This window comes from Pseudomonas sp. LBUM1643, from assembly GCF_059716215.1.
The window spans coordinates 3,270,321-3,501,006 of record NZ_CP166813.1; the positions used below are offsets into that span (position 1 = coordinate 3,270,321).

General features: G+C 57.4%; 200 protein-coding genes and 7 pseudogenes (1 of these 207 running past the window's edge). 124 read left to right on the forward strand and 83 right to left on the reverse strand.

From position 1 onward, the window contains the following. Positions 1-60 precede the first annotated feature (60 nt). Positions 61-333, forward strand: a complete 273-nt coding sequence (locus ACA063_RS14715; protein ID WP_415769132.1) for a DUF1652 domain-containing protein — start codon at positions 61-63, stop codon at positions 331-333. A gap of 73 nt (positions 334-406) precedes the next feature. Here the strand turns inward: ACA063_RS14715 and ACA063_RS14720 are convergent, their stop codons facing one another. Next, on the reverse strand, positions 407-2,866 hold the full coding sequence (locus ACA063_RS14720) for a UvrD-helicase domain-containing protein (RefSeq protein ID WP_497662209.1): 2,460 nt from the start codon (positions 2,864-2,866) through the stop codon (positions 407-409). 238 nt (positions 2,867-3,104) lie between these two features. Here ACA063_RS14720 and ACA063_RS14725 point away from each other — a divergent pair, with 238 nt between their 5' ends. Then, entirely contained in the window at positions 3,105-3,800 is a 696-nt protein-coding gene (locus ACA063_RS14725) for a pirin family protein (protein WP_497662210.1), read from the forward strand. Between the two features lie 90 nt (positions 3,801-3,890). Here the strand turns inward: ACA063_RS14725 and pgm are convergent, their stop codons facing one another. From pgm to ACA063_RS14745, 4 genes are all read right to left on the reverse strand, one after another. Next, positions 3,891-5,537, reverse strand: coding sequence for a phosphoglucomutase (alpha-D-glucose-1,6-bisphosphate-dependent) (gene pgm / locus ACA063_RS14730; RefSeq protein ID WP_497662211.1), 1,647 nt, complete (start codon positions 5,535-5,537; stop codon positions 3,891-3,893). A gap of 112 nt (positions 5,538-5,649) precedes the next feature. After that, a complete protein-coding gene (locus ACA063_RS14735; protein WP_497666531.1) occupies positions 5,650-7,050 on the reverse strand; it encodes an aminotransferase-like domain-containing protein in 1,401 nt (466 codons plus the stop codon). After that, positions 7,047-8,501, reverse strand: a complete 1,455-nt coding sequence (locus ACA063_RS14740; RefSeq protein ID WP_497662212.1) for a hypothetical protein — start codon at positions 8,499-8,501, stop codon at positions 7,047-7,049. Before ACA063_RS14740 ends, ACA063_RS14735 begins: the two co-directional genes overlap by 4 nt. A gap of 565 nt (positions 8,502-9,066) precedes the next feature. Beyond that, positions 9,067-10,089 (reverse strand): zinc-dependent alcohol dehydrogenase family protein, encoded by a 1,023-nt coding sequence (locus ACA063_RS14745; RefSeq protein ID WP_497662213.1) that lies wholly within the window; start codon positions 10,087-10,089, stop codon positions 9,067-9,069. 265 nt (positions 10,090-10,354) lie between these two features. Between ACA063_RS14745 and ACA063_RS14750 the strand changes: the two genes are divergently transcribed. From ACA063_RS14750 to ACA063_RS14780, 7 genes are all read left to right on the forward strand, one after another. Continuing rightward, complete coding sequence (locus ACA063_RS14750; RefSeq protein WP_497662214.1) at positions 10,355-11,284, forward strand: LysR family transcriptional regulator; 930 nt, start codon at positions 10,355-10,357, stop codon at positions 11,282-11,284. A 178-nt stretch (positions 11,285-11,462) separates the two neighbouring features. Further along, positions 11,463-11,630: a YhfG family protein gene (locus tag ACA063_RS14755; protein WP_497662215.1), complete on the forward strand. Its 168-nt coding sequence runs from the start codon at positions 11,463-11,465 to the stop codon at positions 11,628-11,630. Next, positions 11,627-12,241 (forward strand): Fic/DOC family protein, encoded by a 615-nt coding sequence (locus ACA063_RS14760; protein ID WP_497662216.1) that lies wholly within the window; start codon positions 11,627-11,629, stop codon positions 12,239-12,241. The genes ACA063_RS14755 and ACA063_RS14760 overlap by 4 nt, the downstream gene beginning before the upstream one ends. Before the next feature lie 419 nt (positions 12,242-12,660). Beyond that, on the forward strand, positions 12,661-13,914 hold the full coding sequence (mexE, locus tag ACA063_RS14765; RefSeq protein ID WP_497662217.1) for a multidrug efflux RND transporter periplasmic adaptor subunit MexE: 1,254 nt from the start codon (positions 12,661-12,663) through the stop codon (positions 13,912-13,914). 15 nt (positions 13,915-13,929) lie between these two features. Then, complete coding sequence (locus ACA063_RS14770; RefSeq protein WP_497662218.1) at positions 13,930-17,121, forward strand: efflux RND transporter permease subunit; 3,192 nt, start codon at positions 13,930-13,932, stop codon at positions 17,119-17,121. Continuing rightward, positions 17,121-18,542, forward strand: a complete 1,422-nt coding sequence (locus tag ACA063_RS14775) for an efflux transporter outer membrane subunit (RefSeq protein ID WP_497662219.1) — start codon at positions 17,121-17,123, stop codon at positions 18,540-18,542. Before ACA063_RS14770 ends, ACA063_RS14775 begins: the two co-directional genes overlap by 1 nt. 226 nt (positions 18,543-18,768) lie before the next feature. Next, the gene (locus tag ACA063_RS14780; RefSeq protein WP_497662220.1) at positions 18,769-19,851 is read left to right on the forward strand and encodes an RHS repeat-associated core domain-containing protein; all 1,083 of its coding nucleotides are present in this window, start codon (positions 18,769-18,771) and stop codon (positions 19,849-19,851) included. 123 nt (positions 19,852-19,974) lie between these two features. Here the strand turns inward: ACA063_RS14780 and ACA063_RS14785 are convergent. The 4 genes and pseudogenes from ACA063_RS14785 to ACA063_RS14800 all read right to left on the reverse strand — a co-directional run bounded on the left by ACA063_RS14785 (position 19,975) and on the right by ACA063_RS14800 (position 27,572). Further along, positions 19,975-20,924: pseudogene (locus ACA063_RS14785) on the reverse strand (HlyD family secretion protein). 4 nt (positions 20,925-20,928) lie between these two features. Next, positions 20,929-21,129, reverse strand: coding sequence for a DUF1656 domain-containing protein (locus tag ACA063_RS14790; protein ID WP_497662221.1), 201 nt, complete (start codon positions 21,127-21,129; stop codon positions 20,929-20,931). Beyond that, positions 21,119-23,254: an FUSC family protein gene (locus ACA063_RS14795; protein WP_497662222.1), complete on the reverse strand. Its 2,136-nt coding sequence runs from the start codon at positions 23,252-23,254 to the stop codon at positions 21,119-21,121. Before ACA063_RS14795 ends, ACA063_RS14790 begins: the two co-directional genes overlap by 11 nt. Before the next feature lie 73 nt (positions 23,255-23,327). Beyond that, positions 23,328-27,572: a hypothetical protein gene (locus ACA063_RS14800; RefSeq protein WP_497662223.1), complete on the reverse strand. Its 4,245-nt coding sequence runs from the start codon at positions 27,570-27,572 to the stop codon at positions 23,328-23,330. Positions 27,573-27,671: 99 nt separating this feature from the next. Between ACA063_RS14800 and ACA063_RS14805 the strand changes: the two genes are divergently transcribed. From ACA063_RS14805 to ACA063_RS14815, 3 genes are all read left to right on the forward strand, one after another. After that, positions 27,672-28,727: a tetratricopeptide repeat protein gene (locus ACA063_RS14805; RefSeq protein WP_497662224.1), complete on the forward strand. Its 1,056-nt coding sequence runs from the start codon at positions 27,672-27,674 to the stop codon at positions 28,725-28,727. A gap of 251 nt (positions 28,728-28,978) precedes the next feature. Next, a complete protein-coding gene (locus ACA063_RS14810; protein ID WP_497662225.1) occupies positions 28,979-30,481 on the forward strand; it encodes an ATPase domain-containing protein in 1,503 nt (500 codons plus the stop codon). Then, the gene (locus tag ACA063_RS14815; protein ID WP_497662226.1) at positions 30,478-32,148 is read left to right on the forward strand and encodes an ATP-binding protein; all 1,671 of its coding nucleotides are present in this window, start codon (positions 30,478-30,480) and stop codon (positions 32,146-32,148) included. The genes ACA063_RS14810 and ACA063_RS14815 overlap by 4 nt, the downstream gene beginning before the upstream one ends. A gap of 156 nt (positions 32,149-32,304) precedes the next feature. On the opposite strand, the gene ACA063_RS14820 is transcribed toward ACA063_RS14815, so the two are convergent. The 5 genes from ACA063_RS14820 to ACA063_RS14840 form a co-directional block, all read right to left on the reverse strand. Continuing rightward, a complete protein-coding gene (locus tag ACA063_RS14820) occupies positions 32,305-32,682 on the reverse strand; it encodes a response regulator (RefSeq protein WP_162438210.1) in 378 nt (125 codons plus the stop codon). A gap of 78 nt (positions 32,683-32,760) precedes the next feature. Next, on the reverse strand, positions 32,761-33,942 hold the full coding sequence (locus tag ACA063_RS14825) for a hybrid sensor histidine kinase/response regulator (protein ID WP_497662227.1): 1,182 nt from the start codon (positions 33,940-33,942) through the stop codon (positions 32,761-32,763). Then, positions 33,936-34,529, reverse strand: a complete 594-nt coding sequence (locus tag ACA063_RS14830; RefSeq protein ID WP_497662228.1) for a chemotaxis protein CheB — start codon at positions 34,527-34,529, stop codon at positions 33,936-33,938. Before ACA063_RS14830 ends, ACA063_RS14825 begins: the two co-directional genes overlap by 7 nt. Continuing rightward, positions 34,526-35,356, reverse strand: a complete 831-nt coding sequence (locus tag ACA063_RS14835; RefSeq protein ID WP_497662229.1) for a CheR family methyltransferase — start codon at positions 35,354-35,356, stop codon at positions 34,526-34,528. Before ACA063_RS14835 ends, ACA063_RS14830 begins: the two co-directional genes overlap by 4 nt. Further along, positions 35,356-38,847 carry a response regulator gene (locus tag ACA063_RS14840; protein WP_497662230.1) on the reverse strand — a complete coding sequence of 1,164 codons (3,492 nt, stop codon included), beginning with the start codon at positions 38,845-38,847 and terminating at the stop codon, positions 35,356-35,358. Before ACA063_RS14840 ends, ACA063_RS14835 begins: the two co-directional genes overlap by 1 nt. Positions 38,848-39,105: 258 nt before the next feature. Between ACA063_RS14840 and ACA063_RS14845 the strand changes: the two genes are divergently transcribed. The 12 genes from ACA063_RS14845 (at position 39,106) to ACA063_RS14900 (ending at position 58,756) form a co-directional block, all read left to right on the forward strand. Beyond that, entirely contained in the window at positions 39,106-39,465 is a 360-nt protein-coding gene (locus ACA063_RS14845) for a response regulator (RefSeq protein ID WP_497662231.1), read from the forward strand. Positions 39,466-39,668: 203 nt separating this feature from the next. Then, a complete protein-coding gene (locus tag ACA063_RS14850; protein WP_497662232.1) occupies positions 39,669-46,823 on the forward strand; it encodes a hypothetical protein in 7,155 nt (2,384 codons plus the stop codon). Between the two features lie 172 nt (positions 46,824-46,995). Next, positions 46,996-48,315 carry a glycosyltransferase gene (locus ACA063_RS14855; protein WP_497662233.1) on the forward strand — a complete coding sequence of 440 codons (1,320 nt, stop codon included), beginning with the start codon at positions 46,996-46,998 and terminating at the stop codon, positions 48,313-48,315. 42 nt (positions 48,316-48,357) lie between these two features. Beyond that, positions 48,358-49,263: a helix-turn-helix domain-containing protein gene (locus ACA063_RS14860; protein WP_497662234.1), complete on the forward strand. Its 906-nt coding sequence runs from the start codon at positions 48,358-48,360 to the stop codon at positions 49,261-49,263. A gap of 332 nt (positions 49,264-49,595) precedes the next feature. After that, a complete protein-coding gene (locus ACA063_RS14865) occupies positions 49,596-50,906 on the forward strand; it encodes an ABC transporter substrate-binding protein (RefSeq protein WP_497662235.1) in 1,311 nt (436 codons plus the stop codon). A gap of 194 nt (positions 50,907-51,100) precedes the next feature. Beyond that, on the forward strand, positions 51,101-52,027 hold the full coding sequence (locus ACA063_RS14870; protein WP_497662236.1) for a carbohydrate ABC transporter permease: 927 nt from the start codon (positions 51,101-51,103) through the stop codon (positions 52,025-52,027). An 8-nt stretch (positions 52,028-52,035) separates the two neighbouring features. Continuing rightward, a complete protein-coding gene (locus ACA063_RS14875) occupies positions 52,036-52,866 on the forward strand; it encodes a carbohydrate ABC transporter permease (protein ID WP_169369805.1) in 831 nt (276 codons plus the stop codon). 129 nt (positions 52,867-52,995) lie between these two features. Continuing rightward, entirely contained in the window at positions 52,996-54,099 is a 1,104-nt protein-coding gene (locus tag ACA063_RS14880) for an ABC transporter ATP-binding protein (RefSeq protein WP_497662237.1), read from the forward strand. Between the two features lie 16 nt (positions 54,100-54,115). Then, entirely contained in the window at positions 54,116-55,588 is a 1,473-nt protein-coding gene (locus tag ACA063_RS14885) for a mannitol dehydrogenase family protein (RefSeq protein WP_497662238.1), read from the forward strand. Positions 55,589-55,857: 269 nt separating this feature from the next. Continuing rightward, a complete protein-coding gene (gene xylB, locus ACA063_RS14890; RefSeq protein ID WP_497662239.1) occupies positions 55,858-57,354 on the forward strand; it encodes a xylulokinase in 1,497 nt (498 codons plus the stop codon). A gap of 13 nt (positions 57,355-57,367) precedes the next feature. Further along, positions 57,368-58,306, forward strand: a complete 939-nt coding sequence (locus ACA063_RS14895; protein ID WP_497662240.1) for a carbohydrate kinase family protein — start codon at positions 57,368-57,370, stop codon at positions 58,304-58,306. A 183-nt stretch (positions 58,307-58,489) separates the two neighbouring features. Then, entirely contained in the window at positions 58,490-58,756 is a 267-nt protein-coding gene (locus ACA063_RS14900) for a DUF2790 domain-containing protein (RefSeq protein WP_497662241.1), read from the forward strand. Positions 58,757-58,816: 60 nt separating this feature from the next. Here ACA063_RS14900 and ACA063_RS14905 read toward each other — a convergent pair whose 3' ends face one another. Beyond that, the gene (locus ACA063_RS14905; RefSeq protein ID WP_497666532.1) at positions 58,817-59,086 is read right to left on the reverse strand and encodes a DUF1652 domain-containing protein; all 270 of its coding nucleotides are present in this window, start codon (positions 59,084-59,086) and stop codon (positions 58,817-58,819) included. Between the two features lie 305 nt (positions 59,087-59,391). On the opposite strand from ACA063_RS14905, the gene eco reads away from it, so the two are divergent. Then, positions 59,392-59,874: a serine protease inhibitor ecotin gene (eco, locus tag ACA063_RS14910; protein WP_497662242.1), complete on the forward strand. Its 483-nt coding sequence runs from the start codon at positions 59,392-59,394 to the stop codon at positions 59,872-59,874. A 26-nt stretch (positions 59,875-59,900) separates the two neighbouring features. On the opposite strand, the pseudogene ilvA reads toward eco, so the two are convergent. The 3 genes and pseudogenes from ilvA to ACA063_RS14925 all read right to left on the reverse strand — a co-directional run. Then, positions 59,901-60,896: pseudogene (ilvA, locus tag ACA063_RS14915) on the reverse strand (threonine ammonia-lyase, biosynthetic); the annotation flags it as partial. A gap of 373 nt (positions 60,897-61,269) precedes the next feature. Further along, the gene (locus ACA063_RS14920) at positions 61,270-62,421 is read right to left on the reverse strand and encodes a PQQ-dependent sugar dehydrogenase (RefSeq protein WP_497662243.1); all 1,152 of its coding nucleotides are present in this window, start codon (positions 62,419-62,421) and stop codon (positions 61,270-61,272) included. A gap of 50 nt (positions 62,422-62,471) precedes the next feature. Next, positions 62,472-62,825, reverse strand: coding sequence for a hypothetical protein (locus tag ACA063_RS14925; RefSeq protein ID WP_497662244.1), 354 nt, complete (start codon positions 62,823-62,825; stop codon positions 62,472-62,474). 206 nt (positions 62,826-63,031) lie between these two features. On the opposite strand from ACA063_RS14925, the gene ku reads away from it, so the two are divergent. Beyond that, complete coding sequence (gene ku / locus ACA063_RS14930; RefSeq protein WP_497662245.1) at positions 63,032-63,904, forward strand: non-homologous end joining protein Ku; 873 nt, start codon at positions 63,032-63,034, stop codon at positions 63,902-63,904. A gap of 154 nt (positions 63,905-64,058) precedes the next feature. Here the strand turns inward: ku and lpxO are convergent, their stop codons facing one another. Then, positions 64,059-64,958, reverse strand: a complete 900-nt coding sequence (lpxO, locus tag ACA063_RS14935) for a lipid A hydroxylase LpxO (RefSeq protein ID WP_497662246.1) — start codon at positions 64,956-64,958, stop codon at positions 64,059-64,061. A 410-nt stretch (positions 64,959-65,368) separates the two neighbouring features. Here lpxO and ACA063_RS14940 point away from each other — a divergent pair, with 410 nt between their 5' ends. The 3 genes from ACA063_RS14940 to ACA063_RS14950 all read left to right on the forward strand — a co-directional run bounded on the left by ACA063_RS14940 (position 65,369) and on the right by ACA063_RS14950 (position 68,544). Next, the gene (locus tag ACA063_RS14940; protein WP_010460520.1) at positions 65,369-66,958 is read left to right on the forward strand and encodes an ABC-F family ATPase; all 1,590 of its coding nucleotides are present in this window, start codon (positions 65,369-65,371) and stop codon (positions 66,956-66,958) included. Positions 66,959-67,174: 216 nt separating this feature from the next. Then, positions 67,175-68,362, forward strand: a complete 1,188-nt coding sequence (locus ACA063_RS14945) for an MFS transporter (RefSeq protein ID WP_497662247.1) — start codon at positions 67,175-67,177, stop codon at positions 68,360-68,362. Then, entirely contained in the window at positions 68,362-68,544 is a 183-nt protein-coding gene (locus ACA063_RS14950; RefSeq protein WP_497662248.1) for a hypothetical protein, read from the forward strand. Before ACA063_RS14945 ends, ACA063_RS14950 begins: the two co-directional genes overlap by 1 nt. 279 nt (positions 68,545-68,823) lie before the next feature. Here ACA063_RS14950 and ACA063_RS14955 read toward each other — a convergent pair whose 3' ends face one another. Together ACA063_RS14955 and ACA063_RS14960 are read right to left on the reverse strand one after the other, a co-directional pair. Continuing rightward, positions 68,824-69,861, reverse strand: a complete 1,038-nt coding sequence (locus ACA063_RS14955; protein ID WP_497662249.1) for an alpha/beta hydrolase family protein — start codon at positions 69,859-69,861, stop codon at positions 68,824-68,826. 177 nt (positions 69,862-70,038) lie between these two features. Further along, positions 70,039-70,650, reverse strand: coding sequence for an FMN-dependent NADH-azoreductase (locus tag ACA063_RS14960; protein WP_497662250.1), 612 nt, complete (start codon positions 70,648-70,650; stop codon positions 70,039-70,041). Between the two features lie 129 nt (positions 70,651-70,779). Between ACA063_RS14960 and ACA063_RS14965 the strand changes: the two genes are divergently transcribed. Together ACA063_RS14965 and ACA063_RS14970 are read left to right on the forward strand one after the other, a co-directional pair. Further along, entirely contained in the window at positions 70,780-71,688 is a 909-nt protein-coding gene (locus ACA063_RS14965; protein ID WP_497662251.1) for a LysR substrate-binding domain-containing protein, read from the forward strand. Continuing rightward, a complete protein-coding gene (locus ACA063_RS14970) occupies positions 71,685-72,044 on the forward strand; it encodes an MmcQ/YjbR family DNA-binding protein (RefSeq protein ID WP_497662252.1) in 360 nt (119 codons plus the stop codon). The genes ACA063_RS14965 and ACA063_RS14970 overlap by 4 nt, the downstream gene beginning before the upstream one ends. 15 nt (positions 72,045-72,059) lie before the next feature. On the opposite strand, the gene ACA063_RS14975 is transcribed toward ACA063_RS14970, so the two are convergent. Together ACA063_RS14975 and ACA063_RS14980 are read right to left on the reverse strand one after the other, a co-directional pair. Then, positions 72,060-72,488 carry a DUF1294 domain-containing protein gene (locus ACA063_RS14975; RefSeq protein WP_497662253.1) on the reverse strand — a complete coding sequence of 143 codons (429 nt, stop codon included), beginning with the start codon at positions 72,486-72,488 and terminating at the stop codon, positions 72,060-72,062. Beyond that, positions 72,485-73,315 (reverse strand): undecaprenyl-diphosphate phosphatase, encoded by an 831-nt coding sequence (locus ACA063_RS14980; RefSeq protein ID WP_497662254.1) that lies wholly within the window; start codon positions 73,313-73,315, stop codon positions 72,485-72,487. Before ACA063_RS14980 ends, ACA063_RS14975 begins: the two co-directional genes overlap by 4 nt. A gap of 288 nt (positions 73,316-73,603) precedes the next feature. Between ACA063_RS14980 and ACA063_RS14985 the strand changes: the two genes are divergently transcribed. The 9 genes from ACA063_RS14985 (at position 73,604) to fapF (ending at position 82,217) form a co-directional block, all read left to right on the forward strand. After that, positions 73,604-75,238 carry a methyl-accepting chemotaxis protein gene (locus tag ACA063_RS14985; RefSeq protein ID WP_497662255.1) on the forward strand — a complete coding sequence of 545 codons (1,635 nt, stop codon included), beginning with the start codon at positions 73,604-73,606 and terminating at the stop codon, positions 75,236-75,238. A 233-nt stretch (positions 75,239-75,471) separates the two neighbouring features. Then, positions 75,472-76,035: a nicotinamide riboside transporter PnuC gene (pnuC, locus tag ACA063_RS14990; RefSeq protein ID WP_497662256.1), complete on the forward strand. Its 564-nt coding sequence runs from the start codon at positions 75,472-75,474 to the stop codon at positions 76,033-76,035. Next, positions 76,032-76,556, forward strand: coding sequence for an AAA family ATPase (locus ACA063_RS14995; RefSeq protein WP_497662257.1), 525 nt, complete (start codon positions 76,032-76,034; stop codon positions 76,554-76,556). The genes pnuC and ACA063_RS14995 overlap by 4 nt, the downstream gene beginning before the upstream one ends. 330 nt (positions 76,557-76,886) lie before the next feature. Beyond that, positions 76,887-77,324, forward strand: a complete 438-nt coding sequence (gene fapA / locus ACA063_RS15000) for a functional amyloid chaperone FapA (protein WP_497662258.1) — start codon at positions 76,887-76,889, stop codon at positions 77,322-77,324. 1 nt (position 77,325) lies between these two features. Then, on the forward strand, positions 77,326-77,898 hold the full coding sequence (fapB, locus tag ACA063_RS15005; protein WP_497662259.1) for a fibril amyloid subunit FapB: 573 nt from the start codon (positions 77,326-77,328) through the stop codon (positions 77,896-77,898). A 56-nt stretch (positions 77,899-77,954) separates the two neighbouring features. Beyond that, positions 77,955-79,322, forward strand: a complete 1,368-nt coding sequence (gene fapC / locus ACA063_RS15010) for an amyloid-like fimbrin subunit FapC (RefSeq protein WP_497662260.1) — start codon at positions 77,955-77,957, stop codon at positions 79,320-79,322. Positions 79,323-79,384: 62 nt separating this feature from the next. Continuing rightward, positions 79,385-80,065, forward strand: a complete 681-nt coding sequence (gene fapD / locus ACA063_RS15015) for a fibril amyloid maturation endopeptidase FapD (protein ID WP_194692146.1) — start codon at positions 79,385-79,387, stop codon at positions 80,063-80,065. Between the two features lie 33 nt (positions 80,066-80,098). Next, positions 80,099-80,890 carry a fibril amyloid subunit FapE gene (gene fapE / locus ACA063_RS15020; RefSeq protein WP_497662261.1) on the forward strand — a complete coding sequence of 264 codons (792 nt, stop codon included), beginning with the start codon at positions 80,099-80,101 and terminating at the stop codon, positions 80,888-80,890. Positions 80,891-80,936: 46 nt separating this feature from the next. Continuing rightward, entirely contained in the window at positions 80,937-82,217 is a 1,281-nt protein-coding gene (gene fapF, locus ACA063_RS15025) for a fibril amyloid transporter FapF (protein WP_497662262.1), read from the forward strand. A 920-nt stretch (positions 82,218-83,137) separates the two neighbouring features. Here fapF and ACA063_RS15030 read toward each other — a convergent pair. Then, positions 83,138-84,463, reverse strand: coding sequence for a sigma-54 dependent transcriptional regulator (locus tag ACA063_RS15030; RefSeq protein ID WP_497662263.1), 1,326 nt, complete (start codon positions 84,461-84,463; stop codon positions 83,138-83,140). A 342-nt stretch (positions 84,464-84,805) separates the two neighbouring features. Between ACA063_RS15030 and ACA063_RS15035 the strand changes: the two genes are divergently transcribed. The 3 genes from ACA063_RS15035 (at position 84,806) to nhaB (ending at position 88,231) form a co-directional block, all read left to right on the forward strand. After that, the gene (locus ACA063_RS15035; RefSeq protein ID WP_497662264.1) at positions 84,806-85,072 is read left to right on the forward strand and encodes a hypothetical protein; all 267 of its coding nucleotides are present in this window, start codon (positions 84,806-84,808) and stop codon (positions 85,070-85,072) included. Between the two features lie 288 nt (positions 85,073-85,360). Next, a complete protein-coding gene (locus ACA063_RS15040; protein WP_497662265.1) occupies positions 85,361-86,650 on the forward strand; it encodes a hypothetical protein in 1,290 nt (429 codons plus the stop codon). A gap of 78 nt (positions 86,651-86,728) precedes the next feature. Beyond that, on the forward strand, positions 86,729-88,231 hold the full coding sequence (gene nhaB / locus ACA063_RS15045) for a sodium/proton antiporter NhaB (protein ID WP_497662266.1): 1,503 nt from the start codon (positions 86,729-86,731) through the stop codon (positions 88,229-88,231). A 215-nt stretch (positions 88,232-88,446) separates the two neighbouring features. On the opposite strand, the gene ACA063_RS15050 is transcribed toward nhaB, so the two are convergent. Genes ACA063_RS15050 through gnd form a run of 3 tightly spaced genes read right to left on the reverse strand, consistent with a single transcriptional unit; the run spans position 88,447 to position 91,765 of the window. Further along, complete coding sequence (locus ACA063_RS15050; RefSeq protein WP_497662267.1) at positions 88,447-89,268, reverse strand: HAD family hydrolase; 822 nt, start codon at positions 89,266-89,268, stop codon at positions 88,447-88,449. Continuing rightward, positions 89,265-90,788 carry a glucose-6-phosphate dehydrogenase gene (zwf, locus tag ACA063_RS15055; protein ID WP_497662268.1) on the reverse strand — a complete coding sequence of 508 codons (1,524 nt, stop codon included), beginning with the start codon at positions 90,786-90,788 and terminating at the stop codon, positions 89,265-89,267. The genes ACA063_RS15050 and zwf overlap by 4 nt, the downstream gene beginning before the upstream one ends. Then, entirely contained in the window at positions 90,785-91,765 is a 981-nt protein-coding gene (gene gnd, locus ACA063_RS15060) for a phosphogluconate dehydrogenase (NAD(+)-dependent, decarboxylating) (protein WP_497662269.1), read from the reverse strand. Before gnd ends, zwf begins: the two co-directional genes overlap by 4 nt. A 273-nt stretch (positions 91,766-92,038) precedes the next feature. On the opposite strand from gnd, the gene ACA063_RS15065 reads away from it, so the two are divergent. The 4 genes from ACA063_RS15065 (at position 92,039) to ACA063_RS15080 (ending at position 96,869) form a co-directional block, all read left to right on the forward strand. Then, positions 92,039-92,230 carry a DUF6026 family protein gene (locus tag ACA063_RS15065; protein ID WP_497662270.1) on the forward strand — a complete coding sequence of 64 codons (192 nt, stop codon included), beginning with the start codon at positions 92,039-92,041 and terminating at the stop codon, positions 92,228-92,230. A 219-nt stretch (positions 92,231-92,449) separates the two neighbouring features. Continuing rightward, positions 92,450-94,183 (forward strand): phosphoethanolamine transferase CptA, encoded by a 1,734-nt coding sequence (locus ACA063_RS15070; protein WP_497662271.1) that lies wholly within the window; start codon positions 92,450-92,452, stop codon positions 94,181-94,183. 145 nt (positions 94,184-94,328) lie between these two features. Further along, positions 94,329-96,572: a TonB-dependent siderophore receptor gene (locus ACA063_RS15075; protein ID WP_497662272.1), complete on the forward strand. Its 2,244-nt coding sequence runs from the start codon at positions 94,329-94,331 to the stop codon at positions 96,570-96,572. Positions 96,573-96,671: 99 nt separating this feature from the next. Then, on the forward strand, positions 96,672-96,869 hold the full coding sequence (locus tag ACA063_RS15080; protein ID WP_497662273.1) for a hypothetical protein: 198 nt from the start codon (positions 96,672-96,674) through the stop codon (positions 96,867-96,869). A gap of 195 nt (positions 96,870-97,064) precedes the next feature. On the opposite strand, the gene ACA063_RS15085 is transcribed toward ACA063_RS15080, so the two are convergent. The 3 genes from ACA063_RS15085 to zapE all read right to left on the reverse strand — a co-directional run bounded on the left by ACA063_RS15085 (position 97,065) and on the right by zapE (position 99,371). Beyond that, positions 97,065-97,556 carry a GNAT family N-acetyltransferase gene (locus tag ACA063_RS15085; RefSeq protein ID WP_497662274.1) on the reverse strand — a complete coding sequence of 164 codons (492 nt, stop codon included), beginning with the start codon at positions 97,554-97,556 and terminating at the stop codon, positions 97,065-97,067. 97 nt (positions 97,557-97,653) lie between these two features. Beyond that, positions 97,654-98,235 carry a DinB family protein gene (locus ACA063_RS15090; RefSeq protein WP_497662275.1) on the reverse strand — a complete coding sequence of 194 codons (582 nt, stop codon included), beginning with the start codon at positions 98,233-98,235 and terminating at the stop codon, positions 97,654-97,656. A gap of 2 nt (positions 98,236-98,237) precedes the next feature. Further along, positions 98,238-99,371 (reverse strand): cell division protein ZapE, encoded by a 1,134-nt coding sequence (gene zapE / locus ACA063_RS15095; protein ID WP_497662276.1) that lies wholly within the window; start codon positions 99,369-99,371, stop codon positions 98,238-98,240. 143 nt (positions 99,372-99,514) lie between these two features. On the opposite strand from zapE, the gene ACA063_RS15100 reads away from it, so the two are divergent. Then, positions 99,515-100,564 (forward strand): aldo/keto reductase, encoded by a 1,050-nt coding sequence (locus ACA063_RS15100; protein WP_497662277.1) that lies wholly within the window; start codon positions 99,515-99,517, stop codon positions 100,562-100,564. Positions 100,565-100,817: 253 nt separating this feature from the next. On the opposite strand, the gene speB is transcribed toward ACA063_RS15100, so the two are convergent. After that, on the reverse strand, positions 100,818-101,777 hold the full coding sequence (gene speB / locus ACA063_RS15105) for an agmatinase (RefSeq protein WP_497662278.1): 960 nt from the start codon (positions 101,775-101,777) through the stop codon (positions 100,818-100,820). Positions 101,778-101,790: 13 nt separating this feature from the next. Further along, on the reverse strand, positions 101,791-102,882 hold the full coding sequence (locus tag ACA063_RS15110) for a polyamine ABC transporter substrate-binding protein (protein WP_497662279.1): 1,092 nt from the start codon (positions 102,880-102,882) through the stop codon (positions 101,791-101,793). Positions 102,883-102,983: 101 nt separating this feature from the next. On the opposite strand from ACA063_RS15110, the gene ACA063_RS15115 reads away from it, so the two are divergent. The 4 genes from ACA063_RS15115 to ACA063_RS15130 all read left to right on the forward strand — a co-directional run bounded on the left by ACA063_RS15115 (position 102,984) and on the right by ACA063_RS15130 (position 107,029). After that, positions 102,984-103,874 (forward strand): LysR family transcriptional regulator, encoded by an 891-nt coding sequence (locus ACA063_RS15115; RefSeq protein WP_497662280.1) that lies wholly within the window; start codon positions 102,984-102,986, stop codon positions 103,872-103,874. A 556-nt stretch (positions 103,875-104,430) separates the two neighbouring features. Then, positions 104,431-105,903: a nucleobase:cation symporter-2 family protein gene (locus tag ACA063_RS15120; RefSeq protein ID WP_497662281.1), complete on the forward strand. Its 1,473-nt coding sequence runs from the start codon at positions 104,431-104,433 to the stop codon at positions 105,901-105,903. Between the two features lie 57 nt (positions 105,904-105,960). Beyond that, entirely contained in the window at positions 105,961-106,434 is a 474-nt protein-coding gene (locus ACA063_RS15125; RefSeq protein ID WP_497662282.1) for an LEA/WHy family protein, read from the forward strand. A gap of 25 nt (positions 106,435-106,459) precedes the next feature. Then, complete coding sequence (locus ACA063_RS15130) at positions 106,460-107,029, forward strand: GNAT family N-acetyltransferase (RefSeq protein WP_497662283.1); 570 nt, start codon at positions 106,460-106,462, stop codon at positions 107,027-107,029. Positions 107,030-107,048: 19 nt separating this feature from the next. On the opposite strand, the pseudogene ACA063_RS15135 reads toward ACA063_RS15130, so the two are convergent. Both ACA063_RS15135 and ACA063_RS15140 read right to left on the reverse strand, forming a co-directional pair. After that, positions 107,049-107,114 (reverse strand): annotated as a pseudogene (locus ACA063_RS15135) (pentapeptide repeat-containing protein); the annotation flags it as partial. A gap of 172 nt (positions 107,115-107,286) precedes the next feature. Further along, the gene (locus tag ACA063_RS15140) at positions 107,287-108,210 is read right to left on the reverse strand and encodes a carbon-nitrogen hydrolase family protein (protein ID WP_497662284.1); all 924 of its coding nucleotides are present in this window, start codon (positions 108,208-108,210) and stop codon (positions 107,287-107,289) included. Between the two features lie 84 nt (positions 108,211-108,294). On the opposite strand from ACA063_RS15140, the gene ACA063_RS15145 reads away from it, so the two are divergent. Continuing rightward, a complete protein-coding gene (locus ACA063_RS15145; protein ID WP_497662285.1) occupies positions 108,295-109,212 on the forward strand; it encodes a LysR family transcriptional regulator in 918 nt (305 codons plus the stop codon). Positions 109,213-109,354: 142 nt separating this feature from the next. Here the strand turns inward: ACA063_RS15145 and ACA063_RS15150 are convergent, their stop codons facing one another. Continuing rightward, positions 109,355-109,606 (reverse strand): hypothetical protein, encoded by a 252-nt coding sequence (locus ACA063_RS15150; protein WP_162438149.1) that lies wholly within the window; start codon positions 109,604-109,606, stop codon positions 109,355-109,357. A 164-nt stretch (positions 109,607-109,770) separates the two neighbouring features. Here ACA063_RS15150 and ACA063_RS15155 point away from each other — a divergent pair, with 164 nt between their 5' ends. Continuing rightward, complete coding sequence (locus tag ACA063_RS15155; RefSeq protein ID WP_162438148.1) at positions 109,771-110,088, forward strand: ElaB/YgaM/YqjD family protein; 318 nt, start codon at positions 109,771-109,773, stop codon at positions 110,086-110,088. 172 nt (positions 110,089-110,260) lie between these two features. On the opposite strand, the gene ACA063_RS15160 is transcribed toward ACA063_RS15155, so the two are convergent. Beyond that, entirely contained in the window at positions 110,261-111,301 is a 1,041-nt protein-coding gene (locus tag ACA063_RS15160; protein WP_497662286.1) for an Ldh family oxidoreductase, read from the reverse strand. 208 nt (positions 111,302-111,509) lie between these two features. Next, a complete protein-coding gene (locus ACA063_RS15165; RefSeq protein WP_497662287.1) occupies positions 111,510-111,890 on the reverse strand; it encodes a hypothetical protein in 381 nt (126 codons plus the stop codon). A gap of 318 nt (positions 111,891-112,208) precedes the next feature. On the opposite strand from ACA063_RS15165, the gene ACA063_RS15170 reads away from it, so the two are divergent. The 3 genes from ACA063_RS15170 to ACA063_RS15180 all read left to right on the forward strand — a co-directional run bounded on the left by ACA063_RS15170 (position 112,209) and on the right by ACA063_RS15180 (position 117,433). Continuing rightward, entirely contained in the window at positions 112,209-115,586 is a 3,378-nt protein-coding gene (locus ACA063_RS15170) for a dermonecrotic toxin domain-containing protein (RefSeq protein ID WP_497662288.1), read from the forward strand. Then, the gene (locus tag ACA063_RS15175; RefSeq protein WP_497662289.1) at positions 115,468-116,331 is read left to right on the forward strand and encodes a M35 family metalloendopeptidase; all 864 of its coding nucleotides are present in this window, start codon (positions 115,468-115,470) and stop codon (positions 116,329-116,331) included. The genes ACA063_RS15170 and ACA063_RS15175 overlap by 119 nt, the downstream gene beginning before the upstream one ends. Positions 116,332-116,428: 97 nt before the next feature. Next, positions 116,429-117,433 carry a FecR family protein gene (locus ACA063_RS15180; RefSeq protein WP_497662290.1) on the forward strand — a complete coding sequence of 335 codons (1,005 nt, stop codon included), beginning with the start codon at positions 116,429-116,431 and terminating at the stop codon, positions 117,431-117,433. Between the two features lie 107 nt (positions 117,434-117,540). Here ACA063_RS15180 and pvdQ read toward each other — a convergent pair whose 3' ends face one another. Beyond that, positions 117,541-119,883, reverse strand: coding sequence for a bifunctional acylase PvdQ (gene pvdQ / locus ACA063_RS15185; RefSeq protein WP_497662291.1), 2,343 nt, complete (start codon positions 119,881-119,883; stop codon positions 117,541-117,543). 427 nt (positions 119,884-120,310) lie between these two features. On the opposite strand from pvdQ, the gene ACA063_RS15190 reads away from it, so the two are divergent. Further along, on the forward strand, positions 120,311-120,682 hold the full coding sequence (locus ACA063_RS15190; protein WP_497662292.1) for a fe2+ zn2+ uptake regulation protein: 372 nt from the start codon (positions 120,311-120,313) through the stop codon (positions 120,680-120,682). A 21-nt stretch (positions 120,683-120,703) separates the two neighbouring features. Here ACA063_RS15190 and ACA063_RS15195 read toward each other — a convergent pair whose 3' ends face one another. Further along, entirely contained in the window at positions 120,704-120,892 is a 189-nt protein-coding gene (locus tag ACA063_RS15195) for a hypothetical protein (RefSeq protein ID WP_162436446.1), read from the reverse strand. A 502-nt stretch (positions 120,893-121,394) separates the two neighbouring features. Here ACA063_RS15195 and ACA063_RS15200 point away from each other — a divergent pair. The 4 genes from ACA063_RS15200 to ACA063_RS15215 all read left to right on the forward strand — a co-directional run bounded on the left by ACA063_RS15200 (position 121,395) and on the right by ACA063_RS15215 (position 124,353). After that, entirely contained in the window at positions 121,395-121,841 is a 447-nt protein-coding gene (locus ACA063_RS15200; protein WP_497662293.1) for a DUF411 domain-containing protein, read from the forward strand. Then, the gene (locus tag ACA063_RS15205) at positions 121,841-122,275 is read left to right on the forward strand and encodes a YqaA family protein (protein ID WP_497662294.1); all 435 of its coding nucleotides are present in this window, start codon (positions 121,841-121,843) and stop codon (positions 122,273-122,275) included. The genes ACA063_RS15200 and ACA063_RS15205 overlap by 1 nt, the downstream gene beginning before the upstream one ends. An 85-nt stretch (positions 122,276-122,360) precedes the next feature. After that, positions 122,361-123,386, forward strand: coding sequence for an alpha/beta fold hydrolase (locus ACA063_RS15210; RefSeq protein ID WP_497662295.1), 1,026 nt, complete (start codon positions 122,361-122,363; stop codon positions 123,384-123,386). 13 nt (positions 123,387-123,399) lie between these two features. Then, entirely contained in the window at positions 123,400-124,353 is a 954-nt protein-coding gene (locus ACA063_RS15215; protein ID WP_497662296.1) for a D-2-hydroxyacid dehydrogenase family protein, read from the forward strand. Positions 124,354-124,683: 330 nt separating this feature from the next. Here the strand turns inward: ACA063_RS15215 and ACA063_RS15220 are convergent, their stop codons facing one another. Continuing rightward, positions 124,684-125,457: a class I SAM-dependent methyltransferase gene (locus tag ACA063_RS15220; RefSeq protein ID WP_497662297.1), complete on the reverse strand. Its 774-nt coding sequence runs from the start codon at positions 125,455-125,457 to the stop codon at positions 124,684-124,686. 139 nt (positions 125,458-125,596) lie between these two features. Between ACA063_RS15220 and ACA063_RS15225 the strand changes: the two genes are divergently transcribed. Next, positions 125,597-126,124, forward strand: coding sequence for a tetratricopeptide repeat protein (locus ACA063_RS15225; protein ID WP_497662298.1), 528 nt, complete (start codon positions 125,597-125,599; stop codon positions 126,122-126,124). A gap of 216 nt (positions 126,125-126,340) precedes the next feature. Here the strand turns inward: ACA063_RS15225 and ACA063_RS15230 are convergent, their stop codons facing one another. Continuing rightward, positions 126,341-127,642, reverse strand: coding sequence for an ATP-binding protein (locus ACA063_RS15230; protein WP_497662299.1), 1,302 nt, complete (start codon positions 127,640-127,642; stop codon positions 126,341-126,343). A gap of 4 nt (positions 127,643-127,646) precedes the next feature. Continuing rightward, a complete protein-coding gene (locus tag ACA063_RS15235) occupies positions 127,647-128,348 on the reverse strand; it encodes a response regulator (protein WP_162436455.1) in 702 nt (233 codons plus the stop codon). A gap of 292 nt (positions 128,349-128,640) precedes the next feature. Between ACA063_RS15235 and ACA063_RS15240 the strand changes: the two genes are divergently transcribed. The 5 genes and pseudogenes from ACA063_RS15240 (at position 128,641) to ACA063_RS15260 (ending at position 134,781) form a co-directional block, all read left to right on the forward strand. Further along, positions 128,641-129,798 (forward strand): efflux RND transporter periplasmic adaptor subunit, encoded by a 1,158-nt coding sequence (locus tag ACA063_RS15240; protein WP_497662300.1) that lies wholly within the window; start codon positions 128,641-128,643, stop codon positions 129,796-129,798. Between the two features lie 15 nt (positions 129,799-129,813). Next, positions 129,814-132,912, forward strand: a complete 3,099-nt coding sequence (locus tag ACA063_RS15245; protein WP_497662301.1) for a multidrug efflux RND transporter permease subunit — start codon at positions 129,814-129,816, stop codon at positions 132,910-132,912. Between the two features lie 204 nt (positions 132,913-133,116). Then, a complete protein-coding gene (locus tag ACA063_RS15250) occupies positions 133,117-133,758 on the forward strand; it encodes a DUF1345 domain-containing protein (protein WP_497662302.1) in 642 nt (213 codons plus the stop codon). Positions 133,759-133,868: 110 nt separating this feature from the next. Further along, a pseudogene (locus tag ACA063_RS15255) lies at positions 133,869-134,230 on the forward strand (helix-turn-helix domain-containing protein). A gap of 49 nt (positions 134,231-134,279) precedes the next feature. Further along, positions 134,280-134,781 (forward strand): annotated as a pseudogene (locus tag ACA063_RS15260) (LysE family translocator). Between the two features lie 150 nt (positions 134,782-134,931). Here the strand turns inward: ACA063_RS15260 and ACA063_RS15265 are convergent. After that, entirely contained in the window at positions 134,932-136,533 is a 1,602-nt protein-coding gene (locus tag ACA063_RS15265; protein WP_497662303.1) for a fibronectin type III domain-containing protein, read from the reverse strand. A gap of 298 nt (positions 136,534-136,831) precedes the next feature. Here ACA063_RS15265 and ACA063_RS15270 point away from each other — a divergent pair, with 298 nt between their 5' ends. The 5 genes from ACA063_RS15270 (at position 136,832) to ACA063_RS15290 (ending at position 142,231) form a co-directional block, all read left to right on the forward strand. Then, a complete protein-coding gene (locus ACA063_RS15270; protein WP_497662304.1) occupies positions 136,832-137,857 on the forward strand; it encodes a LacI family DNA-binding transcriptional regulator in 1,026 nt (341 codons plus the stop codon). 166 nt (positions 137,858-138,023) lie between these two features. Continuing rightward, complete coding sequence (locus ACA063_RS15275; protein ID WP_497662305.1) at positions 138,024-138,806, forward strand: sugar phosphate isomerase/epimerase family protein; 783 nt, start codon at positions 138,024-138,026, stop codon at positions 138,804-138,806. Further along, positions 138,799-139,803 (forward strand): sugar kinase, encoded by a 1,005-nt coding sequence (locus ACA063_RS15280; protein WP_497662306.1) that lies wholly within the window; start codon positions 138,799-138,801, stop codon positions 139,801-139,803. The genes ACA063_RS15275 and ACA063_RS15280 overlap by 8 nt, the downstream gene beginning before the upstream one ends. A gap of 130 nt (positions 139,804-139,933) precedes the next feature. Beyond that, a complete protein-coding gene (locus ACA063_RS15285; RefSeq protein ID WP_497662307.1) occupies positions 139,934-141,232 on the forward strand; it encodes an MFS transporter in 1,299 nt (432 codons plus the stop codon). A gap of 21 nt (positions 141,233-141,253) precedes the next feature. Next, a complete protein-coding gene (locus ACA063_RS15290; RefSeq protein ID WP_497666533.1) occupies positions 141,254-142,231 on the forward strand; it encodes a 2-hydroxyacid dehydrogenase in 978 nt (325 codons plus the stop codon). A gap of 103 nt (positions 142,232-142,334) precedes the next feature. On the opposite strand, the gene ACA063_RS15295 is transcribed toward ACA063_RS15290, so the two are convergent. Next, entirely contained in the window at positions 142,335-143,522 is a 1,188-nt protein-coding gene (locus ACA063_RS15295) for a pyridoxal phosphate-dependent aminotransferase (protein WP_497662308.1), read from the reverse strand. 348 nt (positions 143,523-143,870) lie between these two features. On the opposite strand from ACA063_RS15295, the gene ACA063_RS15300 reads away from it, so the two are divergent. After that, positions 143,871-144,164 (forward strand): LuxR C-terminal-related transcriptional regulator, encoded by a 294-nt coding sequence (locus tag ACA063_RS15300; RefSeq protein WP_497662309.1) that lies wholly within the window; start codon positions 143,871-143,873, stop codon positions 144,162-144,164. A 54-nt stretch (positions 144,165-144,218) separates the two neighbouring features. Continuing rightward, positions 144,219-144,947: a response regulator gene (locus tag ACA063_RS15305; RefSeq protein ID WP_497662310.1), complete on the forward strand. Its 729-nt coding sequence runs from the start codon at positions 144,219-144,221 to the stop codon at positions 144,945-144,947. A gap of 54 nt (positions 144,948-145,001) precedes the next feature. On the opposite strand, the gene ACA063_RS15310 is transcribed toward ACA063_RS15305, so the two are convergent. Both ACA063_RS15310 and ACA063_RS15315 read right to left on the reverse strand, forming a co-directional pair. Further along, a complete protein-coding gene (locus ACA063_RS15310; RefSeq protein ID WP_497666600.1) occupies positions 145,002-145,235 on the reverse strand; it encodes a hypothetical protein in 234 nt (77 codons plus the stop codon). Positions 145,236-145,508: 273 nt separating this feature from the next. Continuing rightward, positions 145,509-145,694: pseudogene (locus ACA063_RS15315) on the reverse strand (RHS repeat-associated core domain-containing protein); the annotation flags it as partial. Between ACA063_RS15315 and ACA063_RS15320 the strand changes: the two are divergent. Beyond that, positions 145,605-146,393 (forward strand): hypothetical protein, encoded by a 789-nt coding sequence (locus tag ACA063_RS15320; protein ID WP_497666601.1) that lies wholly within the window; start codon positions 145,605-145,607, stop codon positions 146,391-146,393. The pseudogene ACA063_RS15315 and the gene ACA063_RS15320 overlap by 90 nt on opposite strands. A gap of 18 nt (positions 146,394-146,411) precedes the next feature. Here the strand turns inward: ACA063_RS15320 and ACA063_RS15325 are convergent, their stop codons facing one another. Together ACA063_RS15325 and ACA063_RS15330 are read right to left on the reverse strand one after the other, a co-directional pair. Beyond that, positions 146,412-147,443: a hypothetical protein gene (locus tag ACA063_RS15325; RefSeq protein ID WP_497662311.1), complete on the reverse strand. Its 1,032-nt coding sequence runs from the start codon at positions 147,441-147,443 to the stop codon at positions 146,412-146,414. Between the two features lie 203 nt (positions 147,444-147,646). After that, positions 147,647-149,635, reverse strand: coding sequence for a hypothetical protein (locus ACA063_RS15330; RefSeq protein ID WP_497662312.1), 1,989 nt, complete (start codon positions 149,633-149,635; stop codon positions 147,647-147,649). A gap of 335 nt (positions 149,636-149,970) precedes the next feature. Here ACA063_RS15330 and ACA063_RS15335 point away from each other — a divergent pair, with 335 nt between their 5' ends. Together ACA063_RS15335 and rarD are read left to right on the forward strand one after the other, a co-directional pair. Then, the gene (locus ACA063_RS15335) at positions 149,971-150,984 is read left to right on the forward strand and encodes an aldo/keto reductase (protein WP_497662313.1); all 1,014 of its coding nucleotides are present in this window, start codon (positions 149,971-149,973) and stop codon (positions 150,982-150,984) included. 370 nt (positions 150,985-151,354) lie between these two features. Then, on the forward strand, positions 151,355-152,236 hold the full coding sequence (rarD, locus tag ACA063_RS15340) for an EamA family transporter RarD (RefSeq protein ID WP_497662314.1): 882 nt from the start codon (positions 151,355-151,357) through the stop codon (positions 152,234-152,236). A 125-nt stretch (positions 152,237-152,361) separates the two neighbouring features. Here the strand turns inward: rarD and hppD are convergent, their stop codons facing one another. Beyond that, a complete protein-coding gene (gene hppD, locus ACA063_RS15345; protein WP_497662315.1) occupies positions 152,362-153,438 on the reverse strand; it encodes a 4-hydroxyphenylpyruvate dioxygenase in 1,077 nt (358 codons plus the stop codon). A gap of 428 nt (positions 153,439-153,866) precedes the next feature. Between hppD and ACA063_RS15350 the strand changes: the two genes are divergently transcribed. Both ACA063_RS15350 and ACA063_RS15355 read left to right on the forward strand, forming a co-directional pair. After that, positions 153,867-155,402, forward strand: coding sequence for an EAL domain-containing protein (locus ACA063_RS15350; protein ID WP_497662316.1), 1,536 nt, complete (start codon positions 153,867-153,869; stop codon positions 155,400-155,402). A gap of 230 nt (positions 155,403-155,632) precedes the next feature. Then, on the forward strand, positions 155,633-155,998 hold the full coding sequence (locus tag ACA063_RS15355; RefSeq protein WP_497662317.1) for a histone-like nucleoid-structuring protein, MvaT/MvaU family: 366 nt from the start codon (positions 155,633-155,635) through the stop codon (positions 155,996-155,998). Between the two features lie 164 nt (positions 155,999-156,162). On the opposite strand, the gene ACA063_RS15360 is transcribed toward ACA063_RS15355, so the two are convergent. After that, positions 156,163-156,687, reverse strand: a complete 525-nt coding sequence (locus ACA063_RS15360; protein ID WP_497662318.1) for a DUF4946 domain-containing protein — start codon at positions 156,685-156,687, stop codon at positions 156,163-156,165. A gap of 145 nt (positions 156,688-156,832) precedes the next feature. Here ACA063_RS15360 and gloA point away from each other — a divergent pair, with 145 nt between their 5' ends. Further along, positions 156,833-157,354, forward strand: a complete 522-nt coding sequence (gloA, locus tag ACA063_RS15365; RefSeq protein ID WP_497662319.1) for a lactoylglutathione lyase — start codon at positions 156,833-156,835, stop codon at positions 157,352-157,354. Between the two features lie 237 nt (positions 157,355-157,591). On the opposite strand, the gene ahpF is transcribed toward gloA, so the two are convergent. The 3 genes from ahpF to ACA063_RS15380 form a co-directional block, all read right to left on the reverse strand. Then, complete coding sequence (gene ahpF, locus ACA063_RS15370) at positions 157,592-159,154, reverse strand: alkyl hydroperoxide reductase subunit F (protein WP_497662320.1); 1,563 nt, start codon at positions 159,152-159,154, stop codon at positions 157,592-157,594. Positions 159,155-159,279: 125 nt separating this feature from the next. After that, positions 159,280-159,843, reverse strand: a complete 564-nt coding sequence (gene ahpC / locus ACA063_RS15375) for an alkyl hydroperoxide reductase subunit C (RefSeq protein ID WP_497662321.1) — start codon at positions 159,841-159,843, stop codon at positions 159,280-159,282. Positions 159,844-160,173: 330 nt separating this feature from the next. Continuing rightward, complete coding sequence (locus ACA063_RS15380) at positions 160,174-161,112, reverse strand: site-specific integrase (RefSeq protein ID WP_497662322.1); 939 nt, start codon at positions 161,110-161,112, stop codon at positions 160,174-160,176. 184 nt (positions 161,113-161,296) lie between these two features. On the opposite strand from ACA063_RS15380, the gene ACA063_RS15385 reads away from it, so the two are divergent. After that, a complete protein-coding gene (locus ACA063_RS15385; protein ID WP_497662323.1) occupies positions 161,297-162,307 on the forward strand; it encodes a DNA-binding protein in 1,011 nt (336 codons plus the stop codon). Here ACA063_RS15385 and gorA read toward each other — a convergent pair. Next, complete coding sequence (gene gorA / locus ACA063_RS15390) at positions 162,304-163,662, reverse strand: glutathione-disulfide reductase (protein WP_497662324.1); 1,359 nt, start codon at positions 163,660-163,662, stop codon at positions 162,304-162,306. The two genes, ACA063_RS15385 and gorA, sit on opposite strands and share 4 nt — an antisense overlap. Positions 163,663-163,927: 265 nt before the next feature. Then, on the reverse strand, positions 163,928-164,767 hold the full coding sequence (gene galU, locus ACA063_RS15395; RefSeq protein WP_010460715.1) for a UTP--glucose-1-phosphate uridylyltransferase GalU: 840 nt from the start codon (positions 164,765-164,767) through the stop codon (positions 163,928-163,930). A 290-nt stretch (positions 164,768-165,057) separates the two neighbouring features. Between galU and ACA063_RS15400 the strand changes: the two genes are divergently transcribed. After that, entirely contained in the window at positions 165,058-165,243 is a 186-nt protein-coding gene (locus ACA063_RS15400; RefSeq protein WP_497662325.1) for a hypothetical protein, read from the forward strand. Positions 165,244-165,382: 139 nt separating this feature from the next. Further along, on the forward strand, positions 165,383-165,664 hold the full coding sequence (locus ACA063_RS15405) for a hypothetical protein (RefSeq protein ID WP_162436494.1): 282 nt from the start codon (positions 165,383-165,385) through the stop codon (positions 165,662-165,664). 10 nt (positions 165,665-165,674) lie between these two features. On the opposite strand, the gene ACA063_RS15410 is transcribed toward ACA063_RS15405, so the two are convergent. Together ACA063_RS15410 and ACA063_RS15415 are read right to left on the reverse strand one after the other, a co-directional pair. Continuing rightward, a complete protein-coding gene (locus ACA063_RS15410) occupies positions 165,675-165,905 on the reverse strand; it encodes a hypothetical protein (RefSeq protein WP_497662326.1) in 231 nt (76 codons plus the stop codon). Positions 165,906-165,978: 73 nt separating this feature from the next. After that, positions 165,979-166,335 carry a hypothetical protein gene (locus ACA063_RS15415; protein ID WP_497662327.1) on the reverse strand — a complete coding sequence of 119 codons (357 nt, stop codon included), beginning with the start codon at positions 166,333-166,335 and terminating at the stop codon, positions 165,979-165,981. Positions 166,336-166,547: 212 nt separating this feature from the next. On the opposite strand from ACA063_RS15415, the gene ACA063_RS15420 reads away from it, so the two are divergent. The 5 genes from ACA063_RS15420 to ada all read left to right on the forward strand — a co-directional run bounded on the left by ACA063_RS15420 (position 166,548) and on the right by ada (position 169,714). Further along, entirely contained in the window at positions 166,548-166,850 is a 303-nt protein-coding gene (locus tag ACA063_RS15420) for a DUF1883 domain-containing protein (RefSeq protein WP_497662328.1), read from the forward strand. Between the two features lie 28 nt (positions 166,851-166,878). Beyond that, complete coding sequence (locus ACA063_RS15425) at positions 166,879-167,055, forward strand: hypothetical protein (RefSeq protein ID WP_497662329.1); 177 nt, start codon at positions 166,879-166,881, stop codon at positions 167,053-167,055. Between the two features lie 131 nt (positions 167,056-167,186). Next, positions 167,187-167,894, forward strand: coding sequence for a 2OG-Fe(II) oxygenase (locus ACA063_RS15430; RefSeq protein WP_497662330.1), 708 nt, complete (start codon positions 167,187-167,189; stop codon positions 167,892-167,894). A 3-nt stretch (positions 167,895-167,897) separates the two neighbouring features. Continuing rightward, the gene (gene alkB, locus ACA063_RS15435) at positions 167,898-168,563 is read left to right on the forward strand and encodes a DNA oxidative demethylase AlkB (RefSeq protein ID WP_497662331.1); all 666 of its coding nucleotides are present in this window, start codon (positions 167,898-167,900) and stop codon (positions 168,561-168,563) included. Between the two features lie 86 nt (positions 168,564-168,649). Continuing rightward, complete coding sequence (gene ada, locus ACA063_RS15440) at positions 168,650-169,714, forward strand: bifunctional DNA-binding transcriptional regulator/O6-methylguanine-DNA methyltransferase Ada (RefSeq protein ID WP_497666534.1); 1,065 nt, start codon at positions 168,650-168,652, stop codon at positions 169,712-169,714. Positions 169,715-169,837: 123 nt separating this feature from the next. Here ada and acuI read toward each other — a convergent pair whose 3' ends face one another. After that, complete coding sequence (acuI, locus tag ACA063_RS15445) at positions 169,838-170,824, reverse strand: acrylyl-CoA reductase (NADPH) (protein WP_497662332.1); 987 nt, start codon at positions 170,822-170,824, stop codon at positions 169,838-169,840. 193 nt (positions 170,825-171,017) lie between these two features. On the opposite strand from acuI, the gene ACA063_RS15450 reads away from it, so the two are divergent. The 11 genes from ACA063_RS15450 (at position 171,018) to ACA063_RS15500 (ending at position 180,137) form a co-directional block, all read left to right on the forward strand. After that, a complete protein-coding gene (locus ACA063_RS15450; protein WP_497662333.1) occupies positions 171,018-172,079 on the forward strand; it encodes an NAD(P)H-dependent flavin oxidoreductase in 1,062 nt (353 codons plus the stop codon). 322 nt (positions 172,080-172,401) lie between these two features. Next, entirely contained in the window at positions 172,402-173,169 is a 768-nt protein-coding gene (gene modA / locus ACA063_RS15455) for a molybdate ABC transporter substrate-binding protein (protein ID WP_497662334.1), read from the forward strand. Further along, positions 173,170-173,850, forward strand: a complete 681-nt coding sequence (modB, locus tag ACA063_RS15460; protein ID WP_497662335.1) for a molybdate ABC transporter permease subunit — start codon at positions 173,170-173,172, stop codon at positions 173,848-173,850. A 3-nt stretch (positions 173,851-173,853) separates the two neighbouring features. Beyond that, positions 173,854-174,933, forward strand: coding sequence for a molybdenum ABC transporter ATP-binding protein (gene modC / locus ACA063_RS15465; protein WP_497662336.1), 1,080 nt, complete (start codon positions 173,854-173,856; stop codon positions 174,931-174,933). A gap of 75 nt (positions 174,934-175,008) precedes the next feature. Then, positions 175,009-176,055: a DNA topoisomerase IB gene (locus tag ACA063_RS15470; RefSeq protein ID WP_497662337.1), complete on the forward strand. Its 1,047-nt coding sequence runs from the start codon at positions 175,009-175,011 to the stop codon at positions 176,053-176,055. Positions 176,056-176,339: 284 nt separating this feature from the next. Then, a complete protein-coding gene (locus ACA063_RS15475) occupies positions 176,340-177,989 on the forward strand; it encodes an ABC-F family ATP-binding cassette domain-containing protein (RefSeq protein WP_497662338.1) in 1,650 nt (549 codons plus the stop codon). Between the two features lie 71 nt (positions 177,990-178,060). Then, positions 178,061-178,282: a hypothetical protein gene (locus tag ACA063_RS15480; protein ID WP_497666535.1), complete on the forward strand. Its 222-nt coding sequence runs from the start codon at positions 178,061-178,063 to the stop codon at positions 178,280-178,282. A gap of 112 nt (positions 178,283-178,394) precedes the next feature. Then, positions 178,395-178,625, forward strand: a complete 231-nt coding sequence (locus ACA063_RS15485) for a hypothetical protein (RefSeq protein ID WP_140671772.1) — start codon at positions 178,395-178,397, stop codon at positions 178,623-178,625. A gap of 302 nt (positions 178,626-178,927) precedes the next feature. Then, a complete protein-coding gene (locus tag ACA063_RS15490) occupies positions 178,928-179,212 on the forward strand; it encodes a hypothetical protein (RefSeq protein WP_497662339.1) in 285 nt (94 codons plus the stop codon). 65 nt (positions 179,213-179,277) lie between these two features. Further along, on the forward strand, positions 179,278-179,706 hold the full coding sequence (locus ACA063_RS15495) for a hypothetical protein (protein ID WP_497662340.1): 429 nt from the start codon (positions 179,278-179,280) through the stop codon (positions 179,704-179,706). Between the two features lie 242 nt (positions 179,707-179,948). Then, a complete protein-coding gene (locus tag ACA063_RS15500) occupies positions 179,949-180,137 on the forward strand; it encodes a hypothetical protein (protein WP_497662341.1) in 189 nt (62 codons plus the stop codon). Positions 180,138-180,306: 169 nt separating this feature from the next. Here ACA063_RS15500 and ACA063_RS15505 read toward each other — a convergent pair whose 3' ends face one another. From ACA063_RS15505 to ACA063_RS15515, 3 genes are all read right to left on the reverse strand, one after another. Beyond that, positions 180,307-180,615 (reverse strand): hypothetical protein, encoded by a 309-nt coding sequence (locus ACA063_RS15505; RefSeq protein ID WP_497662342.1) that lies wholly within the window; start codon positions 180,613-180,615, stop codon positions 180,307-180,309. A 182-nt stretch (positions 180,616-180,797) separates the two neighbouring features. Next, the gene (locus ACA063_RS15510) at positions 180,798-181,727 is read right to left on the reverse strand and encodes a DUF3829 domain-containing protein (protein WP_497662343.1); all 930 of its coding nucleotides are present in this window, start codon (positions 181,725-181,727) and stop codon (positions 180,798-180,800) included. Between the two features lie 1,100 nt (positions 181,728-182,827). Further along, complete coding sequence (locus tag ACA063_RS15515; protein WP_497662344.1) at positions 182,828-184,219, reverse strand: DHA2 family efflux MFS transporter permease subunit; 1,392 nt, start codon at positions 184,217-184,219, stop codon at positions 182,828-182,830. 308 nt (positions 184,220-184,527) lie between these two features. Here ACA063_RS15515 and ACA063_RS15520 point away from each other — a divergent pair, with 308 nt between their 5' ends. Continuing rightward, on the forward strand, positions 184,528-185,544 hold the full coding sequence (locus ACA063_RS15520; RefSeq protein WP_497662345.1) for a zinc-binding dehydrogenase: 1,017 nt from the start codon (positions 184,528-184,530) through the stop codon (positions 185,542-185,544). A gap of 67 nt (positions 185,545-185,611) precedes the next feature. Here ACA063_RS15520 and ACA063_RS15525 read toward each other — a convergent pair whose 3' ends face one another. The 8 genes from ACA063_RS15525 to ACA063_RS15560 all read right to left on the reverse strand — a co-directional run bounded on the left by ACA063_RS15525 (position 185,612) and on the right by ACA063_RS15560 (position 195,887). After that, positions 185,612-186,292 (reverse strand): GntR family transcriptional regulator, encoded by a 681-nt coding sequence (locus ACA063_RS15525; RefSeq protein ID WP_497662346.1) that lies wholly within the window; start codon positions 186,290-186,292, stop codon positions 185,612-185,614. A gap of 128 nt (positions 186,293-186,420) precedes the next feature. Then, positions 186,421-187,476 carry an ABC transporter permease gene (locus ACA063_RS15530; RefSeq protein WP_497662347.1) on the reverse strand — a complete coding sequence of 352 codons (1,056 nt, stop codon included), beginning with the start codon at positions 187,474-187,476 and terminating at the stop codon, positions 186,421-186,423. Further along, positions 187,469-188,980: a sugar ABC transporter ATP-binding protein gene (locus ACA063_RS15535; RefSeq protein ID WP_497662348.1), complete on the reverse strand. Its 1,512-nt coding sequence runs from the start codon at positions 188,978-188,980 to the stop codon at positions 187,469-187,471. The genes ACA063_RS15530 and ACA063_RS15535 overlap by 8 nt, the downstream gene beginning before the upstream one ends. 85 nt (positions 188,981-189,065) lie before the next feature. Beyond that, a complete protein-coding gene (locus ACA063_RS15540; RefSeq protein ID WP_497662349.1) occupies positions 189,066-190,307 on the reverse strand; it encodes a sugar ABC transporter substrate-binding protein in 1,242 nt (413 codons plus the stop codon). A 119-nt stretch (positions 190,308-190,426) separates the two neighbouring features. Next, positions 190,427-191,926: an aldehyde dehydrogenase gene (locus ACA063_RS15545; RefSeq protein WP_497662350.1), complete on the reverse strand. Its 1,500-nt coding sequence runs from the start codon at positions 191,924-191,926 to the stop codon at positions 190,427-190,429. Between the two features lie 141 nt (positions 191,927-192,067). Next, positions 192,068-193,345: a carbohydrate porin gene (locus ACA063_RS15550; RefSeq protein WP_497662351.1), complete on the reverse strand. Its 1,278-nt coding sequence runs from the start codon at positions 193,343-193,345 to the stop codon at positions 192,068-192,070. A 177-nt stretch (positions 193,346-193,522) separates the two neighbouring features. Beyond that, on the reverse strand, positions 193,523-194,695 hold the full coding sequence (locus ACA063_RS15555) for an iron-containing alcohol dehydrogenase (RefSeq protein WP_497662352.1): 1,173 nt from the start codon (positions 194,693-194,695) through the stop codon (positions 193,523-193,525). 40 nt (positions 194,696-194,735) lie between these two features. Continuing rightward, positions 194,736-195,887, reverse strand: coding sequence for a glycerol dehydrogenase (locus ACA063_RS15560; RefSeq protein WP_497662353.1), 1,152 nt, complete (start codon positions 195,885-195,887; stop codon positions 194,736-194,738). A 223-nt stretch (positions 195,888-196,110) separates the two neighbouring features. Between ACA063_RS15560 and ACA063_RS15565 the strand changes: the two genes are divergently transcribed. From ACA063_RS15565 to ACA063_RS15595, 7 genes are all read left to right on the forward strand, one after another. Beyond that, complete coding sequence (locus tag ACA063_RS15565; protein WP_497662354.1) at positions 196,111-197,715, forward strand: GMC family oxidoreductase; 1,605 nt, start codon at positions 196,111-196,113, stop codon at positions 197,713-197,715. A gap of 15 nt (positions 197,716-197,730) precedes the next feature. Continuing rightward, entirely contained in the window at positions 197,731-198,531 is an 801-nt protein-coding gene (locus tag ACA063_RS15570) for a shikimate dehydrogenase family protein (protein WP_497440885.1), read from the forward strand. Between the two features lie 30 nt (positions 198,532-198,561). Then, positions 198,562-199,254 (forward strand): SDR family NAD(P)-dependent oxidoreductase, encoded by a 693-nt coding sequence (locus ACA063_RS15575; RefSeq protein WP_497662355.1) that lies wholly within the window; start codon positions 198,562-198,564, stop codon positions 199,252-199,254. Positions 199,255-199,383: 129 nt separating this feature from the next. After that, entirely contained in the window at positions 199,384-200,475 is a 1,092-nt protein-coding gene (locus tag ACA063_RS15580; RefSeq protein ID WP_497662356.1) for a glycerol dehydrogenase, read from the forward strand. A gap of 106 nt (positions 200,476-200,581) precedes the next feature. Continuing rightward, a complete protein-coding gene (locus tag ACA063_RS15585; RefSeq protein WP_497662357.1) occupies positions 200,582-201,469 on the forward strand; it encodes a transketolase in 888 nt (295 codons plus the stop codon). Between the two features lie 2 nt (positions 201,470-201,471). Continuing rightward, positions 201,472-202,452: a transketolase family protein gene (locus ACA063_RS15590; RefSeq protein WP_497440882.1), complete on the forward strand. Its 981-nt coding sequence runs from the start codon at positions 201,472-201,474 to the stop codon at positions 202,450-202,452. 150 nt (positions 202,453-202,602) lie between these two features. Beyond that, entirely contained in the window at positions 202,603-203,910 is a 1,308-nt protein-coding gene (locus ACA063_RS15595; RefSeq protein ID WP_497662358.1) for an MFS transporter, read from the forward strand. A gap of 103 nt (positions 203,911-204,013) precedes the next feature. Here the strand turns inward: ACA063_RS15595 and ACA063_RS15600 are convergent, their stop codons facing one another. From ACA063_RS15600 to ACA063_RS15630, 7 genes are all read right to left on the reverse strand, one after another. After that, the gene (locus ACA063_RS15600) at positions 204,014-205,396 is read right to left on the reverse strand and encodes an efflux transporter outer membrane subunit (RefSeq protein ID WP_497662359.1); all 1,383 of its coding nucleotides are present in this window, start codon (positions 205,394-205,396) and stop codon (positions 204,014-204,016) included. After that, positions 205,389-208,571, reverse strand: coding sequence for an efflux RND transporter permease subunit (locus ACA063_RS15605; RefSeq protein ID WP_497662360.1), 3,183 nt, complete (start codon positions 208,569-208,571; stop codon positions 205,389-205,391). The genes ACA063_RS15600 and ACA063_RS15605 overlap by 8 nt, the downstream gene beginning before the upstream one ends. Beyond that, positions 208,568-209,713, reverse strand: a complete 1,146-nt coding sequence (locus tag ACA063_RS15610) for an efflux RND transporter periplasmic adaptor subunit (RefSeq protein ID WP_497662361.1) — start codon at positions 209,711-209,713, stop codon at positions 208,568-208,570. Before ACA063_RS15610 ends, ACA063_RS15605 begins: the two co-directional genes overlap by 4 nt. A gap of 183 nt (positions 209,714-209,896) precedes the next feature. Next, complete coding sequence (locus ACA063_RS15615) at positions 209,897-210,034, reverse strand: hypothetical protein (RefSeq protein WP_497662362.1); 138 nt, start codon at positions 210,032-210,034, stop codon at positions 209,897-209,899. Positions 210,035-210,669: 635 nt separating this feature from the next. Next, positions 210,670-210,978, reverse strand: coding sequence for a hypothetical protein (locus tag ACA063_RS15620; protein ID WP_497662363.1), 309 nt, complete (start codon positions 210,976-210,978; stop codon positions 210,670-210,672). An 86-nt stretch (positions 210,979-211,064) separates the two neighbouring features. Next, entirely contained in the window at positions 211,065-212,543 is a 1,479-nt protein-coding gene (gabD, locus tag ACA063_RS15625; RefSeq protein ID WP_497662364.1) for an NADP-dependent succinate-semialdehyde dehydrogenase, read from the reverse strand. An 11-nt stretch (positions 212,544-212,554) separates the two neighbouring features. Then, complete coding sequence (locus ACA063_RS15630) at positions 212,555-213,679, reverse strand: zinc-dependent alcohol dehydrogenase family protein (protein WP_497662365.1); 1,125 nt, start codon at positions 213,677-213,679, stop codon at positions 212,555-212,557. Between the two features lie 173 nt (positions 213,680-213,852). Here ACA063_RS15630 and ACA063_RS15635 point away from each other — a divergent pair, with 173 nt between their 5' ends. The 6 genes from ACA063_RS15635 (at position 213,853) to ACA063_RS15660 (ending at position 218,178) form a co-directional block, all read left to right on the forward strand. Continuing rightward, the gene (locus ACA063_RS15635; protein WP_497662366.1) at positions 213,853-214,383 is read left to right on the forward strand and encodes an FUSC family protein; all 531 of its coding nucleotides are present in this window, start codon (positions 213,853-213,855) and stop codon (positions 214,381-214,383) included. Between the two features lie 182 nt (positions 214,384-214,565). Continuing rightward, positions 214,566-215,006, forward strand: coding sequence for a cupin domain-containing protein (locus tag ACA063_RS15640; protein WP_497662367.1), 441 nt, complete (start codon positions 214,566-214,568; stop codon positions 215,004-215,006). Next, a complete protein-coding gene (locus ACA063_RS15645) occupies positions 215,003-216,061 on the forward strand; it encodes an L-dopachrome tautomerase-related protein (protein WP_497662368.1) in 1,059 nt (352 codons plus the stop codon). The genes ACA063_RS15640 and ACA063_RS15645 overlap by 4 nt, the downstream gene beginning before the upstream one ends. Then, complete coding sequence (locus tag ACA063_RS15650) at positions 216,058-216,435, forward strand: hypothetical protein (protein WP_497662369.1); 378 nt, start codon at positions 216,058-216,060, stop codon at positions 216,433-216,435. Before ACA063_RS15645 ends, ACA063_RS15650 begins: the two co-directional genes overlap by 4 nt. A gap of 39 nt (positions 216,436-216,474) precedes the next feature. After that, positions 216,475-217,731, forward strand: a complete 1,257-nt coding sequence (locus ACA063_RS15655; protein WP_497662370.1) for an Nramp family divalent metal transporter — start codon at positions 216,475-216,477, stop codon at positions 217,729-217,731. A 27-nt stretch (positions 217,732-217,758) separates the two neighbouring features. After that, complete coding sequence (locus ACA063_RS15660) at positions 217,759-218,178, forward strand: SRPBCC family protein (protein ID WP_497662371.1); 420 nt, start codon at positions 217,759-217,761, stop codon at positions 218,176-218,178. Between the two features lie 14 nt (positions 218,179-218,192). Here ACA063_RS15660 and ACA063_RS15665 read toward each other — a convergent pair whose 3' ends face one another. Continuing rightward, the gene (locus tag ACA063_RS15665; RefSeq protein ID WP_497440861.1) at positions 218,193-219,095 is read right to left on the reverse strand and encodes a LysR family transcriptional regulator; all 903 of its coding nucleotides are present in this window, start codon (positions 219,093-219,095) and stop codon (positions 218,193-218,195) included. A 238-nt stretch (positions 219,096-219,333) separates the two neighbouring features. Between ACA063_RS15665 and ACA063_RS15670 the strand changes: the two genes are divergently transcribed. Further along, positions 219,334-220,434, forward strand: coding sequence for an alkene reductase (locus tag ACA063_RS15670; protein ID WP_497662372.1), 1,101 nt, complete (start codon positions 219,334-219,336; stop codon positions 220,432-220,434). A 23-nt stretch (positions 220,435-220,457) separates the two neighbouring features. Here the strand turns inward: ACA063_RS15670 and ACA063_RS15675 are convergent, their stop codons facing one another. Continuing rightward, positions 220,458-221,363, reverse strand: coding sequence for a LysR family transcriptional regulator (locus tag ACA063_RS15675; RefSeq protein WP_497662373.1), 906 nt, complete (start codon positions 221,361-221,363; stop codon positions 220,458-220,460). A 125-nt stretch (positions 221,364-221,488) separates the two neighbouring features. On the opposite strand from ACA063_RS15675, the gene ACA063_RS15680 reads away from it, so the two are divergent. The 3 genes from ACA063_RS15680 (at position 221,489) to ACA063_RS15690 (ending at position 224,663) form a co-directional block, all read left to right on the forward strand. Beyond that, positions 221,489-222,349, forward strand: a complete 861-nt coding sequence (locus tag ACA063_RS15680; RefSeq protein ID WP_497662374.1) for a type 1 glutamine amidotransferase domain-containing protein — start codon at positions 221,489-221,491, stop codon at positions 222,347-222,349. An 823-nt stretch (positions 222,350-223,172) separates the two neighbouring features. Then, positions 223,173-224,294 (forward strand): alkene reductase, encoded by a 1,122-nt coding sequence (locus ACA063_RS15685; protein WP_497442041.1) that lies wholly within the window; start codon positions 223,173-223,175, stop codon positions 224,292-224,294. Between the two features lie 57 nt (positions 224,295-224,351). Then, a complete protein-coding gene (locus ACA063_RS15690) occupies positions 224,352-224,663 on the forward strand; it encodes an ArsR/SmtB family transcription factor (protein ID WP_497662375.1) in 312 nt (103 codons plus the stop codon). A gap of 111 nt (positions 224,664-224,774) precedes the next feature. Here the strand turns inward: ACA063_RS15690 and ACA063_RS15695 are convergent, their stop codons facing one another. The 3 genes and pseudogenes from ACA063_RS15695 to ACA063_RS15705 all read right to left on the reverse strand — a co-directional run bounded on the left by ACA063_RS15695 (position 224,775) and on the right by ACA063_RS15705 (position 225,439). After that, positions 224,775-224,927 carry an AraC family transcriptional regulator gene (locus tag ACA063_RS15695; RefSeq protein ID WP_497666536.1) on the reverse strand — a complete coding sequence of 51 codons (153 nt, stop codon included), beginning with the start codon at positions 224,925-224,927 and terminating at the stop codon, positions 224,775-224,777. Further along, positions 224,855-225,037 (reverse strand): annotated as a pseudogene (locus ACA063_RS15700) (AraC family transcriptional regulator); the annotation flags it as partial. The gene ACA063_RS15695 and the pseudogene ACA063_RS15700, both read right to left, overlap by 73 nt. 6 nt (positions 225,038-225,043) lie before the next feature. Continuing rightward, positions 225,044-225,439, reverse strand: a complete 396-nt coding sequence (locus ACA063_RS15705; protein ID WP_497662376.1) for an AraC family ligand binding domain-containing protein — start codon at positions 225,437-225,439, stop codon at positions 225,044-225,046. On the opposite strand from ACA063_RS15705, the gene ACA063_RS15710 reads away from it, so the two are divergent. The 6 genes from ACA063_RS15710 (at position 225,429) to ACA063_RS15735 (ending at position 230,058) form a co-directional block, all read left to right on the forward strand. Next, positions 225,429-225,815 carry an MFS transporter gene (locus tag ACA063_RS15710; RefSeq protein ID WP_497662377.1) on the forward strand — a complete coding sequence of 129 codons (387 nt, stop codon included), beginning with the start codon at positions 225,429-225,431 and terminating at the stop codon, positions 225,813-225,815. The two genes, ACA063_RS15705 and ACA063_RS15710, sit on opposite strands and share 11 nt — an antisense overlap. Positions 225,816-225,894: 79 nt before the next feature. Then, positions 225,895-226,614 carry an IclR family transcriptional regulator gene (locus ACA063_RS15715; protein ID WP_497662378.1) on the forward strand — a complete coding sequence of 240 codons (720 nt, stop codon included), beginning with the start codon at positions 225,895-225,897 and terminating at the stop codon, positions 226,612-226,614. An 84-nt stretch (positions 226,615-226,698) separates the two neighbouring features. Next, positions 226,699-227,091 (forward strand): GlcG/HbpS family heme-binding protein, encoded by a 393-nt coding sequence (locus ACA063_RS15720; protein ID WP_497440852.1) that lies wholly within the window; start codon positions 226,699-226,701, stop codon positions 227,089-227,091. Continuing rightward, on the forward strand, positions 227,088-228,299 hold the full coding sequence (locus ACA063_RS15725) for an MFS transporter (RefSeq protein ID WP_497662379.1): 1,212 nt from the start codon (positions 227,088-227,090) through the stop codon (positions 228,297-228,299). The genes ACA063_RS15720 and ACA063_RS15725 overlap by 4 nt, the downstream gene beginning before the upstream one ends. Positions 228,300-228,433: 134 nt before the next feature. Continuing rightward, positions 228,434-228,853, forward strand: coding sequence for an SRPBCC family protein (locus ACA063_RS15730; protein ID WP_497662380.1), 420 nt, complete (start codon positions 228,434-228,436; stop codon positions 228,851-228,853). 272 nt (positions 228,854-229,125) lie between these two features. Continuing rightward, the gene (locus ACA063_RS15735) at positions 229,126-230,058 is read left to right on the forward strand and encodes a TIGR03571 family LLM class oxidoreductase (protein WP_497440849.1); all 933 of its coding nucleotides are present in this window, start codon (positions 229,126-229,128) and stop codon (positions 230,056-230,058) included. Positions 230,059-230,254: 196 nt separating this feature from the next. Here ACA063_RS15735 and ACA063_RS15740 read toward each other — a convergent pair whose 3' ends face one another. Continuing rightward, positions 230,255-230,626 carry an alpha/beta fold hydrolase gene (locus tag ACA063_RS15740; protein ID WP_497662381.1) on the reverse strand — a complete coding sequence of 124 codons (372 nt, stop codon included), beginning with the start codon at positions 230,624-230,626 and terminating at the stop codon, positions 230,255-230,257. After that, positions 230,617-230,686 carry the end of an alpha/beta fold hydrolase gene (locus ACA063_RS15745; protein ID WP_497662382.1) on the reverse strand. Its footprint extends 308 nt past the window's final position, so 70 of the gene's 378 nt are visible here — the last part of the coding sequence; the start codon falls outside the window, past its right edge; the stop codon is at positions 230,617-230,619. The genes ACA063_RS15740 and ACA063_RS15745 overlap by 10 nt, the downstream gene beginning before the upstream one ends.

Here is a 230,686-nt window from a genome sequence, read left to right on the forward strand (position 1 = left end):
AAGGCTCTACCCTCCTAACATGAGCTAACGGAAGCGCTCGATAAAGAAGGCGGGCAACACATGAATAAAGGTTTTAGCAAGGTTACTTTTCCAAACGCCTGCCAGCTGATGCGCTGGCATTTTCATCCTATGGGTTTCGAGGCGAGCATGGATGCGCCGGGCAGTATGATTGCCCGTTTGTTTGATCGGGCGAGTGGCGAGACCATGATCGCCATTGCCGGCATTCCTTGCGCCACGGTGATGAATGCGGCGGATGTGGAGAGAATCATCGAGGCGGTGGAGGATGAGCTTGAGGCTTTTATTCCGCCGGCGGCGTTCAGGAGTTATGCGTGAAGTGTTGAGCGTGTTCAAGAAGCCCACGGTTGTGGGCTTTTTTTTGATTCGATTGCGCAAAAGTCCCGCAGGTTTAGCCCCGGTGGTCGGCAAAGAATGACTTACCCTTGCCGATCCGGTCGGAGGCTTTCGGCATGTTCGCTGCTTGAGTGTCCTGAGTATCGACATACCAGTAGCAATGGCTCACCGCCCGGGTAATGCCGACATAAGCCAGGCGCAGGATCTCGTCCTTTTGGGCGTTGTCATACGCTTCACTGTCGCCAGCCTTGCCCAGGCCCGCCATGCGATAGACCTGATTCTTGTACGGCGAACTGGTCAGGTGCTGACAATCACCCAGCAGGAAGACCGCATCCGCCTGGAGGCCCTTGGCGCTGTGATACGTGAGTTGCTTCAATCGCCGCGACTCATACGGCAAGCTAGAATCCACATTAACTACGGATTGAATATGTTGTTCTATCAATAGCTTATCGCTACTTTTTCGATACAACATCAAGATTGAATCACCCTTTCTGTAATGCTCGATCAGCCGACTGGCCATGCCCTGATCATCCCGATCGAAAACGGCCACCGGCACGAGTTCTTTGGGTTCGCCACTGGCCTTGGCCTTCTTGCCCGCAATCGCGGGCGCGGCACGGACGATGTGTTCAGCGGCATCAATGATGAATTGATGACTGCGGTAGTTGTCGCTCAACATCACTTTCGTCGTACTTGGCGACGGGAACTCTTTGGCGAACTCCATAAAATACGTGGGTGAACTGCCGCGCCATCCATAAATGGACTGCCAGTCATCGCCCACGCAAAGCAACGACGAGCGTTGCGCCCCGCGCCCCACATGCATCGCCGGGCCACGACTGCGGATCTGCGCGAGGCTTGCGCGAATCCAGGAAACGATCTGCGGCGAGACATCCTGAAATTCGTCGATCATCAAGTGGGACATTGGCCGCAGCAGTTCATCGCTCAGTAACTTGAGGTTTTCCGGTGAATGTTCACTGAACAGTGCAAACATCCGGTTATAGGTCATGACCGGTGGTTTCTGGTCCAGCAGATGGTCTTCCAGTGCTCGCCAATACAGGCTCAGCGCCTCGAAGAAAAACCGGTCCGGGTCGTCCTTGGCGAAACTCATCTGGCCCACGGCCGTCGGCACATCCAGCCCCAGGTTTTCGATAAACCCTGCAGCGGCGACAAAACAGTCCAGTAACGGAGCAGAACCCAGCTCACCCTTGACCTTGTAATCGAAGCCCGGTCCGGCGCTTGCGTCTCCAGCAAGGGACGCCAACACGCGCTTGGATGATTCGTAGTTATCCAACCATATTAATGGCTTACGGCAGAAAGCTTGAAACAAGGTGCGCTTGACTGCCCATTCCGCCCGTACGCTCAGCTTGGCGCCAGGACGGCTGACTTGAGGGTTTTCCCTTGGGTCGAACCCCAGCACCACCCACGCATCAAGACTCGGAATGTAGCCGTGGCAATGAAACGTTGATCCATTGATATCGAACGACTGGCGATTGGGCTCGATCCCCTTAATCGGCCAGGCTCCTGCGCGAAACCACAAATCCTCAATCGCGTCGCACAGCTCTTCATCGCGCTTGGCGGCCAATTCGGTCACGGCCATGCGCTTTTGCACGTCCGGGTGATCGCGCTCCAATTCCTTGAGCTGCAGGGCATGACGAGACAGGGGTCTGATCAAGTCGCGAAAGCGTTCATCGCGCGTGTGCAGGCCGTGATAGCACGCATTCAGTTGCTGGCGCTGAGCATCGTTGATGCGCAGATCGAAGGGATTGCTGTCGACATCCTCATCAGCATTTTGCGTGCGATGGCTGAGGTTTTCGAAGGCTTGCAGTCGTTCGAAACCTGGCAGACTGCGCACCATCGGCAGGATTCGCGAGTGGAAAGTGCGAACGAGCTCTCGCGCCTCTTTCACGCTCATTGCCCGGCCCCACAGGGCAAACAGCTCGACCAGCTTATTGATGAAATCCTTGCGCGATTCCCGCGTAAAGGTCACCACAGTCATGGAGCTCAATTCGAAGCCCAGATAGTGCACAAGCAGCACGATTCGCAACACCAGCGTCGTCGACTTGCCAGCGCCCGCGCCGGCGATCACCGACGTTGAGGGCGTCTCGCTGAAGATCATTTTCCACTGCGCAGCACTTGGCTGGGCATGCGCTGGCAGTAAGCGGGCAACATCGGCCTTCATGCGCTTCTTGAGTTCGGCACTCAGAGGCAGGCGCCAGTCGTCGAACAGGTGGTCGTCCACGTTGGGGCCGCGATGCTCGGTGGAGCGCGAGTCGCGGATCAGCAAGACCTGTCGACCCTCCTCCAGACCTTCGAGTTTGCCTTCCTTATAGCCGTAATCCACTCCTGCGCTGTGGCCGCTGCGAAAGCCATCCGCTTGCCCATGCAACCAGGAGGCACGGTGCTGAGCGCGCAAACGCGTCAGGCCATGTCCAAAGAACCGGGCGGCCAGGCGTTTGAGCAGAGGCATCTCTGCCAGGGGACGAAGTTCGGGGGGGAGATCGGGGGTGTGTTGCGGCACGCGGACTGACTCCAGGGTGTGAGGCTGTTGAGCGCTATGGTGTCTTCATTTGCCATTGAGTTCTAGCAAAATGCTTACAGGTCATCGAGTTGTAGAGTGAAGTGAAGGTTGGATGAGGCGTTTTCCAGCTTAAACAACATCGGATAATCCGATTGTAATAAGGCATTTTTTACGCTTTTTATCGATGCTTTGCTCATAGATGATGGTCGCCATCGACAAACCCTTTCCGGAGACGATCATGCTCGAACTCAGACCTTTCAACGCCCTGGGCGGCGCCCATCATGGTTGGCTGGATGCGCATCACCACTTTTCATTCGCCGAATACCTTGACCCCAAGCGCATGAACTGGGGCAACTTGCGGGTCTGGAATGATGACGTGATTGCTTCGGGGACGGGCTTCCCGAAACACCCTCACCGGGACATGGAAATCATTACCTACGTTCGTGAAGGAGCGATTACCCACGAGGATAATCTGGGTAACAAGGGCCGCACCGAGGCCGGTGATGTGCAGGTGATGAGCGCCGGCACCGGGATCACGCACAGCGAGTACAACCTGGAATCGAGCGAGACGCGGATTTTCCAGATCTGGATCATTCCGAATGAAGCCGGTTCGGCACCGTCATGGGGAGCCAAGCCGTTCCCTAAAGGTCAGCGTGAAGGTTTCGTAACCCTGGCCAGTGGTAAGGCTGGCGACGATCAAAGCCTGCGAATCCGTGCGGACGCCCGCTTGGTGGCAGCGAATCTGAAAGCGGGTGAGTCTGCCGAATACCATTTGGACGGAGGGCGGCGGGCTTATCTGGTACCTGCAACCGGCATCATTGAAATCAATGGTTTACGCGCAAAAGCTCGAGACGGTGTGGCAATTGCAGATGAACAGGTGTTGCGTGTGACGGCCATCGAGGACAGTGAAGTGGTCCTCGTGGATCTCGCTTGATCGCCTAGATGCAAAACAAAAAAGGGCGACCGGTTACGGTCGCCCTTTTTTTGTGTCCGGACACTGAGGGAATACCCCTGGTACCCGTGTTTATTTCGTGGATATAGCGCCATCCACCAACGTCTGAGCCTCAGCCACCAATTGCTTGAGGTGGTCATCACTGACAAAGCTCTCGGCGTAGATCTTGTAAATGTCCTCGGTACCCGATGGGCGTGCGGCGAACCAGCCGTTTTCAGTCATGACTTTCAGACCACCGATCGCCTGATCGTTACCCGGTGCGTGACTGAGGATGCTCTGAATGGCTTCGCCCGCCAGCTGGGTCGACGTCACCTGATCGGGTGACAGCTTGCTCAACAAGGCTTTCTGCTCAGGATTGGCCTTGGCGTCGACCCGTACCGAGAACGGCTCACCCAGCTCGTCGGTCAAGGCGCGATACGCCTGGCTCGGATCACGGCCGGTACGCGCCGTCATCTCTGCCGCCAGCAGCGCAGGAATGAGCCCGTCCTTATCGGTGCTCCAGACGCCGCCGTCCTTACGCAGGAACGAAGCGCCGGCGCTTTCTTCCCCACCAAAGCCCAGGGAGCCGTCGAACAAACCATCGGCAAACCATTTGAAGCCGACCGGCACTTCATACAGACGACGACCCAGGCGCTTGGCGACGCGGTCGATCAAGCCACTGCTGACCACGGTTTTGCCCACCGCAGCATCCGCGCGCCATTGCGGGCGGTTCTGGAACAGGTAATCGATCGAGACCGCCAGGTAGCTGTTTGGGGCCAGCAGGCCACCGGAGGGGGTCACGATGCCATGTCGGTCGTGGTCAGGATCGCAGGCGAACGCCACATCAAAGCGCTCCTTGAGACCAATCAGACCTTGCATGGCATGGCTGGACGATGGGTCCATACGAATCTGGCCATCCCAGTCGACGGTCATGAAACGGAATGTCGGATCGACCTGTTGGTTGACCACTTCCAGATCCAGTTTGTAATGCTCGGCAATCGCCGACCAGTAACGCACCCCTGCTCCGCCCAGCGGATCAACGCCCAAATGCAATTTGGCATCGCGAATGGCATCGAAGTCGATCACGTTGATCAGGTCGGCGACATAGGTATTCAGGTAGTCGTGGCGATGGGTCGTGCTGGCTTTCAACGCCTGCTCGTAGCTGATGCGCTTGACGCCAGCCAGCTTGTTGCTCAGCAGTTCGTTGGCCTTGGCTTCGATCCATTTGGTGATGTGGGTATCGGCCGGACCGCCATTGGTGGGGTTGTATTTGTAGCCGCCGCTTTGCGGAGGATTGTGCGACGGCGTGATCACGATGCCGTCTGCCAGCCCCGAGGTGCGGCCGCGGTTGTAGCAGAGGATCGCGTGGGAAATGGCGGGCGTCGGGGTGTACTCGTCACCTTGCGCGATCATCACCGTCACGCCGTTGGCTGCCAGCACTTCAAGGGCGCTGGCCCCTGCAGGCGTGGACAGTGCGTGGGTGTCGATCCCGACGAACAGCGGGCCATCGATGCCCTGCGCTTCGCGGTACAGGCAGATCGCCTGGCTGATGGCCAGGACGTGCCATTCATTGAAACTCAAATCGAACGAGCTGCCCCGATGCCCTGACGTGCCGAAAGCGACGCGCTGGGTGGAAATGCCGGCGTCAGGCTGGCCGGTGTAGTAGGCCGTAACCAGTCGCGGGATGTCGACCAACAGTTCTGCCGGTGCCGGTTTGCCCGCAAAAGGACTGAGTGTCATGCAAAACCTCTGGAATCGATTGGTTCAGGAATTGGATCGCAGTTTACTGGCAGTTTGACCACAACGCGATGGGATCGATCCACGGCCATTCGATGAGGGTTGAGCGCTCTGCTCAGTCGATCGATTCCAAGCGCAGCGCATCGCCCAGAAATCCCAAGGCGGCGGCCAGGTCATGATCGCCACCAAAGGTGTGGCTTAGGCGCAGGTGCTGCCCGTGCAAATCCTGAAGACTGAACAGCTCACCCGGCGCGATGAGCACATGGCGCTGAAGCAAACGCTGAAACACCCGTCTGATGTCGACCTGACGCAACGAGCGCACCCAAAGGGTCGCACCGCCTTGTGGCTCGACAATATGCAAGGCATCACCCAAGCGCTCGCGCAGGAGTTGAGTCATCTGCACGGAACGGTCCTTGAGCAACCGGCGCAGCACCTGCAGGTGCTGATCGATACGTCCGTTGCTGTACAAGCGCGCAATCGCTTTCTGGCGAAACGGTGACAGGCGAAACGAGCGCAACAGGAATTGCCGTTGCAGTTCGACGCGCAAATGCCGGGAAAGCACGTAGCCATAAGGTGCTTCCGGGCCGATCACTTTCTCGAACGTGGAAAACACGATCAATCGGTCCGGGTTCAGCAGATCGCGAAAACGCAGACCATCCGGTTCGAAACCGAGCTCGCCATGACAATCGTTCTCCAGCACCCAGCTGCCATGCTGCTCAAGCAACTGTGCAATGGCTTGGCGGTTGTCGTCGGGCGCCAAACTGCCTCGCGGCATATTCAACTTTGAGGACAACAGCACCAGCTGAACGTTTTTCACTTCAAGGATCTGCTTGAGCGAATCAACATCCAGACTTCCATCGGCCCGCACTAGCAGTTCGATCACCTGTACTTCGGCGGCCTGGAGCAAGCGCAGAATGGTCCAGTCACACGGCGATTCAACTACCACCGTCTTGTGCCGCAGGCCCAGAACCGCGATAAGAATGTCCAGCACACCCCGAAGATCCGCTCCGATATAGACCTCATCTGCGTGCCAGCAACGCTGGGGTGAGGTGGTGTAACGCGCTGCCAGCGCCGCGCGCAGTTCCAGTTCACCGCAAGGTTGCACACATGATTGCGGCTGACGCGGATATTGCCGCAGCAGCTCTCTCTCCAGCAGCAACAGTGGACTGTCCAGGGGCTGCAACAACGTCGGCTCATCCGCACTGAGGACAAGCATTGCAGGACGCCTGGCATTGACGTACACGGTTTCGAGCAAATCGCGCCCGCCCACCAGGGTGTCAATCGAGGACACCGGCAGCGCGTAATAGCCCGATTTGGCAACCGAGTAAACCCGCCCTTCCTTCTCCAGCAGCGAGTAGGCGTACTGAATCGTCGAAATCGACACGCTCAGACGGTCTGCCAATTGACGAAGCGATGGGAGCCGCATGCGCTCATCGTTGGCAGACTCGTTGATCAGATGGGTTAAGTACCGGTACACCGCCTGGTAGGCAAAGCCGGTTTCCCGCCCCCCCATCAACGTCCTGCGGACCATTCACCCGCCAAGGCGATGCTACCGTCACTGGTTGCTGCGTGAGCGTTCGACGCATCGTCAGCCAGGGGCGTCATGCGATAAAGCTTGCCAATCAGGCTGATGGGTAACCCGCTGACGTCGATCATCCATTGCAGAATCTGCTCAGGCACCGGTTCGCCTTGCATAGCCCGGTGCAAGTCCGGCATGGCCACTAACATTCCCGGGTGACACCGACGCAGAAAGTGCTCAAGCCCTTTGCCGTTGTCGACAAAAGGCGCAAAAAGCAGGCACACCAGTTGAGCCTCGCTCAAACCGTGGCTTTTTTGTGCCTCTGCCGCTGCCAACTCACGCTGATCTGGTTGAGTCGCCAACTTGCCGAACAGTTTTTCTGCTTGCTGGCACGCACTGTCCGGAGCCTGCTTGCGACGCATCATCACCAATGCCCGCTGCAAGAGCTCGGTAACGCCTGCGTCATAGCTTCCGCCGTGCATGAAACACGCCTGCAAGCCCCGAAGGTGGGCGGATATGGCGAGGCTGACGTACTCGTTTTCGGCAAATGGTGCCGGCAGCGCGTCCGGTCGATAGCCAAGAAACTCGGTAAGCAGCGGCCAGCGTTCTTCCAGGTCACTGATCAACAGGTCATTGGTGTCAATGAAGGTGGTTCGGCGACAGGATTCAAAACGCTCCGCAGGTCGCCATGGCACCTGATTCAGCTCCGGATAAAACGCGCGGTAGCAGTCACCCCGCAGCTCATCGAGCATTGCAAACAATGCCCCGTAGCCGGATTCGTGGTGGCTGGCCTGTCGGCATGCCGCTTTGGTTGTAGCCCTTTTCAACCCTTCGAGAAATTGCTTCTGCTGACGAGGCGTTTCGCTGCAGATCAATGCATCCACACCACTGTCCCAGCGGGCAATCTGTCCATAGAACTCGCCAGTGGCCAGGTACCCGTTATCCCACAGGTCAAGCGCGCCTTCGCGTGCACGACGATGACCCACCATCAGAAAATTGAGTCGATTGGCCTCAAAACCCGCTTCGGAGATCGGCGTCGGATGACTGAACGGCAGGACTTCGCGATTATCGACCATCAGCACTTCGACGCGAGGGTCGTCGTACAGGAACAAGGCACTGTAGCTGCGGTGGATGTTTTCAAGCGACGTCGCGCTGGTGCCGTTCAGCTGTAACGATGCCACCCTCAATTGAAACGTGGCGGGCGACCGACCGGCAATACTCAGCTGGGCGGCACGCAGCAATGCAAGGGTGTAGCAGCTGTCGCGAGACCCGGACTGGATCGCCAGCACCTTGTACGTGCCAATCCGCTCTGTGCCCCCCGCTGCCACCATCAAGCGCTGGATCAAGAGCTGCAATGCCGTACGTTCGGCGCGAGAGAAGAATCCCATCAACCGTTGCAATATTTGCTGGTAGACATGGTTCATGGCTTGATCATGGATGCTGGTCATATTTATGTACCTGATACTTGTAAGTTCGATATCGCACGCAGCGCGATAACTTTTACGACGTGCCTTGCCGGCCCTGGTTCGAAGGCAGGGCTTTATTACCAAATGCTAGCACTTAAGGTTTGTGGCATTACTTGAAATAAATAAAGCCCGGTCACGCTTTATTTAAACGCGAATCGCTCGCGCACCCCGCAAGGGCGCGGGCTAGAGGAGTCTTAAGATATCCTAGGAAATGTCCGACAGCGTCCCACAGACGAGTAGCACAGGAAATAAGGAAGAAAGTCACCCGTGATTTTTCGGCAACTGGAGAACGACGAACAGAATGCTCGGCATATATCAAAATAACGCGGTTAAAAGTATCGAGTTGACACTCAGTCATGACTCATTCCTTGAGATGAAAGCAATCATTCAATTATCAAGGCTTACAGACTGATTAGAAGATACAGATCAAGAGCAAAAACCAGTTCAGTTACCTGACCAGTAAGCGCAGTACTGAAAGGTTGTTCCGTTTTACGTGCGGCGGACAAAAAAAAGTCCGTGCAAGCACGGACTTTTCATTAGGTTGAATTTACGCGGGCTCAACCTGCAGGGCTACTCGTTCGCGACATGGGCATTCGTCCATGTAACGGTGGGCCTCGACAAACTCCGCAAACGGAAAGACCCGGGTCTTGAGCGGCAGCAGCACACGGTCTGCAGTCAGCTGGTTGATATCACGCAACGCCCGTTGCAGCGCCACCTGATCCTGGACAATCCCCAACTCCGGCTTGCCGGTGAAGTTACCGATGCAGTGCACGAAAAACTGAATGTTCTTCTGGAACGCGGCACACGCCGGGAACGGGGTCTGGTTACCCCCTTGCAGTCCGTACAACACCAGGCTGCCACGGGGGGCAAGCACATCACCCAGCAAAGACATCTGCGGCCCGCCAAGGCCATCGAACACCACATCGACACCGCGGTTATCGGTGATCTTGTTGATCTGCATCAGCAGGTCCTGTTCCTCGGTGACGATGACTTTCTCGGCGCCCAGGGACAGCAGGTTGTCGCGCTCATCTGCACTCTTCGTCGCCGCGATCACCCGGATGCCCAGCGCCTTGCCCAACTGGACAAACGACGGACCGGCGCAGTGACTGGCGTCAGTCACCAGGGCGAACTGCCCGGGCTTGACCCGTGCCAGATCCATGTAGGCGAAATAGGCAATCAACAGTGGCGTGTAATGCACACTGGCTTCAATCGGGCTCAGCACATCCGGGTATCGGGTCAATGCTGTGCGCGGCAGAACAATCTGTTCGCCATAGACCGGGTAATCATTGGGGCTTTCAGCCGGGAAGCTGGCGACCTTGTCACCCACCGCCAGGTCATCCACGCCCTCACCTACTGCGGTGACGACGCCGGACATTTCACTGCCAAGGCCCGAAGGCAGCTTGGCATGGGACGACGCCAGGTTCTGGCGCCACAGAATGTCGTACCAACTGATGCCAATCGCCTCGACGCGCACCTGCACTTCGCCCGGCGCAGGGAGTGCTGCCGCATGCTCTTCGCATTTGAGCACCTCGGCTGGACCAAACTTGTGAAAACGGATCGTGCGTGACATCGCAAACCTCGTCAAAGAAACCTCTAATGCCCTGAACTCTATCTGGGCTTTGTACCCAAGACTATCAGTGGCTATTAATAGTCGACATGCCTGTCATTGATTCCGCAGCATCGACAGGATCAACGGTTGTCGTGAAAGCTGGAGGGCCGTTGCACGTAAACTGAATTATTCGGTGCAGAGTACCAGCCTTTCCCCGTAAGATTCATGCCGGCCATTGTTCTCATATGACCGCTCTCGTCAAGCCTAGACTCTGCCAGGACTCCAGATGAATCGTAATGACCTGCGTCGTGTCGACCTGAACCTGTTGATCGTATTCGAAACACTGATGCATGAACGCAGTGTGACTCGCGCTGCGGAAAAACTGTTCCTCGGCCAGCCGGCGATCAGTGCGGCGCTCTCGCGCCTGCGCGGGCTGTTCGATGACCCGTTGTTCGTACGCACGGGTCGCAGCATGGAGCCGTCCGCACGGGCGGTGGAGATCTTCGCCCTGCTCTCCCCGGCGCTGGATTCGATTTCCACGGCGGTCAGTCGCGCATCCGAGTTCGACCCCGCGACCAGTACGGCGGTGTTCCGTATCGGCCTGTCGGACGACGTGGAATTCGCCCTGCTGCCAATGCTGCTCAAGCGCCTGCGCGCCGAATCCCCCGGCATCGTGCTGGTGGTGCGTCGCGTCAATTACATCCTGATGCCGGGTTTGTTGGCCTCCGGTGAGATCTCCATAGGCGTCAGCTACACCACCGATCTCCCCGCCAATGCCAAGCGCAAGGTACTGCGACGCAGCCAGCCAAAGCTGTTGCGCGCCGATACCGTGCCGGGGCCGTTGAGCCTGGATGATTACTGCGCGCGGCCTCATGCCCTGGTGTCGTTCGCCGGTGACCTGAGCGGCTTTATTGATGAAGAGCTGGAGAAGCTCGGGCGCAAGCGTCATGTGGTGCTCGCGGTGCCGCAGTTCAACGGGTTGAGCACCCTGCTCGCCGGGACCGATATTGTCGCGACCGTGCCGGATTACACGGCTGAAGCGTTGACGGCGGCCGGAGGTGTGCGCGCCGAAGATCCACCGTTGCCGGTGCGCAGCTTTGAACTGCACATGGCCTGGCGCGGGTCGCAGGATAATGATCCGGGCGAGCGCTGGTTAAGGTCGCGGATTCAGATGTTCTTTGGGGATCCGGACAGTCTTGAGCAGCCGGGGCATTAGAGGCCGAAGGCCCGATATAATTGGATCTTAGGCACTCCAGAGACATCCGCTTTTAGCCAGTTAAATCTGTTTTAATTCGGTGCATCTGGGGGCACCAGAAGAACCTCCGACCTTCGGCTATTCAGTGGTACTACCAGATCAGCTACAATAACCACACATGTACAGTGAGGTGCCCAATATGGAAAAGCTGAGCTTACAGGCCAAAAAGGCCCACTTTGCCAAGACACGTAAATCCAACTTCGCGGCCAGCATGCGCCTCGAAGGTTTTGTGCCGTCTCCTGACGGCGAAATCAAGCTGCCCACCCGTGAAGCCGCACTGAAAGCTGTCCGGCACATCAAAGCTTGAGCCGCGACAGGTACGGCACTGGCGACGCCCCGGATTGCTATCCGGGCACAGACGTACTCATAAACTTACTCGATTTGCGCGACGCCGACGACCTCGAAGAAGCCGAACGCTACATTACTGAGGTGGTGTCCGCACGACTTGAGTTCGTGGAGCCTCCCTACAGCCTTGGTACCATGAGGCACATTCACCGTGTTCTCTTTTCTGAAGTGTATGCTTGGGCTGGAGAGATTCGAACTTTGGCGATCAGCAAGAACGACACAAGGTTTTGTAGTCCCGAATTTATTGAAGCGGCAACTGGAAAAGAGTTTTCACAGATCGCCGCTACTGGTTGGTTTGAAGGGTACTCGCGAGAGTCGTTAGTATCAGAAGTGGCCCAGTCTTATGGCACTCTAAACGTTGCACATCCTTTCCGAGAAGGGAACGGACGGACCCAACGCATACTTTTCGAGTGGATTATTGGTAATGCGGGATACTCGGTCGATTGGGGGTTAGTTACTCAAAAGGAGTGGATTAGTGCAAACATCCGCTCCTATCTTGGTGATGACAGCCACCTTGAACACGTTTTCAATCGGTGCATAGGGTTTCCAATTCAGGAAAGCACCGACCTTTGAAATCAAAATAAAGGGCGCTCTCCAAGGGTGCCTTTTTCGTTTGTACTGCACACCAATCATTTGCCTTTGCCATAGATTGCACGTCCGACGAATTAGCGTTTTCGCGTACTACCCTATTCTGATTATCATTTTCCAGTGCTCGTTAGCGGATTCGGTTATGCAAGTAGGCTTTTACCGCTGCAGGAGCAGTGCCTACCCGCGATGCCCTCCCCCCGCTCCAACGCCAAACTCTTACCTCACGCGTAACACTGAATTGTCATCAAACCAATTGATAGCCCCCTAACGAAAGGCGCAGACTAGAGGGCTCGGTTCGGTCTTATATCATTCCGAATGATAGTTACCTTTGCTTCATTCGATTCGTGCGATACAACCCCGCCGAGCATCATCCGTCCATTCTCAATACATTGGCGGATGCATCCATGGAACAGTCACTTAAACATTTGCGCTTCCCGTTGGCCTTGTTGGCCGTACTGGTGATGAGCGCCTGCGGCAAGACTCCGGATACGGCGGCCGCCATGCCTGCTGCCAAGGTCAGCGTGGCCAAGGTGCTCGAACAACCCGTCAACGAATGGGACGAATTCACCGGCCGCCTGGAAGCTCCGGAAACCGTAGAGATACGCCCTCGGGTCTCCGGACAGATCGACGAAGTGGCCTTCACTGAAGGCGCATTGGTCAAGAAAGGCGACCTGCTGTTCCAGATCGATCCGCGTCCATTCCAGGCCGAGGTCCGCCGCCTCGAAGCCCTGGTTGCCCAGTCCCGCGCCAACGCCACCCGCAGCGAAAACGAAGCCCAACGCGGTGAACGCTTGCGTACCAGCAATGCGATTTCCGCCGAGCTGGCTGATTCGCGCACCAGCGCCTCCCAGGAAGCCCGCGCGGCTGTCGGTGCTCTTCAGGCGCAACTGGACCTGGCGAAACTGAACCTGAGCTTCACCCGTGTGACCGCGCCTATCAGCGGCCGCGTCAGCCGTGCGGAAATCACCGCCGGCAACCTGGTCACCGCCGATACCACTGCGCTGACCAGCGTCGTTTCCACTGACAAGGTCTACGCCTACTTCGACGCCGACGAGCGTGTGTTCCTCAAATACACCCAACTGGCTCGCCAGGGTAAACGTGGCGCAACCACCCCGGTTTACCTCGGCCTGTCCAACGAAGACGGCAACCCGCATCAGGGCGTGATGAACTTCGTCGACAACCAGGTCAACCCGAAAACCGGCACCATCCGCGGTCGTGCAGTGTTCGACAACACCGACGGCACCTACACCCCGGGCCTGTACGCACGCTTGAAACTGGTCGGCAGCGGCACCTACTCCGCCGTGCTGATCAACGACGAAGCGGTCGGTACCGATCTGGGTAAAAAGTTCGTGCTGGTGATGGACGCTGACAACAAAAGCGCCTACCGCGCCGTCGAGTTGGGTCCGAAGATCGAAGGTCTGCGCATCGTGCGTAACGGCCTGTCCAAAGATGACACCGTCATCGTCAAAGGCTTGCAACGGGTACGTCCTGGCTCTCCGGTCACCCCTGAAGTGATTCCTATGGCCAGCGAACAAACCCTCGCGGCTCTCGCTCAACAACGACAAGCGCTGGAAGCCAGCAACCTGCCCCAAGTCGCACCTGCCAAGGTCGCGCCGGGTTCGGTTGTGAAAGTGGCTGTCGCGACTCCACGCGGTTAAGGGACGACAACTCCGATGAATTTTTCCCAATTCTTCATTTCCCGGCCGATCTTCGCAGCAGTGCTGTCGCTGCTGATCCTGATCGCCGGTGCCATCTCGCTGTTCCAGTTGCCGATCAGTGAATACCCGGAAGTCGTGCCGCCCACCGTTGTGGTCCGCGCCAACTTCCCGGGGGCCAACCCTAAAGTCATCGGTGAAACCGTGGCCGCTCCCCTGGAGCAAGCCATCACTGGCGTCGAGAACATGCTGTACATGTCCTCGCAGTCTACCGCTGACGGCAAGATCACCCTGACCATCACTTTCGCGCTGGGCACTGACCTGGACAACGCCCAGGTGCAGGTGCAGAACCGCGTGACCCGTACCGAGCCCAAGCTTCCAGAAGAAGTGACGCGCATCGGTATCACCGTGGACAAAGCGTCGCCCGACCTGACCATGGTTGTGCACTTGACGTCTCCGGACAAACGCTACGACATGCTGTACCTGTCCAACTACGCCTTGCTCAACATCAAGGATGAGCTGGCACGTCTGGGCGGTGTCGGCGATGTGCAGTTGTTCGGCATGGGCGATTACTCGCTGCGTGTATGGCTCGATCCGAACAAGACCGCCTCGCGCAACCTGACCGCCACCGATGTGGTGACCGCGATTCGCGAGCAGAACCGTCAAGTAGCCGCGGGTGCTCTGGGCGCTCCACCTGCGCCGAATGCCACCGCGTTCCAGCTCTCGGTTAATACCCAGGGACGTCTGGTTTCTGAGGAAGAGTTCGAGAACATCATTATTCGCTCCGGCGACAATGGTGAAATCACACGCCTCAAAGACATCGCCCGCATAGAACTGGGTTCCAGCCAATACGCCCTGCGTTCGTTGCTGAACAACCAACCGGCGGTGGCGATTCCGATCTTCCAGCGTCCAGGCTCCAACGCCATCGACATTTCCAACGAAGTGCGCGGCAAGATGGCCGAGCTGAAAAAGAGCTTCCCGGAAGGCATGGACTTCAGCATCGTCTATGACCCGACCATTTTCGTGCGCGGTTCCATCGAGGCGGTGGTTCACACCCTCTTTGAAGCACTGATTCTGGTTGTCCTGGTGGTGATTCTGTTCCTGCAAACCTGGCGTGCCTCGATCATTCCATTGGTCGCCGTGCCGGTGTCGCTGATCGGTACGTTCGCCGTGATGCACCTGTTCGGCTTCTCATTGAACGCCCTTTCCCTGTTCGGATTGGTGCTGGCCATCGGGATCGTGGTGGATGACGCCATCGTGGTGGTGGAGAACGTCGAACGGCACATCGAGCTGGGAGAAACGCCCGTAGAAGCCACCAAGAAAGCCATGCGTGAGGTGACCGGGCCGATCATCGCGACGGCGCTGGTGCTGTGTGCGGTATTTATCCCGGCGGCGTTCATTTCCGGACTCACCGGCCAGTTCTACAAACAGTTCGCCCTGACCATTGCCATCTCGACCGTGATCTCGGCGTTCAACTCGCTGACACTGTCCCCTGCCCTGGCTGCCGTGCTGCTCAAGAGCCACGACGCGCCGAAAGACCGCTTTACCAAAGTGCTGGATAAGCTACTGGGCGGCTGGCTGTTCCGTCCGTTCAACCGGTTCTTTGAGCGCGCCAGCCATGGTTATGTCGGCACCGTCGCCCGGGTCATCCGCAGCAGCGGTATCGCCCTGCTGGTATACGCCGGCCTGATGGTGCTGACCTTCTTCGGTTTCGCCCACACTCCGACCGGTTTCGTGCCTGGCCAGGACAAGCAATACCTGGTGGCCTTCGCCCAACTGCCGGATGCGGCGAGCCTGGACCGTACCGAAGACGTGATCAAGCGCATGTCCGACCTGGCCCTGAAACAGCCTGGCGTGGAAAGCGCGGTGGCCTTCCCGGGCCTGTCGATCAACGGCTTCACCAACAGTCCTAACGCCGGCATCGTGTTCGTGACCTTGAAACCGTTCGACGAGCGTAAAGACCCAAGCATGTCCGCCGGTGCGATTGCCGGTGCGTTGAATGGCCAGTTCGCCGGGATTCAGGAAGCCTACATGGCGATCTTCCCGCCGCCGCCGGTACAAGGCCTGGGCACCATTGGTGGCTTCCGCCTGCAGATCGAAGACCGGGGCAACCTGGGTTACGACGAGCTGTACAAAGAAACCATGAACATCATCAACAAGAGCCACAACGTGCCTGAACTGGCCGGCCTGTTCACCAGCTACACCGTGAACGTGCCGCAGGTCGATGCCGCTATCGACCGTGAGAAAGCCAAGACCCACGGCGTGGCCGTCAGCGACATCTTCGACACCTTGCAGATCTACCTGGGTTCGCTGTATGCCAACGACTTCAACCGCTTCGGCCGTACCTATCAGGTCAACGTTCAGGCAGAGCAGCAGTTCCGTCTCGAACCGGACCAGATCGGCCAGCTGAAAGTGCGCAACAACAAGGGCGAGATGATCCCGCTGGCGACCTTCATCAAGGTCAGCGACACCTCGGGTCCGGACCGCGTGATGCACTACAACGGTTTCATCACTGCTGAAATCAACGGCGCGGCAGCCCCCGGCTACAGCTCCGGCCAGGCCGAACAAGCCATCGAGAAACTGCTCAAGGACGAATTGCCCAATGGCATGGTCTACGAGTGGACCGACCTGACCTACCAGCAGATTCTGTCCGGCAACACTGCGCTGTTCGTGTTCCCGCTCTGCGTGCTGCTGGCGTTCCTGGTACTTGCCGCTCAATACGAGAGCTGGAGCCTGCCACTGGCAGTGATCCTGATCGTACCGATGACCCTGCTGTCGGCCATCACCGGTGTGATTGCCTGGGGAGGCGACAACAACATCTTCACCCAGATCGGATTGATCGTGTTGGTGGGGCTTGCCTGTAAGAACGCGATTCTGATCGTCGAGTTTGCCAAGGATAAACAGCAGGACGAAGGCATGAGCCCGCTCGACGCGGTGCTCGAAGCGTGCCGTCTGCGTCTGCGGCCGATCCTGATGACCTCCTTCGCGTTCATCATGGGTGTTGTACCACTGGTGTTCTCCAGCGGTGCCGGTGCCGAAATGCGCCACGCCATGGGTGTCGCCGTGTTCTCCGGGATGCTTGGGGTGACCTTCTTCGGTCTGTTGCTGACGCCGGTGTTCTACGTGTTGATCCGTAACTTCGTGGAGCGCGGTGAAAAGCGTAAAGCCGCCAAGGCGCTGAATCTTCAACAGCAACTGGAGGCGCACTAATGAGCCTGAAAGCCTTCCTTCCGAGCCTTCTGGTGCTGGCCCTGAGTGCCTGCGCCGTCGGCCCGGACTACAAGACCCCGGCCACTGAGCCTGCCAATATCACCACCGCCACCGACGGCGCGGCCGGTCAGAAGAACTACGACCGCTCGCGTTTCGAAGGCATCTGGTGGCAGCAGTTCGAAGACCCAACGCTCAACCAGTTGGTGGTTCAATCGCTGCAAGGCAACCGCGATCTGCGCGTCGCCTTCGCGCGCTGGAAAGCCGCCCGGGCGATCCGTGATGACGTCAGCAACGACGCCATGCCCACCATCACCAGTCGGGTCAGCAGTGACCTGGGCAAGGGTCAGATTCCAGGCCAAACCACTCAACGGGTCAATAGCGAACGCTACGATCTGGGCCTGGACATGGCGTGGGAGCTGGACCTGTTTGGCCGTATCCAGCGCAACCTGGAATCGGCCGACGCCGAGCAGCAGGCGTTCGAGGCGGATCTGTACCAACTGCAAGTCACCATGATCGCCGAACTGGTGGATGCCTACGGTCAATTGCGCGGCGCACAGCTGCGGGAAAAAATTGCCCTGGCCAACCTGAACAATCAGCAGGAGTCGCGCAAGATCACAGTCAGCCTGCGTGACGCCGGCGTGGGCGATCAGCTGGACGTGGAGCGCGCCGATGCGCGGCTGGCATCAGTCGAAGCCAGCGTGCCGCAATTGCAGGCGGAACAGGTACGGCAGAAAAACCGCATTGCCACACTGCTGGGTGAACGTCCGGACAAACTGACCGTGGACTTGAGCCCGAAAGACTTGCCGGCAATTGCCAAGGCGCTGCCTATTGGTAACCCGGGCGAGTTGCTGCAACGCCGTCCGGACATCCTGAGCGCTGAACGCCAACTGGCTTCTGCCACGGCGCGTATCGGCGTGGCCAAGGCGGACCTGTTTCCTCGGGTCAGCCTGAGCGGGTTCCTCGGCTTCACTGCCGGTCGCGGTTCGCAGATCGGTTCCTCGGCGGCCAACGCCTGGGCACTCGGCCCGAGCATCACTTGGGCAGCGTTCGACCTGGGCAGCGTGCGCGCCCGTTTACGCGGTGCCGATGCGGATGCCGAAGGCGCCCTCGCGACTTACGAGCAGCAAGTGCTGCTGGCGCTGGAAGAATCCGAAAATGCCTTCAGCGATTACGGCAAACGCCAGCAACGCCTGATTTCGCTGATTCGTCAAAGTGAATCGAGCCGCGCGGCGGCCGATCTGGCGCAAATTCGCTACCGCGAAGGCACGGCGGACTTCCTCGTCCTGCTCGACGCCCAACGTGAACGACTGGCCGCAGAAGACACCCAGGCTCAGGCCGAAGTCGATTTGTACCGGGGCATCGTCGCGATCTACAAAGCCCTCGGCGGCGGCTGGGCACCGGCAACAGTCGCCTCGAAGTAACCGTTTCAAAGGCCCCTTTGGTTGGTCGCAACCGACCATTTTTAGCCCCGCGTCTCATTCGGTCGCGGGGCTTTTTTTTTGTCTGCGCACAACACACCCCGGTAGGAGCTGCCTTGAATATTTCTGCCACCACAGACGAGGCGAACCTATCAGATCTGCTAGTACCCATTTATTTCGATGTTGTCGATACTGAGCTTCCCCCACTGGGAGCTTTGGAAGAGGCACCATGACAACGTTACTCAACACCGTACTTTGCCGCTACAAGTATGACCCTCTTGATCGACTGCTCAGCAACGTACTACTCGATGCTCCCGAACGGCAGCGCTTTTACTGCAAGAACAGGCTGGTTACAGAAATAGAGGGTGCTGCGCGATATTCGATTGTCCAGCATGGCGACCTGCTCTTGGCGCAGCAACAACAACAACAACAACAACAACAACAACAACAACAACAACGTGGCGGCGGCCACCAAGGCACGACCCTACTGGCTTCTGACAGGCAGCGTTCGGTGTTGTCTACGCCGAAGGCTAACGAACAGCAAACGCCCATTGCTTACTCGGCCTATGGACATCGCCCTCATACGAACGGATTACTGAGCCTGCTTGGTTTCAACGGTGAACGACCGGATGCAATCACCGGGTGTTATCTATTGGGAAATGGATACAGGGCATTCAGTACGGTGTTAATGCGGTTTAATAGTCCGGACAGCTCGAGTCCGTTTGGCACGGGGGGAATTAATGCCTATGCGTATTGCGGCGGAGATCCCATTAATCGCACGGATAGTACAGGGCGCAGTTGGATAACTGATTTTATAAAGCGAATTATTCAGTCGACCTCCGACCCCGATATGTATGCTAACGTCATTCATCATAGTGCGATAAAAAACATCGAACGCACACTGACCAAGCAAACAAGTGCAATCAAACCGGACTTCATAGGTGATAAAGCATTTGAAATACAAGCACTTAGATCCGCCGAGACCCATTTGCTCGCCAAAGGCACAGCAGCAAGCAACAAAATAGTTTCTGAAGGTTTAACTCCAAAAAAAAACCCCCTTTATTTTGAATATGACATGAAAGCACTCGTAAATTTCGAAGCCGCGTCTTACATCAATGAATACATAATCGCCCCCCCGTCGCTACGGTCTCGCTACTATTCTCCAGCCTCATATCAACCATTACAAAATTATCGTTCCATTGATCGTGCTATCAGAAGTTCCAGTTCCACCCTGCCTCCACCCAATAGTAGAGTTGATCCAAATCAGGCAGCGCCAGCAACTCAAGCAAACAATATACGCAGGAAGCGGTAGGTTGATTCAAATTGATGGCGGCGATATCTGCCCTGTTCAAGGCATTAATGCACTATGCCCCAGTGAAAACTTGGTGTGCGATCGATGGAGACAGTGGCGTAGCAATTTCAATAGCGAACAGAATCAAGGAGCAGACTCCGTCACCGTCACCGTCGCCGTGGTCCCGGCACGCAGACGGTTTTTCTTGGCGTAATCCGCATCAATCTGGATCCGCACCGGCACCCGTTGCGCCAGTTTCACCCAGGTGTAACTGGGATTGATATTCGCCAGTAAACGGCCGCCCGGCAGGTTTTCCCGGTCGGCGATGGCAAAGGCGATGCTTTGCACCGTGCCACCAAACCTCTCGCCACTCATCAACTCGATCCGCACCCGGTCGCCCTCCTGGATGCGCGGCAACTTGGTTTCCTCGAAGTAGCCGCTCACATAGAACGAATCGCTATCGACCAGTGCCAGCAGCGCCCCTCCCGCCGTCGCGTAGTCGCCCTCGCGGGTCAGCAGGTTGGTGACATAGCCAGTGACCGGAGACACCACCCGCGTGCGTTGCAAGTCCAGTTCGGCCTGAGTCAGCGCCGCGATGGCCAGCTGCACATTGGCCTGGGCCAAACCCAGATTGGCCTGATTGCGCAGTAACTCGGCCTTGGCGACCGCCACCTCAGTACTGGCTTTTTCCCATTCTTCGCCAGAGATCGCGAACCCTGCTTGAGCTTACGCCGCCGGCGCTCTTCGCTTTCACGCTGTTTGAGCAACGCTTCACTGGACACAATCGTCGCTTCGGACTGACCGAGCGTCGCCTTCGACACTTCCACCGCACGCCGGGCATGTTCGACCGCCAGGGTGTAACGCGCCGGGTCGATCTCCAACAACAGCTGGCCCTTTTCGACGTGCTGGTTGTCCTGAACGACAAGGCTGACGATGCGTCCCGAGACATCGGCAGACAACGTCACCACATCGGCCCGCACTCGGGCGTCTCGAGTCCACGGCGCGCGCGTGTAGTGCTCCCAGGCGAACCAGCCCAGCACGAAGGCCAGTAATACAAGTGCGACCGTCGCCAATCGGGGAAGTAGTTTTTTCAAGTCATCAGGCTCCCATCACCAGAATCAGCGTCGCACACACGCAGGCGTACAGCGCGCCTTCGAACAAGGCTTCGTGCCAGACGAACCGCAGCACACCGAGGCGTCGCAGGGACCAGTCCATCGCCAAAAAAATCGGCAAGGCCAGCAACAGGGCCTGAGCAATGGGCGGCAAGTAGACGCCCCCTATTTCCAGATCAATGGGCAAAGTCCGCTACTCCTTCCGGGTCGACAGGTTGAAAGTGTTCCCTGTGTCGCTCCAGGAACGACACGACGATCAGCAATGCCACGCGCATGCGAAACACTGTCCAGAGGTGTTCATGGACGCCGGCATGCAAAGTGTCCATATGATCACCCAGGTTACTCAAGGCGCTGAGCACCGGGTCAAGCGCCAGACCGGGCTGACCCGCGAGCAAACGCCCGGTGTCCTGAACCGTCGCCAGCAAGCGGTTCTGCACATCGGCACTCAATAAGGCGTTGCGCATGGCTTGTTGCCTGAGCTGGTTCAACGCCACGCCCAGTGCCATGCACCCCAGACTGAATTCGAAAAATGTTCGGGACTGTTTGTCGGTAACGGCAGGCAGCAAACCCAGCATCATGGTTAACCGATCAACCATCCGGCTTTCGAAGGCAAACTGTTGCTCATCGGTGGCCGGGGTTTTCAGCAAGGCGTACACCTGCTCACGGTTTTCATGGTACAGACGGCGAATCCGCAGAGCGGGCCTGAAGGGAAAAATCAGCGCATAGACGCTGAGCGCCAGCGTCGTCGCACAGACGTAGGCACCGGCAAATTCGAACCACTGGATCGCCGTGTTCTGGCCGATCCCGACGTTTTGCGGGCCCAGCATCAGAAACGTCGACAGCCCCAGGCCAATACCCGTTCCCGTAGTGGCCGGGCTCGCCAGCCCAACGGCGACGGCATACAGCAACGGTGCCAACAACAAGGCCAGTAGCTCGAAATTGCTGATCATGGGTACCAGCATGAACAGGTAGATTGCCGATACCACCAACGCCAGGCCCAGACCCCGAGCGTAACTTTGTGCAGCCAGCAACGGTCGCGGGAAGGTGGCCATCAGCGAACACAAGATACCGACCAGAATCATCCCGCCCCGTGCCCCGTCCCAACCGGTCTCGATCCAGATCAGACCGGCCACGACCAACGCCGTAAAGGCTCGGGTGGCGTTCATCGCCGCCAGGGTGAAATCCAGGTGCAGGGGATTGTCCTGGCCGCGAAACACCGAACTGGCTTGTCGTTCTTCCTGTATCGCGTCACTCAGTTCCAGGATCTGCCCCAACTGTTCCAGCAACCGCGCCTGCTCCCAGCGCAGCGCCCACGCCAGGGAACGCAGTGTAGCCGGCATCGTCTCGGTCAATTGCTCGGCCCTGTAGGCCAGTTCGTCGAACCGTTGCTGCAGCACCGTGAAGTGGTGGCGGGACTCAGTTGATAGCGAACGCCCCTCCTGCGCCAGCTCATCGAGAAAACGCAATTCCTCAGCACGAATCAGTTGTATCTCTTCGGACAATTCGCCTTCCAGGCGCTCGGTCAACAGCTGGCGCTGATGCCGCAACGCCGTCAGCCGCGAGGTCAACAGCACCAGTTGATTACCCAGTAACTGCACCAGACCATTGGCACTGCGCAAGCGCGGCGCGTCGAAATACAAATGCCGACGCACGCCTTCAAGGGCGCTGATTTCACCCAAAAGCTGCATTTGCCGCCGATGGAATTCGTCTTCGCTTTCTTCCGTGCGAATCACCGCCGCGGCGTGGGTCGCGAGCAGCTTGATCACTTGGTTGATGCGAGTGAAGTAATCCCTGGCCACCGTTTCCGGTCGCGCAGTCAGCAGGCTGACCACGCACACACAGGCGACGGCCAATAGTGTTTCCGTCACGCGCGTCACCGCCAGCAGGAACGTACCGTCCTGATCCGGCACCGCCAGCAGGGCCACCACCACTGCGGTGTAACCGCTGAGCACAAACGCCTGGGAACTGGTGTAGCGCAACAAGGTGCCGCCGGCTGTACACAGCGCCAGCCACAGGGCAAGGGTCAGGATGAAAGGCAGTGGCGCCTGGGGGAATATCGCCATGATCACCACCGCGACGATGGCACCCAAGGTGGTGCCGATGACCTGACCGAAACTGCGTGCCAGCGCCATGCCCCCCAGTGGTTGACTGACGATGACCACGGCCATGATTGACCACTTGGGCTGGTCCAGATCGAACAGGAAGGCCAGGTACAGTGTCAGCAACCCGGCCGCGACGGTTCTCAAGGCAAACAAAAACACGCTGGCCCCGGGATTAATGATCGCCTTGAAATACTGAAGCAACGCTTGCATGGGAACACTCGTGGAGTCATCTCCCAGCAAGCGTAGTCATTGCTTTACACGCCCGACGGGTTTTAGTGTTGGCCTACACAGGTACAGGCTCCTCGCCGTGAAATATGGGTTGTAACATTGGCTTGACGACTGCTGGCGGCACGGCACCTAAGAGTGGTTTAGTGGCCCAAAGGCTTCCCTGAAGGCCGTGGGGGTGAGGTATGAAAGCTCCAGCACTGTCATAGGCACCCACTATTTTCACACCGGGAATATTTTGGCCATAGTTGATCTCCAAAGGTCGGAACCCGACCTTTACAGGCTTAGCGCTGAAATAATTATGGTTTTTGTACAAGTCAAAACCTTCTATTTTTCTCGCGTCGACCAGGTATGTGTAACCACCCTTTCCACCGCCATAGTGGAAAGCACCCATGCCGTCACTGCTGTAATACGAAGACGTTGAAATGCCTCGGCCGTCCATGTCCAGCGCATCTTTACCTCCACCAAATCCTCCATTTTTACCGTTCACCTCGCTAATATCACTAATTGGGGTGCGTAGTTTAAAGCCATTTTTGAATACTTCATTGGGTGGTCGCATATCGCCCCGCATCACGAACCCTTGATAAACGTAGCCTTTAACAGGGCCAGAGAAGTATACAACCCTGGTTTGGTCCATTAGTTTTTGCGCCTGCTTTGGACCAGCATCCAGGCGTTGCAGCTTATCCGTCACTCGAGGACTATTAAACTTACGATTCATCCTGGCTACTATTTTCTGATGGCTTCGTACCTTGGGCGCAATCCACTTGGGAATGTTATTAAACTGCCTGATAACGGCACTGGGTACCTTTCTCTCCTTTAAGCGCCTCATAACATTACGTGTAATCCTCAAACGAGCCGCTTTATTAAAAGCCACACCTAATAATTTCCCTGCCAGTGGCCCGGCAAAATCCAGCACTGCACTTCTCAAAGCGGCTTTTCTATGCTGTTCTGCTTCTTCTGGATCATCGGCAATAGCGCTTCTTAAAGCATCCGCGCCTGTTGACATCATGCCAAACAGTAAAGCTGCCGCAGCGCGAGTACCGACAGACAAACCGACACCGGCCCCTGGGATGACACTCCCCGCAACGGCCAACGCCTGGAGTAATTCTCCCGCGATCTCAAGTGTCGCATCGGACGTACGCTCCCCGCTTGTTGAAATCAACGTATCAATATCGGCGAGAATTTTCTCATACTGAATTTTGTGCAGGACATCCATCACATCGAAACCGGGACCGCCGGGGAGAATGGGTTCATACATCCAATAGAAGCGAGAACCTTTTACATAGGGCGTAGCATGATGGTAATCAGCGTCAACGCGACCGTGCGCATCATAGATGGACAATCTCTTTGAAACGACGTTTTTCACATCCATGTAATTAACAAGCATGTTTTCGTCACGGGGCCAACTGCGAGGCATTTCAAAAACCTTCTGCTCTTTCAGCAGCACCAAAAGCCCGTAGTCCGGTCCGCCAGAAATATAAATCGCATCGTTTATCGGCAGGGTTGTTTTTCGCCTTGAATTTGAATACGCCACGCGCGCATGAAGTTTTCCACCCAAAAAATCTCTTGCGATTTCTATCCCTTCAGCAGAACTGCCTGCTTGAGACAGATAACCTTGTACAGCGGTTTCCAGCTCTGCTTCCTTGATCAATCTCCTAAGTTTTTTTACGTCGGACCTATGGTAAAGCTCTTCAACAAGGGCCATGTAGTCTTTTTGGAAATTTGCAGCGGTGATGGCTTCTCTCAACTGGGGCGACACGGTTTCCGGCCAACTCACCGTCACCACCTCTTTAAATGAACGCCCCCTCAAGTGTGCGCCAATACAGAGATCGCCCAATGTGTATTGTTTTACGCGCGGCTTTTCAAAAAAAGGAAACCTAAACTTTACACCCATGTAAGCAACCAACAATGGAGTTGTAGAGTTAACGCCCGACTTTACATCCGAAGAACTACTGGATTCTTTGAATAACTTATCGATAGACTGCATAACAAATGAAACGGGATCGACGATTTTTTGAGCGCTTTCAAACGCAAAAACAACTTTATCCGCAGCGTGTTTAACAGTGACGCCCGGGGCGATTTCATCCTGCGATAGCGACGGGTTTTTCGCTTGTAAAATGCGCGAAGTGGCTTCAATCACTTCGTTTACGGCGCTGTGTTCCGAAAGTACTTCTTTTGATGAGCCCGAATCAATGGCGTCTCTCCTGCGCCGAGCGCTGTTCGCTGGTTCACCGGACTGGCCAAAAAAGGCCAATACGCTTTCCGGTGCATCGGGTTGTTGATCGCTTTTCATTTCAACGTCTGATTTGTCTTGTGCATCCCACGTTGACTGTTGAATGACTTCGTCGAGAAAAGCCTGGTAGGTCATGTCAGGTATCAATGGAAATGATTGCTGCAGAACGGCGTGTATGGCTTCAACAAGTTGCGGATCATCAGTGGGATCAAGGTACTCGGATTGGCTGACGAGCTGCTGTATGAGGCTGGCGAACTCTGGTTCTTCGTCAAGTACATCCGTCACTTCATCCAGCATATGTTCATGGTCCAGCCTGGCCTGGTCGGGGTCCGGGAAAGTGTCGGACTTAACACTCTGTTCATCAATCTCAGGCAGAAACCAGTTAGCGTAAAAGTTGCTGACTGCCATGTAGACAACAAGCGCACCAGCAGCTTTACCCGGATGTTGTTCTATCATGTCACCTGCCCGACCCAATATCGCCGCCCCACCGCCGAGCAAACTGGCGCCCATCCGGGCGAGCCAGCTATCTAATTGCTCCCTGACAACTTCCATTTGAGCGAGCGAGTACTGGATGGGCGAATCAGGTGGCTGGCCATTTAAGTCGACTATTACAGGCTGATCCCCCTGGTCCCGGACTTTCTGAAGCACCTCTACCAGTTCCAACTCCTCATGGGCATAGGCGCTGTCCCAAGGCACGGCTTTGCGAAGGATGTTGTTCAGAAGCTCATCCGCCTGGGCAACGAACTGCCCCAGGCCGGCCATTGGATCTGCCCAGGGCTCGTAATCAGGCTTGAACGGGGATTCGGAAAAATCAGACTCACCATTTTTCCAGGCATCACTACTTGGGGGCGGAGCAGGCCTGGTGGTTATATGACTAGCGTCCAGCCTCAAGGCATCAAACGTGTCCAGTACATTGCAGGCGTAAAGGAACCTGGCAAAAAAGCCATCAGGAATACGCGGCCCCGTCGTGCTGACGCTCGTGTAAAAGTTTGCATGACGCTCAAAGCCCTGCAAAGTGTCCAGTAAAGTCGGGGCCGGCTCTCCCGACGGATCAGTCCTGGGTGTGTTGTCGAACCTAAGCGAAATCAATTCATCCCGCTTTACTGTCACTGGTTTGGCGGACACCCCCTGATACCCGGGTTTGAGCTGATCACAGACGGCCTCGACCTTATCGATAAGGGAATCATCCCTAGGCATGAGCTTAAGAAGTGCGTCCTTCACGCCCACCAAACAGTTTTGTACCTCCTTTGGAGATGGACGTAGATCATGGTGGTCCTTGAGCATATGAAAGGCGCTGTGAAGCTCCTCATTGCAGGGAAGAGCATTGGGCCTGACGTCTAGGATTATCCCCTTGATGGCGTCCCACTGATCATCGGAGACCAAGTGTTTGCGGGCAATTTTCTCGTCTCGCTTTGCGCTTGAATCATCCAGTTGGGACTGGATAAACCCCATCACACCATCGGCACGACGATCACTTGAAAACCTTGCCTGCTCTCCCAGCGCTGCCTGCCATTGGCCAGGCGGCAAATGGCACAGGACATCTACAATGGCTTTGAGACTTGCTTCACTCAAGTTCCCACGGGACCTGATCGAGCGAATGAAGGCGCCTTCGAAGAGACCGCTGATGGCCTTGCCCGTGCCCTTTTGTAAAATGCCACTGCGCAGGACTTCAAGTATTTGCCGCTCCTGCAGGGTTGCGTTCGTTAGGTATTCCTTAAGGGCAGTCCATCGATGGTCCAGATCCGCCTGATCGGTGAATTCCCGGCTGGAGGTATAAAACGAACAATCCAGTTGTGGCGGAGGTATTTCAGCATTCTTTTTCGGGGTATTTGCGCTTGTATCAATATTCGGGTGACGCAGGAATTCCGGGCTGCTATCAACGTGCGTAACTGTATTGGAGAGGCGGGTTTGCGGATGTCCAGCAGGATTGGATAAACGTATCTGCGGCGAAGTACCCATAGAACTCATATTACGAGGAGCAAGCATCGGGTGTTTCCGTTCAGGCAAGTTTGGTTTCAACAAGCCTAAAGATCTGCCGCTTTGACATCTTGCAGAAAACGCCAATCGCATTGTTTTGCTGCAGTGCTGAATTGAGCCAGTGTTTGACTCACGGCCCTGCCTGACCGAAGCTGGCGACTTTGCACTCGCTTGCCAGCAACGGATTTCTGCATGCCCCAGTCTCGCCGCTACCTGATCATCAGCCTCTGCGTGCTGTTCGCCCTCGTGATTGCCTGGTTTTTCCTGCGCAACACTACCCCCGTCGTGCCACAAGCGATCAAACGCGGTTACAGCGAAGCGCTGGACCAGGCTCGTGCCGGAAAGCCCGGCGCGGCGCGCGTGCTCTATCAGCAATTGGCCCGCCCTGATATTTCCCCTAAACGCCGTATCTGGCTGCATGCCGAGCTGCCCAACTACCCCAGTTCCGTGGCCCTGAAACTGGCGGATGCAGACTTGCAGCATGAGTCGCCCTACGTGCGCATCGCGGCGATCAAAAGTATCAGCGGCCTGGTCCCCAATGGCCAGCGCAGCCTATTGCTGGGGCCGTTGCTCGACGATGAAGAGCAAACCGTGCGTTACGCCGCGGTCAATGCATTGCTGGGGCTTTCGCCGGATGACCTCGGTTTGTATTTCGGGCCACTGGAGCAAGCCATCGATGCCTGGGAACAAGACCTGAAGAGCCAGCCGCAAAGCGTTGACAATCAGTATCAGCTGGCCCGTTTGCATATGCACAACGCCGAACTGAAAGAGGCGCAACTGGCATTGGACAACACGTTGCGCCTGGCCCCGGGAAACCTGCCGGCGCTGGTGATGCAGATCGATGTTTTGGACAGACAAGGCCAGAGCGACGCAGCCCGGCTGCTGTTGGCCAAGCAGTTGAAAGCCCAGCCGGACTCGGCGTATCTGCAACATGCCCTGGGGATGTGGTTGCTGCATCACGGGCAAAGCGAATACGCCGTGCTCGGCCTGTCCAAGGCCGTGGAGCTGGAGCCGGACAACAAGGATTACCGGTACGACCTCGCCACCACCCTGCACGATGAACAGGAGCTGGAGGCGGCGCAGAAGCAGTTGCAAGAGATCGTCCAGCGCCACCCGGCTGATCGCAAGGCTCGTGTGCTGCTGATCAACTACTGGAAGGAAAGCGGGCAGCTGCAGAATGTGCAGATATTGCTGGCGCAACTTGAGCAGATGAATCCCGATGATCCTGCGTTGCAGCAAGGGCTTTAGGGTCGAGCCTGTGGCGTCCGTGGGTTCATCGTGAGCGTGGTGCGGCAAGATCAAAAGATCGCAGCCTCGTTTCACTCGACAGCTCCTACAGGGGATTACCAGGGTGAGCGACAAGGGTGTAAACCAGCCCTCAGTAAATTCTCATGCAAATAGTGGAACCCCCGATACGGCAAAAGGTCAAGTGAACAGGCAGTCCATTCAGGCACTTCAGGCCTGCTGCCTCGCTTCCCCTAGTCATGAGAGGGCATTTTTTGTCTACATCTAACGAGTTGTTCAGTGCAAAAGCCGCTACCGGCATCGATGGTCTGGATGACATCCTGGCCGGCGGATTGTCCCGCGGCCACGTGTTTTTACTGGAGGGTGAACCCGGTACGGGTAAAACCACCGTCGCGTTGCATTTTTTGATGGCCGGCGCACGAGCCGGCGAGCGCTCGTTGTACATCACGCTCTCGGAAACCGAGCGTGAATTGCGCCAGGGTGCGCTGTCCCATGGTTGGGAGCTTGATGAACACATTCGTATCTTCGAACTTACCCCACCGGAAAGCCTGCTTAACGCCGAACATCAGCAGAGCCTGCTGTACTCCTCCGACCTTGAACTGGGCGAAGCAACCAAGCAGATATTTGAAGTAGTGGAACGGGTCAAACCAACCCGGGTCGTGCTCGACAGCCTCTCGGAGATCCGGTTGCTGGCCCAAAGCTCCCTGCGTTATCGCCGACAGATTCTCGCCATCAAACACTACTTCGTGCGCTATGACGCCACCGTGGTGTTGCTGGATGACCTGACCACTGAATCCCTCGATAAAACCGTGCACAGCGTTGCTCACGGTGTTATTCGCCTTGAAGAATTGACGCCCAACTACGGCGCGGAACGACGGCGGATACGCGTAGTGAAGTACCGCGGTCAGAAATACCGGGGTGGCTTTCATGACTTCACCATCATGGGTGATGGCGTGCATGTATTTCCCCGTCTGGTGGCAGCCGAGCATCGCGGCAAATACGTGCGTACGCAGTTGACCAGCAGCATTAAAGAGCTGGATGCCCTGCTCGGTGGTGGCATCGAAACCGGGTCCAGCACATTGATCCTCGGTCCCGCCGGTACCGGCAAGTCGCTGATCTCGATGGTCTTCGCCGCAGCCGCCGTGGCAAGGGGCGAAAAAGCTGCGTTGTTTATTTTCGACGAAGAACTCGGCCTGCTGTTCGAACGCATGAGAAACATGGGCATCGATTTGCAAGCCCTGCAAGCCACCGGCAACCTGTTGATCGAGCAAGTCGATGCCGCAGAACTTTCGCCAGGCGAGTTTTCGCACCGGGTTCGCCGTTGCGTGGATGAACGCGGGATCAAGACGGTCGTCATCGACAGCATCAACGGCTACCAGGCAGCGATGCCTGAAGAAAACGCCCTGGTGCTGCACATGCACGAACTGCTGCTGTACCTCAATCGCCAAGGCGCCGCGACCTTCATGACGGTCGCCCAACATGGTCTGGTCGGTGACATGCAGGCTCCGGTGGACATCACCTACCTGGCCGACACCGTGATTCTGCTGCGTTACTTCGAAGCACTGGGCAAGGTTCGCCGAGCCATTTCAATCATCAAAAAACGTACCGGCAGCCATGAATCGACCATTCGCGAATACCGCATCAGTTCAAAAGGCATGACCATCGGCAAACCGCTGGACGCCTTCCAGGGCGTACTGCGTGGCGTGCCTACTTACATGGGCGCCAGCAAACCACTGCTTGGGGATGACTTCCCGTGACAGTCCACGAAGCGATGTCCGAGCGCGCAATTATCCTCGCGCCGCTGGGACGTGACAGCCAAATCGCGCTGATGATGCTCAACGAAGCCGGTTTCGATGGCGTTATCACGCGGGATCTGCCCTCGCTATGCAGGGAGATTGAACAAGGCGCAGGTCTGCTGCTGATATCTTCCGAGGCATTGTTGGGGGGCGATCTTGACCCATTACTAGGCCTGATCGAGCAACAGCCGGCCTGGTCCGATTTACCGATCGTGTTGCTGACTTACCACGGCGGCCCAGAGCAAAACCCGGCGTCCAGATTCGGCCCGCAACTGGGCAACGTCACCTTTCTCGAGCGCCCTTTTCACCCCGTGACCTTGATCAGTCTGGTGACTACCGCACTGCGCGGCCGGCGACGACAATATGAAGCCAGGGATCGCTTGATCGATTTGAGTCAAAGCGAAATGCGCCTGCAAAACACCCTCGAAACCCTGGAACAGCAGGTCGAGGAACGCACCGCCGAGCTGCGGCACAATGAAGAAGCGCTGCGCCAATCCCAGAAGATGGAAGCGGTCGGACAGCTCACGGGTGGCATTGCCCACGACTTCAACAACATGTTGACCGGGATCATCGGCAGCCTGGAGCTGCTGCGCCGGCGTTTGGCCCGTGGCCGTGTGGATGATCTGGACAGTTTGATCGATCTGGGTGTGACCTCGGCCAACCGCGCCGCCGGTCTGACGCACCGCCTGCTGGCATTTTCCCGACGCCAGTCCCTGGATTCAAAACCGGTCGAGATGAATACCCTGGTGGTGTCGATGGGCGAATTGCTCCAGCGCAGCATCGACGAAAGCATTTATCTGGACATGCAGCTCAGCGATCGATTGTGGGTGGCTGAAGCTGATCCCAATCAATTGGAAAGCGCCCTGCTCAATCTGGTGATCAATGCCCGGGACGCCATGCCCAATGGCGGCAAGCTGGTGGTGAAAACCGCCAATCAGCATCTGGATGCATCATTTACCGATGCCCATACCAATCTCGAACCCGGCGATTACGTGGTGCTGAGTGTGACGGACACGGGCTGTGGCATGCCCCAAAGCACCATCAACCGTGCTTTCGATCCGTTTTTCACCACCAAACCCATTGGCCAGGGCACCGGCCTGGGGTTGTCGATGATCTATGGCTTCAGCAAGCAATCACGCGGGCATGTGGTGATCGACAGCGAGGTCGACAAAGGTACGACCGTGACCCTGTTCCTTCCGCGATTCGGCGGCGATTTGCCGTTTGATTCGCCGGCAGAAACGCCCTACGCGCCCTTTGCCCAGAACGGCGAAACGATCCTGATCGTTGAAGATGATCCGGCCGTACGGGCGCTGGTCAGTTCGGTGTTGAGTGACCTGGGGTATGCGTTTGTCGAGGCGGGAGATGCGAACAGCGCGGTGCCTATCCTGGACTCGGTCCAGAGAATTGACCTGATGATCAGCGATGTCGGGTTACCGGGCATGAATGGGCGGCAATTGGCGGAAATCGGTCGGCAATACCGGCCGGAACTCAAGGTCCTGTTCATCACCGGTTACGCCGAGCACGCAGCGGTGCGCGGCGGCTTTCTTGACCCCGGCATGCAGATGATCACCAAGCCCTTCACTTTCGATCTGTTGACGGCGAAAGTGCGGGAAATGATCCGGATCTGACCCATTATGCCGATAAGCCGAGATGCCCCTGTAGGAGCTGCCGAAGGCCGCGATCTTTTGATTTTATAAAAGCAAGATCAAAAGATCGCAGCCTTCGGCAGCTCCTACAGGGTATGCCGCGATTTTTTGCGGCATTTCAACAGGGTTCGCGGTGTTTCAAGACAGCATTTCCTGCATCAATTCCTGCAGCACATCCAGATCGAACGGCTTGCCCAGAATCGGCGCCTTGCGGGTGATCGGACTGTCGGTCTCGCGGATTTCCTGCGGATAACCGCTGATGAAAATCACCTTGAGTTCCGGTCGCAGCTTCACCGCAGGTTCAGCAATCTGCACGCCCGAAATGCCACCCGGCAGGCGGAAGTCGGTGATCATCATGTCCAGGTGCGGTTTGCTCGCGAGAATCTCAAACGCCTGCTCACCATTTTCGGCCTGCAGCACGCGGTAGCCCTCGCCGGCCAGATAGGCGGACAACACCATCAAAATCGAGGGGTCATCCTCGACGACCAGTACTACGTCTTGCGCATCTTCACTCATGGGGAAGCCTTTGTTCGGTCAATAGCTGCTGATACGACCGTGGGGTCGATCAGAGGTTGCGTTTATCTGGCTGTTTTCCTACAGCGGCAGACAAACGCGAAACAGGGCGCCCTCGCCAATCCGGCTTTCGACGGTGATGGTACCGCCATGGGCAGTCACAATCTGTTCGGAAATAAACAATCCCAAGCCCAATCCGGCGACGGCGTGTTTGGCCGTGACGCGCTCGAACTGCTGGAAAATTCGCTTCTGGTTTTCCTCACCAATACCGATCCCCTGATCCCGCACTTCGACCCGCGCCTGACCCTTCTCACTGTACACCTTCACGCTGATCGGGCTTTTCGCGCCGTACCGTAACGCGTTGGTCAACAAATTTGAGATCACTTGTTCGATGCGAAATTCATCCCAATGGCCGATGACCGATTCTTCGGCGTCCAGAGTGACCGAGGACTCGGCAGCGTCGATCTGCGGGGCGAAGTTCTGCAACAAACCTTGCACCAGCGCCGTCAGGTCAAAGCGACTTGGCCGGATCGACAGCTTGCCGGTACGGATCCGCGAAACGTCGAGCATATCTTCGATCAGGCGGATCAGGCTTTTGATCTGCCGCTCATCGCGGTCGACCATGGCGTGCATCTTGTCCAGGGTGAACGCCGCGGCGTTATCCCGGGCCAAATGCATTTTGCGCAGCTGGGTTTCAAGGATCAGGCCATTGAGCGGCGTGCGTACTTCGTGGGCGACGATGGACATGAAGTCATCGCGCATGCGCACCGCCTGCTCCAGTTCCCGCTGGGTGCTCTGCAATTGAACGAGCAGCGCTTCCTGTTCCCGACGGCTCTGTTCCAGCGCTTCGACCTGCTGTTTCATGGCCTTGCTCTGCCGATACAGGTCGACAAACACATTGACCTTGCTCTTGACCGCATGGATGTCCAGCGGCTTGTGCAGGAAGTCCACCGCCCCGCTTTCATAGCCCTTGAACGCATAGTTCAGTTCACGGCCAGCGGCGCTGACGAAGACAATCGGAATGTTCTTGGTTTTTTCGGTGCCGCGCATCAACTCGGCCAGCTCGAAGCCGTTCATGCCCGGCATCTGCACATCGAGGATGGCCATGGCGAACTCGTGTTGCAGCAGCAGTGACAACGCTTCGTCGGCGGACAAGGCTTTGTAGACCATTCGGTCTTCACGCTTGATCAGCGCTTCGAGCGCCAACAGGTTCTCCGGCAGATCGTCAACGATCAGCAGTTTGGCTTGGATATTACTTAGCATGCGATTCGTTCCAGCTCGACAAGCAAACGGCCGATGCCGCGTAGGGGGAGAATGTGATCCGGCTGGTGCGCGCTCAGCGCAGCCAATGGCATTGTGGCGACCTGGGCCTCGTCCGGATCCTGCACGATGGTCAGGCCGCCCAAGCACTTGATCTTGGCCAGCCCATTCGCGCCATCGCGATTGGCGCCTGTAAGCAACACTGCAGCCAGGCTTTCGCCGTAGGCGTCAGCGGCGGACTCGAAGAGAAAATCGATGGCGGGCCGTGAATGATGAACGCGATCTTCCAGGCTTAGGGAAAACGTCCGATCCTGCTCGATCGACAAGTGATAACCGGGCGAGGCGAAATACAACGTGCCCGCTTCAACCTGCGTTTTGTCATGGGCTTCCAGCACGCGCATCGAAACCCGACGGGCGAACACTTCAGCCAGCTGGCTACGGCGCGCGTCAGGCAGGTGCAGCACCACGATGATCGGCAGCACGAAGCCTTCGCGCAACGGGCTCAGCAGGTTCAGCAACGCTTCCACACCGCCCGCCGAGGCGCCGATCACGATGGCTTTAATTGTAGGCAGCTGCAGGGCATCGTTCATGATTTGCGGTAGATCCGTTCTTGTTTGACCAAGGGTTCGAACTGCTTGCCAAAGCCTGAAAACTCCGGTGTTTCCTTGCTGCCAAGAACCAGAAAACCGCGGTGGCAAAGTGAATCGTGGAACAGTCCAAACGCCCGATCCTGAAGTTTTTTATTAAAGTAAATCAATACGTTACGGCACGAAATTAATTGAGTTTCCGAGAACACACTGTCGGTCGCCAGGCTGTGGTCGGCGAAGGTTACGTTCTCGCATAGCGACTTGTCGAAAATGGCGTAGCCGTAGGCCGCCGTGTAGTAATCGGCGAACGAGCACTGGCCCCCGGCTTGCTGGTAATTAGCCGTGTAGGCCCGGACATTTTCCATGGAAAATATCCCCTGCTTGGCTTTATCCAGCGAGCGCGGATTGATGTCCGTGGCGTAGATAATCGTGCGATCGAGCAAGCCCTCTTCGCGCAGCAGAATCGCCATTGAATAGACTTCTTCGCCCGTACTGCAGCCGGCGATCCAGATCTTGATCGAGGGATACGTCTTGAGCAGCGGCACCACTTCCTGGCGAATGGCCAGGAAGTGCAACGGGTCGCGGAACATTTCGCTGACCGGGATCGTCAGCAATTGCAGCAACTGCATGAACGCCGTCGGATCGTGCAGGACTTTTTCCTGCAGGGCCGAGATAGTGGCGCACTCGAACTGGCCTAACGCGTGCTGAACCCGGCGCTTGATCGACGCACCGGAATAGTCGCGAAAGTCGTAGCTGTACTTGAGGAAAATCGCCTCGATCAGCAACCGCAGTTCGATTTCGCTATTTCGCTCTGAATGATTGCGTTCCACTAAATGCGTTCCATTTTCGGTAACCACACGCGAATCAGCGAGAACAGGCGATCCAGATCGATGGGCTTGGCCAGGTAGTCGTTGGAGCCGGCCTGCAAGCAGCGCTCCTGATCATCCTTCATGGCCTTGGCCGTTACCGCGATGATCGGCAGCTTGCGCCAGCGCGGGTCTTTGCGGATCAAGGTGGTGGCTTCGAAACCATCCATCTCCGGCATCATCACGTCCATCAACACCAGATCGATGTCCTCGACTTCATTCAACTTTTCAATCGCCTCCCGACCGTTACGGCCGATGACCACGACTGCACCCTTTTGCTCCAGCGCACTGGTGAGGGCGAAGATGTTGCGCACATCGTCGTCCACCAGCAGCACCTTGCGACCCTCGAAGACCTTGTCACGACTGCGCGCGGTCTTGAGCATTCGCTGGCGTTCATGGGACAACTTCGATTCGACTTTGTGCAAAAAGAGTGTGACCTCATCCAGCAGGCGTTCCGGGGAGCGCGCACCCTTGATGATGATCGAGCGCGAATACTTGCGCAGTTCGGCCTCTTCGTCCCGGGTCAGGTTGCGTCCGGTGTAAACGATCACCGGCGGGAACGAGCAGATGTCTTCGGTGGACATGCGCTTGAGCAAGTCGTTGCCGAGCATGTCCGGCAGCTTCAGGTCGATGATCATGCAGTCGAAGATGGTCGTGCGCAGCAGATCGAGGGCTTCCTGGGCGAAACCGACGGCGGTGATTTCGATATCGTCGTCGCCAATCAGGCGGGCAATGCTGTCCCGTTGCAGATCGTCGTCTTCAACCAGCAGCACGCGTTTGACTTTCTGGGTCAGCTTGGCTTCGAGACGGGCAAATACATCCTTGAGCTCTTCGCGCGTCGTTGGCTTGACCGCATAACCGATCGCGCCCATGTGCATGGCCGCTTCAACCCGGTCCTCGACGGAAATCACGTGCACCGGGATGTGCCGGGTTTCCGCGTGTTCCTTGAGGCGCTGCAACACCGTCAGGCCCGAGTGATCCGGCAGGCGCATGTCCAGCAAAATGGCATCCGGCAGGTACTCTTTGGCCAGGTCATAGCCTTCGTCGGCCCCATGGGCGACCAGGCACTGGTAACCCAGCTCATGGGCCAGGTCGTAGAGGATGTGCGCAAAATTCGGCTCATCCTCCACCACCAGGATGCAGCGCGTGGCGAACGGTGCCTTGGTGCGGTCGTCGTTGAAACGCGGGATATCCACTTCGGCAATCAGCGGCACCAACGCAGCAGGTGCTGTTCTCGACGGTGCGGCCACCGGTGAAGCCTTCATCGGTTCGACCGGTACTTCACCTGGCTCGACGTATTGCTGAGGCAGCACCAGGGTGAACACACTGCCCTGACCAGGTTCACTGGTGACGCTGATGGATCCGCCGAGCAAGGCTGCCAGGTCACGGGAAATCGACAAGCCCAGGCCAGTGCCACCGTAGCGGCGATTGGTGGTGCCATCGGCCTGGCGGAAGGCTTCGAAAATGCTTTCCTGCTGATCGGCGGCAATGCCGATCCCGGAGTCGCGCACGACAAAGGCGATGCCGTCGTTTGGCTGCGACGCCACAGTCAGGGTCACAGTGCCTTTCTCGGTGAACTTCACTGCGTTCGACAGCAGGTTCTTGATCACCTGTTCCAGGCGCTGGCGGTCGGTGTAGATCATCATCGGCGACCCGGCCTGCAGCTCAATCTGGAAATCCAGATGCTTGTCCGCTGCCAACGGCTGGAACATCCCGCGCAAACCGTCCACGAGTCGAGCGACGCTGGTGTTTTCCGGACGCACTTCAAGCTTGCCGGCTTCGACCTTGGAAATGTCGAGGATGTCGTTGATCAGGTTGAGCAAATCATTACCCGCCGAATAGATCGACTCGGCAAATTTGACCTGCTCGACGCTGAGATTGTCCTGAGGGTTTTCCGCCAGCAGCTTGGCCAGGATCAGCGAACTGTTCAGCGGCGTGCGCAGTTCGTGAGACATGTTGGCGAGGAATTCGGATTTGTACTTGCTCGAACGCTGCAACTCGTCGGCGCGTTCTTCCAGTTGAGTCTGGGCGTGATTGAGCTCGGTGTTCTTCTGGTCCATGGCGTCGCGCTGATCCGCCAGGATCTGTGCCTGCTCGGCGAGCTGTTCATTGGTCTGCTCGAGCTCGACCTGCTGGGTTTCCAGGTGCGCCTGGGATTCCTTGAGAATTCGCGATTGCTCTTCGAGTTCTTCGTTGGCGGTCTTGAGTTCTTCCTGCTGGACCTGCAGCTCTTCGTTGAGCTGTTGGGTTTCGGCCAGCACTTCCTGCAACCGTTGGCGATAACGCGCCGCTTCGATGGAGGTGCCGATGTTGCTGGCAATCAGTTGGAGCAATTCGACATCGCGGTCATTCAACGGACGCAGGAAGCCCAGTTCGATGACGCCGTTGACATGCTCGTCATCACTGGTCGGCACCACCAGGACGCTGTGGGGCAAGCCTTCGCCGAGACCGGAGCTGACTTTGAAATAATCGTTGGGGACGCTGTCGAGGCGAATCAGGCGCGCCGTTTGCGCCACCTGACCGACGATGCCTTCATCGCTGTAAATATGTTGATCAAGCGCTTCCTGCTCCCGGGAAAAACCGTAAGTCGCAACCCGCTTGAGGCCCCCGTGTTCTTCACGAACATAAATGGCTGCCACGGCCGTGCCCAGGTATTGCGCACAGAACTGCAGGATATTGCGACCCAGCAGATTCAGGCTGAGCTGTCCGAGCACCTGCTCGGCCAGCTCGGTCTGGCCATTGCGCAGCCAGGCCTGTTGCTCAAGACGCTCGGCGCTGGCCTGTTGTGCGGCAAGATTGGCACCGTAGTTTTGCGAAAGGTTAAGCAGGTCCCGACGACCAATGTAGGCCAACAGTCCGCTGATCGCCGCGACGAACAGCAAGTAAAGGGTGATGCTCCAGATCGTGGTGCGGCTCACCTCATCATTGCGCGCGGTACGCAATTGCTGCTCCATGTCGATCACGTCTTCGAACTGCTTGCGGATTTCATCCGTCAGCCGCTTGCCACGCCCGGCCTTGACCGCGCTGCGGTAGTCGCCGCTCGTACGCTGCAAGTCAATCATTGACTGTGCATAGTCAGCCCATTCGCGCTGCAACGCTTCGAGGCGATGAAGGCGATCGGTTTGAACCGGGTTGTCGGCCGTCAGCTCCAGCAGCGTATTGAGCGCTACCTTGAGTCTGGGCCGGGCGGTTTCGTAGGGTTCGAGGAATTTCTCGTCACCACTGAGCAGAAAGCCGCGCATGCCGGTTTCCAGATCGACGGTCAGCTTCACCGCTTCATTGGCGTTATTGATCACCCGGTCAGTGTGCTCGACCCACTGGATGGTCGACAGCAGATAAGTGATCAGCGAAACGAAGAACACGGCACTGACGAGGCCTACGCCCAGCGGCAGGCTGACGTTACGGCTCAGAAGTTTACGGAAACGTTGCTCATCAACCGAGGACGCAGAGGTCATGGGGCAGCCTTGTCGAACTATTGAAAACCACGGAGTTTGCCCCAAAACGGCTGCTTTGATCCAATTTTCTGACACGTTTTTGCGCAAAATCCTACATTCAGCTGCTACCGCGCAACGGACCGGTTATCCTTGCCGCGCTTGTGGGTCTATTCTTTTTCTGTCACCACGGGAACTTCTCGGGTCCCGTCGATTACTCAAGCAAGACTCCGGCGAATTTGATCGCCCGGCCACCGTACTTTTATTCTTTGGGAACCCACTATGTCCTCCACCCCATCCATCATTTTGGTAGTCGAAGACGACGCCATCGTGCGCATGCTGATCGTCGATGTGCTGGAGGAGCTGGAATTCAGGGTGCTCGAGGCCGATGGCAGTGAAAAGGCACTGGAATTTCTCAATGATGAAGATCAACACATCGACCTGATGATGACCGATGTGGGTCTGCCGGTGATGGACGGTCGGGAGCTGGCTATTCAGGCCCGGATGCTCCGCCCGGAATTGCCCATTCTGTTTGCCAGCGGTTATGCAGAGAACATCGATGTACCGGCCGGGATGTCGGTGATTGGCAAACCGTTTTCGATCGACCAATTGCGGGACAAGGTCAAGGGCATGTTGGCCTGAGAACCCCGAAAAATATTCCCATCATAATTTGATTCGGTGAATCACTTATCGTTTGGCGTTTGATGCCTTGATCGCCCGTTTTTCGAGGGCTATCAGGATTTAATTCATCTCGCTTATCGATAAGGCTCGCCGTGCCACCACTTAATGTCACCACTGCTGCTCAACCCGCATTTACGAATAGACCCCAGACCGCGTTACCGCCAATGAACACCAGGCTTTCTGGCGCACAGGTGCGCAACAACTCAATACCCATACGCCTTCACGTACTGCCGGATACGTCCTGCCCAAGCAGCGGTTCTGCACCTTATCATTCACCATCGGCGGACGAATGCCCGGTGTATTGCGGACGCTTGAGTGGTGACGATGTCGCGGATTTTTTAAAGAACGGGTCGATATATGATCAACCGTCACTTGAAAAAGTCTGGCGACGAACAGTTGAGCAACTAAAAACCCAGTCCGTATCCGATGAAGAAGCTTTAGAGATCCTTGAATCCGGCATTCTGCAAACACCTACCGGTAAAGCACTCGCTCCTTTGCTCGTCGAAGCGCTCATGCTCTCGATCCGTCCGCTGACAGGCCTCAATCCCGCGAGATCGCGCGAATTTGTAGAAATCATTTGTCACCTTCCACCCAACAGATGGGCAGACGCATTCGGCGAGAACGTCAACTTCCCCCAAGGAAGCGATGGCAAGGGGGTACGCGGGTTTATACAAACGCAACTCGAGTCCTCTCGTCTGCAGCGCGATCAGGAAATTGCTTCAGGTGAACCGCTCGACGATGCCACCTGGACAACATTACGAGACCTCACAAAACTGATTCAATTCGAGGCGTTCACCCACGTCCGACCATCACCCAAAGAAGCCAAGGAATTAATGGCGCAGTTCATCCAGGACATTATCGAGGTCAGTCCACGTGAAGGCTGGAAAGCGGATTTCTCACAAACCGTACAGCAAATAGATGACCTGCTGGCAGGCATTGAAATCGTCGACAATCGGCCTGAACGGAGTTTGCTTGAGGAAATTATTGACCCGAACAAACTCAAGCAAACACTTGCAAAGATAGCCACTCCGATAAACATCGCGCTCAATGCGTTAGGTTCGTTATCCCGTGAGGGGACCGGATCAGGATTGCACGGCGCGATGAACGAGGCGGTGGAAAGGACGGCTCTTGGCTCGGGACCCGAGTCCTTCAACGCGCAGACCGAATTAATGTTGGCCTTGCAGGAGATTGATCGCACATCAAGCTTCTATGAACACGTCGTCACTTCGGGACCCGTCTATACCGGAGGCTTCTGGGGCAAGGTTTTGTATGTGGCTAACGCGCTGGATACTGTTGGGATTTTGTCGATAGCGCAAAAGGTCAAGCCACATCTGACCGCCGTCCCGACACAGGCGCCGGCAAATATTGACGTGACAACGCCAGAGCCTGTGAACGTGGATTTATCCCTGGACGCTATCAGGGACCAGGTCACGCGACTGGAAACCGAGGTCTACGATTTTTTATCGTCCATCGAACGTCAGGCTGAGTCCGGTCTGGAACGCGCAAACGCCCAGGATGCGGCAGGGTCTGCAACTATTGCATCACCTTCACAGGCCGATGAATTCACACTGGAACGATGGACAGAATCAGTCGGCAAGATATTGAAAAAAATAGACTCGGCCCTGACCTTTCCGATGGCTTCGGCTGAAGACAGCCCGGAAACCCCTTTTTTGCAGCAACTTCAAGGTGCGCGTGAAGCCTTTCAAGGTGTGCATGAGGCCTTTATCATGGAAGTTGAGGGTGAAGATACGAGCCCCCCTTCCGCTTCCCCTTCAACGTGGGAAATGCTCACCCCTCAGTTGCACACTACGTTGGCTCAACTTTCTGCGGTGCTCGCCACCTTCGGTCGTTACGCAGTCGGGAGCGCGGCCACCTCAGCCCACTGGATAAAAAGCAATCCCAAAACGGCAGCTGCTGCGGTTGTCATTCCCACGACCGTGATCGGCTCAGCCGCTGCGCTGTATGACGCCTACAGCCCCGCTGAGACGCCCGAAAGCCCGACGCTGCATCAGGAGCGGATCGATGATTCGATCGAAAACATCCTGAGTACGCCCATCGATTCGCACAACTCGACCCTATCAGACGCCATCCTTGGTCTGATGTATGAGTCTGACCACCACAACCTGCTCGATGACTCGACACTTATCCAACAGGTTGCCGAACTACTGGACAAACCCAGCGAGCAAGTTGCAGACCAAACGTATGTGGAGCTAATTGAGGCGGTACTCGCACAAACTCATTCCAGGCATCCCGCCGCGCATCCCAAAGAGGTGATCCTTGCCTCGTCGCCATCCGTAAAACGTCACATCAGGTCAGCCGGCGAAGCCCCTGAACCGCAACAGGAGGCGACAGGAGATACGCAACAAGCTCCCGAGGCCGATGAGAGCGCTGCAACGCCGGAAGCGCTTGTTACCGATTACCTGAAGGCCCTTGAGGACCCGCGGACTTCCAACATTGACGTTGATGTGGAGGTCGACAATGAAACAGCCCTCGAGCCAAAGATTGATGCTGCAGAGCACGCCATTCTTCTGTTGCGTCGCAGACGCCATATTCTTTGGACGGACGCTTCGCGAGCTGACGGTGACCGGCAGTTGGCTGCTCGCTACACCGTATCGTTGTTGCGATCCGTTGATCCCGAACGACAAGGCTCCGAACCGGAGGTAGTAGTAGTACCGGCGCATTCCACGCTAGGCCAGTGCTATCTGAACTTTATCAAGGCTGTTAAAAATCCGTTCTTTACAGACTGGGCTCGCCAGGAAGGAGTTGATCTTTCGACTGTAAAGGTGCACCACGAAGACAGCAGTCTTGTCGCAATGGCCCGTGGTGTCAGAACGAGGTTCGTGCTGACAGACAGTACCTGGGCCCGCGTAGCAGGACCTGTACTGACAGCGGCCAAAGTGCTCGATCCACTGGGCAAAGGTATCCATTACCCAGATCAAAACCCGAGTGTACCTTTAGGGGTGGTAGCCGATTTTTACGATCAGACCCTGCCTCTGAACCAGGTTGAGGCCCAACGACAGGCCAACGAACTGATCCAGCGCCAGGGGTTTTGCGACATCAAGGCTGGGGACCCACACAGGCCGCCCGAATTGAGATCTGAAGAGGTTCTTAAAAGTCAGAGACAGCGAGTGGGCGATGTTTATACCCATCACGCACTGATAACCGCATTGAACGCCTACCTGGAAAGAAAAACAGATAACGCGGCAGTGAATCTCGACGCTGTGTTGCTTGCTGTGCACCCGGATGCGTCGTTCTCAGCCCGCTACCCAACGGAAGCCAGACGCGGCGTCACCGCGCGTCGACTGATCAACGCCAGCGGTTGGACCGAGCCGAAAACAACCGCCGAGATCAAAAATCTGGTCAACGCTTTGAGTGTGGGCTTTGTTGAAGAACCTTCGGGCAACTACTGGGGAGCCGCCGACTATCCACGCCCGCTCACCCCTGCACAAAAAAACACAATCATCAGCGAAACCGCCCGCTTTTTGGAACACTCGGGATTTACGGGGCTACTGGACTATCTTGCGCACGAACAGCGCATCACTGGTGCATCTCTAGAAACCGCGATGGGCCTAGTTCTTGACAGTGAAAAAGGAAAAAATTTCGGTAAAGCGCTGGAGGTAAAACTCAATGCCATATCAACGCCAACCAGTGCTGCCGAGTGGCTCATGGCAGCGCTGGTGCTCAATCTGGAGCCCGCAGCAGGCAGCGAGCGCAATCATGTTGCCGGTTATAACCTCACACAAACAGACAACTGGGGGGCAAAGCCTTCTACAGTCGTCGAACGTTTTGAGCGTCATATCCTCGACAGCGGAAAAGCCTGTGCCACGATCGCACCCTACGCCGCGCGTCACTTACTGTCGGGCATCGCGCCGGAATTCCTTGTCCGTGACCTGCCTGTCAATCTTGTCTGCGGTTCCCATACATGGACAATGTTAAGAATTGCCGTCGCTCGTATTGAACAACTGGCACCAGGATCAACATCACGGATGACGTTTGAACAGGTGATGTCATACGGCGACACCTCACCTATTTCCGTGGGTCAGGCCGTTGCGGTGGAAATGGTGTCAGTCAACCCTCTCATCGATTGGTCGATCGCCAACGGAGTGATTACTCAAACCGCCAGCGACATTTACTCCGCACAGCAACTCAACATTGCCAGGGAGAAATTTCAGCACGTTCGGGAAGAACTCGGCCGGGCGCAGGGCTATCTATCGGAGCCACCCCCCACAAGAAAAAGCATTGCCCTGGCTGAGCTGACCCGCATTTACGGGAAAGATGTCCCCTTCGAAAAAATTGCCCTGTACAACAAGAACATACCGCAGTCGGTCAGAAAAAAGCATTACTCGATGCTTGACCTCTATATCACTGGGCGATTGGCCTCCGGCAAATACAATTCAATCGACTCGCAAGTCAATATTTCCTCACTTGAGCCGAAATTCCATTTACTCAAAAACGTTTCGCAGCTATTCGAATCGCAATTTTCTGTCTTTTTTGACAACTTGCGCACCGGCTCTCACTCGATATTCAGGTACCTGACTTCCCAGTTGTCTTTGGATGACCGAAAAAGCCTGGAGTACGGCGAGCAGCAATATTATTCGCTGCGCAGTGAAATCGACGTCGCCAGAACCCGACAGACACGCGAGCAGATAGAAGCCGCTAAAGGCCGTCACGGCTTATTGATACGATCTGAATACAAACAGAAAGTCACCTACTTCGAAGTGTTTCCTTCAGCAATAACGATTCGCACACGAACCGACTTACCCGTTCACTTGGCTCTTGGCGGCCGGGTGGCGGTAAAGAGCAACAATGTAATGTTCGACCCCTACAAGGAAGTGCAGCGAGGCACCCCGCTGAAGGTTGATTGGGAAGCTTATAAAACCGGCTCCGTGCCCCGCGAAGGAATAACGTCCAACGTCATCATCGAGCAGATAATTCCCGTCACACAACAAGTTACGTTCTACCCGAGCGGTTATGATTTCGAGACCGTGCCCAATGTATTTTCTTCACAGTCCCGTGTCGATCACATCGCTTCAGTCGCGGTGGACGAGCACTTCGTGACCGGGCGAGAAGAGTTGCGTGAGTTGGCAAAGGGCTCGACGGCGTCGGAGCAAGAAGAGATATTCGCCGGTAAAGTGCGGGATTTTTTCCTCGGCCTAATCCCCTTCAAATCCTGCATTGAGAACGGCATAAAGGGTGATACGGCAGCGGCCGCACTCGACTGTACATTGGATGCCGCCGGATTCTTGCTTCCTGGTGCAGCGGCCATTAGCAAGGGTGCACAAGTGCTGAAATCGGGGGCAAAAGTACTCCCTAAAGTACTCAAACTCAGCATGATAACCAGTACCACCCTGGTCTCTGCAGCGAATCCCTTTGACGGCTTACTTGACGGCGTCAATTTCGCGAAAAACGCGGTGTGCAAGCTGAGTACACGTGCCTACAGCGCCGCCAGCAAGGGCGTCGACAAGCTCAAGGGACTTTATGGTTGTACAAAAGCCGTTGATTCCGCCGACCTGTTGAAACACGCCGACATTGCAGAAGGCGTCTGCGACTCCGTAACGGCGGCAGGACAAACCACTAAAACCACAGCCAGGTTCAAGGACGGAAATTGGTACGCCTATGATGTCATAGGTAACCGTGCGTACGGCCCGCCCCTGGACAACTTCAAACCGGACAGTGCGATAACGCTGGAACGGACGACGTTCGGTGATGGGTCTACCGCCTATACAAACTCACAGCTGTTCAGCGATAACCCGCACACCATTCAACGTTCAACGGGCACCGATGTAATAGTCGGTGATAAAGTTTATCGATTTGATCCCAATCATCCGGAAACGCTTAACGACATTACCTCTCCCGCCTATTTCAAGGAGATGGAAGGATTCGAAGCGGTTTGCAGTTCAGGAAGGAACAAGCGCGAAACAAGGACCTGTTTTTCGAAAATACTTGATACCACCTTGGATACGGGCGAAAAAAGAAGAGCGCAAGCGTTTGAGCACAAGCGTCTTTATCCCACAACAGGCGAGCAAGGCGTGTCACCTCGAGTGATTTTTGAACGACGTATCTTTAAATGTGCTGCTGATTTTCTGAAATGTCATCCAGATCAACTGACGGTCTCCCTCCAATTCAAATCCGCTACGTCCGGCAGTATTATTCCAAATGATTACTTCGGTTTTGCAGGACGAATTAACGACCCCGATTTTAACGCCGCGACCCGCGTTGTAAAAATCAATAGTATCGTGCAAGGGATGGACGATGCACGCGAAGTAAGAGCTGTTATCGTCAATGTTCCTGGAAAGCTCTGGGGAGAGACCCGCTACCTGGTCGCAGAAGCGGACACTGGACTTTTCTACTATTGCCGATACGACGGCCAGGCTAGCGGTAGCGTAGAATTCAAAAATATCCCGCTCTCTGAGGAAGGTCTTGGTGCAAAACTTATTGGCGAATACCATAAGATTAAAGACCCTTATATTCGCGCTGCTGGTAAAAAACCTGACAATGATTTTGTTCCACTCCCCCCACTGAACCATTTATACAAAGAACTTGAGTATCTGGGATGGGATACAGCCGATATTGACAACCTTAAAAAGCTGAGTGAAAAATTAAGTGACGTGCAGAAACGTGAACTTATTCTCACTGCCGTTAAAAGTCAGACACCTATCAATATCGAAGTCGTCATTCCAGCCATCAAAATCGAGCCGATAACCAAACCACCTTTTTTCGACAGTGCAGCGCCGCTCGAAAAAAATCGGGTCTTTGCGAATGGAGCAAAACAGCAAGTAGACGCTCAACTCACTGCCACCGGCCTTGGGCCCGCTAATCAAAGAGTTGCAAGTGATGCTAATGACATTCAACGGCAAGCACTCACCCAGCCAGTCGTTATATGGCAGTACTCCAGGAGCAATGCCCCCGATGCTGTCGACATGCTGATCAAAACGGGTGCCGGAAACTGCGATCATATGGCGGCAGCCGCCATTAAGATCATTCAAGAGAGTGGCGGCACTGCTTCTGCGTGGAGAATGCCCGGCGCGCATACCTTCACGGTGGTGGGAGTTCCTCAAAAAGGCCCCGTTGCCTCTACCAGCGACTTTAGCGAGGAAGCCTTCAAGAATGCATGGATCGTCGATCCATGGGCGGGAGTAAGTTGTCCTGCCAAAGATTACAAACAAGCGTTTCAAGAGAAGATGAATCAATGGGAAGTCGAAGGACGGAGTATTATTGTGACCGACTGGAAGGCCTCCCCACCAGTGGCACGATGGATGAGCCCGATCGATCCCGTTTGGATGGATATGGTGAATGCACCAAAACAACCCAGTTATTGAGAAATTGTAAACAAGTACTTTGCGTAATGTCGTAACCGTGACGCTCCCCGTTCGGGAGCGTCCGCCGCTACGGTGTACTGCCCGATACAACTGCGCGCCGGAAACGCGTTACCTATGGTTTAATTGTCACCGCCTCGCTATCTCCCCCGCCCGCTTCAAGGAATCACCCTTCATGATTCATCCCCACGCAACCAAGGTCCTGGTCATTGGTTACGTCTGGCCCGAGCCCCGCTCTTCTGCGGCCAGTGGCCACGTCATGCAAATTCTCGAGACGTTCCTGCAGCAAGGCTGGGACATTACGTTCAGCAGTCCCGCCGGCGCAGGCGAGCACCCGGCAGACTTGACGGCATTAGGCATTCGCCAGGTGCCTATCGAATTGAACAACAGCAGTTTCGATACTTTCGTCAGCGAACTGGCCCCGGACATCGTGTTGTTCGATCAATTCATGATGGAAGAACAGTTTGGCTGGCGCGTCGAACAACAGTGTCCCGAGGCCTTGCGCGTACTCGAAACCTCGGACCTGCAGAGTCTGCGACATGCCCGGCACCAACGACTCAAGGATCGGCTGAAGGCAAACGATGACCTGAACGATTTCAACGAACTGTTTGCCCCTGCGTTGCGTGAAGAGTTCGAGCACATGGCCGATACGGATCTGGCCAAACGGGAACTGGCGGCGATTTATCGCTGTGACTTAACGTTGATGATTTCCGACGTGGAAATCGAGTTGCTGGTCGAACAGTTCAACGTACCTCGCAGCCTGCTGCACGAGTGCCCGTTGATGGTCGATTTACCGACTCAACCATTCATACCTTTTGAAGAGCGGGCCAACTTCCTGAGTATCGGCAACTTCCGCCATGCGCCGAACTGGGATGCCGTGCTTTGGCTCAAAACCGTGATCTGGCCGTTGATTCGTCAGCAATTGCCCACTGCCCAGCTCCACATCTACGGCGCCTACACGCCGCCCAAAGCCACGGCGTTGCACAATGCCGCGCAAGGGTTTCATGTCATGAACTGGGCCGAGGACGCCTTGCAGGTCATGTCGGCAGCGCGGGTGTGCGTCGCACCGTTACGATTCGGCGCGGGCATCAAAGGCAAATTGGTGGATGCCATGCTTTGCGGCACGCCCAATGTCACCACACCCATCGGGGCAGAAGGCATGCACGGCGAAGAAACCTGGCCAGGCGCGGTCACTCGCACTGCCCAGGCATTCGCAGACAGCGCCGTGCAACTCTACAAGGACGAAAAAACCTGGCTCGACGCACAGGCCGCGGGTGCGCAATTGCTGTCGCGCCGCTACCTCAAGGCTGATCATGGCCCGGCGCTGATTACCCGCCTCCACGCCTGTCGTCAGCAGATGAACACGATCAGAAGGGATAATTTCACCGGCAGCATGCTGCGCCACCATCACCACAAGAGTACGCAATATATGGCGCAGTGGATTGAAGCAAAAAACCGTCAGACCCTTCCTACGGGTGGCACGAACGACCAGTAACGGGGCATGATCAGCGTGCGAGAACAATAAAAGTGCCCTGACATGAGCCGAGCAGCCAGAGTTACCGACCCCTCCTACGAGCTGATGGACGACCACAACGGTCTGTCCATCATCTATCGCCAGCATGGCTTCCCCTGCCCTTTGGTGCGCTGGCATTTCCACAAGGAATACGAACTGCACCTGATCGTTGCCAGCTCCGGCAAGGTGTTCATCGGCGATTACATCGGCAATTTTTACCCGCAAACCCTGTTTCTCACCGGCCCCAACCTGCCCCACAACTGGATCAGCCAGGTCGCCGAAGACGAAGTGGTACCCAAGCGCGACATGCTGGTGAATTTCACAGACGAATTGTTCGACAGCGGTCACCTGGTATTCGCCGAGCTCAAGACCCTGGCACCGCTGCTTGAACGTGCTCAGTACGGTATCGAATTCCGCTGCCAGCGCACGATTCGCCAGGCGATGAACCTGATGCAGCGAATCGCCGACACCCAAGGTGTGACCCGCCTCGGGCATTTTTTCATCTTGCTGGAGTTACTGGCCGCGTCCGACGATTACCAATTGCTGTCCGGGGCCACCACATCGCAACTGGCCGATGAGCACAACGTCGACCGCACCAACCGCGCGGTCGATTACATCTTTGCCCATTACGCACGGGAACTGCCCCTGGAAGAAGTCGCCGCGCACCTGGGGATGAAGCCGACGTACTTCAGCCGTGTGTTCAAGCAAGCCACCGGGCGCTGCTTCATCGAATTCGTCAACCGCTTGCGCATCAGCAAATCCTGCGAGTTGCTGGCGGATGGTGACAAGCCGGTGACCGATGTGTGCTTTGAGTCGGGCTTCAACAATATCTCCAATTTCAATCGACGCTTTCAACAGCTCAAAGGCATGACGCCCTCGCACTATCGGCGGTTGGCGATGCAGCGTTTGACTGAGCAAAACCAGCACTGACGCCCCCCCCTGTAGCAGCTGCCGAAGGCTGCGTTCGCCTATGCAGCTGGCGCCATCGTTGCCGCTGTTTACTCTCTGGATTCACCGTATGACCAACATTCAGCGAGCGCTGCGCACTCGAACGCAGCCTTCGGCAGCTGCTACAGAAGCAGGCGTTCTGGAATTTGCGCAACCGCCTGTCAGTGCAAAATAGTATCGATTCGAGTGCGATGAGCAATTTGTCACGCGCTCGATTGAACGTTGTAATCAGTGCACATTCTTCCGGTCCCCGGCAGACACAAAAACAATAACTGTCCTTCTGTCCCCCATCGGGTGCAGAAAAGGAGTGCACGATGCAACCTTCTGCAAAAGCTATGCTTGCCGTTGCCTGCCTGACCTTCAGCAGCGTCAGCCTTGGCGCTCAGACCCTGACCATCGCCACCGTCAACAACAGCGACATGATCCGCATGCAAAAGCTCTCGAAAACCTTCGAAGCCGAGCACCCGGAGATCAAGCTCAATTGGGTGGTGCTCGAAGAAAACGTCCTGCGCCAGCGCCTGACCACAGACATTGCGACACAAGGCGGTCAGTTCGATGTGCTGACCATCGGCATGTACGAAGCCGCACTCTGGGGCGCCAAGGGCTGGTTGGAGCCGATGAAGGATTTGCCCGCCTCCTATGCGCTCGACGACGTGTTCCCTTCGGTGCGTGAAGGCCTCTCGGTCAAGGGTTCGTTGTATGCCCTGCCGTTTTACGCCGAAAGCTCCATCACTTATTACCGCACCGACCTGTTCAAGGACGCCGGCCTGACCATGCCCGAGCGCCCGACCTGGGAGCAGATCGGTGAGTTCGCCAGCAAACTCACCAACAAAGACAAAGAACAGTACGGCATCTGCCTGCGCGGCAAGGCCGGTTGGGGCGAGAACATGGCCCTGATCACCACCTTGGCCAACGCCTACGGTGCGCGCTGGTTCGACGAGAAGTGGCAACCGGAATTCACCGGGCCGGAGTGGAAGAACGCGCTGAATTTCTACGTCGACATCATGAAAAAATCCGGCCCGCCGGGCGCGTCGAGCAACGGATTCAACGAAAACCTGGCGCTGTTCAACAGCGGCAAGTGTGCGATCTGGGTCGATGCAAGTGTTGCGGGCTCATTCGTCACCGACAAAACCCAGAGCAAGGTCAGCGACCACGTCGGCTTTACCTATGCCCCGCATCAGGTAACGGACAAAGGCTCGGCCTGGCTCTATTCATGGGCGCTGGCGATTCCCACCAGTTCCAAGGCGAAAGACGCAGCGAAAACCTTCAGCGCCTGGGCCACGTCCAGGGAATACGGTGAACTGGTCGCCAAAACGGACGGCATTGCCAACGTGCCGCCCGGCACGCGGGCCTCGACCTACAGCGAGGCGTACATGAGCGCCGCACCGTTCGCCAAGGTGACGCTGGAGTCGCTGAAAGCGGCGGACCCAAGCAAGCCGACGCTCAAGCCTGTGCCTTACATCGGCATTCAGTTGGTGACGATTCCCGAGTTTCAGGGCATCGGCACCCAGGTGGGCAAGTCGTTCTCGGCAGCGCTCATCGGTCAGACCACGGTCGATCAGGCCCTGGCCGCCGCCCAGCAAACCACTGAACGAGAAATGAAGCGCGCCGGTTATCCCAAGTAACCCCGCAGCTCCCGTCGGGACGGTATTTGTGGCGAGGGAGCTTGCTCCCGCTCGGCTGCGCAGCAGTCGCAAAGAATTTCAGGGCCGCTTCGCTACCCAGCGGGACGGTGCGACGATTCGACAAGCTCCCTCGCCACAAAAGCCTGCCCCCACATTTGATCGTCATGCACCTGTTCTTAACTGGTTCTATCGCCATGAATACTTCAACTGCCAAAGCTCACATGGACATCCCCCAGCCGGTGCGTAAAAGCCGGTTGGCCAATCCCGGCTGGTTTCTGGTCAGCCCTTCCGTAACCTTGTTGCTGCTCTGGATGATCGTGCCGCTGGGCATGACCGTTTACTTCTCGGTGATTCGCTACAACCTGCTCAATCCCGGTGAAAACGAGTTCGTGGGGCTGGAAAACTTCACCTACTTCCTGACCGACTCGGGGTTCATGCCCGGGGCCACCAATACGTTGCTGCTGGTGGGCAGTGTGCTGCTGATCAGCGTCGTACTCGGCGTACTGATCAGTGCGCTGCTGGAGGCCAGTGAGTTTCTCGGTCGCGGCATCGTTCGGGTCATGCTGATCTCGCCGTTCTTCATCATGCCCACCGTTGGCGCCCTGATCTGGAAGAACCTGATTTTCCATCCGGTCTCGGGGATTCTTGCCTACGTCTGGAAACTGTTCGGCGCGCAACCGGTGGACTGGCTGGCGCACTACCCGCTGCTGTCGATCATCATCATCGTGTCCTGGCAATGGCTGCCCTTCGCGATCCTGATCCTGATGACCGCCATGCAGTCCCTCGACCAGGAACAGAAAGAAGCCGCACGCCTGGACGGTGCCGGGCCCATCGCGATTTTCTGGCACTTGACGCTGCCGCACCTCGCCCGGCCGATTGCGGTGGTGGTGATGATCGAAACCATCTTCCTGCTCTCGGTATTCGCTGAAATCTTCACCACCACCAACGGTGGCCCCGGCTATGCCTCGACCAACCTCGCCTACCTGATCTACAACCAGGCGCTGGTGCAGTTCGACGTCGGCATGGCATCAGCGGGCGGATTGATCGCCGTGGTGATTGCCAACATTGCGGCCATCATCCTGGTGCGCATGATCGGCAAAAACCTGACAGACAAAGCCTGAGGCCTGCCATGACTCTTCAACAATCCCGTCGCCTGCAAAGCCTGCTGCTCGGCACCCTGGCCTGGGCCATCGCGATCCTGATTTTCTTCCCGATTTTCTGGATGGTGCTGACCAGTTTCAAAACCGAAATCGACGCCTTCGCCACGCCACCGCAGTTCATCTTCACGCCGACGCTTGAGAACTATCTGCACATCAATGAGCGCAGCGACTACTTCAGCTTTGCCTGGAACTCGGTGGTGATTTCATTCAGCGCCACCGCCCTATGCCTGCTGATCGCGGTGCCCGCGGCCTACTCCATGGCGTTCTACGAAACCAAACGCACCAAAGGCACGTTGCTGTGGATGCTCTCCACCAAAATGCTGCCGCCGGTGGGCGTGCTGATGCCGATTTACCTGCTGGCCAAGAGCTTCGGGCTGCTGGATACGCGCATCGCGTTGATCATCATTTACACGCTGATCAATCTGCCGATCGTGGTCTGGATGATTTACACCTACTTCAAAGACATCCCCAAAGACATCCTCGAAGCCGCGCGCCTGGACGGGGCCACGCTGTGGCAGGAAATGGTCCGCGTGCTGTTGCCGATCGCCAAGGGCGGCCTGGCGTCCACGGTGCTGCTGTCGCTGATCCTGTGCTGGAACGAAGCGTTCTGGTCCTTGAACCTGACCTCGTCGAAAGCCGCGCCACTGACCGCATTGATTGCCTCGTACTCCAGTCCCGAAGGCCTGTTCTGGGCCAAGTTGTCGGCAGTCTCGACGCTTGCCTGCGCGCCGATCCTGATTTTTGGCTGGATCAGCCAGAAACAACTGGTGCGCGGCCTGTCGTTTGGCGCTGTGAAATAAATCAAAAAGCAAAAGATCGCAGCCTTCGGCAGCTCCTACACAGAGCGGCAGATACCCCTGTAGGAGCTGTCGAGTGAAACGAGGCTGCGATCTTCTGATCTTAAAAACAACAATAGGAGGCCCATCATCATGGCCAACCTGAAAATCAAGAATCTGCAAAAAGGCTTCGAAGGCTTTTCCATCATCAAGGGCATCGACCTGGAAGTGAACGACAAGGAATTCGTGGTGTTCGTCGGCCCGTCTGGTTGTGGCAAATCCACCCTGCTGCGCCTGATCGCAGGCCTGGAAGAAGTCAGCGGCGGCACCATCGAACTCGATGGCCGGGACATCACCGAAGTCAGCCCGGCCAAGCGCGACCTGGCGATGGTGTTCCAGACTTACGCCCTGTACCCGCACATGAGCGTGCGCAAAAACATGTCGTTTGCCCTGGACCTGGCCGGCGTACCCAAGGCCGAAGTAGAGAAGAAAGTCGGTGAAGCCGCCCGCATTCTCGAACTCGGGCCGATGCTGGAACGCAAGCCTAAACAACTGTCTGGCGGTCAGCGTCAACGCGTGGCCATCGGCCGGGCCATCGTGCGCAACCCGAAGATTTTTCTGTTCGACGAACCACTGTCCAACCTCGACGCCGCGCTGCGGGTGCAGATGCGCCTGGAGCTGTTGCGGCTGCATAAAGACCTGCAAGCCACGATGATCTACGTCACCCACGACCAGGTCGAAGCCATGACCATGGCTGACAAAGTCGTTGTGCTCAACGGCGGCAAGATCGAGCAAGTGGGCTCGCCACTGGACCTCTATCACCAGCCCGCAAACCTGTTTGTCGCAGGCTTTCTCGGCACCCCAAAAATGGGCTTCCTCAAAGGTAAGATCACTCGCATCGACGGCCAGGGCTGCGAGGTGCTGCTGGACGCCGGCACCCGCATTACCTTGCCGCTGTCGGGTGCCAACCTGAGCGTCGGTGGCGCCGTGACCCTGGGTATTCGGCCAGAACACCTGGAACTGGCGCAAACCGGTGATTGCACCTTGCACGTCACCGCCGACGTCAGCGAACGCCTGGGCAGCGACACCTTCTGCCACGTCGTCACCTCCTCGGGTGAGTCACTGACCATGCGCGTTCGCGGCGACCTGGCCAGCCGTTATGGCGAGACCCTGAGCCTGCACCTGGACGCTCAACACTGCCATTTGTTCGATGCCGACGGCGTGGCGTTGACGCGCCCGTTGCGTGCAGCGGCCTGATCTTAGAGAGCCTGTGATGAAACTCAATAAACAGAATATGCATCGCCTCGCTCCTGAGGTGATCTTGCCTTCCTACACGCTCAGCGACACTCGCCAGGGTATCGCGCACATTGGCGTTGGCGGTTTTCACCGTGCGCACCAGGCGTATTACACCGACGCCTTGATGAACACCGGCGAAGGTCTGGACTGGGCGATTTGCGGGATTGGTCTGCGCGCCGAAGACCGTCGCGCCCGGGATGACCTCAAGGAACAGGATTACCTGTTCACGCTGTTCGAACTGGGCGACACCGACGGTACCGAAGTCCGGGTCATCGGCGCGATACGCGACATGTTGTTGGCCGAAGATGGAGCCGAAGCATTAATCGCCAAACTCGCCAGCCCGCAGATTCGTATCGTCTCGCTGACCATCACCGAAGGCGGTTACTGCATCGATGACAGTAACGGCGAGTTCATGGCCCATCTGCCGCAGATCCAGCAGGATCTGGCGAACCCGCAGGCACCGAAAACCGTGTTCGGCTTCCTCTGCGCCGCGCTGGCCCGACGTCGTGCCGCCGGCATCCCGGCGTTCACCTTGATGTCCTGCGATAACCTGCCGCACAACGGCTCCGTCACCCGTAAGGCACTGCTGGCGTTCGCCGAATTGCTTGATGCTGATTTGCGCCACTGGATCGCAGACAACGTGAGCTTCCCCAACGCCATGGTCGACCGCATCACGCCGATGACCAGTACCGAACATCGCTTGCAACTGGCTGACAAACACGCGGTGGACGACGCCTGGCCGGTGGTTTGCGAACCCTTTGTGCAGTGGGTGCTGGAAGACCGGTTTGTCAACGGACGCCCGGCCTGGGAGAAGGTCGGTGTGCAGTTCACCGACGACGTGACGCCTTATGAGGAGATGAAAATCAAACTGCTCAACGGCAGTCACCTGGCGCTGACGTATCTCGGGTTTCTGAAGGGTTACCGCTTCGTTCACGAGACCATGAACGACCCGCTGTTCGTGCGTTACATGCGCGCCTACATGGACCTGGACGTCACACCGCAGCTATCGCCCGTACCGGGAATTGACCTGACCGATTACAAGAACACGCTGGTTGAGCGGTTCTCCAATCAGGCGATTGCCGACCAACTGGAGCGGGTGTGTTCGGATGGCTCGTCGAAGTTTCCCAAGTTCACGGTGCCGACCATCAATCGGTTGATTGCCGATGGCCGGGACACTCGACGTGCAGCGTTGGTGGTGGCGGCCTGGGCGTTGTATCTGAAGGGTGTCGATGAGCATGGGGCAACGTTTTTGATTCCCGATCCGCGGGCGGTGTTTTGCCAGGCGCTGGTGGCGGAGGATGCGTTGATCACGCAGCGGTTGTTGGCGGTCGAGGAGATTTTTGGCACGGCGATTCCGGACTCTCCCGAATTTGTGGCGGCGTTTGAGTGGTGCTGCAAAAGTTTGCGCGAGGTGGGGGTGTCGCGGACGTTGGAGCGGGTTTTGGATTGAGTGCGGTGCTGAACCGGCTGTCGCCATCGCTAGCAGGCTAGCTCCCACAGGGGCATTGCGAACGCCACAAATCCAGTGTGGGAGCCAGGCTGTTGGCTTGAGTGTGGTGGTGAATCAACTGTCGCCATCGCTAGCAGGCTAGCTCCCACAGGGGCATTGCGAACGCCACAAATCCAGTGTGGGAGCTAGCCTGCTGGCGATAGCTTTCCGACAGGCGCCACTGACATCGAATGTGTATTCCTAACGACCCGAAGACCCAAGGATCTCCCATGGCAAACCAACACCTGTTCCTGGGCATCGACTGCGGCACCCAAGGCACCAAAGCCATCATCCTCGACGCTGTCAGTGGTCAGGTCATAGGCCAGGGAGCCGCGCCGCACACGCTGATCAGCGGCCCCAATGGCCGGCGTGAACAAGACACACATGAGTGGATCGAGGCCTTCTGCCTGGCAACTCGCCGTGCGCTGCTCGCGGCCAATGTCGACGGTCAGGACATCCTTGGCATCGGTGTTTCCGGCCAACAACATGGCCTGGTCCTGCTCGACGATCAAGGCCAGGTGCTGCGCCCGGCCAAGTTGTGGTGTGACACCGAATCCACCCCGCAGAATGACCGCCTGCTGGCTCATCTGGGCGGAGAAGAAGGCTCCCTGGAACGCCTGGGCATCGTCATCGCACCCGGCTACACCGTTTCCAAACTGCTCTGGACCAAAGAACACCACCCGGAAATTTTCGCCCGAATCGCCCATATCCAGTTGCCCCACAATTACCTCAATTACTGGCTCACTGGCCGCAGTTGCAGCGAGTACGGCGACGCATCCGGTACCGGTTACTTCAACGTGCGCACCCGTCAGTGGGACTTGCAACTGCTGCGCGACATCGATCCCACCGGACGCTTGCAAGCTGCACTGCCGGAATTGATCGACGCTCATGAGGCGGTCGGTACCGTCCTTGGGAGCATCGCAGAGCGCTTGGGCATCAATCCCAAAGCAACAGTCTCCAGCGGCGGCGGCGACAACATGATGGGCGCCATTGGCACCGGCAACATCAAGCCCGGCGCCATCACCATGAGCCTGGGGTCTTCGGGGACGGTTTACGCTTACGCAGATCAGCCGAAAGTCAGCAGGGATGCGTCGGTGGCGACGTTCTGCTCCTCGACCGGCGGGTGGTTGCCGCTGATTTGCACGATGAACCTGACCAACGCCACCGGGGTGATTCGAGAACTGTTCGATCTGGATATCGAACAGTTCAACGAACAAATTGCACAAGCCCCGATCGGCGCCGATGGCATTTGTATGCTGCCGTTTCTCAACGGCGAACGGGTGCCCGCCCTGCCCCATGCCACCGGCAGCCTGCTGGGGCTGACCATGACCAACCTGACCCAGGCCAATCTGTGTCGTGCCGTTGTCGAAGGCACTACCTTTGGTTTGCGTTACGGGCTGGACCTGTTACGCCACAATGGCTTAAAAAGCCTGCGCATCTGCATGATTGGCGGCGGCTCGAAAAGCCCGGTGTGGCGGCAGATGGTCGCCGACATCATGAACACGCCGGTGATCTGCACCGAGCAAAGCGAAGCCGCAGCGCTCGGCGCGGCGATTCAGGCGGCTTGGTGCACGTCCTGGGCAACTGGACACGAGGACAGCCTGGCGGATCTGTGCGAGCGTTGTGTAAAACTCGACCTGGCCAGCGAAACCCTGCCGATCGCCGCCAATGTGGCAGCGTTCGAGCAGGCTTATGAGCGCTATCAACGGCATGTCGCAACACTTTAAAGAGCGAACAATTATGTATCTGGTGTGTGGTGAAGCGCTGTTCGATTTCTTCAGCGAAGACGATGCCAGCGGTCTGGCTTCCAGGGTTAATTTCAAGGCCATCGCTGGCGGCTCGCCGTTCAACGTGGCGGTAGGCTTGCGCCGCCTGGGCGTTGAAGCTGCGCTGTTTGCCGGGTTGTCCACCGACTATCTGGGCAGGCGCTTGCAGCAAGTGCTGCGAGACGAAGGTGTGCGCCCGGAATTTCTGGTGGATTTCGCTGCACCGACCACCCTGGCGATGGTGGCGGTCGGCGCCAACGGCTCGCCCCACTACAGCTTTCGGGGTGAAGGCTGTGCGGATCGACAATTGAAACTGGAACACCTGCAGCCCTTGGGGCCTGAGGTGCGGGGCTTGCACGTTGGATCGTTTTCGCTGGTGGTGCAGCCGATTGCCGACACGCTGCTGGCGCTGGTGCAGCGTGAAAGTGGCAAGCGCCTCATCAGTCTCGATCCGAACGTGCGGCTTAATCCTGAGCCGAATATTGAGCTGTGGCGTTCGCGGATCGCGACGTTGGTCGAGCTTGCCGACCTGATCAAGGTCAGCGACGAAGACCTCAGCCTGTTGTATCCCGAACAAGACCCACAGCGCGTGATCGAAGGTTGGCTGGAACATCGCTGCCAGCTGGTGTTCCTGACGCGCGGAGGCGAAGGCGCGACGGTGTTCAGTCGGCGTCATGGCTCGTGGTCGGTGGCGGCGCGCCCGGTGAACATTGCTGACACGGTGGGCGCAGGCGATACCTTTCAGGCCGCATTGATTGCGTGGCTGACCGAGCAGCAGCTGGATTCGGTGGAGGGGGTGCAGCAGCTGGCGCGCGAGCAGATTGATGCGATGCTGAAATTTGCAGTGCAAGCGGCGGCGCTGACTTGCAGCAAGACGGGGCCGGATCTGCCATATCGGCATCAGCTGAATTAGCGCTGAATGTGTTCAAACACGCTAAGTCAGCCGACAGGCGGCGCTCAGGCAGGTTAACCATCCCTTAACATTGCGGTCCAAAACTTTACTGGACCGCACGCCCTCAGACTTCTCTGACGCCCAGTGCGGCAGGCCCGACGATTGTCTCGTCGAGTTGACAGCCTTCTGCATTGGAGAAAGTTCATGAACGTGCGCACTGTACTGCTCGCTTCTTCCCTCGCCTTTACCGCATTTACCGGAATCGCAAACGCCAGCGACTCCGCGCAGACGCAAGCCGTGCCCTATCACTATGGAATGCCATTGCACGTCTCCAAGGTGGTCGCTCTGACCGAACCCTCGACACTGGACTGCAAAGTGGTGACGGCCCAAATGAAATACATCGACAACTCGGGCAAACCCGCAGAAATCACGTATCGCAAATTATCCGATGCGTGCAGCTATCAGAATTGAAGCAATGTCTGGCCTGGTTGCCAGGCCAGACATTGAGGTGTGGGATTCTACAGCGAGCAACTACAGGGCTTTTCGGTCGGGGTGGAGCGTCTGAAGATGCGCTTGATGATCAATGTCCAAACGTAACCCCACGATCAGGTCATTGATCTCCCGGCACCCATTGAGTTGCTTGGCGTCTATTCCGGTTTTATACAGATCAAGCTGATCCGTCGCACCGTCGGAATAGACTTTTATGGTCATCGAAAGATCGGGTGTCAGCGTGCATTGGCAGCGTTTCGGCAGAAAGCTGCTTTCAATAATGTTACGAAGTTCCAAGGCAGACAAAAACATGGCGACCCTCTCCTTAATTTTGAGATAGCCAATCAAACTCGACGCCGACTCAATAAACTGCACGGTCAGCTTAGGAGCAGCTACAGCATAATTCATGCCTTGGAGTTCGCCGTGCAGCTCATCGGCAAATCAATGCGTTAGCGACCCGACTGAAACAAAGCCTCATGCATTCTGCAAGATCGCCTAATCACATACATGCAAAATGCAACCCTCTCATATGAGGTTTGCTTTAACCGGATACGACGGCAAGAATGCCGGGAATTTATCCAGTATCCGCTGACCCCACTCACACGCAAGGAGGCAACATGGGTTCTTTTACTTTTAACACGACCGTCGGGCTAATAATTGCAGGACTGGCAACCGTTGTTCAGGCTGCCAAACTCGAAGAAGTCGCGCCGTTCCCGAAACCTGAACAGGGTTTCACCCGGCAGGTCATTCATCTCCCATCCCAACCTCAGGAAGAGAATTTCCAGGTTGAAATCCTCGCCGGCAAGACACTGACGGTGGACTGCAATCATCCGCGCCTGGGCGGCATTCTTGAGGAGAAGAATCTTGAGGGATGGGGTTATCCGTTTTACCGACTCGAGAAAGTCATCGGCCCGATGAGCACGAGGATGGCCTGTCCTGATGGCACGTCGAAACAAGACTTTGTACCGGTCGTAGGCGACGGATTCCTGCTGCGGTACAACAGCAAGTTGCCAATCGTGCTCTACGTGCCTGAAGACGTCGACGTCCGCTATCGGGTCTGGTCGGCATCGAGCAAAATCGAAAAAGCCGTTCAACAGTAAAGGCCGCCTCAGGCCGGAGCGCCGTTCAACGCGGCGCGTTCGGCCACATGCCGCAAACTGTCAAAATTGATGTTGGCGCCGGAGTCGATGGCGATCAGCGTCTGCCCTTTTGCTTGTGTCTGCGCGACGTACTTCTTGATACCGGCCACCGCCAGCGCACCGGAAGGTTCGGTGATCGAGCGGGTATCGTCATAGATGTTCTTGATCGCGGCGCAGAGTTCATCGTTGCTGACAGTGATGACTTCATCGACACAAAACCGGCAAACCTCGAACCCATACGCGCCGATCTGCGCCACGGCCACGCCATCGGCAAAGGTGCCGACGCTTGGCAGAACCACTCGCGTGCCCGCACTTAACGCCGCGGCCAAACACGCAGAATGCTCGGATTCGACACCGATGATGCGCACTTCAGGTCGCAGGTACTTCACATACGCTGCAATCCCGGCGATCAGCCCTCCACCGCCTACCGGAACGAATATCGCGTCCAGCGGCCCCTGATGTTGGCGAAGGATTTCCATGGCAACCGTGCCCTGCCCGGCAATCACGTCCGGGTCGTCGAAGGGTGAAACGAAGGTGCGCCCGGTTTCCTCCGCCAACCGCAAAGCGTGGGCCAGGGCAAATGGAAAACTTTCCCCGTGCAACACCACTTCCGCCGCTCGACTGCGCACGCCAAGCACCTTCAGCTCTGGAGTCTTGCAGGGCATCACGATGGTCGCGGCGATTCCCAGCTCAAGCGCCGCCAGTGCAACGCCCTGAGCATGATTGCCGGCAGAGGCGGTGATCACTCCCCGGGCCTTTTGCTCATCACTTAACTGCACCAGCTTGTTATAGGCACCGCGAATCTTGAAGGAGAAGGTCGGTTGCAGGTCCTCCCGCTTGAGCAGAACCTGATTGCCCAGCGCGGCGGATAACGCCGGGGCGACTTGCAAGGGTGTTCGCACAGCCAGCTCGTAGACGGGCGCGGCGAGGATCTTTTTTACGTAGTGCTCAAGCAGGGTTTGCTGGCAGGGAGTGCTGTTCATTGTTATCTCCTGTGTTGATTCAAAACCCAGGAGACAGAAAGTAAAAACCCGCCTCTAGGGCGGGTTGGGTGCTGCAGTCGTGAGCTAGCCCGCCAAATAAGGAATGGCGGTAATAATGCTTGGCTGGCAGCGCAATACGGTGGAAGTCATGTACGGAAATTAGCTGCCCGCTGATGGCAAGTCAATGGCCAATTCAATCTTGGTTAAACGCCGAACTTTGTAGCAGCTGGCGAAGCCTGTGGCGAGGGGATTTATCCCCGTTCGATTGCGAAGCAGTCGTAAAGTTTTGGGGCCGCTGCGCGACCCAGCGGGGATAAATCCCCTCGCCACACCTCAGCCGGACGCCTGCTGCTACAAAGTTCGTTATGCAGGATTACTTCAATCCGACCTTGTACAGCGCTCCATCGCTTTCATCGGTCAGTACGTACAGATAACCGTCGGGCCCCTGCCGCACATCTCGAATGCGCTTGTTAAGCTCCCCCATCAACCGTTCTTCGTGAACGACCCGGTCGCCATCGAATTGCAGGCGGATCAGCTCCTGAGTCACCAGCGCCCCGATAAACACGTTGTGCTGCCAGACCTTGAAACGGTCGGCGTCGTAGAACGCCATGCCGCTAAGACCCGGGGATTTTTCCCAGACATGGTGCGGTGCCACGGCGCCTTCAGAGGCCTTGCCCTTGGATTCCGGAATCGGCTGGCCTGAATAGTTGATGCCATGGGTTGCCATCGGCCAGCCATAATTTTTGCCGCGCTCGATGATGTTGATCTCGTCACCGCCCCGTGGCCCATGCTCGTTCTCCCACAGGACGCCCGTCCAGGGATTGAGCGCCGCACCTTGTGGATTGCGCTGGCCATAGGACCAGATTTCCGGGCGAACGCCGGACTGCCCGACAAAGGGGTTATCGTCCGGCACCCTGCCATCCGGATAGAGCCGCACCACTTTACCTTGCAGCTTGTCGAGGTCCTGGGCCGTTGCCCGGTCGTTGTTCTCACCTAGGGTGATAAACAAATACCCGTCTCGGTCGAACACCAATCGCGAGCCAAAGTGATTACCGACCGACAGTTTGGGCTCCTGGCGGAAGATCACTTTGAAGTTCTTCAGAGTTGTCAGGTCTTCGGAGAGTTGACCGCGACCAACCGCCGTCCCGGCCTTGTCGCCCTCGCCCCCGCCTTCTGCATACGACAGGTAGACCGTGCGGTCCTGCTTGAAGTCAGGTGACAGCACCACATCCAGCAAGCCGCCCTGCCCTTTGGCCCAGACTTTCGGGACCCCATTAATGGGTGCCGACAGTTTGCCATCGGCGCTGACGACCCGCAGGTTACCGGGCCGCTCGGTCACCAGCATGCCTTGCCGATCCGGAAGAAAGGCCAGCGCCCAGGGATGATCCAGCCCTTGGGTGATGGTCGTGACTTCGAGTGTGCCTTGCTCGCTCTTCAATTCCTGGGTCGGCGCCGCCATGCCAGGCGTTGCGGTGGTGAGTATCGCGCTGGCGCAAAAAGTCGCCAGGAGGGTTTTTCGCAACATGCACAATTCCTTATGTCGTAAAAAAACTGGCAATACCTCAGCCCGGCCGTTCAGCGATTGCTGGTATCGGCATCCCGATGCGGTGGGTTGGGTATGAATCTGGGTGGGCTGCTGGGCACGGTTCTATTCGGATAACCATTACCGATGCCACCGTTATCCAGTGTCGGAGGACGCGGCACGGGCACAGTGTTGGGCCCGCGAATGACCGGTGCGGCAGGCTGTGTGCCTTGCATGCTATTGGGGTTGGCCCGGCGAATCGGGCTGTTGTAAGGATTGCTGGAGGTGCCCGTAGGGCTTTGGGCCAACAGCAGCGGTGGCGAGGACAATGCGACGTCGGCCTGAGCCATATTGCCCAGCACGCCGCTCAACAACAGCAACGTGGCGCCAAAGGCAATCGTGTTCATTGAGGTGAACCTCTCGACGTGTTCGTAGATAGGGTCTTCGATGTCACGCTACGCCCGGGGTTCTGTTTTGTTAACTAAAACCTCTTTCAGAACATGTAACACGAGTTGACCGTGTGATTGATCCGCCGGCCCGACCGGGTTTCAACGCGCTGAAACTTTTGCTCGACGACACGGGTCACCTGAACATCACTCACGAGTAGACGACCATGGCACGGGCAATCTGGAAAGGCGCAATCAGTTTCGGGCTGGTGCATATCCCTGTAGCGCTGGTCTCGGCGACGTCTTCCCAGGGGGTGGATTTCGACTGGCTCGACAGCCGCAGCATGGACCCCGTGGGCTATAAACGCATCAACAAGGTCACGGGCAAGGAAGTAACCAAGGAGCACATCGTCAAAGGTGTGCAATACGAAAAGGGCCGCTATGTTGTGTTGAGCGAAGAAGAAATCAAGTCCGCCCACCCGTTGTCCACGCAGACCATCGACATCTTTTCCTTTGTCGACAGCGACCAGATTCCACTGCAGAACATCGACACGCCCTACTACCTGGCGCCCGATAAACGCGGTGGCAAGGTCTACGCATTGCTGCGCGAGACCCTCAGCAAAACCAACAAAGTGGCGCTCGCCCATGTGGTCCTGCACACCCGTCAGCATCTGGCGGCGTTGATGCCGCTTGAATCGGCGATGGTGTTGGTAATGTTGCGCTGGCCGGAAGAAGTGCGCAGCCTCGATACCCTTGAGTTGGGCAGCGAAGTCACTGAGCCGAAACTGGCCAAGGGTGAACTCGACATGGCCAAACGTCTGGTCCAGGACATGAGCGGTGACTGGTCGCCCGAGGATTATCGCGACAGCTTCGAGGACAAGATCATGTCGTTGGTCGAGAAGAAAGCCAATGAAGGCAAGATCGAGGATGTGGAAACGGCGACGGGCGAGGAAGAGCGCAAGACAGCGGATGTGATCGATTTGACCGAGTTGCTTAAACGGAGCCTGGGTGGAACAGCGGCGGCCAAGCCTGCCGCGAAATCGAAACCTGCCGCGAAGGCCGCTACGGCGAAGAAAGCCACGAAGCGTTCCAGTGGCTGATTAATTCAGGCATCTCTATCGGTTGTTGGTAATTTCACTGACGCCATCGCGAGCAAGCTCGGCTCCCACAGGTGACTGGTGTCTACTGTTAAAACTCGGTCAGCTGTGGGAGCCGAGCTTGCTCGCGATGAGGCCCAGGGCCCCAGCACATCAGTCAGATCAAGACAAACACCGCCAACAACCCACCCAGTACCGCCCACTTCTCCAGGTAATACAGCTTGCGGTTTCGCTTCTTCAGCGCCTTGCCCCGCAGTCGAATCTTGTAGATCCGGGCAAACAAACGGTTAATCCCGCCCGTTTTGTCACCCGCATCATTCGGCGCGCCCGCAGCCGACATCACGTTACGGCTGAACCAGCCATTGAATGCAGCGGCCCAGCGATACTTCATTGGCCGCTCGACATCGCAGAACAGAATGATGCGGTTTTGCTGGGTGGTGTTTTCAGCGTAATGAATGAACGTCTCATCAAACATCACCGCCTCGCCATCACGCCAGTGGTACTTCTCACCGTCGACATTAATGTGGCAACCCGCATCATTGGGCGTTTCCAGTCCCAGGTGATAACGGTACGACCCGGCGTAGGGATCGCGATGACGAACCAGTTTCGAGCCCGGTGGGAGCTCCGCGAACATTGCGGCCTTGATCGAACCGATGCTCTGTACCAGTTCGGTCGTGCGGGGACAGAGTTTCATCGCCGAAGGATGACTGTCGCCATACCATTTGAGGTAGAAACGTTTCCAGCCAGTCTTGAAGAACGAGTTGAAACCCACATCGTCGTATTGATTGGAGCGCTTGATCTCCCCGGCCTTGATCAGGTTTCGCCCTTCTTCACGAATCTCTTCCCAATGCGCCTGCAACGGACTCAGATCGGGGAAATCGGCTGGATTGAGGTAAGGCTTGCTGGGGATTTTCGAACACAGGTAAAGGAAGCAATTGACCGGCGCCAGAAACGTTGAATGATCGCTCAGCTGGCGCCCCAACTTGTGGCGAACCCGCCCGCGCAGATGCACGTAGGCAATCGATAGAACGTAGATGGCAGCAATGATGAGTTTCACGAAATCGTCACACGTCAGAAGTGAACAAACGTAGTCCATGCCTGTCGGCATAAGCTGACAGGGCATTTTATCCACGCTTTGTAACCAGTTGTTAGCATTCAGATGTGAAAATATGTCCGCTGATACCGCCAAAGTACCCGTGCGGCCTCAACGCCCTATCGTTTAAAGAGCCAGACCAGTACAATCGCCGCCAAACATTACGCGCCCCCCTTGGTTGATGACGGGAATGAACCCCGCCTCAGCGCACTTAGACTCGGGCCAAGCGCTCCACATGCTGCTGTCCACTTATTGCCAGATGGACCTTCCGCTTCTGACCGGGATGTATGTCCCGTGGTCTGAATAACGGAAACGGGTACTGAATCGGTACTGCCGCAACCCTAGCTACTCTGAATGCTTCGCAGGAAAAACCTTTGATCTCTACAGCTAACATCACGATGCAGTTCGGCGCCAAGCCGCTATTCGAAAACGTTTCGGTCAAATTCGGCGCGGGCAACCGTTACGGCCTGATCGGCGCCAACGGTTGCGGCAAGTCGACCTTCATGAAAATCCTCGGTGGCGATCTCGAGCCATCCGGTGGCCAGGTCATGCTCGAGCCGAACGTGCGTCTGGGTAAATTGCGCCAGGACCAGTTCGCCTACGAAGAATTCACCGTGATCGACACCGTGATCATGGGTCACGAAGAGCTGTGGAAGGTCAAGGCCGAGCGCGACCGCATCTACTCGCTGCCGGAAATGACCGAAGAAGACGGCATGGCCGTGGCTGAGCTTGAAACCGAGTTCGCCGAAATGGACGGCTACACCGCCGAGTCCCGTGCCGGTGAACTGTTGCTCGGCCTGGGTATTGGCATCGAGCAGCACTTCGGCCCGATGAGCGAAGTGTCTCCAGGCTGGAAACTGCGCGTATTGCTGGCTCAGGCATTGTTCTCCGATCCTGAAGTGCTGTTGCTCGACGAACCGACCAACCACCTGGACATCAATACCATCCGCTGGCTGGAAAACATCCTGACCCAGCGCTCCAGCCTGATGATCATCATCTCTCACGACCGTCACTTCCTGAACAGCGTGTGCACCCACATGGCTGACCTGGATTACGGCGAACTGCGCCTGTTCCCGGGCAACTACGACGAGTACATGACCGTGGCGACCCAGTCCCGCGAGCAATTGCTGTCGGACAACGCCAAGAAGAAAGCCCAGATTTCGGAACTGCAGTCGTTCGTCAGCCGTTTCTCGGCCAACGCCTCGAAAGCCAAGCAAGCGACCTCCCGTGCCAAGGCGATCGACAAGATCCAGTTGGCCGAGGTCAAGCCTTCGAGCCGTGTGAGCCCGTTCATCCGTTTCGAACAAACCAAGAAGCTGCACCGTCAGGCGGTCATCGTCGAGCGCATGGCCAAAGGCTTCGACGGCAAGCCGCTGTTCAAGGACTTCAGCTTCCAGGTTGAAGCGGGTGAGCGCGTAGCGATCATCGGCCCGAACGGTATCGGTAAAACCACCCTGCTGCGCACCCTGGTCAACGAACTGACCCCGGATGCCGGCACCGTGAAGTGGACCGACGCCGCGGAACTGGGCTACTACGCCCAGGACCACGCACACGACTTCGAAGACGACTGCAACCTGTTCGACTGGATGGGCCAATGGACCCAAGGCGGCGAGCAAATCGTTCGTGGCACCCTCGGTCGCATGCTGTTCTCCAACGACGAAATCCTCAAGTCGGTCAAAGTAATCTCCGGTGGTGAGCAAGGTCGCATGCTGTTCGGCAAGCTGATCCTGCAAAAGCCGAACGTGTTGATCATGGACGAGCCAACCAACCACTTGGACATGGAATCCATCGAGGCGTTGAACCTGGCGCTGGAGAACTACCCGGGTACGCTGATCTTCGTCAGCCACGACCGTGAGTTCGTATCGTCCCTGGCCACCCGCATCATCGAGTTGAGCCCAAGTGGCGTGATCGACTTCAGCGGGACCTATGACGACTACCTGCGTAGTCAGGGTGTGGTGTTTTAAGCGACTGCCAGCCTTAAAAGCCCTGTCCATGTGACGGGGCTTTTTATTGCCTGAAGATCAAAAGATCGCAGCCTTCGGCAGCTCCTACAGGGGTACGCATTTCAGGGTAGGAGCTGCCGAAGGCTGCAATCTTTTGATTTTCGTTAGCCTGCTTTCTTTTATTTTACGCCCGCGCCATGATGCAGTTCTCCCACCGCCGCCCGCGAACGAGCCCTCATGTCTGTGCAGCAACTGCCACCACAAAGCTCCTTGGCGATCACCCTGCAGATCGTCTCCATCGTCTTCTATACCTTTATTGCGTTCCTATGCATCGGCTTGCCGATCGCGGTGTTGCCCGGTTATGTCCACGATCAGCTGGGGTTCAGCGCCATCGTGGCGGGGTTGACCATCGGATGCCAATACCTCGCCACCCTCCTCAGCCGGCCCATGGCCGGGCGCATGTCGGACACCGTCGGCACCAAACGGGCGATCGTCTACGGCTTGTCCGGGATTGTGTTGAGCGGCGCGCTGACGCTGCTGTCGACGCTACTGCAAAGCATGCCGCTCCTGAGCCTGTTGATCCTGATCGCTGGCCGTTTGTTGCTGGGTATCGCTCAAGGCCTGATCGGCGTTGGCACCATCAGCTGGTGCATGGGACAGGTCGGTGCGGAACACACGGCGCGTTCGATTTCCTGGAACGGTATCGCGTCCTATGGAGCCATCGCGATTGGCGCACCGCTGGGCGTGGTGATGGTCAGCGAGTTGGGGTTCGCCAGCCTCGGGATCGCCTTGTCGTTGATGGCCGCAGGCGCACTGTTGCTGATTCGCAACAAACCTTCGGTGCCGGTAATCCGTGGCGAGCGCCTGCCGTTCTGGGCAGTGTTTGGGCGAATTGCGCCGTTCGGTGCGAGCCTGAGCCTGGCGTCCATTGGATATGGCACGCTGACGACCTTTATTGCCCTGTATTACGTCAACCGAGGCTGGACCGGTGCGGCGTACTGCCTGACCGTGTTCGGCGTCTGCTTCATTCTGGCGCGGATACTATTTATTTCGAGCATCAACCGTTTTGGTGGGTTCACGTCGGCGATTGCCTGCATGTGCATCGAAACGGCGGGATTGACGCTGCTGTGGTTGGCCCCCTCAACCGGTTACGCGTTGTTAGGCGCAGGCTTGACCGGGTTCGGCCTGTCGCTGGTGTACCCGGCGCTGGGCGTAGAGGCCATCAAGCAGGTGCCGAACACCAGTCGCGGTGCAGGACTGAGTGCGTATGCGGTGTTTTTCGATCTGGCCCTGGCGATTGCCGGGCCGCTGATGGGGGCGGTCGCGCTTAACCTGGGGTATTCGTGGATTTTCTTTACCGCGGCGCTGCTGTCAGTAACCGGTCTCGGATTGACGCTCCTGTTGAAACGCCGCGCGATGGCCTGATGGACGCTCGTATTGAAACGCCGCTCGATGGCCTGATTGACGCTCGTACTGAAACGCCGCTCGATGGCCTGATTGACGCTCGTACTGAAACGCCGCTCGATGGCTTGATTGACGCTCGTACTGAAACGCCGCGCGATGGCCGATTGACGCTCGTACTGAAACGCCGCGCGATGGCCGATTGACGCTCGTACTGAAACGCCGCTCGATGGCTTGACTGACGCTCGTACTGAAACGCCGCTCGATGGCTTGACTGACGAACGATCTGTAGGAGCTGTCGAGTGAAACGAGGCTGCGATCTTTTGACTTTGCATTTTTTTTAAAGACAAGATCAAAAGATCGCAGCCTCGTTTCACTCGACAGCTCCTACGGGTCCTACGGGTCCTACGGGTCCCACAGGTCGTCCTGCAGGTCCTACAGCTCCTTCAGCAACAAAGTCATGCGGTCATGCATATCGTGCTGAGCTATTGGTCGGCGGTTTGCATGCCCGCCCGGGTTGATTTGCCCAGCGCATGGGAGAAGAACCGCCCTGCCTCGGAAATCATGTTCCGGTGGATGTCTTCGCGATCCACGCCATCGGCATCGGTACACAGTGCCGGCATGGCCTGGATCTGTTCTTCATTGCAGGGCGCCATGAACACGAAGTGCCCTGCCCCTGCCAGCAACTTGAAGTCCGGTGCAATCGGCAGTTTGCGCGCCAGCGCTGCGGCATTTTTGTCGAAGGCCACCAATTTGTCGCCGTCACCGCTGTAAAGCAGCACCGGCACATGCACATCGGCCAAGGTGTGGCGACCAAACTTGAGGCTCAGCGGCGCCATCAGCAGCAAGGCATGCACACGTGGATCAGCCACCGGTTGCAAATCATCCCGATCGACGATCAGCTCGCCCTTGGTGTTGCAGGCATCGCGATCGTCCGGACGTTCCTGGCAATAACGGCGCAGGCGATCCAGATCAGGGGTTGCACCGGAGAGGATCAGCGCCGTCTCGCCACCCGCCGAGTAGCCAATCACACCCACCTGATCAGCATTGACGAACGGCGCCAGCATGGGATCGCCCAGCGTTGCGGTGATCGCTTCGGAAATCTGGATCGGCCGGCCGTAAAGGTTACTCAACGTACCCAGGCGGCTGTGATCCTTGGAGTTGTCACCGGGATGGATCACTGCCACCACCACAAAACCCTTGCGCGCCAATGACGTCATGAGGTCATGCAAAGCCAGAGGAGTGCCTGTATTACCGTGGGACAACATCAGCATCGGAAAACGGCCAATGGCGACCCGCGTATCTTCGCCCGCTTCGACGTTGTAGCCCTCAAGCTTGCTGGCGTGCTCCTTGTCGCTGGAGGGATAGAACGCAATGGCCCGCATCGGCTGCAGGTCCAGAGGATCGAGAAAACTCATCTCGTGGAAGCCCACACTCCAGTGTGGATGAGGCGCAGGTGCGGCGTGCACTGAATTCAGGCTGCTGAGCAGGCAGATCAGTAATGTTGCACAAAGACGCACCATGGAACGCCACCTGCTACTTGATCAAAGACGATACTGCTTGAGTGCATAAGCCGGGCCATGTCCGATAAATACCCGACATAGCCAGAAACAAAAAACTCCGTATCTGGAGCTTGCGCTACCAGAATACAGAGTTTTCAGGGTGTTGCCTCAAGCTGTTTTAACGTCTTTACGCAAGCCTTACGCGGCGGCGAACAGCTGCTCGCTGATGTGCGTGTGTGCATCATTCATCGCTTTGGTGCGCACTTCGTCACCATAGGCCAGGCCTTCGGCGCGGACGAACTCGATATCGGTAATGCCCAGGAAGCCGAACAGCAGCTTCAAGTATTCTTCGTGAGCCACACCGCTCGCTTGACCGGCATGCAAACCGCCGGATGTCGAGACGATGACCAGTTTCTTGCCGCCACACAAGCCTTCAGGGCCGGCTTCAGTGTAACGAAAGGTCTGGCCGGCAACCGCGATGCGGTCGATCCAGGCCTTCAATTGGGTAGGAATTGTGAAGTTGTACATCGGTGCAGCAACGACCACAGCATCGGCGGCGAGGAATTCAGCCAGCGTCTGCGCGCTCAGGTCAGCTTCGTGCTGTTGCGCGGCGTTGCGCAGTTCGGCAGTCGTACCGGCGGCAACCAGCGTGGTGGAAGAAAAATGGCTGATGGCATCAGCGGCCAGGTCACGGTAGGTCACCACGGCGCTGGGGTCGGCCGCTTGCCAGGCCTTCACGACTTCGCTGCTCAACTGACGGGAAGCCGAATTGTCACCCAGAATGCTTGAATCGATATGCAAAAGTTTCATAAGAAGATCTCCAAGGTGAGGATCGCCAAGGGCGACCTGATGGAGAGAATCCTACCGATGAAACCAATAGCCGAGTAGTCGTCGATAATGCGATTATTCGTCTCACTGATAGAACAATCGGATATCGCCATGCAAGACCTCAATGATCTCTATTATTTTGCCAAAGTGGTCGAAGCCGGTGGCTTCGCCGCTGCGGGCCGTTTGCTGGGGATTCCCAAGTCGCGGCTGTCGCGACGCATTGCCGAGCTGGAAGAACGCCTGGGCGCGCGATTGCTGCAGCGCACCACCCGCCAGCTCAATCTGACCGCCGTGGGTGAGCGCTACCTGCGCCACTGTCAGGCGATGTTGCTTGAGGCCGAAATGGCCGACGAAGCCGTGGCCAGTATGTCCAGTGAACCCCGTGGACGCCTGCGGGTGTCGTGCCCGGTCGGCCTGGCACACGAAATCCTTCCGGGGGTGATCAGCAGCTTCCTTGAGCGATTTCCCCAAGTGCAGCTCGAAGTCATGCTGCTGAACCGCCGCGTCGATCTGGTGACCGAAGGCATCGACGTGGCTTTGCGCGTGCGCGAACTGGGCGATGAAGACCCACAGCTGGTCACCCGGCGCCTGCGCCAGGCGCAAACCGTACTGGTGGCCAGCCCTGAGTTCCTGCTGGGGCGTGAGATCAACCACCCTGACGATTTGAAAAACCTGCCCGTCCTGGGCGCCGTCGAAGCCGACCGCCTGATGCATATCCGCCTCCTCGACGAGCATGGCAAAAGCTACGAGCTCGCCCTGGAACCACGCTTGGGCATCGACGATTTCATTGTGCGCAAAGTCTGCACCCTCGCCGGCCAGGGCTTTACATTGTTACCGATGATGTTTTGCGAACAGGAACTCGAAGAGGGCTCACTGGTTCGACTGTTGCCAGGCTGGTCGCTGCCTGGTGGCTGGCTTCAGGCGGTCTATCCTCATCGACGCGGTGTAATGCCGGCTGTTCGCGCCTGGATGGACCATTTGATCGAATCATTCGACGCGTGTGGGGACCGACTGATATGAAGGCTCGACGGATGAGCGAAGAGGATGTCGCACAATTTTGCCTCGCCCTGCCCGGTGCGCGGGAGGATTACAAATGGGGTGGTGTGCGGGTGTTTTCGATTGCGGGAAACAAGATGTTTGCCCTGCAGGGCCTGAGGGGAGACTCTTTGGCCTTCAAGGTCGATAAAGATCTGTTTCTAGGGCACTGCGATCGACCGGGCATTCACCCGGCACCTTATCTGGCGCGGGCACAATGGATCATCATGGACACGCCCTACCCTCTGGGCGCCGAAGAGCTGCAAGGGTTGTTGCGACGTTCCCACCAACTGGTGGTGAGCAAGTTGCCCAAACGCACCCAGATCGGCCTGCTGCTTTAGCACACGCGCTTACGCTTAGAAGAGCGCAAATACATGAGCGCCAAGGAACAACTGGTCAATCCAGAACACCTGATGCAGCAACACGATGGTCCAGAACAGGACCTGATAGGAAATCTTGCGGGTTTTGTGGCGAAACACTTGCTGCGCCACCAAGGCGCCCGGCCAACCGCCTGCCAGCTCTACCGCGTGCAGGACGTTCTCGGGCGTGCGCCAACGGGCGGTGCGCGCCTTGCGCTTGTCGCTCCAATAAAGGAAGAACGCCAGCACGCTGACGATCCCGTAGGCCGACAGGGGAATCAGCGAGATCCCCTGCAACCACATCGACAGCGAGCCAGTCAACGGCAGCGCGCACACGATCGCAAACACCAGCAACTTCAATCGCAGGTACTGGGTCTTGCCGCCGGAATTACCCTCCGGACGGTTGCGCGCGCTGCTGTCATTCATGGCTTGGCCGCGCTCCAGTCAACCCAGCCGAACTGCCAGGTGGCGAGGATCAGCAGACCGAACGCGATGCGATACCAGGCGAACACCGCATAGCTGTGGCTGGCGATGAACTTGAGCAAGCCACGCACGGCAATCATCGCGAAGATGAATGCGGTGACGAAGCCGACGGCAAACACCGGGAAATCCGCAGGCACGAACAGGTGCCGGTATTTGTACCCCGAGTACACGGCCGCACCGACCATGGTCGGCATCGCCAGGAAGAACGAGAACTCGGTCGCAGTCTTGCGGGACAGCCCGAACAGCAAGCCACCGATAATTGTCGAGCCGGAGCGCGAAGTACCCGGAATCATCGCCAGGCACTGGGCAAAGCCGACTTTCAGGGCGTCTTTCCAGGTGATCTCGTCGACCGTCTCGGCGTGCACTTCATGCTCGCGGCGCTCGGCCCACAACATGATGACCCCGCCGACGACCAGTGCCGTCGCCACCGTGATCGGATTGAACAGATATTCTTTGATCATGTCAGCGAAGATCACGCCCAATACCACCGCCGGCATGAAGGCAATCAACAGGTTGGCGGTAAACCGTCGAGCGCTGGGCTGGGTCGGCAGCCCGATGACCACGTCGAGGATCTTGCGGCGAAACTCCCACACCACCGCCAGGATTGCCCCGAGCTGGATAATGATGTTGAAGGCCATGGCCCGCTCACCACCGAAGTTGAGCAAGTCGGCCACAATTATCTGGTGGCCGGTACTGGAAATGGGCAGAAACTCCGTCAGCCCTTCTACAACGCCAAGTATCAATGCCTGAAAGGCGGTCCAAAGATCCATCAATCCCCCAAGAAGCGATGCACGCGGGCATGCCCCGTTAATATTTTTTCAGAACGTTTTTGCAATCAGCCTGGCTGTTGACCCCGCGCAAAAGTCTCCAGACGAAACCGTGAGAATCTCGTGAAAATTCATGCTGGATTCAGGTTTTTCCGCGCGGGGCCGAAATCCTATCAGACAAGTCCCTTTTACGCTGCCGAGTATTGGGCTTGAGCCCTACAGAAGACTCATCAAGCGTGCGGGATGCTGGCGATCCTTCATGACAAGAACAAGAACCGGAGTGACAGCGTTATGAACAGCTTGCGCAATATGTCGATCAGCCGCCGTCTTTGGCTGATCCTGATCGTGGCCGTCATGATGTTGATGACGTTAGGCGTGTTGATGCTCAAGCAGATTCACGAAGACCTGTACCAAGCCAAAGCGCAGAAGACCCAGCACGTGGTGCAGACCGCCAGCGGGATCCTGAGCTATTACCAAGATCTGGAAACCGCCGGAACGCTGACCCGCGACGCTGCGCAGAAACAGGCGCTGACGGCTGTTCGCGGCCTGCGTTACGACCAGAATGATTACTTCTGGATCAACGACCTGACCCCGGTCATGGTCATGCACCCGGCCAATCCTAAACTCGACGGGCAGAACCTCGCAGCCATCCGCGACCCGGACGGTTTTGCGGTATTCAATGAGATGGTCGCCGTGGCTAAATCCAAGGGCGCCGGCATCGTCAACTATCGCTGGCCCAAACCGGGTGCCAGCGAGCCAGTAGAAAAAACCTCCTACGTGAAGCTGTTCGAACCCTGGGGCTGGGTGATCGGTTCGGGCGTCTACATCGATGACATGCAGGACGAGTTCTACGCACAGGTCTGGAAGGCCTCGGCGTTGGGAGTGGTGATTGCATTGATCATGGCGGCGCTGGTGATCCTGATAGCTCGCAGCATCGTTCGACCGTTGCAGGAAACCGTCAATGCCATGGCCAATATCGCCAGTGGCGAGAGCGACCTGACCCGCAGCCTCGACACGCATGGGCAGGATGAGGTGACGCAACTGGCGCGGCATTTCAACGCGTTTACCGCCAAGCTGCGCCTGGTGATCAGCCAGTTACAGGTCTCCGCCGGCGCCTTGGGCGATTCCTCCAGCGAGCTGGGCAACGACGCCGCCCAGGCGCAACAACGCAGTCAACAGCAATCCCAGCAGATGGAACTGGTGGCCACGGCCATCAATGAAGTGACTTATGGGGTTCAGGACGTTGCCAAAAACGCCGAACACGCCGCGAGCGAAATGCGCGACGCCGAGTCCCAGGCACAGCAAGGCCAGATCAACATTGATAGCAGCCTGCAACAGATCGACAAGCTGTCGGGCACCATCGATCAGGCGGTGGAAGTGATACGCACCCTGGCAGCCGAAAGCACACAGATCGGCTCGGTGCTGGAGGTGATCCGGTCGATTGCCGAGCAGACCAACCTGCTGGCGCTCAACGCGGCTATCGAAGCAGCGCGGGCGGGCGAGCAGGGTCGCGGATTTGCGGTGGTAGCCGATGAAGTGCGGCTGCTGGCTCAGCGCACGCAAAAATCAACCGCCGAGATTCAGTCGATGATCGAGCGCCTGCAAAATCATTCGGAAGCGGCGGTCAAAGTGATCGGCGACAGCAGCCGGGCCTCACAACTGACCATCGAACAGGCGGGCCTCGCTGGAGCGAGCCTGAGCGCGATTGGTCAGGCGTTACGCAACCTGAACGGGCTGAACGCCTCCATAGCCAGCGCCACCTTGCAGCAGGCGCACGTGGTGGAAGACATCAATCAGAACGTGACCCAGGCGGCCGGCTTGTCCCACAGCACCGCACTCGCGGCTGAACAGTCGAGCGTGGCGAGTGTTAGGTTGAAGGCGTTAAGTGTCGAACTGAACGGCTTGTTGAAGCAGTTTCGGGTGTAGGTCCTGACTCCGAACCGTTGTGGCGAGCGAGCTTGCTCGCGCAGGGGTGCGTAGCGCCCCCCCCCAATTCTCGAAAGAAAAAGAGTTTTTTGGCCAGCGCTTCGCACTGGAGCGGGAGCAAGCTCCCTCGCCACAGGTTTGTATGCCTGCTACGAAACACGCAGCTCCCAGCAGCTCACTCACCACAAACTAGGTACAATCCGCTCCCCTCGCCAACTCCCCAAGGAATCGCCATGTCCGGGCTAGAACTGTTTGCCGCCGCCCTCGGTGTCATCGCCGTCTGGTTGACGGTCAAACAGAATCCCTGGTGCTGGCCGATCGGCCTGGTGATGGTGTTGCTGTACAGCTGGGTTTTTTTCGAAGTGAAACTCTACTCCGACATGCTGCTGCAGATTGTTTACGCAGCGCTGCAAGTCTATGGCTGGTGGCAATGGACACGTGGAGGTGAGGCGCGGCAAGGACGGCGGGTCAGCCAGCTTGAGGCTTCTCCCATTGCCTTGAGTCTGGCGTTGGGCGCTGTTGGCAGCCTGGCGTTAGGCGCCGCCATGGCGCACTGGACTGACGCGGCGCAACCCTGGCTGGATGCCGCGCTGACCGGGTTCAGTCTGGTGGCCCAGTGGTGGATGGCACAGAAACGCGTGCAATGCTGGCCACTGTGGCTCGTGCTGGACGTGATTTTCGTCGGGCTGTTCATCTACAAAGGCATGTACCTGACTGCCGGCCTCTACGGTCTGTTCGCCGTTATCGCCATTCAAGGCTGGCGCGAATGGCGCGCCGATCTGGCGTTGCGAGCATGAAGGTTCTGGTCCTCACGGGGCCTGAATCGAGCGGGAAGAGCTGGCTGTCGAGCGAGATCCAGGCGCGCTTTGGCGGGCTGCTGGTCGGTGAGTACGTACGGCATTTCATCGACCGTGAAGCCCGCGACACCTGCTACGACGACATCACACCCATCGCGCAAGGCCAACTGGCCTGGGAAGATGAGGCGCGCGCCAAGCGCCCTTCCCTGTTGATTCTGGATACGCATCTGTTGAGCAACATCCTTTGGAGCCGAACCTTGTTTGGCGATTGCCCGGCCTGGATCGAGCAAGCCTTGCTGGCCCGGCACTACGACCTGCATTTGCTACTGAGTCCTGAAACCGTCGCCTGGCATGACGACGGACAGCGATGCCAACCGCAGCTGGAAGAACGCCGCGCGTTTTTCCAGACGAGCCTCCAATGGCTTGACCTGCACCGACAGCCTTGCCAGGTACTTCAAGGTGACTGGCAACAGCGCAAGAACGCGGCATTTGAGGCAGTAACGCGCCTGCTCGATATCTGAAAGGGGCTAACTGCCCCTCCAAAAGTGTCCACTCCTGAAACACTTCCTTCGGCGCAAACCCACGCGCTAAAGCGGCTTGGGGACACCTGAGCGAAACTGTTACGTGACTGATACACCCTCTCATCAGCGCCTGTAGCAAGCATTCCCGCCAACATGGACGGCGTTTTCGCGTGTCTCTGTCTCACCGGTATTACAAATTATTTCTGCTAATCCCGAAGAAAAACACTAACCCTCTGTTTTTAATAGAAAAACAAAAAGCGGCACACCTTCTGCTCTCTTCCCCGCAACGCTGATAAGGGCAGTGTTTCACTTACAGAAGGAATTGCCGCCGTGGGGATATTTGATAAACGCGCTTTTGGTCTGTTGTTGATCGGATGCGCACTCGGCACAAGTGTCTGCCTGCCAGTGCAGGCGGATAACGGCATCATTACCATCAAACGTGATGTCCAGACCCGTAATGCGGTCACCCCGCCTCTTATTCCCGATCCGAATCCAACAACCGTCAATGCCAACCCGTCGCAACATATCCTCAAACAAACCAACGAGTTGAGCGACGGCGACTTCGCCAACGTTGCCAGTGGCGCCAGCATTTCCCGCATGGTCACGCAAAACACCAATAACCTGGGCGCGAACATTTCCACGCAGAACCAGTTGTCGAACCAACCCGCCGGACGTTCGGGCAACTCGGGAGGTGGTATCGCCAACATGGTCAACTCAAGTATGGCGCAGGGCCTGGGTACGCTGAAAATCATAACGGGAGACCGTTAGGATGAATCGCTCTCTGCTCGTTCTCGCCATGTTTTGCAGTGCATCAACCTTTGCCCAATCTCCGGTGATCAATAAAGCCGACATCGACTACTCGGGTTCTCAATATCAGGGCAACCTCACCGTCAACCAGGCGGCTGGCGATCAGCAGCAACAGGCCAACGCACGGGCCATCGCTATCGGCCACGGGGCTAGCGCCACCACCCAGATTCGCCAAGCCTTGGGCACTCCAAGCAGCCCCTTGATGGATGCGACGTCCAGCATCGGGGGCAACTCTTTCAGTAACGGCAACGGCGCACTGGGCGTTAACCAGAGCGCCGGGGCCGGCACGCAACAAGCAAACGCATTGCGCATCAGCGTCAGTGCTCAGCCGCAAACGATCGACGACAGCGTCCTTCTTCAACAGAACGTAGCGTTGATCAACAACTCCGATCCAACTGTCTCTGCAACAGGCTATCGCCAGGTCTCTACGAGTGACCAGGCCTTCACCGGTAGTCGCGGGGTTATTCAGTTGAATCAGAGTGCCGGGGTGGGAAATCGAATGGGAAACACCCTGAGCATACGGGTCGCGGATTGACCCGAAAAAGGTAAAAAAAACAACACTTAACCTTAATATCAGTACGGAGAATCACCATGAAACCTTCGATGGCACTAAAGCCTCTGGTTTTCGCAATTGCTGCGGTCATGGCTGTTGCTGTACACGCTGGGCAAAACGACAACAATGGCCATAACAATGGTCACAACAACGGCCATAACAATGGCCATCACAACGGTGGTGGCGGCGGCGGCCCGCAAACTCCACCACCACCAACAATGATCCCTGTGTATGCAACGGCCAATGCTTGGGATAACCAAAGCAGCACCGATAACCGCATCCGCAACGAAGGGACCATCAACAACGCTGAAATGAACAGCTCGGCGACAGGCACCAGCGGCAACGTCGGCGTCAACGTGGCTGCAGGTAACGGCAACCAACAAGACAACGCGGCGGCCATTGCCAACGCTGCGTCGGACTCCAGCCTCGATAACAGCTTCGTGTTCGGCACTGCCGCCGCAACATCGACTGTTACTCAAACCAGCAACAACAACGTCGTCAACAACTTCGGTAGCCAATCCTCTGCTGTGATGAGCGCATCGGGTAACGGCGGCAGCGGCAACATGGGTGTCAACATTGCCGGCGGCGACCTGAACCAACAGAAAAACACCATGGCCATTGCTAATGCCAATGCTCCACTGGGCAATGCAACCGCTACCGCCACTGCCGACCAGCAAGGTCCTGGCCTGACAGTGAACAACAACGCTGATCGGACTTACCGTCTGGATACCATCACCGTCACCAATTCGGCGAGTGGTAGTTCTTCTGCCGGCTATGCATCCAACGCCAGCGGCAGCAAAAGCTCGTCTTCGAGCTTCGACCTGGCCGGTTCCAAGGCCTTCGCAGCCAGCGGATCCAGCAGCGCAAATGCCAGTGGCTCTCACAACAGTAACTCGAACGGCTCTTCAAGCGCTTCTCTGAGCGCTACCTTGAGCGCTACGCTGGACGCAGCTGCAGAAGCGGCCAGAAGCGCTACCTGGACTGAAGGCCGCCGCGAACGCAGCAGCAGCTCTGAATCCAGCGCATCGCTCAACGCATCGCTCGACGCAACGCTTGATGCTTCTGTAAACACCTCGCACTCGAACTCGAACAGTTCCTCGTTCGAAAAATCGTATGACAAGGCTTACGACAAAGCGGCTGCTTCTGCGTACGAAAAATCGGGCAGCAAAGCCGCCCAATCCGAGTACGAAAAAGCGAAAAGCTACAGCGAAAGCAGTTCATTTGATTTGAGCAATACTTACTCCTATCAAGTGCTGACTCCAACTGGCTGGGCTAACCCTGTGACCAACACCGCAACCCTGAGTGGTTCGGTTAACGGTGGCAGCGGCAACCTGGGCGTCAACGTAGCTGCTGGTGTGGGCAACCAACAAAGCAACTCGCTGGCCATCTCCAACCAGTCGTTCTAATTGTTGTCGGTGGAGGCCCCCTTCTGGGGGCCTTTTTCAACACAACCAGAAGGCGTCATACCATGCGCATTATCGCCTTGGCATTTCTGCTTTGCGTAGCCGGCGTGATCGAGGCTGCACAAATGCCGCTTGCCGTTCTGCCTGGAGGCGCAGTGATTTACAAACCGATCCAAAGTGTGCGCGAGCGCAAATTCGAGGATCTGGTGCAACAGAAAACCGACTTCAGTTGCGGCGCAGCTGCGCTAGCTACCATCTTGCGTCAAGCCTATTGGCTGGACGTCGATGAAGAACAGATCATTACAGGCATGCTGGCACAGTCCGATCAGAATCTTGTTCGGGTCCAGGGATTCTCCATGCTTGATATGAAGCGTTACGTAGAAAGTATTGGCATGCGGGCCCGTGGCTACCGCGTAGCGCCGGAAACGCTGACCGACATCAAGATTCCGGTTGTGGTCCTCCTGGATATCCGCGGCTACAAACACTTTGTGGTCATGCAACGTGTCCACGATGGCTGGGTATATATCGGCGATCCGGTGCTCGGTCATAAACGTTTCAAAGTCGATGACTTTGTCAAAGGCTGGAACGGCATCATCTTTGCCGTTATCGGTCAGGGCTATGACAAGTCCAACGCGCTACTTGATCCCCCCGTACCGCTCACTGCCAAAAACCGCATTAACACCTTCAGCCCGGTGCGAGACGCAGACCTGATGGATTTCGGGTTTATAAAAAGCGACTTCTTCTAATAACAAGGGAGCATGAAGCTCCGGGAGCATCCAATGAATACGTCAATCTGGCTGGCCGTCGTCTGCCTGGCTGCCAGCCTGCCAACCCAGGCACAAACGTTCAAACCGATTGAATTGAAGGATCAGGAACTGGCGAACCTGCGAGGCCGCTATGTCATGCCGGGACGGATTGTCAGTTTCGGCATCACCATGTCCAGTACTTGGGAAAATGCAAAAGGCGAAGTGATCGGGGCAATGTCCTCCATGCAAGTAAAAGCATCGACCATCAAGCCACAATTTTATGTGTCGATGGTCGACGAAAAAAACACCAACTCAAACCCTTCGCAAGTTGCCAGCACTACCAGTACGGGCAGCAGCGCGAGCAACAGCACAAATCCGGGTACCGGTACCGTCACCGGCGGCGCTGGCCTGAACACCACCGAAGGTGTGACTCAAGTAGTGCGTGCGGCGGGCGACAACAATATCGCCTACAACAATGTCGATCTCAACGTCACCAAGGCGAACGAGGCGCCGACGGTACAACCTCAGGGGCAAGTATTGGACTCAGGCACTACGTTAACCGGAAGCAATGGCGCGGGCTCAATGAGCGTTTCCTCAACCGGTACCGGTGTGCAAATGAACATTGTGGCCAACAACAACCAGGGCAGCACCGTTCAACGCCTCGCTCAGGGCGGACTGTTGCAGAACACAACGTTGCTCGGCAGTAGCAATCAGGTACGTAACCTGACGTCCCTCAATGTTGTACTGCGTGACAACGTGGCAACAGGCAGGTCTTTGACCGGCAATCTGGACCAACTTAAAGGTCTTCGCACTGCCGGATTCTGATCTACGCTCAGTCTCATCAGAAGTAGTCAGAAGGGACGGCTAACCCATGCACCGATCGTTGACGCTCAACGCAATTGTTTGTTTGAGTAGCCTGGCTCCAGCCTCACTGCTGTATGCAGCGCCGGACCCCCAGGTCGAAATCCTAAAACAAGAACTCATGGAGTTGAAACAGCGTTACGAAGCACAACAGAACGCGTTGATGGTACTTGAGCAACGGGTTCGCCAAGTCGAAGAAACACCTGCCACACCGGCGCCCAAACGACTGACCAAATCCCCAGCCGACCCGACCCGGGGTGGTCAGTCGGTGGCGGCCGGTGCGCCGGGAACCACGGGCAGTTCATACGGCCAGTCGCTCAAGGACGACTCGGAGCCGGCGCCCAGCGTTTCCAACCTGTATGACGAAGCCAGCGGCTTCTTTGGTGGCGGCAAGTTCAGCGTCGAGACCGGCCTGACCTACACCCACTACGATACCCGGGCATTAACGCTCAACGGCTTCCTGGCACTGGACTCGATTTTCCTCGGCAACATCAACCTCGACCGCATAAAAGCGGATAACTGGACGCTGGACCTGACCGCCCGTTACAACGTGGCGCAACGTTGGCAGTTCGACATTAACGTCCCCGTGGTTTATCGCGAATCGACTTACTCCTCGGGAGGCGCAGGTGGCGCCGGCCCGGTAACGTCGGACGCAACCGTCACCCGCGACCCCACCATCGGTGATGTCAACGTCGGCGTGGCTTACAAGTTCCTGGATGAGTCAGCCAGCCTGCCCGATGCGGTCGCCACTCTGCGCATCAAGGCGCCAACCGGCAAAGACCCTTACGGCATCAAGCTGATCAGTGACCCGACCAACGACAACCTCGCGGTACCCGAAGACTTGCCTACGGGTAACGGCGTCTGGGCGATCACTCCCGGTATCTCGCTGGTCAAGACCTTTGACCCGGCCGTGCTGTTCGGCAGCCTGGCGTACACCTACAACATGCAGGACTCTTTCAGCGACATCAGCCCGCAGGTCGGCTCCAAGGTCAAAGGGGACGTGAAACTGGGCGATTCCTGGCAGGTCGGCGCCGGTATTGCATTCGCCTTGAATGAGAAGATGAGTATGTCGTTCTCGTTCACCGACCAGTTCGCCCGCAAGAGCAAGATCAAACCGGACGGTGGCGATTGGCAGTCAATCAGCAACAGCGATTACAACGCGGCGAACTTCAACATCGGCATGACTCTGGCCGCTACCGATAAACTGACGATCGTGCCCAACCTGGCGATTGGCTTGACCGAGGATTCTCCGGACTTTTCCTTCAGCCTGAAATTCCCTTACTACTTCTGATCTGCACTTAAACAAAAAAGCCCCGCTGCCATGGAGATGGCAGCGGGGCTTTTACAATCTAACCGCCGATCAGGCGCCATCGCTGGCAAGCCAGCTCCCACAGTTTGATCCGGGGACATCTGGAAGAAACCTGTCGGCTATCAGGCCGTCATCGCGAGCAGGCTCACTCCCACAGGAAAACGCGCAGGCCTGAAGCGTCAGGTCGGCTGTCAGGCCGCCTCGCTTTGGCTTGTGATCTGCTTTTGATTTTGATCTTCTTGCCCCATCGGCAGGCCGAGCGCAGGTTCTGCGCAGTGGGCAACCCGGCATGGATGCCGGGTTAGCCGCGCACGGCCATGGATGGCCGATCGCGGCGGGCCCACGGAGCAGGACCGGAGCGAGGGTATGCCGAGCCCAGGCGAGGCACCGGACGAAAGGGGCAAGAGCGTTTGGTTACTTGGCGCCGGGCGGCGTTCCGTTTCTCCAAGTGACTCGCTGTAAGAGCGAAACCATTAGAAGCCATGACCGCAGGAATGGATATGTACACCATCAAGAATGTCACCGCCGACCAGGACGCCATCGCCGGCAGGCCAGCTCCCACAGTTTGATCGGGTACATCAGGGGAATACTCGTCAGCTATGAGGCCGCCATCGCCGGTAAGCCAGCTCCCACAGTTTGATCCGGGTACATCAGGAAAATATCGATCGGCTGTGAGGCCGTTATCGCGAGCAAGCTCTTATAGAGCAAACATTAAGCCATTGATTTTAAATATGAGTTTTTTACTCATCTATAGATATCTTTCGATGCAGCGAGCACCCGGTTCTTTGCGCGACAGCGCGGCGGCGAAGACGTGGCGCCCCCCTCCTGCGGGAATCACATTTAAATGTGGGCGCCATGTAGGAGCCGTCGAGTGAAACGAGGCTGCGATCTTTATGCTGTAATTAACGAATCTGGTGCTTGTGCAATAAACGGTAGAACGTAGGCCTGGATATCCCCAGCACTTTGGCGGCAATGCTCAAGTTATCGCTGTGGCGATTGAGCACATCACACAACGCCTGGCGTTCGGCGCGGGTTTTGTAGTCTTCCAGCGTGCCCATGGGTACAACCTGGGCATGCTGGCTGATCAGCCCCAGGTCTCGCGCCTCGATCTGCCGGCCTTCGGCCAGTACCAGGCCGCGGCGGACACGGTTGGCCAGCTCGCGAACGTTGCCGGGCCAGTCGTGCTTGCCCATGGCGATCAATGCGTCATCGCTGAAGCTGCGTGGACGACGGCCGGTTTCATGGCTGTAGAAGTGCGAGAAATGGTTAGCCAGCATCGACAGGTCGCCGTGGCGCTCACGCAGGGGCGCGGTGACAACTTGCAGCACGTTCAGGCGGTAATACAAATCTTCGCGAAAACGTTTCTTTTCGATCGCGGCTTCGAGGTCGACGTGAGTCGCTGCCAATACCCGCACATCCACCGGAATCTGTTGGCTGCCACCGACATGCTCGATATGTTTTTCCTGCAGGAAGCGCAACAGGTTCGCTTGCAGCTCAAGCGGCAAGTCACCGATTTCATCAAGAAACAAGGTGCCGCCGTTGGCCGCTTCGATTCGCCCGATCTTGCGTTGATGGGCACCGGTGAACGCGCCCTTCTCATGGCCGAACAATTCTGACTGGATCAAATGTTCAGGAATGGCGCCGCAATTGATCGCGACAAAGGGTTTGCTGTGCCGTTGGGATTGTCGATGCAGCGTACGGGCAACCAATTCCTTACCCGTCCCGCTCTCGCCACGAATCAATACAGGGGATTCCGTAGGCGCCAACTTGCTCAATAACTTGCGAAGTTCCCGGATAGGTTTGCTGTCGCCCAACAACTCGTGTTCAGGCTGATCAATGTGCACCGTCCCCTGTCCACGAAGCCGCGCCATACCGAATGCGCGTCCCAGGGTCACCTGGACCCGTGACACATCAAACGGCAAGGTATGGAAGTCGAAAAACCACTCACAGACGAAGTCTCCTACATTCTGTAAACGCAGGACCTCCTGGTTCAGCACGGCAATCCACTCGGTACCACTGCGGCTTATCAGCTCTTTTACAGCCTCGGGATGATCGAGGTGAAAAGGTTGCAGACGCAACAGTCCGACATCACAGGTTTTATCGCCGGCATTCTCCAGCGTGCAACTGTCGACATCCCAGCCCACAGATCGCAAGCCCGGCAATAGGCGATGGCAATCGTCGCAAGGATCTACTACTAACAAACGTCGTAAGGCAGGCGTTTCGATCATGACTGTTCCTTGACGCCAAATTTGTTGAATTATTAAGAAAAACAGTCATTTGGCGGACCTGGCTGTAACATTAGCAAGAATTTGACGGGGCCTTGTACCGTTTGACTATAGGGTTATCGCTTATTCAGTTATAAGTAACGACTCTATTAGTTACCTAACGAGTTCAACCTTTCATTAAGCTTTCAATAACGGTCGAATATCGGAATTTTTAAAAGAAAATCGAAATTTCTGCGTGTTGTGTGTGACCCATACCCCGGTTGAGGACATCAGTACAAGTAACCAGCCGCACGGGACGCCCAACCGTCGGCCTATCACTTGATTGGGCATAAGAGAGAGAATCCCATGACCGCCCCGCTCCGTATCAACGAAGCTCTTTTGATTGCCGACCGCGCTTTCCAGCCATTTCAATGCGTCGCCTGGGCCCTGCAAGACGGTAACGGCGAGCTCAGCCTGACCGTCATCGATCGCACCAATTCCAGTATAGGTCGCAAGCAGATTCCGAGCAGCGCCTACACCGATCCTGCGCAACTGGAAAGCGTGCTCAAACAGGCGCGTGAAGAATTGAGCCAGGAAGGTTACACGCTGCAGTCCTGGTCGATGCCGCACTAAACATTACAAACAGGCGGATTGCTTTACTGCAATCCGCCTTTTTTTGCGTAATTAGTTAGCACGTTCAAACGCTTACCTGCACTTCGCCGCACTTCTTTACTTGTGCTTTAACACTTCAACTACTTGGCACGCTTGCCACTGGTTCGAAAAGACACTGTTCTGGCACACAGCGACCCTCCACCGGTTAGTTCTGTCAGTTGTGCGCCGGATCATTCAGGCGTTGAATGTTTTCCTTATAAAGTCGCCACCCAACTTCTGGACCCTGACGACTCGCAAGGAGACGCGTGCATGTCAAGCCAGACTGCTATTGCCTACCCATCATCCCTCAGTGACGCCGGAAGACTCGATACATCCTTTGGCGGGGCAGGCAAAACCCAGGTGTACTTTGCCGGTAGCCTCTCAAGCATGGCCAACGGCGTCGCGATTGATGCGTGCGGCAAAATATTCGTCGCCGCGAAAGTCACGATGCCAAGCGGTAGCCGCTTTGGTCTGGCGCGCTTGCTTGAGGACGGGTCTGCCGACCTGACGTTTGGCAAACAGGGCAGCGTCATTGGTCAGTTCGAGGACGGATTCGAGGCCATGGCCGGCAAAGTCCTGGTCTTGCCCAATGGGCATGTGTTGCTGGCCGGCCTTCACTACCTTAACGCCAACCGAACCCTCCCTGCCCTCGCCCTGTTTGACCAGCACGGCGCGCCAGTAAAGACGTTTGGCGACAATGGCCGCTGCATCGTGCAACTGCCGGGCAATCTTTCCGTGGGATTGCGCGACACTTGGCTCCCGCCGGGAGTGCCGGGCGCCGAAGCGTGCGACCTGCGGGTGCAGGACGACGGTCGAATCCTGCTATTAGCCAATCATCATTTCGAACTGGCCGATCACGCCGGCATGCTGATCCGGCTAAACACCGACGGTTCGCTGGACGCCACGTTCAACGGTCGCGGTTTTGTGGTGGTCAGGCACTTGCTGATGAATACCTGGCTCAGCAGCCTGCTATTGCAACAGGACGGACGGATTCTGGTGGGCGGCGCGATCAACTTTCCCGAGGAAGGACTGCTTGCCCGTTATCTCCCTGACGGGCGACTCGACGAGTCTTTCGCCGTAGAGGGTTTCATGAGTTTCAATTCAGAGGGACGCAGCACGCAAGTCAATCATATCGTCCAACAGGCAACTGGCGATCTGTATTGCGTGGGTAGCCGGCGTGATCCCATGCGTTGCCTGTCGATGAAACTACAGGGCAATGGCCACCCGGTCAGTCATTGCAATGGTGGCCATCCTCGATTGCTGGACATAGGCCACAGCGGTTGCCAATGGATTGCCGCTCACGCCGTTCCCGATGGCCGTGTGCTAACCGTCGGAGCGACAATCGGCGGGGTCGAGGCGGATTTTATTCTGGCCCGGCATCTACCAGACGGCCAACTGGATGACAGCTTCGGCGACGGCATGGGCTGGGTCCGTACCCGCTTCGGCCGTAGCCTGGATACCGCTACGTCACTGGCCGCGCAGCCTGATGGCTCGATTGTCGTAGGGGGGTATTCGCTGGACGGAAACTACCGGGCCATCGTGGCGCGGTATTTGAACTAGCGAGATAGACTTTTCCTACCCTTGATATTCCGTTCTTCTTACGGCAAGTTGCGCGCTTCTTAAAACAAGGAGCAGCCGATGTCCGGTTCAATGGCCCAGGCGTTCGCGCACAATTTTCTTGGGCACTCGCCCCGCTGGTACAAGGCGAGTATTGCCGGCTTTCTGGTACTCAATGCACTGGTGTTGTGGACGGCAGGCCCGGTCGCCGCCGGTTGGTTGTTGGTGCTGGAGTTCATTTTTACCCTGGCGATGGCGCTCAAGTGCTATCCGCTGATGCCCGGCGGCTTGCTGTTGATCGAAGCGCTGCTGCTGAAGATGACCACGCCCCAGGCGCTGTATGACGAACTGGTGCACAACTTTCCGGTGATCCTGCTGCTGATGTTCATGGTGGCCGGCATCTACTTCATGAAAGACCTGCTGCTGTTTTTGTTCTCACGGTTGTTACTGGGCGTTCGCTCCAAGCCCGCGTTGGCGCTGATGTTCTGTTTTCTGTCGGCATTCCTGTCGGCATTTCTGGATGCCCTCACCGTGACGGCGGTAATCATCAGTGCCGCCGTCGGTTTTTACTCGGTGTATCACCGTGTGGCTTCAGGCAATGATCCCCGCCAGGACAGCGAATACAGCGACGACCGTCACCTGCCGAAACTGCATCACGAAGACCTCGAACAATTCCGCGCATTTTTGCGCAGCCTGCTGATGCACGGCGCGGTGGGCACTGCGCTGGGTGGCGTGTGTACGCTGGTCGGTGAGCCGCAGAACCTGCTGATTGGCCACGAGATGGGTTGGCACTTTGCCGAGTTCTTTCTGAAAGTTGCCCCGGTTTCATTGCCGGTGCTGGCGGCAGGCCTCGTGACCTGTGTGCTGCTGGAGAAACTGCGCTGGTTCGGCTACGGCGCGCTCCTGCCGGTCAACGTGCGGGCGGTGCTGGCCGATTACGCCGCGCAGGACAACGCCGAGCGCACCTCACGCCAACGTGCAGCGCTGACCGTTCAGGGGTTGTCCGCGCTGATTCTGATCGCCGGCCTGGCGTTTCACATTGCCGAGGTCGGTCTTATCGGCTTGATGGTGATCGTGCTGATCACGGCCTTCACCGGCATCACCGATGAGCACCGCATCGGCAATGCATTCAAGGACGCTATGCCCTTCACGGCGCTGCTGGTGGTGTTCTTCGCCGTGGTGGCGGTGATCCATGACCAGCAACTGTTCACGCCGCTGATCCAGTGGGTGCTGGCGCTGCCGGCCGACCAGCAACCGGGCATGCTTTTTATCGCCAACGGCTTGCTGTCGGCCATCAGCGATAACGTATTCGTCGCGACGATCTACATCACCGAAGTGAAGCAGGCGTTCATTTCCGGTCATATGACCCGCGAGCATTTCGAGACATTGGCCATTGCGATCAATACCGGCACCAACCTGCCTAGCGTGGCGACGCCCAATGGCCAGGCTGCATTCCTGTTTTTGCTGACGTCGGCGATTGCACCGCTGATTCGCCTGTCGTATGGGCGGATGGTGTGGATGGCGCTGCCGTATACGGTGGTGATGGGTACGCTGGGCTGGTATGCGGTGAGTTACTGGCTGTAAACACCTGAAACTGTTGGAGCTGCCGAAGGTTTGCTTGTACGACATCAAGATCAAGTTCAAAAGATCGCAGCCTTCGGCAGCTCCTACAGGGGATCACCGTAGTTCAGAGGACCGCAGTGGTTCGGAGGGCCGCAATGGTTCGGAGGACCGCAATGGTTCAGAGGACCGCAGTGGTTCGGAGGGCCCGTGTTTCAGGGTTCAGGTTTTTTGCAGGGTCAACTAGGGAGGATGTAGCGCTCGATGGCCTGGGCCGCACCGTCTTCGGTGTTGCTCCCGGTGATGACGTCAGCCTGGCGTTGCACCGTTTCTTGCGCTTGTCCCATGGCGATCGACAAGCCCGCACGCTGAAACATTGCAGGATCATTGCCGCCATCGCCCATCGCCGCTGTCTGCTCAAGCGGCACGCCCAAATGCTCGGCCAATGTCACCAGCGCCGCGCCCTTGTTGGCTTGCATGGCGGTCACGTCCAGGTAAATCGGTTGCGAACGCGAGACCTGCGCCAGGCCTTCGACCTTGGGCAACAACAGCGCTTCCAGTTCGATCAGCAGATCCGTGTTGTTGCTGGTGGCGACGATCTTGTCGATGTGTTCCAGATAAGGTTCAAAACTGTCGACCACTACAGGTGGATAGCCTAATCCGCTTTGCTCGTGAGGCACCATCGGCCCGTTCGGGTCCTTCAACAGCCAGTCACCGCCACTGAACACCCAGATTTCGATGTCCGGCCGATCGGCAAACAGGGCCAACGTCGTCAAGGCAGCCGTTGCCGGCAAATGGTAGGCGGCCAGAATACTGCCGTCCGGATTGACCAGGGTGCCGCCATTGAACGCGGCTGTTGGCAGATCGACGCCCAGGGCTTCGATCTGCTGCAGCATGGCCTTTGGCGGACGCCCGGTGGCAAGACTGAAAAAGATGCCGGCCTCGCGCAACGAACGGACGGCATCGATGGTGCGCTGACTCAAGCTGTGATCGGGCAACAGCAACGTGCCGTCCATGTCACACAGCAGGAACCGGATGGGAGATTGCGTTGCGTCACTCATCCCAGGCTGTGCCAGACGCGACCGTCGCGGGTCAGTAAGTCTTCGGCTGCCGGCGGACCGTCTTCACCCGCGGGGTAACTCTGCACGCTGGCATCCTGTTGCCAGGCATCCAGGAACGGTTGCACGGCGCGCCAGCCGTTTTCGATGTTGTCTGCGCGCTGGAACAAGGTCTGATCACCGGTCAGGCAATCGTAGATCAGCGTTTCGTAGCCGGTCGACGGCTGCATCTCGAAGAAGTCCTTGTAGGCAAAACCCAGCTCGATATTGGCCATGTTAAGCGCCGGCCCCGGACGCTTGGCCAACAGATCGAACCACATGCCTTCATTGGGCTGGATCTGGATGCGCAGGTAGGTCGGCTGAAGCTCGTCGACTTCGGTATCGCGAAACTGCGCATAAGGCGCCGGTTTGAAGCAAATGACGATCTCGGTGTCGCGTACGCTCATGCGCTTTCCGGTTCGCAGGTAAAACGGCACACCCACCCAACGCCAGTTGTCGATCATGACCTTGAGTGCCACGTACGTTTCAGTGGTGCTGTCAGGCGCAACATTGCCTTCCTGGCGATAACCGGGCAACGGCTTGCCGTCGACCTCGCCCGCACAGTACTGACCACGCACCGAGTTGGCGCGGGCGTCTTCGACCGACCAGGGGCGAATGGCGCCGACGACCTTGGCTTTCTCGCCACGGACCGCATCGGCTCCGAAAGCCGCCGGTGGCTCCATGGCCACCATCGCCAACAACTGGAACAGGTGATTGGGCACCATGTCTCGCAGCGCGCCGGTGTGTTCATAAAAGCTGCCACGGGTCTCCACGCCAACGGTTTCGGCGGCGGTGATCTGTACGTGGTCGATGTAGTGATTGTTCCAGAACGCTTCGAACAGGCTGTTGGAGAACCGGCTGATCAGAATGTTCTGGACGGTTTCCTTGCCCAGATAGTGATCGATTCGATAGATCTGGTTTTCCGACATCACTTTGAGCAGGCAGGTGTTCAACGCTTGCGCGGTGTGCAGGTCGGAGCCGAAAGGCTTTTCGATCACTACGCGCCGGAAGGCGTCGGGAGTTTCTTCCAGCAGTTTCGCAGCGCCGAGCCTGCGCACCACTTCGCTGAAGAAACGTGGTGCGGTGGCCAGATAGAACACCGCGTTGCCGGTGCCGCTGTCGGCAATTTTCGCCGCCAGGGCTTGATAGGTGCTGTCGTCCAGGAAGTCGCCCTGAACGTAGCTGATGCCTTTGGCCAGTTTGGCCCACAGCGCCGGATCAAGGGCGTCATCGCCCTTGCCGACTTTGGTGGCCGCTTCGGTTCGAATGAAATCTTCGAGCTTCTGCGCAAAGGCCTCGTCACTGATGGCGTTGTGGTCAACGCCGATGATCCGCAATCCATCCCCCAGCAGACCGTCGCGACTCAGGTTGTACAGCGCCGGCATCAGCAGACGCTTGACCAGGTCGCCATGGGCACCGAACAGGAACAGCGTGGTCGGTGGTGCTGGTTCAGCCTTGGATTTCTTGCGGATCGTGTGGGTCATTTTTTCGAAGTCTCTACGTGGCCACCAAAACCGAAGCGCTGAGCCGACAGGATCTTGTCGCCAAACGTACCCTGGCCACGCGAGCGGTAGCGCGAGAACAGCGAGTTCGACAGCACCGGTACGGGCACCGATTGCTCCATGGCCGCTTCGATGGTCCAGCGACCTTCACCGCTGTCGGCAACCGAACCGGAATAGCCGTCGAGCTTCGGATCGCTGGCCAGCGCATCGGCGGTCAGGTCGAGCAACCAGGACGACACCACGCTGCCACGACGCCAGACTTCGGCAATATCGGCGACGTTCAGGTCGAAACGCTGGTCTTCCGGCAGGTTTTCGCTGCCCTTGGTTTTCAGGATGTCGAAGCCTTCGGCGAAGGCCTGCATCATTCCGTACTCGATGCCGTTGTGGATCATCTTCACGAAATGCCCGGAACCAGCGGGGCCGGCATGGATGTAACCGCGCTCGGCACGGTCATCATCGGACTTGCGGTCCTTGGTACGCGGGATGTCGCCCAAGCCAGGTGCGAGGCTTTCGAACAGCGGGTCAAGGCGTTTAACCACCTCGGCTTCACCGCCGATCATCATGCAGTAGCCACGTTCCAGGCCCCAGACGCCGCCGGACGTACCGACGTCGATGTAGTGCAGACCTTTCTCCGACAAGGTTTTCGCCCGGCGGATATCGTCCTTATAGAAGGTGTTGCCGCCATCGATGATGGTGTCGCCGGCTTCGAGCAAGTTGCTCAGGGTCTCGATGGTATCTTCGGTCGGCGCGCCGGCCGGCAGCATGATCCAGACCGCACGCGGCCTGGCCAGACCCGCCACCAGTGCTGGCAGGTCGATGACGCCCTTGGAGCCCTCGGCCGCCAGGTTGTCGACAAAGGCGGTATTGCGGTCGTAAACAACGGTGGTATGCCCATTGAGCATCAGGCGCCGCGCAATATTACCGCCCATGCGGCCCAGTCCAATAATCCCGAGTTGCATGTGCTGATGCTCCTTACTGCAAATAATGTGTGTCAAAGGTTATAGCCCAACGCGACCAATGAAGCTTAGTCCAGAGCGATGGCATGAAGTTTCCGGGCATTGTGCCCGATCCAGACTGATAACGTCGGGAAACGTCGAGAAGACACACCGACCGTAAAAAATAAAAAAGTTCCCTTCCCGCGCAAAAGAAATCAAAATTGCTGCCGATAGTGTTTTGCGCCGTTCGTGAAGCGGCCAAATCACAGTTGATGCATGCCATTCGCGAGGTGAGCAATGGACACAGTAATGACCGCACGTCCTCCCCAAACACTTTACGTGACTATTCGTCGCGACGAACTGCGCCAGCTTCGAGAAGAACGCGAGCTGCTCATGCGCGAAGTCGCTCACCTGCAAGAGCGCTTGCAACAGGCGCTACCCGCAGAATATCGCCTCCCAACGACTACGAAGAAAGCGTTACAGAATTAACTGGAAACCAGGCTTTTGGCATCCGAATTGGATGCCAAGCCAGCGTGGGCGCTAAACGAATACCGCCACTGCTGACCCAGATCGGGCTGACTCACAAACTTTTCACACCCTTTTAGCGATACTTCAGTTTATTGTGGCCGCCCGCTGAGCTCTGTGTGGCCGTCATTCGCTGACGCTTCCCTGTGCCAGCGACCCCGAATTAATAGGCTGGAGCGCTGAATGGCGACGTTTGAACGCAGCAACCCGACTGCGAAAGGTTTTGATTGGGCCGGATTTCTCTGGCTGTTTGTTTTCTTCTGGTACTTCTCCGGCATTACGCAACTGCTGATCCAACTGACGGGCACTTCCGGGTTCACCGGTTTCCGTCAGGCCTTTGTGATGAGCGCGATCTGGCTCGCGCCGATGTTGCTGTTTCCCCGTCAGACACGGGTGATGGCGGCGGTCATCGGTGTGGTGCTGTGGGCCTGTTCCATGGCGAGCCTGGGTTACTTCTTCATCTACCAGCAGGAATTTTCCCAAAGCGTCATCTTCATCATGTTCGAGTCGAACATCTCTGAAGCTGGCGAGTACATGACCCAGTATTTCGCCTGGTGGATGGTTGCGGCGTTTCTTGCCCACACGCTGTTCGCGTACTTCCTGTGGACCCGTCTGCGCCCGGTGTACATGCCCCGTGGTCGCGCATGGGTCGCCGCAACCGTCATCGTTGTCGCCGTGATCGGTTACCCGATGGTCAAGCAAACCCTGCGCACCGGCAGCCTGGCCGAGGGTTTTGAAAAATTCGAAACCCGCATTGAGCCTGCAGTGCCGTGGCAGATGGCGGTGGCGTATCACCGCTACCTCGACACCCTGGCGGGCATGCAGGACATGTTGCACAGTGCCAGCAAAATCCCGCCGCTGAAAAACCTCACCGACGCGTCGGCCAACCAGCCCTCGACGCTGGTGCTGGTCATCGGCGAGTCCACCAACCGCCAGCGCATGAGCCTGTACGGTTACCCGAGGGAAACCACCCCGGAACTGGACAAACTCAAGGATCAGCTCGCGGTTTTCGATAACGTCATCACCCCGCGCCCCTACACCATCGAGGCCCTGCAGCAGGTACTGACCTTCGCCGACGAAGAAAATCCGGCGCTTTACCTGTCGACGCCATCGCTGGTCAGCATGATGAAACAGGCGGGTTACAAGACCTTCTGGATCACCAACCAGCAGACCATGACCAAGCGCAACACCATGTTGACGACCTTCTCCGAGCAGGCCGACGAACAGGTGTACCTGAACAACAACCGTAACCAGAATGCTGCGCAGTACGATGGCGATGTGATCGCACCGTTCAACAAGGCACTGGCCGATGCCGCGCCGCGCAAGTTGATCGTCGTGCATCTGCTCGGTACGCACATGAGCTACCAGTACCGTTATCCATCGACCTTCGACAAGTTCAAGGACCGCCAAGGCGTCCCGGCCGGTGTCCGCGATGATCAGGTACCGACCTACAACAGCTACGACAACGCGGTGCTGTACAACGATTTCGTGGTGTCGAGCCTGATCAAGGATTACGCCAAGACCGATCCGAACGGCTTCCTGCTGTACCTGTCGGACCACGGCGAAGACGTGTTCGACTCGCCGGGTCATAGCACCCTGGGTCGAAACGAAAGCAAACCGACGGCGCCGATGTACACCATCCCGTTCATGGCCTGGGCCTCGCCAAAATGGCGCGAAACCCACGACTGGAACTTTGCCCAGGATTTGAGCCGCCCCTACAGCAGCTCGCACCTGATCCACACCTGGGCGGACATGGCTGGTTTGAATTTCGATGAACTGGACCGCACCAAGAGTCTGGTCAGCGACAGCTTCAAGGCGCGTCCGCTGATGATCGGTAACCCTTACGAGCGTCAACAGCGAGCCTTGATCGACTTCAGCCTGATGAAGCCCAAAGTGGCGGAAGTCGTGCAGAAATAACGCTGGAACATCCTGTGGGAGCAACGCTTGCTCCTGCAGGTAATTCCTAAAATGATATTTATTCTCGTTTAAGACTAAATCTCACCGCCCTCCTTCGTCTTTGAGCAAACGGAAATTTTCCCTCAACGACAAGGAGTCGGCTGCGATGTTCGCGCCTATCACCCGTTCCATGACTTTTACCCTCGGCCTGTGCAGCCTTGCACTGAGCCCGGACCTGCTGGCTGAAAACGATCCGGAAAAGGAACCCGTTAGCGGCGTCCTCGAACTGACATCCACCAGCATCACCGCACAGGGGCTGGGCAACACCACCGAAAACACCCATTCCTACACCACCGGTGCCATGAGCAGCGCCACGCGCTTGAACCTGTCGATCAAGGAAACACCGCAATCGGTTTCCGTGGTCACGCGTCAGCAAATGGACGATTTCAAACTCGGCACGCTGTCCGAAGCCATGAGCCAGACCACCGGCATCGTGGTTCAGCACAATGACTCCGACCGGGTCAATTACTCCTCCCGCGGCTACTCGATCAACAATTTCCAGGTTGACGGGATGTTGAATACCTTCAGTTACATGAAGTCCGATTCCGACACCATCATCTATGACCGCATTGAAGTGGTCCGCGGCGCGACCGGCCTGACCACCGGCGCGGGCGACCCGTCTGCAACCATCAACATGGTGCGCAAACGCCCGACGGCACAATGGGAAGCCAAGACCGGCGTCAGCGCCGGCAGCTACGACGATTACTACAGCTACGTGGATGTCGGCGGCCCGCTGGCGTTCGATGGCCGCTTGCGGGGTCGCAGCGTGCTGGCCTATCGCGACAGTGATTCGTTCCGCGACAAGTACCAGCAGCAACGGGAAGTCGGGTACGGGATTCTCGAAGCGGACCTGACCGATGACACCGTCCTCGCGGTGGGTTACGACTATCAGAACAAACACGTCCAGGGCACGTCCTGGGGCACGGTGCCATACTGGAATGCCGATGGCAGCAAGGCCAATCTCGGACGGTCCACCAACATGGCGACGTCCTGGAGCTCGTGGCCGATCAAAGACAAGACTGCATTCGCCAACCTGGACCACCAACTGGGTGCTGGCTGGCACCTCAAAGCCGCGTACACCCACCGTGAAAGCGATACCGACGGCAAGATCTATTACGCCGGCGGCGGTTTTCCCGAGCCCGACCGCAGCGGCATGATCGCCAACGTCAGCCACATGATCGGCACGCAGAAGATGAAAGCCTATGACTTCAACGTCGCCGGGCCCTATTCATTGTTGGGGCGTGAACATGAACTGATGATTGGCTATGGCGAGGCAGAACGTAGCGAAAAAAACCCCTACCTCATCGAGGGTCAACTGACGCCGGGCTATGTAAACGTCCCCGACTGGAAGTACATGGGCAACATCGAGAAATTCCCCGATACCGTCACCGGCGTGACGGGTTCGACCGACAGTACGCGCCAGAAAGCTGGCTACCTGGCCACCCGTCTGAGCCTGACGGACGATTTGCACGCGGTGCTCGGCAGTCGTTACGGCAGCTGGAAATCCTCGAAAACAGCTAACAGTTACGACGACGACAGTCTGCAATTAATCGGATCGGAAAAAACCAGCCAGCAACACAATGACATGTGGACACCCTACGCGGGCCTCCTCTACGACCTCACCCCGGAATACACCGCCTACGTCAGTTACACGGACATTTTCAAGCCGCAGTCCAATCGAGACGCCAACCGCAAGTACCTGGAACCAGTGGTCGGCAGTAACTATGAACTCGGCCTCAAGGGCAGTTTGCTCCAGGAGCAACTGAACCTCGCCACGGCGCTGTTCTGGAGCGATCAGGACAACGTCGCCGAGCTGGATGACTCGGTGCCACCGGACCCGGTGACCGGCGAGGAGTTCTTCAAGGCCAGCGGCAAAGGCACCAAGGTTCGGGGCTTCGAAGCCGAGCTGTCGGGCGAAGTCATGACAGGCTGGAACATGACAGCCGGTTACACCTACACCCACTCGGTCAACGGCGAGAAAAACCGAACCAACACCACCGCGCCGTTGAACATGTTCCGGCTCTCCACGGCTTATCACTTGCCGGGCGACTGGCACGCGCTGACCGTAGGCGGTGCGGTGAATTGGCAAAGCGACATCTACCGCGCCGCGAGCCGTCCGATCGGACGCAACGCTGCGGGCAACATCATCACCGAGCGCACCAACATCCGCCAGGACGCCTACACCCTGGTCAACCTGATGTCGCGCTACGAGTTCGACAAGCACCTGTCGGCCTCGTTGAACGTCAACAATCTGTTCGACAAGAAGTACTACGAGAACGTCGGGTTCTATAACGGCAACTATTGGGGCGACCCGCGCACGGTCACCTTGAGTCTGGACTGGAAGTTGTAATCGGCGGTAATTCCCAAATAACGGATTCGGCGGATAATGCCCTTTCAACATTGCTTCATGGATGAAAGGGCACCCGAAATCTGTAGTGGGAGGCACACCATGAAATGTACAACCCTGATCGTTGCAAGTTTGATGTTATTGGGCTCGACAGCCGTGTTGGCTGAGGGTGGCGCGGAACGCATGCGCTATTACTACGAAAGCCTGCGATTGAGCCAGGAGGCGAATCAGGATCAACGAACCACGCAAGTGGTACCTGACGATCAAACGGCTCAAGTCACGGAGCACTACAAGCCGTAGCAGGAATGGCACCACCTGGGGCGAGGGAGCTTGCGGGGGCCAGGGAGCTTTTGTGGCGAGGGAGCTTGCTCACGCTGGACTGCGCAGCAGGCCCCTATTTTAGGGCTGCTTCGCAACCCAGCGGGAGCAAGCTCCCTCGCCACAAAAGCTCCCTCCACAACAAGCGCTGTCGCCACAATAGGCGCTGCCCGACTTTTACAACGGCTTGGTCCAGAACAGCATCCGACCATGCGCGGGGTCGAACATGCCTGCGGCAAAACCGAACTTGCCATAGGACGCCTGGGCGACAGCGTTACCTTCCAGTACCTCCAGAGTGATCTTGCAGCAGCCACGCTGACGCGCAATGTCCTCGACCTTTTGCAGCATCTTCTGGCTCAGCCCCAAACCGCGAAACTGTTTCACCACGGCGACATCGTGCACGTTGACCAGCGGCCGGCAGGCGAACGTCGAAAAGCCTTCAAAACAGTTGACCAGGCCGGCCGGTTGACCATCGACAAAGGCCAGCACGCTGAATGCATGGGGGCGCTTGGCCAGTTCTCCGGGGAGTTGCGCCAATACATCAGCGGGCAACGAGTGGCCTCCTCCCATCGGGTCCTCGGCATAGTGATTCAGCACCAGGCGGATCGCCTCGGCATGCACCGGATTGTTATAGCTAGCCTGAAGCACAAGAATTTCTGCGGATTCCATTTCCACCCTCGATGACACATTGAACAACGGGAACTGACCCTATCAAGGGCGGTGGTTGTGCTGCAACCGGAGAGTGGCCTATAGCTGGACCATCACTTCAATGGCCCCAGATCAACGCCTCGGTCCATCCCAGTTCGGTAAAATCATCAGCCCGCAAATGCGACTCGCCCACGCAGAAAAACTCGTCCAGTTGCGGCGGCTCGACCAAGGTGCCACTGAGCATTGCGTGCACTTGCCCCCGATGATGGATCTGGTGCTCAAACAGGTGCGACAACAGGCGTAGCCGGCTTTCATGTTGAGGTGTTTCACGGGCAATGGTCACAATCTTGCCCAACTCGGCGTCGCGCATTTGCTCGCAGTAAGCGATCAGCCGCCGATCCACCAGCCCTTGCTCGCGTTTGAGGCTTTCGGCTGTCGTACAGGGCTCGTCCTCCTTGAAAAACACATAGCAATCGAGATGCGGATCATCGCCGCGCAACTCCCGCTCCAGTGCGTCCACGTAGAACCAGTCGCAGGTCAGGATGTGGTTGAGGGTCGCACTGAGGCTGGGAAAAAAACTGACCCGCGGCGCGCTCAGCTCGGCAGGACTCAACTGCCCCCATGCCTTGGCCAGTCGATGGTTGGCCCAGGCGTTCTGATAAGCCATGGTCAGCAAATGGTGGGACAGTGGTTGAGTCATGCTCACGCCTCCCGGCTGTCAGCCTCGGCAAAACGTTGCAACTGCATTTCCTGTAGACGACTGAGCGTACGGCGGAACGGAAACTCCAGATAACCCTCGGTGTACAGCGACTCCATGGGCACTTGGGCTTCGAGATACAGTGGCACTTTGCGGTCGTAGCACTCATCCACCAAGGCAATGAAACGCCGGACACCGTCGTCATGAACCGACAGTTGCGGTAACTCGCGGTCGCCCGCTTCCACCCGCTCAACACCGTCTTCAGTGCCCCGGGCGATGCGTCCGGCGCGTTTTTGTGCGCTGAGGTTCGGCACATCACTCAATAGAATAGCCTTGAAGGTGTCACACAGGACCATGAAATCCATGGCCGCAAAAGGCTGTTCGCACAGGTCCGCGTAACGCGCCCAGAGCACGGTCGGGCTGGCCTGAACCACCTCGAGTGAACGGTAACCGACCTGGATTGGCTCGCTGGAGACTGGCTGACCGGAGCTCAACTGTTTGAACACTTCGCTCAATGCGCCGGGCTGGCCGGGCGTTGCGACCCAGTAGCGCTGCAGGCCCGTGCCCGGGTGCAAGCGATGATCTTGCGCGCCGTCCACGGCAATCACCTGCATGTGCTGCTTGATCGCTTCGATGGCTGGCATGAACCGATCGCGGTTGAAGCCGTCCGCGTACAACTGATCCGGCGGCTGGTTGGAGGTGCAGACCACCACCACGCCCTGTTCGAACATCACCTGGAACAGCCGCCCGAGAATAATCGCGTCACCGATGTCATTGACGAACAGCTCATCGAAGCACAGCACGCGCACTTCCTCGCTCAGTTCGCGGGCGAGTGCTTTCAGCGGGTCGGCGGTGCCACTCAGCTGAAAAGACCGCTGGTGCACCCAACCCATGAAATGATGAAAGTGTTGGCGTCGGGCAGGCACTCGCAGGCTTTGGTAGAACTGATCCATCAACCAGGTCTTGCCCCGCCCCACCGGGCCCCAGAGGTAAACACCGGTGATCGGCGAGCGGCCTTCATGCAAGGCTTCGTAGCATTTCTGCAGCGCCCAGACGGCATGTTCCTGGGCTTCGTCCTGGACAAAACCTTTCTGTTCTATGGCCTGTTGCCAGGCACTGAGGGGGGAGTCTGGATTCATGGGCGGCAGTATGCCATGACCACCCCACCGTTTTTTATCCCGTTGGAAAAGTGTCTTGACGAACTATATTACCGGCATCATATTAAATACATGTTGTTAGACATCTAAAAGATAACCCCCGTCGTTTTTCAGGAGTGCTCCCCATGCATTACAAAGTGTTCGGCCGCAAAATCGGTCTTCGGGTGTCGGAATTGGCGTTAGGCGCCGGTAACTTCGGCACGGGTTGGGGGCACGGCGCAGAACGTGACGAATCCAAACGTATTTTTGATGGTTACCTGGAGGCCGGCGGCAACTTCATCGACACCGCCAACGGGTATCAAGGTGGCCAGTCGGAAGGCATGCTCAGCGAGTTTATTGCGGCGGAACGGGATCACCTGGTCATTGCCACTAAATTCACCCTGGGGACTACACCGTCGGCGGGCATTTCCTACACTGGCAACAACCGCAAGAACATGGTCCGGGCCGTCGAGGAAAGCCTGACCCGCCTGAAAACCGATCACCTTGATCTGTTCTGGGCGCACATGAGCGACGGCGTGACGCCGATGGAAGAAATACTGCGCGGTTTTGATGATCTGGTACGCGCCGGCAAGATTCATTACGCCGGGCTGTCGAACTTCCCGGCGTGGCGCATCGCCCGGGCTGATCTGCTGGCGCAAGTGCGCGGCTTCGCTCCGATCGTCGCCCTCCAGGTCGAATACAGCCTGGCGGAGCGAACCGCCGAACGCGAGCAACTGCCGATGGCCGAAGCACTGGGTCTGGCGGCCACGTTATGGTCGCCACTGGGCGGCGGTTTCCTGACCGGCAAGTACCGCAGCAACGACGGCGACAATCGCGCCGCCAAACTGGGCATGCTGATTCACGCCGAAAAAAGTGCCCGCGAAACCGATCTGCTCGACACCCTGCTGGCCGTTGCCGAAGAGTTGTCGGCGAGCCCGACGCATGTCGCCATTGCCTGGCTGCGGGAAAAAGCGCGGCAATCGACCACTACGTTGATTCCAATCCTGGGGTCACGCACCCGCGAGCAACTGGATGCGACGCTGGGCGCATTGAAGGTGCAACTGAGCGCCGATCAGATGGCGCGGCTGGAGGCTGTCAGTGATGTGCCCAAAGGGGTTCCCCATGAGACGCTGACGGGATCGTTTTCGCGGTTCAGCGGGGAAATTCTGGATCTGCCGAAGATTCCGGTGGCCTGACACCGATCCCCTGGAATTATGTCGGAGCTGCGGGATCTGCGGGATCCATAGGAATTTGTAGTACCTGTAGGAGCTGTCGAGTGAAACGAGGCTGCGATCTTTTGATTTTGTCTTTAAAACAACGTCAAAAGATCGCAGCCTCGTTTCACTCGTCAGCTCCTACACGTTTTCAATCTCCTCCCAACAATGCCAACCAGCCCCTACACCGTCCTACAGGTGTCTTGAGTGTCAGCAGGTTGTTGATCCCTGCCGTTTACCGATCAACCTTATGCCTGGCCGCATACAGACACAGCATCTCCATCGCCAACGTTGCCGCGGCCAGCGATGTGATCTCCGCACTGTCGTAAGCCGGGGCCACCTCAACCACGTCCATTCCCACCAGGTTGATGCCGCGCAAACCACCCAGAATTTCCAGAGCCTGCACCGTGCTCAAGCCACCGCACACCGGCGTCCCTGTGCCCGGCGCAAAGGCCGGGTCGAGGCAATCAATGTCGAACGTCAAGTACACCGGATGATCCCCAACCCGGGCGCGGATCGCTTCGACGATGGCTTCACAGCCGCGGCGATGCACTTGCCGGGCATCCAGCACTTCAAAACCCATGTGATCGTCGTTCGTGGTGCGCAAACCAATCTGCACCGAGCGCGACGGATCGACCAGGCCTTCCTTGGCGGCGTGCCAGAACATGGTGCCGTGGTCGACGCGCTTGCCCTCCTCGTCTGGCCAGGTGTCGCTGTGGGCGTCGAAGTGGATCAACGACAGTGGGCCATGTTTGCGGGCATGGGCCTTGAGCAGCGGATAGGTGATGAAGTGATCGCCCCCAAATGTCAGCATCGCGCTACCGGAACCGAGGATGTGTTCGGCATGGGCCTCGATGCTTTCAGGTATCGAGTGCGGCGAACCGTAATCGAAGTCGCAATCACCGAAGTCGACTACTGCCAAATGATCGAACGGATCGAAGGTCCACGGCCAGTGACGCTCCCAGGCAATCCCGGCAGAGGCGGCACGAATGCCGCGCGGGCCGAAACGCGCACCGGGACGATTACTGGTGGCCGTGTCAAAAGGCACACCGCTCACGGCCACGTCGACACCGCGCAAGTCGCGGCTGTAGCGACGACGCATGAAACTGGTGATGCCGGCGTAGGTACTTTCTGCACAAGTGCCGTAAAGGCTGTCGCGGGTCATGGCCTGATCGTTTTGCACAGGGACGTCCATCTAAGGCTCCTTATTATTGGCGGCTACGGAAATTGGTCCACAAGCGGGTGCGCTGACGCATGTCTTTGAGGCTCATGGTCCGGTCGGCGTAAAGCCGGTCACGCACATCCACCGGTGGGTAGATATCAGGGTCGTTGCGCACCGCTTCATCCACCAATGGCGTCGCCGCCTGGTTGGCGGTGGCGAAGAACAGCGTATTGGTCAGCGCCGCGACGGACTCCGGGCGCAGCATGAATTCGATAAACAGGCGGGCTGCTTCCGGGTGCGGAGCGTCCTTGGGGATCGCCAGGTTGTCCTGCCACACGAGGGTGCCTTCCTTGGGAATCCGGTAGGCGATTTCGTAGGGTTTGTTGGCTTTTCGCGCCTGGTCGGCCGCCATGCTGGCGTCACCGTTGTACGACAGCGCCAGGCAGACGCTGCCGTTGGCCAGATCATTGATCTGCCGTCCGCTGGCCACGTACAGCACCGAAGGCTGCAGTGTGTGCAGCAAGGCCTGCGCCGCGTCGAGATCGGACTTGTCGGTGCTGTAGGGATCTTTACCCAGGTAGTGCAACGCCAGGCCAATCACTTCCTGGGGCGAGTCGATGATCGCGATGCCACAGTCTTTCAATTTGCTGGCGTACTCCGGTTTAAACAGCAGGTCCAGGCTGTTGAGCGGCACGTTCGGCAAGCGCTGCTGTACAGCTTCGACGTTCATCCCAAGCCCCAGCGTGCCCCAGGTGTAGGGAACGCCGTACTGATTGCCAGGGTCGACCGCCGCCAGCTTTTCCAACAGATCCGGATCAAGATTGGCGTAGCCCTTTAGCCCCTCATGAGGAATCACTTTCAACGCTCCGGCCGCGAGTCCGCGCGCCAGTACACTGGAGGACGGCACCACCACGTCATAACCGCTGCCGCCGGTGAGCAGTTTGGTTTCCAGCACTTCCGGCGCGTCGAACGTGTCGTAGCGCACGTGTATGCCGGTTTCTTTTTCGAACCGCTGCAGCGTTTCCGGCGCCACGTAATCCGCCCAACTGTAAAGATTGACGACTTGCTCGTCCGCCTGAGCTGAGGCGGCCATGGCAAGAAGAAGTACCGGTAAACAGCGCTTGAACGTGGGAGCCATGACGAACACCTGACCAGAGGAAGTGGCTGCAGGATGCGACGTCGGATACATTGGCGAAATATCAGGTTTGTTAACCTGACATTATTGCGGAGTAATGTTTAATGCTCGGTCAACTGCATGATCTCGACCTGCACCTGCTGCGACTGTTTGTGCGTGTGGTCGAATGTGGTGGTTTCAGCGCTGCCCAGGGTGATCTGGGCTTGAGCCAGTCAAGCATCAGCCAGCAAATGGCCAAGCTCGAAACCCGGCTTGGGTATCGGTTATGCAGTCGCGGCAAGGGAGGCTTCAAAATCACTCCAAAGGGCGAACAACTGCTCAGTGCGACTCGCGGTCTGTTCGAGTCCATTGAAGCGTTCCGTCACCAATCCAATGGGGTAGCCGGACGTCTGATCGGTGAAGTTCGGCTGGGACTGTCCGAAGCGGTTGATCAGTCGGTTTTGCAAAAAGTGGCAAAGGCGATACGGCGTTTTCGCGAGCGTGACGAATCGGTGCGCATCGAACTGATGACCGCGATGCCGGGCGAAATGGAGCGACTGCTGCTGCAACAGCGACTGGACCTTGCCATCGGCTATTTCTCACTGGCGCAAACCGCGTTTGATTACCGCGAGCTGTTCAGCGAAACCCAGCACCTGTACTGCGCTCCCGGTCACCCGCTGTTCACCGGCGACGCCGACGATCAGGCGCTGGACGCCAGTGATCGCGTGGATCACCCCTATCGCTTCCTGCGCAGCGATGAACCGTTCCAGGGCAAACATTGTTCGGCGCGATCGGAGCAGGTGGAAGGCACCCTCGCCTTCATCCTCTCCGGCAAGCACGTCGGTTACCTGCCGAGTCACTATGCCCGCAGCTGGGAGGACAAGGGACTGCTGCGAACGGTGCGTGAGGGTGAAATGAGTTTCGACGTGGCGTTTCAACTGGCCCGCCACCGCGCCCAGTTACCGGGGGATGCGCAACAGGCGTTTGAAGAGGATTTAGTGGCGGCGTTTGGTTAAGTGTGTGGCGGTTTGCTGCGGCAGGTGTTTTACCTTCGACAGTGAGTTCACCTGTGGCAATGGGTTCACCTATGGCAATGAGTTCACCTGTGGCAATGGGTTTACCTGTGCCAATGGGTTTACCTGTGGCAATGAGTTCACCTGTGGCAATGGGTTTACCTATGGCAATGAGTTCACCTGTGGCAATGGGTTTACCTATGGCAATGAGTTCACCTATGGCAATGAGTTCACCTGTGGCAATGGGTTTACCTGTGGCAATGAGTTCACCTGTGGCGAGGGAGCTTGCTCCCGCTGGGCTGCGAAGCGGCCCCCTGCATTTTTTCAGTAATACCATATTGGCAGGTTTGCGACTGCTGCGCAGCCGAGCGCGAGCAAGCTCGCTCGCCACAGGGATCTGTGTCTGCACTGGGATCTGTGTCTTCATTGGGATCAATGCCTGCGCTGGGAACACGCTCGGAAGTGGAATGCTGAAACGGCTGGTTACTGTTTCTGCAGCTTTCTGGCATCCTGCGCCTCCATTTTCTGACCCGGCCCGCCTGTTGGCACGCATACAACCATGACCGCCTCTGAAAAAGCCCCAGTTGCACGAAACAACGACCTGATTTACGGCCTCAACGACCGCCCGCACCTCACCGCGACCATTTTCGCCGCGCTGCAGCACGTGCTGGCGAGTTTCGTCGGCATCATCACCCCGACCCTGATCATGGGCAGCGCCCTGGGCCTGCAAAGTGAAGTGCCCTACCTGATCAGCATGGCGCTGTTCGTGTCGGGCCTGGGGACGTTCGTCCAAGCGCGGCGTTTCGGGCCTGTGGGTTCGGGGCTTCTGTGCCTGCAAGGCACCAGCTTCTCATTCATCAGCGTGATTCTCAGTACCGGTTTCATGGTCAAGGCCCGTGGAGGCGGCACCGATGAAATTCTCTCGACGATCTTTGGCGTGTGCTTTTTCGCCGCCTTCATTGAAGTCGTGCTGAGCCAGTTCATCGGCAAACTGCGCATGCTCATCACCCCGGTCGTCACCGGCACGATCATCACCCTCATGGGCCTGTCGTTGATCAAGGTCGCAATGACGGATATCGCTGGCGGCTTCGGTGCGGCGGACCTCGGCGGAGCCCATCACCTGGCACTCGCTGCATTGGTGCTGGGCACAATCGTGGTATTGAACCGGGTCGATGTGCCGTTCCTGCGCCTGGGTGCGATTGTCATCGGCCTGACCCTCGGCTATGTCGTGGCCTGGGCGATGGGTGACGTGAGTTTCGACAGCATGCCCGATGTGCCGTTGATGAGCGTACCAGTGCCGTTCAAGTACGGTTTCAACTTCGATTGGGTAGCGTTCGTGCCCGTGGCGGTGATCTTTCTGGTGTCGCCGCTGGAAGCTGCCGGCGATCTGACGGCCAACTCGATGATCTCCCGGCAACCGGTCAAAGGTCCGATCTACATCCGCCGAATCAAGTCCGGCCTGCTTGCAGACGGCCTCAACTCCGCCATGGCGGCCGTGTTCAACAGCATGCCGATGGTCACGTTCGCCCAGAACAATGGTGTGATTCAGCTCACCGGCGTCGCCAGCCGTTACGTGGCATTTTTCATTGCCGGCCTGCTGGTGATTCTGGGTCTGTTCCCGATGATCGGCGCGGTGCTGCAACTGATGCCAAAACCGGTACTGGGCGGCGCGGAACTGGTGATGTTCGGCACCGTCGCGGTGGCCGGGATCAAGATCCTCGCCGAAGCCGGCCTGCATCGGCGCAACATGTTGATCGTGGCGATTTCCCTTGGCATGGGCCTGGGGGTCGCGGCCGTTCCAGAGGTGCTGCGAGAACTGCCGATGGCACTGCACAACATCTTTGAATCGCCGATCACCGTGGGCGCGTTGTGCGCTATCGTGCTGAATATCTTCCTGCCTGAGGAATTCCTCGAACTGGAAGAAGATGATTTCGATCCGGAAGCATCGATCCTGCAGGTCATGGAAAACCCGGATGTGCCCGCCAAAGGTGAACCGGCCACGCCTGCAGCGGTCGCACAGTTGAACCGCTAAACAGCTTGAGGGCTGAGCCGGCGGCGGTTCAGCCCTTTTCTTCATGAGAGCCTGTTTATGCGCAGTATCCACGCCGCCATCCTTTCCTTGCTGTTGCTCTCCCTGAGCGCCTGCGCCCTGTTCCCCAATCGCGATCCGCTGAACATCAATGTCGTCGGCATAGAACCCCTGCAAAGCCAGGACATGGAAGTGCGCTTCGCGGTGAAAATACGCGTGCAGAACCCCAACGAAAGTCCCATCGACTATAACGGCGTAGCGCTGGACCTGGAGGTCAATGGCCAGCCACTGGCGTCGGGCGTCAGCGATCAGTCGGGTTCTATCGCTCGGTTTTCGGAAACTGTGCTGACGGTGCCGGTGAGCGTGTCAGCCTTTTCGGTGCTGCGTCAGACCCTGGGGTTGAGTCAAACCCAGTCGCTGAACAATCTGCCCTATGTGTTGCGCGGCAAACTGGCCGGCGGCTTGTTTGGCACGATGCGATTCGTGGACACTGGCAAACTCAGCCTGCCGGGGACGACATCCGGCACCTGGTAAGTCCAACAAAGGAGCCTCATCCAACATGGAACCCACACCCACGTTCTACACCGAACGTCTCATCCTGCGGCCGCTGGAAATGGCTGACGCCCCGGACATCCAGCAACACTTCGCGCACTGGGAGGTTGTTCGTTATCTCAACGCGTTTGTGCCTTGGCCCTATCCGGCAGACGGCGCCCAGACCTACCTGCGTGACATCGCATTGCCGGCGATTGCCGCGGGAACAGAGTGGCACTGGTCTATTCGCTTGAAATCCGCCCCGGAGCATCTGATCGGGAACATCAGTTTGATGGACGAGCAGGATAACAACCGCGGCTTCTGGCTCGGGCCCCAGTGGCAGGGGCAAGGCTTGATGACCGAAGCCAGCGCCGCCGTGACGGCGTATTGGTTTGAAACCCTGGGTCGCCCGGTGATGCGCGTTCCGAAAGCGGCACCGAACATTGGCTCGCGCAAGCTATCGGAACGTAGCGGGATGCGGTTGATTGACACGGTAACGGGCCGGTTTGTCGGCGGGGAATTTGCGAAGGAGATATGGGAAATCACTCTGGAGGAATGGCTGATGAGCGCTTTAAGACCGCCGGGTGTCGGGCGGTAAACCGAAGACCTTAATTACATCATTGCGCACCCCCTAAATCAGCCCCCCATAAATCTGCATACCGTAAATCTGCACACCGCAAATCTGCACACCATGAATCTGCCCCCCCCCTGTAGGAGCTGTCGAGTGAAACGAGGCTGCGATCTTTTGACCCTGCTTTTAAAGATCAAAAGATCGCAGCCTCGTTTCACTCGACAGCTCCTACAGGGGGGCATCGATACGCCGATACGCTGCGAGTGGTTTACGGGTCGACAGGGCTATGCGGTGAATCGAACGCCAGGTTTTGCCCGCTCATCCACCGTCAACTCGAACACATCCGGGCGCGCGTAGTGCCCGGTGACGTCAAAGTCGTACCGTGCCCTAATCAGGTCATCGGTATCGATCGTCGCGGTGAGCAACCCCGCATCACCCCGTAACGGGCCTGCGAGAATATCCCCCATGGGGCCGACAATGATGCTTCCACCCGAGATCAATGGCCGATCCGCCGGCCAGTTGGCGATGTCCAGCCCCAAGGCTTGAGGCGAATCCTGAACCTGGCAGGCGCTGACCACAAAGCAGCGCCCCTCGTGGGCTATATGACGCATGCTGACCTGCCACATCTCCCGCTCGTCAACGGTCGGTGCACACCAGACTTCCACGCCTTTGGCGTACATCGCGGTGCGTAACAGCGGCATCATGTTTTCCCAGCACACCACCGCGCCGATTCGTCCGACCTGGCTGTCGATCACCGGCAAGGTCGAGCCATCGCCCTTGCCCCAGATCAATCGCTCGGTGCCGGTGGGCATCAATTTGCGGTGCCTTGCGACCAACCCGTCCTTTGGGTCGAAATACAGCGCGGTGCAATACAACGTGCTGGCGACCCGTTCAATCACGCCGATCACCAGATTCGCGCCCGTGCGCGCCGACAAGCCCGCCAGCACCTCCGTTTCGGCGCCGGGCACGTCGATGGCATTGGCGAAGTAGCGGGCAAACGCCTCACGGCCTTCCGGCAGGCGATAGCCCAGTTGCGTGCCGAAACCCTCGCCTTTCGGGTAACCGCCCAGCAAGGCTTCGGGCATGACCACCAGCGCTGCGCCAGCTTCGACGATGGCGTTTTCCCAGGCAAGAATCTGTTCCAGGGTGTCGGCTTTGCCACCGGGCAAAGCGCCGATTTGCAATGCAGCAACGATTGACTTGGGCATGTGGTCTCTCCGAAAGCGGTGGGGTGTTGCTCATTCTCCGGCGTCGCAGGATCATGAATAAAGCCCGACTCACTGCTGAATGATATGAACCCCATGAATATCGCGACTGTCGATCTCAACCTGCTCAAAGTCTTCGAAGCGTTGCATGAAGAATCCAGTGCCAGTCGCGCGGCACTGCGCCTGGGCGTAACGCAATCGGCTGTGAGCGCCGCATTACGCCGGCTGCGCGACGTGTATGGCGACCCCTTGTTCGTCCGCACCGGTCGAGGCTTGGCGCCTACACTCAGGGCCAACCAGTTGAAGCCCGTCATTAGTGATGCGTTGAACAAATGCCGGCAGAGCCTGGCGATGCTCGACCCTGCAGCACATGAGTACGAAGGTCGTTCCGTTGCCATCGGCTTGTCCGATGATTTTGAAATCGCCTACGGTCGACGCCTGATCTCGGACATTGCCCGGTGTGCACCGAAGCTGCGGCTGATTTTCCGTCAGACTCATAGCCAGATCGTCGCGCAGGCCTTGATGGACCGCAGCATCGATCTGGCCATTACTGCCGGCGGATTTGCGGAGCGACTGCTCAGTCGTCAGGTGTTGGGTGAAGGGGATTATGCGTGCCTGGTCGACCCCGCCAGTCTTGCCGAGGGACAGCAAAGCCTCAGCCTTGAGGCGTTCGTCGCCCGAGAGCACATACTGGTGTCGTCGGGCGGCTTTATCGGGATCACGGATGAGGGATTGGCAGCGCTGGGGCTGACTCGTCGGGTGTGCGCTTCCACCACGCACTTTGCGGCGTTGCCCTTTTTGCTCAAAGGCAGTCAGGCGGTGGCGACCATTCCGACGCACGCCGCGCAGAGCATCGCAGCGCTCAGTGGCCTGGCGCTACTGCCCTGCCCTCTGGCGTTGCCGAGTTACCCGATTGAACTGGGCTGGCGCACCAGCACGCAGCTCGATCCGGTTGTGTTGAAAGTGCGTGAGGCGATTGTCGCGAGCTTTTTCAAGACGTATTAACAATCACAGGGGTGTAAACCGAACCCTGTAGGAGCTGCCGCAGGCTGCGATCTTTGATCTTAAAAACAAAGATCAAAAGATCGCAGCCTGCGGCAGCTCCAACAAGGACCGTGTCAGGTTCGGGGTTGTATCAGGCGCGCGTTTACTTGGCAGCCATCAGCCGATTGACTTCGCTGCGCACCATGTTTGCGAATTCAGGAGGCGACATGGCGTCAAGTTCGGAACGGACCCATTCGGACCACTTGCCCTTGCGCTTGGCGCGCTCCCCGAACAACCGTGCTGCCTCGCCCTTGGCTTTGCCCAGGTTGCTTTGCCAAAGGTCGAACAGACGGGATTTTTCATCTTCAAGCGCGGCGCGCTCGGCAAGGGGTTTGTCGGCCAGATTGAAACTCATGGGATTTACCTGCTGCGTAAAATAGGCGACATCTTACACTGTAGTCAGAAATCTCCTGCGCTGGATTTTCCGAAGGATCACGGGTTAGCGCAAAATCCCTGCAACTTTTTCCATTGCAGCAGACTCCATTGTTCACTGCCCATTAATCAGTAAGGAGTACCTCAATGGCTCGGAAAACCGCCGCACAAAATGCCGCAGACCAAATCAAGGATCAAGCCTTCAGCGAGTTGCAGGCGTTGATCGAAGAGTCCGACAAATTGCTCAAAAGCAGCGCATCACTGGTCGGAGAAGAAGCCGAAACCCTTCGCGGGCAAATTGCCCAGAAGCTCCAGCAGGCGATGGATTCGGTGACAAACGTTCGTGACCGGACAAAGCCCGCCGTTGATGCCACCGAAACCTATATCGGTGGTCACCCATGGCAAACCGTGGCGATCTCCGCCGGTTTCGGTCTGGTGGTCGGTTTGTTGCTGGGCCGCCGTTAATAGCATTCAGCCTGTAGTCACACACGCCCCGTAGGAGCTGCAGGCTGCGATCTTTTGACCTGGTGTTTAAAGATCAAAAGATCGCAGCCTCGTTTCACTCGACAGCTCCTACAGGGGATGCAGGCTTGCTCAGCGCTGCATGTTCCGCGTGCTGCCAGATCCACTCAACGAATCAGATCCCCGCCAACGCCCGCAAATCCTTTAACGTCTGCGCGTCCAGTTCGATGCCGCTGGCCATGGATTTCGCCCGCTGATGGTGACGACGATCACCGGGCAGACGCTTGAGCCCCACACCGTGCATCTGCCTTACCAGCTCCTGGCTGCGCTCGGCGAAACTCTGCCCTGCGGCCTTGCTCGGGTCGATCACAATCAACAGTTGCCCGGTCCAGGGCGTCCTGGCCCCTGGATGGTTCGACCAATCGAATTCGAAAGAAAAATTCCCGCCGGTCAGCGCCGCTGCCAACAACTCCACCATCATCGACAACGCCGAACCTTTGTGCCCGCCGAACGGCAGCAACGCCCCGCCCTCCAGAATCGCTTTCGGGTCCTGGGTCGGCTGACCGAGGCTGTCGACCCCCATGCCCGCAGGCAAGCGTTCACCCTTGCGCGCGGCGATCTGCACGTCGCCGTGGGCGATGGCGCTGGTTGCCAGGTCGAAGACAATCGGATCACCGTCGGCACGAGGTGCGGCAAAAGCGATCGGGTTGGTGCCAAACAACGGCCGATCGGCACCGTGCGGCACCACACAGGTCATGCTGTTGACCACGCTCAGCGCCACCAGCCCTTCATAGGCGAAGGGCTCCACGTCAGGCCATAACGCGGCGAAATGATGGGAGTTACGTATGGCCAGCACTGCGATGCCCGCGCTTCGGGCCTTCTCTACCAGCAGTGCTCTCGCAGCCGCAAGCGCCGGCTGGGCGAAACCATTGTCGGCATCGACCCGAACAAACCCCGACGCCACATCTTCCACCACAGGCACCGCCTGACCATTGACCCAGCCGCTTTGCAGCGTCGAAACATAACCTGGAATACGGAACACGCCATGGCTGTGGGCGCCGTCCCGTTCGGCACCGGCACAGTTTTGCGCCAGGGTCTTGGCGACTTCGGTGGAGGTGCCATGACGGACGAAAATCTGTTCGAGCAGCAGAACAAGGGAATCGTAATCGAGCGTTTGTTTGGCCGAACTAACGGCCAACTCAGGCGATGCGGTCATCTGAAGCTCCGGTTTTATTTTTAGAAAAGCGCGACCCGTCGATTAAACGCTTTCATACGGCCTTGCTGTCAAGTTTTGGGCATTCAATCGGTGCTAGCACTATCTACCGCACTCGACATCGTCTGCTGCCCTACGTTTTTCCCTCGACCCCATGACCTGCGATGACTGAGCACTCGCAGCACTTCGAGGAAACACAATGACGACATTATCACTCCCGTACTTTTTCAAGGAGGCAGAACAAGCCTCCACAGCCAAGCAAACGGGCGCCCGAGAAAAAGCCCTCAACTTCTCCCTTGGCGATCTCAAATGGCTTTCGACAGTTCACCTCGCGACCGATACCGCGCGTAAAGACCCTACCTCGCCGATGCTCGTTCATCGCTTGTTGCTGAGGCAACCCGGTGCGACCGACACGCCGCTGGCCGGGGCTTTCGCCATGAGTCGGCCAGACGACGGCGAAGTCGTGCTGTACACCCCGTGGCAAGGCTTGATCAAATTCAAAAAGATGGACGAAGTCAAAAGCAAACTGCTGGAGTGGCTGGGGCAGGAAACCGGCAGGCGGGAGCTGATGCGTTTTCTCTCCATCGAACAACGCAGCGGTTTACCCGCCACGGCAACGACAAGCATCATCACGCAGGCGATTGAGGGCGCAGTGTTTCAGGACCAAAAGACGGTCATCGAACGCAATCAGACGCAGAACCTCAAGAGCATGATGGGCGAACTACGCAAAATGCCCACACTGCAGTCGATGCTGGACGACACCCTCAAGGCCAGCCACATATTACTCAACGGGTTTCCCACCCTGGATCAACGCCTGACTCGCCTGAAAACCTACGTTCGTCAGCGCTCAGCAGTCGCTGGCAGCGACAAGCTACGGGAAATATCGTCACTGTCCCTGAGCCAGGCACTCTTGCATTACCACCTCAAAGAACAATGGCCAACAGGTGACGTCCGAGCGTTCTCCAACCCCGCACTCAGCTTCAGCACCTCCGGCGATAACCAGGCGTGGGAAATCGCGGTAGAAGAGATCGCCAACAGCTTTACGTCACAACTGGAAAACTTGCTGGAAACGTTCTGGAACACCACAACCAGCCTTGAACTGTCGCGCTCGGCATTATTTGCGCAGGGTTTGCGCGACACCTTTTACACGCGCCTTCTACTCAAGCGGCAAGAAGGTATTTTATCAACGCAGGAGTATCAGGCACTGATGGGCGCAAGCCATATGAGTGCCGAGTCCACCTTTCTCGCAAAAACAGTCCGCATTACGACACCGGCCAATCGCTACGCAGACCTGGCGTCTACCCTGATGCTGGGGAGCAGCAGTTCTCGCGGTTTCATTTACACCCAGCACGATGGCATCGAACCCACAAAGGACGTGTCCGCTGTGACGAAGACCCTTCTGGAACGATTGAACAGCGAGACGCATGAAAACGCGCTGCTCAATTTGATGTCGTTGGCCGAGCGCGGCCGATTCATTGCAATGGCGCCGGGTGATCGCGACATTGTCGGGCAACCGATCACCGGTTCGGTGTTTGAACAGTTGATGGAAGACATTATCGGCAAGCAACGCGATAACGTGTCCCATGCATTGAGTCTCTACCGTGACAGCGAAGGCACCCTGGACCCGCACGCCTTGCTCAATCAAGCGTTGGATGTCCGTGGGTTAATCGATGACGGGCTGCTGGCGGTGGACGCTGAAGAACACGTCAATCGACACCCGGGTCCACGCTGGTACGCCCGACCAGCGACCGTGGCTGGCGAGTCCGCCAGCGCACAACTGAAAAAAATCACCCTCGTCAGGAAAACACTTGTTCAACAACTCGATGCACATCCGGTCATCGCGCCAACCATCCGCACGGTGGCCGAAGCAGAAGCCGCCGTGGCGACGTCGATTGCAACGCTCAAATCGAGCTTCACCCAAACGCTGTCGACCGCATTACGCAGTGAACTGGAACTGCGTACCGTCACGCGTACCCTGGGTGCCGCTGAACAGGCGATCATTAAAGCGGTACTTGATAAGCCCGTGCGTTCGCAGCGCGCCAAGCTGAACGGTTTTGTGCCAGATGTATTTTCCCTGGCGTTAAACGTCAGCGACGCTACAGCCCCATTGAAACTGGCCAGTTGTTTTGCATTGACGGAAAAGGGAGGTCTTGATTCGACAAAATCGGGCAAAACCGTACTCTGGACGCCGGCGTCAGGATTTGAAGCATTCAGTGGCTTGACCCTGGCACTGAACGCGCTCGAAAAACGCCTCGGGGACAAGGGTCTTCGCGACACACTCCTGGAAAACCTGGGGGCTAGTGAACGATTGCCAGGCAAGACCTACACCTTGGCGCCGATGCAACTGATCGATACGCACTTTCTTGAACACGTTCAACAAACCTTTGTGCATCTGGACAAAACCCGCGTCGCTGACGCACTCGCCTCACCGCTCCCCGCCGCTGAACGTGCCCAGCTCATGGATCGAGTGGCATTACGTGCTCCGCTGACAGGATTGCATCGCGTCACGCACATAGCGGAGGGTCTGAACACCCTGCAGAAGCTGCCGGCGTGGCTGGGTAAAGCGAGCATCGCAGATCAAAAACTGCATTGCGAACTGCTTCAGCAATACCTCAATAATGTCACTGACGACCAGGACTACCTGTCCGGTATCAGCTCGCTACAACACACCGCACGTCAACACTTGCAAAAACAACTCAAGGCAGACACTTACGACGTCGATCCGGACGATATAGAGATCCGAATCAATGACGCCAAGACCGCCCAGGTCATCAGCCAAACCCTGACCAGGTTCGCATTGATCCACTTCACCGACCTGGACAATACCCGTTTCAAACTGGTGTCGCTGACCTCAACCGCGATTCCCGCCGGAATGAACGAGCAGTACATAAAAGATCTGATAAAAAACCTGAAACTTGGCGAGCATCAGCAAAAAGTAGTGAAGGAGGCGTTTGCGCAAACCCAGGCGGATTCGGCGGATCGCCGCAAGCGGTTTTACACGCAAGTGCCTTGGCAGCTGATGCACTGCGCACACGAACAAAAACTGCAAGGAAAACTCAGTCAAACCGGATTTGGGCTGATCCAGCAGATCGCGGACCTGCCAGATGCTATTGCCCGTGCGGCAGTCGAGGGCGCCCATGCAATCATTCGCCCTCTGGAACTTGTCGGTGTTGAAGACGCCCCGGCGATGGCCGTGCCGGGTGTCTATCTGATCGGGTCTTCAATTGATAAAGCCGCAACGCAAATACTCATCGCGCCTCACAGCGGTGGACACGGCATAAAGGAATACCAAAACGAGGCACAGCTAATCACCGATCTGAAATCTGGCGGTGGGCTGCTCGATTGGGTGTTGATGAACCTGCTGCCGTCTCATCGAGTGCTGCTCGAAAAAGAAATGGCGAACACCGGCAAGCGCCTTGCCGACGTCACCCTGGCGTACAACCCGATCAAGGGGCACTTGTTTAAACAGCTATTCAACGAAACGGTTGATGTGTTGACCCGATTGCTCGGTTTCCAGGCAGATGACAAAAAGCAACGTGAATGGGAAAACATCAAGCACGTGCTGGGCGAAGATCTGCAAGCCGCCTTTAGCTTCTTTGCGGGAAAGCTGGCCTACCCGCTCACCGTCTGGCACAGCTATCAGCACATCAAGCAATCCGCCGAAGATCTGCAGTTGCATAAATGGGGGCCGGCATTAAAAGAGTTCATCAATGGCATGGCCCAGCTCGCCATGTTGCGCGATTCACAAGACGCTCAAACGACACCGTCTTCGGCGCCAGAAGTGGCTGCATCAACACCTTCAACGACGCCGTTCAAGTGGCAAGACATCAACGTCACTGCGCGCGAACGCACGCGCTTGAGCATCCATGAAAGCATCGACATCGACTTGGGTTCGCTGACACACGACGTCAAGCTTGGGCTTTATGAGCATCCTTCAACTAAAAAACATTACTGCCCTGCGCAAGGAAAAGTGTATCCCGTCACACAGCATGGCACGCGCTGGAGAATCGGCGGCGATAAAAAGCGAGGACCTTATTTAAACCGGAACGCGTCCAGTCAATGGACAGTGGACAGTGGACAGGAAAATATCCCATCCGCGCTTCAGCATTTTCGATCAGTTAAAAACCACGTTTGCCGTATGGGACGGGATGAATGTCGATGCTCACGGAATGTCCCAGATCCGGATGCTGTTTCCGAAAAAGGCGAGCCAGATAACCGAGGCGCTGGACCTGGCCACGACCTACGCCTGGAACAGCTTTCGCAATCTGCAAATGCTGAAGAATGCTGACGACACCGTCACCCCGGTGCATCAGCTGATCATGGATTTCATGGGTGTCACAACCGTCCAGCCCGAACACGTCGAGCAGCTTGAAACAGCGGTGAACAAGGTATTTGCAGCCCTGTTGGATCCCACACTCACGAAGGCAACCTCCAGCCGATTTGTGATTGGCAGGGTCGTCACAGGCGCAGCAAATACTTTTGCATTTACGGTCCCGTCTGACACCAAGCAGAAAATTTACCTGGTAGAAAGATTCTTCAAGCCGGCGTACGACGTTTACCAGCCTTATCTGAGCAACCCCGATTTCCCGGTCGACACCCATGCCCGGGCAGCGACGCTTTTACATGAGCTTGCGCACATTGCGCTGGATGCGCAGGACATCGCTTACCTGGATTCCGGCAGACCTTTTGTCGACCTTATTGAAACATCCAGTCCAATGGCCGTCGGGCTGAAGGAAGAATTAAGCAAACTTCAGGACACCGCGCTCTCGATCAAGACGCCCTACACTGAACTGTTCACTCTGTACGATCCTGTTACCGGTGAGCACGATAACCTGGGTGATACGTTTGAAGAAGATACGGGTGACGTAAAAAAGCGGGTACTGACCTTGACCAAGGCAGAAAACCTGAGCGGCGCTCGTACTCAATTCAAGAAAAATCCACTGATCAGGCTGAAGGTACTGCTTGCCAACGCAGACAGCGTAGCCTGGCTAATCACCCGATTGGGACGTCTATTGCACGTTAGCACCCCGTGACTCATTAAATTCTTGCGAGTTTGATGGGTAATTGCCATGACGGTTGTTCTCGCAGGGTGAACTCAAAGGTTAGAATGTGGGAAATCAGGATGAGTCAATGACCGACAGCCCCCTCTCCCAAGCCGAATACGACGCCATTACCGATGCCGCAGCGCATTGGTGCATGCGCTTGCACGCCAATGACTGTACGGCGCAAGAGCGTATCGCATTCGAACAATGGCGTGATGCGCATCCACTTCATGCGTTCGAGTACGAAGCGATGCTGGAGATTTGGGACGTTGCCGGGGATTTGCCTCGTGCGCCGGCTATTGCCGCACCGGTGGTGCACATCAAACCCGCAACGCCCTGGCGTACCTTCGGCATCGCCGCCGCCGTGTGCGCGGTGGCGCTGCCATTGGCAGCCTTCAGCGGCTGGAACCTGGGCTGGCTGCCCGACGCGTACCAACACATTGAAGCAAGCGATACGGTCCGTCATGTCACCCTTGGCGATGGCAGCCAGGTGGAGCTGAATCTGGGCAGCGAGCTGACGTTCAGCAATTACAAGGATCAGCGCCGGGTGACATTGAAGAAAGGCGAAGCGTTCTTCAATGTCAGCCACGACACCACGCACCCTTTTATCGTGAAAGCGGCGGACGGCAAGATTCGGGTGACTGGCACAAAGTTCAACGTCTGGATGTACGAGGATCAGGTGCGCGTGAGCCTGATTGAAGGGTCGGTGCTGGTCAGCAGCAACGATGACCTTCCGGGCGATGGTCTGCGTCTCGGGCCTGCCATGCAGGCGAGCTATGGGCACGGCGATTACATTCCGCGCATCAGCCAGACCTATGACAATGACAACTCATTGGCCTGGCGCAGCGGCAAGCTGGTGCTGGATGATCTGACGCTGTCCGACGCCCTGCCCTTGATCAACCGCTACCTGGCCAAACCGCTGACGGTGGCCGATCACAGTACCGGTTCGATCCGCATCGGCGGCATCTACAACATCAAGGAACTCAACAGCCTGGTGGCGTCCTTGCCCAAGGTATTACCGGTCTACGTGACCCGCAACAAGGACGGTAATCCGGTATTGAACGCCCTCCCGCAGCAGACTCCAAAAAGCTAAAAGATCGCAGCCTCGCTTCGCTCGACGGCTCCTACAAGGACAAATGTAATCCTGTAGGAGCTGTCGAGTGAAACGAGGCTGCGATCTTTTGATCTTATCCTCTGATCTTACTCGTGTGCGACCTTACCAACCGCCTCATCCCGCTCACTGATCGTGCGCGCCTGATACTGCGGATCAGCCTTGATCTGCAGCTCGGTAAACGGCGTCACACTCAACTGCTTCTTCGAAAACGCCAGCGTCTGGTCCCGTGAATACTTCGAGGCAGGATCACTGGACAGCGAGAACGCGAGCAATCCCAAGGCATGCGGTCCTTTGTCGTCAAAAGTCACCACTTGCAGGTAACTCGTCCCGCTGACGACCTCTCGCTTGCCGTCAGTCCTGGGCACGCTCTGAATGGCGTTATAAACACCCAAGGTGCCCGGCCCACCATGGATTGGCGTTTGCTGTCCGCCACTGCTCACTACTTGGATGTCCCCCCAACGGCTGTCTTTCTTTAGCCCTTGTTTGTCGACGTTTTCAACAGAGGCCAACATCGCCTGCCGAACGGCGTTCACCACCTCAGTCTGCTCAATCGCCAGACCACGGGGTGTGTGCTGCGGGTCTTGCGGATCGAAGGGCACCCGCCATACATCAGGCATTTCCTGTAACGCTTCCATCACATTCTGGAAGTGAACAAACCCCAGGCCACTGTTCAGGTTCGCGTTGCCGTCCCAGGCCTTCAGGCTGGCGCACAAAGGAGTGAGCGCCTTTGCGTCTGCGCCCAGATCCGCCATGCAGAACTGCAACAAGTCCGGCATCACTTGCGCGGCCAGAAACACCTGATCGTCCATCACCATGCGTTGCAGGTCCGCTGCCGCAATAGGCCCAGCCTTGCGCAGCGCCCCCAGGCGATCCAGCGCAAAGCGTGAGCGCAGCCCCAATGGCTGGCTGTCCTGGCTGATCAGGGGCGAGAAACCGGTCAGCGGTTGCGCCGGGTTAGCCATCCATGCCGAATCGTTGGAATGCTGCACGAAGTCCTTGCGCAGCAGCTGTGGCAACTGGTCGGACGCGTAGATACCTTTTTGTGCCGCCTGAGGATCGATGTCCCAGGCACATTCGCTCCTGGACCCGTCAAGCACAATCATCTGCAAGCCGGCCCGTGGATCGCTGCACCTGGCCAGCTTTTCTGCATTCACATTGGGCACGACCGACAGGTTCATATAGAGCGTCTGGCCCTTGTCGTCGGCCGCCAGGGTGTTGACCCACGGGATTCCCTGAATCTTGTGCACCGACGCTTGCAACGCCTCAAGGCTGTCCGCCCGGTTCATCTCATACCACTGTTGCAATACCCGGTCGTTTTCCAGGTTGGCGTCGCGCAGGCTATAGGCAAACTGAGTGTCCCAGTCGAGCTTGCCGGGCCACTGCACAATCGGGCCGAACTGCGAGCTGTAAACCACATGGGAGATCGGCTGGACCTGACCATTGGCTTGTTTCACGTTCACCGTCACGGTCTGTTTTGTCATTGGCAATGACTGGCCGTCGAGCAGGTAACGGGTCGGGTCCTTGGGGTCGAGCTGCAGGCGGTACAGGGTGAAATGTTTGGATGAATCCACCGTGTGGGTCCAGGCCAGGTGCTGGTTGAAACCGATGTTGATCATCGGCAGACCGGGCAGCGCGGCGCCCATCACGTCGAGTTTGCCGGGGATGGTCAGGTGCATCTGATAGAAACGCATCCCGCCCACCCAGGGAAAATGCGGGTTGGCCAGCAACATGCCGCGACCGTTGAAGGAACGTTCGCTGCCGACGGCGACGGCGTTGCTGCCCCGGTCCAGGGCGAAGCGCTGCAGGCGCGAGTCGGCTAGCTGGAATGATTCTGAATGGGCGGTGGTCGCGACGGTCTGGGGTGGCGTGGCGCCGGCCAGCGCTTCGGCGAACTGCCCGACGCCGCCTTCGACCAACAGCCGCCGGGTCAATTTGACCAGGTCCAGGACAGTGATGTCGCGCACCCATTCGCCCTGGCACTGCGCTGGCAAGCCTTGCGCGCGGGTTTCTTTAAGGGAGCGGTTGTAGCCCGCCACATAACCTTCAATGAGGTCGCGCACCGTCGGGATTTGCGCCTGCCAGAAAGCGTCAACGGCCTGGGGGGTGTTCAGCCAAGTGAAAAACAGGTCGCTGACCTGGTTTTCACGTTCTTCGACCGTGAACTGGTCAGGGCCGAAATAGCGCGAACGCTCGCCATTGACCGTGGTGATTTCGTTGGCCAGCAAACACAGGTTGTCCTGCGCGTAGGCGTACCCGATACCGTAGCCAAGACCGCGTTCGTTGTCGGCGCGAATGTGCGGCACCCCAAACGTGGTGCGACGGATGTCTGCGCTGGTCTGCTCGGACTGGCTGCTTGCGTTCGCTGCAAGGCTGCAACCCACCAATACGGCGGCAAGGCTTAACCGGGTTAACTGCCTGGAAATAATCACGCTCGCTCCTGATCGAAAAAGAGTTACTCCCTGGCCCCGAACGCCAAGCCGCAACTCAAACCCTGTAGCAGCTGGCGAAGCCTGCGTTCGGCTGCGTAGCAGTCGCAAAACCAAAGATCGCGATGTATCAGGCAGACCGCGCGAAGCGGGATGGCGACTGCTACGCAGCCGAACGCAGGCTTCGCCAGCTGCTACAGGGAATGGGTTGCGGCTTGTTTGGTTCGGTCAGGTCACATGATTCTAGAAACGAAGTCATCAACAAAAAATTTAGCGTGTGAAACCCCGTACCCAAGGCATCTCACGACTTGTCGACGCGGCGTCGACAAAATTTCTACATTCGAGCCTTCATGATTTGCCAGGCTCATCCGTCTTATTGATTGAGAGCACCAATAATTTCCCGGATCAGGCTCTGAAAAGGAGTTTTTGCATGTACAACTCGCAACTGCCAACGGACGGTAGCACTGCGCCAATGAGTACCACCATTGGCTCCGGCGTTTTCGATCAACGTACCGATCGCCATGGCAACGAACGCATCAGGATGTTGCTCAAGAGCTTCGGCCTGCGCACCAGCCTGATTCGCCTGAAAGTCATCGACGCCTTACTCAACGCCGCCGAACACGACCGCACCCTGGGTGTCCGCGGGGTGCACAGCCAACTGCTGGACCTGGACATCCCCCTGTCGTTTCTCAGCGTGCGCGAAGTGTTGAAACGCTTGTGCAGCGAAGGCGTGATCGAACTGAACAGTGACAAAAGCTACAGCCTGAACCCTCAGGCATTCGCCGCATTGCACGGCGAATAACCGGCTTTCAAGGTGCGTTGCTCAAGGCTTGACCTTGCGACGCATCACGCCGTTCACCACCACTACGATCACCGCCACGGCAATGGCGATGTACTGGAACATTTTTTCAGTGATAACGCCTGTGTTCTGCAAATAGGACAGGCCAAACATGATCGCCAGCACCACCAGCGAAATCAGAATCGAATATTTCAAACGTTGCGACTGTGTCATTGCGAGTTCCTGAAGCTGATGAAAATGTATCCGGTTTGTATCCGATCGCATGCCAAGCCCCTACCGTATTTCGGGGATGGCCCGCTGCAAACGGGGTCTCATGTTACAGCCGATGAAGAGTTTTAGCTTTATCACGGCGCTAACCATGAGGATTTTCACATGCTCCGTCGAATCACACGGCTGATTCCCCTGCTGGCCATTTTAACTTTGAGCGGTTGCATCGTTTTCCCACACGGCGGGGGGCGTCACGACCACTATGACCGGGGCGGCCCGGGTTACTATCAGCACCGTTAAACGTTCGCCTCTTCTCACCCTGAGCATCTTTTCCGGTGCTCAGCGGCCAACCTGACACTATTGTCATCTTTGCCTCATCTGCCTGACAGCCTTGATCTAAGATCATCAGGTCGTTTAACTTGTATTAATTCGAAACACTCCTTGAATGCCTGGCCGCTGAAAATGGTCAGAATGCATTTTTTCGGCCGCAATTCGAAACGAGATGCCCATGCGAACCCACCTGCGACTGGCTGCCCTGAGCGCCCTTTTCATTTCTTCCCTGGCCCAGGCCGCCGACTTGATCCCGATTGAAGTTCACCGCGATGCCAACTGCGGCTGCTGCAAAAAGTGGATCAGCCATCTGGAAGCCAATGGTTTCAAGGTAGAGGATCACGTCGAAGCCGACATGAGCCAATTCAAGCAACAGCACGGCGTGCCCCCGCGCCTGGCGTCCTGCCACACCGGCCTGATCAACGGCAAATTCGTCGAAGGTCATGTTCCGGCCGATCAGGTTCTGGCCTTGAGCAAGCGCGATGATCTGTTGGGTGTTGCCGCTCCCGGAATGCCCATGGGTTCGCCCGGCATGGAAATGGACGGTATGAGCGATGCCTATCAGGTCTTCGGCCTGAAAAATGACGGGACTGACGTCGTGGTGGCGGACTACCCCGCCCAGTGATGTTCGGCGCTTACATCGGGCTGTTTTTTGCGGCATTCGGCGCGGCGACCCTGCTGCCTTTGCAATCGGAAGCGGTTCTGATGGGGTTGTTGCTCAGCGGCAAGTATTGGCTATGGTCACTACTGACCGTTGCGACCCTGGGCAATGTCCTGGGCTCGTTGGTGAACTGGTGGCTGGGGCGCGGAATTGAACGCTTTCGCGATCGGCGCTGGTTCCCGGTCAGCCCTCGTCATCTGGAAAAAGCCCGCATTCACTATCAACGTTATGGCCACTGGTCACTGCTGCTCAGTTGGTTGCCTGTCATTGGCGATCCACTCACCTTGGTGGCCGGTGTCATGCGCGAGCCCCTGGGTCGATTCCTGCTGATCGTGACCCTCGCCAAAGGCGCTCGTTACGGGGTGTTGGCCCTGGCGACCCTCGGCTGGATGGGTTGAACGATCTGGCGCGGTCATTGCCTGTGTTTAATGTCGCCCTAATCAAGCCGTTCCAGCATCGGCCGATTTCCACTGGAGTTTACTCATGCCTCTCACCCTCCCGCGCTGGCTGCCCGGCCTTCTGTTGAGCGCTGCGTTGCCCTCCCTCGCCCACGCCGAAGGCCCGGAATACGGACCCGAGCTGCAAGGGTTCGAGTACCCCTACACGGTCAAGCATTTCGCTTTTGAGTCTCAAGGCCAATCCCTGCAAATGGGGTATATGGACGTTGCTGCCGAAGGCAAAACCAACGGCCGCACCGTGGTGCTGATGCACGGCAAAAACTTCTGCGGGGCCACGTGGGACACGTCGATCAAGGCGCTCAGCGAAGACGGGTATCGGGTTATCGCACCGGATCAGATCGGTTTCTGCACCTCCAGCAAGCCAGAACATTATCAGTACACGTTCCAGCAACTGGCGACCAATACGCAACAATTGCTCAAGGCCCTGGGCATCCAGAAAGCCACCTTGCTGGGCCACTCCACCGGCGGCATGCTCGCGACCCGCTACGCCCTGCAATACCCTGAGCAGGTTGAACAGCTGGCGATGGTCAATCCCATTGGCCTGGAAGACTGGAAAGCCCTCGGCGTCCCTTATCGCACCGTCGACCAGTGGAATGAGCGCGAGCTCAAGGTGACGGCTCAAGGCATCCGCGATTACGAGCGCAGCACCTATTACGATGGCCGCTGGAAGCCTGAGTACGACCGCTGGGTAGACATGTACGCGGGTCTGGCCAAAGGTCCGGGCAAAACCCTGGTGGCGTGGAATTCGGCGCTGATCTACGACATGATCTTTACCCAGCCGGTGTATTACGAATTCAAGAACCTGAAGATGCCGACACTGTTGTTGATTGGCACCTCGGACACCACAGCGATTGGCAAGGACATTGCCCCGCCAGAGGTCAAAGCGAAAATCGGCCATTACGATGTGCTCGGCAAACAGGTCGCCAAACTCATTCCGCATTCCACGCTGGTTGAATTCCCCGGCATGGGCCACGCACCGCAAATGGAAGAACCGGCAAAATTCCACCAGGCCCTGCTCGCCTGGCTGAACAAAACCAACCCTGTTCGTTGATGAGGTAAGGCTGATGGCTGTGCAGATTGCGGTGATCGATGATTGGCAGGATGTCGCGAGCGGCGTAGTGGATTGGTCAGCGCTGGAGGGCATTGGCGAGGTGCATTTTGTCCATGACTACCCCGCCGACAATGACACCCTGACCAAACGCCTGGAAACGTTCCAGGTGATCTGTGTGATGCGCGAACGCACCCGCTTCGATGACGACCTGATGCGCCATTTGCCCAACCTCAAGCTGCTGGTGACGGGCGGTATGCGCAATGCCGCTCTGGACATCAAAGCCGCTGCAGCACTGGGTATTCAGGTATGCGGCACTGACAGCTACAAGCATGCGGCGCCGGAGCTGACCTGGGCGTTGATCATGGCCGCGACCCGCAACCTGGTGAACGAAGCCAACGCACTGCGCGAAGGTAAATGGCAACAGGGTCTGGGCGGTGATCTGCACGGCAAGACGCTGGGAATTCTGGGGCTGGGCAGTATCGGTCAACGGGTTGCCCGGTTCGGTCAGGTGTTCGGCATGCGGGTGATTGCGTGGAGCGAAAACCTGACCGCCGAACGTGCGGCAGAGGTGGATGTCACTTATGTCAGCAAACAGGAGCTGTTTGAGCAAGCCGACGTGTTATCGGTGCACCTGGTACTCAGCGATCGCAGCCGGGGCATCGTTGACGCACAGGCACTGGACTGGATGAAACCGACCGCGCTGCTGGTCAACACTGCTCGCGGGCCGATTGTCGATGAGTCAGCGTTGATCAAGGCGCTGCAAAAGAACCGACTGGCCGGCGCAGCGCTGGACGTCTTCGAGCAGGAGCCCCTGCCCGCTCATCATCCGTTCAGAACCCTGGGCAATGTACTGGCGACGCCGCATGTCGGGTATGTCAGCCAGCAGAACTATCACCTGTTTTTCTCGCAGATGATCGAAGACATTCAAGCCTGGGCAGCCGGAGCGCCGATTCGGCTGCTGAGCTGAAACCGAGTCATCGTTCATCGTAGGAACGCCGTCCGGAGCAGGCTCGCTCCCACAGCGGCTCTGGGGTCGACGCAGATTTTGTGTTCACAACTGATCAAAGGTAGGAGTTAGCCTGCTCGCGATGACGGTGAGTCAGGCAACAATGATGTCGACTGATACTCCGCTATCGCGAGCAGGCTCACTCCCACAGGGGATCTGGGGTCGACGCAGATTTTGTGTTCACAACTGATCAAAGGTAGGAGTGAGCCTGCTCGCGATGACGGTGGGTCAGGCAACATCAATGTCTATTGATACTCCGCCATCGCGAGCAAGCTCACCGCCCACAACGATTCAGCTGCGTTTAACGGCCACAAAGGCGGCAGTCATATAGGGCACTGTCACGACATCCTTGCCACGCAATTCAGGCTCGGACGCGATAAGCGCCTGCAGCCGTTCATCAACCTTTGTCCGATCCAAGGCCGGCAATGCTGCAATGAAACTGGTCGAGCGCACCCGGTTGAGAATCACATCCTCCGGCGCCCCGGTGTGTCCATGGGCGAATTGCTGCTCCTGCAGCGGCCCGAATGCGTCATGGGGAAACGCATCGCGCCAGGCGCCGGTGTAATACCGTGGCGTATCACCCTCCAGCGCATTGACGATCGCATCCAGCTTCGGCACCCAACCGATGCGGGTATCACGCAGGTTCCACACCAGTCCCAACTTGCCGCCGGGCTTGAGCACTCGAGAGATTTCGTCCAGGGCATCACGGCTGGCGAACCAGTGAAATGCCTGGGCGCACACCACCACATCCACCGAAGCATCGGGCAAGGGCAGGTCCGTGGCCGTACCACTGATAGCCAGTGCTTGGGGATGGGCGGCGGACAATAGTTCCAGCATCTGAGCCACCGGTTCCACGGCAATCACCTGCGCCCCGGTCGCCACCAGCCGACCAGTGAACTTGCCAGTCCCGGCCCCCAGGTCTATGACAGTGGTGTGCGCATTCAGACCGAGCGTCTGCGTCAGCCAAACGGTGAGTTGCGGTGGATAATCCGGACGACCGCGCACGTAAGTCTCGGCAGCAATCTTGTAGCCAGCAGCGGCGGTATGGTGGACGTGATCTTTCATGGCAGCGCTCCAGATCGACAGCGAATGCTAACGAGCATAGCGTCTGGACTTGAGCTTTCCTTGTAGGGATCGCCAGAAAGTAATGAACAATTGTTCACGCTGCGGTGTTCTATAGGTATCACCCCTGAGGATTGACCCCATGAATATTCGTCTTGCCTGGTGCACCCCGCTGTTACTGGCCGCCGCGCTGTCTAGCACCTTTGCGTTCGCCAACGGCGACGAGGAAGAGCCTGCGAAGCCCAATTGCCCCAAAGGCCAGGTCTGGGACAGCAAGCAGCAAAAATGCCTGATGCAAGACAGCAGCCTGCTGCCGGACGCGGATCGCACCGATTACGCCTATCGCCTGGCCAGGGACGGGCGCTACGAAGAAGCCCTGGCGTTGCTGGATACGCTCAAGGAGCCGAACACCGCCAAAGCGCTGAACTATCGCGGCTACGCTACGCGCAAACTCGGTCGCACTGACGAAGGCATCGGGTACTACCTGCAATCGGTCAAACTCGACCCGCAGTATGCACAAGTACGCGAATACCTTGGTGAAGCGTATGTGATCAAAGGTCGGCTGGATCTGGCGCAAGAGCAGTTGCAGGAAATCAAATCGATTTGCGGCAACACGTGCGAGGAGTATCAGGATCTGGCGGAGGCCATTAATGGCTCGTCTAAAACCTGATCGAAAAATGCACAGTATCTTGTCGTGTGACGAACTGTGGCGAGCGAGCTTGCTCGCGCTGGGCTGCGAAGCGGCCCCAAACCTACTTGCCAGGTGTGACAGATAGACCCTTGTGCGCGGGTTTACGACTGCTGCGCAGTGGAGCGCGAGCAAGCTCGCTCGCCACAGTGTATGTGTGCTTCTGGAGAAGGGTTTGTGGTGCTCCCGGAGAAAAGGTCAGGCAGGCGTTGGCAGCCACAATCTGAATCGCGCGCCACCGAGGGGTGATGCCTCGACCGTCAGCGTCCCACCCTGCGCCTCCAGCGCCCGCCGACTGATCGCCAGCCCCAGGCCGAAGCCGCCTGTGGCGCGGTCGCGGCTGCGGTCGAGGCGATAAAAGGGTTCGAAAATGCGCTCAACCTCGTCGTCTGGGATTCCGATTCCATCGTCATCAACCCAGATTTCGCAACCTTGAGCCACGACCTGCACGCTGACCTGAATGCGTTTTTCACAATAGCGCATGGCATTGCGCAGCAGGTTTTGCAGCGCCCGGGCGGTCAGGCGCGGGTCAAGGCTGAAGCGTTCGAGTTGCCCGTGAAGCCGCACGTCGATGACGATGTCCGGTGACTCCAGTTCTTCATCGACGCTGCCAAGGACGCTGTCGACGAATTCATCCAGCGAGACGTCAACCTGCTCCGGCAGCCGCGCCGGGTTTTGCAGGCGGCTGTAGGACAGCAATTCCAGCACCAGTTCATCCAGCTCACGAATGTGCGCGACCAGCCCTTGCAGGCGTTCACGGCTGGCGGCCGGCATATCGTCGGACAACGCCAGCGCCAGCCCGAAATCCAGGCGCGTCAGCGGGGTTCGCAATTCATGGGAAACAGCGTTGAGCAGGTCGCGTTGCTGGTTGAGCAAGCTTTCGATATCACTCGCCATCGTGTCGAACACTTTGGCCAGGCTGCCAATGTTGGACCGGGATGAAATTTTCGTGCGCTCGCCCAACTGGCCCTTGCCAAAGCGTTCAGCAGTACCCTTGAGCCGCTCCAGGTCGCGCCAGTGCCCGCGCAGCCAAAGCAGCAGGCAGGCAAGCATGGTCGCGCCGATCAGCACGTTGATGCTCCAGTACAACAGGTTGACGTCCAGCGGGTCCGGTGGCACCACCATTTGCACGGCCATGTGCTGGTTCAGCGGCGCCACGGCCAGCGTGCGCCAGCCCCAATCGCCGATGCGTACGATGTTCTCGCCACGCTGCAAACGCTCCTGTTCCGCGGGGGTGAAATCGTCGGAATCACTGCGCGCCAGGTCGATGTGCAGCGGCTGGAACTCTTTATCCATCTCGTCGGCCAGGGCCGGCCATTGCGCCTCGGGTATCGCTTTGAATTGCTTGGCGATGAGCGTCTGCAGTCCTCGGGAATAGTCGAGGTTGTACGCCATGAAGCGTTCATGGAAGAGCTTGATCACCAGGTCGGGGACCAGGTAAATCGCCGCGCTGTAGGAGACGATGGTCACCAGGTACAGACGAAACAGAAGTCTGAACATAGCCTCAGCATTCCCATTCGGAGCGGCTGAACAGGTAACCCTTGCCCCACACGGTCTTGATTTTGCGCGCCTCGCCCGCGTTGTCATCGAACTTGCGCCGCAGCTTGGAAATCGCCACGTCCACCGAGCGGTCAGTGCCGTTGAATTCGATACCGCGCAAGCGTTGCAGAATCTGGTCGCGGCTCAGCACCTCGCCGGCATGCCGGGCCAGCACCACCAGCAGGTTGTACTCGCCGCTGGAGAGCTCGAGTAACTGATCGCGCCAGGTCACAGTGCGCTCGGACAGGTCAATGCACAGGTTGCCTATGAGGATGCGGTCATTGGCGGTCTGCGGTTCGCTGAGGCTGCTACGACGCAGCAAGGTCCGCACCCGCGCCAGCAGCACCCGCGGTTCGCAGGGTTTGGTGACGTAATCGTCGGCGCCCATCTCCAGGCCCAGTACCTGATCGTGGCTGTCGTCGCGGGCGGTGAGCATCAGAATCGGCAGCGTGGCCGAATCAGCGCGCAGCAGGCGGCAGACTTGCAGACCGTCGAGGCCCGGCAGCATCAGGTCGAGGATGACCAGGTCCGGCGGATTGAGTCGCGCACGTTCGCGCACCTGGTCACCGCGGCTGATCACGCTCACGGAGTAGCTATTGCGTTCCAGGTAGCTGGCAATCAGTTCGGCGAGCGCGGTGTCGTCTTCGACCAGGAGGATGTTGGGCATGGGGTGTTTCCAGAAAGTGCAGTGGCGCCGGAAAATGGCCATCGCGAGCAGGCTCACTCCTACAGGGAATTTCTTTGTCCACAAACACTGTGTACGCACAAACCCCCTGTAGGAGTGAGCCTGCTCGCGATGGCGGTTTAACAGTCGCAATAGAATCAAGACCTGCAGGATATACGCCCTCATACCCCCCTGAGTAAAACCCTTACACAATTTCACACAGCACCTACAAAGCTTCACCGCTACCCTCGCCACCTGCCAGTAGCATGCTGGTGGTTATTTTTGGGGTAATTACATGTCGAAGAATCTGCTCGCCAGGCTCAGCCTGATTGCACTGGCCGTGATGCTCAGCGCCTGTGACAAGTCCTCGGTCGCTGAAGAAGCGGCGCCGTTGGCCACCGTTCGCATCGAGACCATCGAGGCACGGCCGCTGTCGATCAGCAGCGAGTTGAGCGGGCGGATCGTCGCGCCACGCATCGCCGAAGTCCGTGCGCGCGTGGCCGGGGTGGTATTGCAGCAGGCCTACCGCGAAGGCAGCGACGTGAAAAAAGGCGACGTGCTGTTTCGCATCGACCCGGCGCCGTTCAAAGCTGACCTGGACAGCGCCGAGGCGTCCCTGCGCAAAGCCGAGGCCAACGCCTTCCAGGCACGTCTGCAAGAGCAGCGTTACGCCCAACTGATCGAAGGCAACGCTATCAGCGGCCAGGATTACGACAACGCCCGGGCCGCGAGCCGGCAAACAGCCGCCGAAGTCGCCGCCAACAAGGCCGCGGTCGAGCGGGCGAAGCTGAACCTTGGCTACGCCACCGTCACAGCGCCGATTTCCGGACGTATCGGTCGGGCCCTGGTCACCGAAGGGGCCTTGGTCGGGCAGAACGAAACCACCCCGCTGGCACTGATTCAACAGCTGAACCCGATCCACGCCGACCTTACCCAATCGACCCGGGAACTCAACGACCTGCGCCGTGCCTTCCGCTCCGGCCAGTTGCAGCAAGTCGGCCAAGGCCAGGCCAAAGCCACGCTGATCCAGGACGACGGCAGCCTGTATCCGTTGCCGGGCAAGCTGCTGTTCACCGACATCACCGTTGACCCAGGCACCGGCCAGATCATCCTGCGCAGCGAGTTTCCCAACCCGGACCTCGATTTGCTGCCGGGCAGTTTTGTTCGGGTGCGCCTGGAGCAAGCCGTCAATCAGCAAGGCATCAGCGTGCCGCAACGGGCCATCCAGCGTGACAGCGCAGGTATCGCTCAGGTGCTGCTGCTGGATTCCGAACTGCGGGTCGGCCAGCAACCCGTCGAGCTGGGTGCGGTGCAGAACGATCGCTGGATCGTCACCGGCGGCCTGAAGGCCGGCGACCGCATCGTCATCGAAGGCCTGCAACACGCGCGTCCCGGTGAAAAAGTGCAGATCGATGACACCCCTCTTCCACTTGCCCAGGTTTCTGGTCAGTAAGCAGGACGCTTTTTTATGCCGCAGTTCTTTATCGATCGCCCGGTATTCGCCTGGGTGGTCGCCCTGTTTATCCTGCTGGCCGGTGCATTGGCCATTCCGCAGCTGCCGGTCGCGCAGTACCCCGACGTTGCGCCGCCGCAGGTCGAGATCTATGCCGTGTACCCCGGCGCTTCGGCGCAAACCATCGATGAAAGCGTGGTCAGCCTGATCGAGGAAGAACTCAACGGCGCTGACCACCTGCTGTATTTCGAGTCCCAGAGCAGCCTGGGCAGTGCCACGATCAAAGCCACGTTCCAGCCGGGCACTAACCCGGAACTGGCCCAGGTCGATGTACAAAACCGCTTGAAAGTCGTGGAGTCGCGCTTGCCCCAAGCCGTGAACCAGCAGGGCTTGCAGGTGGAAAAAGTCTCCTCCGGCTTCCTGCTGCTGATCACCCTGACTTCCAGCGATGGCAAGCTCGATGAGGTCGCGCTCAGTGACTACCTGGCGCGCAACGTGATGAACGAAATCAAGCGCCTGGACGGTGTCGGCAAGGCGCAACTGTACGGCGCCGAGCGCGCCATGCGGATCTGGATCGACCCGCAGAAACTGATCGGTTTCAACCTCACGCCCGCTGATGTCAACGCGGCCATCGTCGCGCAGAACGCACAGGTTTCCGCCGGCAGCATTGGCGATCTGCCGACCCGCAGCACCCAGGAAATCACCGCGACCATTCTGGTCAAAGGTCAGCTGTCGAACCCCGAAGAATTCGCCGACATCGTGCTCAAGGCCAATCCCGACGGATCTACGGTGCGCATCGCCGATGTGGCCCGAGTGGAGATCGGCAGTCAGGAGTACCAGTTCGGCACCCGTCTGAACGGCAAGCCGTCGACCGCCGTCAGCGTGCAGCTTGCACCCAGCGCCAACGCCTTGAACACCGCGACGCTGGTGCGGGCGAAGATGGATGAACTGGCACGCTACTTCCCGGCAGGCGTTGAATACAAGATTCCGTACGACACCTCGCCCTTCGTCAAAGTCTCCATCACCAAAGTGGTGTACACCCTCGGCGAGGCGATGCTGCTGGTGTTCGCGGTAATGTTCCTGTTCCTGCAGAACATTCGCTACACGCTGATTCCCACGCTGGTGGTGCCGGTCGCCTTGATGGGGACTTTTGCGACCATGCTGGCGCTCGGTTTTTCGATCAACGTGCTGACCATGTTCGGCATGGTGCTGGCCATCGGCATCCTGGTGGATGACGCGATTGTGGTGGTGGAAAACGTCGAACGGATCATGGTCACCGAGGGCCTCTCGCCCAAGGAGGCGACGCGCAAGGCGATGAAGCAGATCACCGGTGCAATCATTGGCATTACGCTGGTACTGGTGGCGGTGTTCATACCCATGGCGTTCATGCAGGGCTCGGTTGGCGTGATTTATCGTCAGTTTTCCTTGTCGATGGCCACCTCGATTCTGTTCTCGGCATTCCTTGCGCTGACCTTGACCCCTGCATTGTGCGCAACGTTGCTCAAGCCGATCGCCAAAGGCGAGCATCATGCCAAGGGCGGTTTCTTCGGCTGGTTCAACCGCCGCTTCGAGCAACTGACCGAGCGCTATCAAGGCTGGGTTGCATACGCGCTCAAGCGCAGCGGTCGATACCTGTTGATCTACGGCGTGCTGTTGATCGGTCTGGGAGTGATGTTCAGCCGCCTGCCCTCCTCGTTCCTGCCGGTTGAAGATCAGGGCTACACCATCACCGACGTGCAACTGCCGCCGGGTGCGAGCAAGAACCGAACGGTTGAGGTCGTCGAACAAATCGAGGCGCACAACGCCACCGAGCCAGGCGTTGGCGACAGCACGGTGATTCTGGGTTTCAGTTTTTCCGGCAGCGGACAGAACGCCGCGTTGGCGTTTACCACCCTCAAGGACTGGTCCGAACGTGGCAGTGACGACTCGGCGAGTTCGATTGCTGACAGGGCCAACATCGCCCTGAGCCAGATCAAGGACGCCGTTGCGTTCGCCGTCCTGCCGCCTCCGATCGACGGCCTCGGGACCTCCAGCGGTTTTGAATTCCGTCTGCAGGATCGTGGCGGCCTCGGCCATGCCACGCTGATGCAGGCACGCACCGAGTTGCTGGCCGCTGCCGAGAAGAGTCCGGTCCTGATGAACGTGCGCGAAAGCGCCCTGGCCGAGGCGCCGCAGGTGCAACTGATCGTGGATCGCAAGCAGGCCAATGCGTTGGGCGTGTCGTTCGCCGACATTGGCAACGTGCTGTCCACCGCCGTCGGTTCGACCTACGTCAACGACTTCCCCAATCAGGGGCGGATGCAGCGGGTGGTGGTTCAGGCTGAAGGCGATCAGCGCAGTCAGGTGGCAGATCTGCTGAAAATGCACGTACGAAACAGTGCCGGGAAAATGGTGCCGCTGTCGGCGTTCGTGCAGGCCAAATGGACCCAGGGGCCGGCGCAATTGACGCGCTACAACGGCTATCCGGCGATCAGCATTTCCGGCGAACCGAAACCCGGTCACAGCACCGGCGAAGCCATGGCGGAAATCGAACGACTGGTCGCGCAAGGACCCGCCGGATTGGGTCAGGAATGGACCGGGCTGTCGTTGCAGGAACGTCTGTCCGGCAGTCAGGCGCCGATTCTCCTCGGGTTGTCGCTGCTGATCGTGTTCCTGTGCCTGGCGGCGTTGTACGAGAGCTGGTCGATCCCGACGTCGGTGCTGCTGGTCGTGCCGCTCGGCGTGCTGGGTGCGGTGCTGGCGGTGACGTTGCGCGGGATGCCCAACGATGTGTTCTTCAAGGTCGGGCTGATTACCATCATCGGCCTGTCGGCGAAGAACGCGATCCTGATCATCGAATTTGCAAAGAGCCTCTACGACGAAGGCCACGACCTGATCGACGCCACCCTGCAAGCTGCGCGCTTGCGACTTAGACCGATTGTCATGACGTCACTGGCGTTCATCCTCGGCGTAGTGCCGCTGGCGATTGCCACAGGTGCCAGTTCGGCAAGCCAGCAAGCCATTGGTACGGGGGTCATTGGCGGGATGATCACCGCGACACTGGCGGTGCTGTTCGTACCGGTGTTTTTTGTGGTGGTGATGAAGCTCGTCCGCAAACGCCACAAGGACATCTGACTCCGCAAATCCCCTGTAGGAGCTGTCGAGTGAAACGAGGCTGCGATCTTTTGATGTTGTTTTTTAAAGAGCAAGATCAAAAGATCGCAGCCTCGTTTCACTCGACAGCTCCTACATAGAACACAGACAACGCCTATAGGGCGCCTACGCAAAACGCAGTGGCGTGCGCTATGGTGCAGGTACGCACCGCCTTAGTGAACTCACATGCCCTTCCTCGCCCGCACCCACCCTCGCCTTACCACCGCTGCCACCCTCGGCATCGCCGTGGGCATCCTGGCGCCGGCCGATTCGATCATTAGCAAAATCCTCATCGGCTGGAATGCCGGGGTCTGGACGTATCTGGTGTTGATGCTCTGGCTTACCTCTCGGGCCAAGGCGCCCGATGTAAAGCGCATTGCCGAGATCGAAGATGAAAATGCCGGGCTGGTGCTGTTCGTGGTGTGCATTGCTGCGCTTGCCAGCCTGGCGACCATCACCTTCGAATTGGCCGGCAGCAAGGACCTGGACAGCACCCACAAACTGATGCATTACGGCTTTACCGCGTTGACCGTCATCGGTTCCTGGCTGTTGATCGGGGTGATCTTCAGCGTGCACTACGCCCGTTTGTTTTACACCTGGGACGGCAAGGACCAGGCACTGCGTTTTGCCGAAGGCCTGACGACCCCCAACTATTGGGACTTCCTATACTTCTCGTTCACCATCGGCGTCGCCGTGCAGACTTCGGACGTGGGGGTGGCAACACGCAGTATGCGCAAGATCGTACTGGCGCAGTCATTGATCGGGTTTCTGTTCAACACGGCCATTCTCGGGTTTTCGATCAATATTGCGGCGGGCTTGTTTGGGTAAACAGACGATGCCTTTTCGGTGCGGGCTCCGGCCGACCCTGCACAAACGTTCTAGTCACGAAACACCCATCGAGCGTCAAATAGATCGGCAACCCGCCCCACAGCTGCAGCATGACTTCTCACAACTGGATCGATCTCGCCCAGGACGCCGACACCGGCATCGAGACCCTGCGCGCGCATTTCGAGGGGCACGCTTACGATCCGCATTGGCATGACAGCTATCTGGTGGGAATCACCGAGCAAGGGGTTCAGCAACCTTCAAGGCGGCCTACGGCATGGCACCTCATGCCTGTCTGGTGCAGTTGCGTCTGGCCACTGCCCGTCGAATGCTGGCCCATGGCGAGCAACCCTCAAAGGTGGCCATTGAATTGGGTTTTTCCGATCAGAGCCATCTGGGACGCTGGTTTGTACGCGCCTACGGTCTTACGCCTGCACTGTATCGCAGGCGCTGCTCAAACCTTCCAGACAGGTAAATCCGGGATGGTGATGATCGGGTTCAAAGATCTTCACCGGAGTTCCCCCATGCTGTCCTCTTTCCCGACATTTTTGCCGTTTCTACTGTTTGCTTTCGTCGCGTCGATCACCCCTGGCCCCACTAATATCCTGGTAGTCATTGACCACCCTGCCTGGCGTACAAACCACAATGCAGTGGGTCGGTGTGATCTGGTTGAGCTACCCGGCGTGGCAGATTTTCAGCGCTTCGCCCGTGGGGCTGGAGGCTGAAGCTGCCCCAGCTCGACTCGGAATGCTGGGCGCCGCCAGCCTTCAATTGATCAACCCGAAAACCTGGATGATGGCGCTGGCCGTTGTCAGTGTGTTCGCCGCAAACACAGAGCAACGCCTTGGACAGGTGATGTATTTGTCCCTGGCGTTTTTCCTGGTTGCCCTGCCCTGCCTTGGCGTCTGGGCATTATTGGGCATGGCGTCCACGCATTGGCTGCGCTCACCGCAAGCCATGCAGCGCTTTAACCGCTGCATGGCCTTGTTACTGCTTGGCTCGGCTTGGCTGTCGATGGCGGGCTGAACGCCCTCCATCACGGCCCCAAATGCGTGGACAGCAGCGGGTCCGAACCGGTGTCATTTCCGGCTGCATCCAGTGCGCCCACTTTGAAAGTACAGGTTGTGCCTTTAACCAATCCAGTAAGCCTGGAGTTTGTTGATGCAGTCTTGTCGATCATGTGTTTCCTAGTCCGTCGACCATCAACGGATCAGAATCGGTATAATTTCCAGCGGCATCTATCGCACGCACGGTTACGGGCCATTTGCCAGGCACCGAGTCAAAAACGCAAATAAAGGTTTCTCCCGTGACGGTATCCAGTAACTCTTCGCCTCGATAAATACTGTAGTTGGTTACACCGACATTATCCGTTGAACGATCCCACATTAGATAGATTTTGCCTTGAAACAGCGTACTACGCAGATTGGTCGGCTTGGAGGGCGGCTGGGCATCAATATTCAACGTCACTGTATCTGAATCCGTACCGTTTCCGGCGGCATCCAGTGCGCGCACCTTAAACACATTGATCCCGTTGGTCATCCCGGTGAAAACAAAGCGAGTGGTAGCGACTTTGTCTACCGGTTTGCCTTGATGGTAGATCTCATAGTCGCTAACCCCAACGTTATCACTCGCGGCAGTCCACTCAAGTGTGACGGAGGTGCCTGAGACGTTACTGGCTTTCAAATTCGTAGGCTTGGAGGGGGCGGTCAAATCCGGATGTGTGTACGACAGCGGGTCTGAATCGGTGTACTTGTTGGCAGCATTCACCGCGCGCACTTTGAATGTATAAGACGTGCCTTCAATCAGGCCGGTGAGCACTGATAGAGCTAATTCGGTCGTGTCCATCTTTTCAGTGCCACGATAGACCTCGTAGAAAAGCCCACCCACCTCATCAATGGAAGCTTTCCAGAACAGCGCTGTCACGTTGTTGTACTTGGTGATGTAAAGATTGGCGGGCTTTGAAGGGCCAGGAATTGCTGGCGTTTCCAGACGTAGCGATTGCGAGCTTACAAAATCCCCGCGTTCGTTCACCGCGCGCACCTTGAACGTATAAAGGGTGGCGTCGTTGAGGCCGGTGAGCATCGCGCGGGGTTCGCGAGTGGTCTGGACCCACTCATCGTTGCAAAAAACTTCAAAAATATCCGAAGGTCCTCCGTCCCACAGCAAGGTGAGAGAAGACGCGGTGAGATCGATGGCGCGCAAATTGACCGGCTTGAGGGGGGGCGCCATCTCCTTGTATTCGATTGACGTTATCTGCGAGCGGTTGCCTGCGCCGTCTACCGCACGCACGTCAAATTTATCGTTCAATTCAAGGCTGGCAAGCGGATATTGAGCGTCCGCAACCTGGACCCACGCACCAGCATTACGGCGCAGCTCGTAATAGACCACAGCCACATTATCTTGTGACACGCGCCAGCTCAGGAAGGCATGACCCGGCGTAGACAAATTGAATTGCAGCGCTAGCGGACGAGTGGGCGGCACTCGATCCTGAGTCACCACGTTGATCGAAACCGGTGAGGCGGGAGAACCTTGCGATCGCAGTGCCTGAACGTGGAACTGGTAGGGGATGCCTGGCGTCAAGCCTGTTGCAGTGTACTCGAGCGCTCGCGTGCGAAAGGGCTCTACGCTTGGGCCGGTTATTTCATAATCGAGCAGATGTGCATTGTCCAGAGGTGCGTCCCAGGTCAACCATGCTTGATCAAAAGTTTGCCCCGGATTACTCAGATTTCGTACTTGTTTATCATTGAGGATGGTCGCGTCAACGTTTGAAGAATCCATATCCGATTACTCTCTTGAGTGTCTTGGCCTCTGTCCTGAAGAGTGGCGAGCTAACGTCACGCTTATATAGGTCATTATTAGTATTCCCTCGCCGTCAACGCCACTAACAGAACTGATAGTGGCGTGTTGGTTTTTTTTGTGATTTGCCCCATTTCCGCTGACGCAATCTTCTCAAGCACTACAATATTTTTTGCCCGCCCTCTTGACGATCTCCCGTGTTTGGTATTTCCTGAAACCGGTTTCAGGCCTTCATCAAGATGCCTGCTTCCCAATAATTCCAAAAACAAGGTCGACCCTCGTGAACAGCTTTTCCGCCGCCCAGCGCAGTCGCGTAACCATGCTCGACGTCGCAGCACACGCAAAGGTCTCCAAGGCCAGCGTCTCGCGCTTCATCGGTGATGACCGCGCACTGCTCTCCGATGCCATTGCCCTGCGCATCGAGCAGGCCATTGCCGAATTGGGCTACCGCCCCAACCAGATGGCCCGTGGTCTGAAGCGCGGACGAACCCGCCTGATCGGCATGCTGGTGGCTGATATCCGTAACCCTTATTCAATTGCCGTGATGCACGGGGTGGAAACTGCCTGCCGTCAGCACGGCTACAGCCTGGTGGTGTGCAACACCGATCGCGATGATGAACAGGAACGCCAGCACCTCGCCCTGCTGCGCTCCTACAACATCGAAGGTTTGATCGTGAACACCCTGGGTCATCACCGTGATGCGTTGCATGAACTGCATCGCGAAATGCCGTTGGTGTTGGTGGATCGAAAAGTCGATCAGCTTGAGAGCGATCTGGTCGGGCTGGACAATCCGGCGGCCGTGGAAATGGCGCTCGATCATTTGGAAGAACGCGGCTACCGCGATGTGTTGCTGGTCACCGAACCTTATGACGGCACCAGTTCGCGGATCGAGCGGGTGAGCAGTTTCAAGACGCACATTGCCCAGCGCCCGCTGCTTCGAGGCACCCTCGTTGAAACCGGCAGCGACCTGACGGTGCAACTCAAAACTTTCCTGGATGCCCCTGGCCATGGCCCGAAAGCACTGTTCTGCGCGAACGGCATTGCGGCGTTGGCCAGTACCCATGCGTTACGCGAATTGACGTGCAATCTGTTTGAAGATGTCGGCCTGATCGCCCTCGATGACCTGGATTGGTATCCGTTGGTAGGGAGCGGTATCACTGCCCTCGCCCAGCCCACGGCGCAGATCGGTGCGAGCGCCTTTGAGTGTTTGCTCAAGCGTTTGCGGGGGGATGACGGGCCGGTGCGGACGCTGGATTTTTCGGCGCGGTTGATTGTGCGGGGGTCGACGCATGGGAATTCTCGGTGATACGGATGGCCTCATCGCGAGCAGGCTCACTCCCACATTGATCTACGAACACAGGACCACTGTAGGAATGAGCCTGCTCGCGATGAGGGCTAACCGTCACTGAGCATCTCTACCCGAACACCACTTTTTCGAACAAAAATGAAACCGGTTTCAGAGGTCAATAACAATGAATAAACCACACGTTTCCATCAGCCTCTCCAGCTACGGTGCTGACCTCGTCCGCCAACGCGGCCAGGGCAGTTTCATCGAGATATTGGCCGCCGCCGGCGCCACGCGCATCGAATGGCGCGAAGAGTTGCTGACCGTTGAAGACCCGGCACTCCTGGCCGACGCCACTGAAGCCCAAGGTCTGGAAAGCGTCTATTCCTCGCCGATGGAGCTGTGGCTGGCCGGTCAGTCGAGGCCCAACCCCGAGCTGATCACCGCCCTGCAACGCGCCCAGGCATTCGGCGCCAAATGGCTGAAGGTGTCCCTCGGTTACTTCACCGACACCTGCGACCTCCAGTCCCTAAGTCAATTGTTGGGCAAAAGCACCGTGCAGCTGCTCGTGGAAAACGATCAAACCCTGCAGGGAGGACGCATCGAACCCTTCCAACGGTTTTTCGCGGATGTCGAGCAACACACACTGCCGATCAGGATGACCTTCGACATCGGCAACTGGCACTGGCAGGACCAATCGGCCGCCAGCGCCGCACGACTGCTCGGTCGCCATGTCGGTTACGTGCATTGCAAAGCCGTCACACGACGCACCGACGGCAAACTGATCGCCATCCCGCCCGCCGCGAGTGACCTGCAGGCATGGGAACACCTGCTGCGGCACATGGACCACGGCGTCATGCGCGCGGCGGAATACCCGCTGCAAGGCAATGACCTGATTCAGCTGACCACCGAGCATGTCGCAGCCCTCGCCCTGCTGGGCCAATCCCGGTTGGAGAACGCTCATGTCTGAGATCGATATCCTGTCGTTCGGTGAGACCATGGCGATGTTCGTCGCCGAGCAGAACGGTGAACTGGCCGACGTTGGCCATTTCCATAAACGCATTGCCGGCGCCGACAGCAACGTTGCCATCGGTTTGTCGCGGTTGGGTTTTAAGGTGGCGTGGCTCAGCCGTGTCGGCGCCGATTCCCTCGGGCGATTCGTGGTCGACACACTGGCAAAGGAAGGCCTGGATTGCAGCCATGTCGCAATCGACAACCTGCACCCCACCGGGTTTCAGCTCAAGTCCCGTACAGAGGATGGCAGCGATCCGGTGGTCGAGTATTTCCGTCGAGGCTCGGCGGCGAGTCACTTGTCACCGCAATCGATCGCGCCTGAGTTGCTCAACGCTCGACACCTGCATGCCACCGGCATCCCCCCAGCGCTGTCCGCCAGCGCTCGGGAAATGTCTGTCGAATTGATGACCCGCATGCGCGAGGCCGGGCGCAGTGTGTCCTTCGATCCCAACCTGCGCCCGAGCCTGTGGGCCAGCGAACAGCAGATGATCACCGAGATCAACCGCCTCGCCGCCCTCGCCCATTGGGTGCTGCCGGGTTTGAGCGAGGGACGCTTGCTGACGGGTCTTGAAGATCCTGCCGACATTGCAGCGTTTTATCTGGATCAGGGCGCCGAAGCGGTGGCCATCAAACTGGGGCCGCATGGGGCGTATTACCGCACCCATCTCGATCAGGGATTTGTGGCGGGTGTGCCGGTGGCAACGGTGGTCGATACCGTAGGCGCCGGCGACGGTTTTGCTGTCGGCATGATCAGCGCCCTGCTTGAGAATCACAGCTTCGCCGACGCAGTGAAGCGTGCCAACTGGATTGGTAGCCGGGCGGTGCAGAGTCGGGGGGATATGGAGGGGTTGCCAACCCGAGCCGCCATGTCAGTCGAGTTCGAAACCGCTATCGCCAGCAGGCTGGCTCCCACAGGGGATTTGTGTCGCCTGCAGATCCAGTGTGGGAGCTAGCCTGCTGAGGATTTGTGTCGCCTATAGATCCAGTGTGGGAGCTAGCGTGCTAGCGATGAAGCCCGCTCAATCACCGAAGATTTGAACCCGTTACCTGCTGCGACAAAAACAACAAGCCAGGAGCACCACCATGAAAACTGCAACACTCGCCGCCCGCCGCTGGTGGTACATCATGCCCATCGTGTTCATCACCTACAGCCTGGCGTATCTGGACCGCGCCAACTACGGATTCGCTGCCGCCTCCGGCATGGCCGCCGACCTGATGATCACCCCCGGCCTGTCCTCCATGCTCGGCGCGCTGTTCTTCCTCGGTTACTTTTTCTTCCAGGTTCCAGGAGCGATCTACGCGCAAAAACACAGCGTGAAAAAACTGATCTTCGTCAGTCTGATCCTCTGGGGTGGCCTGGCGACCTTGACCGGTATCGTCTCCAACGCCTACTGGCTGATCGTCATCCGCTTCATGCTCGGCGTCGTCGAAGCCGCGGTCATGCCGGCCATGCTGGTGTACCTGTGTCACTGGTTCACCCGTGCCGAACGCTCGCGCGCCAATACCTTCCTGATCCTCGGCAACCCGGTAACCATGCTCTGGATGTCGGTGGTGTCGGGCTATCTGGTGCAGCATTACAGCTGGCGCTGGATGTTCATCATTGAAGGCTTGCCTGCGGTGCTTTGGGCGTTTATCTGGTGGCGTCTGGCCGATGACCGTCCGGCCCAGGCCAAGTGGCTGACCGATCAGGAAAAACACGATCTGGAAAGCGCCCTGGCCGCCGAGCAGGTCGGCATCAAAGCGGTGAAGAATTACGCCGAAGCCTTCCGCTCGCCCAAAGTGATCATCCTGGCTTTGCAGTTTTTCTGCTGGAGCATTGGGGTGTACGGGTTTGTGCTGTGGCTACCGTCAATCCTCAAGGCCGGTGCGCAAATGGACATGATCGAAGCGGGGTGGCTTTCGGCGTTGCCTTATCTGGCGGCCGTGATCGCCATGCTGCTGGTGTCCTGGGGCTCGGACAAACTGCAAAAACGTAAACGCTTTGTTTGGCCTCCGTTGCTGATCGCCTCGGTTGCCTTCTACGGGTCCTACGCACTTGGCGCTGAACATTTCTGGTGGTCCTACACACTGTTGGTGATTGCCGGCGCGTGCATGTATGCGCCTTACGGACCGTTTTTTGCCATCGTTCCGGAGATCCTGCCGGCCAACGTGGCGGGTGGCGCCATGGCGTTGATCAACAGCATGGGCGCACTGGGGTCGTTCGGCGGCTCTTATCTTGTCGGTTACCTGAACAGCTCCACCGGTTCGCCGGGCGCGTCGTACCTGTTGATGAGCGGCGCATTGATGCTGTCGGTGGTGCTGACGATTTTTCTCAAGCCCGGCGCCAGTGACCGGGAGCAGCCTACGGTCGCGCTGACACCCCGCTCCGCGGCCCATTCCTGAATTGAAGTTGAGATGAAGATGATGAAAAAGCAGGTTGTTCTGTACAAAAAACTCTCACCGTCGCTGATGGCGCGTCTTCAAGAGCGCGCCGAAGTGACCTTGATCGAAAGCCTCGATGCCGAAGGTCTGGTCAAACTGCGCGAAGCCCTGCCCCATGCGCACGGCTTGCTCGGTGCCAGCCTGAAACTCGACGCCGAACTGCTCGACCTAGCGCCCGATCTGCAAGCCATTGCCAGCGTCTCGGTGGGCGTCGACAACTACGACATCGACTATTTGAACGAACGGCGAATCCTCCTGAGTAACACCCCCGATGTGCTCACCGAAACCACCGCCGACACTGGTTTCGCGCTGATCCTGGCGACTGCCCGGCGCGTAGTGGAACTGGCCAATATGGTACGTGCTGGTGAGTGGACGCGGAATATCGGCCCGACGCAGTTCGGCACCGATGTGCATGGCAAGACCTTGGGCATCATCGGCATGGGGCGGATCGGCGAGGCGCTGGCGCAGCGTGGGCATTTTGGTTTCGGCATGCCGGTGATCTATCACAGTCACTCGCCGAAACCAGCGGTTGAACAGCGTTTCGCCGCGCAGTACCGCAGCCTGCCTGAACTGCTCCAGCAGGCTGATTTCGTCTGCCTGACGTTGCCGCTGACAGCCGAAACCGAGAAGCTTATCGGTGCTCAAGAGTTCGCGTTAATGGGGCCCGAGACGATCTTCATCAACATTTCCCGGGGCAAGGTGGTGGATGAAACCGCGTTGATCGAGGCACTGCGTGAAGGGCAGATTCGGGCAGCAGGGCTGGATGTGTTCGAGCGAGAACCGTTGAGTCCAGACTCGTCGCTGCTGCAGTTGAACAATGTCGTGGCCACACCGCACATGGGTTCGGCCACCCATGAGACGCGTGAAGCCATGGCTCGGTGTGCGGTGGAGAATCTGCTGGCGGCATTGGCTGGGGAACGACCGAAGAATCTGGTGAATGCCGGGCTCTGGAAAGGCTGAAGGTCAAAAGATCGCAGCCTGCGGCAGCTCCTACAGGACTGAATCATCCACAATTTCTGGTGAACTCAATTCCTGTAGGAGCTGCCGCAGGCTGCGGTTTTGGTCAGGCCCGCCGCGCCTCCAGCACGTTCGACGCACACAACGCAATCCGCTGACACGCATCCGCCAGCTTCAGCCGATCCACCACTAATCCAATCCGGATATGCCCCGCCGCACTGGGCCCAAACGCTTCCCCGGCCAGCACTGACACGCCATATCCCTCCAACAGTCGCTCGGCAAACCGCTGCGCAGACAAACCGGTCTGGCGCACGTCGACCATCACAAACATCCCGCCATCCGGACGGATCGGCCGCAAGCCCGCGCACCCGTGCAGGCTCGCACACACCAGGTCGCGGCGTTGACGGTATTCCTCACGCATCAACGCCACCTCCGGCAACGCCTCATCAAGCGCCAGTTGTGCGGCCTTCTGCACGAACTCCGGAATGCCGAACAGCATGCACAGCGACAGATGTTCCAGGTGATCAGCCAGTAGTTTGGGTCCGATCACCCAGCCCACTCGCCAGCCACTCATGGCGTGGGATTTGGACAGGCTATTGATCGTCGCCGTGCGCTCAGCCATGCCCGGCAGGCTGGCCGGGCTGATGTGCTCGCCCTCGTACAGCAGGTCACTGTAGACCTCGTCACTGATCAGCCACAGGTCATGCCGAATGCACAACGAAGCCAGTTGCTGCCAGATCGCCAAAGGCAAGCTTGCACCCGATGGATTATTCGGACTGTTTAGCAACATCGCCCGTGTTCCGGGTGTGATCAGTGCCGCAACATCGGCCGGATCAACCCGAAAGCCGTTTTCCGGACGCACCGCAACAGGCACTACGTTCACCCCAATCGCACCGAAAACACCTTCATACGTCACGTACATCGGCTCGGCAACGATAACCTCGTCGCCAGGATCGAACAGGCATTGCGCTACCGAATACACCGCGCACTGCGCACCCGGCATGACGATGACATGATCAGCATCCACTGCCTGACCACTTCGAAAGCGATGACGCCGGGCAATGCTGTCGCGCAACCCTTGACTGCCTCGGACTTGCGAATAATGCGTGTCACCCGCCAGCAAGCTCTCGATCGCCGCTTGAACAATCGGTTGGGGAGTATCGAAATCCGGATCGCCAACTGAAAGCAGCAGTATGTCGACGCCCTGTTCGCGCAATTGCAACGCGCGATTGTGTATCTGCCAGGCCGCGGCGCCTTCTCCGGCGATGCGTTGGGTCAAGCCTGAATAGCGCATGTAGTTCTCCAATCGCGCGAAATCCTGATTCAACCCTATCTCAAATCGCCAAACGCGCCACTTTGCCACCTTCGATCGAAAAAAAACGGTGTAGTACCGACGGTCAGAACGCGGAAAAGTCCTACAGAACATTCCCCAGCGGACGACAGTCAGCGGTTCCACATGTCGCTAAAGTCGCCTACCTGTAATTTGTGACAGGTCCCAAGGCGAATTAATCACGATATAAAGAGACCGTGCCTACAGCCCTGACCAAGGGGTCTGAAGGACGGCCGCGCGAACCATGCCTCGATGAAGTAGGAAGATTCTGCCGCGCCCACGCCGTCAATGATGATGAATGGGAGATTGTTTATGTACCGCTCCAATATCGCCACTGTCCGAACTGCATCCGCCCCGACCAGTTTGCAGCCACACGATTGCAACCATCCCCAGACACCCCTGGCAATCAAGCTGACAGCCAGGGAAAAAGAGGTGTTGCAATGGAGTGCCAGGGGAAAGTCGTCCTGGGAGATCGCCCAGATCGTCGAGTGCACTGAGGCGGGTGTGAATTATCACTTTTGCAACATCCGTCGAAAATTCGGCGTGAGCTCGCGTTGGACCGCTGTGGTCAAGGCGCTGGACCAAGGCTTGATTCAATTGCCTTGAATAGCCCCCCTCTCTTCAGCGGTCAGCGCTTCACAGACCCTGTAGAGATACCTGATGAATCTGCACCGGACCACTCGTTTTACCCCCTCGCCCACCGTAGCCTGTGCCGATACAACGGTATCGCACAGGTTTGACTCCAACGAAAAACTTCGAATCATCCTGGCTGATGACCACCCGGTGGTATTGACCGGCGCTGAAATGGTCCTCGGTAACGAATTCTCTGTTGTTGCCAAAGCGCACGATGCCGATGAGTTGATCGGCCACTTGCAGAACACTCCGTGCGACCTGGTGATCAGTGATTTTTCCATGCCCTACGGGAATCTGCCTGACGGCCTGGCGTTGATGAGCTATCTAAGACGCCATTTCAACGCTATACCGCTGATCGTGATGACCATGTTGCGCAACCCGTCACTGCTGCAGGCATTACTCAACCAGGGGGTAGGCGGTCTTTTTGACAAGCGCAGTCCGATGAGCGAATTAAGACAGGGCGTATCCACGGTAGCCAGAGGGCGCCGTCATGTGTGCCCGACGTTTGCCAGTATTTTGAATGCCCAGATGTTGCCCGTCTGTGGTACTGACGAACCTTCGGTCAGCCTTTCGGAGCGTGAGCTGGAAGTTGTCCGGTTATTTGTGCAGGGATTGTCTGGACGGCAAATCGCTGCGCAGTTGAATCGCAGCGAGAAAACCATCAGCCGACAGAAACGCACTGCCATGGACAAGTTGGGACTTGGCCATGTCAGTGGGTTGGTGGAGTTTGCGCGGGTGAGTGGGTTAAAAGGATGAGACTCTCAATAGACGGTGCATCAGAACACTGCTGATACACCGTCAATATGAGTCTTAATTATCAAAATCAAATTTATCTCTACTACGCTCTTTCGCTTCTCTACGGTCGTGCCAGTCTCTATTTCGTATTGCCTGCTGATCTTCCTTGATTTTTTGCGGTTTTGCTTTCTGCTTCTCTTTTGGCGGGCGCATTATTGCTTTGGGTATTGGTTGCTGTGGCCGTTGGCCAACATCCTGACGCTGTATGTTAGTTTCGACGGTGCTTGAGGCACTCGTACGAGTAGTCAAGCGAGTGGGCTCGTTGGTTAAATTACCCTGTTCTAAAAATCGAAAAGCTTTTGTTACGGTGCTCGTAGGGCTTAGTGGTGGACTGGATGATCCATTTGATGATCGACTTAGTGTTGGACTTGGTGGTGGACTTGATGACTCAACATATATCGGATTCTTCGTTGTCTTATCCGCAATTGGTAACTGAATAGGACTGCGCGTTGCCCGCGATGGCCCGCCAGATACTGACGCCGTGAAATCGTTCCGTCTAAACGACCTCAGAAACCGAATCATATGCCCGGTCGGATCTATATGATTCACCGGATCACCCATCGTGTACGAATACGAATTCAATCCCCCCGCTCCGAACGGACTCCAACTGTCCGGACTTTGAAAGCGCATCAACGCAGGACTGAACGCCCGATACCCGTTGCCCAGCAAATAACAGCCGGTTTGCGCTTCCTTGAGTTGACACTCCACGGCAAAACCACCACCACTGCTTACGTCTATAGCAAGGACACCGATGCGCGCAGCGGGGCGGCCGTGCAGCATACCGTCAGTACATTGATAGGGTTTGACGATCATCGCTACGATCCCAACGAGCCGGGCAGGCCCGAGAAACGGGTAAGCAAATCCATTACTCTGCAACACTCGCTTCGCACCGGCTACCCGCTGCTTAACCGCGACGACAACGACATGGAGACCGCCTACGCATACGATCAACTGGGTCGTATTATTGAAGAAATCGTGGCGCCGGGCACCCCCAACGAAGCGAAACGGACCTATACCTACAAGCTTAGCCATGCCAAAGGTATACAGGCCGAACAAACGGTGACTGACGTAAAAGGCGTGCAGACCCGGACGCTGTTTGACGGCCTTAACCGAGTAGTCCATGAAGAGTTTAAAGGCAGCGATCCATTAGACCCGGATCGTGTCATTCGAACCTACAGTGCGCGCTATAACGCTCGTGGGCAGCTGAGCACGGAGACGACCTATGACTGGTGGGTACTGGAGGAGGTGCTGGCTGAACGGGCGCTGACCACGCGTTACCACTATGATGACTGGGGTCAACAGCACCGCGTGACGGGACCGGACGGTGTAGCGAGCATCACCGAAATCGATCCGATATGTGTATTGCGTCAGCGACCCCATCAACTATATAGACCCTACAGGGCATGAGGCACTGCGACAGCTTTACTACGCGCCCAGAAAACCCAACGCCGGCGTCATGGCCTGGATCGGTGTTGTAATCGGGGTAGCGGTTACCGTCGGTTCTCTTGGCACCCTGGCGCCTGCCGGGGCAGCCATTGCCGCCGGTGCGAGTGCGGTCAGCGTGGCGTCCGGGCTACTGACCATCACCTCGTTCGCAGCGGCAGCCGCCAGTACAGTCACAGGGGTGGCCGCTATCGCGACAGGGAATGAACGCCTGGGAGAGGTCACAGGGTTTCTGGGGTATATCGCAATGGGGTCTGGGGTTGGGGCTGGGGTATTAGGACGGATTGCGGCGAGTGGAGCCAAGGCTGGGGCGGCCGGGGCTGCGGCTTCGTCTGCGGACAATATCGTGACTGAGTCGTCGATGAAAATCAAAAGGGTTTGCCCCTGGACCGTGGTGCGGTCAAGCACCACGCGGCCAGGCTGTTGCACAGCCTGATCGGTGGTCAGCAAAATGCCATTGATCCCGCCCTGGATAGTACTGGAGGTTGCAGATACCCGGCCGTTAGCCAATTGCAAGCCAAAGCCGTTTGTGCCTGTCAGGGTGGTTTGATCAAGATCCAGCTGACTCAGGCCACCGACCACCGCCCCCACCGTTCCTCCGGTGATAATGCTGCTCGTTGCCGTCACAGAAGACCCTAGCTGAACAGCCGTGGTCCTGCCTATTGAAAACCCGGTACTTGTGCCCGTAATGGTGCTGGCGGAGATGGTCGCCTTACTGTCAACCATATCTACGCCGATCGAGCTGCCGCTGGAGGTAACGACGGTGCCATCGAGCGTCAGGAAGGATTCGGTTTCGACGCGAATCCCCGTGGTGCGCGCGCCATTGGCCGTCAAGCTGGATTTGTTACGAACCACATAACTTTCGAGCTCATTATTACCGCCAATGACTGCCGATTCGCCGTTGTCGACGATTTCGCCAAACGAATGGGTACTAACCAGCATCAACGGCATGAGGGTCATCCACTTGAGGGATGTCGTCAACGGGCGTAACGCAAAGGTATTTTCAGTTTTCATCAGACACCGCGGAAAAAATTTCAAAAAGTGAGTCCGCCGTGGCCGACGACCTCTGCTTGAATGTGCGAAGGCTGCGAAGATTAAGTAGATAACCCCTCAAAATCTGTAGGACTTATCTGAAGGACATAAAGAAACCACATTCAAATTGAGCAACAGGAGGCACACGCGCCCTCCTGTTCTCCACTTGTAAAACAAGATCATGGTCATGATAAATCGCAGTGGTCGCCTCTCTCGAACACCGCGATCATCACTTCCACCAGATCGGATGAAATGTCTTTACCGCGCACATCGATGCTGTATATCACCTTGCCCCACCCGTACTGATCGCCAGTGTCATACGTAGGTTTGAGGTACTTATCATAAGGGATGAACCAGTCAATTCCGTCCCGCTCTTCCTGTTCACCGACTGGCAGATTCCCGGGGAGTTCGGTTTCAGGAAGTGGCGTTACCTTGTCCTTTCGATAAGTTTGCCAAGAGGCCTTGACAGTCACTCCGACTTTTAAATAGTCCGATTTCGGGATGTGAACGTAAACTCCCCATTCGTCATCCTCTTCCCTCAGTGTGGGGCAATTTATTAAAGGGTATCCGGGTAAAAGGTGCGGAAACTCGGGTTCAGGAAGATCAACCGTTTCAACTTCAACGTCGATCAAAGTGCGTTCCGATTCCTGAGGGTTGCTAAAGCCCGTGCGGGTCAAGGAGTAATGCATCGGCAAATCGCTCATCACCGGGAACTTCTCGATGTCCGCCCATGGAATGTCCATCTCGATCTCCACATCAACGGCTTCATCACCTTTGATGGAGTAGGGCGTGGAGCTGACAGGTACCCCGTTCCAATACAGCGTCAAGACGTCGTCCTTGACCAACTCATCGAGGAGTGTTTTCACCAATTTAATACATCCCGTTGCCGATGCACCGATATCGTCGGTGGTCAACTCGGTTGCGCTCCCGGAGAAGCTACTAAACCGGACCAGGCCCAGCGTGGGGTTGATCGGCTCCGGACCGGGATTTTCCGGCCCCGGAATGGCCAGATCGACGTCCACTTTGATGCCGCCTGGCGAATCCGTGGGGTAATCACCACGAAAGACTTGATAGTCAACATCAGTAGGCTGTTTTCCACCCAGATCAAAATCATACTGGGCCTTCAAGTGTAGCCAAGGCACGGTGATATCCAATGGAAATGGAAGATGGGAGCCAACCGGCGTGCGGGAAAGGGTGTCACGCCCCCATTGGATGACAATGCCATCATCAGCCAACCAGTTGTCATATTCCCTGATACGGACGGTCGTTGGAAAGGCTGCATCGGCGCGATCAATCAAAAAACCATCCGTTGCCGTTGCCAATGGAACCTCGGGGGATTTCAAAGCGTCGGGCAAATCTCCCAATGCAACTTGCACTTTTGCAGGAAACGGCATGTCACTGCGATTACCCGCCTTGTCGAACAGAAAATAAACAATGTATTGAAATTTCGAACCAAGTTTGTATACCAGCTCCTTGGGAATCAATATTAAACGGTCGGCCGGAAGAACGCCTAGATAGGCCAGTTCAGCAGGGTCCGGTTCTTCTGTCGGTGGCTCATCAAACAATGCCACGGCGAGGGTGACAAAGGCCTTTTTGTCCTCAATGAAATCTGGAATTTCGCAGAATAATCCATCATCACGCTCCAGAATCTCCGTAGTGACCAAGGGGGCAGAAACAATGATAGGGTTTGGCACCCCCGGTCTTATTGGCCCGGTTCGATCAATGGTGACAGGGGCTGGGATAGAATCACCTTCAACAGGCGTGTTCCAGGGCTTCACGCGATAGCGAAACTCGAACTTGCCTTCAAAGTTGTCGAATATATGGAGAGGAATCGTTCGTTCCAACGGGAACTCAATGTCGGGGAATGTGCCCGAATCCGGAACCTCTTCGTTGGCGAACGACTGAAATTCGGTTTCTGGCAAGGTCACAGGGCGCCAGTCCAGATAGAGAGTATCTTTAAAAGGCGCATCTTCCGGGCGGTTCGGCCATAGCGGAATCGTAACCTCCAATGGACCGTGAATTTTTTTGATCGGCATTAACCCGTCGGCATCATCGGCAAATTTTTCGACAATGGTGGGTGCGGTAAACGCCAGCCCTTCACCCGTCCTGACCAGCTGTTTGCGATAGTTGATCCGGACCAGTTCGGCGGTCTGCCGTTTGTTAGAATCTGCCATGTCCTTAGCTCCAAAACCGTTTGGATTCAACCATGAAAAGGCTCATGGCTTTTTTGAACTTTTTGGCAGTGCGATTCATGGCTCCGACGTTGCGAAAAAACGCCCTGACGTTCTGCCCGGCCGAAGTGGCCTGAGCGGATTAAGCACTTTTTTATTCAGTGTCGATACTGTCAGAGTTGACAGGTGGGGATGTATACAGCGGTGGTTGACAATCCTCCTGTGGGCGCGAGCAAGCCCGCCCAAAGTTGATTCGGGGGTGTTCGATAAATCAGTTTGATCCGTGCGGTTGTTCTGGTATTTGATTGAGCCTTTCCCACCGGTAAAAGGATTTCGTCATGAGCTATCGCACGCTGGGTCATTCGGGTCTGCAGGTGTCCACCCTGACCCTGGGCACGATGATGTTCGGCGAACAGACCAGCACCGAAGATTCCCTGCGGATCATCGACAAGGCCTGGGACCAGGGCATCAACTTTATCGACACCGCTGACGTTTATACCAACGGCCGTTCCGAGGAGATCGTCGGCGAAGCCATCGCCGGCAATCGCCACGAATGGGTATTGGCGACCAAGGTTGGCTTCGGCCCGGTGGACGGTGTGCCGAACCGCAGCGGTCTCAGCCGCAAGCACATTTTCAACGGCATCGACGCCAGCCTGACTCGCCTCGGCACTGATTATGTGGACGTCTATTACCTGCACCGTGAAGACCACAACACGCCACTGGAGGTCACGGTGTCGGCCATTGGCGACCTGATTCGCCAGGGCAAGATTCGCTATTGGGGCCTGTCCAATTATCGGGGCTGGCGTATTGCCGAGGTGATTCGCGTGGCGGACAAGCTGGGCGTTGACCGGCCGGTGATCAGTCAGCCGCTGTATAACATCGTCAACCGCCAGGCGGAAACCGAGCAGATCACGGCGGCGCACAATTATGGTCTTGGCGTTGTGCCCTATAGTCCGCTGGCGCGTGGCGTGCTCAGTGGCAAGTACGCACCTGATGCGAAACCGGATGCCAATAGCCGCGCAGGCCGCGCCGACAAACGTATTCTGGAAACCGAATGGCGTATGGAATCGTTGCGCATCGCCCAGCAGATCCAGCACTACACTCAGGGACGTGGTGTTGGCATCGTCGAGTTCTCCATTGCCTGGGTGCTGAACAATGGTGCGGTGACCTCTGCCATTGTCGGGCCGAGAACCGAGGAACAATGGGACGCGTACACCGAAGCCCAGGCGGTGAAGATCACGGCGGAGGATGAAGCGTTTATTGATTCGCTGGTGACGCCGGGGCATGCATCGACACCGGGGTTTAACGATGTAAGCCATTTTGTATCGGGGCGTGGATCGCGTTCGGCTTGAGATCATCGCGGGCAGGATGTCTCACCGACGAACTGTAGTGCTGAGCCTGCTCTGGGCGGCTCACTCCCACAGAGGATTTTTGTTAAGCACGAATCACAGGTGCGACATCAATCCACTGTAGGAGCTGTCGAGTGAAACGAGGCTGCGATCTTTTGATGTTTTTTTTTATAGATCAAGATCAGAAGATCGCAGCCTCGTTTCACTCGACAGCTCCTACAGGGATTGAGTCGGGCCAAAATGGTGGGCATAACGGTGTATCCGCAAAAATCCTTCTGACCCAGAGGATTTATGTTGATCAGTTGGTCAATATTCATCGCTAAAACCACGTATCCTCCGCCCCCTGTTTCACGTTCAACCTCGCGAGGACAAGTTGTCTAAAGGTATCGCTCTATCGGTCACAGCCTCTGTGCTGTTTGCCGTCATGTATTACTACACGTCCCTGCTCACGCCCTTGAGCGGTGTGGAGATTTTTGGCTGGCGCATGCTGCTGACCATGCCCTGCATGACGGTGTTCATGGTGGTCTCCGGCGAATGGAAACGCGTGATCGACATCGTCAAGCGTCTGGGCGCAAAACCGAAACTGGCCGCCGGCCTGATCGCGTCCTCGGCACTGGTGGGCGTGCAGCTGTGGCTGTTCATGTGGGCGCCGCTCAACGGCTACAGCCTCGACGTGTCGCTGGGCTATTTCCTGTTGCCGCTGACGATGGTGCTGACGGGCCGCATCGCGTATGGCGAGCGTCTCTCCTACCTGCAAAAGATCGCGGTATTTTTCGCCTGCCTCGGGGTCGTGAATGAGGTTTATCAGGTCGGTGGTTTCTCGTGGGCGACGTTGTTGGTTGCCATCGGCTACCCGACTTATTTCGTGTTGCGCAAACGCCTGGCAACGGACAACCTCGGCGGCTTATGGCTCGACATGACGCTGACGCTGCCCGTGGCGTTATGGTTCGTGCAGAGCGGTGAACAAGGCTTCGGCGTGTTCGATCAATACCCGTGGCTGTCATTGCTGATCCCGATGCTCGGGGTGATCAGTGCTTCGGCGTTGGTGGTCTACATCATCGCCAGCCGTCTGCTGCCGTTCAGCCTGTTCGGGTTGCTGAGCTATGTGGAGCCAGTGCTGTTGCTCGGGGTCGCCTTGCTGCTCGGGGAGAGTATCAAGGGCGGGGAATGGTTGACGTACATTCCGATCTGGATGGCGGTGCTGGTGCTGATGTTTGAAGGGTTCAAGCATTTGATGCGGCAGCGCCGGCCTTAGGCCCAAAAGAAAACAAATGTGGGAGCCAGCCTGCTGGCGATGGCATCTTCAGTTTCAACATTGATGTTGGCTGAAAGACCGCAATCGCTAGCAGGCTAGCTCCCACAGGTATAGCGTTTGCTCAGTTAGTCGGTGGAAAGCACACCACGACGAACCTGGTCACGTTCGATCGATTCGAACAGCGCCTTGAAGTTGCCTTCGCCGAAACCATCATCGCCTTTGCGCTGGATGAATTCGAAGAACACCGGCCCCATCAGGGTTTCCGAGAAGATCTGCAGCAGCAGGCGCTTGTCACCCGAGTCGGAAGAACCGTCCAGCAGAATCCCGCGCATTTGCAGCTGGTCGACCGGCTCGCCGTGATTCGGCAAACGGCCTTCGAGCATTTCGTAGTACGTCTCTGGCGGCGCGGTCATGAAGCGCATGCCGATTTTCTTCAGGCGATCCCAAGTGTCGATCAGGTTATCGCTGAGGAAGGCCACGTGCTGGATGCCCTCCCCGTTGAACTGCATCAGAAACTCTTCGATCTGCCCGGCGCCCTTGGACGACTCTTCGTTCAACGGGATGCGGATCATGCCATCCGGCGCGGTCATGGCCTTGGAGGTCAGGCCGGTGTATTCGCCCTTGATGTCGAAGTAACGAATTTCACGGAAGTTGAACAGCTTCTCGTAGAAGTTCGCCCAGTACGCCATGCGACCGCGATACACGTTGTGGGTCAGGTGGTCGATGATCTTCAGGCCCGCTCCTTCCGGATTGCGGTCGACGCCTTCAATGAACACGAAGTCGATGTCGTAGATCGAACTGCCTTCCCCGAAACGGTCGATCAGGTACAGCGGCGCACCGCCGATGCCTTTGATCGCGGGCAGGTTCAATTCCATCGGGCCGGTCTCGATATGAATCGGCTGCGCGCCCAATTCCAGCGCACGGCTGTAGGCCTTCTGGGAATCCTTGACCCGAAACGCCATGCCACAGACCGACGGGCCATGTTCGGCCGCGAAGTAAGAAGCCACGCTGTTGGGTTCGTTGTTGAGGATCAGATTGATCGCGCCCTGGCGATACAGGTGCACGTCTTTGGAGCGGTGGGTCGCAACCTTGGTGAAGCCCATGATCTCGAAGATCGGCTCCAGGGTATTCGGGGTTGGCGATGCGAATTCGATGAACTCGAAGCCCATCAGGCCCATTGGGTTTTCGTATAAATCTGCCATGGTTGGCGCCTCATCATGCTTTTAGAAATTAACAAATGTTAGTTGCTAGCAATGCTGAGACCGGCGGGTGGCGCGCAGGAGATACCCCGCACGCTGCGGGCGAGGAAATCACCGTAGATCAATTGGAACCCAAAACTCTTCATTGTCGACCCAAGGCTAATGCGGGCGAGGCTTCTGCTGCCAGAAGACGATTATTCTTATATGCGTAACCGGATTCTACACAGCGTAAACATATTTGTCCGCCTTCTCTATCAAATCCCCTTTCGCGCCTGGTGTGCAAGGGGTTTGTGGCAACGGAAATTGGCATCACGTTCTCCGGCACAAGCGGAAAAGGCCAACTATCATGGGCCTTAGCTGAACTCTTCAGGGAAGTGTGTCGTGGTCCTGCCCGCATTTGAGAGCCCTCTTCCATCGTCCAGGTTTCACAAATGCCATTAACTGTCAGAACCCGTCGTAAACGCAGTGTCCGGATTGCGGTGACCCTGCTCAGTGGCCTGCTTCCAGTGCTGTTGGGGGGCGCCATGCTGTATATGCAGGCGCAGCGCGTACTGGAGCACAGTACCCGGTCGACCGCCGAAGAATCCGTTCGCCAATTCGATCTGATGCTCGACAACACCGCCCAGGCCGCGCAGCAATTGTTGCCACTGGCCGGCAAACCCTGCAATGAAGTCACCCTGGCGTTGCGCGAGCAAGTCACCCGCCGCCCGTTTGTGCGCTCGACCAACCTGGTGAGGGACAACACGCTTTACTGCAGTTCGCTGTTCGGGGATATCAACGAAAAAATCGATCCCGGAGACTACACCGAAGGCAAACTGTGGCTCATGAACGGCAACCCGGTCACCCCCGGCACTGCACTGCTGGTGTATCGGCTCAGCGAGGGGCAACGCGGTGCGCTGAGCACCCTGGACGGCTATCACCTGAGCAACGTACTGCGGCTGATCGGCCGCAAAACTCTACTGTTGTTGCAAGTAGGATCTAACTGGCTGTCGCCTGACGGGAAATACCACGCAGGCCCTCTTCCCGATTTACCGGTGGCGCAAACCACGCTGAACTCCTCGCGTTATGCCTTCACCGTGGCGGCGGGGTTTCCTGAAGGTGAGACCTGGCGATACATGCTCAGCGAGTACCCGCCGCTGTTCAGTTTGCTGATTTTTTTCGGCGTGGTGTCCGGGCTGATCGGACACGTTCTGCAAAAGCGCTCGACGTCGCCCAGCGTTGAAATGCAACGCGCGCTGGAAGCCGCAGAGTTCATTCCTTATTTTCAACCGGTGGTTCTTGGCGACAACAAAAAGTGGTCCGGCGCCGAAGTGTTGATGCGCTGGAACCATCCAAAGGAAGGCTTGGTACGACCCGATTTGTTCATCCCGTTCGCCGAGCACTCCGGGTTGATCGTGCCGATGACTCGCTCACTGATGCGCCAAACTGCAGCGCTGTTGGCGCCGCTGTCAGGATCGTTCGAGGCGCCGTTCCATATCGGCATCAATATCACCGCCCGCCACTGCAAGGACTTGCAACTGGTTGAGGATTGTCGCGAGTTCCTGGCCAACTTCGCGCCGGGGTCCATCAGCCTGGTACTTGAGCTGACCGAACGAGAACTGATCGAGCCGACGGCCATCACGCATCAACTGTTCGAACAGCTGCACGCGCTTGGCGTGATGATCGCCATCGACGACTTTGGTACCGGCCACTCAAGCCTGGGTTACCTGCGCCAATTCAATGTGGATTTTCTGAAAATCGATCAGAGCTTTGTCGCCATGATTGGCGCCGATGCCCTGTCCCGGCACATCCTCGACAGCATTATCGAGCTCTCGGTCAAACTCGACCTGGGCATCGTTGCCGAAGGCGTGGAAACCGAGGAGCAAAGTGATTACCTGACTGCTCACGGCGTGAACTATTTGCAAGGTTATCTGTTCGGCCGGCCGATGCCTGGCGAGGAGTTCATTAAAAAATTAAGTGAACATTAACTAGCGGCTTAAAAAACACGGCCAGACAATGCACCAAAGTGCTTCAAAAATTCACTGTTGTTACATGACGAAAACATCATGATTTACTCTTGGCGCATTAACTACTACACTTTTTGTTGCCTGTGCAAGATTGGCAGGGCGAGCCACTATCACCGAGTCGCTTCAAGGCTCTTGGCTTATAGCTTTGGTTGCGGTTGGTATTAGCCAAACACACTATTGGAGTAAATATATTGTCCAGACTCGCTGAATTTCGTGCAGCCGAAAAGGCCCTTCAAGAGCAGCTCAAACAGCTGGAATCCCTGAAGAATGATGCCGGGCTCAAGAAAGAAATCGAATTCGAAGAGAAGCTCCAGGGCCTGATGAAAACCTACGGCAAAAGCCTGCGCGACATCATCGCCATTCTCGATCCGAACCCGGCAAAATCCAGCCTGCAACAGGCCTCAACCCCTAAAACCCGCCGCGCTCGCGTGGTCAAGGTTTATCAGAACCCGCACACGGGTGAGCTGATCGAGACCAAGGGTGGCAACCACCGCGGCCTGAAATCCTGGAAGGAACAATACGGTGCCGATACCGTTGACGCCTGGCTGCGCGGTTAAATCTTCGCAGTGATAAAACAAAGCCCTGCCCTGCAGGGCTTTTTCATGGACACTCTAAAAGACATGGACTAAAGAACGTTAAATCGATAGTGCCCGACTAACTTTCGGCTTAATCCTTTTGGGCATCCAAACATCATCGATCTCGTAACGCGTTGCCCCTTCGGTTAAAGTTGCAAGCTGTTGCGGGCCGCCGCTATTTCTTCCTGGCTCGCCTTATAAACCTCTGCCTGCCCCGCATACGAAAGTACATAGGCCTTATCGCCATCCACCGCGGCAACCAATGTTTGCGACAGCACATGCCGCCCGTTCTGGGTGATGGTGCAGGTGGTTTCCAGTGCCGATAAACGGCTCAAGCGCGTCTCGTGAATCTTGTTGCAAACACTTTGATAACCGCTCTGGAAGAAGTCTTTCTGGACGGCTTTGCGCATCTCCAGCAACACCCCCTCAAGGTTGACTTGATGCCCGCTTTCCACCTGCGTCATGGTCAACTCCATGACCAGTGTCGGCGTACCGCCCTGATCGTTTTTCACTGCACGCTGGCGCGAAACCTTCGACGTTGCGTCGTCGGGCACGATGGCTTCGATTTCCCAACCGATTGGCCAGGTGATCACCGGTGTCTGTGCGTGAACACAGGTCACGGTGGACAGTGCGCCAATCAAGACGAGGGTCGATACACGAAATCGGGACATTGCGCTAAACACTCAGGGGTTGAGCGGTAAAGTCTGAGCCGCGCCCGCCCATCAGGCAATAGCGCACGCTTCGGGTTTGGTGATGTCGCAACCCTTGCGTATCATTGCTGCCATTCGTTAGCCCCACTTATTTACCGGAGGGCCCATGAGCCTGCACGAATTGAACACCTTCCCTGGCGTCACCGCCCAACCTGACACCGCGACCCACAAGTTCGTCTTCAACCACACCATGTTGCGGGTCAAGGACATCACCAAGTCACTGGACTTCTACACCCGCATCCTGGGTTTCTCCCTGGTTGAAAAGCGCGACTTCCCGGAAGCCGAATTCAGCCTGTACTTCCTGGCGCTGGTCGATAAAAACCAGATCCCGGCCGACGCTGCCTCGCGCACCGAGTGGATGAAGTCGATTCCCGGCATTCTGGAACTGACGCACAACCACGGCACCGAGAACGACGCGGATTTCGCTTACCACAATGGCAACACCGACCCGCGTGGGTTTGGCCATATCTGCATTTCGGTGCCGGATATCGTCGCTGCCTGCGAACGTTTTGAAGCGCTGGGTTGCGATTTCCAGAAGCGCCTGAACGACGGCCGCATGAAGAGCCTGGCGTTCATCAAGGACCCGGATGCTTATTGGGTCGAGATCATTCAGCCAGCGCCGATGTAATCCGCATCACAGATTAAATGCTGGAGCGCAATTCCCGTGGGAGTGAGCCTGCTCCGGGCGGCGTTCCGACGATAGCGGTGGGTCACCAACAACCCATTTGACTGACCCTCGGCTATCGTCGGAACGCCGCCCGGAGCAGGCTCACTCCTACAAAGGCAATTCATCACATTCGAAATGTGTGAAGCACAAAAAACCCCATGATCGCTCATGGGGTTTTTGTGTTTTCAGCCTCGGCGTTTATGCCGGGGCCGACGTCCGGATCAAGTGATCGAACGCGCTCAGTGAAGCCTTGGCGCCCTCGCCCACGGCAATCACGATCTGCTTGTACAGCACCGTGGTCACGTCTCCCGCAGCAAACACACCCGGCATCGATGTCTCGCCTCGCGCATCAACAATGATCTCGCCGCGGGGCGACAGCTCAATAGTGCCTTTGAGCCAATCGGTGTTCGGTAACAGACCGATCTGCACGAAGATGCCTTCCAGTTCGACGGTACGCAGCTCGTCAGTTTGACGATCCTTGTATCGCAAGCCATTGACCTTCTGACCGTCACCGGTCACTTCCGTGGTTTGCGCACTGGTGATCACCGTCACGTTGGACAGGCTGTGCAATTTGCGCTGCAGGACGGCGTCGGCGCGCAGTTGCACGTCAAACTCCAGCAAGGTCACGTGAGCGACAATACCCGCCAGATCGATGGCCGCTTCGACGCCAGAGTTACCGCCGCCAATCACTGCCACGCGCTTGCCTTTGAACAGCGGACCGTCACAGTGCGGGCAGTACGCCACGCCTTTATTGCGGTACTGCTGCTCACCGGGGACATTCATTTCACGCCACCGCGCACCGGTCGCCAGAATCACGGTTTTGGCTTTCAGCGACGCACCGCTGGCGAAGTGAACTTCGTGCAGCTCGCCATTCTTGCCCGGCACCAGCTTGTCGGCACGCTGCAGGTTCATGATGTCGACGTCGTATTGCTTGACGTGTTCTTCCAGCGCCACGGCCAGTTTCGGCCCTTCGGTTTCCTGTACGGAGATGAAGTTTTCGATGGCCATGGTGTCCAGCACCTGCCCACCAAAACGCTCCGCCGCAACACCGGTACGAATGCCTTTACGGGCGGCGTAGATAGCAGCCGAAGCACCGGCAGGGCCACCGCCGACCACGAGCACATCGAAGGCTTCTTTGGCGCTGATTTTTTCCGCCTGACGCTCGATACCGCTGGTGTCGATCCTGGCGAGGATTTCTTCCAGGCCCATGCGGCCCTGACCGAAGTTCACCCCGTTAAGGTAGATACTCGGCACCGCCATGATCTGGCGCTCATCGACTTCAGCCTGGAACAGCGCGCCGTCGATGGCGACGTGACGGATGTTTGGGTTCAACACCGCCATCAGGTTCAGCGCCTGGACCACGTCCGGACAGTTCTGGCAGGACAGCGAGAAGTAGGTCTCGAAGCTGAACTCGCCCTTGATGGAGCGGATCTGTTCGATCACTTCAGCGCTGGCTTTCGATGGGTGGCCACCCACTTGCAGCAGGGCCAGCACCAATGAGGTGAATTCGTGGCCCATGGGGATGCCGGCGAAACGCAGACTGATATCGGCACCCGGGCGGTTGATCGAGAACGATGGTTTGCGCGCATCGTCACCGTTGTCGAGCAACGTAATGTGTGTGGAAAGACTGGCAACGTCTTTCAAGAGTTCGAGCATTTCACGGGATTTCGCACCGTCGTCGAGGGAGGCAACGATCTCGATCGGCTGGGTGACCCGTTCCAGGTATGACTTCAACTGGGCTTTTAAATTGGCGTCCAACATACGGGCGATTTCCTTTTTCTGAATTCGTAAAAAAAAACGCCCGAGCGAATCTCGCCCGGGCGTTTTTGAGGGCGGTGCAGCTTACTTAGGTGCGGGATACCGCCCTGATGGTGCGTGTCACAGACTTAGATCTTGCCGACCAGGTCCAAAGACGGAGCCAAAGTAGCCTCGCCTTCTTTCCACTTGGCTGGGCAAACCTGGCCTGGGTGAGCAGCGACGTACTGAGCAGCCTTGATTTTGCGCAGCAGTTCGGAAGCGTCACGACCCACACCGCCGTCGTTCAGCTCGACGATTTTGATCTGGCCTTCTGGGTTGATCACGAAGGTGCCACGGTCAGCCAGACCAGCGTCTTCGATCAGCACGTCGAAGTTGCGGGAGATGGTGTGGGTCGGGTCGCCGATCATGGTGTACTGGATCTTGCCGATGGCTGGCGAAGTGTTGTGCCAGGCAGCGTGGGCAAAGTGGGTGTCGGTGGAAACGCTGTAGATCTCGACGCCCAGCTTCTGGAATGCGTCGTAGTTGTCAGCGAGGTCTTCCAGTTCGGTCGGGCAAACGAAGGTGAAGTCGGCTGGGTAGAAGAACACGACCGACCATTTGCCTTTCAGGTCAGCGTCCGACACTTTTACGAAGTCGCCGTTTTTGAAGGCGTCAGCTTTGAATGGTTTAACTTGGCTGTTGATGATAGGCATCGATGACTCTCCGTCAGGGGTTGAAAAGTTGATGGAATGAATCGTACCTATTCAATTCCCCGATGGCTCATTGGCAAAGCTCATGCTGCTGATTGGTTTTGGCTATTAGCGGAGAGTATTAATAGAAGAAATGGGTATCTACAGGTTCTTGGGACCGATTGATCTTCGTCATCGACAGGCTCCATGTAGCAGCTGCCGAAGGCTGCGTTCGACTGCGCAGCAGTCGCAAAACCGGGCTCTCGGTGTGTCAGCTGGATCGTGCACGCAGGGTTTACGACTGCTGCGCAGTCGAACGCAGCCTTCGGCAGCTGCTACAGGTTTTGCGGAACGTCAGGGCGCGAGCGGTTTTTCAGTGAGTCGCGTCATGCCTGGAAACGGGCTCGCTTCCACATAACGCATGGCGGACTTCATGTCCTTCCAGCCGACATAACTCATCAGTGACTTCAAATCCCATCCGCTTTGATGCGCCCACGTGGCAAATCCGCGTCGAAGAGAATGGCTTGTGTAATGCTCGGCCGAGATGCCCGCGCGCTCTAGCGCCTGCCGCAGCAGCGGGATAACGCTGTTGGGGTGCAGGCCCTCCTCGCTCAAATGACCCCAACGGTCGATCCCCCGAAACACCGGGCCCCGCACCAGCGCGGCTTCGTTGATCCACTCGATGTAGGCCTGCACAGGACACAAACGCTGCAGCGCTGGCGTTTGGTATGTCTTGCCAAGGTTTTCGCGGTCACCCTTGGTGCGAGGCAGGTAAAGGTTGATGCCGGTGCCGGCGCTCGCTTGAACGTGCTCGATCTGTAGGCGGCACAGTTCATCGCTGCGAAAGCCACGCCAGAAGCCCATCAGGATCAGTGCGGTATCGCGCCGGGCTCGAAGCAGTGCTGATTGATCGCTTTCTAATTTAGCGGTCTGCACTTCCTGCTCCAACCAGGCGATCACCTGCTCAAGATGCTGCAGCTGCAAAGGTTCGGCCTGTTTCTCCTGGGCCGGATGAAGCGCGCGTATGCCCTTGAACACTTTGCGCACGACAGGCGCCTTGGTGGGATCGGCGAAACCCTGGCTGTTGTGCCATTGCGCAAGCGCCGATAAACGCAGCTTCAACGTGTTGATCGACAGCACACCGGCATGAGCCACCAGATAACGCGCGACGCTGTCTGCAGTTGCCGGCAGGAAGCCACCCCAGCTGACCTCGAAGTGTTCGATGGCCGCGCGATAGCTGCGACGGGTGTTGTCGCGTGTGGCGGCTTGCAGGTATCGATCGAGATCACTCATGGAAACGGCCTTGCACAGGGTATTGCGTACGGAAATATGGGTCAAAGCGCTTAGAAAATGCGATGACACGGGATAATACCAGTATATCCCGCATCATAAACTTACCTTATTTAACTTTACAATCAGCGTGGTACACTACTGTTTTTAGTGGTACGCACCACAGTACGTAATCGTAGGAGAGCACATGGCTCGCGGCGGCATCAACAAAGCAGTGGTTCAAACGGCACGCCTGGCAATCCTTGCCCGGGGCGAGCATCCCAGCATCGACGCAGTACGCATCGAGATGGGCAATACCGGCTCTAAAACCACTATTCACCGGTATCTCAAAGAGCTGGATGACGGCGTCGAACCCACAGAAACCCCGTCCGAACCCATCGACGACGAGCTGACAGCGCTGGTTTCTCGCCTTGCTCAGCGCCTCAAAGAACAGGCTCAGGAGCCCATCGACCAGGCTCGTGCCCAGTTCGACCAGCAGAAGAACGCACTCGATGCGCAGCTGGCGCAGGCACAGGAAGCCAACACCGAATTGCATCATCAGTACGAGATTCAGACGCTGGCGCTGACACAGGAATCGGACACGCTGCAGAACACCGTGGCCCTGTTGCAAACCGAACAGACCCGCAACGCCGGACTGAACCAGGCGCTGGCCGATTTCGAATTAAGGTTGCAAGACAAGGATGAGCAGATCCGCTCCCTTGAAGAGAAACATCTGCACGCCCGCGACGCTCTGGAGCACTACCGCAACGCGGTCAAAGAGCAACGCGAGCAGGAACAGCGACGCCACGAAGGACAGGTGCAACAGGTGCAGATGGAGTTGCGTCAGGCGCAGCAAAGCGCACTGGTGCGTCAGGACGAAATCACGCAACTGCACCGCGACAATGAGCGCCTGCTGACGGAAAACCGCGGAACGCTGCGCGAACTGAGCCTGCTGCAGGAACAGCTCAAGCAAACCCACAGCCGGCAGGACCAGTTGCTCGAACAGGTCAACCGGATCGACACCGAACGCACCCTCCTCCAGGAACGCTTGCGCGCAGCACTGTTGGAAAGCCAGTCACTCAAACAGAGCGTCGAGGAGCAGTCGCAGGCGAACAAGATGCTGGAGATTGAATTGCTCAAGACTCAGGCGAGTCTCGAAGAGCGCGTGCGACTGGCGGCTGTCGTTGCGACAGCGCCAGCCACAGCAGAGGCCGATTAACCCGCGACAGGCGTTCGCATGGTGACAAACTCTTCGGCGGCAGTCGGGTGCACCCCGATGGTGTCGTCGAAGTCGCGCTTGGTGGCGCCCGCCTTCAGGGCGATCGCCAGGCCCTGGACAATTTCACCCGCGTCTGGACCGACCATGTGGCATCCCAGCACCTTGTCGGTCTTGGCATCCACCACCAGTTTCATCAGGGTGCGTTCCTGGCATTCGGTCAGGGTCAGTTTCATCGGACGGAAGCGGCTTTCGTAGATCACCACGTCGTGTCCGGCGTCCCGCGCCTCTTCCTCAGTCAAACCGACAGTGCCGATGTTCGGCAAGCTGAACACTGCCGTCGGGATCATTTTGTAATCCACCGGGCGATATTGCTCAGGCTTGAACAGGCGACGCGCAACGGCCATGCCTTCCGCAAGCGCGACGGGCGTCAGCTGCACTCGACCAATTACATCGCCCAGCGCCAGTATCGAAGGCTCAGCCGTCTGATACTGTTCGTCGACTTCGACAAAGCCTTTCTTGTCGAGCTTGACCCCGGTGTTTTCCAGCCCCAGGTTGTCCAGCATCGGACGTCGACCCGTGGCGTAGAAAATACAGTCGGCGTGCAGCTCACGACCGTCCTTGAGGGTCGCTTTCAGGCTGCCGTCGGACTGTTTTTCGATACGCTCGATGTCGGCATTGAATTGCAGGTCCATGCCGCGCTTGGTCAACTCTTCCTGCAGATGCTTGCGCACCGAACCGTCGAAACCGCGCAGGAAAAGATCGCCGCGATAGAGCAACGTCGTCTCGGCGCCCAGGCCCTGGAAAATCCCGGCAAATTCAACCGCGATGTACCCACCGCCGACGACCAGCACACGCTTGGGCAGCTCTTTCAGGAAGAACGCCTGGTTGGAGCTGATCGCATGTTCATGCCCTGGAATTTCCGGGATCTGTGGCCAGCCACCGACGGCAATCAGGATGTTTTTTGCGGTATGACGCTCGCCATTGATCTCGACCGTATGGGGATCGACGATCTTGGCGTGGCCTTCATGCAAGGTCACGCCGCTGTTTACCAGCAGGTTGCGGTAAATCCCGTTCAGGCGATTGATCTCGCGATCCTTGTTGGCGATCAGCGTCGCCCAGTCGAACGTTGCCTCGCCCAGTGTCCAGCCAAACCCGGACGATTGCTCGAAGTCATCGGCAAAATGCGCGCCGTAGACCAGCAATTTCTTCGGCACACAGCCGACGTTTACACAAGTGCCACCCAGGTAGCGGCTTTCCGCCACGGCCACTTTCGCGCCAAACCCCGCCGCAAAACGCGCAGCCCGCACACCGCCGGAACCGGCACCAATCACATAAAGGTCAAAATCGTAGGCCATCTTCAATCTCCTCGGCAGGCCAACAGCATACCCGCAGACGCCGGCCGGGCAAGCGCAATACACGATATTGGAACGGACCCGACCTACAAAACCCGAAGAACCCTGTGTAGGAGCTGTCGAGTGAAACGAGGCTGCGATCTTTTGACTTTTTTTAAAGATCAAAAGATCGCAGCCTCGTTTCACTCGACAGCTCCTACAACAGCTTCTACAGGAACGAAAAAGCCACCCGAAGGTGGCTTTTTCAATACAAGTACGTCAGGCGCTATTAATAGGCCTTGCCAGTCTTGTAGAAGTTCTCGAAGCAGAAGTTGGTCGCGTCGATGTAGCCTTCAGCGCCACCGCAGTCGAAACGTTTGCCTTTGAACTTGTAGGCCATCACGCAGCCGTTTTGCGCCTGTTTCATCAGCGCGTCGGTGATCTGGATTTCACCGCCCTTGCCTGGTTCGGTCTGTTCGATCAGGTCGAAGATGTCCGGTGTCAGGATATAGCGACCAATGATCGCCAGGTTCGACGGCGCGTCTTCAGGCTTTGGTTTTTCAACCATGCTGTGAACGCGGTAGATGTCGTCGCGGATCATCTCGCCGGCAATCACACCGTACTTGTGAGTCTCTTGCGGATCGACTTCCTGGATGGCGACGATCGAGCAGCGGAACTGCTTGTACAGCTTGACCATCTGGGTCAGTACGCCGTCACCTTCAAGGTTGACGCACAAGTCATCCGCCAGGACCACGGCGAAGGGTTCGTCACCGATCAGCGGGCGACCGGTCAGGATAGCGTGACCGAGACCTTTCATTTCGGTCTGGCGGGTGTAGGAGAACGAGCAGTTGTCGAGCAGTTTGCGGATACCGACCAGGTACTTTTCCTTGTCGGTGCCTTTGATCTGGTTTTCCAGCTCGTAGCTGATATCGAAGTGGTCTTCCAGTGCGCGTTTGCCGCGACCGGTCACGATGGAAATTTCGGTCAACCCAGCGTCCAGGGCTTCTTCAACGCCGTACTGGATCAGTGGCTTGTTTACCACCGGCAGCATTTCTTTGGGCATGGCTTTAGTCGCTGGCAGGAAGCGAGTACCGTAACCGGCTGCTGGGAACAAGCATTTCTTGATCATAAAAGTCCTTGTAAGGGCTGTGTGTACGAGTTTCGGCGCAGTCTAATCAGGCGGCGGGCACCTTACAATGCCCCGCGCTGGCTAACCGATGCCATCATAGAGAAATATTCTGTCGGATAGTTCCGCAAACCGCTTCTGTAGAATGCGCCAGCTTCTATAGATAGCAGAGATCTTGCGTCCTGCATGCACCGGCAATCGGGCAGGCGTCGGATCACCATACGCCCATCGGCACCGTATGAGGGCATTTGGCGCTATCATTGCGCATTGAACCAAGCCAACGAGGCAGATAGATGTCGGAAGCAAAAAGCGTCAACGGGTTCCTGATCAATCAGGCGAAGGACGGGCAATGGTGGGTAGCCGGCGCCAATGGCGGTAATATCGGGCCGTTCCCTACCGAAGCCAGCGCGATTGAAGTGGCATCAGTGTTGCAACTTGAACACCCGACCACCAAACGACGCGGGAAAGACAAGACCTGATTTGAACTCATTCGTGACAAAGCCCTGCACCGTGCAGGGCTTTTTTGTGATGATCCGCAAAGAAGTGGCCTTTCGCTATAACCTTTTGATGCCAGCGCTGTCACAGGCTTAGCCCCATTACCCTGACGACGACAACGACATGAATAAATTTTTGCCCCTGATCGCACTATTGGCCCTTGGCGGCTGCGCAACATCCGAAACAACCTACCTGAACAACGGGGAACAAGGGCTTGCGATCGATTGCTCCGGGGAAGCCAATTCCTGGGCAACGTGTTACGAGAAAGCCGATGCATCGTGTGCCGGTACCGGCTATCGAATCGTAGGCACTGACGGCACACCTTCACTCAAGGAAAGCGACAAGACCTTGGGTGTCGATGTCGGCAACTTCAAAAACCGCAGTGTCGTGGTGGTTTGCAAGTAAGGCCCCGGCCCTACATGTGGATTTCGGCGAATTTGATTCCGAGACCTCGAACGGTCTCGATCAAATCGTCGAGACGACTGAAGGATTCGACTTCGTCGTTTTCATCGACCAGAAAGTAGCTACGCCCCTCGCTCTTCTTGAAAAACACGACCCACTCCCCTGAATTGGCCGGGTTCTGAATCACATGCGTGGCAGAAATCAGGCCCTCTGCATGACGTTCCCGTACCTGCTCTCTTTTCATTACTCGACTCCAGAAATGACAATGCCGCCAAAGCGTTGCTTTGACGGCATCAATGCGTGCGGACTGTAGTTTATCAGCCGGATATGCAGGCCGTGGCGGCATTTCGAACATCCCATGGGCGCAACGGCACATTGGAAATTCGCTCGTGCAGCTTGATGCTGCTGCCCGAAGAGCGATCTTCGATATCAAACACCGCGGCCGGCCCAGAGGTCAGCTTTTGCGGCACGATCACTCGAACACCGTCCTTGTGCGGTTCGATTTGCAGAGCACCCCGGCTACTGGCCAGCTTCTCGGTCAGGCACTGCGCATACTCCTGGGGCTTCTTGCCTGAGATCACGCTCATGGTTGGCAATGTTTCATTGATCTCCGAGACACTTGCGCAACCACCGATCGACAACGCCAACGGCAGAACCAAAACACCCCACTTCATACAAAACCTCCGATAAAGACCCTCCGACAGCACAAATGCCGTTTTTCTCCGAGGCTCACTGCGTTTATCGCTCATGGATCTCCAAATAACCGGTTTTAATTGTCAAAGTGGACCACGGCAGCCGGATAATAACCTGTTCGGGCTGATAAACTGCGCCAATCGCCCAAGCTATCGTTTTGATTTTGTAGAAAAAGCCCTTCTGGAGGCGCCTCATGAAATTTATCCACCAGCGCGAGCACCTCAACGAAGACGACATCGTCGTCATTCAATGCTCCCAAACCTGCAACATCCGCTTGATGAACGACGCCAACTTTCGCAGCTTCAAAAATGGCGGCCGTCATACCTATCACGGCGGAGCTTTTGACACGTTCCCGGCGCGAATTACTGCACCGAGTACCGGTTTCTGGAACATCACGATCGACACAGTCAACAACCGGGCCATCAGCGTGACCCGCAAACCGACCCTGACACATTCGATCAAGATCATCCGCCGCTCCAACTCGAAACTGAGTTGAGTAACGCTCCTACACGAAGACAGCAGGAATGACCGTGGCCCAAACGACCAAATACGTCATCAAATACAAACTCAACGGCGAGCGCCGTTTCGAGTTTGCACAGCTCGAAAACGGCACGACAGAAGAAGCCAAGGTCGCGCTGGATGCGATTCACGGCCATGGCGAAGACGTGATCAGCGAAATTAGCGTGAGCAAAGCGCTCTAAGCAGCAAGGCACCCGGAGCGACAGGACGTCCTGCTCCGCGCCTGCCAGAGTTCGACCGCAAGCGCCGGAGTGATTTCGCCGCAAGCCCGTCCCAGACTGCCACCTTTAACCCTGCGTTAAGGAGTCAGGACATGTTTGATGAGCGTTCGCTCGATGGATTCAACTGGGACGGTCTGCATCAACAACTCGACCAAGATGGCTGCGCCGTCATCAAGTCGTTGTTGAGTGATGAGGATTGCGCAGACGTCAGCGCGCTCTATTCGCAATTCGAGCCATTCCGCTCTCAAATCATGATGGCTCGCCATGGCTTTGGCCGCGGTGAGTACAAATACTTCAAGTATCCACTGCCTGAACTCGTTAGCCGCTTGCGTCGCGCGCTCTACCCTCGACTGGTGGCGATCGCCAATCGCTGGTACGAATGCATGGACCTGCCCACCCGATTCCCCGATCAACATGACGCGTTTATTCAGCGCTGCCATGCCGCTGGTCAGGAACGCCCCACACCGTTATTGCTGCAGTACGGTCCTCAAGACTACAACTGCCTGCATCAGGATTTGTACGGTGAACACGTCTTCCCACTGCAAGTTGCGATTCTTCTGTCAGAACCGGATGAAGACTTCACAGGTGGCGAGTTTGTGCTGACCGAGCAGCGCCCACGCATGCAGTCGCGCCCGCAAGTCATCGGTCTAAAAAAAGGCGATGGGGTCATCTTTGCGGTCAATCAACGTCCGGTCAAAGGCATTCGTGGTTACTACCGCGTTACCCTGCGCCATGGCGTGAGCCGTCTGCACAGTGGAAAACGGCATACCCTGGGAATCATCTTTCACGACGCGTTATAAGCCATGAACCCGACCACGTTAGACATGTTCGCCAACGTCGAACCCGAACAACCCCCCAGGCGCGAGCAGATGGGTGAACAATCCTGTGTGCTCAGGGGCTTCGTCCTGCCCTGGCTGGATAGATTGCTGCCTGAACTCGATGCGGTGCTGAAGGCAGCGCCTTTCCGGCAGATGGTCACGCCCGGCGGGTTCACCATGTCGGCAGCCATGAGCAGTTGCGGTACCTGGGGTTGGACAACCGACCGCAGCGGCTATCGCTATACCCGGCAAGACCCGCTGAATGGCGAGCGCTGGCCGGACATGCCTGAGGTATTTTTCCAACTGGCACAGGCAGCCGCGCGAGAAGCCGGATTTGAAGCGTTCGTGCCTGATTCCTGCTTGATCAATCGCTACGTTCCCGGTGCAAAAATGTCATTGCATCAGGACAAGGACGAAACGTCCTACGAGGCGCCCATTGTCTCGGTGTCCCTGGGGTTGCCGGCGATGTTCCTGTTCGGCGGGTTTGAACGCAGCGATAAATGCCAACGGGTGCCGCTGTTGCATGGCGATATTGTGGTTTGGGGCGGTGTCGACCGTTTGCGTTATCACGGGGTTTTGCCTATCAAGGAAGGTCAGCACCCGCGACTGGGCGAACAACGGATCAACTTCACGTTTCGTACCGCCCGATGAACATCCGAATTCAACCGCAAGCACCGGAGTGTGGTGGATGGGCCCAGGACTTAGTCTGAATGAAACGTCGCAACGGAGATGACGCAATGACCACTCATTCGACCAGGATCACCATCGAGAACGACCCGCGCTGGGCCGCCGTGGTTGCGCGCGACCCGCGTGCGGACGGGCAATTCGTGTATGCAGTCAAAACCACCGGCGTCTATTGCCGCCCCAGCAGTCTGGCGCGGTTGCCCAACCCGCAAAATGTCGAATTCTTCGACACCGCCGAACTGGCCCAGGCCGCGGGATATCGCCCCAGCAAACGCGCAGCAAAAGATCAGAGTGAGATCGCGGCGCAGCATGCGGCCACGGTCGCCGCTGCCTGCCGGCAGATCGAAGAGGCCGAGGAGCTACCGGCGCTCAGTGACCTGGCGTTAGCGGCAGGGCTCAGCAGCTTTCACTTTCACCGGGTGTTCAAGACCGTGACCGGGCTGACACCCAAGGGGTACGCCCGCGCACATCGCTCTCGCAAAGTGCGCGAGCATCTGGGCAATGGCGGCTCGGTCACTGATGCGCTGTACGACGCCGGCTTCAATTCCAATAGCCGGTTTTACGCAGCGGCGGACCATGTGCTGGGCATGAAACCCGCTGATTACCGAGCCGCCGGCCAAAACAACGACATCAGGTTTGCCGTCGGCCAGTGTTCGCTGGGGGCGATCCTGGTGGCGCAAAGTGAACGCGGCGTTTGCGCGATCCTGCTGGGCGATGATCCGCATCAACTGGTCTGCGATCTGCAGGACAAATTCCGTAGAGCCAATTTGATTGGCGCCGATCACGCGTTCGAGCAACTGATCGCCAAGGTGGTTGGTTTTATCGAGGCCCCGGCGCTGGGCCTGGACTTGCCGCTGGATCTGCGCGGTACCGCGTTTCAGGAGCGGGTCTGGCTGGCATTGCGCGAGATTCCTGTAGGCAGTACGGCCAGCTATGCCGAAATCGCGCAGCGTATCGGCGCGCCGAAATCCTACCGCGCCGTGGCTCAAGCCTGTGGTGCCAATAGCCTGGCGGTGGCGATTCCTTGCCACCGGGTGGTGCGCAGTGATGGCGATCTTTCGGGGTATCGCTGGGGGGTTGAGCGCAAGCGGCAATTGCTGGAGCGCGAGGGGCGGTAAATTTTAAGATCAAAAGATCGCAGCCTCGTTTCACTCGACAGCTCCTACAGGGATGATGCGTACAAGCTGTAGGAGCTGTGTAGGAGCTGTCGAGTGAAACGAGGCTGCGATCTTTTGCTTTTGCTATGAGCGATTCACATCTACGACCACTCTCCCCCGCAACTGACCCGCCAGCAACCGCGGAGCCGCCTCGATCACCTCGCTCAATCCGATCTCATGGCTGATCAGCGGCAACAATGCGACGTCCAGATCCCGCGCCAGGCGATTCCAGGCCAGCACACGCCTGGCTGTTGGCTGCGTCACGCTATTGATACCGGCCAGGGTGACGCCGCGCAAAATGAACGGGGCAACAGAAGCCGGGAAATCCATCCCTTGTGCCAGCCCGCACGCTGCAACGGTTCCGTTGGATTGAGTGGCGGCGCAGGCGTTGGCCAGGGTATGGCTGCCGACTGAATCGATGACCGCCGCCCAGCGTTCCTTGGCCAACGGCTTGCCCGGCTCGGACAATGTGGCACGATCAATGATGTCACTGGCACCCAATTGCTTGAGGTACTCATGCTCGGAAGTCCGGCCCGTGGACGCAACCACCCGATAGCCCAGCTTGCTCAGCAATGCGATGGCGAAACTGCCTACGCCTCCGTTGGCACCCGTGACCAGTACTTCGCCCTGTTCCGGCGTCACACCGTTGTGTTCCAGCGCCAGGATACTCAGCATCGCCGTATAGCCCGCCGTGCCAATGGCCATCGCCTGGGCCGCTGTAAACGCTTCGGGCAACGGAATCAGCCAGTCGCCGTTCAGGCGCGCTTTTTGCGCCAATCCACCCCAGTGTCCTTCACCCACACCCCAGCCATTAAGTAAGACGTTATCCCCGACTTTGTAGTCCGGATGCTCACTGCTTTCGACAGTACCGGCCAGATCGATGCCCGGCACCATCGGGAACTTTCGCACCACCGGGCTGCTACCGGTAATCGCCAGGCCATCCTTGAAGTTCAGCGTGCTGTACGCCACGCGCACCGTCACATTGCCTTCGGGCAATTGATCCTCGTTGATCGCTTGCAGTGTGGCCTGGTAACCGCTGTCATCTTTGTTGATCAGAATGCCGTTGAACATTGATGCCTCCTGAGAAAACTTGCAGAGTGGGTGCCGTTTAAATAGCACTTGGCACTGTGTTGCCCTACCCGACTTTAAGCCAATCCGGACTTTTATGTGGCGGGCGATGGGTTGGGCTGGCCTTGCGCCAGGCATTAAGATACACATTCGGCTCCACCGCCCTGCCCTGTTAATTCGCCGGAGAGCACACCCAATGAGTCAATGGCCAGACACGCGCATTCTCGACCTGTTAGGCATCGAACTGCCCATCATCCAGGCCCCCATGGCCGGTGCGACCGGCTCGGCCATGGTCATCGCCGCCAGCAACGCCGGTGGCCTGGGCTCGATGCCCGCCGCCATGCTGAGTACCGATCAGTTGCGTGAGGAACTGACGACCATTCGCCAGCAGACCCAGCGGCCGTTCAGCGTCAACTTCTTCTGCCATCAACCTCCCGCACCAGATGACCAGCGCGCCCGTGAATGGAAAAACCTGCTGGAACCTTACTATCGCGAACTGGGCGTCGACTTCGACGTACCGACGCCGGTGTCCAATCGCGCCCCCTTCGATAACGCCACCTGTGAAGTGATCGAAGCGCTCCGTCCGCCCGTGGTGAGTTTTCATTTCGGCCTGCCAGAAAAATCCTTGCTGGATCGGGTCAAGGCGACCGGGGCGACAGTGCTGTCTTCGGCCACCACCGTCGAAGAAGCCATCTGGCTTGAGCGTCACGGCTGTGATGCGATCATCGCCATGGGCTATGAGGCGGGAGGTCATCGTGGAATGTTCCTGAGCGATGATCTCAGCAGCCAGGTGGGCACCTTCGCGCTCGTGCCACAGATTGTCGACGCGGTGACCGTGCCGGTGATTGCAGCAGGCGGCATCAGCGACGCTCGCGGTGTCGCGGCGGCGTTTCTGCTGGGCGCGTCTGCGGTGCAGGTCGGCACCGCGTACTTGTTTACACCGGAAGCCAAGGTCAGCGCTTCACACCACAAGGCGCTGCGAACGGCCAAAGAAAGTGACACCGCCGTGACCAATATTTTCACGGGACGCCCGGCACGGGGAATTCTCAACCGGGTGATGCGCGAACTCGGGCCGATCAGCAACAAAGCGCCGGCCTTCCCACTCGCAGGCGGCGCTTTGATGCCGTTGCGAGCCAAAGGAGAAGCGGATTTCAGTAACTTGTGGGCAGGTCAGGCGTTCACGCTTGGGGTGGAGTTGACCACGGCAGAGCTGACCCGACGGCTGGCGGAAGAAGGCCTGGCGAAGTTGATTCGTTAGAACAACATCTCGACCCTGTAGCAGCCGGCAACCGTGGCGAGGGGATTCATCCCGTTGGGTCGCGTAGCGGCCCCAATCTTACGACTGCTGCGCAGCCGAACGGGGATAAATCCCCTCGCCACAGCGCAGCCGGACTGGGCGGTGCGACGTTTCGCTGAATCCCCTCGCCACAGGCCCAGCCGAACACAGGCTGCGCCAGCTGCTACACGGTTTATCGCCACTCAGATGTATACAATCCCGTTCCGTTTGCAGGCATTTCGCTATATATTCCGCTACATAGCGTTTACCCACCTCGCTGTACTGCCAACTACGGAGCCGTTTCATGACCCTTCGCGTCTCACGTTTTGCCCCCACAGCCATTGCCGCCCTGATTGCGGTATTCGCCTTTGGCTCTGCTCAGGCGGACGAAGTTCAGGTTGCCGTCGCGGCCAACTTCACCGCGCCGATTCAGGCCATTGCCGCTGATTTCGAGAAAGACACCGGGCACAAACTCGTGGCTGCTTACGGTGCGACGGGCCAGTTCTACGCCCAAATCAAGAATGGCGCGCCGTTCGAAGTGTTCCTCTCGGCAGACGACACCACCCCGCAAAAACTTGAAACCGAAGGCGATACGGTCAAGGGCTCGCGCTTCACTTACGCCATTGGCACGCTGGCGCTGTGGTCGGCCAAGGAAGGTTACGTCGACAGCAAAGGCAAAGTGTTAAGCGACAACCCGTATCAGCACCTGTCCATCGCCAACCCGAAAGCGGCGCCTTACGGACTGGCGGCCACCCAGGTGTTGGCCAAACTGGGCCTGACCGACCAGGTCAAAGGCAAGATCGTTGAAGGCCAGAACATCACTCAGGCCTATCAGTTCGTGTCCACCGGCAACGCCGAACTTGGCTTCGTCGCCCTTTCACAGATCTACAAGGACGGCAAAGTCACGGGCGGTTCGGCCTGGATCGTTCCGGCCGACATGCACGACCCGATCAAGCAGGACGCGGTGATCCTCAACAAAGGCAAGGACAACCCGGCCGCCAAGGCGCTGGTTGAATACCTCAAAGGTCCAAAAGCCGCCGCTCTCATCAAGTCCTACGGTTACCAACTCTAAATGACGCTATCGAGTGCCGACTTCGCCGCGATCTGGCTGACCCTGAAACTCGCGTCGCTAACGACGATTATCCTGCTGGTGATCGGCACTCCGATCGCGTTATGGCTGTCGCGCACCTCGTCCTGGTTGCGCGGACCAGTCGGGGCGATCGTCGCCCTGCCGCTGGTCCTGCCGCCCACGGTGATTGGCTTTTACTTGTTACTGGCACTGGGCCCTCACGGGTTTATCGGCCAGTTCACCCAGTCACTCGGGCTCGGCACCCTTACCTTCAGTTTTGCCGGGTTGGTCATCGGCTCAGTGCTCTACTCGATGCCCTTCGTGGTTCAGCCGCTGCAAAACGCTTTTTCCGCCATCGGCACCCGCCCACTGGAAGTCGCCGCAACGTTGCGCGCCAATCCCTGGGACACATTTTTCAGCGTGATCCTGCCACTGGCGCGACCCGGTTTCATCACGGCGGCAATACTCGGTTTTGCTCACACCGTGGGTGAATTCGGCGTGGTGCTGATGATCGGCGGCAACATTCCGGACAAGACCCGGGTGGTCTCAGTGCAGATTTACGATCACGTCGAAGCCATGGAATACGCCCAGGCCCATTGGTTGGCCGGTGCCATGTTGGTCTTCTCTTTTGCCGTGTTGCTGGCGCTCTATTCCAGCCGCAAAACCAAAACGGGCTGGAGCTGATCGATGATTCATACGCGCCTTAAACTCAGTTATTCCGGGTTCGCCCTGGACGTGGACCTGCAGTTGCCGGGTCGTGGCGTAACCGCGCTGTATGGGCACTCCGGCTCCGGCAAGACCACCTGCCTGCGCTGCATCGCCGGTCTGGAAAAAGCCGATCAGGGTTTTATCCAGGTCAACGATGAAGTCTGGCAGGACAGCGAAAAGCACCTCTTCGTCCCCCCGCATAAACGCGCGCTGGGCTATGTTTTCCAGGAAGCCAGCCTGTTTCCTCACCTGTCAGTGCTGGCCAATCTGGAGTTTGGTCTCAAACGAATCCCGAAAGCACAACGCCGGGTCGACATGGCCCACGCCACTGAACTGCTCGGGATCGGCCATCTGCTGGACCGACATCCCCAGCATCTGTCGGGCGGCGAACGTCAGCGCATCGGCATTGCTCGTGCTCTGCTCACTAGCCCGAAACTACTGCTGATGGACGAGCCGCTCGCCGCGCTCGACAGTCGGCGAAAAAACGAAATCCTGCCTTACTTGCAGCGGTTGCACGATGAACTGGACATCCCGGTTTTGTACGTCAGCCATTCTCAGGATGAAGTGGCGCGGCTGGCCGACCACATCGTTTTACTCAACGACGGTAAAGCGCTGGCCAGCGGCCCGATTGGTGAAACCCTCGCGCGCCTGGACCTGCCTCTGGCAATGGGCGATGACGCCGGCGTGGTGATCGAAGGCCACGTCAGTGCCTACGACGCTGACTACCAACTGCTGACGTTGCAACTGCCGAATACCGACATGAGCATTCGCGTGGCCCACGCGCCCATGGTCCAAGGCCAGGCGTTGCGCTGCAAAGTTCACGCACGGGATGTCAGCCTGAGCCTGCAGAGTGTCGAGCAAAGCAGCATCCTCAATCGCCTGCCCGTCACTGTGATCAGTGAAATGGGTGCGGACAACGCCGCTCACGTGCTGGTACGCCTGGACGCAGCGGGCACACCCTTGCTGGCACGCATTACGCGTTTTTCCCGAGACCAACTGGCCATACACCCGGGCCAGCAACTCTGGGCGCAGATCAAGGCGGTGGCCGTGCTGGCGTAAATCCGCTGGCACGACTGCAAAAGTGCGCGGTCAATGGCTGTAACGGCCCCTGATTTTGCGCCAAGGAAAACCGCCATGCCCGATACCGCGTTGCCTGATGTGCTGCCACCGGACCTGCATTATGTCGATGACACGCAGCCTGGAATCACGCGCAAGAAATTGCGCGGCAAGTTCTGTTATTTCGATCCTTCAGGTCAGCGCATCACTGACCCGGATGAAATCAAACGCATCAACGCCCTCGCCGTCCCACCGGCCTACATTGACGTGTGGATTTGCGCCGACCCGCGCGGTCATCTGCAAGCGACCGGTCGCGACGCTCGCGGGCGTAAGCAATACCGTTACCACGCGCGCTGGCGCGAAGTCCGCGACGCGGATAAATACTCACGTCTGAGGGATTTCGGACTGGCACTGCCGAAACTGCGCAAGCAGCTCGAGGCGTTGCTGGAGGCTCCAGGCTTCAGTCGCGAGAAAGTCATGGCCACTGTGATTACCTTGCTCGACGCCACCCTGATCAGGGTCGGCAACACCCAATATGCCCGTGACAACCGTTCGTATGGCCTCACCACCCTGCGCAGCCGTCACGTTGAGGTCAATGGCAGTGCCATCCTGTTTCAATTCCGCGGCAAAAGCGGCGTTGAGCACCAGATCACCGTGAAAGACCGGCGCCTGGCACGGATCATCAAGCGTTGCCTGGAGATTCCCGGGCAAAACCTGTTTCAGTACCTGGACGAAAACGGCGAACGCCATACTGTCAGCTCCTCCGATATCAACGCCTACCTGCAAACCCTCACCGGCGCAGATTTCACCGCCAAGGATTACCGCACCTGGGCCGGCAGCGCGCTGGCGTTGTCGGTTTTGCGCGAACTGCACTGGGAGCCGGAATCGGATGCCAAGCGGCATGTGGTGGAAATGGTAAAGAACGTCGCCAAACAACTGGGCAACACCCCTGCGGTCTGCCGCAAGTGCTACATCCATCCGGCAGTGCTGGACGGATTTCTGCTGGGTGCACTGGCCGAACTGCCGAAACCCAGAACGCGCAAAGGACTACGGGCTGAGGAAGTCGGGCTGGCGATGTTTCTGGAGAAAATGGTCGAGGCTGCCCAAAGCTCTGATTTGCGGTGACCCCAGAACGCTGGTCTGTGGTTTCCCCTGTAGGAGCTGCCGAAGGCTGCGATCTTTTGATCTTGATCTTCTTCGGCGTGAAAAAAGATGAAGATCAAAAGATCGCAGCCTTCGGCAGCTCCTACAGGGAATCTTGAACGATGCTGAATCCTCGTCTAGGCTAGCCGCCTTCTCCTTCCCTCCAGGACGACCTTCGACGTGAACAACTAAGCCTTCCAAAAATGTTTCCACGACAAGCTGCCAACGGCGCTTGTTGGTCTTTCGACATTTTTCCGGAGGTGCCTATGACTCACGTCACGCGTCTGCCTGCACTCGTTTCACTGAACCAACTGGGTTTCAAGTTCGCCAATGGCGAAACCGTTTTCGACGCCTTGACCCTAAGCTTCGACCGCGTTCACACAGCCATCGTCGGCCGTAATGGCATTGGCAAAAGCGTGCTTGCCCGCTTGATCGCCGGCCAACTCAAACCCACCTCGGGAACACTGGATGTCCGGGCAGCGGTGGGTTATGTGCCGCAAACATTTTCTCTAAACGACGAGCAAACTGTCGCCCATGTGACGGGCACCGCAGACGCGCTGATGGCGTTGTCGCGTGTGCGCATGGGCAATGCTTCGGATGAAGATCTCGAGAACCTGGCTGGACGCTGGGATGTGGCGGACCGGCTGCGCTCGCATCTGGACGACGCGGGGCTTTTCGACGTTCGGCACGACACCCTGACTCACCTCCTGAGCGGCGGACAACAAGCGCGGATCGCATTGATCGGCGCGTTTCTCGGGCAGGCGCAACTGCTGGTGCTGGATGAACCCACTAATCATCTGGACACGGAAGGACGTCAGTGGCTGAAGCGCAAACTTGCACAATGGCGCGGCGGGTTGATTGTTGTCAGCCATGATCGACAACTGCTCAATCAGGTTGATCGGATCGTCGAACTCACGCCGCTTGGATCAAACGTCTTTGGCGGCAACCATGAGGCCTTCCGGGCTCAACAAGCGATCGACCAAGCGGCTAGCCGTGCAACGCTTGAGCGGGTACGCACTGATCGCAAGCGCGATCGGGTTCGTTTGCAACGTGAGCACGACACGGTTCAGCGACACGCTGCCTGCGCCCTTAAAAAGGCTGAAAGCGCCAACGTATCGGGCTTCGAACGCGCAAAAATGAAGGGCGCGGCCATGGATGCCATGGGGCCCATTCACCGGGCACATAAAGCCCGCAAAGACATGCTCGATGTTCGGGTATCCGACGCCAACGCCAGAAAACTGCTCGATGAGCCCGTCATGGTGTACTTGCCCGGCACGCAGATCCCGACGACCAGGCAAGTGCTGACGCTGGTTGACGTGCAGCTACCCTGGCAGCCAGCGGACGCAGCGCCTTTAAGCCTTTCGCTCGCGGGGCCCGTGCGCATCGTTGTGAGTGGCCCGAACGGTTGCGGCAAGTCGACTTGGATACGAATGCTCGCGGGGGAAGTCGAGCCAGTCAGTGGACAGTGCAGTACTCACGTGCCCTGCGCTTTTCTGGATCAGCAACTGGCGTTACTGGATGATCAGCGTTCCATCCTGGAACAACTGGCGCTGTTGGATACACCGCTGACAGAAGGCGCATTACGCAGCCATTTGGCACATTTGCAGCTGGGCGCAAACCACGTCACCCGACCGAGCGGTTTACTCAGTGGCGGAGAACGCTTGAAGGCAGCAATCGCTATTGCGCTGTGGCAGCAAACACCCGCACAACTGCTGCTGCTCGATGAACCGAGCAATCATCTCGACCTGGAATCCATTTCGGCCTTCGAAACAGCGTTGCAGGCGTTTCCCGGAGCAATCGTGGCGGTCTCGCACGATCCGCATTTTCTCGCCGCATTGGCACCGACTCATGCGCTCAAGTGGCAGCCGGAGGGATGGCATTTATCGACGATGGATGACCGCGATCAGACGAACTGAACCGTCCTGGTTTTGCACGATTGCAAATGGCTTCTATAGTTGATGTGACAGAAATCAGCTGCGGTGGTGCCATGGAAGACATTTTCGTCGTGAAGCGTTGCAACAAGATCATCATCCATGGCCGCCGAGCCGGGGAAGTCAGTCATCAACCCCCCGACGCTGCTGTCTGGTATCGAATTGCCGATACTCGCACTCGCGGCTTCATCGGTGACGGCTTCGATCTTGAGGAAGACGCTCGGCACGCATGCCAACAGCTTAATGCCAGGTCCCGCGTGACGGCCCGACAAGGCTGACAGGCGGGTCTATACTGAAAAAAGCTGAAGGAACAGCGTCCCCATCGGCAGAAAGCTCGCACCTCGCGGGCTTTTTGCTGCCATTGCCAGGTTTCTTGAACGGAGGTGTTACATGTCCGAAAAAGAGTCCATCACCACCCTGCTCACCTTGCTTGATTCACGCCAGGCGCGTTTGGCTGCGGCGTGCAAGGAAATCGCCGACTGGGTCGATCACCAAGGCGGACACCCGACTGCCCTGCGAATCCGTGATCGCCTGAACGATATCGAGAAAGACACACCGTTGATCCGCAATACACTGTCTTCGCTCAAACCCGTCGACCGGCCGCTGCCACGTTTCAGATAGTCTGATCGGGATACTCGATTCGCGGACATGGCCTGATCCAGGACGCATGAACGGCGGCGTTATCGCTACCGGGTGCGTCCTTGCCTGACTGCTGCGGCAAAACCGCCTGGCCTTGCGCCGGGATTTTTTTTGCCCCTACCTTTCACGTCGCTTTCACATTGATTGCCTTACTTTGGCATCACTCCTTTGATGAATCCCCTTGGCCCGCCCGCATGCGGGCCATTTTTTTGCCATTTTTCGCACTAGCGAACGTCGTCGCGCACAGAAGGTCAAAACATTACACGTCACAAAGGAGACGTCTAATGGTTACTCACTTCAGCGTCAGCGGGCATCTCGCCTGCGGTCATCAAGGCAAAAACCTGATTTCAACCCGCGAATTGAATCGGGTGAAATGCAGGAGTTGCCGAAATACCGACGCCTACAAAGATGCACGCAAGGATCAACGTAACTCGGTACGCCGGGCTGCACGCAAAGCCAAAGTCACACATACCGCCAATGACTGGCGCGCGGCCTGGGTCGAGCGCCTGACCGCGCTGGCCGGACGACAGCGATTGCCTCGCGGATTTACCGGTCAACCTTTCGTTTAGCTTGATGGTCGGCGGCTGGGTCCGGTCATCGGTGCTCAGCCGCCCTTGCTGAAGAGGAAATCCTGATGAACAGTCGATTCCTGCTTGTAGTCATCGTCAGCCTGAGTCCGACCCTGGTCATGGCCCAAGGGTGTGACGTGATGACCCGCTCCCAGAGCCCTTCAGTTCCGGTTGTTGAATCCCACACCTGTTACGAATACGAAGGCATGCCGGTAGACGCCATCGACTGGTCATGCAGCAATGAAAGCAAGGAGATGCTCACCAACACCAAGAAAAAAGTCGAACAATGTGGTGATCATTATCAAGCCAGCTGCCTGGCGACGCTGACGCAAGAATCCCTGGCGAACCCTCAGTCCATCAGCAGGGACAAAAACAGCCAGTCGGTCAACATCCCCGACAATGCCCAAATCACCACGTACTACTACGGGGCCGAGCACTTGAATCAATCAAAGATCGACTGCGAAACCGGTGGCGGTAGTTGGAAAACCAGATAGAGACCAGGTAGTAGGCTGAACATTACAAAGGTGAAGCTGACATCCCTGCAGAGACTCCATTGGGTTGTTGTTCATTCGGGTAAACTGCCGAGCAGTTGCTTTACTCGACAGCGACATCAAGCGTGCACCATGAGGCTTTGGATTCTCTAAACCGGGCGCTGGACCGGATCGGAATTGGCGAAAGTCGCAGGGTTGCGACGCTTCATTGACGACCGCCACGAATCTGGACAAAGGCTTATCCCATGGCTCACTCATTCAAATACCAGATAACCGAATCCGTTCGCGTCGTAGAGATTGAGGTGGGAAAACTGCTCGATTTAGCCTCGATGCTCAAAGACGATGGGAATGATGCCCTGTCAACGGCTGTCTTGGATCAGGCTAACAAACTGCTTGAGGCTTCGGTGGCGCTGAGAATCGCGATGGCGGGCTGACTGCTCGAGTCATTTCTAATCCGTCTCCTTTTTTTTGTTTACCCGTCACGTTCTCGTCACACTGTTCCCTCACACTGCAATCAGCCAAAAGGATTTGGCCACGTGCAAAAGAAAGCCCGGCCTAGTGCCGGGCTTTCGCGTTTTACTGCGCTAGAGCAATCGAACTCATTCAAGCGCCTGATTCAGGATCGCTAGCAGGCATGCCGCGAGCCTCCTGTTCATTTTCGTCCTGATCGTTCATCTGCGGGTCGGCGTCCGGGTTAGCGACGCGGCTGGTCGTACCCGCTTCTGGATGCTCACTCGATACAGAGTCAGCGGCAGCAACGTCCGCCATATCCTCATCGACAGGCGACTCATCGTCCGCAGGCAACGGGACCTCTGGATCAGTTCTTCTAGGGTCGTGGCCCGTTTCGTTATCGGTGCCACTCATTACGCCCTTCTGGGAAACATTCCCAGGTGCATTTTCGTCAATGTCCATACTCGCTCTCCCTTGTGAAACGCAGATTTGTGCGTGCTTAACATTGAGAGACGGCAGAGGATCGTAAGTGCCATACGATGGATGAACGGCGGATACAGAAAACCCAGCGCGATGGCTGGGCTTATGAAGGGACATATCCTGCGCGTTGAAGGATCGTTGCAACTATGGCTAGTAGACTTGACCTAGTGCAAATTATTGGCCGCTTTAACGGCGGCATTGTAAGAACTCATCATCGCATTAATGGACGAATCCTGCTTCAGCGCTTTGTACTGACGCATGAAGCCAATGGCGTGGGTCAATGCGCTATGTACGTTATCCATACTACTTTTAGCAACAGGATCTTTGACGTCGGTGAGTGCCTTGCGTAAACCTTCCAGAGAAGCCTCCAATTTAGGCAAGATGGTGTCCGCAGTCGGCACATCCTTTTGGCTCATCGCATTAACCATGTCAGTCCCCAACATCAAGCTGCTGAGCGTGTAGTACAACGGCATATTACCTTCTTTGCGGAAAGCTTCAGCCTCTTCCGTTTGCGCTCGCCGCTGGTAGGCAGACAGCGCTTCATCCATCAGCCCCAAGCTGTCCATGGCGTCCTGAAAGGCTGCCTGCGTTGCGGGGTCTTGGGCCTTCCCTTTTGCCAGATTATCTTCCCTATAACTGCCGCCGTTAAAGTAAGGCTCGATCTCATCAATCCGTGCAATGACAACAGGTAGAGTTCTTAGCAGGCTGTCAGCAGCAGCATCTGCCCCCTCTGAACCAGGCGCAGATAACGCACGGCCTTGTTTGAGAGCATTGATGGCGTTTGTGTAGTAGCTACTGGATTTCGGAGCATGAAGCATGTCGGTGGACTTCGCGCGATCAAGCTTCATTTCACGGTACAGTCGGATAGACCCCATCAGTCCAAAAGTATTGTCCAGCAAGCCGTTGTAGGCTTTGACGTAAAGATTGAATTTTTGCTGTTCTACCGCGGCGGCGGAGTCAATCTGCTCGCCAGCAGAAGTCTGAGACTTGTCGGGCGAGCTGGAATTGTCGCAGCCTTGAAGAGCGAACAACGTTCCAGTCAATGCACATACAGCAACGACTTTTTTGAAAAGATCAAAACCTGGGATAGGCATTGGGCAATCATCCTTGAAATTGGTATTTATGGTTGCAGCAGTCAGACTGAGCGGGATAGGCAAGGTTCCGTTCACGATTCAATGAAACCGTCGTAGCCCCACCACCGGTCACGGAGGGCGACGTCTGTTCTCACCATTTATTGGAAAGGTAAAGCATGAGGCAACCGACACCGGTAGCGACGAGTCCTTTAGATATCTCGTACACGGATCCGTGGCCTTCAACGAACAGGTATATTTTTGAGATCAAAAGAATTAGTGCGAAGAACAACACGATAATTGATATCCAGCGCTGAGCCCGATACCTGCTTTTTTCACTGCCGTACCAAAACATCACAATCCTCCCTGAATTCACAAACCTGACAATACATTATGCTGCACATCCGGTCTCGGAGGTCGGCGCCTACCCGGGGTACCCGAATGCCTGTTCTCCACAGCATCACCCACAAAATCGACGAGAAGCCCGACAGCAGTCGAATTCAGATGTGCTGGTCAATCTACTAATAATTATGAGAGGGGTGAGAGCAGATGCGAACAGCTGACAACGAAAAAGCCCCGCGAGGCCTGAGCCTGCAGGGCTTTTGAGAAGGATTGAGAACCTTGAGAAGCGAATATGGTCGAAGCCGGAATCGAACCTTTCTCCTTGTTGTTGATAATAAAGGAAAATTTTAAGTTCGAAAATTTCTCTACCTCTATGTGTACCCTCATTGGGCTTTTCCCGTAAAGCTCTATGGCGGGAGCCGTATCCTTTCTGGCCGCGTAAGCCCAACAACTGGCCGCGCACATTGACGCCATCGGACCTTGCCAGCATCAACCCAAACCCCATCCACGCCCTCTATCGGGCGCAAGTGCTGTCCATCGCTACTGAGATTGACGGCATGCCTCATGCGAGCCGCAAACACTTTGAACCGCCCCCGATTTCGTAAGCGATGGTGCTTAATTGCTACCTCACCGCTGTAAACGCTGCGCAAGGCGCAACGCAAGTTGGGCCCTGCGCATGTGCCTCCAGAAAACAAACGGCATTACGCTCCGGGCCCCTCACGAAAATGACATTAGGTGACCACGCGCCAACTGCGAGGTGACCCTTCTCTAAGCCCCTTCACTCACTTTCGCTGCAAAACCGACTCGCCCGCCTGCGTCGGAAGTCGCATGTTATCCAATAATGCAGCGCCCGCAATGACTGCCACCAAGAGAAACGTTAGCTGGAAATCAGCGGTCTCTGCCTGCTCTGTATTACCGTGGATGTTCATCGCAAGACGTAGCAGCAACGCGCCAATAGCAACACCCATTGCCATGCTCAATTGGAAGAACATGCTAAACAGGGTTGAAGCGTCGCTCATCTGCGCCTTGGGGATCTCGGAAAAGGCCAGTGTGTTGAACACGGTGAACTGCATGGAGCGGGACAAGCCACCGACGAACAGGATGAATAGAATCAGCACTGGACTCATGTGTTCATCCAGTAATGCACACGCCGCGATCGCCAGTACGCCAAGGATGCCGTTGACCATCAGCACCGGACGAAATCCCCAACGCTGCATCACCCAGGTGGTGAAGGGTTTCATGGCCAGGTTGCCGGCAAATACCGCCAGTACCAGCAGCCCCGCATCGAACGCAGAAAGACCGAAGGCCACTTGAAACATCAGCGGCAGGAGGAACGGCAAGGTGCTGATGGCGATCCGGAACATCGAGCCTCCGCACAGGCAGACGCTGAAGGTGCGAATACCGGTTACACCCAGCGCCAACAAGGGTTGCGCATGCCGACGCATATGTCGCCAGGCAAACACCCCGAGCACCACACCGGTACCACTCAGCGCCAGCCCCTGCAACCAATCGGCACGGCTTTGCCCGAGCATCTCCACGCCATACAACAAGGCAGCGCTGGCGATGCCGACCAGCAGAAAGCCACTGAAATCGAACGTCCTGGAACTGACGTCGTCCTGTTTTGGAATCAAGACCAGTGCGGTAATCAAGGCCAGTACGCCCAACGGCAGATTGAGGTAGAAAATCCATGGCCAGGAAGCGTGGGTGACGATAAAGCCACCCACGGGAGGTCCGAGTACCGGAGCGACCAGACCGGGCCAGGTGATAAATGATATCGCCCGCACCAGGTCTTTTTTCTCGGTAGTACGAAGCACTGCCAAGCGCCCCACCGGCACCATCATCGCTCCGCTGATACCCTGCAGCACGCGCGCGGCGACAAAGGTTTCCAGGCTATCACTCAACCCGCACATCAACGAAGACACGCTAAACAGCACGATCGCCGAACTGAATACAAGGCGCGAACCGAAGCGGTCAGCCAACCAGCCGCTGATGGGGATAAACACCGCAACGGCGAGCATGTAGGCGCTCATTCCAATGCTCACGTCCACCGCCGCGACGCCAAACGTCCTGGCCATGTCTGGCAACGCGGTAGCAATCACTGTGGCATCGAGGTTCTCCATGAAGAACGTTACGGCTACCAACAAAGCAATCAATGTTGAGCGGCTTTGAGACATCGACGTAATTCCTGTTCAGCGACGGCATGTAATCGGTAACTTATCAATGAGTGCGTTTTTAATGCCCAGCAACATTGCGCGCCGAACCTCTACCGGTTCGGCATACACCGGACCGAGGCGATCTAGACGACCGCTAGTATATTGAGTCCATTGATGATTTATGATCACAACACCTTTGCGTAAATCAACGTTCTCCTCATGGATACCTGAAGGGATACTACCGGCCTTAAGTGTGGCGCACCCATGACCACTCAAGGCCTGTTACCGGATTGAAATGGCTTCAATCCGGTCTTTCATGAGGACTCACAATGCACGCTGATTTCGCCGCCTGGTCTTGGACTGCGGGTAAAGGTATCGACGGTTTACAACTGATCCGCAAACCCCTGGTGCAACCTGGCCCGGGCGAAGTTCTGATTGCCAACCGCGCGCTGGCGTTGAACCCGGTGGACTGGAAAATCATTGAGTGGGGCCACCCGGCATGGAAAACCGGCCATGTGCCGGGTGTGGATGGCATGGGGGTCGTAGTCGCAGCAGGCGCCGGCGTGCAGATCAAGCCGGGAACCCGTGTGGCGTATCACCAGTCACTGGAGCGAGATGGTAGTTTCGCCGAGTTTTGTTTACTGGACGCTGCAACCGTGCTGTTGGTGCCCGCGGCGCTCGATGATAGCGCCGCCGCGTCCTTACCTTGCCCCGGTTTGACCGCCTGGCAGGCCCTCGAAAAAGTGCCCACTGGCGCATCCCGCGATGTGCTCGTCATCGGCGCTGGTGGAGCCGTAGGCCTTCTGCTGGTTCAACTGGCGGTACGGCGCGGATTTCGAGTCTGGGCAACAGCCTCCACAGCCCACCATTCAAGCTTGAAAGCGCTGGGTGCTGTGGGGGTTTTCGACTACCGTGAAGCGAATTGGCAGCAAGCGCTTGAGGTCGCTCTGGGTGAACGTCGACTGCACGCAGTATTCGACACAGTCAGCGGCGAACATGCAGCCACCCTGGCCTCATTGCTGGGCTACAACGGTCACCTTGTGTGCATTCAGGATCGTCAGGAAACGGCGCCCTTGCCTGCCTTCAGCACCGCTGTTTCATTGCATGAGGTGGCGCTCAACAGCTTTCATGCCCACGCCAGCCTGAACGACCGACAAGTGCTGCGGAAAAACGGTGAACGACTGCTAGAGGGTTTGCTGGACGGTAGCTTATTGGCTCCCAAACGTCAGGTCTTCGACTTCCGAAATCTTCCGGAGGCGTTGCGTGCACTCAAACAAGGTGCAGAAGGTGGCAAGTGGATTGCCCAATTGAACGACTCCGACCCCATCCTTTCTGCAGTCCGGTAAAAACGACAACGCCCGAGCCCCGTTGATCGGAGCTCGGAGCTCGGGCGACAACCTGACACAGTAGGGGTTACGCCTCGGCCAGGTTTTCCTTTTTCTCCAGCCAGTCAATCATCAGCTCGCCCCAAGCGATATCGGCCTGCAACGCGCCTTTGGCTTTGGCCGAGTCACGGGTGCGCAAGCCTTCCAAAACTTCGAAATGTTTGTGCTTGGCACTGGCCAGTTCCAACTTGGGCACCTCAGCGTGGAACCTGCTCAGTAGTGGTCCCATGATGACCCACATGTTTTCCAGAGTCTTGGACACCACTGGCATGCGGGCAGCGGAAATCAATCCGAAGTGAAATTCACGATTCAGCAAAGCCGCTTGTTTGTGATCGACTGAGACCGCCTTTTGGAAAGCATCTTGAATGGCTTCGAGATGTTCCAGCTCCGGTTTGGTAATACGCTGAGCGGCCATGCCCGCCGCCTCGCCTTCGAGCAAATGACGGATCAACTGGATTTCTCGCAGTTGACTGACGGTGAGCTCTGGAACATAAATCGATGTCGCCGCCTTCATGTCCAGCGCATGATCGCTGACCAGGCGAAAAATCGCTTCGCGCACCGGTGTGATTGACACACCGAACTGTTCGGCCAACGTGCTGATGCGCAATCGATCCCCGGGTTGGTATTGTCCGTCCATCAACGCGGTGCGGATAATGGAATACACGCGTTCGCTCAAGTTGCCTTTATCAATGGGCTTATGCACGGTCACTGTTACTCGATCTCCATGGACGATGATGGTGCGCCGACGGCAGCAGACATGAATAGCTGCCAACCCGAGGCGCAGATAACGCATCATACATCATCAAATTACGCCTGCCACTCCGGCAGGCGCGTCACTCAAATCCGTGCGTCTCGGCGACCGACACCCTGCAACAGCACGGCGATGACGATAATCGCGCCTTTGATGATTTGCTGTGGATAGGCCGGCACGCTCAGCAAGTTCATGATGTTGCCGATCAGCCCCAACACCAGTACGCCCACCACAGTGTAAAAAATCGTGCCCTTGCCCCCCGTCAGCAACGCACCGCCGATGACGCAGGCGGCGATCGCGTCCAGTTCCAGCGCCATGCCGGCGCTAGGCGTCGCGACCCCCGAGCGTGAAGCAATCACCACCCCGGCCAATGCGGCGAGCCCACCGCAAATCCCATAGGCCGCCAGTTTGTAGCGCTCTACCGGGATACCCGCCAGGCGTACGGCGGTTTCGTTGCTCCCGCTGGCAATAGTCAGGCGCCCATAGGCGTTGTAACGGAGGATCAAGGCAAACACCAACGTCACCAGCGCTGCCAACCACACCGGCCACGGAATACCGAGTAAACCATCGGCCAGCCGACCGAAATCACGCAGCAACTGAGCGCTGACCAGTTTGTCATCCAGCCTTTGTGGCTGACCATTCGACAAAATAAACGCCAAGCCACGCGCGACTGTCATCATGGCCAGGGTCGCGATAAAAGGCGCCATGCGGAAATACGCGATAAAGGTGCCCGTCACCAACCCCATCAACACCCCGGATGCCACCGCAATCGCGACAGCCAGCAACAACCCGAAACTACCTTCGACCGGCATTACGTTGAGGGTCATTGCAACCACGATACCGCCCACGGCAGCCACCGAGGCAACGGATAGATCGATGCCTGCTGTCAGGATCACAATCAACATACCGATGCTGACCAGCAGCAAAGGGGTCAACTGGCGCAGCAGGTTGCCGAGGTTCTGGTACGTGAAGAAATCAGCGGAGAGCACGCTAGCAACGATGGCCAGCAATACCAGCATCACCAAAGCATTGTGTTCCAGAAACAGGCGCTGTAACGAGCGCCGGTTAGCCTTGCTCTCGTGAGCGCGGCTGTTTTCCTGCAAAAGCTCAGCCGGGGCCAGCTTGGAATTAGGGTTACTCATGGTGCTCGACTCCCATCGCCAGGCAAATCATTTCTTGTTCTTTAATGCGCTCGCCCGCCAGTTCGCCGGCGACCGCGCCTTCGCGCATCACCAGCACGCGATCACACATGCCGATGATTTCAATCATTTCCGAAGACACCATGATGATCGCCACTCCCTGTTCAGCGAGATCGTTAATCACCCGATAGATTTCCGTTTTTGCACCCACATCCACTCCGCGGGTAGGCTCATCGAGAATCAACACTCGACACCCCGCATCCACCCATTTCATCAAGGCGACTTTCTGCTGATTACCGCCTGACAGGTCGCCTACCAACTGTTCTATCGAGTGAGTCTTAACCGCCAATTGCTGGCGCAAGGTTTCGATACCCTGGGTCTCCCGGGCGCTGGCAATCCAGCCCATGCTCCCGGTATAGGGACTGTCAGGGCGAAGCGCGCCATTGACCCTGATCGACATTTCCAGCAGCACGCCCTGGTGTTTGCGGTCCTCGGGCAACAGGCCTATGCCATTGGCAATGGCTTCACGGGGGGTACGGTTGTGGATTTCCTGTCCATCGAGTCGCAGGGTGCCGGAGGTTTTTTTATCGGCACCAAAAATCGCCCGCATGGTTTCGGTACGTCCCGCACCGACCAGTCCACAGAAACCCAGGACTTCACCGGCGCGCACCTCAAAGCTCACATCGCGCACCAGACGTCCGGCACAGAGATTCTCAACTTGAAGCAATACCTCGCCGATCTGCTTGTTGCGCGGGGGGAACAGGTCGCTGAGCTCTCGACCGATCATCATCTCGATCAAGCCGCGCTCGGTAATGTCAGCCAGCTCTAGCGTACCCACCGTCTTGCCGTCCTTGAGCACCGTGGCGCGATCGCAGATCCGGAAGATTTCATCCATGCGGTGCGAGACATACACAATGCATGCCCCTTTGCGGCGCAACTCATCAAGGATTTTGAACAGCTTCTCCGCCTCATGAGAGGTGAGTACCGCCGTTGGCTCGTCAAAAACCAGCACCGATGAGTTACGCGACAGCGCCTTGCAGATCTCGACTGCTTGTTGGTAAGCCACCGGCAAACTGCCGACCGGTTGGCGCACATCGATATCGCTGAAACCCAGCTCATCCAGAATTGCCCGAGCTTTTTTGCGCATTGCGGCCCACTGGACAAATCCCTTGCTCTTGCCCAGATCGTCGATGCAGATGTTCTCGGCCACCGACAGATGCGGGGCCAAGGCAAACTCCTGGTAGATGATCGAAATACCCAGCTTGAGTGCGTCTCCAGGTTTACGAATATCGACTTTTTCGCCGTTCAGACTGACCCCGCCAGCGTCGCGCACATAGGCGCCTGAAAGGATCTTCATCAACGTTGACTTGCCCGCGCCGTTCTCACCCATCAGTGCATGGATTTCACCCGCACGGGCAGAAAAACTGGCACTGCTCAGAGCGCTGATACCACCGAACTTCTTCGAGATATCGAGCATCTCTACGGCAGGTTTGTGCATCGCATTCATTTTCTTCACCGTCTATAAACTGTCACCGATCGGTCTGTAACCGCCGTCTAAGACAGCAGTAACAGACCGGTTCAACACCACTAAATCACTTCATGGCGGTTTTGATCTGCCCGATGGAGCGGAACGGTGGAACGTTGTCAGTGGACGGTGGCAGGCCGTCGGCCTTGATATAGGTGTCGACGTTGTCCGGCGTGATCAACGTGACCGGGAAGTAAGACGCCAGCGGCAGGTTGTTGGCATCCAGGCCCTTTTCAAGGATCTGGTGAATCAACTCGATAGCAGCAACACCGGTTTCCGATCCACTGTTGGTGGCGCTCACCAGCAATTTTCCTTGCTTGATCAGATCCAGCGCCACCCGAAAACTGCCGGCACCGGAAGCGACCATGACGCTGTTTTTCTTGCCGGCATTTTCCAACGCGTTGATCGCGCCGATGGCAATGAAGTCGTTCTCGGCCAGCACCAAATTGAGCTTGTCGCCCTGGGACGCGAGGATGTCTTCAGTAGCGGCCAGCCCCCCTTCTTCGGTCCAGTCACCACGCCCCCAGGCCAGCACGTTAAAGCCTCCTTCCGGCCAGCTGAAGCTGCCTTTGGCTTTGACTTGCTGGAACAGCTTGAAGCCCTTGAGCATTGCGTCTTCTTTGGAAAGACCCAGCTTGCGCTCCTGCGAGCGGGCATAAACGAGCCCGGAAATCATGCCATTGATTCGGCTTTCGGACGTCGAGTTACCCATCACACCAATGACCATGGCGGCATTGATCACCTTGGCCGGATCGGTCTTGGAGGCGACATAACGACCGGCCTCAAAACCACTGCCGTAAGGGTTGCCGGTGCTGGTAGTGATCACCGGAGCCTTGGCATCCGGGGCGGTACCTACCGTGATGACCGGTATCCCCGCAGCCACCGCACGCTCAACATCCGATACGGAGCCGAGGACATCGGTAGGGTCGATCACAATCAGATCGACACCCAGGGTAATGAAGTTATCGACCTGGGCACTCTGCTTGGCGACATCACTGTCAGCCACTTGCAGCTCGATATCGTAGTTGTACTTTTTCGCAATGGTTTTCGAGTCGTCGATCATCGAGACAAACCAGGGGTTGCCCAGAGTGATTTCAGTCCAGCCAATACGCAGGCGCTCGCCCTTCTTTTTCAGCGGCAAGGCTTTGTTGATCGAAGTGCGATCCGGCATATCGGGATCAATCACACCCGATAATGCCGTGTTAGGAATCAAGCTGTAGATTTCATGCTTGCCGGCTGCCCAGGCATGTGTGCCGATAAGCGTCGCCAGGGTAAAAGTCGTGATCGAACGAACAGCTGACAGCTTCATATTATTATTCTCCAGTGCGCTGATTTGAACGGTGTTGCGGGTCTTTCAGTGAGCCGCCCCTGCGGGCTCTGTCGCAGACAGGAGCTGTTTCGAAGGCGGCAATGAAGGTCTGGCCGAATCTAGAATTCGATCCAGGCGGATTTGAGCTCCGAGTACTTGTCCAGCGCGTGCAGCGACCGGTCGCGGCCGTTGCCCGATTGCTTGTAACCACCGAACGGCATGGTGATATCGCCACCGTCGAAACAATTGACCCAGACACTGCCGGCACGCAGCGAACGGATGATCGAGTGGGCCCGCGACAGATCGTTAGTCCATAGGCTGGCGGCCAGGCCATAGGGCGAATCATTGGCGATGCGCACAGCGTCCAGGTGATCCTTGGCGGTGATGACTGACAGCACCGGACCGAAGATCTCTTCCCGGGCGATGGTCATGTCGTTGGTGACGTTGTCAAAAATCGTCGGTGGAATGAAGTACCCGTCGGCTAATACGCCTGTGGCACGTTCGCCACCGAGGATGATTCGTGCACCTTCCTCGGAGCCTTTTCTGATGTAACCCAGCACCCGATCCATCTGCGCCTTGTCGACCATGGCACCCAACTGCGTAGCCGGATCGAGCGGATCGCCGATGGCGATGGTCCGGGCAACTTTCAACACTTCGGCAACAAACTCGTCGCGAATCCCCTCCTCAACGATCAGCCGCGATGGCGCAACGCAAACTTCGCCCTGATTGAAAAACATCGATTTGGCAGCAGTGGTCGCGGCCTTTTCCAGGTCGCGGCAGTCATTGAGAATAATGTTCGGGGTCTTGCCTCCGCACTCCAGCCATACCCGTTTCATGTTCGACTGCCCCGAATACTGCAGGAACAATTTTCCCACTTCACCTGACCCTGTGAAGACCAGCGTGTCGACGTCCATGTGCAGGCCAAGCGCACGGCCAGCGGTAGGACCAAAACCCGGTAGTACGTTGAAAACGCCTGGCGGAATGCCCGCCAGTGCTGCCAGTTCGGCAATGCGCAAGGCTGTCAGTGGTGATTGTTCGGCGGGTTTGAGGATCACCGAATTGCCCATCGCCAGGGCCGGCGCGACTTTCCACATCGCCATCAGCATCGGGAAGTTCCACGGTGTCACGGCGGCGACGACACCGATGGCCTCTCGGGTGATCATGCCCAGCGCGCCGGGCCCGGACGGCGCGATTTCGTCATAGACCTTGTCGCAGCACTCGGCGTACCACTGCAGGCATTCAAGCACCGCATGCACATCGAACCCGGCGCTTTCGGACACCGGTTTACCCATATCCAGCGTTTCGAGCAAGGCCAGTTCCGTCATGTGCTGCTCGAACAGCGCTGCAAAGCGCAGCATGACTTTCTTGCGTTCCTTGGGGGCCAGTTGCGACCACACGCCTCTGTCGAACGCCTGTCGGGCGACCTTGACCGCGACGTCGACATCTTCAGCCTGGCAGGACGCCACGTGATTCAGCACTTGGCCGTTGCGTGGGGAAATGTTGGGGAAGGTTGTGCCGCTCAAAGCGTCGACAAACCGGCCATCGATGAAGGCTTGCCCTGGCAGTTTCAGGGCGGCGACACGCTGCTGGACCGCAGCGATATCAACGAGAGTGTTCATGCTGTTGCGTCTCCTGTTTTTTGTTTTAGGCATAGGCGCCTGACGACGATATATCATGCATTATTAAAATCGCAAGCGAAGAAATGCCCTGATTCATGGGGTTTTATTCACAACTGCTGTTCGTTAAAACCTCGTATTCCCTTAGAAACTGACCTCGGTTTTCAGGCCGAACACCACCACGCTTTTATCCCCGCTCAGCCCACCGGGATTGGCCACGTATTGCACATTGGGTCGCAGCGTCAGGGCCGGCGTCACGCTGATGCCGTAGTACAACTCCACCGGGTATTCGGTGTCCGGCGCCGGTTGGGTGTAGGCGTTTTGCTGACGGATACGCTTGGCGGATTTTTCATTCACCTCGAGGCGACCGATCGCCAGGCCGATTTCATCCTGAGGACGCGCGGCAAACGGGCCACTGATAAACGCGCCGACGTGGAAGACTTTTTCCACGTAGGACACGTCGCGATCCGATTGGATGAAGTTGGCAAACAGGGTCAGGCCTCGGGCGCTGGAGCTCGGGTCCTGATAAACCCGTTGCTCGGCCATGGCGTAATAACCGCTGGCCTGATCGTGCTCATCCGGTGCATCGCCGGTCAGGCCGATGGGCAGGCCATTGACGTCGTGATAGACATCGTTGAAATCGCCGGTGTTGCGCCAGATCCCCGCACGATAGCTGCCGGGCAGACCGTTCAGAGTGGGCTTCCACGCCAACTCGCCGACCGCCAGATAACCGGTGGTGCCGGACGGGCTGCCAAAGTTCAAACCCTGGGAGTTTTCGGTAAAGCGCGGGTTGACCTGATACAGCGAGGCATTGAGCGACAGCTCGTCAGTCAGCTTCGCCGCCACCGCCGCACCCCACTGGCTGACGGGCCAGGTAAACCAATTGGGGGTGATGTAACCGGGCACCGTGCCGCAGAACGTCAGGTTTTGAAACTTGCAGGAAAACGGGAACACATCGCCACTCATGGGTAAGCGTCCGAGTTTGACCACCAGTCGATCATCCAGAAGCGCCTGCTGGTAATAGAACTGCACCAGGCGGGTAACGCTGCCGTAGCCGTAAATTTCCTGGGCAGCCAGCAAGGTGTTGGTGCCCGCCTCGGCGGTGAGGTTTTCGCCATTACGGTTGCTGAAGGTCATACGAAAACTCGCCCCCTGCCACCCCACCAGCTTCTGCAGATCGAAGTTGGTGTCAATCATCAACTGATCGCTGTAAGTCCCTTTGTGCTCGTCGCCGCCCTGGGTGTTGTAGGCCAGCTCGTTAACGTAGGTCAGCTGAAAATCCACACCCTGCTCATGCAAGCGAGTGCGTTCGCCGTTCCAGTCCCCCAGCAGAAAATTATTCGGCGAGTAACTGGCCGCATAAGCACCCGGTAATGCGCAGGTGCTCAAAAGTCCGACGGCAACTATCATTTTGTTGGTCATTATTATTGTTCCCGAAACTATTTTTATTGTTGGTCTTAGTGTTTTTCGAGCATGCAAAACCCCGCCAACCCAACTGACAGGGTCGGTCAAACAACGACTTCAGAACTTGGTCAGGCGCGAGACGAAACGCTGATCATCCAGCGATCAGCAAAGACTGCGCCTGTTAAACAATGGCGGTTAAAAACACATTCTTATGATGTCGGCGACCTCCTCTTTGCTGTTGATCTTCTTCGGGTGACAGGCCAGGTCCTGGTTGAAGCTGGTCCATACGGTTTGTGCAAAGTCATCGATCTGTTCCACCCGCAAGCCATAACTGCGGAACGTATCGGTGACACCCAGGGTGGTAAACAGTCTTTTGAGGATTTCGGGCAGACGCTGCGCTCGCTCACTCTCTGTCAGATTCATCGCCGACGGATCCAGAATCCCGGCTACGCGAGCAAACTTGTCGGCACACACCGGCAGTGTCCAGCCAATCACGTAAGGCGTGCTGGCCGCGACAGTGCCACCATGGGGTGCGTCAGTCATGGCCCCCAACGGTTGGCCCAGGGCATGGGAAACCGTCACCCCGGCACTGGCAATAGCGATGCCGCCCAAGGTCGAGGCAAAGGCCATTTGCGCGCGCGCTTCAAGGTCATCGCCGTGTTCAACGCAGCGCTGGGCATTCTCCGCAAACAATCGAATCGACTCCAAGGCGACCATCTCCACCCACGGAGTGCAGTGAATGCTGATGTAGGCTTCCAGCGCATGGCAGAAGGTATCGACCGCTGTCAGCGCGGTCAGCTTCGCAGGTTTAGAAACCAGAATCTGCGGATCTATCAAAGCGACATCGGGGTAGATGAACGGGTTGACGATGGCGCACTTGAGGCCCAACTCCGGATTATTGATCACGGCAAAAGGCGTCGCTTCTGTTCCGGTGCCGGAAGTGGTGGGCACCACCAACAATGGCAGTCCACGGCTTTGTGGTCGGGTGACCGCCTCACCTAACCGCTCGGTGTAATCCCAGCAGCCCCCCCCGTGCACAGCAACGAAAGCCACGGCTTTGGCAGAGTCGATCGCACTGCCGCCGCCCACTGCAACGACCACATCACAACCCGAATTACGAACCAGCTCGACCGCACGATCGATCGTGGTATGCCGAGGGTTGGGCACGATGTCGTAGAACTCGATAAACCCAATGCCGCGCTCGGCGAAACTGCCGGTAATTTGCGCCACCAAATCACTGCCCTGTAGAAACGGGTCGACCATCAAGAAGGCCTTCTTGCCGAACGGCGCGACCTTTTCACCCATGCGCTTGATCGCCCCGACTTCGAAATCGAGGGTCAGCGGTAGACTTGCCTGAAATGCTTTCATCAGTTCACCTGTTGTTGTGGGATGTGCGCTGCAAACGGGTTCAACCCATTAGCAACGACCCGCCTTTTTTATAGAGTTCGCCAAGGTCACTGGCTGCGATCAGCGCTGCTTTCATTTCATCGAAAGTGACTTCGAACGGTTCGACGTTGCTGGTCTGGTTGGGATCCGCGGCGGTACGTGCGACGCAGTCGAGTTCGTGCGCAGTGATGTCGGCCAGCTCCAGATCCTCGAAGGTGACCGGCAATCCGATACTCAGGCAGAACCTCAGCACCGCATCCAGCTCCCGGCTGGATTTGCCTTCGAGCACCAGCATCACCAGAACACCAAAAGCCACGTACTCGCCGTGGTACATCGTCGCCCGAGCGCCCAGTTCACTGAACCCGCAATACACCGCATGGGCTGTCGCCACGCCGTTACTTTCGAAACCAAGGCCGCTCATGAGTGCATTGGCTTCCACCACGCGATTGAAGGCCTTGGTCACGCAGTGGTGTTCAGCGGCGCGCCTGGCTTGCAGACCATCCTCAAGCAGCACCCGATAGCACAGTTCGGCGATAGCCATGGACGTCAGCGTCGATTTGGCACCGCCGCCGCCCTCTTTCAGCCCCGCACCGGCGATACCGAGAAAATTGTTCCGGTGCGATTCGACGCAGGTGCGCGCTTCGAAATAAGTCGAGAGCGCATCGCCCATTCCGGCCACCAGCAGACGCACTGGCGCCTGGGCGATGATCCAGGTATCGACCACCACCACGTCCGGGCTGCGCTCATAAAAAAGCACGTCGTCAAACGCGCCTGCTTCGGTGTACAGCACCGAAAGCGAACTGGTGGGCGCATCGTTGGAAACGATGGTGGGCACGATGCACAGCGGCACTTTGGCCTGATTGGCCACAGCCTTCGCGGCATCGAGCACCTTGCCGCCGCCGACGCCAATCACCCCGTCGCACTCGAAGGCGTTGATGCTCGCGGTGAGGCGCTGGATTTCCTGACGCGTCACCTCACCGGAAAATATCGCGTAGTGCAGCTGTGTGTGCTCGGCATCGAAACTGGCGCTCAGGGTCTGCTTCAGGCCGTCGAGACGGCCCTGAGTGGTAATCACCAAAAACCGTCGACCGAACCAGGCCACATGCCTATGCAGTCGATCGAGTTCTTTGTATCCCTGGATATAGCGGCCGGGTGCAGCAAACATTTGAGTCATGTCATCGTCATCCTGGCCTCGTCGTGGAGGCTTTTTGTTATTGCTTTGAGGACGTTTGCGAGAGGCTCATCTCTCGCCGGATCGATGATATATCATATTTAATTTTCAACTACCAAGCGCTTTTTTGCGAGACGCACCGCCGTGAAAAACCCGGGATTGACGCTTGGGGGGCATCAAGATATATGATGCATGAAAATAAGAACAACACTGTTCGGAGGAAGGCATGCACGATTACGTTGTCATTGGAGGCGGTTCAGCGGGCTGCGCGTTGACCGGCCGCCTGATCGAGGCCGGCGCCTCGGTTCTGCTCATTGAGGCCGGCCCTCGAGATACTCATCCGCTGATCCACATCCCCGCCGGATTTACCCGGCTGTTGTCCAGCCCGCTGCTGTCGCGCCACGAAACCCAGCCGCAAACGGCCATGGACGGGCGCAAGCGCATTCTTCCCCAGGGTCGGGTGCTGGGCGGTGGGAGCTCGGTGAATGCGCTGATTTATATCCGCGGCCAGCACGAGGATTACGACGGCTGGGCAAGCAGCGGTTGCAATGGTTGGTCTTATCGCGAAGTACTGCCTTACTTCAAACGCGCCGAAGACAATGAACGCTTCGATAACCGCTATCACGCAACGGGCGGCCCGCTGGGTGTCTCAGACCTTAAGCAGGTTTGCGAACTGTCTCGCGGATTCGTGCGTGCTGCGCAGCAGGCCGGTATTCCCTTCACAGCGGACTTCAACGGTGAGCGCCAGAACGGCGTCGGCTTCAACCAAATCACCGCTCGCAACAATCGCCGTTGCAGTGCGGCTGTGGCTTATCTGCGCGAGGCTGAAAAGTCTGATCGCCTGACGATCATCACCGACGCCACCGTGCAACGAGTCCTGATCGAAGGCAATCAAGCGGTGGGGGTCGAGTACACCCACAAAGGCCAGTTGACGCAGGCACGTTGCAGTAAAGAAGTGATCCTCAGCGCTGGCGCCATTCAGTCACCCAAGCTATTGATGCTTTCCGGTATCGGTCCGGCCGAAGAACTTGAACGCCATGGCATTCCATTGCAGCATGCCTTACCCGGCGTCGGTCAGAACCTGCAGGACCATGCGGAAGTCGGCACCATCGCCTACTGCCATGGCAAGTACGGTTACTACGGCCAGGACAACGCCTTCAACACTGTCAAGAATGGTCTGCAGTACCTGATATTTGGCAGCGGCCCGGTTAGTTCGAACGTCACCGAAGCCTGTGCTTTCGTCAACACCGACGATGCGCAGGAACGGCCAAACGCCCAGATGCACTTCGTGCCTATCGTGTTTTTCGACCTCGATCAGGAGACGATCAAAAAGCCCGGCGCAACCATCAATACCTGCGTATTACGCCCCATGAGCCGCGGCGAAATTGGTCTGACCGACAGCAAGGTCAACACGCCACCGCGTATTGATCCACGTTATTTCGCCCACCCGGAAGATCGCCGTGTAGCAATCAAAGGCTTGAACCTGTCACGCGAGATCCTCGCCCAACCGGCGATGCGCAAGTACACCGGCGAAGAGGTCTTTCCTGGGTTGAGCATACGCAGCGATGAAGCATTGCTGAGTTACATCAACCAGCGCGCCAAGACCGTTTACCACCCGGTGGGCACGTGCAAGATGGGTGACGACGAGATGGCGGTCGTCGATCCTGAATTGCGTGTTCGCGGTCTGCGCAACCTGCGAGTGGTCGATGCCTCAATCATGCCCAACCTGATCTCCGGCAATACCAATGCACCGTCAATCATGATCGGCGAAAAAGCCGCGGACATGATTCTCGGGCGATCCGCGTTGCCAGCCTCCGCATCCCACCTTTGAAAGAGGAATTTCGTCGTGCCTATCAGCGGTAAAACCCAAGTAGTCGTTCATCTCACCTACCCGGCTAAACACCTGCGTACCCCCGAGTTTTTCAACCCGCTGCTGGAACGTCTCGGTTATGACGGCGTGCTGGTGCCTTGGGAAGTGTCGCCGGCCAACCTGACTACGGCGTGGGAAGGTTTGCGCGGGATTGAAAACCTGGCGGGGGTGATTGTCACCGTTCCGCACAAACTGGAGGTGGCGAAATTGTGCGATGAACTCAAAGGCACCGCCAGTCTGCTGAAGGTGTGCAACGTTGCCAAGCGCCTGCCCGACGGGCGCTTCAGCGGACGCATGTTCGATGGCGACGGCTTTGTCGGCGGCCTGAAAAAACAAGGCCATGACCTTCGCAACAAGCGTGTGTTGTTGCTAGGAGCAGGTGGCGCGGCCACCGGTATCGCCCACGCGTTACTCGCCGAAGATATTCAAGAACTGGTAATCAGCAACCGCACTCCGGCCAAGGCCGAAGAGTTGGCCTGCGAGCTGCGGCAGATTTTCCCCAATCAGCAGGTCAATGCCGGACCCGCCGACGCGACCGGTTTTGATGTGGTGATTAACGGCACAGCCCTGGGCCTGAAAGCGCAGGACCCTCTGCCGCTGCCCGTCGAGACCCTAGCTCCCGGCACGGTGGTCGGCGAAGTGGTGATGAACCCGGACATCACGCCGCTGCTGCGCGCCGCCGCCGAGCGTGGCTGCATCATCCATAAAGGCGCGCACATGATCACTGGCCAGATCGATCTGCTGGCCGAGTTTCTGTTTTCCAAAACCGGCGTTTAAACGCCCTCCTCTCAGACATAAGGAAAAACCATGAAAAAGACTGCAATCGTGACCGGCGGCGGCTCCGGCATCGGCCTCGCTACGGCACAACGCCTGCACGCGGACGGCTATGAAGTATTCACCGTAGGGCTCGGTGAACCCGAGCAACGCATCGAGGGCATTCACTACCAGGAACTGGACGTGACCAACGACGAGGCAGTAACCGCGTTCTTCGAGCAGTTCGAGCGCGTCGACGCCATCGTCAACGCCGCCGGCATCATTGACCACAATCGTGAGTGGGAGCTCGAAGGCTTCAGTCGCGTCATGGACGTCAATCTCACCGCCGTGTTGCGCATTACCAACGCCGCCCTGCCCGGCCTGAAGGCTGCTCGGGGTGCGGTGGTGAATTTCGCCTCGATGTGGGGGATTTTCGGCTCCGCCAAGACCCCGGCCTACGCGTCGAGCAAAGCGGCCATCTCCGAACTGACACGCTGCATGGCGGTGGCGTGGGCGACCGATGGCGTGCGGGCCAATGCCGTCGCACCGGGCTGGATTCTGACGAATCTGTCGCGTCGTGCGTTTGAAGACCCGGTCCGCTCGGAAGGTATCCTGGCGCGCATTCCGATGAAAAGCTGGGGAGCACCGGAAGACATCGCCAATGTAATCGCCTTCCTGGTGTCGGATAACGCGCGCTACGTGACGGGCACAACGTTGCCGGTAGATGGCGGGTATTCGATCGCCTGATGCCCTCTCGTCGATTGAGCGCTTGACCGTTTAAAAACATGATATATCATGCATCATAACAAGACCGAGGCGTCGGCACCCTGTCGCCGAGCCTCGAATAACAATAAGCAGTGAAGTGAGAGGTGCTGAATGAATCTGGTTTTCGGCTCGCCCGGACGGTACGTCCAGGGCACTGAAGTGCTCGCTCAGGCGGGTACTTATCTGGCGCACTGCGGACGCAAGGCCGTGGTGGTCATCGACAGTTATGTGCTGGGCCTTATCCGGCAACGACTCGATGACACCTGCGCGCAATCCGATGTCGAGTTGCACTACATCACCTTCGACGGCGAGATCACTGCCGATGGGATTGCCGGCCTGAGGATGGCCGCCTCGGAGATTGAGTTCGACATGATCCTGGCCGTCGGTGGCGGCAAGTGCATCGACGCCGGCAAGGCCCTCGCCCACACCTCGGGTCGTGCGCTGATCACCATGCCCACCGTGGCGTCCAACGACGCCCCAACCTCCAAGAACTACGTGGTCTACGACGCTCATCATCAACTGAGCGAAGTCGGTCACCTGCTCGTCAGCCCTCGCTACGTGCTGGTGGACACCTCACTGATTGCCCAAGCACCGCGTCAGTTTTTGCTGGCCGGTATCGCCGATGCCCTGACCAAAAAGTTCGAAGCCGAGCAGTGCTACAAATCCGGTGGCGTGAACATGTTTGGCGCACGCCCCGCGCTGTCGGGGCTGGTGCTGGCGCGCGAGTGTTATCACATCATTCGCAAATACGCCGAACCGGCGCTGGCCCAGGCCGGTACTGGCGAGGTAACTGTTGCCTTTGATCACTTGGTTGAAGCCGTGCTTTTGATGAGCGGCCTGGGGTTCGAAAGCGGTGGCCTGTCCATTGCCCACGCGATGACGCGCGGGCTGTCGAAAATCCCCGGTGCACAACAGCAAGTTCATGGCTGGCAAGTGGCTTATGGCTTGCTGGTGCAGTTGGTGCTTGAGGACCGCGATGCCGAACTTATGGGCGACATGTTGAGTTTCTATCAACGTATCGGCTTGCCCCGCAACCTGACCGAACTCGGCGTACTCGACGTCGATGATTCGGTGCTGATGCAAGTGGCCGAGCCCACTCTGAAAGCCCCTCACGCGCGCAATTTTGCCTCGGTATCAGGCGGCGCACTGACGTCTGACGAGCTGATCGGTGCGATGCGCGCGCTTGAGGGCCTGACCCACTGAGCACTGACTCAAGAGCTCCGTTGAACACACAACCACCCCGTTGAAGTTCAAACCCCGCCACTGAGATTCAACTTCAACAAATTCATGCCTGTGATTGGAGGTAGAGATGTCTGCACCCCGCAAAACACTCGAACAGTGGAAAGCCAGTAACTTTGTGCCTTCCGCCGAGACTGTGATCAAGTTGAAAGACCGGGCGAAATTCGTTCGCTTGGAAACAATCCGCCTGATTGAAATCGCCAAGACCGGCCATTACACCTCGGTGTTTTCTGCCGCCGAATTGTTCTCCGCGCTGTACTACGACGTGATGACGATTCGCCCCGACGAACCGAAATGGCCGGGCCGCGACCGCTTCCTGATGGGCAAGGGCCACGCCGCCGTGGGCCAGTTCCCGATTCTTGCGGACCTTGGCGTGTTCCCCAAGGAGTGGCTCGATGAATACACCCGCCTGGGCAGCCCTCTGGGCGATCACCCTGACATGCGCAAGGTGCCCGGCATCGACTTCTCTTCAGGCTCTATCGGGCACGCCCTCTCCGGCGGCCTGGGCATGTGCCTGGCACAGCGATTCACCGGCGAAGTCTACGACGTGTTCGTCATGCTCGGAGACGGTGAAATGCAAGAAGGCCAGGTCTGGGAAGCCGCGATGAGCGCTGCCCATCACAAAGCCAAACACCTGATCGCAATTGTCGACCGCAACGGCTTCCAACTCGACGGCTCGGTGGACGACGTGATCGGCATCGAACCGCTGGACGAAAAATGGCGGGCCTTCGGTTGGGAAGTGCATGTCATGGACGGCCACAACATTGCCGAAGTGACCGAAACCTTGCGTCGGGTGAAAGCCGATGAAAGCCGCGACAAGCCGGTGTGCATCATCGCCAAAACCGTCAAAGGCAAAGGCGTTTCCTACATGGAAACCGAACCGGGCTGGCACCTCGGTTACCTCGACCCGGAAGACGCCAAACGCGCTATCGCTGAAATTGAAGCCATGGAGATCTGATCATGAATGCCCCTCTTTCCCCCAATTCCTGGCAGTACCGTGGCCTCAACGCCCTCAACCCGGGCCTGTCTTATTTGTCCGACGCGCTGATCGAACTGACCAAAGCCGGCTACCCGGTGATGGCCGGCTCGGCTGACTTGCAGTACTCCAACGGCCTGAACAAATTTGCCAGTGAGTACCCTGAGCGTTACCTGCAGTTCGGTATCTCTGAGCAGAACATGGTGACAGCCGCCGCTGGCCTGGCCACCTGCGGCGTGATGCCGTTCGTGGCGACCTTCGCTTCGTTCCTCGGCTTGCTGTGTTGTGAGCAGATCCGCATGGACGTGGCTTACTCCGCGCAACCGGTGCGTCTGATCGGGCACCACACCGGCATTTCCCTAGGCTTCTACGGCACCTCACACCACGCCACCGAAGACATCGCCACCATGCGCTCGATCGCCGACCTGGCGGTGGTGTCGCCAGCGGACGGCGCCCAACTGGCGGCTGCGATCAAAGCCTCGGCTACCTACGACAAGCCGGTGTATTTCCGCATCGGTCGCGGTCGCGATCCGATCGTTTACGACGACAGCGTGGTCTTCGAGTTCGGCAAGGCCCATGAGCACATCGAAGGTGAGGAACTGACCATCATCGCCTGCGGCATCACGGTGCATGCGGCCCTAACCGCCGCTCGCAAAATGAACGCTGAAGGGCGTTCCGTGGGCGTGATCGACATGGCGTCGATCAAACCGATCGACCGTGACGCCATCCTGCGCGCCGCTGCCCGCAGCAAACGCATGATGACCGTCGAAGAGCACAACGTGCTGGGTGGCCTGGGTGCGGCAGTAGCTGAAGTCCTGTCGGACGAAGGCGCCGGCGTGAAGCTCAAGCGCCATGGCATCTACGACGAGTACAGCCTGATCGCCCCGCCGACGCACCTGTATGAGCACTACAAGCTGGATGCCGCCGGTATCGAGGAAGTGGCGCTGGCACATATGAAAGCCTGATCAGCTTTCAGGAGCGAGGTTTTCCCCATCGCGGGCAAACTTCGCCCCAGCATTTTCGTCGTATTGGACACCTCTTTTCCTCAGGGAGCCTCACGCAATTCACCTCCACCGACCACACCCCGTGGTTTATGAAGTATCTCGGAGCCAACAATGAATAACATCACCGAGACCATGTCCGATTACTCGACCGGACAGGCCAAAACACCTACATCCCTGCGCAGAAAGTCATTGATGGCCACCGGCATCGGCAACTTGCTGGAGTGGTTTGACTGGACTATCTATACCGTCGCGTCGGTGTATATCGCCGCCGCACTCTTCGATAAAAGCAACGCAACTTCTGCACTACTGAACACCCTCGCGGTATTTGCTGCGGGGTTTCTGTTAAGGCCGATTGGTGGCATCTTCTTCGGCATCCTCGCCGACAAACTGGGCAGACGCGTGGTGTTGCTCAGTACCATGTTGTTGATGGCTGGCGCGAGTCTGCTGATCGCCTTTATTCCCTCTTATGAATCGGTTGGCAGTTGGGCTTCAGGACTGTTGCTGCTGGCCAGGCTGGTACAAGGTTTTGCCCATGGCGGTGAAACCACCACGTCCTACGCCTACATCGCTGAAATTGCACCGCCGAAACGCCGGGGACTGTGGTCAAGCACAGTGTTTATCGCGGTGGGCTGCGGCTCCTTGCTGGCGACGTTCTACATGGCATTGCTGACGTCACTGTTGTCCGTGAGTGAAATGCAGGAATGGGGCTGGCGTATCCCCTTCGCGACGGGTGGTCTGTTGGCCGTCTTCGCCTTGTGGCTGCGTCGCAACATGATGGAAAGCGAACACTCGCCGAGCGCTGGCGGTGAATCAACAACGCCGGCCTGGAGCCGTGGCAAGATCATCCAGCACGGCATTCGTCTGTTTCTTTATGAAGCCGGTGCCACGTTGACCTACTACACCTGGGTCACCTCGGCCTCGATCTACGCCATCAGTGTCAAAGGCATGGACCCACGCAGTGCATTTACCATGAGCTGCATTGCACAGGTCATTTACCTGGTATTCCTGCCGATCTCCGGTTGGATATCGGACCTGTGGGGGCGGAAGATTTCAGCGTTGATTTCCTTGCTGGGGATTGCCGCCACGCTGTTTCCGCTGTGGGGTCTGATTTCCAGCGAACCGTGGACTTTGATGGTGGCGCAGACGGCGGGCCTGTTGTTGGTGGCCTTCATCACCGGGTGTAAACCGGCATCGATCTCCGAGCAGATCCCAACCCGCTATCGCACTCGAATGTTTGGGGTGTGTATCTCTCTGGGCGTTGCGGTGTTCGGTGGTACAGCCTCCTATCTGACGACCTGGCTGTACTCGGAAAATATGGGGTGGATCTTCAACATCTATTTGATCGTTGTCGCGGTCATTGCCAGTGCCGTGGTGTTGATGTGGAAAAACAACCACGGTGTGCCGATCGACAAAATTTGAACCTCGTTGTTTGTTATGACCCATTGCGGGCAAGCCCGCCCTTACAGGCATCTCATAACCTGTGAGGGCGGGCTTGCCCGCAACGTACTTCAATTGTCGTTACCTACCCCCCCAACGCATTCACCAACGCCGCTTGATTCTGCCACTGTGCGGTCTTGACCTGCGACAGCGCATTCTGCGCCGTCAGTTGCACCCGCTGAGCCTGCAATACATCAAGGAACGGCGTCTCTCCGGCCCGCCATGCCCGCTGAATCTGCTCGGCAGCTGAGCTGGCTTGACTGGCCGCACTGGCCAGGAAAGTCTGACGTTCGGCATTGCGTTGCGCAGCAGCCAAGGCTGACTCCACCTCGGAAACGGCCGTCAGCACGGTGCGTCGATAGCTCAGCAACGCCTGACGCGCTTCGGCATCCCGAAGATCGACCACGTTACGCCGACGTCCGCCATCGAACACCGGAACGGTGGCATTCAAACCTGCCAACCAGAACGTCGAACTGGCCAGATTGGCGGCGCTCACACCGTCAATCAAAGACCCCAGGGCCGCTGACAGGCTCAAGCGCGGCAACAGATCCGCCTTGGCCACACCGACTCGCGCATAGGCCGCAATCAAACGTGCTTCGGCGGCGCGTATATCGGGACGCCGACGTAACAGATCCGCAGGCGTACCAGCGTCCAGCAACGACACCGTCGAGATCTTCGCCGGACTCTCCTTGAACTGCTGATAAAGCGTCTCGGTCGGCTGGGCGAGCAGCACCGACAAGCGATGCAGCGAACGTTGCCAGTTCAGTTGCAGCGCTGGCACTTGGGCCGCGGTGGAATCCGACTGCGAACGGGCGCGAAGCAAGTCCGCTTCAGGACTGTCCCCAGCCGCATACAGCTGCTCAGTCAGCTGCAAGGTCTCAGCCTGGCTGGCCGCACTTTGCTTGACGATCGCCAGGCGCTCCTCCAGCCCTCGCGCTTCGGCATAGGCCTGGACCACTTCAGTGATCAGCGCCACACGCACACCCCGCGCCTCTTCCTCTGTCGCGTTGAGGTCGGCGTCGGCAGCGCGCACACCTTCACGGATGCGGCCGAACAGATCGATTTCCCAGGCCGCACTTAACCCCAATGAGGTCGGCTCGGTGATCAGCGAGTCGGTGAAACCCGCCTGGTCAGCCGAGATACGCTGACGCGCCACACTGGCCCCCAGATCGACCTGGGGACTGCCAGAAGCACCGGCAATGTTGCGCAGTGCGCGACCGGCATCGATCCGCGCCAACGCAATCTGCAGGTCAAGGTTTTCCCCTTGGGCGCGCTCCACCAAACGGTCGAGTAACGGGTCTTGATAAAGCTTCCACCAATTGTCGGTCGCGCTGGCGGGTACGGCCGCTTGAGCGTTGACGAAACTGTCGACCGGCAAGTCGCTTTTGGGCGGCATGACCGGGGAGGTACAGGCGCTCAGTAGCGCGGCCCCAAGTAACAGACCTGGAACGCTGAGATAGTTATTCATGGGCCACGCCCTGTTCAGAATGTTGGGTTTTAGGCTGTGCCTGACGCTCGCCACCGGCCATTCGGCGGATCAACACATAGAAGACCGGAGTGAACAGCAAACCGAACAGCGTAACGCCGATCATTCCGAAGAACACCGCCGAACCGACTGCCTGACGCATCTCGGAACCCGCGCCCTCGGACATCACCAGCGGCAACACACCCAGAACGAAGGCCAGCGAGGTCATCAGAATCGGTCGCAAGCGAAGACGACACGCCTCGACGACCGCATCAACGATGCCTTGCCCCTCTTTCTCCTGCTGCCTTGCCACTTCGACGATCAGAATCGCGTTCTTCGCCGCCAGTCCCACCAGTACGATAAAACCGATCTGAGTCAGGATATTGATGTCCTGCCCCATCAGACGTACGCCACCGGCAGCCGCCAGCAGACACATCGGCACGATCAACAGAATCGCCAGTGGCAGACTCCAGCTGCCGTACTGTGCCGCCAGTACCAGGTAGACAAAAATCACACACAACGGGAACACCAGGAGGCCCATGTTGCCGGCAGTGGTTTGCTGATAGCTCAGATCAGTCCACTGATAGGTGATGCCGGCTGGCAGCGTCTCATTAGCCAGACGTTCCATCGTCTTGATCCCGAACTCGGAACCCAGTCCCGGCAACGTATCGCCGTTGATTTCCGCAGTAGGAAACAGGTTGTAGCGCGGGAATCGCTCCACACCCAGAGCCTCATGCAGACGCGTCACGCTGGCAATCGGCACCATCTGACCGGCATCGTTGCGCACTTTGACCCGAGACAGATCCTCTGGCGTGACCCTGTACGGCAAGTCCGCCTGCGCCGTCACTCGATAAGTACGTCCCACGAGGTTGAAATCGTTGATGTAGGACGAGCCAAAGTACGTTTCAATTGCCTGGTTGATCTGGCTGCTTGGCACGCCCAGCATTTCGGCGCGTTCGCGATCCAGCTCAACGAACACCTGTGGCGTCCGGGCCGAGAACGGTGAATAGACGCCGGTCATGCCTTGAGTGGCGTTGGCGGCAGCAATCAGGTCGTCGGTTGCCTTGGCCAATGCTTCGGTACCCAACCCGGCAATATCCTGCAAACGCATGGAAAAGCCGCCCGTGCTACCCAACCCTTGAACCGGTGGTGGCGTGGCGACAATTACCGTTGCGCCGCTGACCGCTTTCAAACGTTCGCGCAAATCTTCGGCGATCTTGTCCGACGTCAACCCGTGCAACTTACGCACGGACCACGGCTGGAATACGGGCGCCAGACCGGCCGAGTTCGATGAGCTGGTACCGGTCACCATCGAGAAACCGGAAAATGTCGGTACTCGATCCACCCCCGGCACATCCAGGGCGATCGCCTCGATCTGCTGAGAAATTTCGTTGGTCCGCTCCAGAGAGGCACCGTCAGGGAGCTGCACGATGACCACCAGGTAGCCACGATCCTGAACCGGGATGAAGCCTTTGGGCGTCGACACCATCAGGTAAGCGGTCGCGGCAATCAGCACCGCGTAGATCGCCAGCATCAACGGAGTTTTTGCCACGAGGCCACGCACGCTGCCGGCGTAGCCTGAAGAGAGTTTCAGGAAGCCGCTGTTGAAGCCATCAGCGGCACGCTTGAGCATACCAAAGACGCCTTTTTTCGGCTTCTGATGGGCTTCAGGATCATGTCGACGCAGAATCATCGCCGCCAACGCTGGAGACAGCGTGACCGAATTGAACAGCGAGATCGCTGTGGCCACCGCAATCGTGATCCCGAACTGGCGGAAGAACTCACCAGAGATACCCGGAATGAACGCGGTCGGAATAAACACCGCACACAACACCAGGGTAATGGCGATCAACGCGCCGCCGATTTCCTGCATGGTCACGATGGTCGCTTCCAGCGGGTTCTTGCCATCAGCCAGATGCCGCTCGACGTTCTCCACCACCACAATGGCGTTGTCGACCACGATCCCCACGGCCAGCACCAGCCCGAACAGAGTCAGGTTGTTGATCGAGTAGCCGAGCATCGCCATGACCGCGAAGGTGCCGACCAGAGACACGGGGATGGCCAGGATCGGAATGATCGACGGCCGCCAGCCTTGCAAAAAGACCATGATCACCAGCACCACGAGGATGACGGCCTCGTAGATGGTCTTGCCCAGCTCACCGATACTGTCGGCAATAAACGCCGTCGGGTTGTAACCGATGCTGTATTCGATGCCTTCCGGGAATTCCTTACCGATTTTTTCCATGGTCTCTTCGACCACTTTCATGGTTGCCAAGGCATTGGCGCCGGGACGTTGCAGCACTTGCAGGCCGATGGCCGGGTTACGCAAGTAATAGGTGTTGTTGACGTACGCCAGCCCGGCGATTTCCGTGCGTGCGACATCCTTGAGGCGCACAAGACGCCCGGCAGTACCCGACTTGAGAACGATGTTATCGAAGTCGGCTGGCTCTTTCAGTCGCCCCTCGAAAATCAGGTTTGGCTGAAACGCCTGGGACGCCACCGGGGGTTGGGCGATCACGCCGCCGGCCACCTGGGTGTTTTGCGAACGCACAGCGGCGATGATCTCTGCCGGCGTCAGGTTGAAGGCCGCAACGCGCTCTGGATCGAGCCAGATGCGCATTGAATATTCGCGAGCCCCCAGCGGGTTGATGTCGCCGACACCGTCGATACGCTTGAGGACATCAGCGACGTTACGGATCGCGAAATTCGACACATACAACTGATCGTAGGTGCCCTTCGGCGACGAGATGAAAATCGTCGACAGCTGCGTCGGCGAAGACTTGCGCACCGTCACACCACTGCGCTGTACCGGTTCCGGTAGACGCGGGGTGGCCAGCGCCACACGGTTCTGCACCAACACCTGTGCCTTGTCGACATCAGTGCCGGCCTTGAACGTTACGGTCAGGTTCAGGCTGCCATCGGAAGTCGCCTGACTGTACATGTAAAGCATGTCTTCAACGCCGTTGACCTCCTGCTCGATAGGAATCGCCAGGGTCTCGGCCACGGTCTGTGCCGAGGCGCCGGGATAGGTCGCGGTGACGACCACGGTGGGTGGTGCGATGTCCGGATATTCCGAAGTCGGCAAGACCAGATATGCCAACCCACCGATAATCATCAGGACGATGGACAGCACAATAGCCAATACCGGTTGTTCGATGGACGTTCGTCCCAGGCTCATAGCGGCGCCTCCTGGTTGCCCGTCGCTTTCGCGGCCTGCGCCAGCGAACGATCCTGAGCCGTTGCCGTATCACCGGCCCGCACGCGTTGCAGGCCATCGACAATCACCCGGTCCTGCGCCTGCAAGCCGCTGGCGATTTCGCGCAAACCGTCATGCAGTTTGCCGAGCGTTACAGGGCGAACTTCGACCTTGTTCTGCACATTGAGCACATAGACGACTTTGCGGGTTGCATCGACGGTGATCGCGGTGTCCGGCAGCAACAATGCCGGGTAAGCCGCCTGGCTGGAGAACTGCACCCGGCCAAATTGCCCCGGGCTCAACTGCAGGTCTTTATTGCTGACCCGGGCACGCTGGCGCAAGGTGCCGGTGGACGGGTCGAGTCGATTGTCGATGAAGTCCATGCGCCCGGTCATGCTCGGTTCGGCTTCACCCGGCAAGGCAATCCGCACCTGGCTCTGGTTGGCAGCGGTCTTCGCCTGGCGACGGTATTTGAGGTAGCTCTGCTCATCGATATCAAAGTAGATATCAATCGGGTCAATCGAAACGATGGTGGTCAGCAACGTGGCGCTGCTGTTGCCGCCGTTGACCAGGTTGCCCTCGCTGATCAGCTTGCGGCTAATGCGACCGCTCATGGGCGCGGTGATACGGGTGAACTCCAACTCCAGCTTGGCATTGGTCAATGCACCTTCGGCACTCAGGACTTCAGCTTGCGCCGCCTGACGTGCTTGCAAGCGTTGATCGTAGAGGCTACGGGCGATGGTTTTAGATTCGATCAGGACGTTGGCCCGAGCAAATTCCTGCTCGGCCAACGCCAGTTGCGAACGAACCTGAGCCAGTTTGCCCTGCGCCTGTACCACAGCAGCCTGGAACGAGCGCGAATCGATCACGAACAGCAAGTCGCCCTTCCTGACGATGGCGCCATCCTGAAATGCGACCTTCTCAAGATAGCCGCTGACCCGCGAGCGAACTTCCACCGAATCGGTAGCCTCGAACCGACCGGTAAAACTATCCCAATCGGTGATCATCGACTTGACCGGCTGACTGACCGTAACGCTCGGGGCCGCCGCCAGGTTGCTGGCGTTATCCGGACCACAGCCGGTCAGGGCCGCCACCAGCGCAAAGCTGACAGCGGAAAAAGCCACGCCTTTGATAACCTTCGCTCTGATCGGGGGCGATGATGTCGACTCCCCTGCTTTATTCGAGTTCACTTTAGTATTCTCCGCAGTTGGCCACTGAATGAAAGTCACTCCATAGCCAAAAAAAATTCATAGAACTAAATATCAGTTCATATATGCGAATATCGACGTCGACACCAATATGGCGACTTAACCTACGACAGCTCGCTCATTCAGTGCTTTATTACGGTCGACAAAGGCGCCGGATTCTTCTGCATGAACTACAGATGCCGCAGAAAGAGCAGTCAGGATGGCGAACAGTGCAACGGATTTTTTGAAGTAATTCATTTATGGTGATCTCGATAGTGATTATGATGAAATGGATTTTCCGTCACCACGCCGCAAAGATAAACCACAGGAATACGAAAAGAATATTGACTAAAAGACACGAATTAACACTTTAAAAAAATAAAACCAAACCCTTACCGCACAAATAGACGGCAGACTATGTGAACAAATTGACAATTACTTGTGAATCACATTCACTAATAATTGTAGGGCGTAGCATGTGAGAAATTTTTCAACAAAAGGAAAGGGGAGATTAGATATGGCTTCAATAAAGCCGGATTATTGAGGAGAAATAAGATAGCCGTGTAGGTATTTCGCTTAAAATATCAGCGGCGCCCCCCAACGATGTATTTGATTTCAAGGTAATCCTCGACTCCATACTTTGAGCCTTTACGTTCGAGTCCTGACACCGCCATCGAAAGGTGCCACTTCCGTCGATATCAACCCGTACAAAATCCCGATGATTCCGCACTCCAGCGCCTTGGCAACTCGCGTAACCTGCCCACATCACGACCGTACAAATAACGATGCAAGCACGAACTCAAAGGTTCGCGCTTGAGTGCTGAAATGGGACAGCGATACCAACGGAACGCATGTCTCGTCGGAAAACACCTTCGACTCCCCTGGCACGCTCACTAGGATGGTCGATAACCACTGCCCTCGTGGATAACGCCCCCTCCGATGAGAACAAAGACCCCGAGCTCTAAAGCATCAGCCACATGCTCCTCGGCACTGTTTTGGGCGCGTGGTGCGTCTGAGGGGTGTGGTGATGCACAATCATCGCCGTCAATGCTGGAGACAGGGTTACAGAGTTGAGCAGCAAGATTGCTGTCGCTGCCGCGATGGTGAGTGCGGGCCACATCCTTCAGACGCACCACGGTGTTGATGTCTGCTGCAGTCAGATTAAAGGCCGCGACGGGTTCCGGATCGAGCCAGATACGCATCGAGTAATCTGCTTGTGTGAAGAGGAAAAAGTTATTGAAACTAATTAAAAAGGAGATGACCGGGTGGCCATCTCCCCAAACCTCTGTCAGCGATCAATGCCCCCCAGGCAGAGGTATTTGATTTCAAGATAGTCTTCGATTCCGTACTTGGAGCCCTCACGACCAAGCCCCGACGACTTCACACCTCCGAACGGCGCCACTTCCGTCGATATCAACCCTTCATTGATCCCGACGATGCCACATTCAAGCGCCTCGGCCACCCGCATGATCCGACCGATATCACGGCTGTAGAAATACGACGCCAGGCCGAACTCGGTGTCGTTGGCCATCTCAATGGCTTGCGCCTCGGTGCTGAAACGGAACAACGGTGCCACGGGACCGAACGTCTCCTCACGGAACACCTTTGACTCCCTTGGCACGTTCACCAGGATCGTCGGCCTGTAGAAACTGCCCCCCAATGGATGACGCTCGCCACCTACCAGGACAGAGGCTCCGCGCTCAACGGCATCGGCGACATGCTCCTCAGCCTTACGCACGGCGGCCTCGTCAATCAGTGGGCCGATCGTCACGCCCTCCTCAAAACCGTTACCTACTTTCATGGCGTCGACGGCGGATTTCAGTTTGGCGGCGAAAGCATCATAAATACCGTCCTGGACCAGCAGACGGTTAGCGCACACACACGTCTGCCCTGCGTTTCGGTACTTGGACGCGAGCGCACCCTGAACAGCAGCATCAAGATCAGCATCGTCAAACACGATAAAAGGCGCATTGCCGCCGAGTTCCATGCTGGTCTTTTTGATCGTGGGTGCGCATTGGGCCAACAGTGTGGCACCGACCTCGGTGCTGCCGGTGAAGGACAGTTTGCGCACGTCCGGGTTGGAGGTCAGCTCGGCGCCGATTTCACTGCCGGGCCCGGTAATCACGTTGCACACGCCGGCAGGCAGACCGGCGCGCTCGGCCAACACTGCAATTGCGATCGCCGAAAAAGGTGTCTGACTGGCAGGACGCAATACACCGGTGCAACCGGCCGCCCAGCCTGGCCCGGCCTTGCGAGTAATCATCGCTGCGGGGAAGTTCCACGGGGTAATCGCGGCAAACACGCCGATGGGTTCTTTCTGAACGATGATGCGGCTGGTCGTTGAATGGGAGGCGATGGTATCGCCATAAACACGCTTGCCCTCCTCCGCGAACCATTCAATGAATGACGCGGCATAGGTGATCTCGCCACGACTTTCGGCCAGCGGCTTGCCTTGTTCGGCTGTCATGATCCGCGCAAGGTCTTCGCGGTGGGTGATCATCAACTCGAACAAGTGGCGCAGTTTGACCGCGCGCTCTTTGGCGGTGAGCGCTCGCCACGCCGGTTGCGCGCGTTTGGCGGCGGCGATGGCCAGGGCGGTCTCACTGGCCCCAAATGAAGGCACGCGCCCCAGTACCTTACCGGTGGCGGGGTTAGTAACGGTGATGCTGCGTCCCTCACCCACCTCCAGCCACAGGCCATTGATGAAGTTCGCCTCACGGAACAACGTGGGGTCGTCGAGCGTTGCCAGGAAGTTTGTATCGGCCATGCTGTTACTCCTCAAAATTCAATGACCTGACGCACTGCGCTGCCGTCATGCAAGCGGTCGAAACCTTCGTTGATGTCGTCCAGTTTGAGTCTGCCGCTCAACAGCCGATCCACCGGCAGTCGACCATCACGATAGAGCTCGATGAACCGCGGAATATCGCGGATCGGCACACAAGTACCGATGTAGCTGCCCTTGAGCGTGCGCTCCTCGCCCACCAACTGAACCACGTTGACCGACAGTGCCGAACCTGGCGGCGGCAGGCCTGCAGTCACGGTCATACCACCGCGCTTGGTCATTTTCATGGCGTTATCGAGTGCCCGGATCGAACCGGCCATTTCGAACACGTAGTCGGCGCCGCCGCCGGTCAGTTGCAGTACCTGCTCAACGGCGTCCGGATCGCCGCCGTTGACCACCGCGGTCGCGCCGACGTCTTTGGCCAGGGCGAGCTTCTCCGGTGAAAGGTCAACGGCAATGATTTTGCTCGCCCCGGCCGCCCGTGCACCCAGCACTGACGCCAGGCCGACACCACCCAGACCAATCACCACGGCGGTTGAGCCGACCCGCAATTGCGCGGTATTGACCACGGCGCCGACCCCCGTCAACACAGCACAACCAAAAAGCGCCGCTTCGACAAAGGGCAGATCGCGGTCGATTTTGACCACCGAGTTGCGCGACACCACGGCGTATTCGGCAAATGCCGAGACCCCCAAATGATGATGCACGTGACCAGCAGGATCGCTCAAACGCACTGAACCGTTGATCAGCGTACCCGCCGCATTCGCTTTCGCACCCGGTTCACAGAGGGCCGGGCGACCTTCGGCGCACGGAAGACAATGGCCGCAACTGGGCATGAACACCATGACCACGTGATCCCCCAGTTCAAGGTCACTGACCCCTTCGCCCAATGCTTCGACGACCCCGGCCGCCTCATGGCCGAGCGCCATGGGCATCGGCCGAGGGCGATCGCCATTAATCACCGAGAGATCGGAATGACAAAGGCCAGCGGCACGAATACGCACCAGTACTTCTCCTGGCCCCGGGGGCGCCAGTTCGATTGTCTCAATCACAATCGGCTTGCTCTGGGCATAAGGCGGCTTGACATTCATGTGTCTTAGAACAGCAGCTCTGACTTGCATCTTTCGTCTCCGACGCAGCTGGACTCGATAGTGAGTACCCACCACTATGCCGCAGGCAGCCCGTGTCAGAAACGCATCGCCGGGCGCAGCTGTTTGGAATTGAATTCGCAAAACCTGCGCTCTGGATGCACTTATAGTGGCGACGTTGTCACTCTTACGTTGCTGGACGCCGCATGTCAGAACTCCCTCATCAAGTCGTCACCGACCCATCGCGCGGAACACGAATCCGTATCGTGTTTGTATGCGCTGCTCGCTCCTCCCTTACAGCGGGTCTGGCTTTTGGTTTGGCCCTCCTGTTGCAGCTCCATCAACCGTTGTGGGCGCCTGTCTCAGCCTTGATCACCAGCAAGGAAAATCTGGGTGACACCTTTTCCGAGTTCTGTAATCGGGTGATTGGCACAGCTCTAGGAGCGACACTGGCGATCGCCTGTCAGATGCTCATGCAACATCTGCACCTGGCGACTTCTATCGAGTTAATGATCGTCACGGCTGTGACTGCGGCGGTAATCGCCAATCGTCCCAAATGGCGAGTTGGGTTGTGGACTGCGGTCATCATCCTGTTGAGCAAGGACGTAGGCTCGGCCATCTGGGAGACAGGATTAATGCGTTTTCTGGAGGTAACACTTGGCTCGACGACGGCTATCGTGATCGCAGCACTTGAAACGAGAGTCAGGCGGCTCTGGCCTGATTCCACAAGGCACTGAGCGGCGAGTCAGGGTACGTCTAATCAGCTCCCAAGCGCTCTGGTTAAAACACAGTTGTTATTTCAATTCTCAAATCTTGTGCCCCCCCGCAGCGTTCTCCGCAATCAGTTCAATGCTTATCCTGAACCCACAAACAACATCGCAGCGTCCCCTGAAAAGGACACCTGAATGAGGGTTTCAAGATGACCGAAGCAAGCACCCGAAAAAAACTGGTAGAGGCTGCGCCCCATGCCTCGTTTGATCTCGATGCGATCGTCAAGACGTTCCCCGAGACCGCCGACACGCTGCTGGTTGATTCAAGGCTGACCGACGAAGACGAGGCCAGCGCCCGGGTCTTTCGTGTCTACCACCCGACACCTGCGCATTACCACGCGACCTGTGATGAATACCTCATCGTTATGTCCGGGCGCGCTACGTTTTTCATGGGAGACCGTGAACCGTTCGAAGTCGGTCCCGGCGAGATGTTGTTCTTCAAGAAATTCACCATCCACGGCATGCCAGAGATCCTCGAGCATCCACTGTTCATGGTGTCTGTCGATACGCCACGGCGCGACCCCAGCGACATCATCTTCGTCGACCCGACCGCGGGCACCGCTGCTTCCTTCGTCAAGGCTCTGTCATGAACACCCATCAACTGGAGATTTTTGCGACGTTTCCGGTTGAGCGCCCGGGCAACCCGACCGTGATGCCGGATGGGCGGGTGCTGGTGTCGGTATCCGCCATCATCGCGCCGGACATCTCGGTGCGTGCGGTGGCCCGGGAGGGTCAGCATCCGGCCTACCCCAATGAAACCTGGGCGGGCAAACCGGGTACGGACGGTCGAGGGATGTCCGCTGTGATCGGCATCCGCACCGACCCTCAGGGGATCGTCTGGATACTCGATATGGGCGGACCGGGCCTACAGCCGCGCCTCATCGCCTGGAACGATCAAGAAGATCGCCTGCACCGCCTGATCGTGCTACCGCAGAACGTGCTTCGCCCAAGCTCTTTCACTCAGGACTTCGTGATCGATTGGCGGCATCAGCGCATTTACATCGCCGACATGACGATGAACCCCAATGGTGAAAGCGACTACCCGGCCATTGTCGTGGTCGACCTGCAAACAGGTCTTTCATGGCGATCGCTTGAGTGCTACCCGGGGTTGATGCCTGGAGATGTGCCGCTGATGATCGGTGGAAAAGCCCTTTCACGGCGCACGCCAGAAGGCGAAGTCATTCCTTACCGCTACGGCCTCAATCCCATCGCGATCGACCCGCTGGGCCGCTGGGTTTATTTCGGTTCGATGTCCGCACGCAAGGTCTATCGGGTATCAACCGGAGTCCTCGCGGAACCCGCCGACATCGCACCGCTGAGCGAGGCTGTTGAGTACTGGTGCGACAAGCCTCATTGCGACGGGTTTGATGTCGACGCAGAGGGCAACGTCTATGTCACCGACATCGCGAATAATGCGATCGGGCTGGCGTCACCTGCCGGCTACCGCATTCTTGCCCAGGACGATCGATTGCTCGCCTGGCCGGACGGCGTTGAGCTCGATGCCCAGGGGGAATGGCTCTACATCACGGCTAACCAGTTGCACCGCCACCCACTGCTCAATGCAGGTGAGGACGACAGCCAACCACCGTTTCATGTTCTGCGTTTGCGGGTGAGCGCACCGATGGAGTTGAGCGCAACACCATGAGCAATAGCCCCGCTGTGTCAGTTGTTATTGCACTGCTGTTGATGACGGCCAGCGCTGTAGGCTTGCTGCTGACTGAAGGCGGTACGGGTATCGGCATTTCGATCTACGCCGTGGTGGCGATCGCGGCCATAACGCTCTCGCGAGCCAGGCCGGCCCAATGGCCGGGCTGCCTGTTCGACGTGGCGAATTCCTCACGAACCGTGTTGGCCCACCGCTTACTGACCCAATTGGCTGCTCTGGTTTGCTTGCTGCTGGCCCAATGTTTGAGCGGGCGAGTTTCGCAAACCCTGTCGGTTGCAGGTCTTCTACTGTTCATCCATACCTTGGTGCTGGCGCACGTGCCCCATCTTTTGAGACCACGAAGGGCGGACTGATCGATGACGGCAAAAACCTCGTTGTCGGAGCACCCCGGAATGCCCGCCAATAAACAATCGACAGCCCCTGGGCGCCTTTCGCTGCTGATGGGTCCCGGACTGTTGATTGCAGTGGGTTACATGGATCCCGGCAACTGGGCTACCGGAATCGCTGCCGGCGCTCAGTTCGGTTACAGCCTGCTGTTCATGGTGGTGTTGTCGAGTCTGGCGGCCATGCTTTTGCAAACACTGGCTTTGCGTCTGGGCGTCGTCACAGGTCAGGATCTTGCCCAGACCTGTCGTCTTCGCTACGGCCGACAAGCCACACTCGCGCACTGGGCAATGGCGGAGATAGCCATCGTCGCCACCGACATCGCCGAGGTCCTGGGTGCGGCGCTGGCGTTCAAATTACTGTTCAACCTGCCACTGACCGTCGGCATCGTGCTGACCGCTGTCAGCACACTGGTCATCCTCGGCTTGAAGGGTGCCGCCAGTGGCCGAGTGCAGAAGATCGTCCTGGCGCTGGTGGCGACCATTGTCCTGTGCTTTGCCATTGAGCTGGCTCTGATCACGCTCGATACCAACGCCATGTTTCAGGGGTTCATTCCGTCATTGGACACGCTGGCTCAGCCAGGGGCGCTGTTCATCGCGGTGGGCATCATCGGCGCCACCGTCATGCCCCACAATCTGTACCTGCATTCATCACTGGCCCGGTCCGATAGCGTCACACATGACGGTGAGCAGATAAAACAGTCCCTGCACCGGGGTTCCAACGATACGATCCGCGCGCTTTCAATTGCGGCCGCCGTGCAAGTTGCCATTCTGCTGGTGGCCGCCGCCGTCTTCCACGACAGCGGGCACACTAGCATTGGCGGGATCGAGCAGGCCCATCAATTACTGGCCCCCCTGACAGGTGTGGCCATCTCCGCTGTGCTGTTCGCCCTGGCACTGCTCGCCTCAGGTCAAAGCGCGACGTTGACCGGCACCCTCGCCGGCCAGGTCGTGCTCGAAGGGTTCTTGAAACTGAAGGTTTCATTGTGGAAACAGCGCGTAGTCACACGTCTGCTGGCCATGGTGCCAGCGTTGTGCGGGATTCTCTGGCTGGGCGACTCCGCGTTGGGTGATCTGTTGGTGTTTTCTCAGGTGGTGTTGTCAGTGCAGCTGCCGTTTGCGGTCTATCCGTTGATTCGTTTCACCAGCGATAAAACGCTGATGGGCGATTTTGCTATCTCACGCCCGGTCGCCTTTATGGCCTGGTGTATTTTCCTGCTGATCAGCGCCGCCAATCTCTGGTTGGTTACATCAGTCATTCTTTGAATGCCCTCCTCCCATACAGGTAAAAACATGAGTGAAGTCCGTATCTTGATTAGCATTGCACGTCCTGCCGAACAGGTATGGGCGCTACTTGGCGGGTTTGATTGGCTACCTCGCTGGCTCAATGTCATCGCAAGCAGCACCCTCAGTGATGGCGGACGTTTGCGTCACCTGAAAACCGCCGACGGTGCGATCATTGTCGAGCGTTTGCTCACGTTCGACGAAGACGAAAAGCACTACAGCTACGCCCTGCTTGAGGGGCCTTCGCCAGTCACTGATTATGTAGGCACGATGTCAGCGAAGGACGATGGCAACGGGGGGACACTGGCGTCCTGGTCCAGCACTTTTCTCGTCCAGGGCGCAGATGAGGCCGAGGTCATCGGGCATTTCGAGGCACTTTACCTCGCAGGGCTGGAGCGCCTGAAAGCGGTCGTCGAATCCACGGACTGACGACGGTACGCGGCTCACCCCCGATTCATGAACGCTTGCAGTCGCGGCACCATAAAGTCGAGGAACGTTCGGATACGCTGGGGCACATGCTGTCCTCCCTGATACAGCGCATGGACTTCCTCGCAGTCATGGCCGGTTTGCGCGAGTAGCTCGATCAACCGGCCAGCGGCGAGATCCTCATCGATGTGAAAGTCCGCCAATCGGGCAATCCCCACCCCCGCGATAGCCATACGCCTAACGGTCTCGCCATTGTTGGCTTGCAGGTTGCCCTGGACGATCCGATCAACGATGCGGCCACTCTGATGCATGGGCCACACGGGGCTGGAACGCCGAAAGTTGAAGCTCAGACAATTATGCTCGGCGAGGTCTTCGAGGGTGTCGGGAAGGCCGTATTTTTCCAGATATGCCGGGGATGCAACGATCTTTCGCCGAGCGATACCGATCTTTCTCGCTCGTAGCGTTGAATCATTTAATACACCTACCCGGAAGGCAATGTCGGTTCGATCTAGGTACATGTCGACGATGTCATCGGACAAGGACAGGTTGATCTGAATGTTAGGATGGGCTTCCCAGAAGGCCGGCAAGTTGGGTTCGATTGCCAGCGTGCCAAACGCTACCGATGCATTGATTCGCACGGTTCCGCGTGCTTTCTGTGCGCCTTGTGCCAACACTCTTTCGACATCATCGAGTTCTGCCAGCAAAGCGTTACTGCGTTCGTAGTAAATACGTCCCTCATCGGTCAGCGACAGTTTACGTGTGGAGCGCTCGAGCAGACGAACGCCCAGACGCAACTCCAGACGAACAATCAGCTTACTGACTGTTGATGGTGTCATCAGCATCTGACGCGCCGCTTGCGAAAAGCTGCCGGCATCGACGACCCGCACAAATACCAGCATCTCGCCCGCTCTGTTATCCACGTCATTTCTCCACTTCATCGATTAGTGAAAAAATATCACAAGCGACACGGAAGGATACGTCGGAATAGTTGGCTTATTGTTCATTAGACTTGTGAAATACATTCATAACATGGGCTATCCAGGCCCGTGCTTTCTAACTTGTGAAATGGCCTCACAGATCATTTTCAGCCACGTTGGATTATCAGTCGGCATCAATGCACCTACCTTTTTGAGAATCATCAGGAAAGGACGGGATCCCATGAACTCATTATTTGAACCCTGCCATGTCGGCGCGTTGACGTTGCGCAATCGCATCGCCATGGCGCCTATGACCCGGGCGCGTGCGCCGGATGGCGTTGCCACCGATCTCACTGCGCTTTACTACAGCCAACGAGCCAGCGCTGGATTGATCATTACCGAGGGCACTCCGATTTCGCGCTCGGCCGAAGGGTTTCTGGCTATCCCCGGCATCTACACCAAGCCACAGATCAATGGCTGGAGAAAAGTGACTCAAGCGGTCCACGATGCCGGCGGTGTTATCTTCACGCAGCTATGGCATGTCGGGCGCGTCTCCCATGTCAGCATTCAACCAGACGGTATTGCGCCGGTCAGCTCGACCGCTCAGATTGCCCGCGACTCCCAGGCCTGGGGCATGACCGAGCGTGGCGAACCCGGGCCGGTCGATGTCTCCAAACCCCGCGCCCTCAGCACTCACGAAGTCAAAGAGGTGATTGGTGACTTTGCTCAGGCAGCCGCCAATGCTATTGATGCCGGCTTCGATGGCATTGAGCTGCATGGTGCCAACGGCTATCTGATCGAGCAGTTCCTCAATCCGCTGGTCAATGACCGCACGGATGAGTACCGCAGCGACACCCTCGAAAACCGCTCACGCTTCTTGTTGGAGGTGGTCGATAGCGTCATTGAGCGAATTGGTGCGCAACGCACGGCCATACGCCTGTCGCCCTTTGGTGGCCTGTTCGATATGGGGCTGTACGAGGATATCGAAGAGACCTACCTGTATGTTGCCGATCAGCTTTCCAGGCGTGGATTGGCCTACGTCCATTTCATGGATCAGCTGTCGCGTGGCAGCTCGCCGATTCCAGGCGATTTTCTGAAAAAATTTCGCAGCCGCTACCACGGAATACTGGTTCTTGCAGGGGGCATGACCAAAGAACGTGCGGAGCAATTCCTGCGCGATGGGTTGATCGATATCGCAGCGTTTGGAGAGCCCTTCATCGCGAACCCTGATCTGGTTGAACGCCTGGAAAATAATTGGCCGCTATTAAAACCAGACCGGGCACTGAGCTATGGTGGCGGAGCCAACGGGTATACCGACTACCCAAACTACTCGATCATTTGAAGTTACTTGAGTGGTGTGCTGGCTTAGTCAGCCACCTCCTGTGTCAGGAAGTCGATCAGCGCCCGCGCCGTCGCCGACAATTGGCGATGGGGTGGATAAATCACCGAGAACGGTCGGGACCGTCCACCCGACTGTTCGAGCAGCGGGACCAGGTGTCCACTTTGAATCCGTTCGCGGACAATAAAGTCGTAGGTCTGGCAGATCCCCATGCCGTGCTCGGCCAGAGACACAATGCCCAGCACATCGTCGGACACCTGAACATTCGCCTCGGGTATCCACTCCCGATCCACCCCCTGTTCGCGGAACAGCCAGGGCCCGACGCGGCCGCTGCTGGGCATCACAAACGGCAGGCAGGCATGCGCCGACAGTTCGTCGACACTGCGCGGTGTGCCGGCACGGCTCAGGTACTTCGGCGCGGCGACCAGGCACAAACCCGCGTCTTCAAGCTTGCGGCCGATCAGGCCACTGTCCGGCAATTGCCCGAGACGAATCACCAGGTCATACCCTTCCGCCACCAGGTCCACATTCCGATTGCTGATGCTCAACTCGATGCGCACCTGCGGGTACTGCCGGGTAAAGCGAGACAGCAATGGCGGCAACCGGTAATGCCCGTAGGTCGTCGGCACACTGAGCCGCACACGACCGGTCAACTCGCCTTCCTGCCCCTGGATCGTCCGCTCGGCATCATCGATTAGCGCGAATGCCGCGCGGGATTGTTCAAGGTAAAGCAGGCCCGCCTCGGTCAGGCTCAGCCGCCGGGTCGTGCGTCGCAGCAGCTGGACGCCGAGGCGCGCTTCCAGGCGAGAGATCGCCCGGCTGACCACCGACGGCGTGGTCGCCAGAAACACTGCGCCGGCGCTCAACGAGCCCTTTTCCACCACGGTGACGAACACTTCAACGTCCGCGAGATAATCGAATCGACGGCTCACCCTTACCTCCAAAGAACAAGTTCTTTCCTTTACAGCGAGTTTATCGCCCATGGAGGCATGAATATAGTTGCGTGATCGATCAAGCGACCGCTGGATCAATCACAACTCACTGTTCGGGATCTCCCATGCGCCCTATCGCCAGACTCGCTCTTGTAATGACCATTTCCGCTGCCGCCTTCAACGCACAGGCCGGCAATGTCCTGATCGTGTTGTCAGACTCCGACCACCTCGACCTCAAGGACAACAAGGTCTTCGCCACCGGGTTCTACCTGAACGAACTGATGCAACCGGTGAAACTGCTGCTCGATGCCGGGCACTCAGTGACCTTCGCCACCCCGACCGGCAAGGCACCGACCCTGGACCAATCGTCCAACGACAAGATGTATTTCAACAATGACGTCGCGGTCTTGCAGGCGCACAAAGCGCTGCTGGATCAACTGAAAATCACCTCGACGGGTGAGTCGCCGGTCATCAGCCTGGCGCGGATCGAACAGATCGGCTACGAACAGTTCGATGCCGTCTACGTCCCCGGCGGCCACGCGCCGATGCAGGACCTGCTGCACAGCGCCGCGCTGGGCAAACTGCTGAACAACTTCCATGACAACGGCAAGACCACCGCCCTCGTCTGCCACGGCCCGATTGCCCTGCTGTCGACCCTGGCCGACCCGGCCGCTTTCACCCGACAACTCGAAACCGGCGGCAACGCCTCGACAAAAGGCTGGACCTACGCCGGCTATAAATTCACGGTTATCAGCAATCAGGAAGAGGAACTGGCCAAGGGCTTGTTGAATGGCGGCGCAATGAAGTTCTATCCGCAAACGGCGCTGGAACAAGCGGGAGGCGTCTACAGCAGCAACACCTCGCCGTGGAGCACCCATGTCGTCATCGACCGCGAACTGGTGACCCGGCAAAACCCTGGTTCAGCGCTAGACGTGGGAAAGGTGATACTCGAGCGCCTGAAAACCCAGAGCCAAGCGAAAGGCTGATCGATTCAAAAAATCGCGTTTTTGCAAGGACATTACAGTGCCGGGCCTTGCTTCAGGCCGCCGCTAGCGCAACATATAGGCGGTGGCCTGAAGCGCCTCCACTTGTGAAATGGAGGCACAAATGAAAGGAGCTACGACTAGTCGGTCAAGCAGTTATTTACCACTATAAAAGCGTACGACTCTATGGGCACGTTGGCAGACAAGCGCAGCATCTCCCGGCTTTTCGTCCGTAAATACCACTGAAGCGGAAGGAATAATGGAATGAGTAAAAATGACTAGCCAGACTTGTCATCGCTGTAGTTGCCTTGGTTATACTGAAGGCCCCACCAGAAACAACTCCGGCAGCTACTTCTTCGTCATCGACTGAGGAGCAATGCAACACCTGAGTGCGCATCGTCAGTTCATCGCTGCTGTAGTAAGCGAGTTGCGTCATTTCTTTACCTCAATGCAGATTTCGTTTCTCGACCCGTACTAATGGATGGAGGTGGTCGCCACTTCCGCTCTCAATGGCGTCAAGGTAAGGGACACGCCTGCTCCTCCACTTGTAAAAAATTGAGCGCTTTACGGAACTGGCGAAATCTCGTCGCAGGAGACGTCCTCCTCCATCGGGAAGCTGAAAATACAGCCGCGAGCTGTCCGCCACATGAGCCTTGGATGCACTTTGGGGCATCCGCGCTGCCCAGTTGTTAACTGCACGAAGCTGGGATTTTTTTTTGCCAATCCATGCGACATGGGAATACGAATGAACGCGTCGCAACAACACATTTACACATTCTTATGTGTTAATGTATTTGCACACTCACCTACCCTTATGGGCTCAACAATGTCCTCTCGCAATCTTTTTGATCCTATGAACCTTGGCAGCATGGTGCTTCGAAATCGTATCGTATTACCCCCACTGACTCGTTCCAGAAGCTCGCAGCCAGGCAACGTACCGAACTCGCTCATGGCAGCGTACTACCGCCAACGCGCTACAGCTGGCTTCATGGTCACCGAAGGTTCTCAGATCGAGCCACGCGGCCAAGGCTATGCTTGGACGCCCGGTATTTACAGTGACGAACAGGTCGAAGGCTGGCGTCAGGTGACCGAAGCAGTTCATGCCGAAGGTGGCACCATCTTCTGCCAACTCTGGCACGTTGGCCGCGTTTCCCACGTCAGCTTGCAGCCAGATAATCAGCCTCCAATTGCGCCTTCCGCTATCCGTGCGACCAACGTTAAAGTATTCATTGAAACCGGCCCTAACCAGGGAAAATTAGCAGATCCGAGCATGCCGCAAGAATTGACTACTCTTCAGGTTAAGGAGTTGGTAGAGCTTTATCGCCGAGCCGCTCAAAATGCGAAGCGTGCGGGGTTCGATGGCGTTGAGCTGCACTCCGCCAATGGATACCTCATCAACCAATTCATCTCAGAGCACACTAATCGCAGAACTGACGAGTACGGGGGACCACTCACAAACCGACTGCGGTTCCTACGTGAAGTGACTGAAGCAGTCATCGGTGTATTCGGAAACGAGCGCGTTGGTGTACGCTTCGCGCCGTTGTTTGAATCGACGGATGAAGAACGGGTCTATTTGGGGCTGGTCGAAAAAGATCCGCACGAGACCTACGTCGAAGCGACCAAAATACTGGAAGGTTTGCGCATCGGGTACCTTTCAATTGCAGAAGCAGATTGGGACAATAGCCCTGATCTTCCAGATTCATTCCGACAGGCACTGCGTGATACGTTCTCGGGCCCAATCATGTATGCCGGTAACTACACTCACGAGAAAGCCAAGCGCATTCTCTCGACTGGTTACGGCGACTTTTTCGGCTTCGGACGCACGTTCATCGCAAACCCAGACCTACCGCAACGTTTCAAAGAAGACCAACCCCTAAACCCCGTAGATCCTTCAACTCTGTATGGCGGTGGGGAGCGGGGATACATCGACTATCCGCACAGCACCTGATAGCGTGCGCGGTCACCAAATGGGGCAGCCCCACATTAAAGTCAAGGTCCAAGGTTTATGGAGCTAAGCGAAGCACTTAAGGTCTTGTCTCATCCGACCCGACGAGCTGTACTCGCCTGGCTGGCAAATCCGCACAAGTCTTTCGAGAGCTACAGCCAGCTCTATGACTTCAGCGTATACGGTGTATGCGCAAGCTTGATCCAAGACAAAGCGGGGATGTCGCAACCTGCAACATCCCTTTGCCTAAAGGTTCTTCAAGACATGGATTTCGTGACCGCAACAAAAATTGGAAAATGGACTTACTACAAGCGGAACGATGAGCAACTTTTTGTCGCGTTGTCCGAACTGCATTCCGAGTTGAACGTTTGAGCCCTGCCCCTAGGCATTACTGACTGAGATCGAAGGGAGCCTCATGGCTGGCATGATGCCAGACTTATGGGCTTAATTATGGTGTTCAGCAGAGCGCTGATGCGAAATAGATCAGTATTGCGAAGGGGCGACACCGAACGCCTGTCTAAATGCTCTGTTGAAATGGCTCTGATCGTAAGAACCTCCTGCGCTACTTGCGTCAAGCAGTGGAGTGTATGACTTAGCAGTATGCAGGCCCGCTCCAGTCTTAGCCTCACAAGCCAAGCAAGAGGCGTCATTCCGACCGTTTGCTTGAACAGCTTCAGGAAGTGAAAACGTTCGAGACAACAAAGCGCGGCGAGTTCTTCCAAGGTTATCTTTTCGGCTAGATGCACATCACATTAATCCCTCACCCGCAGCCACTGCACGGGCGTGAGCGTGCCTTTGACGGACTGCGGCTTGATCATGCGCGTTTGACTGAAGAGCCGGTCCAGCAGCATCAGCCATTCTGATTGCACCTCCAGCGGCTCAGACTCCTGACCTGCCTGCAACGCATCGTTCAACCGAACAAGATGACCCGCAAGCGAAGGATCATGGAGCACCGCAGCACCCAATGCGGGGAACTGATCTTGCCCAGTGATTTCTTCGGTGATACCGCTCAGAAGATCAACAGAAACTCGAAATGTCTTGAGCGTGTAGGAGTCGTCACCGGCGCTAATACCGTCGTGTACTTCACCCGCAGGCATAGGCTGGATCGTGCCAGGTGTTTCTGGAAGATTTTTTGCAATGCTGATCATGGCGGTATTGGTTTTACCGATCGGATTCTCCAGCTACGTCGACAACATGTGGGTCATGGTCGGTCTGCTGAGCCTGGCAGCGGCTGCGCATCAGGGATGGTCAGCCAACCTGTTCACCACCGTGGCGGACAATTTCCCACGCTCGCAGGTCGCCTCGGTCATGGGCATCGGTGGCACGGCAGGGTCTGTGGGCGGGATGATCTTTCCGTTTATCGTCGGCCTTGTTCTGGAGCACTACAAAACAATGGAAAATCTCACCCTCGGCTACAACCTGATTTTCATCGTTTGCGCGAGTTCTTACCTGACTGCATGGATAATCATGCGACTCATGGGCAGTCGTCGCGCCCCCGCGCGTCAAGAACCTGTGAGAACCTGATAGCCGGGCTTTCGCCAAACCACGAGGCACTACGCCTCGTGGAACTCAGACTCATTGCAGGCAAACGAACGTCCCTCACATGATCAACGAGAACAAAGGCATACAGTCCGTCGAACGCGCGATGATGATCCTTGAAACCATCGCAGCGGCAGGTGGCGAAATCCGGTTGGTGGACCTTGCGGCGCAATCCGGTTTGCACAAAAGCACCTTGCACGGCTTGCTCAATACGCTGGCCGCCCTGGGCTACATTGCCCGCCGCGGCACCCACTATGCTCTAGGTTTACGCCTGCGCGAAATTGCTCAACCGTTGAGCGACGCAGATGCGTTGCTACGTGAAGCCTTTGCCCCTGCGCTACGCACGCTGGCGGAACACAGTGGTGAAACCTGTTTCCTCGCGGTGCCCTGCGGTACTCGCGAATACCTTTATATGGATGCCCTGGAAGGCAGCGGCAATTTGCGCGTTGCAAGTCCGCGTGGACGTCGTGCGGGGCTGACCACCTCGGCCATCGGTAAAATATTCCTGGCCTTTGACGAGGACTTGCGCCGCAGCCTGCGCCGAGCGGACTTGCTACCCGCGGAACTCGAAATCGAGTTGGCAGGTATCGTCACCCATGGCTATGCGTTAGACCTCGAAGAAGCCGAGCCCGGGCTTAACTGCGTCGCCCTACCCCTGCGCTTGCAAGGTCGAGTGGTGGCGGCGCTCGGTGTTGCCGCGCCCGCCTCACGCTTGCCCAAGACAGAATTGTGCAAGCTGGCGACCCACGCCATGCGAGAAATGTTCGACATGCTCAAACTTTAGCCGTCAATGGCCTGGGGCATATTCCCTTGAAAAGCAATCGTCGGGATCATCGCGGTTCTGTCGTTTTATTCAATGGAGTCCCGAATGTTTGAGCAATTGTCCCAGCAGGTCATTAACCGTGCACAAGCGCAGGCGCGGGATCAAGGCTTCGCCGTCTGCATCAGCGTGGTCGACGATGCCGGGCTTCTGCGCCATTTCGTCCGCATGGATGACGCCGTGCCGGGCGCCATCGATGTTTCGCTGAAAAAAGCGCGCACGGCTGCGTTGTTTCGTACCGACAGCGCCGAACTGGGCGCCGAAGCGCAACCAGGCGGGTCTATCTACTCGCTGGAAGCCACCAACGGTGGGCTGATCAGCTTTGGTGGTGGCGTGGTGCTGCGTGATGAACACGGCAAGGTCATCGGCGCCGTTGGCGTCGCCGGGGCCACCGTCGAGGCGGACCAGGTGATAGCCCTGCAGGCAGCGGGCCGTCCATGAACCGATCCACGCAACGTATTCATCCTGGCGTGCTGGCGTTGGCGGTGACAGCCTTCGCTATCGGTATGGCCGAGTTCATTGTCGTGGGCATTCTCCCGGCTATCGCTTCTGACCTCGATATACCCCTGGCGCGCGCGGGAAACCTGGTCGGGCTGTACGCGTTGGCGCTGGCGCTCGGTACACCACTGACCGTACTGGCTCTGGCGCGCTTGCCGCGAAAACCGGTGCTGCTGGCGCTGATTGCGCTGTTTCTGGGCGGGAATCTGCTGGCAGCGCTCTCCACCGATTACCCTTGGTTACTGGCAGGACGCATCATCACCGCGCTCGCTCATGGCAGCTTCTTTGCCATCGGTGCCACCGTCGCCGCCAGCCTGGCCCCGAAGGGACAGGCAAGCAAAGCCATCGCAGTGATGTTCGCGGGTCTGACGCTCGCGATGGTCATCGGTGTGCCGATTGGCAGCTTGCTGGGTAACGCGATGGGGTGGCGATTGCCGTTTTATGCGGTCGCGCTGCTGGCCGCCCTGGCCTTGATGGCTACCGCGCGGTGGTTGCCCAGCGTGCCGACGCCGCCGTCGGGCAAAGCTGTCACTCAGTTGGGGGCACTCGGACACCCGGCCATTTTGGCGATGATGGCCGTGACGGTGTTGGGTTTCGGTTCAAGCTTTGCCGCCTTCACCTTTATCACACCAATCCTCACCGACATCAGCGGCTTTTCCCCCGCGAGCGCCAGTTTGCTGTTGGTCGTTTTCGGCGCGGCGACCCTGGTCGGTAATTTCGTAGGGGGCCGACTCGCGGCCACGATGGGCTGGCAACCGGCATTGCGAATAATCTTCATGCTACTGGCACTCGTGCTGGCTGCGGTCGCGCTGCTGTTGCCCTATCAGTTGCCGATGGTGGTGATGCTATTTTTCTGGGGGGCGCTGGCGTTCGGTCTCTCTCCCGCCGCCCAGGCCGGCATGCTGGCCACCGCCGAGCGCTATACCCCGCACGCGGTGGCGTTCGCTTCGGCGCTGAACATTTCAGCCTTCAACCTGGGCATTGCCTTGGGAGAAACCAGCGGCAGTGCCCTGGTCGACAACGGGCAGATTGCTCTCACACCCTGGACAGGTGTCGTGACTGTGATCCTTGCACAGTTGCCGCTGGTCTGGCTGGTGTCGCTCAACCGAAAAAAACCAGGCTTGCATCGCCCCCGCTCGACGGCCAGTTAAGGCTATTCGTGCGTCCGACAGGCTTTGCCAGCGTCTGCTCCGTTATTTGTAGATTTACCCGCTGATCAGCGCCGCCAATGTGGCGGGTTGCGTCAGTTCAACTTTGAATACCCTTCTACCCCACAGGTGAAAACATGAGTGACGTCCACGTCCGGATTACTATTGAACGCCCCGTCGAACACGTCTGGTCACTTCTCGGTGGCTTTGATTGGCTGCCCCGCTGGCTTGATGTCATTGCCAGCAGCACCCTCAGTGACGCAGGTCGCTTGCGCCATCTGAAAACCGCCGATGGTGCGATCATCGTCGAACGCCTGCTCACGTTTGATGAAGCGGAGAAACGCTACAGCTATGCCCTGCTGGAAGGCCCATCGCCCGTCACTGACTATATCGGCACGATGTCAGCACAGGATGACGGCAAAGGCGGGACGCTGGCTTGCTGGTCCAGTACCTTTGTGGTTCAGGGTGCTGACGAAGCTGAAGTAGTGGAGCATTTCGAGGTTCTCTACCGCACCGGACTGGAGCGTCTCAAAATCATCATCGAGTCCACGGACTGACAATGGCAGTCGGGGTCTGCAACGCCGCACTGAAGCGCTGCGGTGTGTGCAGGATCACATCGACATGAAAGTTACGTCCCAACGCCAGGCCATTATTTCCCTGAACTTCTTCGGCGTAGCTCCCCCCTCCCGACAGGGAAAGCGGTCCAATCGTGCATTTTGATCAAGACTATTGTGCTTGCCGACGCATTTTTCTCTCGGCTGAGGACGCAGATACTACCGGCAATTACCCGTAGAGTTAGCTCTGCATCATGCAAGGCGCAGGAGACCTGATGAACTCACATTTTCAACGTTTACTCGGCCCCAACAACTTCTCCATCGGACTGGAATTACCGCTGGACAATGATTGGTCCACTGCCGGCCAACGCTTGCGTATGGCAGAAAAACGCCCATTTGGCGTCCCTGACCTGAAGCAACATGCCCAACTGGCCCGATTGGCGGACAACAGTGGTTTTCGAGCCCTGTGGGTGCGTGATGTACCGGTCTATGATCCGAACTTTGGAGACGCTGCACAGGTTTTCGAGACCTTTTCCTACCTGGGCTATTTGGCCGGCATCACTCAAAACATCATGCTCGGCACCGCCGCGGTAGTGTTGCCGCTACGACAACCGTGGTTGACTCTCAAAGCTGCCAATAGCATCGACGAGCTGAGCGGGGGTCGCTTGCTATTGGGGGTGGCCAGTGGCGATCGACCGATGGAGTACCCACTGTTCGGTGTCGACTACGACCAACGGGGAGCGCATTTTCGCAGCACTGTTGACCTGTTGAAAAGCCAGGGCGCTGGACGTCTTCCGGAGGGAGCCCAACTATTACCGCAGCGTGCAGAGCCCTTCCCCCTGCTGGTTGCCGGACTTGGCCAACAATCACCCGCCTGGATTGGAGAACACATGGATGGTTGGCTCGCCTACCCTGGAACGCCGCAGGAACATCGTCGGCGTGTAGGGCTCTGGCGTGAGGTGGGTGCTGACAAACCTTATATCAGCTTTTTGCACCTGGACCTTGAAGCCAATCCCCATTCGCCCATGAAACCGCTGCGTTTCGGTGGTCGCGGCGGTCGCATGGCACTCATCGAGGAGCTAGAGGCGTTACGTGAGTCGGGTGTGCAGCATGTTGGCCTGCATCTGCGTCACAGCGAACGACCCGTTGTGGAGGTGGTTGAAGAGATTGCCGAGTACGTTTTGCCCAGATTTCACGGCGTAGTCTGACTCGCTGCCCACTATGGGCCTGAGTCCTGTATTCCACAGGGCTCAGGCCACTTGGCTCCAGCTTGATACTCCCTCAACCCCGTTTCAAATTCATCGCGATTGTTGAATTTGGTCAGGTAAAAAAGGTCATGAGTTTAGAGAGAACAATTGCCGGTTGTTCAATGGTTGGACTGTGCCCGACACCCAGCATGACTATTTACTCCGAGCGTGGCAGTGCACTGGCCGTTTCCTGAGACCAGGCAACTGGTCGGGCAATGTCCTCGTCGCCGCAGATCACCAAGGCCGGCACCGGGATTTCGTGAAGGACGTCGAGAAGATTTCCTCGCGCGTTAACTCCGGCAAGTTGGGGAGCCAACCCACTGGTGGTTTCAGCGATCCGGCCTCGCCACAGTTTCATTTCATCGACCTTCGCTGGATCGTTTCGGGTCGTCGAACCAAACATGACGTTGACGGTTTCATCGAGAATCTGACCGGTAAAACCGCTCGCGCGAATCCCATCGACCCAGCTGTCGAGGCCCTCTATTTTTTCAGCAGGCTCGGAGCGTGCCGAGGAACCAATCAACGCCATTGAGTGAAAGAGTTGAGGTCGACGATGGACGACACGAAGACCGACGTCGCCCCCCCAATC

Bases quoted from the DNA above. Each gene is read 5' to 3' on its own strand.
- ACA063_RS14715 (WP_415769132.1), top strand. From the start codon at position 61: ATGAATAAAGGTTTTAGCAAGGTTACTTTTCCAAACGCCTGCCAGCTG.
- ACA063_RS14725 (WP_497662210.1), top strand. From the start codon at position 3,105: ATGCTCGAACTCAGACCTTTCAACGCCCTGGGCGGCGCCCATCATGGT.
- pgm (WP_497662211.1), bottom strand. From the start codon at position 5,537: ATGACACTCAGTCCTTTTGCGGGCAAACCGGCACCGGCAGAACTGTTG.
- ACA063_RS14740 (WP_497662212.1), bottom strand. From the start codon at position 8,501: ATGACCAGCATCCATGATCAAGCCATGAACCATGTCTACCAGCAAATA.
- ACA063_RS14745 (WP_497662213.1), bottom strand. From the start codon at position 10,089: ATGTCACGCACGATCCGTTTTCACAAGTTTGGTCCAGCCGAGGTGCTC.
- ACA063_RS14750 (WP_497662214.1), top strand. From the start codon at position 10,355: ATGAATCGTAATGACCTGCGTCGTGTCGACCTGAACCTGTTGATCGTA.
- ACA063_RS14755 (WP_497662215.1), top strand. From the start codon at position 11,463: ATGGAAAAGCTGAGCTTACAGGCCAAAAAGGCCCACTTTGCCAAGACA.
- mexE (WP_497662217.1), top strand. From the start codon at position 12,661: ATGGAACAGTCACTTAAACATTTGCGCTTCCCGTTGGCCTTGTTGGCC.
- ACA063_RS14770 (WP_497662218.1), top strand. From the start codon at position 13,930: ATGAATTTTTCCCAATTCTTCATTTCCCGGCCGATCTTCGCAGCAGTG.
- ACA063_RS14775 (WP_497662219.1), top strand. From the start codon at position 17,121: ATGAGCCTGAAAGCCTTCCTTCCGAGCCTTCTGGTGCTGGCCCTGAGT.
- ACA063_RS14780 (WP_497662220.1), top strand. From the start codon at position 18,769: ATGACAACGTTACTCAACACCGTACTTTGCCGCTACAAGTATGACCCT.
- ACA063_RS14795 (WP_497662222.1), bottom strand. From the start codon at position 23,254: ATGCAAGCGTTGCTTCAGTATTTCAAGGCGATCATTAATCCCGGGGCC.
- ACA063_RS14800 (WP_497662223.1), bottom strand. From the start codon at position 27,572: ATGCGATTGGCGTTTTCTGCAAGATGTCAAAGCGGCAGATCTTTAGGC.
- ACA063_RS14805 (WP_497662224.1), top strand. From the start codon at position 27,672: ATGCCCCAGTCTCGCCGCTACCTGATCATCAGCCTCTGCGTGCTGTTC.
- ACA063_RS14820 (WP_162438210.1), bottom strand. From the start codon at position 32,682: ATGAGTGAAGATGCGCAAGACGTAGTACTGGTCGTCGAGGATGACCCC.
- ACA063_RS14825 (WP_497662227.1), bottom strand. From the start codon at position 33,942: ATGCTAAGTAATATCCAAGCCAAACTGCTGATCGTTGACGATCTGCCG.
- ACA063_RS14830 (WP_497662228.1), bottom strand. From the start codon at position 34,529: ATGAACGATGCCCTGCAGCTGCCTACAATTAAAGCCATCGTGATCGGC.
- ACA063_RS14840 (WP_497662230.1), bottom strand. From the start codon at position 38,847: ATGACCTCTGCGTCCTCGGTTGATGAGCAACGTTTCCGTAAACTTCTG.
- ACA063_RS14845 (WP_497662231.1), top strand. From the start codon at position 39,106: ATGTCCTCCACCCCATCCATCATTTTGGTAGTCGAAGACGACGCCATC.
- ACA063_RS14850 (WP_497662232.1), top strand. From the start codon at position 39,669: ATGAACACCAGGCTTTCTGGCGCACAGGTGCGCAACAACTCAATACCC.
- ACA063_RS14855 (WP_497662233.1), top strand. From the start codon at position 46,996: ATGATTCATCCCCACGCAACCAAGGTCCTGGTCATTGGTTACGTCTGG.
- ACA063_RS14860 (WP_497662234.1), top strand. From the start codon at position 48,358: ATGAGCCGAGCAGCCAGAGTTACCGACCCCTCCTACGAGCTGATGGAC.
- ACA063_RS14865 (WP_497662235.1), top strand. From the start codon at position 49,596: ATGCAACCTTCTGCAAAAGCTATGCTTGCCGTTGCCTGCCTGACCTTC.
- ACA063_RS14870 (WP_497662236.1), top strand. From the start codon at position 51,101: ATGAATACTTCAACTGCCAAAGCTCACATGGACATCCCCCAGCCGGTG.
- ACA063_RS14875 (WP_169369805.1), top strand. From the start codon at position 52,036: ATGACTCTTCAACAATCCCGTCGCCTGCAAAGCCTGCTGCTCGGCACC.
- ACA063_RS14880 (WP_497662237.1), top strand. From the start codon at position 52,996: ATGGCCAACCTGAAAATCAAGAATCTGCAAAAAGGCTTCGAAGGCTTT.
- ACA063_RS14885 (WP_497662238.1), top strand. From the start codon at position 54,116: ATGAAACTCAATAAACAGAATATGCATCGCCTCGCTCCTGAGGTGATC.
- xylB (WP_497662239.1), top strand. From the start codon at position 55,858: ATGGCAAACCAACACCTGTTCCTGGGCATCGACTGCGGCACCCAAGGC.
- ACA063_RS14895 (WP_497662240.1), top strand. From the start codon at position 57,368: ATGTATCTGGTGTGTGGTGAAGCGCTGTTCGATTTCTTCAGCGAAGAC.
- ACA063_RS14900 (WP_497662241.1), top strand. From the start codon at position 58,490: ATGAACGTGCGCACTGTACTGCTCGCTTCTTCCCTCGCCTTTACCGCA.
- ACA063_RS14905 (WP_497666532.1), bottom strand. From the start codon at position 59,086: ATGTTTTTGTCTGCCTTGGAACTTCGTAACATTATTGAAAGCAGCTTT.
- eco (WP_497662242.1), top strand. From the start codon at position 59,392: ATGGGTTCTTTTACTTTTAACACGACCGTCGGGCTAATAATTGCAGGA.
- ACA063_RS14920 (WP_497662243.1), bottom strand. From the start codon at position 62,421: ATGTTGCGAAAAACCCTCCTGGCGACTTTTTGCGCCAGCGCGATACTC.
- ACA063_RS14925 (WP_497662244.1), bottom strand. From the start codon at position 62,825: ATGAACACGATTGCCTTTGGCGCCACGTTGCTGTTGTTGAGCGGCGTG.
- ku (WP_497662245.1), top strand. From the start codon at position 63,032: ATGGCACGGGCAATCTGGAAAGGCGCAATCAGTTTCGGGCTGGTGCAT.
- ACA063_RS14945 (WP_497662247.1), top strand. From the start codon at position 67,175: ATGTCTGTGCAGCAACTGCCACCACAAAGCTCCTTGGCGATCACCCTG.
- ACA063_RS14950 (WP_497662248.1), top strand. From the start codon at position 68,362: ATGGACGCTCGTATTGAAACGCCGCTCGATGGCCTGATTGACGCTCGT.
- ACA063_RS14955 (WP_497662249.1), bottom strand. From the start codon at position 69,861: ATGGTGCGTCTTTGTGCAACATTACTGATCTGCCTGCTCAGCAGCCTG.
- ACA063_RS14960 (WP_497662250.1), bottom strand. From the start codon at position 70,650: ATGAAACTTTTGCATATCGATTCAAGCATTCTGGGTGACAATTCGGCT.
- ACA063_RS14965 (WP_497662251.1), top strand. From the start codon at position 70,780: ATGCAAGACCTCAATGATCTCTATTATTTTGCCAAAGTGGTCGAAGCC.
- ACA063_RS14970 (WP_497662252.1), top strand. From the start codon at position 71,685: ATGAAGGCTCGACGGATGAGCGAAGAGGATGTCGCACAATTTTGCCTC.
- ACA063_RS14975 (WP_497662253.1), bottom strand. From the start codon at position 72,488: ATGAATGACAGCAGCGCGCGCAACCGTCCGGAGGGTAATTCCGGCGGC.
- ACA063_RS14980 (WP_497662254.1), bottom strand. From the start codon at position 73,315: ATGGATCTTTGGACCGCCTTTCAGGCATTGATACTTGGCGTTGTAGAA.
- ACA063_RS14985 (WP_497662255.1), top strand. From the start codon at position 73,604: ATGAACAGCTTGCGCAATATGTCGATCAGCCGCCGTCTTTGGCTGATC.
- pnuC (WP_497662256.1), top strand. From the start codon at position 75,472: ATGTCCGGGCTAGAACTGTTTGCCGCCGCCCTCGGTGTCATCGCCGTC.
- ACA063_RS14995 (WP_497662257.1), top strand. From the start codon at position 76,032: ATGAAGGTTCTGGTCCTCACGGGGCCTGAATCGAGCGGGAAGAGCTGG.
- fapB (WP_497662259.1), top strand. From the start codon at position 77,326: ATGAATCGCTCTCTGCTCGTTCTCGCCATGTTTTGCAGTGCATCAACC.
- fapC (WP_497662260.1), top strand. From the start codon at position 77,955: ATGAAACCTTCGATGGCACTAAAGCCTCTGGTTTTCGCAATTGCTGCG.
- fapD (WP_194692146.1), top strand. From the start codon at position 79,385: ATGCGCATTATCGCCTTGGCATTTCTGCTTTGCGTAGCCGGCGTGATC.
- fapE (WP_497662261.1), top strand. From the start codon at position 80,099: ATGAATACGTCAATCTGGCTGGCCGTCGTCTGCCTGGCTGCCAGCCTG.
- fapF (WP_497662262.1), top strand. From the start codon at position 80,937: ATGCACCGATCGTTGACGCTCAACGCAATTGTTTGTTTGAGTAGCCTG.
- ACA063_RS15030 (WP_497662263.1), bottom strand. From the start codon at position 84,463: ATGATCGAAACGCCTGCCTTACGACGTTTGTTAGTAGTAGATCCTTGC.
- ACA063_RS15035 (WP_497662264.1), top strand. From the start codon at position 84,806: ATGACCGCCCCGCTCCGTATCAACGAAGCTCTTTTGATTGCCGACCGC.
- ACA063_RS15040 (WP_497662265.1), top strand. From the start codon at position 85,361: ATGTCAAGCCAGACTGCTATTGCCTACCCATCATCCCTCAGTGACGCC.
- nhaB (WP_497662266.1), top strand. From the start codon at position 86,729: ATGTCCGGTTCAATGGCCCAGGCGTTCGCGCACAATTTTCTTGGGCAC.
- ACA063_RS15050 (WP_497662267.1), bottom strand. From the start codon at position 89,268: ATGAGTGACGCAACGCAATCTCCCATCCGGTTCCTGCTGTGTGACATG.
- zwf (WP_497662268.1), bottom strand. From the start codon at position 90,788: ATGACCCACACGATCCGCAAGAAATCCAAGGCTGAACCAGCACCACCG.
- gnd (WP_497662269.1), bottom strand. From the start codon at position 91,765: ATGCAACTCGGGATTATTGGACTGGGCCGCATGGGCGGTAATATTGCG.
- ACA063_RS15065 (WP_497662270.1), top strand. From the start codon at position 92,039: ATGGACACAGTAATGACCGCACGTCCTCCCCAAACACTTTACGTGACT.
- ACA063_RS15070 (WP_497662271.1), top strand. From the start codon at position 92,450: ATGGCGACGTTTGAACGCAGCAACCCGACTGCGAAAGGTTTTGATTGG.
- ACA063_RS15075 (WP_497662272.1), top strand. From the start codon at position 94,329: ATGTTCGCGCCTATCACCCGTTCCATGACTTTTACCCTCGGCCTGTGC.
- ACA063_RS15080 (WP_497662273.1), top strand. From the start codon at position 96,672: ATGAAATGTACAACCCTGATCGTTGCAAGTTTGATGTTATTGGGCTCG.
- ACA063_RS15085 (WP_497662274.1), bottom strand. From the start codon at position 97,556: ATGGAATCCGCAGAAATTCTTGTGCTTCAGGCTAGCTATAACAATCCG.
- ACA063_RS15090 (WP_497662275.1), bottom strand. From the start codon at position 98,235: ATGACTCAACCACTGTCCCACCATTTGCTGACCATGGCTTATCAGAAC.
- zapE (WP_497662276.1), bottom strand. From the start codon at position 99,371: ATGAATCCAGACTCCCCCCTCAGTGCCTGGCAACAGGCCATAGAACAG.
- ACA063_RS15100 (WP_497662277.1), top strand. From the start codon at position 99,515: ATGCATTACAAAGTGTTCGGCCGCAAAATCGGTCTTCGGGTGTCGGAA.
- speB (WP_497662278.1), bottom strand. From the start codon at position 101,777: ATGGACGTCCCTGTGCAAAACGATCAGGCCATGACCCGCGACAGCCTT.
- ACA063_RS15110 (WP_497662279.1), bottom strand. From the start codon at position 102,882: ATGGCTCCCACGTTCAAGCGCTGTTTACCGGTACTTCTTCTTGCCATG.
- ACA063_RS15115 (WP_497662280.1), top strand. From the start codon at position 102,984: ATGCTCGGTCAACTGCATGATCTCGACCTGCACCTGCTGCGACTGTTT.
- ACA063_RS15120 (WP_497662281.1), top strand. From the start codon at position 104,431: ATGACCGCCTCTGAAAAAGCCCCAGTTGCACGAAACAACGACCTGATT.
- ACA063_RS15125 (WP_497662282.1), top strand. From the start codon at position 105,961: ATGCGCAGTATCCACGCCGCCATCCTTTCCTTGCTGTTGCTCTCCCTG.
- ACA063_RS15130 (WP_497662283.1), top strand. From the start codon at position 106,460: ATGGAACCCACACCCACGTTCTACACCGAACGTCTCATCCTGCGGCCG.
- ACA063_RS15140 (WP_497662284.1), bottom strand. From the start codon at position 108,210: ATGCCCAAGTCAATCGTTGCTGCATTGCAAATCGGCGCTTTGCCCGGT.
- ACA063_RS15145 (WP_497662285.1), top strand. From the start codon at position 108,295: ATGAACCCCATGAATATCGCGACTGTCGATCTCAACCTGCTCAAAGTC.
- ACA063_RS15150 (WP_162438149.1), bottom strand. From the start codon at position 109,606: ATGAGTTTCAATCTGGCCGACAAACCCCTTGCCGAGCGCGCCGCGCTT.
- ACA063_RS15155 (WP_162438148.1), top strand. From the start codon at position 109,771: ATGGCTCGGAAAACCGCCGCACAAAATGCCGCAGACCAAATCAAGGAT.
- ACA063_RS15160 (WP_497662286.1), bottom strand. From the start codon at position 111,301: ATGACCGCATCGCCTGAGTTGGCCGTTAGTTCGGCCAAACAAACGCTC.
- ACA063_RS15175 (WP_497662289.1), top strand. From the start codon at position 115,468: ATGTCCCAGATCCGGATGCTGTTTCCGAAAAAGGCGAGCCAGATAACC.
- ACA063_RS15180 (WP_497662290.1), top strand. From the start codon at position 116,429: ATGACCGACAGCCCCCTCTCCCAAGCCGAATACGACGCCATTACCGAT.
- ACA063_RS15190 (WP_497662292.1), top strand. From the start codon at position 120,311: ATGTACAACTCGCAACTGCCAACGGACGGTAGCACTGCGCCAATGAGT.
- ACA063_RS15195 (WP_162436446.1), bottom strand. From the start codon at position 120,892: ATGACACAGTCGCAACGTTTGAAATATTCGATTCTGATTTCGCTGGTG.
- ACA063_RS15200 (WP_497662293.1), top strand. From the start codon at position 121,395: ATGCGAACCCACCTGCGACTGGCTGCCCTGAGCGCCCTTTTCATTTCT.
- ACA063_RS15205 (WP_497662294.1), top strand. From the start codon at position 121,841: ATGTTCGGCGCTTACATCGGGCTGTTTTTTGCGGCATTCGGCGCGGCG.
- ACA063_RS15210 (WP_497662295.1), top strand. From the start codon at position 122,361: ATGCCTCTCACCCTCCCGCGCTGGCTGCCCGGCCTTCTGTTGAGCGCT.
- ACA063_RS15215 (WP_497662296.1), top strand. From the start codon at position 123,400: ATGGCTGTGCAGATTGCGGTGATCGATGATTGGCAGGATGTCGCGAGC.
- ACA063_RS15220 (WP_497662297.1), bottom strand. From the start codon at position 125,457: ATGAAAGATCACGTCCACCATACCGCCGCTGCTGGCTACAAGATTGCT.
- ACA063_RS15225 (WP_497662298.1), top strand. From the start codon at position 125,597: ATGAATATTCGTCTTGCCTGGTGCACCCCGCTGTTACTGGCCGCCGCG.
- ACA063_RS15230 (WP_497662299.1), bottom strand. From the start codon at position 127,642: ATGTTCAGACTTCTGTTTCGTCTGTACCTGGTGACCATCGTCTCCTAC.
- ACA063_RS15235 (WP_162436455.1), bottom strand. From the start codon at position 128,348: ATGCCCAACATCCTCCTGGTCGAAGACGACACCGCGCTCGCCGAACTG.
- ACA063_RS15240 (WP_497662300.1), top strand. From the start codon at position 128,641: ATGTCGAAGAATCTGCTCGCCAGGCTCAGCCTGATTGCACTGGCCGTG.
- ACA063_RS15245 (WP_497662301.1), top strand. From the start codon at position 129,814: ATGCCGCAGTTCTTTATCGATCGCCCGGTATTCGCCTGGGTGGTCGCC.
- ACA063_RS15250 (WP_497662302.1), top strand. From the start codon at position 133,117: ATGCCCTTCCTCGCCCGCACCCACCCTCGCCTTACCACCGCTGCCACC.
- ACA063_RS15265 (WP_497662303.1), bottom strand. From the start codon at position 136,533: ATGGATTCTTCAAACGTTGACGCGACCATCCTCAATGATAAACAAGTA.
- ACA063_RS15275 (WP_497662305.1), top strand. From the start codon at position 138,024: ATGAATAAACCACACGTTTCCATCAGCCTCTCCAGCTACGGTGCTGAC.
- ACA063_RS15280 (WP_497662306.1), top strand. From the start codon at position 138,799: ATGTCTGAGATCGATATCCTGTCGTTCGGTGAGACCATGGCGATGTTC.
- ACA063_RS15285 (WP_497662307.1), top strand. From the start codon at position 139,934: ATGAAAACTGCAACACTCGCCGCCCGCCGCTGGTGGTACATCATGCCC.
- ACA063_RS15290 (WP_497666533.1), top strand. From the start codon at position 141,254: ATGAAAAAGCAGGTTGTTCTGTACAAAAAACTCTCACCGTCGCTGATG.
- ACA063_RS15295 (WP_497662308.1), bottom strand. From the start codon at position 143,522: ATGCGCTATTCAGGCTTGACCCAACGCATCGCCGGAGAAGGCGCCGCG.
- ACA063_RS15300 (WP_497662309.1), top strand. From the start codon at position 143,871: ATGTACCGCTCCAATATCGCCACTGTCCGAACTGCATCCGCCCCGACC.
- ACA063_RS15305 (WP_497662310.1), top strand. From the start codon at position 144,219: ATGAATCTGCACCGGACCACTCGTTTTACCCCCTCGCCCACCGTAGCC.
- ACA063_RS15325 (WP_497662311.1), bottom strand. From the start codon at position 147,443: ATGAAAACTGAAAATACCTTTGCGTTACGCCCGTTGACGACATCCCTC.
- ACA063_RS15330 (WP_497662312.1), bottom strand. From the start codon at position 149,635: ATGGCAGATTCTAACAAACGGCAGACCGCCGAACTGGTCCGGATCAAC.
- ACA063_RS15335 (WP_497662313.1), top strand. From the start codon at position 149,971: ATGAGCTATCGCACGCTGGGTCATTCGGGTCTGCAGGTGTCCACCCTG.
- hppD (WP_497662315.1), bottom strand. From the start codon at position 153,438: ATGGCAGATTTATACGAAAACCCAATGGGCCTGATGGGCTTCGAGTTC.
- ACA063_RS15350 (WP_497662316.1), top strand. From the start codon at position 153,867: ATGCCATTAACTGTCAGAACCCGTCGTAAACGCAGTGTCCGGATTGCG.
- ACA063_RS15360 (WP_497662318.1), bottom strand. From the start codon at position 156,687: ATGTCCCGATTTCGTGTATCGACCCTCGTCTTGATTGGCGCACTGTCC.
- gloA (WP_497662319.1), top strand. From the start codon at position 156,833: ATGAGCCTGCACGAATTGAACACCTTCCCTGGCGTCACCGCCCAACCT.
- ahpF (WP_497662320.1), bottom strand. From the start codon at position 159,154: ATGTTGGACGCCAATTTAAAAGCCCAGTTGAAGTCATACCTGGAACGG.
- ahpC (WP_497662321.1), bottom strand. From the start codon at position 159,843: ATGCCTATCATCAACAGCCAAGTTAAACCATTCAAAGCTGACGCCTTC.
- ACA063_RS15380 (WP_497662322.1), bottom strand. From the start codon at position 161,112: ATGAGTGATCTCGATCGATACCTGCAAGCCGCCACACGCGACAACACC.
- ACA063_RS15385 (WP_497662323.1), top strand. From the start codon at position 161,297: ATGGCTCGCGGCGGCATCAACAAAGCAGTGGTTCAAACGGCACGCCTG.
- gorA (WP_497662324.1), bottom strand. From the start codon at position 163,662: ATGGCCTACGATTTTGACCTTTATGTGATTGGTGCCGGTTCCGGCGGT.
- galU (WP_010460715.1), bottom strand. From the start codon at position 164,767: ATGATCAAGAAATGCTTGTTCCCAGCAGCCGGTTACGGTACTCGCTTC.
- ACA063_RS15400 (WP_497662325.1), top strand. From the start codon at position 165,058: ATGTCGGAAGCAAAAAGCGTCAACGGGTTCCTGATCAATCAGGCGAAG.
- ACA063_RS15405 (WP_162436494.1), top strand. From the start codon at position 165,383: ATGAATAAATTTTTGCCCCTGATCGCACTATTGGCCCTTGGCGGCTGC.
- ACA063_RS15410 (WP_497662326.1), bottom strand. From the start codon at position 165,905: ATGAAAAGAGAGCAGGTACGGGAACGTCATGCAGAGGGCCTGATTTCT.
- ACA063_RS15415 (WP_497662327.1), bottom strand. From the start codon at position 166,335: ATGAAGTGGGGTGTTTTGGTTCTGCCGTTGGCGTTGTCGATCGGTGGT.
- ACA063_RS15420 (WP_497662328.1), top strand. From the start codon at position 166,548: ATGAAATTTATCCACCAGCGCGAGCACCTCAACGAAGACGACATCGTC.
- ACA063_RS15425 (WP_497662329.1), top strand. From the start codon at position 166,879: ATGACCGTGGCCCAAACGACCAAATACGTCATCAAATACAAACTCAAC.
- ACA063_RS15430 (WP_497662330.1), top strand. From the start codon at position 167,187: ATGTTTGATGAGCGTTCGCTCGATGGATTCAACTGGGACGGTCTGCAT.
- alkB (WP_497662331.1), top strand. From the start codon at position 167,898: ATGAACCCGACCACGTTAGACATGTTCGCCAACGTCGAACCCGAACAA.
- ada (WP_497666534.1), top strand. From the start codon at position 168,650: ATGACCACTCATTCGACCAGGATCACCATCGAGAACGACCCGCGCTGG.
- acuI (WP_497662332.1), bottom strand. From the start codon at position 170,824: ATGTTCAACGGCATTCTGATCAACAAAGATGACAGCGGTTACCAGGCC.
- ACA063_RS15450 (WP_497662333.1), top strand. From the start codon at position 171,018: ATGAGTCAATGGCCAGACACGCGCATTCTCGACCTGTTAGGCATCGAA.
- modA (WP_497662334.1), top strand. From the start codon at position 172,402: ATGACCCTTCGCGTCTCACGTTTTGCCCCCACAGCCATTGCCGCCCTG.
- modB (WP_497662335.1), top strand. From the start codon at position 173,170: ATGACGCTATCGAGTGCCGACTTCGCCGCGATCTGGCTGACCCTGAAA.
- modC (WP_497662336.1), top strand. From the start codon at position 173,854: ATGATTCATACGCGCCTTAAACTCAGTTATTCCGGGTTCGCCCTGGAC.
- ACA063_RS15470 (WP_497662337.1), top strand. From the start codon at position 175,009: ATGCCCGATACCGCGTTGCCTGATGTGCTGCCACCGGACCTGCATTAT.
- ACA063_RS15475 (WP_497662338.1), top strand. From the start codon at position 176,340: ATGACTCACGTCACGCGTCTGCCTGCACTCGTTTCACTGAACCAACTG.
- ACA063_RS15480 (WP_497666535.1), top strand. From the start codon at position 178,061: ATGGAAGACATTTTCGTCGTGAAGCGTTGCAACAAGATCATCATCCAT.
- ACA063_RS15485 (WP_140671772.1), top strand. From the start codon at position 178,395: ATGTCCGAAAAAGAGTCCATCACCACCCTGCTCACCTTGCTTGATTCA.
- ACA063_RS15490 (WP_497662339.1), top strand. From the start codon at position 178,928: ATGGTTACTCACTTCAGCGTCAGCGGGCATCTCGCCTGCGGTCATCAA.
- ACA063_RS15495 (WP_497662340.1), top strand. From the start codon at position 179,278: ATGAACAGTCGATTCCTGCTTGTAGTCATCGTCAGCCTGAGTCCGACC.
- ACA063_RS15500 (WP_497662341.1), top strand. From the start codon at position 179,949: ATGGCTCACTCATTCAAATACCAGATAACCGAATCCGTTCGCGTCGTA.
- ACA063_RS15505 (WP_497662342.1), bottom strand. From the start codon at position 180,615: ATGGACATTGACGAAAATGCACCTGGGAATGTTTCCCAGAAGGGCGTA.
- ACA063_RS15510 (WP_497662343.1), bottom strand. From the start codon at position 181,727: ATGCCTATCCCAGGTTTTGATCTTTTCAAAAAAGTCGTTGCTGTATGT.
- ACA063_RS15515 (WP_497662344.1), bottom strand. From the start codon at position 184,219: ATGTCTCAAAGCCGCTCAACATTGATTGCTTTGTTGGTAGCCGTAACG.
- ACA063_RS15520 (WP_497662345.1), top strand. From the start codon at position 184,528: ATGCACGCTGATTTCGCCGCCTGGTCTTGGACTGCGGGTAAAGGTATC.
- ACA063_RS15530 (WP_497662347.1), bottom strand. From the start codon at position 187,476: ATGAGTAACCCTAATTCCAAGCTGGCCCCGGCTGAGCTTTTGCAGGAA.
- ACA063_RS15535 (WP_497662348.1), bottom strand. From the start codon at position 188,980: ATGAATGCGATGCACAAACCTGCCGTAGAGATGCTCGATATCTCGAAG.
- ACA063_RS15540 (WP_497662349.1), bottom strand. From the start codon at position 190,307: ATGAAGCTGTCAGCTGTTCGTTCGATCACGACTTTTACCCTGGCGACG.
- ACA063_RS15545 (WP_497662350.1), bottom strand. From the start codon at position 191,926: ATGAACACTCTCGTTGATATCGCTGCGGTCCAGCAGCGTGTCGCCGCC.
- ACA063_RS15550 (WP_497662351.1), bottom strand. From the start codon at position 193,345: ATGACCAACAAAATGATAGTTGCCGTCGGACTTTTGAGCACCTGCGCA.
- ACA063_RS15555 (WP_497662352.1), bottom strand. From the start codon at position 194,695: ATGAAAGCATTTCAGGCAAGTCTACCGCTGACCCTCGATTTCGAAGTC.
- ACA063_RS15560 (WP_497662353.1), bottom strand. From the start codon at position 195,887: ATGACTCAAATGTTTGCTGCACCCGGCCGCTATATCCAGGGATACAAA.
- ACA063_RS15565 (WP_497662354.1), top strand. From the start codon at position 196,111: ATGCACGATTACGTTGTCATTGGAGGCGGTTCAGCGGGCTGCGCGTTG.
- ACA063_RS15575 (WP_497662355.1), top strand. From the start codon at position 198,562: ATGAAAAAGACTGCAATCGTGACCGGCGGCGGCTCCGGCATCGGCCTC.
- ACA063_RS15580 (WP_497662356.1), top strand. From the start codon at position 199,384: ATGAATCTGGTTTTCGGCTCGCCCGGACGGTACGTCCAGGGCACTGAA.
- ACA063_RS15585 (WP_497662357.1), top strand. From the start codon at position 200,582: ATGTCTGCACCCCGCAAAACACTCGAACAGTGGAAAGCCAGTAACTTT.
- ACA063_RS15590 (WP_497440882.1), top strand. From the start codon at position 201,472: ATGAATGCCCCTCTTTCCCCCAATTCCTGGCAGTACCGTGGCCTCAAC.
- ACA063_RS15595 (WP_497662358.1), top strand. From the start codon at position 202,603: ATGAATAACATCACCGAGACCATGTCCGATTACTCGACCGGACAGGCC.
- ACA063_RS15600 (WP_497662359.1), bottom strand. From the start codon at position 205,396: ATGAATAACTATCTCAGCGTTCCAGGTCTGTTACTTGGGGCCGCGCTA.
- ACA063_RS15605 (WP_497662360.1), bottom strand. From the start codon at position 208,571: ATGAGCCTGGGACGAACGTCCATCGAACAACCGGTATTGGCTATTGTG.
- ACA063_RS15615 (WP_497662362.1), bottom strand. From the start codon at position 210,034: ATGAATTACTTCAAAAAATCCGTTGCACTGTTCGCCATCCTGACTGCT.
- ACA063_RS15620 (WP_497662363.1), bottom strand. From the start codon at position 210,978: ATGCGTATCTGGCTCGATCCGGAACCCGTCGCGGCCTTTAATCTGACT.
- gabD (WP_497662364.1), bottom strand. From the start codon at position 212,543: ATGGCCGATACAAACTTCCTGGCAACGCTCGACGACCCCACGTTGTTC.
- ACA063_RS15630 (WP_497662365.1), bottom strand. From the start codon at position 213,679: ATGCAAGTCAGAGCTGCTGTTCTAAGACACATGAATGTCAAGCCGCCT.
- ACA063_RS15635 (WP_497662366.1), top strand. From the start codon at position 213,853: ATGTCAGAACTCCCTCATCAAGTCGTCACCGACCCATCGCGCGGAACA.
- ACA063_RS15640 (WP_497662367.1), top strand. From the start codon at position 214,566: ATGACCGAAGCAAGCACCCGAAAAAAACTGGTAGAGGCTGCGCCCCAT.
- ACA063_RS15645 (WP_497662368.1), top strand. From the start codon at position 215,003: ATGAACACCCATCAACTGGAGATTTTTGCGACGTTTCCGGTTGAGCGC.
- ACA063_RS15650 (WP_497662369.1), top strand. From the start codon at position 216,058: ATGAGCAATAGCCCCGCTGTGTCAGTTGTTATTGCACTGCTGTTGATG.
- ACA063_RS15655 (WP_497662370.1), top strand. From the start codon at position 216,475: ATGCCCGCCAATAAACAATCGACAGCCCCTGGGCGCCTTTCGCTGCTG.
- ACA063_RS15660 (WP_497662371.1), top strand. From the start codon at position 217,759: ATGAGTGAAGTCCGTATCTTGATTAGCATTGCACGTCCTGCCGAACAG.
- ACA063_RS15670 (WP_497662372.1), top strand. From the start codon at position 219,334: ATGAACTCATTATTTGAACCCTGCCATGTCGGCGCGTTGACGTTGCGC.
- ACA063_RS15680 (WP_497662374.1), top strand. From the start codon at position 221,489: ATGCGCCCTATCGCCAGACTCGCTCTTGTAATGACCATTTCCGCTGCC.
- ACA063_RS15685 (WP_497442041.1), top strand. From the start codon at position 223,173: ATGTCCTCTCGCAATCTTTTTGATCCTATGAACCTTGGCAGCATGGTG.
- ACA063_RS15690 (WP_497662375.1), top strand. From the start codon at position 224,352: ATGGAGCTAAGCGAAGCACTTAAGGTCTTGTCTCATCCGACCCGACGA.
- ACA063_RS15710 (WP_497662377.1), top strand. From the start codon at position 225,429: ATGCTGATCATGGCGGTATTGGTTTTACCGATCGGATTCTCCAGCTAC.
- ACA063_RS15705 (WP_497662376.1), bottom strand. From the start codon at position 225,439: ATGATCAGCATTGCAAAAAATCTTCCAGAAACACCTGGCACGATCCAG.
- ACA063_RS15715 (WP_497662378.1), top strand. From the start codon at position 225,895: ATGATCAACGAGAACAAAGGCATACAGTCCGTCGAACGCGCGATGATG.
- ACA063_RS15720 (WP_497440852.1), top strand. From the start codon at position 226,699: ATGTTTGAGCAATTGTCCCAGCAGGTCATTAACCGTGCACAAGCGCAG.
- ACA063_RS15725 (WP_497662379.1), top strand. From the start codon at position 227,088: ATGAACCGATCCACGCAACGTATTCATCCTGGCGTGCTGGCGTTGGCG.
- ACA063_RS15730 (WP_497662380.1), top strand. From the start codon at position 228,434: ATGAGTGACGTCCACGTCCGGATTACTATTGAACGCCCCGTCGAACAC.
- ACA063_RS15735 (WP_497440849.1), top strand. From the start codon at position 229,126: ATGAACTCACATTTTCAACGTTTACTCGGCCCCAACAACTTCTCCATC.
- ACA063_RS15740 (WP_497662381.1), bottom strand. From the start codon at position 230,626: ATGGCGTTGATTGGTTCCTCGGCACGCTCCGAGCCTGCTGAAAAAATA.